This window comes from Mycobacterium sp. MAA66, assembly GCF_041261665.1.
Classification (GTDB): Bacteria; Actinomycetota; Actinomycetes; order Mycobacteriales; family Mycobacteriaceae; genus Mycobacterium.
In genome coordinates, this window is sequence record NZ_JBGCCC010000002.1 from 688997 (window position 1) to 915700 (window position 226704).

The 226704-nt window shown below is 65.9% G+C and carries 221 protein-coding genes, 1 pseudogene and 2 riboswitches (2 of these 224 only partly in view); of the genes and pseudogenes, 98 read left to right on the forward strand and 124 right to left on the reverse strand.

Annotated elements, in window-relative coordinates; genetic code table 11:
• From ABIA30_RS09870 to ABIA30_RS09885, 4 genes are all read left to right on the forward strand, one after another.
• Window positions 1-185, forward strand: partial view of a fasciclin domain-containing protein gene (locus tag ABIA30_RS09870; RefSeq protein ID WP_370064588.1) — the end only. 466 nt of this gene lie to the left of the window's left edge; the window shows 185 of its 651 coding nt (coding positions 467-651); the start codon falls outside the window, past its left edge; the stop codon is at window positions 183-185.
• A 229-nt stretch (window positions 186-414) separates the two neighbouring features.
• Window positions 415-1293: a cyclopropane mycolic acid synthase family methyltransferase gene (locus ABIA30_RS09875; RefSeq protein WP_370064590.1), complete on the forward strand. Its 879-nt coding sequence runs from the start codon at window positions 415-417 to the stop codon at window positions 1291-1293.
• A 155-nt stretch (window positions 1294-1448) separates the two neighbouring features.
• Window positions 1449-2012, forward strand: a complete 564-nt coding sequence (locus tag ABIA30_RS09880) for a sigma-70 family RNA polymerase sigma factor (RefSeq protein ID WP_370064592.1) — start codon at window positions 1449-1451, stop codon at window positions 2010-2012.
• Window positions 2009-2707: an anti-sigma factor domain-containing protein gene (locus ABIA30_RS09885; protein WP_370064594.1), complete on the forward strand. Its 699-nt coding sequence runs from the start codon at window positions 2009-2011 to the stop codon at window positions 2705-2707. Before ABIA30_RS09880 ends, ABIA30_RS09885 begins: the two co-directional genes overlap by 4 nt.
• On the opposite strand, the gene ABIA30_RS09890 is transcribed toward ABIA30_RS09885, so the two are convergent.
• On the reverse strand, window positions 2693-3187 hold the full coding sequence (locus tag ABIA30_RS09890; protein WP_370064596.1) for a DUF779 domain-containing protein: 495 nt from the start codon (window positions 3185-3187) through the stop codon (window positions 2693-2695). The two genes, ABIA30_RS09885 and ABIA30_RS09890, sit on opposite strands and share 15 nt — an antisense overlap.
• A gap of 34 nt (window positions 3188-3221) precedes the next feature.
• On the opposite strand from ABIA30_RS09890, the gene ABIA30_RS09895 reads away from it, so the two are divergent.
• On the forward strand, window positions 3222-5240 hold the full coding sequence (locus ABIA30_RS09895; RefSeq protein ID WP_370064598.1) for a prolyl oligopeptidase family protein: 2019 nt from the start codon (window positions 3222-3224) through the stop codon (window positions 5238-5240).
• Here ABIA30_RS09895 and ABIA30_RS09900 read toward each other — a convergent pair.
• From ABIA30_RS09900 to ABIA30_RS09930, 7 genes are all read right to left on the reverse strand, one after another.
• Window positions 5237-6100: a hypothetical protein gene (locus ABIA30_RS09900; RefSeq protein WP_370064600.1), complete on the reverse strand. Its 864-nt coding sequence runs from the start codon at window positions 6098-6100 to the stop codon at window positions 5237-5239. The two genes, ABIA30_RS09895 and ABIA30_RS09900, sit on opposite strands and share 4 nt — an antisense overlap.
• Window positions 6101-6128: 28 nt before the next feature.
• Window positions 6129-6995, reverse strand: a complete 867-nt coding sequence (gene ppk2 / locus ABIA30_RS09905; RefSeq protein WP_370064602.1) for a polyphosphate kinase 2 — start codon at window positions 6993-6995, stop codon at window positions 6129-6131.
• A 62-nt stretch (window positions 6996-7057) separates the two neighbouring features.
• Entirely contained in the window at window positions 7058-8575 is a 1518-nt protein-coding gene (locus tag ABIA30_RS09910) for an aldehyde dehydrogenase family protein (protein WP_370064604.1), read from the reverse strand.
• A gap of 78 nt (window positions 8576-8653) precedes the next feature.
• On the reverse strand, window positions 8654-9262 hold the full coding sequence (locus tag ABIA30_RS09915; protein WP_370064606.1) for a PA-phosphatase: 609 nt from the start codon (window positions 9260-9262) through the stop codon (window positions 8654-8656).
• Window positions 9259-9813, reverse strand: coding sequence for a mycothiol transferase (locus ABIA30_RS09920; RefSeq protein WP_370064608.1), 555 nt, complete (start codon window positions 9811-9813; stop codon window positions 9259-9261). Before ABIA30_RS09920 ends, ABIA30_RS09915 begins: the two co-directional genes overlap by 4 nt.
• 25 nt (window positions 9814-9838) lie before the next feature.
• Window positions 9839-10222, reverse strand: coding sequence for a VOC family protein (locus ABIA30_RS09925; protein ID WP_370064609.1), 384 nt, complete (start codon window positions 10220-10222; stop codon window positions 9839-9841).
• 76 nt (window positions 10223-10298) lie between these two features.
• Window positions 10299-10910, reverse strand: coding sequence for a hypothetical protein (locus tag ABIA30_RS09930; protein ID WP_370064611.1), 612 nt, complete (start codon window positions 10908-10910; stop codon window positions 10299-10301).
• Between the two features lie 149 nt (window positions 10911-11059).
• On the opposite strand from ABIA30_RS09930, the gene ABIA30_RS09935 reads away from it, so the two are divergent.
• On the forward strand, window positions 11060-12787 hold the full coding sequence (locus ABIA30_RS09935) for an amidohydrolase family protein (protein WP_370065493.1): 1728 nt from the start codon (window positions 11060-11062) through the stop codon (window positions 12785-12787).
• A gap of 49 nt (window positions 12788-12836) precedes the next feature.
• On the opposite strand, the pseudogene ABIA30_RS09940 reads toward ABIA30_RS09935, so the two are convergent.
• The 4 genes and pseudogenes from ABIA30_RS09940 to ABIA30_RS09955 form a co-directional block, all read right to left on the reverse strand.
• Window positions 12837-13543, reverse strand: a pseudogene (locus tag ABIA30_RS09940) (DUF559 domain-containing protein).
• A 141-nt stretch (window positions 13544-13684) separates the two neighbouring features.
• Window positions 13685-15310 carry a chaperonin GroEL gene (gene groL, locus ABIA30_RS09945; RefSeq protein WP_370064613.1) on the reverse strand — a complete coding sequence of 542 codons (1626 nt, stop codon included), beginning with the start codon at window positions 15308-15310 and terminating at the stop codon, window positions 13685-13687.
• 226 nt (window positions 15311-15536) lie between these two features.
• Window positions 15537-16373 carry an LLM class F420-dependent oxidoreductase gene (locus tag ABIA30_RS09950; protein WP_370064615.1) on the reverse strand — a complete coding sequence of 279 codons (837 nt, stop codon included), beginning with the start codon at window positions 16371-16373 and terminating at the stop codon, window positions 15537-15539.
• 10 nt (window positions 16374-16383) lie between these two features.
• Window positions 16384-16953 (reverse strand): TetR/AcrR family transcriptional regulator, encoded by a 570-nt coding sequence (locus tag ABIA30_RS09955; RefSeq protein WP_370064617.1) that lies wholly within the window; start codon window positions 16951-16953, stop codon window positions 16384-16386.
• Window positions 16954-17051: 98 nt separating this feature from the next.
• On the opposite strand from ABIA30_RS09955, the gene ABIA30_RS09960 reads away from it, so the two are divergent.
• Both ABIA30_RS09960 and ABIA30_RS09965 read left to right on the forward strand, forming a co-directional pair.
• On the forward strand, window positions 17052-17957 hold the full coding sequence (locus ABIA30_RS09960; RefSeq protein ID WP_370064619.1) for an SDR family NAD(P)-dependent oxidoreductase: 906 nt from the start codon (window positions 17052-17054) through the stop codon (window positions 17955-17957).
• 455 nt (window positions 17958-18412) lie between these two features.
• Entirely contained in the window at window positions 18413-22348 is a 3936-nt protein-coding gene (locus ABIA30_RS09965; protein WP_370064621.1) for a PGRS repeat-containing protein, read from the forward strand.
• Window positions 22349-22447: 99 nt separating this feature from the next.
• On the opposite strand, the gene ABIA30_RS09970 is transcribed toward ABIA30_RS09965, so the two are convergent.
• Window positions 22448-23143 (reverse strand): M24 family metallopeptidase, encoded by a 696-nt coding sequence (locus ABIA30_RS09970; RefSeq protein WP_370064623.1) that lies wholly within the window; start codon window positions 23141-23143, stop codon window positions 22448-22450.
• Between the two features lie 26 nt (window positions 23144-23169).
• On the opposite strand from ABIA30_RS09970, the gene ABIA30_RS09975 reads away from it, so the two are divergent.
• Together ABIA30_RS09975 and ABIA30_RS09980 are read left to right on the forward strand one after the other, a co-directional pair.
• Entirely contained in the window at window positions 23170-23667 is a 498-nt protein-coding gene (locus tag ABIA30_RS09975) for a cupin domain-containing protein (RefSeq protein ID WP_370064625.1), read from the forward strand.
• Window positions 23668-23880: 213 nt separating this feature from the next.
• On the forward strand, window positions 23881-25521 hold the full coding sequence (locus ABIA30_RS09980) for a hypothetical protein (protein WP_370064627.1): 1641 nt from the start codon (window positions 23881-23883) through the stop codon (window positions 25519-25521).
• A gap of 67 nt (window positions 25522-25588) precedes the next feature.
• Here the strand turns inward: ABIA30_RS09980 and ABIA30_RS09985 are convergent, their stop codons facing one another.
• Window positions 25589-28357, reverse strand: coding sequence for an AAA family ATPase (locus ABIA30_RS09985; protein ID WP_370064628.1), 2769 nt, complete (start codon window positions 28355-28357; stop codon window positions 25589-25591).
• A gap of 112 nt (window positions 28358-28469) precedes the next feature.
• On the opposite strand from ABIA30_RS09985, the gene ABIA30_RS09990 reads away from it, so the two are divergent.
• Both ABIA30_RS09990 and ABIA30_RS09995 read left to right on the forward strand, forming a co-directional pair.
• The gene (locus tag ABIA30_RS09990) at window positions 28470-29111 is read left to right on the forward strand and encodes a TetR family transcriptional regulator (RefSeq protein WP_370064630.1); all 642 of its coding nucleotides are present in this window, start codon (window positions 28470-28472) and stop codon (window positions 29109-29111) included.
• A 32-nt stretch (window positions 29112-29143) separates the two neighbouring features.
• Window positions 29144-30889, forward strand: a complete 1746-nt coding sequence (locus ABIA30_RS09995; protein WP_370064632.1) for a DEAD/DEAH box helicase — start codon at window positions 29144-29146, stop codon at window positions 30887-30889.
• 61 nt (window positions 30890-30950) lie between these two features.
• On the opposite strand, the gene ABIA30_RS10000 is transcribed toward ABIA30_RS09995, so the two are convergent.
• Window positions 30951-31769: an HAD-IIA family hydrolase gene (locus ABIA30_RS10000; RefSeq protein WP_370064634.1), complete on the reverse strand. Its 819-nt coding sequence runs from the start codon at window positions 31767-31769 to the stop codon at window positions 30951-30953.
• A 67-nt stretch (window positions 31770-31836) separates the two neighbouring features.
• Between ABIA30_RS10000 and ABIA30_RS10005 the strand changes: the two genes are divergently transcribed.
• From ABIA30_RS10005 to ABIA30_RS10055, 11 genes are all read left to right on the forward strand, one after another.
• Window positions 31837-32757, forward strand: a complete 921-nt coding sequence (locus ABIA30_RS10005) for an SDR family NAD(P)-dependent oxidoreductase (protein ID WP_370064636.1) — start codon at window positions 31837-31839, stop codon at window positions 32755-32757.
• A 4-nt stretch (window positions 32758-32761) separates the two neighbouring features.
• Entirely contained in the window at window positions 32762-33964 is a 1203-nt protein-coding gene (glp, locus tag ABIA30_RS10010; RefSeq protein ID WP_370064638.1) for a gephyrin-like molybdotransferase Glp, read from the forward strand.
• A 12-nt stretch (window positions 33965-33976) separates the two neighbouring features.
• Window positions 33977-34705 (forward strand): phosphatidylserine decarboxylase, encoded by a 729-nt coding sequence (locus ABIA30_RS10015; protein WP_370064640.1) that lies wholly within the window; start codon window positions 33977-33979, stop codon window positions 34703-34705.
• Entirely contained in the window at window positions 34702-35580 is an 879-nt protein-coding gene (gene pssA, locus ABIA30_RS10020) for a CDP-diacylglycerol--serine O-phosphatidyltransferase (protein ID WP_370064642.1), read from the forward strand. Before ABIA30_RS10015 ends, pssA begins: the two co-directional genes overlap by 4 nt.
• A complete protein-coding gene (locus ABIA30_RS10025; RefSeq protein ID WP_370064644.1) occupies window positions 35577-37775 on the forward strand; it encodes an AAA family ATPase in 2199 nt (732 codons plus the stop codon). The genes pssA and ABIA30_RS10025 overlap by 4 nt, the downstream gene beginning before the upstream one ends.
• A 53-nt stretch (window positions 37776-37828) precedes the next feature.
• Entirely contained in the window at window positions 37829-38122 is a 294-nt protein-coding gene (locus ABIA30_RS10030; protein WP_370064645.1) for a hypothetical protein, read from the forward strand.
• Between the two features lie 154 nt (window positions 38123-38276).
• On the forward strand, window positions 38277-38852 hold the full coding sequence (locus ABIA30_RS10035; RefSeq protein WP_370064647.1) for a methylated-DNA--[protein]-cysteine S-methyltransferase: 576 nt from the start codon (window positions 38277-38279) through the stop codon (window positions 38850-38852).
• 163 nt (window positions 38853-39015) lie between these two features.
• A complete protein-coding gene (locus tag ABIA30_RS10040; RefSeq protein WP_370065495.1) occupies window positions 39016-39528 on the forward strand; it encodes an RNA polymerase sigma factor in 513 nt (170 codons plus the stop codon).
• The gene (locus ABIA30_RS10045; RefSeq protein ID WP_370064649.1) at window positions 39521-40135 is read left to right on the forward strand and encodes a methylated-DNA--[protein]-cysteine S-methyltransferase; all 615 of its coding nucleotides are present in this window, start codon (window positions 39521-39523) and stop codon (window positions 40133-40135) included. Before ABIA30_RS10040 ends, ABIA30_RS10045 begins: the two co-directional genes overlap by 8 nt.
• Complete coding sequence (locus ABIA30_RS10050; RefSeq protein ID WP_370064651.1) at window positions 40132-40842, forward strand: 2OG-Fe(II) oxygenase; 711 nt, start codon at window positions 40132-40134, stop codon at window positions 40840-40842. The genes ABIA30_RS10045 and ABIA30_RS10050 overlap by 4 nt, the downstream gene beginning before the upstream one ends.
• A complete protein-coding gene (locus ABIA30_RS10055) occupies window positions 40839-41102 on the forward strand; it encodes an Ada metal-binding domain-containing protein (RefSeq protein WP_370064653.1) in 264 nt (87 codons plus the stop codon). The genes ABIA30_RS10050 and ABIA30_RS10055 overlap by 4 nt, the downstream gene beginning before the upstream one ends.
• A gap of 40 nt (window positions 41103-41142) precedes the next feature.
• On the opposite strand, the gene ABIA30_RS10060 is transcribed toward ABIA30_RS10055, so the two are convergent.
• From ABIA30_RS10060 to ABIA30_RS10070, 3 genes are read right to left on the reverse strand one after another with little or no spacing between them, the layout of a single operon-like run.
• The gene (locus ABIA30_RS10060) at window positions 41143-42876 is read right to left on the reverse strand and encodes a zinc ribbon domain-containing protein (RefSeq protein ID WP_370064654.1); all 1734 of its coding nucleotides are present in this window, start codon (window positions 42874-42876) and stop codon (window positions 41143-41145) included.
• Window positions 42877-42902: 26 nt separating this feature from the next.
• Window positions 42903-44498 carry a peptidase S53 gene (locus ABIA30_RS10065; RefSeq protein WP_370064655.1) on the reverse strand — a complete coding sequence of 532 codons (1596 nt, stop codon included), beginning with the start codon at window positions 44496-44498 and terminating at the stop codon, window positions 42903-42905.
• 24 nt (window positions 44499-44522) lie between these two features.
• On the reverse strand, window positions 44523-44813 hold the full coding sequence (locus ABIA30_RS10070) for a hypothetical protein (RefSeq protein WP_370064656.1): 291 nt from the start codon (window positions 44811-44813) through the stop codon (window positions 44523-44525).
• Window positions 44814-45079: 266 nt separating this feature from the next.
• On the opposite strand from ABIA30_RS10070, the gene ABIA30_RS10075 reads away from it, so the two are divergent.
• The gene (locus tag ABIA30_RS10075; RefSeq protein WP_370064658.1) at window positions 45080-45739 is read left to right on the forward strand and encodes an LGFP repeat-containing protein; all 660 of its coding nucleotides are present in this window, start codon (window positions 45080-45082) and stop codon (window positions 45737-45739) included.
• Window positions 45740-45742: 3 nt separating this feature from the next.
• On the opposite strand, the gene ABIA30_RS10080 is transcribed toward ABIA30_RS10075, so the two are convergent.
• The gene (locus tag ABIA30_RS10080; protein WP_370064660.1) at window positions 45743-46189 is read right to left on the reverse strand and encodes an SRPBCC family protein; all 447 of its coding nucleotides are present in this window, start codon (window positions 46187-46189) and stop codon (window positions 45743-45745) included.
• Between the two features lie 17 nt (window positions 46190-46206).
• A complete protein-coding gene (locus ABIA30_RS10085) occupies window positions 46207-47214 on the reverse strand; it encodes a VWA domain-containing protein (protein WP_370064662.1) in 1008 nt (335 codons plus the stop codon).
• 133 nt (window positions 47215-47347) lie between these two features.
• Between ABIA30_RS10085 and ABIA30_RS10090 the strand changes: the two genes are divergently transcribed.
• From ABIA30_RS10090 to mnhG, 6 genes are read left to right on the forward strand one after another with little or no spacing between them, the layout of a single operon-like run.
• Window positions 47348-50179: a Na+/H+ antiporter subunit A gene (locus tag ABIA30_RS10090; protein ID WP_370064664.1), complete on the forward strand. Its 2832-nt coding sequence runs from the start codon at window positions 47348-47350 to the stop codon at window positions 50177-50179.
• The gene (locus ABIA30_RS10095; RefSeq protein WP_370064666.1) at window positions 50176-50652 is read left to right on the forward strand and encodes a Na(+)/H(+) antiporter subunit C; all 477 of its coding nucleotides are present in this window, start codon (window positions 50176-50178) and stop codon (window positions 50650-50652) included. Before ABIA30_RS10090 ends, ABIA30_RS10095 begins: the two co-directional genes overlap by 4 nt.
• The gene (locus tag ABIA30_RS10100) at window positions 50649-52253 is read left to right on the forward strand and encodes a Na+/H+ antiporter subunit D (protein WP_370064668.1); all 1605 of its coding nucleotides are present in this window, start codon (window positions 50649-50651) and stop codon (window positions 52251-52253) included. The genes ABIA30_RS10095 and ABIA30_RS10100 overlap by 4 nt, the downstream gene beginning before the upstream one ends.
• Window positions 52250-52759, forward strand: coding sequence for a Na+/H+ antiporter subunit E (locus ABIA30_RS10105; protein WP_370064670.1), 510 nt, complete (start codon window positions 52250-52252; stop codon window positions 52757-52759). The genes ABIA30_RS10100 and ABIA30_RS10105 overlap by 4 nt, the downstream gene beginning before the upstream one ends.
• Window positions 52756-53031 carry a monovalent cation/H+ antiporter complex subunit F gene (locus ABIA30_RS10110; protein WP_370064672.1) on the forward strand — a complete coding sequence of 92 codons (276 nt, stop codon included), beginning with the start codon at window positions 52756-52758 and terminating at the stop codon, window positions 53029-53031. The genes ABIA30_RS10105 and ABIA30_RS10110 overlap by 4 nt, the downstream gene beginning before the upstream one ends.
• Window positions 53028-53363, forward strand: a complete 336-nt coding sequence (mnhG, locus tag ABIA30_RS10115; RefSeq protein WP_370064674.1) for a monovalent cation/H(+) antiporter subunit G — start codon at window positions 53028-53030, stop codon at window positions 53361-53363. Before ABIA30_RS10110 ends, mnhG begins: the two co-directional genes overlap by 4 nt.
• Window positions 53364-53458: 95 nt before the next feature.
• Here mnhG and ABIA30_RS10120 read toward each other — a convergent pair whose 3' ends face one another.
• The 5 genes from ABIA30_RS10120 to ABIA30_RS10140 are packed head-to-tail and all read right to left on the reverse strand — an operon-like array spanning window position 53459 to window position 56778.
• Window positions 53459-54091, reverse strand: coding sequence for an LON peptidase substrate-binding domain-containing protein (locus ABIA30_RS10120; protein WP_370064676.1), 633 nt, complete (start codon window positions 54089-54091; stop codon window positions 53459-53461).
• Between the two features lie 2 nt (window positions 54092-54093).
• The gene (locus tag ABIA30_RS10125; protein WP_370064678.1) at window positions 54094-55245 is read right to left on the reverse strand and encodes a glutamate--cysteine ligase; all 1152 of its coding nucleotides are present in this window, start codon (window positions 55243-55245) and stop codon (window positions 54094-54096) included.
• The gene (locus ABIA30_RS10130; protein ID WP_370064680.1) at window positions 55226-55936 is read right to left on the reverse strand and encodes a superoxide dismutase family protein; all 711 of its coding nucleotides are present in this window, start codon (window positions 55934-55936) and stop codon (window positions 55226-55228) included. Before ABIA30_RS10130 ends, ABIA30_RS10125 begins: the two co-directional genes overlap by 20 nt.
• Window positions 55937-55945: 9 nt before the next feature.
• Entirely contained in the window at window positions 55946-56428 is a 483-nt protein-coding gene (locus ABIA30_RS10135) for a LytR C-terminal domain-containing protein (protein ID WP_370064682.1), read from the reverse strand.
• A 41-nt stretch (window positions 56429-56469) separates the two neighbouring features.
• A complete protein-coding gene (locus ABIA30_RS10140) occupies window positions 56470-56778 on the reverse strand; it encodes a DUF3263 domain-containing protein (RefSeq protein WP_370064684.1) in 309 nt (102 codons plus the stop codon).
• A 137-nt stretch (window positions 56779-56915) separates the two neighbouring features.
• Here ABIA30_RS10140 and ABIA30_RS10145 point away from each other — a divergent pair, with 137 nt between their 5' ends.
• From ABIA30_RS10145 to ABIA30_RS10175, 7 genes are all read left to right on the forward strand, one after another.
• Window positions 56916-57509 carry a peptide deformylase gene (locus tag ABIA30_RS10145; protein ID WP_370064686.1) on the forward strand — a complete coding sequence of 198 codons (594 nt, stop codon included), beginning with the start codon at window positions 56916-56918 and terminating at the stop codon, window positions 57507-57509.
• Between the two features lies 1 nt (window position 57510).
• Window positions 57511-58143, forward strand: a complete 633-nt coding sequence (locus tag ABIA30_RS10150) for a hypothetical protein (protein ID WP_370064688.1) — start codon at window positions 57511-57513, stop codon at window positions 58141-58143.
• Between the two features lie 161 nt (window positions 58144-58304).
• Window positions 58305-59741 (forward strand): DUF3375 domain-containing protein, encoded by a 1437-nt coding sequence (locus ABIA30_RS10155; RefSeq protein WP_370065497.1) that lies wholly within the window; start codon window positions 58305-58307, stop codon window positions 59739-59741.
• Window positions 59738-60418, forward strand: coding sequence for a DUF4194 domain-containing protein (locus tag ABIA30_RS10160; protein ID WP_370064690.1), 681 nt, complete (start codon window positions 59738-59740; stop codon window positions 60416-60418). The genes ABIA30_RS10155 and ABIA30_RS10160 overlap by 4 nt, the downstream gene beginning before the upstream one ends.
• Window positions 60408-63869, forward strand: a complete 3462-nt coding sequence (locus ABIA30_RS10165; protein ID WP_370064692.1) for an ATP-binding protein — start codon at window positions 60408-60410, stop codon at window positions 63867-63869. The genes ABIA30_RS10160 and ABIA30_RS10165 overlap by 11 nt, the downstream gene beginning before the upstream one ends.
• Before the next feature lie 11 nt (window positions 63870-63880).
• Window positions 63881-64666: an exodeoxyribonuclease III gene (locus ABIA30_RS10170; protein ID WP_370064694.1), complete on the forward strand. Its 786-nt coding sequence runs from the start codon at window positions 63881-63883 to the stop codon at window positions 64664-64666.
• Window positions 64663-65667: an alpha/beta hydrolase gene (locus ABIA30_RS10175; RefSeq protein ID WP_370064696.1), complete on the forward strand. Its 1005-nt coding sequence runs from the start codon at window positions 64663-64665 to the stop codon at window positions 65665-65667. The genes ABIA30_RS10170 and ABIA30_RS10175 overlap by 4 nt, the downstream gene beginning before the upstream one ends.
• Here ABIA30_RS10175 and ABIA30_RS10180 read toward each other — a convergent pair.
• Entirely contained in the window at window positions 65664-66233 is a 570-nt protein-coding gene (locus tag ABIA30_RS10180; RefSeq protein ID WP_370064698.1) for a TetR/AcrR family transcriptional regulator, read from the reverse strand. The two genes, ABIA30_RS10175 and ABIA30_RS10180, sit on opposite strands and share 4 nt — an antisense overlap.
• Window positions 66234-66349: 116 nt before the next feature.
• Here ABIA30_RS10180 and ABIA30_RS10185 point away from each other — a divergent pair, with 116 nt between their 5' ends.
• Window positions 66350-69409 (forward strand): MMPL family transporter, encoded by a 3060-nt coding sequence (locus tag ABIA30_RS10185; RefSeq protein WP_370064700.1) that lies wholly within the window; start codon window positions 66350-66352, stop codon window positions 69407-69409.
• Window positions 69410-69433: 24 nt separating this feature from the next.
• On the opposite strand, the gene ABIA30_RS10190 is transcribed toward ABIA30_RS10185, so the two are convergent.
• Window positions 69434-70696: a hypothetical protein gene (locus ABIA30_RS10190; protein WP_370064702.1), complete on the reverse strand. Its 1263-nt coding sequence runs from the start codon at window positions 70694-70696 to the stop codon at window positions 69434-69436.
• 99 nt (window positions 70697-70795) lie between these two features.
• Between ABIA30_RS10190 and ABIA30_RS10195 the strand changes: the two genes are divergently transcribed.
• The gene (locus ABIA30_RS10195; RefSeq protein ID WP_370064704.1) at window positions 70796-71464 is read left to right on the forward strand and encodes a response regulator transcription factor; all 669 of its coding nucleotides are present in this window, start codon (window positions 70796-70798) and stop codon (window positions 71462-71464) included.
• Here ABIA30_RS10195 and ABIA30_RS10200 read toward each other — a convergent pair.
• Window positions 71453-72823: an ATP-binding protein gene (locus ABIA30_RS10200; protein ID WP_370064706.1), complete on the reverse strand. Its 1371-nt coding sequence runs from the start codon at window positions 72821-72823 to the stop codon at window positions 71453-71455. The two genes, ABIA30_RS10195 and ABIA30_RS10200, sit on opposite strands and share 12 nt — an antisense overlap.
• A gap of 140 nt (window positions 72824-72963) precedes the next feature.
• On the opposite strand from ABIA30_RS10200, the gene ABIA30_RS10205 reads away from it, so the two are divergent.
• Together ABIA30_RS10205 and ABIA30_RS10210 are read left to right on the forward strand one after the other, a co-directional pair.
• Window positions 72964-73248 carry a hypothetical protein gene (locus tag ABIA30_RS10205; RefSeq protein ID WP_370064708.1) on the forward strand — a complete coding sequence of 95 codons (285 nt, stop codon included), beginning with the start codon at window positions 72964-72966 and terminating at the stop codon, window positions 73246-73248.
• Between the two features lie 152 nt (window positions 73249-73400).
• Window positions 73401-74009, forward strand: coding sequence for an MspA family porin (locus ABIA30_RS10210; protein ID WP_370065499.1), 609 nt, complete (start codon window positions 73401-73403; stop codon window positions 74007-74009).
• Window positions 74010-74033: 24 nt separating this feature from the next.
• Here the strand turns inward: ABIA30_RS10210 and ABIA30_RS10215 are convergent, their stop codons facing one another.
• From ABIA30_RS10215 to ABIA30_RS10245, 7 genes are all read right to left on the reverse strand, one after another.
• Window positions 74034-74420 (reverse strand): hypothetical protein, encoded by a 387-nt coding sequence (locus ABIA30_RS10215; protein ID WP_370064710.1) that lies wholly within the window; start codon window positions 74418-74420, stop codon window positions 74034-74036.
• A gap of 4 nt (window positions 74421-74424) precedes the next feature.
• Entirely contained in the window at window positions 74425-75195 is a 771-nt protein-coding gene (locus tag ABIA30_RS10220; RefSeq protein ID WP_370064712.1) for a MerR family transcriptional regulator, read from the reverse strand.
• A gap of 9 nt (window positions 75196-75204) precedes the next feature.
• Window positions 75205-76713, reverse strand: a complete 1509-nt coding sequence (locus ABIA30_RS10225) for a flavin-containing monooxygenase (protein WP_370064714.1) — start codon at window positions 76711-76713, stop codon at window positions 75205-75207.
• 18 nt (window positions 76714-76731) lie between these two features.
• Entirely contained in the window at window positions 76732-77652 is a 921-nt protein-coding gene (locus tag ABIA30_RS10230; protein WP_370064716.1) for a ferritin-like domain-containing protein, read from the reverse strand.
• Window positions 77653-77672: 20 nt separating this feature from the next.
• A complete protein-coding gene (locus ABIA30_RS10235) occupies window positions 77673-78530 on the reverse strand; it encodes an SDR family NAD(P)-dependent oxidoreductase (RefSeq protein ID WP_370064718.1) in 858 nt (285 codons plus the stop codon).
• Window positions 78530-79528, reverse strand: a complete 999-nt coding sequence (locus ABIA30_RS10240; RefSeq protein WP_370064720.1) for an alpha/beta hydrolase — start codon at window positions 79526-79528, stop codon at window positions 78530-78532. The genes ABIA30_RS10235 and ABIA30_RS10240 overlap by 1 nt, the downstream gene beginning before the upstream one ends.
• A gap of 133 nt (window positions 79529-79661) precedes the next feature.
• Window positions 79662-81416: an MFS transporter gene (locus ABIA30_RS10245; protein WP_370064722.1), complete on the reverse strand. Its 1755-nt coding sequence runs from the start codon at window positions 81414-81416 to the stop codon at window positions 79662-79664.
• A gap of 233 nt (window positions 81417-81649) precedes the next feature.
• Window positions 81650-81765, forward strand: a riboswitch (TPP riboswitch).
• Here ABIA30_RS10245 and thiC point away from each other — a divergent pair.
• The 5 genes from thiC (at window position 81756) to ABIA30_RS10270 (ending at window position 86646) form a co-directional block, all read left to right on the forward strand.
• Window positions 81756-83369, forward strand: coding sequence for a phosphomethylpyrimidine synthase ThiC (thiC, locus tag ABIA30_RS10250; RefSeq protein ID WP_370064724.1), 1614 nt, complete (start codon window positions 81756-81758; stop codon window positions 83367-83369). Its footprint overlaps the riboswitch before it by 10 nt.
• Entirely contained in the window at window positions 83366-84199 is an 834-nt protein-coding gene (gene thiD / locus ABIA30_RS10255; protein WP_370064726.1) for a bifunctional hydroxymethylpyrimidine kinase/phosphomethylpyrimidine kinase, read from the forward strand. The genes thiC and thiD overlap by 4 nt, the downstream gene beginning before the upstream one ends.
• A complete protein-coding gene (locus tag ABIA30_RS10260; protein WP_370064728.1) occupies window positions 84196-84849 on the forward strand; it encodes an alpha/beta family hydrolase in 654 nt (217 codons plus the stop codon). The genes thiD and ABIA30_RS10260 overlap by 4 nt, the downstream gene beginning before the upstream one ends.
• A gap of 14 nt (window positions 84850-84863) precedes the next feature.
• Window positions 84864-86351, forward strand: coding sequence for a flavin-containing monooxygenase (locus ABIA30_RS10265; protein ID WP_370064730.1), 1488 nt, complete (start codon window positions 84864-84866; stop codon window positions 86349-86351).
• 16 nt (window positions 86352-86367) lie between these two features.
• Window positions 86368-86646 carry a hypothetical protein gene (locus ABIA30_RS10270; RefSeq protein ID WP_370064732.1) on the forward strand — a complete coding sequence of 93 codons (279 nt, stop codon included), beginning with the start codon at window positions 86368-86370 and terminating at the stop codon, window positions 86644-86646.
• Window positions 86647-86705: 59 nt separating this feature from the next.
• On the opposite strand, the gene ABIA30_RS10275 is transcribed toward ABIA30_RS10270, so the two are convergent.
• The 4 genes from ABIA30_RS10275 to ABIA30_RS10290 all read right to left on the reverse strand — a co-directional run bounded on the left by ABIA30_RS10275 (window position 86706) and on the right by ABIA30_RS10290 (window position 89816).
• Complete coding sequence (locus ABIA30_RS10275; protein WP_370064734.1) at window positions 86706-87908, reverse strand: MFS transporter; 1203 nt, start codon at window positions 87906-87908, stop codon at window positions 86706-86708.
• Window positions 87905-88540, reverse strand: a complete 636-nt coding sequence (locus ABIA30_RS10280; RefSeq protein ID WP_370064736.1) for a GntR family transcriptional regulator — start codon at window positions 88538-88540, stop codon at window positions 87905-87907. The genes ABIA30_RS10275 and ABIA30_RS10280 overlap by 4 nt, the downstream gene beginning before the upstream one ends.
• 65 nt (window positions 88541-88605) lie before the next feature.
• Window positions 88606-89418, reverse strand: a complete 813-nt coding sequence (locus ABIA30_RS10285) for an LLM class F420-dependent oxidoreductase (protein ID WP_370064738.1) — start codon at window positions 89416-89418, stop codon at window positions 88606-88608.
• On the reverse strand, window positions 89415-89816 hold the full coding sequence (locus ABIA30_RS10290) for a hypothetical protein (RefSeq protein WP_370064740.1): 402 nt from the start codon (window positions 89814-89816) through the stop codon (window positions 89415-89417). Before ABIA30_RS10290 ends, ABIA30_RS10285 begins: the two co-directional genes overlap by 4 nt.
• A gap of 138 nt (window positions 89817-89954) precedes the next feature.
• On the opposite strand from ABIA30_RS10290, the gene ABIA30_RS10295 reads away from it, so the two are divergent.
• Window positions 89955-90887: a LysR family transcriptional regulator gene (locus ABIA30_RS10295; protein ID WP_370064742.1), complete on the forward strand. Its 933-nt coding sequence runs from the start codon at window positions 89955-89957 to the stop codon at window positions 90885-90887.
• 11 nt (window positions 90888-90898) lie between these two features.
• On the opposite strand, the gene ABIA30_RS10300 is transcribed toward ABIA30_RS10295, so the two are convergent.
• The 9 genes from ABIA30_RS10300 to thiO all read right to left on the reverse strand — a co-directional run bounded on the left by ABIA30_RS10300 (window position 90899) and on the right by thiO (window position 98680).
• Window positions 90899-91285 carry a hypothetical protein gene (locus tag ABIA30_RS10300; protein WP_370064744.1) on the reverse strand — a complete coding sequence of 129 codons (387 nt, stop codon included), beginning with the start codon at window positions 91283-91285 and terminating at the stop codon, window positions 90899-90901.
• Window positions 91286-91423: 138 nt separating this feature from the next.
• Window positions 91424-92863, reverse strand: a complete 1440-nt coding sequence (locus ABIA30_RS10305; protein ID WP_370065501.1) for a M28 family peptidase — start codon at window positions 92861-92863, stop codon at window positions 91424-91426.
• Window positions 92864-92886: 23 nt separating this feature from the next.
• Window positions 92887-94335, reverse strand: coding sequence for a M28 family metallopeptidase (locus ABIA30_RS10310; RefSeq protein WP_370065503.1), 1449 nt, complete (start codon window positions 94333-94335; stop codon window positions 92887-92889).
• Window positions 94328-95080, reverse strand: a complete 753-nt coding sequence (locus ABIA30_RS10315) for an ABC transporter permease (protein ID WP_370065505.1) — start codon at window positions 95078-95080, stop codon at window positions 94328-94330. The genes ABIA30_RS10310 and ABIA30_RS10315 overlap by 8 nt, the downstream gene beginning before the upstream one ends.
• Window positions 95081-95082: 2 nt before the next feature.
• Entirely contained in the window at window positions 95083-95988 is a 906-nt protein-coding gene (locus ABIA30_RS10320; protein ID WP_370064746.1) for an ATP-binding cassette domain-containing protein, read from the reverse strand.
• On the reverse strand, window positions 95985-96752 hold the full coding sequence (locus tag ABIA30_RS10325; protein WP_370064748.1) for an SGNH/GDSL hydrolase family protein: 768 nt from the start codon (window positions 96750-96752) through the stop codon (window positions 95985-95987). Before ABIA30_RS10325 ends, ABIA30_RS10320 begins: the two co-directional genes overlap by 4 nt.
• Window positions 96749-97507, reverse strand: coding sequence for a thiazole synthase (locus tag ABIA30_RS10330; protein WP_370064750.1), 759 nt, complete (start codon window positions 97505-97507; stop codon window positions 96749-96751). Before ABIA30_RS10330 ends, ABIA30_RS10325 begins: the two co-directional genes overlap by 4 nt.
• Window positions 97500-97697 (reverse strand): sulfur carrier protein ThiS, encoded by a 198-nt coding sequence (thiS, locus tag ABIA30_RS10335; RefSeq protein ID WP_370064752.1) that lies wholly within the window; start codon window positions 97695-97697, stop codon window positions 97500-97502. Before thiS ends, ABIA30_RS10330 begins: the two co-directional genes overlap by 8 nt.
• Window positions 97694-98680: a glycine oxidase ThiO gene (gene thiO, locus ABIA30_RS10340; RefSeq protein ID WP_370064754.1), complete on the reverse strand. Its 987-nt coding sequence runs from the start codon at window positions 98678-98680 to the stop codon at window positions 97694-97696. Before thiO ends, thiS begins: the two co-directional genes overlap by 4 nt.
• A riboswitch (TPP riboswitch) is annotated at window positions 98673-98781 on the reverse strand. Its footprint overlaps the gene before it by 8 nt.
• Window positions 98782-98806: 25 nt before the next feature.
• Between thiO and thiE the strand changes: the two genes are divergently transcribed.
• The gene (thiE, locus tag ABIA30_RS10345) at window positions 98807-99475 is read left to right on the forward strand and encodes a thiamine phosphate synthase (RefSeq protein ID WP_370064756.1); all 669 of its coding nucleotides are present in this window, start codon (window positions 98807-98809) and stop codon (window positions 99473-99475) included.
• Here thiE and ABIA30_RS10350 read toward each other — a convergent pair.
• Window positions 99465-99950, reverse strand: coding sequence for an NUDIX domain-containing protein (locus ABIA30_RS10350; protein ID WP_370064758.1), 486 nt, complete (start codon window positions 99948-99950; stop codon window positions 99465-99467). The two genes, thiE and ABIA30_RS10350, sit on opposite strands and share 11 nt — an antisense overlap.
• 145 nt (window positions 99951-100095) lie before the next feature.
• Here ABIA30_RS10350 and glnX point away from each other — a divergent pair, with 145 nt between their 5' ends.
• From glnX to ABIA30_RS10365, 3 genes are read left to right on the forward strand one after another with little or no spacing between them, the layout of a single operon-like run.
• Complete coding sequence (glnX, locus tag ABIA30_RS10355; RefSeq protein WP_370064760.1) at window positions 100096-101415, forward strand: protein kinase G-activating protein GlnX; 1320 nt, start codon at window positions 100096-100098, stop codon at window positions 101413-101415.
• The gene (locus tag ABIA30_RS10360) at window positions 101412-102377 is read left to right on the forward strand and encodes a transporter substrate-binding domain-containing protein (RefSeq protein WP_370064761.1); all 966 of its coding nucleotides are present in this window, start codon (window positions 101412-101414) and stop codon (window positions 102375-102377) included. Before glnX ends, ABIA30_RS10360 begins: the two co-directional genes overlap by 4 nt.
• Entirely contained in the window at window positions 102377-104641 is a 2265-nt protein-coding gene (locus ABIA30_RS10365) for a serine/threonine-protein kinase PknG (protein WP_370064763.1), read from the forward strand. The genes ABIA30_RS10360 and ABIA30_RS10365 overlap by 1 nt, the downstream gene beginning before the upstream one ends.
• A gap of 101 nt (window positions 104642-104742) precedes the next feature.
• Here the strand turns inward: ABIA30_RS10365 and ABIA30_RS10370 are convergent, their stop codons facing one another.
• The 4 genes from ABIA30_RS10370 to fgd are packed head-to-tail and all read right to left on the reverse strand — an operon-like array spanning window position 104743 to window position 109905.
• Window positions 104743-105693 carry a cytochrome c oxidase assembly protein gene (locus ABIA30_RS10370; protein WP_370064765.1) on the reverse strand — a complete coding sequence of 317 codons (951 nt, stop codon included), beginning with the start codon at window positions 105691-105693 and terminating at the stop codon, window positions 104743-104745.
• Window positions 105659-106798, reverse strand: a complete 1140-nt coding sequence (locus ABIA30_RS10375; RefSeq protein ID WP_370064767.1) for an acetate kinase — start codon at window positions 106796-106798, stop codon at window positions 105659-105661. Before ABIA30_RS10375 ends, ABIA30_RS10370 begins: the two co-directional genes overlap by 35 nt.
• Window positions 106795-108864, reverse strand: a complete 2070-nt coding sequence (gene pta, locus ABIA30_RS10380) for a phosphate acetyltransferase (RefSeq protein WP_370064769.1) — start codon at window positions 108862-108864, stop codon at window positions 106795-106797. Before pta ends, ABIA30_RS10375 begins: the two co-directional genes overlap by 4 nt.
• Window positions 108865-108894: 30 nt before the next feature.
• The gene (gene fgd / locus ABIA30_RS10385) at window positions 108895-109905 is read right to left on the reverse strand and encodes a glucose-6-phosphate dehydrogenase (coenzyme-F420) (protein ID WP_370064771.1); all 1011 of its coding nucleotides are present in this window, start codon (window positions 109903-109905) and stop codon (window positions 108895-108897) included.
• 86 nt (window positions 109906-109991) lie between these two features.
• Between fgd and ABIA30_RS10390 the strand changes: the two genes are divergently transcribed.
• On the forward strand, window positions 109992-110735 hold the full coding sequence (locus tag ABIA30_RS10390; protein ID WP_370064773.1) for an MBL fold metallo-hydrolase: 744 nt from the start codon (window positions 109992-109994) through the stop codon (window positions 110733-110735).
• Here the strand turns inward: ABIA30_RS10390 and ABIA30_RS10395 are convergent.
• Together ABIA30_RS10395 and ABIA30_RS10400 are read right to left on the reverse strand one after the other, a co-directional pair.
• Window positions 110725-111045 carry a hypothetical protein gene (locus ABIA30_RS10395; protein WP_370064775.1) on the reverse strand — a complete coding sequence of 107 codons (321 nt, stop codon included), beginning with the start codon at window positions 111043-111045 and terminating at the stop codon, window positions 110725-110727. The two genes, ABIA30_RS10390 and ABIA30_RS10395, sit on opposite strands and share 11 nt — an antisense overlap.
• Window positions 111046-111048: 3 nt before the next feature.
• A complete protein-coding gene (locus tag ABIA30_RS10400; RefSeq protein ID WP_370064777.1) occupies window positions 111049-112263 on the reverse strand; it encodes an FAD-dependent oxidoreductase in 1215 nt (404 codons plus the stop codon).
• Window positions 112264-112338: 75 nt separating this feature from the next.
• Between ABIA30_RS10400 and ABIA30_RS10405 the strand changes: the two genes are divergently transcribed.
• Window positions 112339-113202, forward strand: coding sequence for an SDR family oxidoreductase (locus ABIA30_RS10405; protein WP_370064779.1), 864 nt, complete (start codon window positions 112339-112341; stop codon window positions 113200-113202).
• A gap of 1 nt (window position 113203) precedes the next feature.
• Here the strand turns inward: ABIA30_RS10405 and ABIA30_RS10410 are convergent, their stop codons facing one another.
• From ABIA30_RS10410 to ABIA30_RS10515, 22 genes are all read right to left on the reverse strand, one after another.
• A complete protein-coding gene (locus tag ABIA30_RS10410; RefSeq protein ID WP_370064781.1) occupies window positions 113204-113347 on the reverse strand; it encodes a hypothetical protein in 144 nt (47 codons plus the stop codon).
• On the reverse strand, window positions 113332-114375 hold the full coding sequence (locus tag ABIA30_RS10415) for a hypothetical protein (protein WP_370064783.1): 1044 nt from the start codon (window positions 114373-114375) through the stop codon (window positions 113332-113334). Before ABIA30_RS10415 ends, ABIA30_RS10410 begins: the two co-directional genes overlap by 16 nt.
• 15 nt (window positions 114376-114390) lie before the next feature.
• The gene (locus ABIA30_RS10420) at window positions 114391-115884 is read right to left on the reverse strand and encodes a KamA family radical SAM protein (protein ID WP_370064785.1); all 1494 of its coding nucleotides are present in this window, start codon (window positions 115882-115884) and stop codon (window positions 114391-114393) included.
• Window positions 115881-117254, reverse strand: a complete 1374-nt coding sequence (locus ABIA30_RS10425; RefSeq protein ID WP_370064787.1) for a flavin monoamine oxidase family protein — start codon at window positions 117252-117254, stop codon at window positions 115881-115883. The genes ABIA30_RS10420 and ABIA30_RS10425 overlap by 4 nt, the downstream gene beginning before the upstream one ends.
• Window positions 117255-117269: 15 nt before the next feature.
• Window positions 117270-117488 (reverse strand): acyl carrier protein, encoded by a 219-nt coding sequence (locus tag ABIA30_RS10430; protein WP_370064789.1) that lies wholly within the window; start codon window positions 117486-117488, stop codon window positions 117270-117272.
• Complete coding sequence (locus ABIA30_RS10435) at window positions 117485-119089, reverse strand: AMP-binding protein (RefSeq protein WP_370064791.1); 1605 nt, start codon at window positions 119087-119089, stop codon at window positions 117485-117487. The genes ABIA30_RS10430 and ABIA30_RS10435 overlap by 4 nt, the downstream gene beginning before the upstream one ends.
• Window positions 119086-119868, reverse strand: a complete 783-nt coding sequence (locus ABIA30_RS10440) for a glycoside hydrolase family 16 protein (protein ID WP_370064793.1) — start codon at window positions 119866-119868, stop codon at window positions 119086-119088. The genes ABIA30_RS10435 and ABIA30_RS10440 overlap by 4 nt, the downstream gene beginning before the upstream one ends.
• Window positions 119861-122260 carry a hypothetical protein gene (locus ABIA30_RS10445; protein ID WP_370064795.1) on the reverse strand — a complete coding sequence of 800 codons (2400 nt, stop codon included), beginning with the start codon at window positions 122258-122260 and terminating at the stop codon, window positions 119861-119863. The genes ABIA30_RS10440 and ABIA30_RS10445 overlap by 8 nt, the downstream gene beginning before the upstream one ends.
• Entirely contained in the window at window positions 122257-124431 is a 2175-nt protein-coding gene (locus tag ABIA30_RS10450) for a hypothetical protein (RefSeq protein ID WP_370064797.1), read from the reverse strand. Before ABIA30_RS10450 ends, ABIA30_RS10445 begins: the two co-directional genes overlap by 4 nt.
• Window positions 124432-124474: 43 nt before the next feature.
• The gene (locus tag ABIA30_RS10455; protein ID WP_370064799.1) at window positions 124475-125731 is read right to left on the reverse strand and encodes a glycosyltransferase family 4 protein; all 1257 of its coding nucleotides are present in this window, start codon (window positions 125729-125731) and stop codon (window positions 124475-124477) included.
• A complete protein-coding gene (locus ABIA30_RS10460; RefSeq protein ID WP_370064801.1) occupies window positions 125719-126837 on the reverse strand; it encodes a glycosyltransferase family 4 protein in 1119 nt (372 codons plus the stop codon). The genes ABIA30_RS10455 and ABIA30_RS10460 overlap by 13 nt, the downstream gene beginning before the upstream one ends.
• Window positions 126838-126848: 11 nt before the next feature.
• On the reverse strand, window positions 126849-127700 hold the full coding sequence (locus ABIA30_RS10465; protein WP_370064803.1) for a polysaccharide deacetylase family protein: 852 nt from the start codon (window positions 127698-127700) through the stop codon (window positions 126849-126851).
• Entirely contained in the window at window positions 127697-128671 is a 975-nt protein-coding gene (locus ABIA30_RS10470) for a glycosyltransferase family 2 protein (protein ID WP_370064805.1), read from the reverse strand. Before ABIA30_RS10470 ends, ABIA30_RS10465 begins: the two co-directional genes overlap by 4 nt.
• A gap of 56 nt (window positions 128672-128727) precedes the next feature.
• Entirely contained in the window at window positions 128728-129702 is a 975-nt protein-coding gene (locus ABIA30_RS10475; RefSeq protein ID WP_370064807.1) for an NAD-dependent epimerase/dehydratase family protein, read from the reverse strand.
• Window positions 129703-129758: 56 nt separating this feature from the next.
• The gene (locus ABIA30_RS10480; RefSeq protein WP_370064809.1) at window positions 129759-130682 is read right to left on the reverse strand and encodes a glycosyltransferase family 2 protein; all 924 of its coding nucleotides are present in this window, start codon (window positions 130680-130682) and stop codon (window positions 129759-129761) included.
• 126 nt (window positions 130683-130808) lie between these two features.
• Window positions 130809-132596: a glutamine--fructose-6-phosphate transaminase (isomerizing) gene (glmS, locus tag ABIA30_RS10485; RefSeq protein WP_370064811.1), complete on the reverse strand. Its 1788-nt coding sequence runs from the start codon at window positions 132594-132596 to the stop codon at window positions 130809-130811.
• 571 nt (window positions 132597-133167) lie between these two features.
• Window positions 133168-133791, reverse strand: coding sequence for a LuxR C-terminal-related transcriptional regulator (locus tag ABIA30_RS10490; RefSeq protein WP_370064813.1), 624 nt, complete (start codon window positions 133789-133791; stop codon window positions 133168-133170).
• 763 nt (window positions 133792-134554) lie between these two features.
• Complete coding sequence (locus ABIA30_RS10495; protein ID WP_370064815.1) at window positions 134555-134920, reverse strand: hypothetical protein; 366 nt, start codon at window positions 134918-134920, stop codon at window positions 134555-134557.
• A 62-nt stretch (window positions 134921-134982) separates the two neighbouring features.
• Entirely contained in the window at window positions 134983-136206 is a 1224-nt protein-coding gene (locus ABIA30_RS10500) for an O-succinylhomoserine sulfhydrylase (RefSeq protein ID WP_370064817.1), read from the reverse strand.
• Window positions 136203-136616, reverse strand: a complete 414-nt coding sequence (locus tag ABIA30_RS10505; RefSeq protein WP_370064819.1) for a rhodanese-like domain-containing protein — start codon at window positions 136614-136616, stop codon at window positions 136203-136205. Before ABIA30_RS10505 ends, ABIA30_RS10500 begins: the two co-directional genes overlap by 4 nt.
• 13 nt (window positions 136617-136629) lie before the next feature.
• Window positions 136630-137085, reverse strand: coding sequence for a lumazine-binding protein (locus ABIA30_RS10510; RefSeq protein WP_370064821.1), 456 nt, complete (start codon window positions 137083-137085; stop codon window positions 136630-136632).
• A gap of 71 nt (window positions 137086-137156) precedes the next feature.
• Window positions 137157-137474 carry a UBP-type zinc finger domain-containing protein gene (locus ABIA30_RS10515; RefSeq protein ID WP_370064823.1) on the reverse strand — a complete coding sequence of 106 codons (318 nt, stop codon included), beginning with the start codon at window positions 137472-137474 and terminating at the stop codon, window positions 137157-137159.
• Window positions 137475-137518: 44 nt separating this feature from the next.
• On the opposite strand from ABIA30_RS10515, the gene ABIA30_RS10520 reads away from it, so the two are divergent.
• From ABIA30_RS10520 to ABIA30_RS10555, 8 genes are all read left to right on the forward strand, one after another.
• Entirely contained in the window at window positions 137519-139111 is a 1593-nt protein-coding gene (locus ABIA30_RS10520; RefSeq protein ID WP_370064825.1) for a Na+/H+ antiporter, read from the forward strand.
• A 75-nt stretch (window positions 139112-139186) separates the two neighbouring features.
• Window positions 139187-139540, forward strand: coding sequence for an ArsR/SmtB family transcription factor (locus ABIA30_RS10525; protein ID WP_370064827.1), 354 nt, complete (start codon window positions 139187-139189; stop codon window positions 139538-139540).
• 28 nt (window positions 139541-139568) lie between these two features.
• Window positions 139569-140054, forward strand: a complete 486-nt coding sequence (locus ABIA30_RS10530; protein WP_370064829.1) for an SRPBCC domain-containing protein — start codon at window positions 139569-139571, stop codon at window positions 140052-140054.
• 51 nt (window positions 140055-140105) lie between these two features.
• The gene (locus tag ABIA30_RS10535) at window positions 140106-140567 is read left to right on the forward strand and encodes a VOC family protein (RefSeq protein ID WP_370064831.1); all 462 of its coding nucleotides are present in this window, start codon (window positions 140106-140108) and stop codon (window positions 140565-140567) included.
• Between the two features lie 310 nt (window positions 140568-140877).
• Complete coding sequence (locus ABIA30_RS10540) at window positions 140878-141453, forward strand: aldo/keto reductase (protein WP_370064833.1); 576 nt, start codon at window positions 140878-140880, stop codon at window positions 141451-141453.
• A gap of 87 nt (window positions 141454-141540) precedes the next feature.
• Entirely contained in the window at window positions 141541-142284 is a 744-nt protein-coding gene (locus ABIA30_RS10545; RefSeq protein WP_370064835.1) for an SDR family NAD(P)-dependent oxidoreductase, read from the forward strand.
• 50 nt (window positions 142285-142334) lie between these two features.
• Window positions 142335-143213: an ABC transporter substrate-binding protein gene (locus tag ABIA30_RS10550; protein ID WP_370064837.1), complete on the forward strand. Its 879-nt coding sequence runs from the start codon at window positions 142335-142337 to the stop codon at window positions 143211-143213.
• Between the two features lie 56 nt (window positions 143214-143269).
• Window positions 143270-145027, forward strand: coding sequence for an MOSC domain-containing protein (locus ABIA30_RS10555; RefSeq protein ID WP_370064839.1), 1758 nt, complete (start codon window positions 143270-143272; stop codon window positions 145025-145027).
• A 48-nt stretch (window positions 145028-145075) separates the two neighbouring features.
• On the opposite strand, the gene ABIA30_RS10560 is transcribed toward ABIA30_RS10555, so the two are convergent.
• Window positions 145076-145759 carry a hypothetical protein gene (locus tag ABIA30_RS10560; RefSeq protein ID WP_370064841.1) on the reverse strand — a complete coding sequence of 228 codons (684 nt, stop codon included), beginning with the start codon at window positions 145757-145759 and terminating at the stop codon, window positions 145076-145078.
• Window positions 145760-145858: 99 nt separating this feature from the next.
• Between ABIA30_RS10560 and ABIA30_RS10565 the strand changes: the two genes are divergently transcribed.
• Window positions 145859-146695 (forward strand): hypothetical protein, encoded by an 837-nt coding sequence (locus ABIA30_RS10565; RefSeq protein ID WP_370064843.1) that lies wholly within the window; start codon window positions 145859-145861, stop codon window positions 146693-146695.
• On the opposite strand, the gene ABIA30_RS10570 is transcribed toward ABIA30_RS10565, so the two are convergent.
• Together ABIA30_RS10570 and ABIA30_RS10575 are read right to left on the reverse strand one after the other, a co-directional pair.
• Complete coding sequence (locus ABIA30_RS10570; protein ID WP_370064845.1) at window positions 146686-147303, reverse strand: PaaI family thioesterase; 618 nt, start codon at window positions 147301-147303, stop codon at window positions 146686-146688. The two genes, ABIA30_RS10565 and ABIA30_RS10570, sit on opposite strands and share 10 nt — an antisense overlap.
• The gene (locus tag ABIA30_RS10575) at window positions 147300-148589 is read right to left on the reverse strand and encodes an adenylosuccinate synthase (protein ID WP_370064847.1); all 1290 of its coding nucleotides are present in this window, start codon (window positions 148587-148589) and stop codon (window positions 147300-147302) included. Before ABIA30_RS10575 ends, ABIA30_RS10570 begins: the two co-directional genes overlap by 4 nt.
• A gap of 81 nt (window positions 148590-148670) precedes the next feature.
• On the opposite strand from ABIA30_RS10575, the gene ABIA30_RS10580 reads away from it, so the two are divergent.
• The 3 genes from ABIA30_RS10580 to ABIA30_RS10590 all read left to right on the forward strand — a co-directional run bounded on the left by ABIA30_RS10580 (window position 148671) and on the right by ABIA30_RS10590 (window position 151052).
• Window positions 148671-149282 (forward strand): peptidase M50, encoded by a 612-nt coding sequence (locus tag ABIA30_RS10580; protein WP_370064849.1) that lies wholly within the window; start codon window positions 148671-148673, stop codon window positions 149280-149282.
• Window positions 149283-149297: 15 nt separating this feature from the next.
• Complete coding sequence (locus ABIA30_RS10585; protein ID WP_370065507.1) at window positions 149298-150062, forward strand: site-2 protease family protein; 765 nt, start codon at window positions 149298-149300, stop codon at window positions 150060-150062.
• 99 nt (window positions 150063-150161) lie between these two features.
• A complete protein-coding gene (locus ABIA30_RS10590; RefSeq protein ID WP_370064851.1) occupies window positions 150162-151052 on the forward strand; it encodes a cation diffusion facilitator family transporter in 891 nt (296 codons plus the stop codon).
• 25 nt (window positions 151053-151077) lie between these two features.
• Here the strand turns inward: ABIA30_RS10590 and ABIA30_RS10595 are convergent, their stop codons facing one another.
• Window positions 151078-151494, reverse strand: a complete 417-nt coding sequence (locus tag ABIA30_RS10595) for a DUF3151 domain-containing protein (protein WP_370064853.1) — start codon at window positions 151492-151494, stop codon at window positions 151078-151080.
• A 96-nt stretch (window positions 151495-151590) separates the two neighbouring features.
• On the opposite strand from ABIA30_RS10595, the gene ABIA30_RS10600 reads away from it, so the two are divergent.
• The gene (locus ABIA30_RS10600) at window positions 151591-152055 is read left to right on the forward strand and encodes a hypothetical protein (RefSeq protein WP_370064855.1); all 465 of its coding nucleotides are present in this window, start codon (window positions 151591-151593) and stop codon (window positions 152053-152055) included.
• 23 nt (window positions 152056-152078) lie between these two features.
• Here ABIA30_RS10600 and fbaA read toward each other — a convergent pair whose 3' ends face one another.
• Together fbaA and ABIA30_RS10610 are read right to left on the reverse strand one after the other, a co-directional pair.
• Complete coding sequence (fbaA, locus tag ABIA30_RS10605) at window positions 152079-153116, reverse strand: class II fructose-bisphosphate aldolase (RefSeq protein WP_370064857.1); 1038 nt, start codon at window positions 153114-153116, stop codon at window positions 152079-152081.
• Between the two features lie 82 nt (window positions 153117-153198).
• Window positions 153199-154212: an alcohol dehydrogenase catalytic domain-containing protein gene (locus ABIA30_RS10610; protein WP_370064859.1), complete on the reverse strand. Its 1014-nt coding sequence runs from the start codon at window positions 154210-154212 to the stop codon at window positions 153199-153201.
• A gap of 68 nt (window positions 154213-154280) precedes the next feature.
• On the opposite strand from ABIA30_RS10610, the gene ABIA30_RS10615 reads away from it, so the two are divergent.
• A complete protein-coding gene (locus tag ABIA30_RS10615; protein WP_370064861.1) occupies window positions 154281-154940 on the forward strand; it encodes a DedA family protein in 660 nt (219 codons plus the stop codon).
• A gap of 162 nt (window positions 154941-155102) precedes the next feature.
• Window positions 155103-155867, forward strand: coding sequence for an SDR family oxidoreductase (locus ABIA30_RS10620; protein WP_370064863.1), 765 nt, complete (start codon window positions 155103-155105; stop codon window positions 155865-155867).
• A 38-nt stretch (window positions 155868-155905) separates the two neighbouring features.
• Here the strand turns inward: ABIA30_RS10620 and ABIA30_RS10625 are convergent, their stop codons facing one another.
• Window positions 155906-156661, reverse strand: a complete 756-nt coding sequence (locus tag ABIA30_RS10625) for an IclR family transcriptional regulator (protein ID WP_370065509.1) — start codon at window positions 156659-156661, stop codon at window positions 155906-155908.
• A gap of 150 nt (window positions 156662-156811) precedes the next feature.
• Between ABIA30_RS10625 and ABIA30_RS10630 the strand changes: the two genes are divergently transcribed.
• Both ABIA30_RS10630 and ABIA30_RS10635 read left to right on the forward strand, forming a co-directional pair.
• Entirely contained in the window at window positions 156812-157573 is a 762-nt protein-coding gene (locus tag ABIA30_RS10630) for a CoA transferase subunit A (RefSeq protein WP_370064865.1), read from the forward strand.
• Window positions 157570-158223 (forward strand): 3-oxoacid CoA-transferase subunit B, encoded by a 654-nt coding sequence (locus tag ABIA30_RS10635; protein WP_370064867.1) that lies wholly within the window; start codon window positions 157570-157572, stop codon window positions 158221-158223. The genes ABIA30_RS10630 and ABIA30_RS10635 overlap by 4 nt, the downstream gene beginning before the upstream one ends.
• A 71-nt stretch (window positions 158224-158294) precedes the next feature.
• On the opposite strand, the gene ABIA30_RS10640 is transcribed toward ABIA30_RS10635, so the two are convergent.
• Window positions 158295-161195 carry an RND family transporter gene (locus tag ABIA30_RS10640; protein WP_370064869.1) on the reverse strand — a complete coding sequence of 967 codons (2901 nt, stop codon included), beginning with the start codon at window positions 161193-161195 and terminating at the stop codon, window positions 158295-158297.
• Between the two features lie 133 nt (window positions 161196-161328).
• Here ABIA30_RS10640 and ABIA30_RS10645 point away from each other — a divergent pair, with 133 nt between their 5' ends.
• Window positions 161329-162555 (forward strand): sensor histidine kinase, encoded by a 1227-nt coding sequence (locus tag ABIA30_RS10645; RefSeq protein WP_370064871.1) that lies wholly within the window; start codon window positions 161329-161331, stop codon window positions 162553-162555.
• Entirely contained in the window at window positions 162548-163198 is a 651-nt protein-coding gene (locus ABIA30_RS10650) for a response regulator (protein ID WP_370064873.1), read from the forward strand. The genes ABIA30_RS10645 and ABIA30_RS10650 overlap by 8 nt, the downstream gene beginning before the upstream one ends.
• Window positions 163199-163212: 14 nt before the next feature.
• On the opposite strand, the gene ABIA30_RS10655 is transcribed toward ABIA30_RS10650, so the two are convergent.
• Entirely contained in the window at window positions 163213-164037 is an 825-nt protein-coding gene (locus ABIA30_RS10655; RefSeq protein WP_370064875.1) for an SDR family oxidoreductase, read from the reverse strand.
• A 210-nt stretch (window positions 164038-164247) separates the two neighbouring features.
• Between ABIA30_RS10655 and ABIA30_RS10660 the strand changes: the two genes are divergently transcribed.
• Genes ABIA30_RS10660 through ABIA30_RS10675 form a run of 4 tightly spaced genes read left to right on the forward strand, consistent with a single transcriptional unit; the run spans window position 164248 to window position 166559 of the window.
• Window positions 164248-164529: an intersectin-EH binding protein Ibp1 gene (locus ABIA30_RS10660; RefSeq protein WP_370064877.1), complete on the forward strand. Its 282-nt coding sequence runs from the start codon at window positions 164248-164250 to the stop codon at window positions 164527-164529.
• Window positions 164529-164900 (forward strand): intersectin-EH binding protein Ibp1, encoded by a 372-nt coding sequence (locus tag ABIA30_RS10665; RefSeq protein WP_370064879.1) that lies wholly within the window; start codon window positions 164529-164531, stop codon window positions 164898-164900. The genes ABIA30_RS10660 and ABIA30_RS10665 overlap by 1 nt, the downstream gene beginning before the upstream one ends.
• Window positions 164901-164922: 22 nt before the next feature.
• Window positions 164923-165084, forward strand: a complete 162-nt coding sequence (locus ABIA30_RS10670) for a hypothetical protein (RefSeq protein ID WP_370064881.1) — start codon at window positions 164923-164925, stop codon at window positions 165082-165084.
• A gap of 32 nt (window positions 165085-165116) precedes the next feature.
• Entirely contained in the window at window positions 165117-166559 is a 1443-nt protein-coding gene (locus ABIA30_RS10675) for a trehalose-6-phosphate synthase (protein ID WP_370065511.1), read from the forward strand.
• A 65-nt stretch (window positions 166560-166624) separates the two neighbouring features.
• On the opposite strand, the gene ABIA30_RS10680 is transcribed toward ABIA30_RS10675, so the two are convergent.
• The 12 genes from ABIA30_RS10680 to ABIA30_RS10735 all read right to left on the reverse strand — a co-directional run bounded on the left by ABIA30_RS10680 (window position 166625) and on the right by ABIA30_RS10735 (window position 178479).
• Entirely contained in the window at window positions 166625-167122 is a 498-nt protein-coding gene (locus ABIA30_RS10680) for a mammalian cell entry protein (protein ID WP_370064883.1), read from the reverse strand.
• A complete protein-coding gene (locus tag ABIA30_RS10685; protein WP_370064885.1) occupies window positions 167122-167853 on the reverse strand; it encodes a mammalian cell entry protein in 732 nt (243 codons plus the stop codon). Before ABIA30_RS10685 ends, ABIA30_RS10680 begins: the two co-directional genes overlap by 1 nt.
• Window positions 167853-169556, reverse strand: coding sequence for an MCE family protein (locus ABIA30_RS10690; RefSeq protein WP_370065513.1), 1704 nt, complete (start codon window positions 169554-169556; stop codon window positions 167853-167855). Before ABIA30_RS10690 ends, ABIA30_RS10685 begins: the two co-directional genes overlap by 1 nt.
• A 2-nt stretch (window positions 169557-169558) precedes the next feature.
• Complete coding sequence (locus tag ABIA30_RS10695) at window positions 169559-170746, reverse strand: MCE family protein (RefSeq protein WP_370064887.1); 1188 nt, start codon at window positions 170744-170746, stop codon at window positions 169559-169561.
• The gene (locus ABIA30_RS10700; protein WP_370064889.1) at window positions 170746-172179 is read right to left on the reverse strand and encodes a virulence factor Mce family protein; all 1434 of its coding nucleotides are present in this window, start codon (window positions 172177-172179) and stop codon (window positions 170746-170748) included. The genes ABIA30_RS10695 and ABIA30_RS10700 overlap by 1 nt, the downstream gene beginning before the upstream one ends.
• Window positions 172176-173231 (reverse strand): MCE family protein, encoded by a 1056-nt coding sequence (locus ABIA30_RS10705; protein WP_370064891.1) that lies wholly within the window; start codon window positions 173229-173231, stop codon window positions 172176-172178. Before ABIA30_RS10705 ends, ABIA30_RS10700 begins: the two co-directional genes overlap by 4 nt.
• Window positions 173224-174258 carry an MCE family protein gene (locus ABIA30_RS10710; protein ID WP_370064893.1) on the reverse strand — a complete coding sequence of 345 codons (1035 nt, stop codon included), beginning with the start codon at window positions 174256-174258 and terminating at the stop codon, window positions 173224-173226. Before ABIA30_RS10710 ends, ABIA30_RS10705 begins: the two co-directional genes overlap by 8 nt.
• Window positions 174258-175463: an MCE family protein gene (locus ABIA30_RS10715; RefSeq protein ID WP_370064895.1), complete on the reverse strand. Its 1206-nt coding sequence runs from the start codon at window positions 175461-175463 to the stop codon at window positions 174258-174260. The genes ABIA30_RS10710 and ABIA30_RS10715 overlap by 1 nt, the downstream gene beginning before the upstream one ends.
• Window positions 175464-175476: 13 nt before the next feature.
• Window positions 175477-176319 (reverse strand): MlaE family ABC transporter permease, encoded by an 843-nt coding sequence (locus tag ABIA30_RS10720; protein ID WP_370064897.1) that lies wholly within the window; start codon window positions 176317-176319, stop codon window positions 175477-175479.
• 7 nt (window positions 176320-176326) lie between these two features.
• Window positions 176327-177091 carry an MlaE family ABC transporter permease gene (locus ABIA30_RS10725; protein WP_370064899.1) on the reverse strand — a complete coding sequence of 255 codons (765 nt, stop codon included), beginning with the start codon at window positions 177089-177091 and terminating at the stop codon, window positions 176327-176329.
• Between the two features lie 265 nt (window positions 177092-177356).
• Window positions 177357-178274 carry a 3-oxoacyl-ACP reductase gene (locus ABIA30_RS10730; RefSeq protein WP_370064901.1) on the reverse strand — a complete coding sequence of 306 codons (918 nt, stop codon included), beginning with the start codon at window positions 178272-178274 and terminating at the stop codon, window positions 177357-177359.
• Between the two features lie 13 nt (window positions 178275-178287).
• Window positions 178288-178479, reverse strand: coding sequence for a ferredoxin (locus tag ABIA30_RS10735; RefSeq protein ID WP_370064903.1), 192 nt, complete (start codon window positions 178477-178479; stop codon window positions 178288-178290).
• Between the two features lie 175 nt (window positions 178480-178654).
• Between ABIA30_RS10735 and ABIA30_RS10740 the strand changes: the two genes are divergently transcribed.
• From ABIA30_RS10740 to fadD17, 3 genes are read left to right on the forward strand one after another with little or no spacing between them, the layout of a single operon-like run.
• The gene (locus ABIA30_RS10740) at window positions 178655-179833 is read left to right on the forward strand and encodes an acyl-CoA dehydrogenase family protein (protein WP_370064905.1); all 1179 of its coding nucleotides are present in this window, start codon (window positions 178655-178657) and stop codon (window positions 179831-179833) included.
• Window positions 179834-179847: 14 nt separating this feature from the next.
• Entirely contained in the window at window positions 179848-180945 is a 1098-nt protein-coding gene (locus ABIA30_RS10745; RefSeq protein ID WP_370064907.1) for an acyl-CoA dehydrogenase family protein, read from the forward strand.
• Between the two features lie 29 nt (window positions 180946-180974).
• Complete coding sequence (fadD17, locus tag ABIA30_RS10750) at window positions 180975-182519, forward strand: long-chain-fatty-acid--CoA ligase FadD17 (RefSeq protein ID WP_370064909.1); 1545 nt, start codon at window positions 180975-180977, stop codon at window positions 182517-182519.
• Window positions 182520-182525: 6 nt separating this feature from the next.
• On the opposite strand, the gene ABIA30_RS10755 is transcribed toward fadD17, so the two are convergent.
• Entirely contained in the window at window positions 182526-183617 is a 1092-nt protein-coding gene (locus ABIA30_RS10755) for a methyltransferase (RefSeq protein ID WP_370064911.1), read from the reverse strand.
• Between the two features lie 47 nt (window positions 183618-183664).
• Here ABIA30_RS10755 and ABIA30_RS10760 point away from each other — a divergent pair, with 47 nt between their 5' ends.
• Window positions 183665-184474 carry an SDR family NAD(P)-dependent oxidoreductase gene (locus ABIA30_RS10760; protein WP_370064913.1) on the forward strand — a complete coding sequence of 270 codons (810 nt, stop codon included), beginning with the start codon at window positions 183665-183667 and terminating at the stop codon, window positions 184472-184474.
• 46 nt (window positions 184475-184520) lie between these two features.
• Entirely contained in the window at window positions 184521-185222 is a 702-nt protein-coding gene (locus tag ABIA30_RS10765) for an LpqN/LpqT family lipoprotein (RefSeq protein WP_370064915.1), read from the forward strand.
• A 15-nt stretch (window positions 185223-185237) separates the two neighbouring features.
• Here the strand turns inward: ABIA30_RS10765 and ABIA30_RS10770 are convergent, their stop codons facing one another.
• Window positions 185238-186359 carry an NAD(P)H-dependent flavin oxidoreductase gene (locus tag ABIA30_RS10770; protein WP_370064917.1) on the reverse strand — a complete coding sequence of 374 codons (1122 nt, stop codon included), beginning with the start codon at window positions 186357-186359 and terminating at the stop codon, window positions 185238-185240.
• Between the two features lie 13 nt (window positions 186360-186372).
• Complete coding sequence (locus ABIA30_RS10775; protein WP_370064919.1) at window positions 186373-188025, reverse strand: acyl-CoA synthetase; 1653 nt, start codon at window positions 188023-188025, stop codon at window positions 186373-186375.
• A 70-nt stretch (window positions 188026-188095) separates the two neighbouring features.
• Here ABIA30_RS10775 and ABIA30_RS10780 point away from each other — a divergent pair, with 70 nt between their 5' ends.
• The 4 genes from ABIA30_RS10780 (at window position 188096) to ABIA30_RS10795 (ending at window position 191196) form a co-directional block, all read left to right on the forward strand.
• Window positions 188096-188908 carry a crotonase/enoyl-CoA hydratase family protein gene (locus tag ABIA30_RS10780; RefSeq protein WP_370064921.1) on the forward strand — a complete coding sequence of 271 codons (813 nt, stop codon included), beginning with the start codon at window positions 188096-188098 and terminating at the stop codon, window positions 188906-188908.
• A complete protein-coding gene (locus ABIA30_RS10785) occupies window positions 188908-189876 on the forward strand; it encodes an NAD-dependent epimerase/dehydratase family protein (protein WP_370064923.1) in 969 nt (322 codons plus the stop codon). The genes ABIA30_RS10780 and ABIA30_RS10785 overlap by 1 nt, the downstream gene beginning before the upstream one ends.
• 154 nt (window positions 189877-190030) lie before the next feature.
• The gene (locus tag ABIA30_RS10790) at window positions 190031-190816 is read left to right on the forward strand and encodes a heavy metal-binding domain-containing protein (RefSeq protein WP_370064925.1); all 786 of its coding nucleotides are present in this window, start codon (window positions 190031-190033) and stop codon (window positions 190814-190816) included.
• Window positions 190816-191196 (forward strand): DUF5073 family protein, encoded by a 381-nt coding sequence (locus tag ABIA30_RS10795; RefSeq protein WP_370064927.1) that lies wholly within the window; start codon window positions 190816-190818, stop codon window positions 191194-191196. Before ABIA30_RS10790 ends, ABIA30_RS10795 begins: the two co-directional genes overlap by 1 nt.
• A 15-nt stretch (window positions 191197-191211) precedes the next feature.
• On the opposite strand, the gene ABIA30_RS10800 is transcribed toward ABIA30_RS10795, so the two are convergent.
• The 3 genes from ABIA30_RS10800 to ABIA30_RS10810 form a co-directional block, all read right to left on the reverse strand.
• Window positions 191212-192417, reverse strand: a complete 1206-nt coding sequence (locus tag ABIA30_RS10800) for a cytochrome P450 (RefSeq protein ID WP_370064929.1) — start codon at window positions 192415-192417, stop codon at window positions 191212-191214.
• Window positions 192414-193115, reverse strand: coding sequence for an acetoacetate decarboxylase family protein (locus ABIA30_RS10805; protein WP_370065515.1), 702 nt, complete (start codon window positions 193113-193115; stop codon window positions 192414-192416). Before ABIA30_RS10805 ends, ABIA30_RS10800 begins: the two co-directional genes overlap by 4 nt.
• Before the next feature lie 120 nt (window positions 193116-193235).
• Window positions 193236-194267, reverse strand: coding sequence for an LLM class F420-dependent oxidoreductase (locus tag ABIA30_RS10810; RefSeq protein WP_370064931.1), 1032 nt, complete (start codon window positions 194265-194267; stop codon window positions 193236-193238).
• Between the two features lie 71 nt (window positions 194268-194338).
• On the opposite strand from ABIA30_RS10810, the gene ABIA30_RS10815 reads away from it, so the two are divergent.
• Genes ABIA30_RS10815 through ABIA30_RS10835 form a run of 5 tightly spaced genes read left to right on the forward strand, consistent with a single transcriptional unit; the run spans window position 194339 to window position 198879 of the window.
• A complete protein-coding gene (locus tag ABIA30_RS10815) occupies window positions 194339-195340 on the forward strand; it encodes a Zn-ribbon domain-containing OB-fold protein (protein ID WP_370064933.1) in 1002 nt (333 codons plus the stop codon).
• Window positions 195341-195349: 9 nt separating this feature from the next.
• Complete coding sequence (locus tag ABIA30_RS10820) at window positions 195350-196411, forward strand: thiolase domain-containing protein (RefSeq protein ID WP_370064935.1); 1062 nt, start codon at window positions 195350-195352, stop codon at window positions 196409-196411.
• Window positions 196412-196413: 2 nt separating this feature from the next.
• Window positions 196414-197589 (forward strand): thiolase domain-containing protein, encoded by a 1176-nt coding sequence (locus ABIA30_RS10825; protein WP_370064937.1) that lies wholly within the window; start codon window positions 196414-196416, stop codon window positions 197587-197589.
• Window positions 197590-197603: 14 nt separating this feature from the next.
• On the forward strand, window positions 197604-198482 hold the full coding sequence (locus tag ABIA30_RS10830) for a TIGR03619 family F420-dependent LLM class oxidoreductase (RefSeq protein ID WP_370065517.1): 879 nt from the start codon (window positions 197604-197606) through the stop codon (window positions 198480-198482).
• 1 nt (window position 198483) lies between these two features.
• The gene (locus ABIA30_RS10835) at window positions 198484-198879 is read left to right on the forward strand and encodes a nuclear transport factor 2 family protein (protein WP_370064939.1); all 396 of its coding nucleotides are present in this window, start codon (window positions 198484-198486) and stop codon (window positions 198877-198879) included.
• 25 nt (window positions 198880-198904) lie between these two features.
• On the opposite strand, the gene ABIA30_RS10840 is transcribed toward ABIA30_RS10835, so the two are convergent.
• Both ABIA30_RS10840 and ABIA30_RS10845 read right to left on the reverse strand, forming a co-directional pair.
• Window positions 198905-199426 carry a hypothetical protein gene (locus tag ABIA30_RS10840; protein WP_370064941.1) on the reverse strand — a complete coding sequence of 174 codons (522 nt, stop codon included), beginning with the start codon at window positions 199424-199426 and terminating at the stop codon, window positions 198905-198907.
• A gap of 77 nt (window positions 199427-199503) precedes the next feature.
• On the reverse strand, window positions 199504-200028 hold the full coding sequence (locus ABIA30_RS10845; RefSeq protein ID WP_370064943.1) for a gamma carbonic anhydrase family protein: 525 nt from the start codon (window positions 200026-200028) through the stop codon (window positions 199504-199506).
• Between the two features lie 95 nt (window positions 200029-200123).
• On the opposite strand from ABIA30_RS10845, the gene ABIA30_RS10850 reads away from it, so the two are divergent.
• Together ABIA30_RS10850 and ABIA30_RS10855 are read left to right on the forward strand one after the other, a co-directional pair.
• Window positions 200124-201290 (forward strand): Rieske 2Fe-2S domain-containing protein, encoded by a 1167-nt coding sequence (locus ABIA30_RS10850; RefSeq protein ID WP_370064945.1) that lies wholly within the window; start codon window positions 200124-200126, stop codon window positions 201288-201290.
• Window positions 201290-201760, forward strand: coding sequence for a hypothetical protein (locus ABIA30_RS10855; protein WP_370064947.1), 471 nt, complete (start codon window positions 201290-201292; stop codon window positions 201758-201760). The genes ABIA30_RS10850 and ABIA30_RS10855 overlap by 1 nt, the downstream gene beginning before the upstream one ends.
• A gap of 82 nt (window positions 201761-201842) precedes the next feature.
• On the opposite strand, the gene ABIA30_RS10860 is transcribed toward ABIA30_RS10855, so the two are convergent.
• The 3 genes from ABIA30_RS10860 to ABIA30_RS10870 are packed head-to-tail and all read right to left on the reverse strand — an operon-like array spanning window position 201843 to window position 204894.
• Complete coding sequence (locus tag ABIA30_RS10860) at window positions 201843-202985, reverse strand: sulfotransferase (RefSeq protein ID WP_370064949.1); 1143 nt, start codon at window positions 202983-202985, stop codon at window positions 201843-201845.
• Window positions 202982-203764 (reverse strand): SDR family oxidoreductase, encoded by a 783-nt coding sequence (locus tag ABIA30_RS10865; protein WP_370064951.1) that lies wholly within the window; start codon window positions 203762-203764, stop codon window positions 202982-202984. Before ABIA30_RS10865 ends, ABIA30_RS10860 begins: the two co-directional genes overlap by 4 nt.
• Before the next feature lie 2 nt (window positions 203765-203766).
• Complete coding sequence (locus ABIA30_RS10870; RefSeq protein WP_370064953.1) at window positions 203767-204894, reverse strand: hypothetical protein; 1128 nt, start codon at window positions 204892-204894, stop codon at window positions 203767-203769.
• A 101-nt stretch (window positions 204895-204995) separates the two neighbouring features.
• Here ABIA30_RS10870 and ABIA30_RS10875 point away from each other — a divergent pair, with 101 nt between their 5' ends.
• On the forward strand, window positions 204996-205889 hold the full coding sequence (locus ABIA30_RS10875) for an IclR family transcriptional regulator (RefSeq protein ID WP_370064955.1): 894 nt from the start codon (window positions 204996-204998) through the stop codon (window positions 205887-205889).
• A gap of 189 nt (window positions 205890-206078) precedes the next feature.
• Complete coding sequence (locus tag ABIA30_RS10880; RefSeq protein ID WP_370064957.1) at window positions 206079-206708, forward strand: GNAT family N-acetyltransferase; 630 nt, start codon at window positions 206079-206081, stop codon at window positions 206706-206708.
• On the opposite strand, the gene ABIA30_RS10885 is transcribed toward ABIA30_RS10880, so the two are convergent.
• The 6 genes from ABIA30_RS10885 to ABIA30_RS10910 are packed head-to-tail and all read right to left on the reverse strand — an operon-like array spanning window position 206701 to window position 213036.
• A complete protein-coding gene (locus ABIA30_RS10885) occupies window positions 206701-208848 on the reverse strand; it encodes a DEAD/DEAH box helicase (protein ID WP_370064959.1) in 2148 nt (715 codons plus the stop codon). The two genes, ABIA30_RS10880 and ABIA30_RS10885, sit on opposite strands and share 8 nt — an antisense overlap.
• The gene (locus ABIA30_RS10890) at window positions 208805-209470 is read right to left on the reverse strand and encodes a TIGR03943 family protein (RefSeq protein WP_370064961.1); all 666 of its coding nucleotides are present in this window, start codon (window positions 209468-209470) and stop codon (window positions 208805-208807) included. The genes ABIA30_RS10885 and ABIA30_RS10890 overlap by 44 nt, the downstream gene beginning before the upstream one ends.
• Complete coding sequence (locus ABIA30_RS10895) at window positions 209467-210453, reverse strand: permease (protein WP_370064963.1); 987 nt, start codon at window positions 210451-210453, stop codon at window positions 209467-209469. Before ABIA30_RS10895 ends, ABIA30_RS10890 begins: the two co-directional genes overlap by 4 nt.
• A gap of 38 nt (window positions 210454-210491) precedes the next feature.
• Window positions 210492-211250, reverse strand: a complete 759-nt coding sequence (locus ABIA30_RS10900; protein ID WP_370064965.1) for a glucose 1-dehydrogenase — start codon at window positions 211248-211250, stop codon at window positions 210492-210494.
• 2 nt (window positions 211251-211252) lie between these two features.
• Window positions 211253-212050 (reverse strand): SDR family NAD(P)-dependent oxidoreductase, encoded by a 798-nt coding sequence (locus ABIA30_RS10905; protein WP_370064967.1) that lies wholly within the window; start codon window positions 212048-212050, stop codon window positions 211253-211255.
• A complete protein-coding gene (locus ABIA30_RS10910) occupies window positions 212041-213036 on the reverse strand; it encodes an alpha/beta hydrolase (protein WP_370064969.1) in 996 nt (331 codons plus the stop codon). The genes ABIA30_RS10905 and ABIA30_RS10910 overlap by 10 nt, the downstream gene beginning before the upstream one ends.
• Before the next feature lie 101 nt (window positions 213037-213137).
• Here ABIA30_RS10910 and ABIA30_RS10915 point away from each other — a divergent pair, with 101 nt between their 5' ends.
• Window positions 213138-214565: a wax ester/triacylglycerol synthase family O-acyltransferase gene (locus ABIA30_RS10915; RefSeq protein ID WP_370064971.1), complete on the forward strand. Its 1428-nt coding sequence runs from the start codon at window positions 213138-213140 to the stop codon at window positions 214563-214565.
• Here the strand turns inward: ABIA30_RS10915 and ABIA30_RS10920 are convergent.
• The 4 genes from ABIA30_RS10920 to ABIA30_RS10935 form a co-directional block, all read right to left on the reverse strand.
• The gene (locus ABIA30_RS10920) at window positions 214512-215333 is read right to left on the reverse strand and encodes a class I SAM-dependent methyltransferase (RefSeq protein ID WP_370064973.1); all 822 of its coding nucleotides are present in this window, start codon (window positions 215331-215333) and stop codon (window positions 214512-214514) included. The genes ABIA30_RS10915 and ABIA30_RS10920 overlap by 54 nt on opposite strands.
• Before the next feature lie 159 nt (window positions 215334-215492).
• On the reverse strand, window positions 215493-216557 hold the full coding sequence (gene dmpG / locus ABIA30_RS10925) for a 4-hydroxy-2-oxovalerate aldolase (RefSeq protein ID WP_370064975.1): 1065 nt from the start codon (window positions 216555-216557) through the stop codon (window positions 215493-215495).
• Complete coding sequence (locus ABIA30_RS10930) at window positions 216554-217465, reverse strand: acetaldehyde dehydrogenase (acetylating) (RefSeq protein ID WP_370064977.1); 912 nt, start codon at window positions 217463-217465, stop codon at window positions 216554-216556. The genes dmpG and ABIA30_RS10930 overlap by 4 nt, the downstream gene beginning before the upstream one ends.
• Before the next feature lie 31 nt (window positions 217466-217496).
• Window positions 217497-218282, reverse strand: coding sequence for a 2-keto-4-pentenoate hydratase (locus ABIA30_RS10935; protein WP_370064979.1), 786 nt, complete (start codon window positions 218280-218282; stop codon window positions 217497-217499).
• Window positions 218283-218354: 72 nt separating this feature from the next.
• On the opposite strand from ABIA30_RS10935, the gene kstD reads away from it, so the two are divergent.
• The 3 genes from kstD to ABIA30_RS10950 all read left to right on the forward strand — a co-directional run bounded on the left by kstD (window position 218355) and on the right by ABIA30_RS10950 (window position 222305).
• A complete protein-coding gene (gene kstD, locus ABIA30_RS10940) occupies window positions 218355-220037 on the forward strand; it encodes a 3-oxosteroid 1-dehydrogenase (protein WP_370064981.1) in 1683 nt (560 codons plus the stop codon).
• Between the two features lies 1 nt (window position 220038).
• Window positions 220039-220899, forward strand: a complete 861-nt coding sequence (locus ABIA30_RS10945) for a MaoC/PaaZ C-terminal domain-containing protein (RefSeq protein ID WP_370064983.1) — start codon at window positions 220039-220041, stop codon at window positions 220897-220899.
• Between the two features lie 263 nt (window positions 220900-221162).
• The gene (locus ABIA30_RS10950; RefSeq protein ID WP_370064985.1) at window positions 221163-222305 is read left to right on the forward strand and encodes an MPT63 family protein; all 1143 of its coding nucleotides are present in this window, start codon (window positions 221163-221165) and stop codon (window positions 222303-222305) included.
• A 72-nt stretch (window positions 222306-222377) separates the two neighbouring features.
• Here ABIA30_RS10950 and ABIA30_RS10955 read toward each other — a convergent pair whose 3' ends face one another.
• The 5 genes from ABIA30_RS10955 to ABIA30_RS10975 form a co-directional block, all read right to left on the reverse strand.
• A complete protein-coding gene (locus ABIA30_RS10955) occupies window positions 222378-223121 on the reverse strand; it encodes a hypothetical protein (protein ID WP_370065519.1) in 744 nt (247 codons plus the stop codon).
• A 44-nt stretch (window positions 223122-223165) separates the two neighbouring features.
• Complete coding sequence (locus ABIA30_RS10960; RefSeq protein ID WP_370064987.1) at window positions 223166-224269, reverse strand: hypothetical protein; 1104 nt, start codon at window positions 224267-224269, stop codon at window positions 223166-223168.
• 210 nt (window positions 224270-224479) lie between these two features.
• On the reverse strand, window positions 224480-225634 hold the full coding sequence (locus ABIA30_RS10965; RefSeq protein ID WP_370065521.1) for a lipid-transfer protein: 1155 nt from the start codon (window positions 225632-225634) through the stop codon (window positions 224480-224482).
• A 2-nt stretch (window positions 225635-225636) separates the two neighbouring features.
• Window positions 225637-226065, reverse strand: coding sequence for a MaoC family dehydratase (locus ABIA30_RS10970; protein WP_370064989.1), 429 nt, complete (start codon window positions 226063-226065; stop codon window positions 225637-225639).
• Window positions 226062-226704, reverse strand: the 3' portion of a protein-coding gene (locus tag ABIA30_RS10975; RefSeq protein WP_370064991.1) for a bifunctional MaoC family dehydratase N-terminal/OB-fold nucleic acid binding domain-containing protein. Its footprint extends 329 nt past the window's final position; 643 of the gene's 972 nt are visible here — the last part of the coding sequence; its start codon lies off the right edge, out of view; it ends in the stop codon at window positions 226062-226064. The genes ABIA30_RS10970 and ABIA30_RS10975 overlap by 4 nt, the downstream gene beginning before the upstream one ends.

The following is a 226704-nucleotide window of genomic DNA, read 5'->3' on the forward strand; positions in this document are numbered from 1 at the left end:
GCCAATCGAGCCCCGACCAGGTCGCGGGCGTCCATCAGACGCTGCAGGGCAGCAGCGTCGTGGTGTCCGGCCAGGGCGACGGCCTGAAGTTCGACGCGGCCGGGCTGGTCTGCGGCGGTGTCCACACCGCGAATGCGACCGTGTACATGATCGACACGGTACTGACGCCACCGAACATCCAATAGCGCTGGTGCGCACCATGATTCAATCATCGCCCGCCGGATGATCCGGTGGTTCCCGGTCGGCGACGGCTCCCGATCCGTCGGACTGACGCGCCGGCGGGCAGCCGATACGTTCGCCCGCGAATAGTCGCACCCATCCAAGCGGCTGTCGGCTCCGAATACGTGATTGGGGGAACGCCCCCGACAACTGCCGGTCGCCTTGTGGCTGGCCCACCGAAAGGCTGACAGCAACATGATGGAAAGCAAGATCTCAGGGCCTCTGACGCCACACTTCGAGGACGTTCAATCGCATTACGACCTCTCCGACGACTTCTTCCGACTGTTTCTGGACAAGACACAGACCTACAGTTGCGCGTACTTCCTGGGCGATGACATGACGCTGGAGGAAGCCCAACTCGCCAAGATCGATCTGTCCTTGGGCAAACTGGGGCTCAAGCCGGGGATGACGCTGCTCGACATCGGCTGCGGCTGGGGCGCCGTCATGAGACGCGCAGTGGAGCGCTACGACGTGAACGTCGTGGGCCTGACGCTGTCACGGAACCAGGCCGCGTACGCCCAGCGGACGCTGGACGCCATAGGCACCAGGCGGAGCAGGCGCATACTGCTGCAAGGCTGGGAACAGTTCGACGAACCCGTCGACCGGATCGTATCCATCGGCGCATTCGAGCACTTTGGGCACGACCGTTACCCCGCGTTCTTCAAGATGGCCTACAACGCACTGCCATCCGACGGCGTGATGCTGTTGCACACGATCTGTGGGTTCCATCCCAAGCACGCCCGCGAACTGGGCCTGACGCTGACCTTCGAGTTGGCCCGCTTCATCAAATTCATCGTCACCGAGATATTTCCCGGCGGGCGCTTGCCGTCGACCGAGATGGTTGTGGAGCACGCCGAGAACGCCTCCTTCGCGCTCAAGCGCAAGCAATCACTACAACCGCATTACGCCGAGACCCTCGACCTTTGGGCAGCTGCCCTGCAGACGCACCGGGACGACGCGATCGCCATCCAATCGGAGGAGGTCTACGAGCGGTACATGCGGTACCTCACCGGATGTGCGGACTTGTTCCGCCGCGGCCAAGTGGACGTCGTCCAGTTCACCTTGACCAAGTAAGGCCAGCGGCACATCTGGTGTGACACCACAGCAGAAAGGTTTTCCTACCTGATGTCCGAGAATCTCGACGACAAGCCGACATGTCGCAAGCGGGTCTGTTACCGGGTACGAGAACAGCCGGACACACCAACAGAATTCGCGTAGCGTTCAGCGCAATGAGCAGACCGCGGCCACCGCTGGCCGATCTTGACGATCTGTTACGCCGGATCACCGACCACGATCGGGATGCGTTCGCCACCTTCTACGACCGCACGCGCGCCCGGGTGTTCGGTCTGATCGTCAGTGTGCTGCGCGATCCCGGTTACAGCGAGGAGACCACCCAGGAGGTCTACCTCCAGATCTGGCGAAGCGCTGGGAGTTTCGATCCGGCCGCGGGATCTGCCCTGGCCTGGCTCCTCACACTCGCGCACCGTCGTGCGGTGGACCGGGTGCGGACAGAACAATCCGCCAGGCAGCGCAACACGCTGTACCGGGTGAGGACCGTCGACCTACCCGCCGACACCGTCGCAGAGTCGGCGGTCCTCTCCGACGAACGCCGCCAGGTAGTGGCATGCCTCGACTCGCTCACCGATATCCAGCGCCAGTGCATCGAGCTCGCCTACTACAACGGCCTCACTTACACGCAGGTGTCCGAACGGTTGACCGCCAACCTGAGCACCATCAAGGCACGCATGCGCGATGCGCTGCGTAACCTACGCAACTGCCTGGGTGCGTCATGACCGAACCAATGGACGATGAGTTGCTCGCGCTGGCCGTGCCGTATGCGCTACACGCCGTGAACGATCGCGAGCGGGTCGACATCGAACAACGCGTCGCCGCCGCCGTGCCCTCGGTGGCGGCGGCCTTCCGCGAAGAGGTTCGGGCCGCACGGGAAACCATGGCCGTGGCATCGACCGCGACCGCGCTCGAGCCGCCACCCGAACTACGCGACCGGCTGTTGGCAGCTATCGAGCCGCCCTCGCCTAAGTGGAACCGTTGGCGCACAACAGTTTTAGCAGTAGCTGCGGCGGCAGTGGTGGCAGCCGTTGCCTTCGGCGCAGGCCTGTCGCTGCGGCCAGAACAGCCGAAGTCGGTCGCCGAACAGGTGATCACCGCGTCCGATGTGCAGACCACCAGCAGCCGGGTCACCACCGGCGGCACCGCCACGGTCGTCTACTCACGTGCCAAGAACACCGCAGTCCTGCTGTTGAGCGACGTCAGCCCGCCGACCCCCGGCACCGTCTATCAGATGTGGTTCCTCGGCGGTGCCAAACCGATATCGGCGGGCACACTCAACGCGGCCGGGTTCGGGCCGACGACCACAGACATCGTTCCCGATCTGGGCCATGCCAACGCGCTGGCCTTCACCGTTGAACCCGGCACGGGCTCCGAACAGCCCACTGGACCCATTTTCGCCCAGCTACCGTTGCGCTGAACCGTCCGGTCGCGCCGCAACGGGACACGCCTCTTCGGCGTGGTCGACGATCAAGGTGCCGTCGTAGGCGGGCCGGGTGCCTTCGGCATACTGCGCCCCGGTGATGGGCGGCCGCGCGGTGAGTTCGGCATTCTCCGCAGCGGTGAACACCCGGCCCCGGGACAGGAAACGTTTGCCCTCCGGGGCCTCCAGGCTGAACCCGCCACCGCGACCAGGCACCACGTCGATGATCAGCTGAGTGTGCTGCCAGGCTTCGAACTGGGAGCCGGAAATCCACACCGGCACACCGTCGGTGCCGACATCTAGCACCCCTAGCAGCACGTCCCGGTCACCGACGATGAAATCGCCGTCGGGATAGCACATCGGCGACGACCCATCGCAGCAGCCGCCGGACTGGTGAAACATCAACGCGCCGTGCCGGTTCTGCAAGCTGCGCAACAGGTCGGCGGCCTCGGCAGTGATCAGGGCCCGAGCTGGCATACGGCCACCCTACGCCGCAGGTAAGAATGTTCAGATGGCTTCCGAATCCCCCGCCCCGGCCACTGACCCCTATCTCTGGCTCGAAAACGTCACCGGCGACGACGCGCTGAACTGGGTGCGCGCACACAACGAGCCGACGCTCGCGGAACTGCGTGGTGACGGGTTCGACGAACTCAAGGCGCAAGCACTGGAGGTCATGGACACCGACGCGCGCATCGCGTACGTACGGCGGCGCGGCGAGTACCTCTACAACTTCTGGCGCGATGCAGACAACCCGCGCGGCCTGTGGCGGCGCACCACCCTGGAGCACTACCGCACCGAATCACCCGAATGGGACGTGCTGATCGACCTCGATAAACTGGCCGCCGACGAGGACGAGAACTGGGTCTGGGCCGGGGCCGAGGTCATCGAGCCGGATCTGACGCTGGCGCTGGTCAGCTTGTCCCGCGGCGGCGCCGATGCCACGGTGGTGCGCGAATTCGACATGATCACACGGCAATTCGTCCCCGACGGATTCAACCTGCCGGAAGCCAAGTCCAGCGTGGGCTGGGAGGGCCCGGACATCGTGCTGGTGGGCACCGATTTCGGCCCGGGGTCGATGACCGATTCCGGCTATCCGCGAATCGCCAAGCGGTGGCGCCGCGGACAGCCGCTGGCCGACGCCGTGACGATCTACGAGGGCCAACCCGGCGACGTCAGCATCGGCGCCGGATTCGACCCCACCCCGGGGTTCGAGCGGTTGCTGCTGTCGCGGTCCACCGACTTCTTCAACCGGGAACGCTACGAATTGCGTGGCGAGGACCTGATCCGAATCGACGTGCCCACCGATGCCGGCATCTCGATCCATCGCGAATGGTTGTTGATCCGCCCGCGTACCGAATGGACCGTCGGCACGCTGACCTACGCGCCGGGCACGCTACTGGCCATCGGCTATGAGGACTACCTCAGCGGAAACCGCGACCTCACTGTGGTTTTCGAGCCCGACGAACACACCAGCCTGGAGAGCTACGTGTGGACCCGCGACCGGCTGATCCTCACGACGCTGGTTGACGTGGCAAGCCGCATCGATATCGTCACACCGGGCAGCTGGGTACGCCAGCCCGTCGCAGGCCTGCCACCCAACACCAACACGGTGGTGGTCGACGTCGACCAGTACGGCGATGAGATATTCCTGGACTCAAGCGGTTTCGACTCGCCGTCACGTCTGTTGTGGGGTCATGCCGGCGGTGAGCTGACGCAGATCAAGAGCGCCCCGGCGTTCTTCGACGCCTCCGACATCGAGGTGAAGCAGTATTTCGCCACGTCTGACGACGGCACCAGGATCCCGTATTTTGTTGTGGGCCAACGAGGTGCAACAGGTCCACGCAAGACACTGCTGGGTGGCTACGGGGGCTTCGAGTCGTCGAACGTACCCGGTTACAGCGGCGTGCTGGGCCGGCTGTGGCTGACCCGGGGCGGCACCTATGTGCTGGCCAACATCCGCGGCGGCGGTGAATACGGTCCGAGCTGGCACACCCAGGCGATGCGTGAGGGTCGGCACCTGGTCTATGAGGATTTTGCTGCAGTGGCAACCGATCTGGTGACCCGCGGTATCACCACGGTGCCGCAGTTGGGCGCCGAGGGCGGCAGCAACGGCGGATTGCTGATGGGTGTCATGCTGACGTCATATCCGGAGCTGTTCGGCGCGCTGGTGTGCAGCGTCCCGCTGCTCGACATGAAGCGCTACCACCTGCTGTTGGCCGGCGCCTCCTGGATGGCCGAATACGGCGACCCCGACAACCCGGACGATTGGGAGTTCATCGCCAAATACTCGCCATATCAAAATATCTCGACTGGCCGTCGATACCCACCACTACTGATGACGACCTCGACCCGGGACGACCGAGTACATCCCGGCCACGCCCGAAAGATGACGGCGGCACTGGAAGCCGCGGGCCATGAGGTGCGCTATTACGAGAACATCGAGGGTGGGCACGGCGGAGCTGCGGACAACTCACAGGCGGCGTTCAAGGCCGCTCTGGTCTACGAATTCTTGCACCGCACACTGGGTTAGACCTTGCGGGGTTCAGTCCTGCGCTTGCGCAACAACCCACCCAACAGCGCCAGCAACACGCCCACAGCCACCAGACCCGCACCGGCGAGCAGCGTGATGTTCAGCCAGTGGTGCATGTCGGAGATGGCATAGTCCGTCATGACATCGGCGACCTGGCGCATGTTGCCACTGGTTCGGTTCAGCGCATCGTTGACGCGCGGGCGACCCACCTCAATGCCGGCCCACCCGGACGCGCCGACCAGCAAGGCGGAAATTCCCAGGGCGGCAAGTGTTTTACCGCGCGAGCGGGCCAGACCCAAGGTGAGGAAGGCCAGGAAACCCGCCAGCACGCAGGCCCCGACGCTCGCCCACGGGCCCCACGTGGTCGCCACCCGGAACTGCCCGGGCCGTAACCCCGCCGAATCGGTAACCGGCACCTGGAGTTTCGATGGCACCTTGACACCGAACGCGGTCAGCGTCTCCTTCAACGAGCTGTCCGAGAGCATGGGCGACAGGTCGACCACCCAGTGGCCCGACGAATCCGTATGGGCTGCGGTGTCGGTGAACAACCAGTCGTGTGCCAGGCCGTTGACCGTCCCGAACTGACCGGGAAACACCGAGCTGCCGGTGTATGCGTTGGCCGCCGCGGACAGCACGTCGATACTCGTGCTGTACCCCGCTTTGGTGGCCAGCGTGTTGAGCTGGGTCGCCAGTTCGCCGGCCACAGCGCCCTGCAGGCTGGGCTCCTTGGCGGCTTTGGTCGCCAGTGTCGTGTATCCGGACCGACTCACGACGGTGTGCTGGGCCCACGTCACCGGCACCGCTATCGCGAGCGCGGCCGTCGTCACCAGCCATAACAACAGCGTTGCGACGAATCGCACGCGCCCTCCCGTCCGGGGGTTGGCGCGGTCAGTCCGACAGCGCCCGCCCCACGATCAATGGGTCGGCATGCCCGACCACGTCGTGATTCTTGTTCTCGTAGTCGAATTTACCCAGCACATGACGCATGGCATTGATCCGGGCACGCTTCTTGTCGTTGCTCTTCACCACGGTCCACGGCGCAATCTCGGTGTCCGTCCAGGCGAACATCTCTTCCTTGGCCGTGGTGTAGGCATCCCATTTGTCCAGCGATGCCAGATCGGTAGGCGAAAGCTTCCACTGGCGCACCGGATCGACCTGCCGGATGGTGAAGCGGGTGCGCTGCTCGGCCTGCGTCACCGAGAACCACAGCTTGGTCAGGCTGATCCCGTCGTTGGCCAGCATCTGCTCGAACAGCGGTGCCTGACGGATGAATTCGGCGTGCTGTTTGGGAGTGCAGTAACCCATTACCCGCTCGACACCGGCCCGGTTGTACCAGGACCGGTCGAACAGCAGGATCTCACCGGCGGCCGGCAGGTGGTTGACGTAGCGCTGGAAGTACCACTGGGTCTGCTCACGCTCGGTGGGCTTCTCCAAAGCGACCACCCTGGCCCCGCGCGGGTTCAGGTGTTCCATGAATCGCTTGATGGTGCCGCCCTTACCGGCGGCGTCGCGGCCCTCGAACACGATGACGTGCCGGTGACCGTTGGCCTGGCTCCACTTCTGCAGCTTCAGCAGCTCGATCTGCAGGAGCCGCTTCTGCTCCTCGTACTCTTGCCGGTTCATCCGCTCTTCGTACGGATAGCCCTCGCGCCAGGTGTCGACGACCTCACCGCTGGGCAGCAGCACCAGCTCGGGATCGTCATCGTCATCGTCGCGGACGGTATAGGTGTCGGCAGCGGAGGCGTCGAGAATCACCGGCTGACGGTATCGACCAGCGCAAACAATTTGGTGACGAGACGGTGAACAACCGGTGGCGTTTACTTCGCGGTGCGCCGCGGCCGGATCAGTGACACGTTGGTCAGCATCTTGTTGACCCGTGCCAGCGCTTTCATCGAATTGTTGTAGTAGTTCTGCCCAGCGCCGGCGCTGGTACGAGGCTCGACCACCGTCTCCTGACGACAGAACTTGCGCATCCCATCGGCCCCACCGAACCTCGCGCCGATGCCGGAGGTCTTCCACCCACCCATCGGCGCGGTGGTGCACATCAGGTTGGCCAGCACGTCGTTGATGTTGACCGCACCACAATCGAGCTGCAGAGCAACATCTTTCGCACGCTTGAGATCACCGGAGAAGACGGAGGCGGACAGCCCGTAGGGGCTGTCGTTGGCCAGCCGGACCGCCTCGCCGACGGTGGCAACCTTCATGATCGGCAGGGTCGGGCCGAAGGTCTCCTCGGTCATGCAGGCCATCGAATGGTCGACGTCGACCAGCACTGTCGGTGGGTAGAAGCTGCCCGGGCCGTCGGGGCGCTTGCCGCCGGTGAGCGCCCGCGCCCCGGCCGCCAGGGCCTCGTCGACGTGGCGCTCGGTGATCGCCAGCTGACTGTCGTCGATCAGGGCCCCGAAGTGCGTACCCTCGCCGGCCCCGACCTTGAGGTTCTGTACCGCCTTGACCACGGCGTCGACGAAACCGTCGTATGCCGGCTCCAGGACGTACACCCGCTCGACCGACACGCAGGTTTGGCCAGCGTTGAACATCCCACCCCAGACCGCGGCGTTGGCGGCCAGCTCGATGTCAGCGTCTTCCAGCACGATCATCGGATCCTTGCCGCCCAACTCCAGACTCACCGGGGTCAGTCGCGCGGCGGCGCGTTCCATGACCTTGCGGCCGGTCGCGGTCGAGCCGGTGAACTGGATGTAGTCCGAGTTGTCGATAACGGCTTCGGACACCTCACGGGCGCCTTGGGCCAGCGCGAGCACCTCGGGTGCACCGGAGTCGATCCAGCCACGCAGCAGCAATTCCGCGGTCAGCGGCGTGCGCTCGGATGGCTTGAGCAGCACCGCGCAGCCGGCGGCCAGGGCGCCGATGGCATCCATCAACGCGTTGGCGACCGGGTAGTTCCAGGGCGCGATGACGCCGACGACCGCGCGCGGCCGGTAGTGCACCGTGATCTTCTTGATCGACAGCATGGGCATCGGGGCCGGCCGGGTCTCCGGAGCCAATGCCTGCTCCATGGTCTTGACCACGTACGAGGTGATCAGAATCGCCAGGGGCACTTCAGCTTTGGCGTCGACCATCGACTTGCCGGTCTCGGCGATCAGCAGCTTCTCGATCTCGTCGCGATGATCACCGAGCCACACCGCGTAGCGGGCCAGCACCTTGGCCCGACCCTTGGCACCGCGGGCTTCCCATTCCTTCTGCGCGGCGCGCAGCCCGGCCGCAATGCGTGGCACGTCCATCGGGTCGGTCCAGCGCACGGTGCCGGCCACGGCTCCGGTTGCGGGGTTGATGATGGTGCCCGTCCCGGGCGACTCGACGTGCGACGTTGCGGTCATGAAGCCATGTTAACCACCATTGTGACGCGCGTCGCACCTGGGTTGACACCTGTCAACTACGGTCGGGACGTCCGCGCGTCATTCGCGAGCGGTCGAGAAACTGTCCTTCTCGGCGCGAATATGGGCAGCGTTGCGACTGCTCGGCACCGCGCCCGCAGCCCAGGCCGCCAGGCACACCAGCGCAGAACCGAACAACACCGCACCAACGGTGTCGGTGAAGTAGTGGTAGGTCATGGCCTGGCCGAGCATGCCGAGTGCCACGAAGATGCCCGCCAACACCCGCGACCACAGCACCGCGCCAGCCGCCACCACGATCAGGCCCAGCACCGTCACCATCAGGACCGTGTGCCCGCTGGGATAGGCCAGCGCGCCGCCCTTGTGCCTGCCGAACAACTGCTTGAGGCCACGCTCGATGAGCACCGCGACCTGTGGCCCCAACGCAAGGACCGCGGCAAGTCGCCATCGCTTGTGCCACAACGTGATTGCCACCGCGATCACCAACATCGCGATCAGCACCCGGGGATCGGTGAAGAACAGCAGCCACCCGGAGTACGGCTGTGTGACCCGCCCGCCTTGCTGAAAGACATCGTCGATCGGCGTGGAGGACTTACCGACCGCCAATCCGAGGAACACCATGGCCAACAGTCCGACCGGCGGCCACCAGCGGACGAACTTCTGAGCGCTCATCGCTGCGCGGCGATCCCCCGCACATAGGCGGCCTGACCGAGATGCTGTGCGCAGTCGTCGACAATGCTGACCAGGCGCGCGCTGGCGGTGACCGGTGGACTCCACCGGCGATCGACGATGCGGGCCAGCTCATCGGTTGTCACGGTAGCGACGTACTCGAGCGTGACGTGATGCACCGCGCGGTAGTAGCCGATCAGCAGATCGACCGGCGGGCGAACCTTGCCGACATCCTCGACACTGTGGCCGTAACCGATGTCCTTGGCGACATCGAAGCCCGGGTCGCTCGGGCCCGGAAAGTCCAGCGCGAACCGGTCGACCCAGCCATCGCGGGTCCACACCTGCTCGATGCCGGCAATGTCGCACAGTTGCAGGTCCTGGCAACGGGCACTGTGCCAGAGCAGCCAGGCGATGCTATTGGCGTCAGGCGAAGGACGCCACCATGACACCTCGTCGACGAGGCCATCGGTGACCTCATCGACGTGCTCGATCAGCCGGGTGAAGGAATCCCGCAACAGCTCGCGCGCGGCAGCGGCGTCGGCCGTGTCAGACATGACGCCGACGGTACCGGACCGCCGGTCAGCTGACCCCGCCATGGAACACCGCCTCCACATTGTTGCCGTCTGGGTCGCGAACGAACGCCCCGAAGTAGCCCGGGTGATATTCGGGCCACAGCCGGGGCGCATGCAACGACTCCGCACCGAGTTCGACGGCCGCGTCGTGGAATGCGGTCACCGCATCGGCGCCGGCGGCCTGAAACGCCACGTGCACTTCACGGTTGGGCCCCGATGCCTCGCCGGCACTGGCGTCTGCGATCCAAAAGTCCGGTTTGCCGTCCTGGCCGTAGCCGATGGCGACCTGGAAATCCATCTGCCGGCTGTAGCCGAGCGCGCCGAGCACGGTGTCGTAGAACTGCTGGGACTTGGCCCAGTCACTGCAGTTGATTCCGAAGTGGTCGATCATGACCCGATCGTGCCACCGGGCACCGACAAATGCCGGAGCGGTGAGCCCGCCGTGGGCCCACCGCTCCGGCGATTGTTCAGTTGTCAGCCAAGGTGCGGTAAAGCGCCTTCTTGGCCTCGGTCACCGCAGCGGACACCGTCGCCACAGCCGACTTCAGATCGGCCTTCTGGGCGTCGTTGCCGGTGAACTTGATCGTGCGGGCCAGGCCGGCCAGCTCGAACAGGTCCTTACGCAGCTTGATCACGTCGCCGAACTTCGCGACCTGACCGAGGAACGCTTCCACCGTCTCGCTGTTGATCCCCCGCCAGGTCAGCAGTTGCTCACCGAACTCGGTCAGCGTTGCCACCCCGTCCTCGACCGTGGCCACACCACGGCTCGCCAACAGCGTGAGGATGAACTCCACCTTGTCCACCGGCGGCGCGAACGCGCCGTCGGTGATCTCCGAAACCCGCTGGGACAGCTGCTCAGCGGTGGCCGGACCCTCCTGTAGTAGCGCAGCGGCCGCAACCGCGGCACGCTTGAGACGGCCCTTGAAAAAGTGGTGCCCGGCCCCTGGACCGAAGCCACCGCCGAAGCCACCGCCGAAACCGGGACCGCCGGCACCCGGGCCGCCGAAACCACCGGCACCGGGACCGAAACCGCCGAAGCCCGGGCCGAAACCGGGGCCACCGAATCCACCAGAAAACATCTCATTTCCTTTCATTTGTTCGATACATCTTGTACGTATCACGATACATCGTTATTTCAATGTCTAGCAGAGCTAATCTTCAACTCCAAGGCAACTCTCAGACCTGGCGACCATCCCCGTCGTAGGTTGTTGACATGGAGGCGACGAACATGCGCTACGACATCGTGATTCGGAACGGACTGATCGTGAACGGGCTCGGTGACGAGCCCTTCGTCGGCGATGTCGCAGTTCAGGACGGGTTGATCGCGGCGGTCGGGACCGTCGAAGGCACTGGCGTCAGGGAGATCGACGCCACCGGCCTACTCGTCACGCCGGGCTTCGTGGACCTGCACACCCACTACGACGGACAGGCGATTTGGTCGGAACGGATGACCCCGTCTTCCGCTCACGGCGTAACCACCGCGGTCATGGGCAACTGTGGCGTGGGATTCGCGCCGTGCCGGCCGGACGACCACGACGTGCTGGTCGACGTGATGGCCGGGGTCGAGGACATCCCCGGCGTGGTGATGGTCGACGGGCTGCCTTGGACGTGGGAGACCTTCCCCGAGTTCCTCGACACGGTCGAATCACGCCGGCGGGACATCGACGTCGCCGCGTTCCTGCCGCACTCGCCGCTGCGGGTCTACGTGATGGGCCAGCGCGGCGTCGACCGCGAACCGGCGACACCCGAAGATCTGGCCCTGATGCGCAAGTTGGCCGCAGAGGCCATTGCGGTCGGAGCGATGGGTTTCGCGTCGTCACGGCTGACGATCCACAAAACCTCCGGCGGACAACCGATTCCGAGTTACGACGCCGCACAGGAAGAAATCGAGGCGATCGCCCGCGGCGTGCAAGACGGCGGAGGCGGCCTGATCCAGTTCGTGCCGGACCTGTTGGCCGGGGACTACGAACCGGCCTTGAAGACCGTGTTCGAGGTCGCCGCCGAGGTCGGCCTGCCGGTCACCTTCACCCTTGCGATCGGCAATGCGGGCCCGGCCACCTTTGAAGATGCACTGCGGATGGTCGAGAAGGAGAACGCCAACGGCGGCCACGTCAGCGCGCAGATCTTCCCGCGCCCCATCGGCCTGGTGCTCGGGCTCGAATTGTCCGGCAACCCGTTCGTCCTGTACCCGTCCTACCGCGAGATCGCTGAGTTGCCGCTCGCCGAACGGCTCGCCGAGATGCGCAAACCCGAAGTCCGGACGCGGATCCTGAACGACACCCCGGCGTCCGACGGCCACCCGTTGATGTTCGCGGTGCAGGCCTGGGACTACATCTTCCCACTGGGCACTCCACCGAACTACGAACCGGCACAGTCGGATTCGATTGCCGCACGGGCCGCGGCACGGGGCGTGAGCCCGCCGGAAGAGGCCTATGACCGGTTGCTCGACGACGACGGTCACGCCATGCTGCTGGTGACGCTCGCCAACTTCCGGGAGAACTCCCTGGACACCGTCGCCGAGCTGATCCGCCGCGACGACGTCATCCTGGGACTCGGCGACGGCGGCGCGCACTACGGAATGATCTGCGACGCATCGTTCCCGACGTACCTGCTGACCCATTGGGTGCGGGACCGCGCATCGGGCCGGCTCGGCCTGGCACAGGCCGTCCGCGAACTGACTTCGGTGCCCGCCGACGTGGCAGGCTTGGCCGACCGCGGACGAATTGTGGTGGGCTACAAGGCCGATCTGAACGTCATCGACCACGAAGCTCTGACGCTGCACAAGCCGACCGTCGTGCACGATCTGCCGGCCGGCGGGCGGCGCCTGGACCAGACCGCCGACGGCTACGTCGCCACCATCGTCTCCGGTGAGGTGATCGCCGCCGATGGGGTGCCGACCGATGCACGGCCCGGCAAGCTGGTGCGTGGCCGACAAAGCTCCCCTGCCCCGGTGTGAGGGCTGTGCACGCAATTTCGCGAAAATCCGTGCACAGCACTCACAGTCGTCAGATTGGGCATCCCGCGGCATGTAACTTCGCCCGAACCCGGTCCAGAATGACCTCGGGTCGGCAGAGCATCTCGGCGCTCACTCGGACAACCATCCACCCGGCAGCTTCAAGCAACGCGATCCGGTCGATGTCCCACGACCGCTGCCGTCCGTCCAGTGTTGGACACCGTCGTACTCGACCGCGACTTTCCACCGTCGACCAATTCGAGCACCGACCGCAACCGCGCGACGCCGGGTGCGCCCGGATGCCGAGCAGCGACCGCTGAAACGTCGACTGACTGGGATGCGAGTCGCATTCAACAAGGCATCCATCATCGGAATTGCCTGCGATGCGGGCCTGCTTCGACCAATGTCGAATGCAGTTCGGGCCGGCGTCGTGACCGCTATACCGTCGATTACGCAGACCTCATCAGGGTCGAATTCCCAAGAGCGGACCGCGATTCCAGCAGGGGAACGCCGATTGGAGCGAACGATCTCTGCCGGTAACCGCGGGTCCAACCATTTGGTGCCGAACACAGCAGACGCCGACAGCCCACACAATGTCGCGCCCGTCGCCAACCATGCGGCCTGAGCTCTTATCTGGGCAGTCATTTCGAGATCGCGCGGGATGTACACGTCGCGGTAGATCGCGACAAAACCACTGGCGAGGCTGCGCCGGGTGAGCGCTCCGCGCCGCAACGCATGACTTCCGAAGAATGCTTCCATGCCTCGCACGGTTGCGGCGAAGTCTGACGTCGGTGAGTCGCAGGTACCGATTCCGGGCTGGTCTTGTGCATAGACCTCACACTGTGGATGAGCACGAAAAGGCCCGGCCCCCTAAGGGACCGGGCCTCTTCAGGCGACTTCTTAGAAGTCCATACCGCCCATGCCACCGGTCGGGTCGCCCGCAGCTGCGGCGGCCTTCTCCGGCTTGTCGGCGACGACGGCCTCGGTGGTGAGGAACAGCGCCGCGATGGACGCCGCGTTCTGCAGCGCCGAGCGGGTGACCTTGACCGGGTCGGCAACGCCGGCGGCCAGCAGGTCCTCGTAGACGTTGGTCGCGGCGTTCAGGCCGTGACCCGAGGGCAGGTTCGACACCTTCTCGGCGACGACGCCCGGCTCCAGACCACCGTTGAAGGCGATCTGCTTCAGCGGAGCCGACAACGCAACACGCACGATGTTGGCGCCGGTGGCCTCGTCACCCTCGAGCTTGAGCTCGTCCAGGGCCGGAGTCGACTGCAGCAGGGCCACGCCACCACCGGCGACGATGCCCTCTTCGACGGCAGCCTTCGCGTTACGAACGGCGTCCTCGATGCGGTGCTTGCGCTCCTTGAGCTCCACCTCGGTGGCAGCACCGGCCTTGATGACTGCAACACCGCCGGCCAGCTTGGCCAGGCGCTCCTGCAGCTTCTCGCGGTCGTAGTCGGAGTCGCTGTTCTCGATCTCGGCACGGATCTGGGCCACGCGGCCCTGGATCGCGTCGGCGTCGCCGGCGCCCTCGACGATGGTGGTCTCGTCCTTGGTGATGACGACCTTGCGGGCGGTGCCCAGCAGGGAAACGTCAGCGGTGTCCAGGGACAGGCCGACCTCTTCGCTGATGACCTGGCCACCGGTGAGGATCGCCATGTCCTGCAGCATCGCCTTGCGACGGTCGCCGAAGCCCGGGGCCTTGACGGCGACGGACTTGAAGGTGCCGCGGATCTTGTTGACGACCAGGGTCGACAGAGCCTCGCCCTCGACGTCCTCGGCGATGATCAGCAGCGGCTTACCGGACTGGATGACCTTCTCCAGCAGCGGCAGCAGGTCCTTGACGGTCGAGATCTTCGAGCTGACCAGCAGGATGTAGGGATCCTCCAGGACGGCTTCCTGACGCTCGGCGTCGGTCACGAAGTAGCCCGAGATGTAGCCCTTGTCGAAGCGCATGCCTTCGGTGAGCTCCAGCTGCAGGCCGAAGGTGTTGGACTCCTCGACGGTGATGACACCCTCGTTGCCGACCTTGTCCATGGCCTCGGCGATCAGGTCACCGATGGACTGGTCACCAGCGGAGATACCGGCGGTGGCAGCGATCTGCTCCTTGGTCTCCACCTCCTTGGCGGAAGCCAGCAGCGACGCGGTCACGGCCTCGACGGCCTTCTCGATGCCGCGCTTCAGGCCGAGCGGGTTGGCTCCGGCGGCGACGTTGCGCAGACCTTCGCGAACCAGGGCCTGGGCCAGAACGGTGGCGGTGGTGGTGCCGTCGCCCGCGACGTCGTCGGTCTTCTTGGCGACCTCTTTGACCAGCTCAGCGCCGATCTTCTCGTACGGGTCCTCCAGCTCGATCTCCTTGGCGATGGACACACCATCGTTGGTGATCGTGGGGGCGCCCCACTTCTTCTCCAGGACGACGTTGCGGCCCTTGGGGCCCAGCGTCACCTTGACTGCGTCAGCGAGGGCGTTCAGGCCCCGCTCGAGGCCGCGGCGGGCCTCTTCGTCGTACGCAATTGTCTTGGCCATTGCGAGGTGATTCCTCCGGTTGGGAATTGCACGTCTGTGGTCAGGTCCGGTGCCCGCGACGGACGGCGAAAGGTGTGCTCCGCAGCTGCGGCCCCAGCCTCACCATGCTGACCTGGCACTCACCGGTCGCGAGTGCCAACTGCATTTTTAGCACTCGCCCATGCCGAGTGCAAGGTTGTTCACGATGGGCGAATCCCCGCCGGCGACCACAACTAGCAGCGCCGAGTCAGCTCGCGGACTGGTAGCGCTCCACCTTCGCCGCGTATTCGTCGAGCAGGCGCAGTGATTCGTCCTTGCCCACCGACGGCAACATCAATCCCAGCTGGCCGAAACCGAGGTCTTGGGCCGTGTGCCAGTAGTCGACGTCCATCGGCGTACCGAACATGGCCAGCGGCACGTCGTGGCCGGCACCGGCGCGCAGCTGCCCGATTCGTTTGGCCAATACATCGCTCGGAAACGGGTTGGAGATCCAGCCCGCACCATGGCGGATCACCCGTTTGACGGTGGCGTCCGAGTTGCCACCGACGTAGATCGGCGGGTGCGGTTTACGGACCGGTTTGGGGCGGCAGTACGACAGGTCGAAGTTGACGTATTTGCCGTGATATTCGGCAGGTTCGGTCGTCCACAGCGCCTTGACGGCCTCGATGCTCTCGTCCAACCGGGCGCCCCGTGTTTTCGGATCGGTGCCGTGGTCGCGCATCTCTTCAAGATTCCACCCGGCGCCGACGCCGAAGACGAAACGTCCGCCGGAGATGAGGTCGATGCTGGCGGCCTCTTTCGCGGTATGGATCGGGTCGCGCTGGATCAGCAGCGCGACCCCGGTGAACAGTTCGATCGTCGAGGTCACCGCGGCCGCGGCGGCCAGGGTGACGAATGGGTCGAGCGTGTTGTAGTACACCGAGGGCAACTCGCCACCCATCGGATACGGCGTCTCACGGCTTGCCGGGATGTGACTGTGCTCGGCAACGATGAGCGAGGCGAACCCACGCTCCTCGATCGCGCGGGCCAGCGATACCGGGTCGATGCTGTCGTCATCAACGAACGTCGAAATCCCGAATTTCATATGGCCGAGGCTACGCCGGACGTGGCCGCAACCCGTCCAACATCAGCCCGACCACCCGATCGGCCACCTCGGCGTCGTAGCCCTGCGCGGCCTGGCACGCGACCATCAGCGCCTTCACCTCAGGCACGGTGACATCCGGACGGACGACGCCGGCCCGTTGCGCGGCCTGCAGCATCTCCCCGACCAGATCCAGAAACTCGGCTTCGCCGTCGGGCACCTCGGCCTTGATGTCGAAGCCGATGCCGGCGAGCGCCTCGACCAGGCCCTGGTCGGTGTCACCGCACGACACCAACGACCTCAGGAATGCGAACATCGCCTCACCCCGCGCACCCGAGGTCAACAACGCCCGGCCTTCCTCCGTGATGGACCGCAACCGGTCCTCGATCACAGCCCGGTACAGGTCGTCCTTGGTCGGGAAATGCCGGTAGACGGTGCCCGCCCCCACGCCGGCCCGCCGGGCGATCTCATCGATCGGCACCGACAGACCCTCCTCGGCGAATATCTGGTAAGCGACCTCGAGCACCCGGGCCCGGTTCCGGGCCGCGTCGGCTCGCAGGGGCCTGGCGGGGTTGCAACGCATGGCACTCTCCTCGGAATCAACTAAACGGGGCGCGCGTTCCGTATAGTCGAACTATCCGGAGCGCTCGCCCCGTTTATCCAGACTACCGAGGAATGCACATGGCCAAGTGGACAACCAACAACATCCCGGACCAGACCGGGCGCCTTGCCGTCATCACCGGCGCGAACACCGGACTCGGCTACGAAACCGCCGCCGCACTCGCCGCCAAGGGCGCCCACGTCGTACTTGCCGTCCGCAATATCGAGAAAGGCAAGGCCGCCGCCACGCTGATCGGTCGCCGCACCCCCGGCGCCGTGGTCGCCCTCCAGGAGCTCGACCTGGGCTCGCTGGCGTCGGTGCGTGAAGCCGCCGAGGCACTGCGCACCCACTACGACAGCATCGACCTGCTGATCAACAACGCCGGCGTGATGTACCCACCGAAGGAGTCGACCAAAGACGGCTTCGAGCTGACCTTCGGCACCAACCACCTCGGCCACTTCGCCTTGACCGGGCTACTGCTGGATCGCCTGCTGCCGACGCCGGGTTCGCGAGTGGTGACCGTCAGCAGCATCGGGCACCGGATCAACGCCGCCATCCACTTCGACGATCTGCAGTGGGAACGCGGCTACAGCCGGGTCGGCGCCTACGGCCAGTCCAAGCTGGCCAACCTGCTGTTCACCTACGAGCTCCAGCGCCGCCTCGTCGGTCAGCAGACCACGGCACTGGCCGCCCATCCCGGCGGTTCCGACACCGAACTGATGCGGCACCTGCCGGGTGCCCTGCAGCGCGCCGTGCCGCTGCTGCGCCCGCTGTTCCAGGACGCCGAGGCCGGTGCGCTGCCGACGCTGCGCGCCGCGACCGATCCGGGTGCGCTCGGCGGGCAGTACTTCGGTCCCGACGGGCTCGGCGAGACGCGCGGCTACCCGAAGGTGGTGTCGTCCAGCAAGCAGTCCCACGACATGGCCCTCGCCGCACGACTGTGGTCGGTGTCCGAGGAGCTGACCGGCGTGACGTTCCCGGCCTGACAGCCCCACACCGATTGGCGCGGCCCCGGTGGATTGTGCGGCAGGGGTTGCCCACAATCCACCGGGCCGCCGATCCAACGCAGCTGCACTGTGTGCGCCGACATCAGCGAACCGTCTTCACATGGGCCTTGCAGTGAACCGAACCCACCTGGCGGGTCGGCCACTCCAGAAATGAACGTGTTCTAAATATATTCTTTGCGGGCCATCCATCCGGGACACCCAACGTCGTGCTGCGGATACAGCAATGCTGGGCCAGCACGTCACCGTAGATGCACAACACCAGCTCTGCCGCAGGTCAGTAGGTCTATCGGAGAAAGTTTCGTAACGCCTGGCCGGTCAATCAGAAACACATATACTTTCTTCAAGATGTTCACAGCTTCAGATTACGAGTGTTAGTCTTCCTCGCGTTATTGACGGGGGTGTCGTATTTCACACCCCGCGAGCGAGGAGGGATCGTGGCCAAGCACAGAGCAGCAGGCACCAATAGCTGGTGGGGTGCGGCAAGGCCGTTCGCGGCTGCGGGATTGACGGGTGCGGCATTCGCCAGCGCCGGTGTGATGCTCCTATTGGGACCTGACTCGCCGACGATGCGGTCGGTGACTGCCGATGTCAGGCTCGTCAACACCGAGCACTCGACCGGTGACGGCGGCTCCCACACAGGCAGTGCAGGTACCTCCGGGGCCAGCGACGGCAAAGCCAAAACCCCGAGCAAGCCCAAACCACCGACCAAGCCACAGTCACCGACCAAGCCACAAGACGGTCAGACTCAGACCTCCGACGGCACGTCCGACTCACCGCAAACCGCGGGCCAGCCGGCGCAGGACCAGGGTCGCCAGCACGCAGCCAAACGGGCGCCGGCTGACACCACCTCGGGAACCCGCCGTTCGCGGGGTACGCGACCCGCGGCCGCCCAGAAACCCAACGCAGCCGGTACTGCGAATTCCACCGCTGCCGACCCCAAACAGACCGGCGGCGCGGTCGCAGGCAACCCGACCACCGGTCACAACGGCGGCGAAACGGGGACCACGAACACCACCACCAACCAGGCCGGCGCCACGACGCCGACAGTTCCCAACGGCCAGTCAGGTCCGTCCACGCCGGAAACGCCCAAAACCGCCCCGGTCACGACCACCGCCTCGTCCAAGGCCACCAGCACCACGATCAGCCCGATCACCGGTGTGCTGTCCGCGATCAACCTGGCCAACATGCTGATCCCCCACGCACCGACCAACCCCAGCCAGATGCCCGGCGTCTGGACCGTGATGGCCTGGGTGCGGCGCCAAACCGAGTTCGGCGCCGCCAAGCGGGTGCAACTGACCACGCCAGCCTCCCTGGCCTCCGTGGCCGCCGCTGCCCCGCCTGCCACGAACAGCCCCCTCGCCGCCACCCCGCTGGCTGCGAACACCCCCGTCACCACCACAACCACCACCATCGACCCGACTCAGCAGGTCGTCCGGTGGATCTATGAGACCGTGCACTTCGGCATACAGGCCTGGATCACCAGTCCACTCGGATTTGTGGTCGACGGGGCGATCAACCTGCTTGCCGGGCAATACCTGATCGGCAACGGCGCCAACGGCACCCTGATCAATCCCAATGGCGGCGACGGCGGCTTGTGGTTCGGCGACGGCGGCCGCGGCTACTCGAGTGTTCTTCCCGGCATAGCCGGCGGCAACGGCGGCAACGCCAAGAATTTCGGCAACGGCGGCGCGGGTGGTTACGGCTACTCGGGTGTTGGAATCTTCACCACAACAGCCGGTGGCAACGGCGGCAACGCCGGGAACTGGGGCCACGGCGGCGCCGGCGGCGCCGGCGGTAACGGTGTCGGCGGCGCCAATGGTCTTGCCGCACTGGGCACGAACGGCGTCGACGGCGGCATCGGCGCCCACGGCGGCAACGGCGGCAATGGCGGCCAGTTCTTCGGCGACGGCGGTGTCGGCGGTGTCGGCGGCAATGCCGGCAACGGCGGCAACGGCGGCTCCGGCGTCCTCGGCGGCGGAGCCCTCGGCGGCGGCGGCAACGGCGGCAACGGCGGTGTCGGCGGCGTCGGCGGAAATGGCGGCAAGGCCGGGTCGATCGGCACCGTCGGGGCCGGCGGCCAGGGCGGCGCAGCCGGATACGGCGGCAGCGGCGGCGACGGCTCCGACGGCAGCTCGTCTCTGATCCCCGACGGCGGCAAGGGCGGCAACGGCGGCAGCGGCGGCACCGCCGGCGCCGGCGGCTTCGACGGACTCGGTTTCAACCAGGCCGCAACCGGCAACACCTTCTCCCCCGGCGGCAACGGCGGCAAGGGTGGCAACGGCTTTGACACCATCACCGCGATCGGCGTCGCGGGCAACGGCGGAGCCGGCGGCAACGGCGGCACCGGCGGGGCCGTCGGTAACGGCGGCACCGGCGGGGCCGGCGGCACCGGTGGTAACGGCGCCAACGGTCTTGCCGCACTGGGTCAAAGCGGCCCCAACGGCGGCAACGGCGGAGCCGGCGGCATCGGCGGAGCCGGCGGCACGCAGTCCGGCAACGGCGGTAAGGGCGGTGTCGGTGGCGACGCCGGCAACGGCGGCAGCGGCGGCTCCGGCGTTCTCGGCGGCGGAGCGCTCGGTGGCGGCGGCACCGGCGGCCAGGGTGGCACCGGCGGCGTCGGCGGCCAGGGCGGCACCGCAGCCCACGGCACCGTCGGTGCCGGCGGCCAGGGCGGCGCAGCCGGATACGGCGGCAACGGCGGCAACGGCTCCGACGGCAGCTCGTCTCTGATCCCCGACGGCGGTAAAGGCGGAGCCGGCGGCAACGCCGGCACCGCCGGCAACGGCGGCTTCGACGGACTCGGTTTCAACCAGGCCGCGACCGGCAACGCCAGCGCCCACGGCGGCAACGGCGGCAAGGGCGGCAACGGCTTCAACACCATCACCGCAAGCGGCATCGCAGGCAACGGCGGCGCCGGCGGCAACGGCGGCAGCGGCGGCACCGACGGCAACGGCGGCTACGGCGGTCAGGGCGGCACCGGCGGCAACGGCGCCGACGGTCTTGCCGCACTGGGTCAAAGCGGCCCCAACGGCGGCAACGGCGGAGCCGGCGGCATCGGCGGAGCCGGCGGCACCCACGCCGGCAACGGCGGCAACGGCGGCATCGGCGGCGCAGCCGGCAACGGCGGCAGCGGCGGCTCCGGCGTCCTCGGCGGGTTCACCGGTGGTTCCGGTGGTGCGGGCGGCACCGGCGGCGTCGGCGGCCAGGGCGGCACCGCAGCCCACGGCACCGTCGGCGCCGGCGGCCAGGGCGGCGCAGCCGGCAGCGGCGGCAACGGCGGCAATGGCTCCGACGGTATTTCGTCGGTCCAGGCCAACGGTGGCGCGGGCGGTACCGGCGGCAACACCGGTGCCGCCGGCAACGGCGGCTTCGACGGACTCGGTTTCAACCAGGCCACGAGCGGCGCTGGCGGTACCGCCGGCAACGGCGGCACCGGCGGCAACGGTTTCGACGCACTCACCGCGATCGGCACCGCGGGCCGCGGTGGTGATGGTGGCGCCGGTGGCTCAGGTGGCCTGACCGGCAACGGCGGAATCGGCGGCAACGGCGGCACCGGCGGCAACGGCGCCAGCGGGACTATCGGGTCCTACCTGGGAGCTACCGGTATAGCCGGTAGCAACGCAGGTGCCGGCGGTAACGGTGGTGTCGGCGGAGCCGGCGGTTCTGTGTCGGGCAACGGCGGCAAGGGCGGTACCGGCGGCAAGGGCGGTACCGGCGGGTCCGGTGGCGTCGGTGGGCTCCCGGCCTTCGGCTCCGACAATGCGGCCGGTATCAGCGGCGGCGGCGGGTTCGGCGGGTCCGGTGGCACCGGCGGCGCAGCCGGTAGCGGTGGAGCCGGCGGCACGGCCCCGCACGGCATCGACGGGGCTGGCGGCACCGGCGGGATCGGCGGGAACGGCGGAACCGGCGGATCCGGCCAGACCGGCGCGAACGGCACCCCGTTCATCAACGGCAACGCCGGCGGCGTCGGCGGCGTCGGCGGCCACGGCGGTCTCGCGGGCGCCGGCGGCAACGGCGGAGCCTCCGGAAACAACGTCGGTGGTGCGGGCGGCACCGGCGGTGTAGCTGGAGCCGGCGGCTCCGGTGGCGCAGGCGGCAAGGGCTACAACGACAACGTGACCCAGTGGGGCAATGGCGGCAACGGCGGCGCCGGTGGCGTCGGCGGCACCAGCGGCGCCGGCGGTAACGGCGGAACCGGTGCGACAACCGGCGCGGGCGGCAACGGTTCCGCAGGCGGCGCCGGAGGCGCGGGCGGTTCGGGCGGTTCCAATGGCGGCCACGGCACCCACAACGGTGCCACTGGTGCCACTGGTAGCGGTGGCGCCGGCGGTGCCGGCGGCACAGGAAACCCGGCCGGAAGCCACGGATAGTCAATGCGGTGTGGCGCCGTCAATCGGCGCCACACCGCATTCTTTATCTGCCGATCCCGGTCACCGGGGTAGGCCCAGTCAGCTCGGCCTCCATCGGATTCAGCGCAAGTCCAACAGCTCCTCGTGGAACCCGCCGAATCGCCGGCCGGGTTCCACGAGGTGGACCTCAAGAATCCAATGGCATTGCCGCCCTGCGGAATCCACGCGCCGCATCGGCAACTGCGAACCCGGGGCCACGTACGACTCAATCTCGCGGCCGTCGATCTTCTCGTGCGGGAACTCACCGACCAGGTGCCCGGCGATGGCGCCGCCGAACTCCCAACCGGCCGCCCGGCTCAACGTCACCACGTGGTCGAACAATTCAGCCCCGGTGATGTCGGGACGAGCCTCGAAGAAGTCGCGGCCGGCCTCCCACACTCGCGGCAGATCGTCGCGCAACGCGCGCTTGCGGGGGTCGTCGCCGAGTACGAAAGTGCGGCCGAAGTCCGCCTCCCACTCTTCGAAGATCGGGCCCAAGTCGATGAAGACGATGTCGTCGTCGGCGATCACCCGGTCCGGCGGATTATCCCGAGCGGTCGCCAAGGTGTTCTCGCCGCCGTGCACGATCCGCTTGTGCCAGTGCCGGGTGACGCCGAACAATTCGGCAGCCAGATCACGGATCTCGCCGGACACCTGACGCTCGCCGACACCCGGGCGGATCAAACCCCGGTGTTCGACGGCGACGAACAACTCCGCAGCCTTACGCTGGGCATCGAGAAGCCTTGCGGCACGGACGTCTTCATCAAACTTGCCCATGCCGCCGATGCTAACCAGGAGACACCGTGTCGCTGATTGTGCCGCCCTATCCCCCGGTCCGCTACACCGCCGACCAACCAGAGCTCAGCGCGACGCTGCGCCGCGGCGATGCGGCCGCCGACTACGACTCCCACGGTCTGGTGCAGTACCACTACCTCGCAGACCAACGGAAGACCGCGGGCGACTACGGCCTGTACCGCGTCGACATCGCCGCGCACGGCGGCGGACCGGGCCCACATTTTCACCGCGCCATGTCCGAGGCCTTCTTCGTGCTGTCGGGCACCATGACGCTTTATGACGGCAGCGCCTGGGTGCAGGCCGGGCAGAACGACTTCCTCTACGTACCGCCCGGCGGCGTGCACGGATTCCGCAACGACTCGGACGACCCCGCCTCGGTACTGATGGTGTTCGCGCCGGGAGCCCCGCGCGAGGCGTACTTCGAGGGGCTCGGTCAACTCGCGGACATGACCGACGACGAGCGCCGGGAGTGGTTCATCCGGCACGACAACTTCTTCGTCGAATAACACCCGGGCGCGCCAGGCTCGGGTGCACAACCCGTCCCTGTGTAAACCTGGGGCGCAGCTGTGGATATTGAGTCATTTGTCTCTACCGGGCAGTAACCGGGCCGACCCATGATGTGCGGTGCCGTCAATTGTTTGCGATCTGTGATCAAACCGACGGATCAGTCAGGTAGACGCTGCGCCATGGCCGGATGCAGCGAATGAGAGGAAACCATCTTGCACGCCGCCGTTCGTTCGTCCGTCCTGTCGGGAGCCACGCTGTTGACGGCGGGAGCCATCGCAGTCGCCCCGATCCAACCGCTGCCCCACATGCCATCGATCGCGTCGATCAGTCACGCGACGTCATCCGCCGCTGTCAACCTGACCAGTAACGCATTCGACCTCTACGGCCAGGTCCTGAAGACTTCCATCACCAACCTGCAGTCTGACGTCAGCTCCTACTTCCAGATGGGCCTGTTCCCGGTCCTGCGCCAGATTCTCACCAACCAGGTCGGGACGATGACCGGCCTCATCGACGCCCTCGGTGACAGCGGCCGAGCCGCCATCACCGCGTTGACTCAGCAGACGCCCAGCTACATCGGGGCCGCCCTCGGCGACCTCGGCAAGGTCAACATCGCGGGTGCCCTGAACAATCTCCAGCTGGCGATCGTGCTCCCCATCTTCGCCGCCATCAACCCGATCGGGTCCTTGCCGAAGGCCCTCGGCAATCTCATCTCGCAGCCCCTGCAGAGTGTCATCAACATCGCCAAGGATCTGCCGAACATCTTGCTGGAACTCGGCGTCGGCATCATCGGCCCGGTCGCCGGCACCCTGGGCGCGGTGGGCGCCGCAGTCCAGAACGTCATCGACGCAGTAAAGGTCGGCAACCTCGGCAAACTGGTGACCGCCGTGATCCAGGCGCCCGCCACCATTGTCGACGGCCTGCTCAACGGTGGCTACGGAGCCAACCTCGGTGCCCTGCTTGGACTCGACATCCCCGGCTTCTCCGTCTTTGGCGGCGGCTTGTTCGGCGGCGGAGCCACCGTCCCCGGCGGCGCCACCATCTCCGGCACCTTGCAGGCGCTGGTCTCCATTGTGAAGTCGATCCTCACTGACATCACGCCCACCAAGGCGACTGCTGCTGCCACCGCTGCGAAAACCGCCGCGGCCGCCACCAAGGCGGTCTCAGATGCCGCCTCGGTGCCGTCCACCACGGCCACGACGGTGGCGCTGAGCACCGCCGCGACGACCAAGGCAGTGGCGACCGACACCACGAGCACCACCAAGGCCAGCGGCTCAACCAGCGATGCCACCACGTCGGCCACCGAAACCTCGAGCGACACCAAGTCCACCAGCTCGACGGGCGAGAGCACCACCAAGACCGGCACCTCGACGGACTCGACGACCGACGGCAAGACCACCGGCTCGAGCTCCACGGGCTCCGGCTCCACCGGCTCGAGCTCCACGGGCACCGGCACCACCGGCTCGAGCTCCACGGGCACCAGCTCCACCGGCTCCGGCTCCACCGGCACCAGCTCCACGGGCACCAGCTCCACCGGCACCAGCTCCACGGGCACCAGCTCCACCGGCACCAGCTCCACGGGCACCAGCTCCACCGGCTCCGGCTCCACGGGCACCAGCTCCACGGGCACCGGCTCCAGCTCCACCGGTGACAGCACCAAGACGAGCACCTCCGGCAGCAAGGGCCATCAGGGTGGGCCGGGCAAGGCGGGCTCAGACTCCGGTGCGGGTTCGACATCGGGCTCGGCTTCGGGTTCGGGTTCGACCTCGGGATCGGACTCGGGTTCCAAGGGCACCCACTCCAACGGCTCGCACTCGGGCTCGAAGAACAAGTCGAAGGCGCACAGCGCGTCGTAACGCGTAAGACCAGTCGGCGGCGACGGAGTTTCCGTCGCCGCCGACTTTCCATTTGGGCGGTATCGCGTCAGCAGTCAGCGGCGGGCGGGTCGAACGTCCACGTCGCGGGACGCGCCACGTCATGAATCTGATGTCGGCTGGTGACCCCAAGCTTGGGAAACGAGCGATACAAGTGGTTCGACACGGTCCGCACCGAGAGATTCAGGATGGCCGCGATCTGCGGATTGGTGTACCCCTCACTGACGAGGTAGACCACGTTGTGTTCCTGTGAACTCAATGCGCCGGTCTGCACCGACGACGAGCGTGGCCGCACACCTGCCGCGCGCAGTTCGCGGGTGCACAGATCCACCCACGGCGCCGCGCCCAGATCCTGCATGACGGTCAGCGCCGCAGCCAGCTGATGCTGGCAATCCCGGCGTCGGCGGTTCCTGCGCAACCATCCGGCATAGCTGATGCGCAGCCGCGCCCGTTCGAACGGCCACCGGTTGCCGGCCGGATCGGACAGTGCCTCGAGATAGCGTGCCCCCGCGGTATCGGGATTGAGCACGGCGTCGGCATGAGCGATCAGCTGGGTCAACCGTGGTGATACCTGTCTGGGCAGATGACTCACGATGCGCGTCAGTTGTTCTCGGGCCTGCCTGATTCGTCCCGTCAACACCGCGGCCTCGGCGTAGTCGGCCAGCGCCAGGTATGACGCGTACGCGTGCAACGGCAACCCGGATTCGTCGAACAGTTCCGACAATTCGGCGTAGGCGGTCGTGTTCTGCTTCTCCGCCAGCGCGGTCGAGCCCGCAACGTGATGCATCCACGCCGTCAGCGCGGGCCGGTTCCGGAAATCGGTCAATCCGGAGGCCGACCGCAGGCGCTCGCGACTGGTGACGGTCTGCCCACGGCGGGCCGCCACCGAGGCGATCACCAGGTCCGCGATCCGCGCGACCACCGGCACGCCGGCGACGGCCGCCGAAGAGCTCATCGCAGTGGCCGTCTCGACGGCCTCATCCCAGCGACCCGAGTCCACAAAAGCCCACGACAGCGCGGTCGACGCCAAGCCGCCAAAGCGGGGCGCCAGTGCTCCGGTACGTGCGCCGCGCAGGCATCTCACCGCGAGGTCGGGTTCGTCGGCCAGCCACGCCGACGCACCGACGGCGGTCAGCCCGACGGGGTCGTCGACGTGAGCCGCCAGCCCAACGATGTCCGGCAACTCCAGATGCGCCAGATGCAGGTCGGTGGTCGTGCGGATCCACATTCGGTCGGCGAGCGCGGACACCTCGATGGATTGTTCGGCGTCCTCCAACTGCCTCAACACGCGCGCCACGCCGCACCGGCCCGCGGCGTCGTCGGCGATGAAAGTGACCGTTGCCGCGACACGAAGCGACTCCCAGGCGACCGCGGGGGCAATGCCGACCGCCATGTCGGCCGCGTCCAGCAGGATGTCCAGAACCGGCTGGTTGTTGGCGTCCCAGCACCTCGCCGATCCCAACTCGGTGTGCGCCCGCACCTGATGTACCAGGTCATCGACACCGTTCAGCGCGCGCCGGCTCATCACCGCGGCCCAGTTCGGATCGCCGGCATTTCGAGCCAGCGGCGCCGCTCGCACCAACCGGCGGGCTTGCTCGCCGACATCGGAGGTCAGCATCGCCGCGCGTTGCATGACCATCGCAGCAGCCACATACCCGTCCCGGCGCAGCACCTCGTCGCAGGTGTCGGCCAACTGTGCGGCCAGCGCATCGTCGGGTCGCAGTGCCGCCTGAGCGCGGTGCCACACCTGCCGGTGCGGCAGCGCCACCAGGGCCTCGGCCAGGCGAAGATGCGCTGCCGAGCGAGCCGCCGACGGCGCCCGGTGGTAAGCCGCCGATCGGATCAACGGGTCCACGAACCGGACCCGGCCCGACTGCACCCGAACGAATCCGGCGACCTCGGCGGGCGCGAGGGTCCGCGCATCGGCCAGCACCGCGGGCATCAGATGCCGCAGATCCCGATCGGAGGCCGCCGCCAGCACCAAGAGTGCGGCCCGGGTCGCGGCGGGCAACTGCGTCAGGCGGCGGCTGTAAGTACCGAGGCTGGACGCCGGCAGCGCCAACGGTTCCGGGGCCGGTCCCACCGCGGTGTCATCGGCCGCGGCAGTCTCGGCGAAGGCAATGATGGCGGCCGGGTTACCCGCAGCCGCCGTCAGGATCTGCTCGCGCCGCAGTCCGCGCGCGGCGAACGGCTGCGCATCGAGCAGGACCGCAGCGTCGTCAGCATCCAACGGCGGCAATTCGATCTCGACGGATCGGCCGTCGCCGCTGAGCAGTTTTGCGGCCGTGGCCGGGATCGCCAACACCACGGTCAGCAACCGACCGGCGCTGCGGCGAGCGGCGAACATCATCGCGTTGCGCGACGGCTCGTCGAGCCACTGTCCGTCGTCGATGCAGACCAGGACCGATTGCCGCTGCTCGACGGCGTCGAGCAGCCCGAGCAGCGCCATTGCCACCCGGACGGTGTCCAGTTGTTCGCCGCTCGGCGACCGCAGCGCCGCATCGATGATGCACTGGTACTGCTCGGCTTCGGCGTCCCACTGCCCGAGTGCGTGGATCAGCTGATGAACACCGGCGAACGGGGTATCGGATTCGCCCGGGGTTCCGACGATCGACAGCACCCGAAGACCAACTGACCGGGCGTGTCGGCAGGCCATCTCGAGCAGTTCGGACTTGCCCGAACCGGCTGCGCCAGACACCACTACCGTGCGCCCGCGGGGGGTATCGCTAATGGCGGCCATCAACCTCGAAAGCTGGTCAGCGCGACCGACGAGTTCGGGTGTCAGCGGAGTGACCGACTGCTGACAGGGCTCAGCCACGCCACCTCCTGTGACCCACATCGCCCCCGAAGCCGAACGTTAGGCAGGTCTCACCAAACTGTCAACTATCCGGTTAGTTAGTGAACAAATCCTGGTTGGCTAAAATCCGCAGATGGCAAATGCGCGCGACTCCGACGCCACTCGCGCGCGCCTGCTCAGTGCGGCGACCGCAGAATTCGCCAGGTACGGCATCGCCGGAGCCCGGGTGGATCGCATCGCCGCCGAGGCCAGCGCAAACAAAGCGCAGATCTATCACTACTTCGGCAGTAAAGATCAACTGTTCGACGCCGTTTGGGCGGACATGCTGCAGCGATTCTTCGCCGACAGCCCGGTGGTCGCCGACAACCTGCCCGGCTATGCCGCCCACCTGATCGACGTCTATGCGCGCCAGCCCGAGGTAGGGCGCCTGATCGCCTGGCACCGACTCGAACGCGGGGACAGTGAGGCACTGGGCTTTCCCGGCGAGACCATGCACCGCCAGATCGCATCCATCGCCGCTGCGCAGGCGGCCGGGACGGTCAGCCGTGAATTGTCCGCCCCGGTGTTGTTCACCTTGGTGCTCACCATCGCATCGATGTGGCACAACCTCAGCCCCACTCTGCTGGCAGTGATCGACATCGACGACCATGCCCACCGCAAGGCAATCGTCTGTGATGCGGTCACGCGCTTGATCGCGACGACCGGCAGCGACGCCCGCGAGTCGACCACCGGGACACGCCGCGCAAATGTGCATCCGCCAAACCCGCTGTCCTAGACTGCCCTTCCAACCAGGGAGGGAGTCGAAGGGTGCGGGCTTACGCAGCGCCGAATTCCGGCACTGCCGGAGTACCCAGCACCCAGGCTTTGCGGGGCTGGCAACGACGGGCTTTGGTGCGCTATTTGGCCGCCAAACCACGCGATTTCCTGGCCGTCGCGACCCCCGGAGCAGGTAAGACCACCTTCGCGCTTCGGATCGCCGGGGAGCTGCTCTCCGAGGGCACCGTGACCCAGGTGGTCGTGGTGGTCCCCACCGAACATCTCAAGATCCAGTGGGCCGAGTCCGCCGCGCGCTCCGGCATCGCGTTGGACCCCAAGTTCTCCAACTCCAGTGGCCACACCTCGAGCGACTACCACGGCATCGTCGTCACGTATGCCCAGGTGGCCAGCCACCCGACCAAGCACCGGGTGCGCACGGAGAACCACAAGACCCTGGTGATCTTCGACGAGATCCACCACGGCGGTGACGCGAAGAGCTGGGGTGAGGCGATCCGTGAGGCCTACGACGACGCAACCCGGCGACTGTGTCTGACCGGAACTCCGTTCCGCAGCGACGACAGCCCGATCCCCTTCGTCAACTACGAGCCTGACGGGGCCGGCCACCAACAGTCCGTCGCCGACCACACCTACGGCTACTCCGACGCACTTGCCGACGGTGTCGTGCGTCCGGTGGTCTTCATGGCCTACTCCGGTGAAGCCCGCTGGCGCGACGGCGCCGGCGAGGAGCACTCGGCGCGTCTGGGTGAGCCGCTGAGCGCCGAGCAAACCGCCCGGGCCTGGCGTACCGCGCTGAACCCCGAGGGCGAATGGATGCCCGCGGTGATCGCGGCCGCCGACAAGCGGCTGGGCCAGCTGCGCCAGCACGTTCCGGACGCCGGCGGGATGATCATCGCCACCGACCAGACCACCGCCCGGGCCTACGCCAAGCTGCTGCACAAGCACACCGGTGAAGAACCGACCGTCGTGCTGTCCGACGACCCGACGGCCTCGGACCGGATCTCGAAGTTCTCCGAGTCCACCAGCCGCTGGCTGGTCGCCGTGCGCATGGTGTCCGAGGGCGTCGACGTGCCACGGTTGGCCGTCGGGGTGTACGCCACCAGCGCGTCGACACCGCTGTTCTTCGCCCAGGCCATCGGGCGGTTCGTGCGGTTGCGCCGGCGCGGCGAGACGGCCAGCATCTTCCTGCCGTCGGTGCCCAACCTGCTGCTGCTGGCCAGCGAACTGGAGAAGCAGCGCGACCACATCCTGGGCAAGCCGCACCGCGAATCCGATGGGCTCGATGACGAGCTGCTCGAACAAGCCGCGAAGAAGCAGGACGAAAAGACCGAGCAGGACAACGGTTACGAGTCCCTGGGCTCGGACGCAGAGCTCGATCAGGTGATCTTCGACGGTGCATCATTCGGCACCGCGACCCCGGCCGGCAGCGACGAGGAGGCTGATTACCTCGGCATCCCGGGGCTGCTGGACCCGACTCAGATGCGTGACCTGCTCAGCCGCCGCCAGGACGAGCAGATGCAGAAGCGCAGCGCCAAGGCCGCGGCCAACCCGGGCGTGCCGGCGCCACCGATGACCACCCACGGTCAGCTGCGCGAGCTGCGCAAGGAGTTGAACCTGCTGGTGTCGGCGTTCCACCACCGCACCGGCAAGCCGCACGGCTGGATTCACAACGAGCTGCGTCGTCGCCATCCCGGCCCTCCGGTGGCCGCCGCCACTCGCGAGCAATTGCAGGACCGGATCGCCGCGATCCGGAACATGCAGCGCGAACTGGCTGGTTAGGCGCCGCGGGTGTGAGGGCTGTGCACGCAAAACCGCCGGATGCCGTGCACACCCATCACAGTCAGCGGTCGAACAGCAGCTTCGGCAGGTCGGCAACCGAATCCACCACGTGATTCGGCTGCATCGCGAATTCGTCTGCGGCCCAACGATCCAACGTGGCCTGGCGGAATTTTCCGGTACGCACCAGCACTCCGGTCATCCCGACCACCTGGGCCGCCAGCACGTCGTTGTTGAGATCGTCACCGACCATGTACATCTCTTCGGGATCCACCCCCAGCCGGCTCGCGGCGGCCAGGAATCCGGCAGGCGCCGGCTTACCGACCGCAGTGCCCTGACGACCGGTCGTCGCCTCCAACCCGGCCAGGTACAAGCCCGTGTCGACCCGCAGTCCGTCGGCAGTGGTCCAGGCGGTACTGCGGTGCATGGCCACCACCGGAACACCTTGGGCCATCCAGTCGTACACCCAGCTCAGGGTGAGGTGGTTGTACTCGGGACCGGCACCACCCAGCAGCACCACATCTGGAGTTTCCGGTTGCGCAGGCCCGGCGAAATCAGCGGCGTACACCAGATCCAGCCCGGGCATGTCGGCACCGATGTCACCGTTGTTGACCAGAAAACACTGGGCCCCCGGATACCGGTCGCGGACGTAGTCGGCGGTCAGCAGCCCGGCGGTGACCACCTCATCGGCGGCGACGTCCATGCCTGCCGCACAAAGCAATTCGGCGATCTGCGCCCGCGTACGAGTGGTGGTGTTGGTCAGAAAGGACCGGGCGATCTGATGGTCGTTCAGGACCCGCAGCGTCTCGGCGGCGCCGGCGATCGGGCGCCATGAGGTCACCAGGACACCATCGATGTCGAAGAGCACCCCGCCGACCGCCATGGTCCAGACCCTAAACCGCTGCCGCTCGCACGCAAGTCAAGCGTCCGCGCTCGGTAGTGTCTTGCCCATGAGCGCCAACTGGACCGCCAGCAACGTGCCCGACCAGACCGGCCGGGTCGCCGTGGTCACCGGAGCCAATACCGGGCTCGGCTATGAGACCGCGCGAATCCTGGCAGGACGCGGCGCCCAGGTGGTGATCGCGGTCCGCGACACCGCCAAGGGCAACGCCGCGGTCGCGCGCATCAAGGCCGCAGACCCGAACGCCGACGTGACCGTGCAGAAGCTGGATCTGGGTTCTCTGGACTCGGTACGGTCCGGCGCCGACGCACTGCGCAGCGCCTACCCCCGGATCGATCTGCTGATCAACAACGCGGGCGTGATGTACCCGCCGAAGCAGACCACCTCCGACGGTTTCGAGCTGCAGTTCGGCACCAATCACCTGGGCGCCTTCGCACTGACCGGGCTGCTGATCGACAACCTGTTGCCGGTCGCGGGGTCGCGGGTGGTGGCGGTGGCCAGCATCGCCCACAACATCCAGGCCGAGATCAATTTCGGCGACCTGCAATGGGAGAGGCGCCGCTACAACCGGGTGGCCTCGTACGGCCAGTCCAAGCTGTCCAATCTGTTGTTCGCCTACGAATTGCAACGTCGTATGGTGGCCGCGGGCGCGAAGACCATCTCCGTCGCGGCCCACCCGGGCGTATCGAATACCGAGCTGATGCGCCACATGCCCGGCTCGGGCCTGCCCGGCTTCAGCCGGCTCGCCGGGCTGGTCACCAACAGCCCACTGGTCGGAGCGCTGGCCACGTTGCGGGCCGCGACCGACCCGGCCGTGCGCGGCGGCCAGTACTACGGCCCGTCCGGGTTCCGCCAGTTGGTGGGCTACCCAGTGCTGGTGGACTCCAGCTCGCAGTCACACGACGCGGGACTGCAACGCCGGTTGTGGGACGTGTCCGAAGAACTCACCGGCGTCACCTTCCCCATCTAGCGTCATGCGCACAGTCGAGGAACATCAGCGGGTCGTCGCCGCACTGATCACGCCGCGCCCACCGATTTTGACGCCGCTCGCCGAGACACTCGGCATGGTGCTGGCCGAAGATATGGTGGCGCCGATCGCACTGCCAGGTTTCGACAACTCCGCCATGGACGGATACGCCGTGCTGGCCGGCGACGTCAGCCGGGCTTCGGCGCAAGCTCCGGTGAAACTGCCAGTCGCCCAAGACATTCCAGCCGGCCGCACCGATGCGCTGAGGCTGCAACCGGGTACGGCACACCGGATCATGACCGGAGCTCCACTACCTTCGGGGGCCACGGCGGTGGTTCCCGTCGAGAACACCGACGGCGGCACCGACGTCGTCGCCATCATGGCGCCGACGGACGAAGGCCGGCATATCCGCCGTGCCGGTGAGGACGTGATCGCCGGTATGACGGTGCTGCCCGCCGGTGAGCTGCTCTCCGCGGCGAGCCTCGGCCTGGCCGCGGCACTTGGTTTGGCCGAGTTGAAAGTCGTTCCCCGGCAACGTGTTCTGGTCATCTCGACCGGATCCGAGCTGGTTGCACCCGGGACCGCACTGCTGCCGGGACAGATCTACGAGTCCAACGCGGTAATGCTGGCCGCGGCGCTGCGCGAAGCCGGCGCCGAGGTGATAACCGCCCCGATGACCTCCGATGACGTGGTGGTTTTCCGCGACACCCTCCGTGCACACGCGGCCGACGTCGATCTGATCATCACCACCGGCGGAGTCAGCGCCGGTGCCTACGAAGTGGTCAAAGACGCGTTGCGCGAGCAGGTCCAGTTCACCAAGGTCGCCATGCAACCCGGCATGCCGCAAGGCGCGGGCAGCGTCGACGGGCTGCCGATCGTCACCTTCCCCGGCAACCCGGTGTCGGCGCTGGTGTCGTTCGAGGTGTTCTTGCGCGGCCCGGTGCGCGCGGCGATGGGACTGAGCGCGAACCGGCCCCGCCACACCGCAATCCTGACCGAGCGGCTGACCTCGCCGGCCGGCCGGCGGCAATTCCGCCGCGGGGTGATCGGCCCCGACGGACAGGTCAGCAGCTACGGCCCGCCCGCATCGCACCACCTGCGCTGGCTGGCCACGGCGAACTGTCTGCTGGAGATCGGCGAAGACGTGATCGAATTGGACGCCGGATCGCCGGTGTCCGTCTGGGACCTGCGTCAGACCCCGCAATCGTAGAATCGAGACCCCATGGCCAGACCCGCGAGACCCCCAGCCGACGCCCCCGAGTCCGACCTGTCCCGTCTGGTCGACCTGGTGCGTTCCACCGTTCCCCCGATCCACCCGGCGGGCATGCCGTTCGTCGGCGGTGCCCTCGCCGTAGCCGCGTTGGGCTCCCGCAGACGCTGGGTCCGTACGGCCGGGCTCACCGCGGCCGGCGCGTGTGCGGCCTTCTTCCGGCACCCGTCGCGGACCCCTCCGAGCCGCCCGGGCGTCGTGGTGGCCCCGGCCGACGGCCAGGTGACCCTGATCGACGAGGCCGTGCCGCCTGCCGAGCTCAACCTGTCCGACCAGCCGTTGCCCCGGATCAGCATCTTCCTGTCGCTGTTCGACGCCCACGTCCAGCGCGCGCCGGTGGCCGGCGAGGTGATGGCGGTCAAATACCGACGGGGCCAATTCCTGTCCGCCGACAAGGAAGAGGCCAGCGAGAACAACGAGCGCAACAGCATCTGGCTGCGCACCGACAGTGGCCATGACGTGGTCGCCACCCAGATCGCCGGCCTGCTGGCCCGGCGCATCGTGTGCAACACCCATCCCGGTGAGAAGCTCGCACTCGGTGAGACCTACGGCCTGATCCGCTTCGGCTCCCGCCTGGACACCTACCTGCCCGCGGGCTCGGTGATCGGCGTCGAGATCGGGCAGCGGGCGATCGGTGGCGAGACCGTGCTGGCCGAATTGCCGACGGGGCAGCCACGATGAAACCGCGGATCAAGACGCCGCAGATGAGTGTGCGGCGGTTGATCCCCAGCGCCATCACCGTCGCGGCGATCTGTCTGGGACTGTCGGCGGTCAAGGCCGCACTGGACAACCAGCCGACTCAGGCGATGGCGCTGCTGGCCGGTTCGGCCATCCTCGACGCGCTGGACGGCCGTGCCGCACGGATGCTCAACGCCACGTCCAAGATGGGCGCGGAGATCGATTCGCTGGCCGACGCGGTCAACTTCGGCGTGGCCCCGGCGTTCATCGTCTACCTCACCCTGCTGCCGCATTCGTCGGCCATCGGGTGGTTGGTGGTGCTGCTGTACGCCGTCTGCATCGTGCTGCGCCTGGCCCGATTCAACGCCATGCTCGACGGCGACCAGCCGGCGTTCGAGAAGAATTACTTCGTCGGCATGCCCGCACCGGCGGGAGCCATCGGGGCAATCGGTCCGCTGGCCGCCAAGATGCGCTTCCCCGGCGAATGGTGGCACACCCAGTCGGCCCAATGGGTGGTCATCGCGTGGATGATCGGCGTCTCGCTGCTGGTGGTCAGCACCATCCCGATGCGGAAGGTGCACACCTTCGCGGTGCCGCCCAACATGGTGGTGCCGCTGCTGGCGCTGCTGGCCATCGGTGTCGCGGCCTCGGTGATGGACGGCTATCTGGTGATCCTGGTGCTGATCGCCGCCTACGTCATCCACATTCCGTTCGCGATCCGCACCAAGGCGTGGCTGCGTGAGCACCCCGAGGTGTGGGACGACCAGCCCAAGCAGCAGCGGCAGGCGCGTCGCGCCATTCGCCGGGCCCACCGCACCCAGCCCCACCGTCGCTCCACCGCCCGGCTCCGCTTGCGCCGACCCGGTCAGCGCCGATGACCGACGGCGTACTGCACAGCGCCGTCGACCCACCGCAGGGGCACCTGCAACTCACTGCCAGGCTGAACACCTCGGCCTCTGCCGCCCGCCGTGGCGTCGTGATGCTGCACCCGGAAGCCATTGCCGCCCTGGGTATCCGCGAGTGGGACGCGGTGTCCCTCACCGGCACCCGCACCACCTGCGCGGTCGTCGGAGTGGCCACCGCGGGCACACCGCCCGGGGTGGCACTGCTTGACGACGTGACGCTGTCCAACGCCGGGGTACGCGCAGACACCGCGGTACTGGTGTCGCCGGTAACGGTGTACGGCGCCCGGTCGGTGACGTTGAGCGGATCCCGATTGGCCAGCGGCTCCGTGCCGCCGGCCACCCTGCGAATGGCCTTGCTGGGCAAGGTGATGACGGTCGGGGACACGGTATCGCTACTTCCCCGCGACCTCGGACCGGGCACCTCGACGTCCGCTGCCACCTCCGCGCTGGCCACCCAGGTCGGTATCACCTGGACCTCCGAACTGCTGACGGTGACCAGCGTGGACCCGGCCGGTCCGGTGAGCGTGCAACCCAACTCGGTGGTGACGTGGGGCGACGGAACCGCCGACCCAACCGTGGCCACGACTTCCAGCGCGCCGAAACCCGCCGCGGCCCCGACGATCTCGATCGACGACCTGCGGGGCATGCAGGCTCAGGTAGCCCGGCTGTCCGAGTGGCTCAAGCTCGCCCTGGACGAACCCAAGCTGCTCGAAACCCTGGGCGCCACAGCAAATCTGGGTGTGCTGGTGTCGGGTCCGGCCGGCGTCGGCAAGGTGACCATGGTGCGCGCGGTGTGCGCGTCGCGGCGCCTGGTCGAGTTGGACGGGCCTGAGATCGGTGCGCTTCGCGCCGAAGATCGCTTGGCCCGGGTGACCGCCGCAGCCGATGCCGTGCGTGACGGCGGCGGCGTCCTGCTGATTTCGGACATCGACGCGTTGTTGCCGACGGTCGCCGAACCCGTTGCGGCACTGATCCTGGCCGAGTTGCGCAAAGTCGTCGCGACCAAGGGCGTGGCCTTCATCGCCACCTCTGCAGTGCCCGATGACATCGACGCCCGGCTGCGCAGTCCCGAACTGTGCGACCGCGAGCTTCCGGTGCCGCTACCCGACGGCGCCACCCGCAGGGCGCTGTTGGAGGTGCTGCTGCGCGAGGTTCCGGTAAAGGATCTTGATCTGACCGAAATCGCGGACCGCACACCCGGTTTCGTTGTTGTCGACCTGGCCGCGGTGGTCCGCGAGGCGGCATTGCGGGCGGCCGCCCGGGCCAGCGCCGAGGGCGACGATCCGGTGCTGACCCAGGATGACCTGGTCGGCGCCCTGTCGGTGATCCGCCCGCTGTCGCGGTCGGCCACCGAGGAAGTCGCGGTCGGGTCGATCACGCTCGACGATGTCGGCGACATGGTGGCCACCAAGCAGGCGCTCACCGAGGCGGTGCTCTGGCCGCTGCAGCATCCCGATACGTTCCAGCGCCTCGGCGTCCAGCCGCCGCGCGGCGTGCTGTTGTACGGACCGCCCGGCTGCGGCAAGACCTTCATCGTGCGCGCGCTGGCCAGTTCCGGACGACTGTCGGTGCACGCAGTCAAAGGTGCCGAGTTGATGGATAAATGGGTCGGCTCCTCGGAGCGTGCGGTACGCGAATTGTTCCAGCGCGCACGCGATTCGGCTCCGTCGCTGGTGTTCCTCGACGAAATGGACGCACTGGCTCCGCGACGCGGACAGAGCTTCGATTCGGGGGTCACCGATCGGGTGGTGGCCGCGCTGCTGACCGAACTGGACGGCATCAACCCGCTGCGCGATGTGGTGGTGGTCGGGGCAACGAACCGTCCGGACCTGATCGATCCGGCGCTGCTCCGGCCGGGCCGACTGGAGAAGCTGGTGTTCGTCGAGCCGCCAGACGCCGATGCCCGTCGCGAAATCCTTTATACCGCGGCCAAATCCATTCCACTCGCCGCCGACGTCGACCTCGGCGCGCTGGCGGCAGACCTGGACGGGTACAGCGCAGCGGACTGCGTGGCACTGCTGCGGGAAGCGGCGCTGACCGCGATGCGCCGGTCGATCGACGCGGCCGATGTCACCGCAGCCGACGTGGTCAAGGCTCGGCAGACGGTGCGCCCATCACTGGATCTGAATCAGGTGAATGCCCTTCGGGACTTCGCCGAAGGGCGCTGAGGTCACAGGATCGCCGATCCGGCCCAACGCCACACGGCCAGGGCGATAATCCGATGCAGACCATCAGCCTCTCCCGATTGTCAGGTGCCCGCATGAAGACCACTCACCGCGCCGTTGTCGTCGCCGTTCTCGGAGCGATCATGTTCGGATCCACCGCCTGCATTGCGTATGCGAGCCCGCCGACGCCGCCGCCCAACCCGGGCGGGCATTACGGGGCCGCCTATCAGGACTTGTTGAATGATCCGGACCTGATGCCGAACATCAACAACTACGACATCAACGGCCGCTACATACTCACCGACATGTTCGGCACCGTCTGTAACAACCCGGGCTATGTCTGCATGTGAGTGCGTGAACACCATCCGACCCGGCGCGGGTCTCACCGTCGACGGCGGGACCAACGCGTAACGCACGCCGAACGACCGCCATCCTCTTGGACCGGGCTTGAGGACTTGTTCGATCGAGACCTCACATCCTGATCTGCCTGAACGTCTACTCGGTATGAGTCACGAACAGGCGCAGGCCGATATGTGTCATCAGACACCCACGCCCACATGGCATTCGGTGATCGTCACCGAAATGGGTGAGCTCACCGTCGTCCGGGACGAGTCAGGGTTGCGCGGCCTGTATTTCCCGCACCATTGGTATCGGCCCGCCCAGGAGACGTTCGGCCCTCGCCGCGATGAGGGGTTCGAGGACACGGCCGAGCAGCTCTGCGCGTATCTGGCCGGTCAGCGCCGCGAGTTCGACATTGCTCTCAGTATCCACGGCGACCCGTTTCAACAGACCGTGTGGCAGTTGATCGCCGAGATCCCTTATGGCGAGACGGTCACCTACGGCGGACTGGCGACGCAGCTCGGGGATGCCGTCGCGGCTCAGCAGGTCGGTGCGGCCGTGGGGCGCAACCCGCTGTGCATCATCGTTCCGTGCCATCGCGTGGTGGGCGCAGGCGGCAAGCTCACCGGCTACGCCGGCGGCATCGCCCGCAAGCGCATGTTGCTCGATCGGGAACGTGACCACGCATGTCGATCCAGCGGGTCACCGTTTCAGGATGCGCTGCTGCCGTTGGTGGTCTGAGCCGATCCGCGGCGCACTACAGCAGCGTTCGGGGATGACGGCAAGTGAGATTTCATCGGTGGTAGCACCTACCATCGGTGATGCCGGTTCGATCGCCAGTAGCGGCGCCACCAATTCACCGATCGGCACCTCACAAAAGTTGGCCACGGAGCGTCTACAGGGTGTGAAAGCCAAACCGCCATTCGAGATCGTGGTTCGCGACCACGGCCCCGCCGTTTTTCGGGTCTGTTGCGCCATCGTCGGCGCACATGACGCGGACGACGCCTGGTCGGAAACCTTCTTGGCGGCGCTGAAGTCCTATCCAGAGCTTCCGGCAGACGCCAATCTGGAAGCCTGGCTGGTCACCATCGCCCATCACAAAGCCATCGACATCACTCGCGCCCGGACGCGCCGGCCTGTTCCCACCGACGTCGTTCCCGAGACACCGGGCCCTCGCGACGCCGGCGACTTCGACGAGCTGACCGCCGCGGTCGATCAACTGCCGCACAAGCAGAAGCACGCCGTGGCCTACCACTATCTGGCAGGCCTGCCCTACGACGAGGTCGCCGGCATTCTCGGCGGCACCGCCGCGGCCGCGCGCCGCGCCGCCAGCGACGGGATCGCCACGCTACGACGCACCTACCTCGGAAACCTCACCGAGGTCCACGCGCCCAGGAAAGGAGACAACCATGAATAACGGCGACGCCATCGCCGGCGACCTGGCGCGGATCATCCAACCCGGTCCCGACAAACTGGCCGAACTGAACGACCGGCTCGCCGCCGCAGCCCAGCGCGACGGACTGCTCGACATCGCGTACCGCACCGTGGACAGCCCGGTCGGCCCGCTGCTGCTGGCGGCCACCGAGCAAGGCCTGGTCCGCGTCGCCTACGCGCGGGAAAACCACGACACCGTCCTGCAACAACTCGCCGACCAGGTGAGCCCGCGCATCCTGCGGGCACCGGCTCGGCTCGACGCCGCGGCCCGCGAACTCGACGAGTACTTCACGCAAGCCCGACGCACCTTCGACCTGCCGCTGGACTGGCGGCTCGCGGCCGGATTCCGCGCCGCGGTGCTGCATCACCTGCCCGAAATCGGCTACGGACAGACCGCAAGCTACGCGGCCGTCGCGGCCCTGGCCGGTAGTCCGAAGGCGGTCCGGGCTGTCGGAACCGCGTGTGCGAAAAATCCACTGCCCGTGGTTGTTCCGTGCCACCGTGTGGTGCGCAGCGATGGCGCGATGGGAGGCTACCTCGGCGGTCCGGAAGCCAAACGGCTGCTGCTCGATATGGAAGCCGCGGCATGAATGTCTGGCAGCACCGCGTGGACACGACCGACTGGAGCCGTGTCCACGCCGAACTCGACGCCAGCGGATGTGCGTTGACCGGGCCACTCCTGACGGCGACGCAGGCCGCGGACATCACCGCGCTGTACCCGGAGGTGTCCCGGTTCCGCTCGACGATCGACATGGCCCGCTACCGGTTCGGTGAGGGCCAGTACCGGTATTTCCGTCAGCCCTACCCGGACGCGGTGACGGCACTGAAGAAGGCGTTCTACCCGCACCTGTTGCCGATCGCCCGGGGTTGGTGGGCGCAGCTCGGACGAGAGGCGCCATGGCCGGACGACTTCGACGACTGGCTGCAGATGTGTCACGCAGCAGGCCAGACCAAAACGACGGCGATTCTGCTGAAATACGGTGCTGGAGACTGGAATGCGCTGCATCGCGACCTCTACGGTGAGCTGATCTTCCCCCTTCAGGTGGTGATCAATCTGAGCGATCCGGACGTCGACTACACCGGCGGTGAATTCCTACTCTACGAACAGCGTGCCCGCGCACAGTCTCGCGGCACCGCAACGGTGATTCCACACGGACACGGACTGGTGTTCACCACCCGCGACCGGCCGACAAAATCGGCGCGGGGCTGGTCGGCTGCACCCGTCCGCCACGGTGTTTCCACCGTCCGCTCCGGGACCAGGTTCACCCTAGGCCTGGTCTTCCACGACGCCGCATGAGTCCGCCCAGGCGCTACACGTTGGTCGGCTCCGACGGCCACCCCCATCCCAGCAGCGTCCCGGGAACCATTGGCGGACATCGCCGTAGCAAGATCTACGGTCGCCTCGATTGCCCGTCGGCGCTCCGAGCGATCGCCGCCGGCGGCTACCTGACCCAGCGGGTGTTCTTCGCCGAGGAACAGACCGCCATCGCAGCGGGATACCGGCCGTGCGCAGTCTGTCTGCCCGAGAACTACCGGCAGTGGAAGGCCCAGCGGTGAACACATATCCGAGGCCGATACCCGACGCGCGCTTACCGGCTCAGCGGGGTGGATCGCCTTGCCACCGAAAGCTGTTGACGTACTTACCCATATCAGCTGCCAGTTCCAGGCTGGCCCCGGTCGGCGGGCCCGATTCGGACCCGAGCTCGCGGTACGGCCCAACCGCAGCGGCGATCAGCGCCAGGTCATCCTTGACCGCCACCATGACCAGGACCCGGGTCCGGGAGGCTCCGACATTCTCACCGTCTGGCCAATCATCAAGGGCCACACCATAACCAGGGTGATAGCCGACCAGCGTATTGGGTATCTCGTAGGCCACCCGCGAGTCCGGATACCAACGCTGGACCAACGCGCTGACCACCTCCTTGGCATCACGCCCATTGGCCGGCTCACCGAACAGCCGCATGACACCGCCGTCTCCGCCAGTGAAATCAGCCGTCACGCCGCGGGCATCGGTGGTCACCGAATAGGCGGTCCCGGGTGCCGGATAGGACACGTCGAACATCCCATCGGGCGCGGTGAAAACGGGGTTGGTCACCACCGCCCGTCCCATCGGCGGAGGCCCACAGTTCGGCGGGCACATGTACCGCTCGGCCGGATGGGTTCGTGCCACAGACAGCCCGATCAACCCGGCGCCGAGCACCGCGACGACCGCGGTCCAGGTGATCGCCAGCCGCCCCGCCGAGATGGTCGCCGCACCCGGGCGGTCACGGCCCGCCATGGCGACCCCGCATTCAGAGCAGAAAGCCATGCTGGGCACGATGTTTCCGCAATAGCTACACGCCACGGAATGTTCCGGGTCGCCATTGCGATCGCCCGAATCCTGGTGCAGCAGTGCCAATTGCAAGCCCAGGCGCAACAGCATCAGCGCGATCACTGCGACCCCGACATGCCAGGCGGCTTTCGCCCATTGGGAGATCGCGGCGGAGTCTTCCCCACCCAGCCAGAGGTGGCCCACCACCGACAGCATCGCGAACAACAGCACGGCCCACCGGACTCGACGGTCACGCGCGCGCCCCTCGAACCACAGTGCGGCGCCGACCATTCCGCCCGCGGCGGCCGCGGCGATAGGCACGGTGATGCCGCGGATACCGGCTTCGATCAATAGGTCCGACAGCGGCTGATCGCGGTCCACCAGACCGGATTCGAGCTGCGCGAACATCCGGACCGCCGTCGTGGTCGCGGCCATGGCGAGCGCACCGCAAGCGCCGATGGCGAAGCCGCGCAACGGCTCTCGTCTGCCCGGACCGAACAGCCGGATAATCACCGCAGGAGCCAATGCCAGCAATACCCCGACTGCCGATACCCCGGCACCTTGGACGCGCAGATGTACTGCAGCCAGGCCATTTTCCAGCGGCACACCGTAGGAGCGGGCCACCACGGCACCGGACAGCAGTGCGAATGCCCCACCGAACCCGATGCCGAGGCCGCCCGCCACGACCAGCCGACCTGGCATTTGCCGGGCATAGTCCACGCCCCGCAAATACAGCACGAACAGCAGCGGAATCCCTACCGCCACAGTGGCGATGAAGGCACCGGGGCGGCGAAACTCGGCAGCCGCGACCAGTACCGCCAACATGACGGCCAGACCGATTCGGAACGACCTCGCATCGCGCGCCGAAAGCTGCGGAAACAACGAGGTTCCAACAGCCGGCAGCAGCACATGCTGGTGTGGCGCCGCGACGTAGCTGCGCAGACGTAACCAGTCCGGACCGTCACCACGTCGGACCGTGCGGTGCGATCCGCAACGGCCACAGAAATTTCCGTCCTGCACCTCCGCTCCGCATACCCGGCAGGTACTCATCGTGATGTCCCCTGCGCCAGCAACAAGCTCCGGGCCAGGTTGTCGACGTCCGGAGTGCCCAGCCCGGTGACCAGGTCATAGCCGGGGCCCGCCATCGCGATGGCATTGCCTCCGACGGTGACGTCACGGAACGCGGGCAACCTGCCCGCCCGCTGCACCCGGTACAGCAGCGGGTTGATATCACCGAGCGGTCGCCCGCCGTTGGCCACCAGATACTGATCGATCACCGCGGCCATGCCAGCCCAGAGCGGCGCGGCCATCGAGGTACCTCCGGCCAGTAGGACATCCCCGCCGAAGACCATCTGGGCCCCGGTGAAGAAATCTGCGACCGCGGCGACGTCCGGGCTGAGCCGTCGGTGCTGATCTCGACCGGGCAGCACGGCCCGCTGCCACTCCGGGCGATCGAACAACGCGGACACCCCGCCCCCGCTGCCGTGTGTCAGCGGCACGTCGAACCACGCCGATTCACCGTGCCAGTCACCGCGTTCGTCGGTGGACAGTGTGGTTCCGCCGACGACGGTCATCTCAGGGATCGAGGCCACCGAGTCCAGCCCGACGTCGTCGACGCTGGGCGGCGCCGACCAGTCCTGGCCGCCTTTGCATTCCAGTCCAGCCAGATCGCCACTGGCATCGAAGGCCGTCGTGCCGTTTTCTTCGGCCTTGGCCAATGCCGACCGGACCGGCGCCAGATCGGCCGCGGTGAGCAGCTTGTCGCAGCCCCAGCCGATCGAAAGGGTCCACACTGCGCCGGGGAACTGCCGGTCGGCGGCTTCCATCATCGCGCCGACCTTCTGATACACGCCGTCGCCGCTGGCCGTGGGTCGGGCGTTGACCAAGACGGTTTGTGCATCTGGCGCGATCGCGTGCGCCATCTCCAGGTCCATCGTCGCCTCACCACTGCGCTGTGACGGCATGTCCCCCACCACGATCGGGGTGAAGCGCGGCAGCTGGTGCATGTCGGCGAACTTGTCGAGATCGGGCTGATCGAATCCGTCGAAAGCGAAAACCACGATGGTGCGGCCCTTGCCGGTGTAGCCCTGAGCCGTCAACGGATCCACGTTATAGGCCCTGCGCAGATGTTCCGGGCTGAGCCCACCGACCGGCACGTCGCGCGGCAGGATCGTCGGCCGCGCCTGGCGAATCGGGATGTACCCGAGGATCCGGCCGAATCCGGCCAATTCCGGGTCCAACGCGACCGGAAGCTCGGGTTGACTGGTCGCGGCGTAGAAGACCTGCCCACGCCGGCCGCGATAGTCACGTACGTCGACGTCCAGTGCGTCGGCCACGGCACGCGCGGTGCCCTCGACGATCGCCCAGCTGTCGCCGGGGCGCCAACGTACCGAAAGGCCTGCGGACCCGGCCCACTCGATCAGCCGATCAGGCCTACTCGCACCAGTGAGTGCAGCGGTGAGCTGCACACGCGGCGCATCAGACGGGCCGAGGTCAGTCGAGGCGGCCAGTAGATGGGCCAGCGGCCCGGACAGCGTCACCCGGCCGGGACCATCAGGCCGTGGACCCGCGGACGAGAAAAGCGTCAGACCGCAGGCTGCGAGCAGCGCACCGACGCGCAATATCGCCCGCCTGCGGTCCATCCGAATGGGGCTAGTACCGAAGAATTAGTGAGGACCGGTGATGACGTTGCCGGGCAACGCCGTCTGCGGGCCGGGTGCCGTCACCGTCGGGGTGAACTTGTTGCCACCCTTGGTGGGTCCGCCCTTCTCAGACGGGGTGACCGCCGGAGCAGATGTCTGCGGTGCCGAGCTGCTTGACGTGGTGGCGGTGGTCGACGTGCTGGTGGTCGGCTCTTCCTTACCGTTCCCACCACAGGCAGACAGCACGCCGGCTGCAACCGCGGCGATCACCGCAGCGCGCGCGACCATCTTGATCCGGGTCGAGTCGGTGCTCATAAGTGGTTTTCTCCTCTGCGGAACGGGACACCGCGAACTCAATCGCGAGTGACAGCAATGTTAATTAAATCGTACGCGAACTGTGCCGCGCCGGGCCGGCGATCTGCAGTCACGGGACTGGCGGGCTGGAAGGGGCAGGAGTTTGCACGCGTCGGCAGAAGTTCACTGAATCGTCCTCGCCGATCTAGATCATCGCCCTAACGTGACAACATTCGGGCTCAGCAAATGGGGCCGGATATTCAATCCGCATATCCAAGGGGGCAAATATGAACAACGAATTGCTGATGCGTCGCGCTGCCGCAGCGGTCGGTTTGGCGGCTGTCGCCGGCGCTGCCGTGGTCGGCTGCTCGCAGGCCAAGGACGCCGCGTCCAGCGCTTCGTCGGCGGTCAGCGCCGGAGCCAGCGCGGCGTCGTCAGCCGCGAACGCCGGAGCCAGCGCCGCATCCTCGGCTGCCAGTGCCGGGGCCAGCGCGGCCACGTCTGCGGCCGGCGCCGCGTCCAGTGCCGCCTCCTCGGTGGTCGCAGGTCCCGCCAGCGCGATCAACGTTCCCGGTGTCGGCGAGGTGAACCTGGACGGCGCCACTTCCGATGCCTACAACAAGGCCGGCGGTCAAGCCGCGCTCGGCCTGCCCACCGGACAGCCGCAGAAAGTCGGCGACGGCACGGTGACCGCGTTCGCGAAGGCGACGATCTACCAGTCGCCCGCGACCGGGGCACACATCGTGCAGGGCGAGATCCTGAAGGAATACACCGGCGACGGCGGCCCCGCCGGCGCGCTGGGCTTCCCCACCGCAGACGAGGTGCAGACCGCCGGCGGACCCGATGCCCCGAAGGGCGGCTGGATCAGCGAGTTCCAGAAGGGCACCATCACCTGGCTGAACCAGGGTGACGGCACCTTCAAGGGCACCATCACCCCCAAGCAGTAGCCACTACTGCTCGGCGAGCACGGCGAGCCGGGCCAACGACGCCTGCAGCCAGTCTGCGGAAGTCTGCCTGGCCCGGTTCAGCCGCTTCTCGTCGGTCAGCGCCGTCCAGTCGTAGGTGTGGGTGACGCGGGTATGGCCGTCGTCGATCGGTTCGAGCTCCCACCGCCACAGATGTCCAGGCTGCGGTTGGCCCGGTTCGGACGGCTTCCACGCGATGAGCCTGCCCTCGTCGAATTCGACGATGTGGTTGTCCCGACTGGACCCCAAGGTCAACCCCATGACGAACACGTCGCCGACCGCGGTGACCCGTTGGCCTTCGGGCGCCTGCGCGAGATTGTCGTTGCCGTCCCACCGCGGCTGCTGGGCCGGATCCGCGATCAACTCGAAGATCTGCCCAGCCGGGGCGGCAATGTCGCGGCTGGCGCTTACCACGCGAACTTCGTTCTCCACGAGTCGATTCAACCCGATCAAGGCAGCCGGCGGTTGAACACCAGCGCCGAGACCACCGCAAGGGTGAGCGCCAGGACACCAAGACGTAGCCACGCAGTGCCGCCCGGCCCACGAATGGTCTCGTAGCCGATCTGCTGCTGCACCGAGTCGAAGCTGCGGTTGAGCTCGTCGACCCGCGCCGCGGTGTACATCTGCCCACCAGACAGTTCGGCAACCTTTTTCATGGTGGTGTCGTCCACCGGTACCGGCACGGTCTGGTTGCCGACTTTCACCGAACCGCCCTTGGTGCCGAAGGTGATCGTCGAGATCGGCACCCCTTGTTCTTTGGAACTGCGGGCCGCGGTGTACGCGCCGTGCGGGCTGTCGTGATTGCTCGGCCGATTCTCGGCGCCATCGGACAGCAGCACGATGCGGGCCGGCGGCTTGACGGTGTTGCCGGCGCTGAGGACCTCGGACAGGGTGCCGACGGCCCGCAGTGCCGCGAAGATCGCATCACCGGTGGCAGTGCCGTCGTCGACCTTCAAGTTGTCCAGCGCCGTGAGCGTGGCCTGATGGTCCGGCGTCGGCGACACCAGCAGGTTGGTGTTCCCGGAGAACGAGACCAGACCCAGATTCACCCCGGGAGTCAACTGCTTGGTGAACTGCTTTGCCGCCTCCCTGGCAGCGGCCAGCCGCTTCGGCGGCACGTCGTCGGCCTCCATCGACCGAGACACGTCGATGACGAGCATGATCACCGCACGGTTGCGTGGCGTCTTGATCTCGTGGGTGGGCGCAGCCAGCGCCACCGACAACAGCAGCAGCCCCACTACCGAGAACACCATCGGCAGATGCCGCCACCGGGACGGTCCCCGTGGCACCACAGCCGGACGCGGGTGGTCACCGGCGTATCGGTGCAGCCGGCTGGCCCGGCGCCGCTGGGCCATTACATACGCGGCGACCAACGCCAGCGGAAGCAATGCCGTCAACAACATCCACGGGTAGGCGAACCCGGACAATGACACCGATCCGATTCCGGGCAGATTCATCGGCGCCACGTCGGATTAGTCAGCATGGTCGCGATTGTAGGAGTCATCACCCACGTTTCCGTGCAGCGGCCCGATGGCCTGCACCAACTGTTGCCGCGCCGCCCGGCACCTCGACACGTAAGCTCGGCGAGACATGCTCACCGTCCTGTGCCTGCATGCGGTCGCTACCGCGGTGGCACCCTTGCTCGTCCGGCGCTGGGGACGGCGAGCTTTCTACCCACTGGCGTTGGTGCCCGCGGTATCGCTGATCTGGGTGGTCCGGCTCTGGCCCGGTATCGACGAAAAGTCCGTACATGTGACCTGGCTGCCCCAGCTGTCCATGGACATCACCCTGCGGTTCGACGCTCTGTCGGCGATCATGAGCGTGCTGGTGCTGGCGGTGGGCGCGCTCGTACTGCTGTACTGCGCCGAATATTTCCATCACGAAGATGGCCACACGGAGAACCGCCTGCCCAGTTTCGCCGCCGAGTTGGTGGCGTTCTCCGGTGCCATGTTCGGCTTGGTGTGCAGCGACAACATGCTGGTGCTGTACCTGTTCTGGGAACTGACCACGGTGCTGTCGTTCCTGCTGGTCGGCCACTACGCCGAGCGGGCCACCAGCCGCCGGGCCGCCACCCAGGCGCTGCTGGTCACCACCGCCGGCGGCCTGGCCATGCTGGTCGGCATCGTCATCCTGGGCACTCTGGCCGGCAGCTACGACCTGTCCCAACTCATTGTCGCCCCGCCATCGGGCACCCTGGCTGCGGTCGGCGCGGTGCTACTTCTGGTCGGCGCGCTGTCGAAGTCGGCGATCGTGCCGCTGCATTTCTGGCTGCCCGGCGCGATGGCCGCGCCGACCCCGGTCAGTGCGTACCTGCACGCCGCGGCGATGGTCAAGGCCGGCGTATATCTGATCGCACGGATGGCGCCCGGGTATGCCGACTCCCCGGGTTGGCGCCCCACGGTGGTCACGCTCGGGCTGGTGACGCTGTTGTTGGCCGGCTGGCGGGCATTGCGCGAACACGACCTCAAGTTGATCCTGGCGTACGGCACGGTCAGCCAACTCGGTTTGATCACCGTGCTCGTCGGCGCCGGCGGGGGCGACCTGATGCTGGCCGGCCTGGCGATGCTCTGTGCGCATGCGATGTTCAAAGCCGCCCTGTTCATGGTGGTCGGGGTCATCGACCACACCACCGGCACCCGCGACATCCGAAAGCTGGCCTGGCTCGGACAGCGCAGCCCGGTGCTGTTGACGATCGCGGTGACCGCGGCGGCGAGCATGGCGGCACTACCGCCGTTCCTGGGTTTCGTGGCCAAGGAGGCCGACTTCGAAACCCTCTGGCACAGCCCCACTCTGGGGACGGCTGCGCCGTACGTCCTGGGCATCGTGGCGTTCGGCTCGGTGTTCACCACCGTCTACAGCCTGCGTTTCCTGCATGGTGCGTTCGCCCGAAAGGGCCGGCCCGCACCCAGCACTCGGGTCGCCGAGATGCACCGCCCGACAGTCGGATTCCTGTTGTCACCGGCGATCCTGGCCGCGGCGGGCCTGATCTTCGGACTCCTGCCGACACCGTTGAACGACGCAATCTCCGATTACACGAGCGCTCAGCCCGGCTCCAGCGGCTACCACTTGGCTTTGTGGCACGGGGTCAACCTGCCATTGCTGCTGTCGGTCCTGGTGCTGACCACGGGTGCGGTGGCGTTCGTGGCGCGGGACCGGCTGCGCGTGTTGCGGCTGCCGTATGTTCCGCTGGGCAACGCCGACCGGATGTATGACGCGGTGATCCGCGGTGCGGATCGGTTCGCGACACGGCTGACCGCCTTCACCCAACGCGGCTCGATCCCGTCGACCCAGGCGGTGATCCTGTCCACCCTGGTGCTGTTGCCGGTGACGGTGTTGATCCTGGGTACCCGTGACCGGCCCGAATTGCGTTGGTGGCATTCACCGATTCAGGTGGTGGTCTGTGTGATCATCCTGACCGCCGCGGTGGCGGCCACCGTGCTTCGAAACCGGTTGGCGGCGGTGTTGGTCGTCGGGGTCACGGGCTACGGCTGCGGCGCGTTCTACATCTTCCACGGTGCGCCGGACCTTGCGCTGACCCAATTTCTGGTCGAGACACTGACTTTGGTGATCTTCGTGCTGGTGCTGCGCACCCTTCCGGCCGAGGCCGACGAGGCATCCATGAAGCGCCACCGGCTTCCGCGCGCGGTCATCGCGATCGCGGTCGGCGCAGGGGTCACCGCCCTCGCGGTGTATGCGATGGCCGCTCGCAGGACCCGGCCGCTGGCCGAATTACTGCCCGACGCCGCTTATGACCGCGGGCACGGCGCCAACACCGTCAACGTGCTGCTGGTCGACATCCGGGCCTGGGACACCCTCGGGGAGATCTCGGTGCTGCTGGTGGCGGCGACAGGTGTGGCGTCAATGGTGTTCCGGCACCGTCGTTTCGGTTCTGCGCCGCGGGTGCCCAAGGATCTGCAGACCACACCCAATGCGACCTGGCTACGCGGCAGCGAGATGCGCGATCCGCGCTACCGCTCACTGGTACTCGAGGTCGCGACCCGCCTGATCTTCCCGCTCATCATGGTGCTCTCGGTGTATTTCTTCTTCGCCGGGCACAACACACCCGGCGGTGGATTCGCCGGGGGTTTGACCGCAGGCCTGGCCCTCGTGCTGCGCTATCTGGCCGGTGGGCGTTACGAGTTGGGTGAGACCTTGCCGCTGGATGCGGGCAAGGTGCTGGGCACCGGACTGGCTCTGTCTGCCGGTACCGCCGCGACCTCGCTGTTGGCGGGTGCGCCGGTATTGTCCAGTGCGGTGCTGAAATTCACGCTGCCGGTGCTGGGCTCGGTGAAGGTGGTGACCGCACTGTTCTTCGACCTCGGGGTGTATCTGATCGTCGTCGGCCTGGTGTTGGATGTGCTGCGCAGCCTGGGCGCTCGGATCGACGAAGAGATCCAGGCAGGACAGGTGACTGCCCGATGACCACCTATCTGGTTCCCCTGTTGCTGATCGGTGGACTCACCAGCACCGGGGTGTATCTGCTGCTGGAACGCAACATGACCCGAATGTTGTTGGGCCTGTTGCTGATCGGCAACGCAGTCAACCTGCTGATCCTGGTCATCGGCGGCAGCGCCGGCAATCCCCCGGTGCGCGGCCGCACCAGTGCAGACCACACCGTCACCGCCGATCCACTCGCCCAGGGCATGGTGCTGACCGCGATCGTCATCACCATGGGCATGACCGCCTTCGTGCTGGCCCTGATCTACCGGTCTTACCAGTTGACCACCGCGGAAGAGGTCACCGACGACCCCGAGGACACCCGCCTCGTGCAGTTGTCCGCCTCGGACACTCCGGCCATCGACGAAGATCTTCCGGCGCAACAGATCCCCTCCGCCGACAACGATGCGCCGGCCGAGCAGGACGCCCTACCCGGCGATCTCTCGGAGCGGACGTGACCATCGACGCGGTGCTGGCGCCGCTACCCGTGTTGATCCCGCTCCTCGGTGCGGCGGTGACACTGTTCGCCGGGCGCAGACCGCGGTTGCAGCGCGCCGTCACGATGGTGGCGCTGACGGCGTTGGTGGCGGCCTGTCTCGGGCTGGCCTACCTCGCCGACCGGGACGGCACCATCGCGGTCGCCGTGGGCGGCTGGGGACAGACCGAACCGGGAATGGGTCCGCTGGGCATCGTCCTTGTGGTAGACCGGCTTTCGGCATTGATGCTGGTGGTATCGGCGGTCGTGCTGCTGGCGGTGGTGTGGTACGCCATCGGCCAGGGCATCCGGGACGGTGGGGATGATCAGCCCGTATCCATATTTCTGCCAACGTATCTGGTGTTGTCGACGGGCGTGTGCATCGCGTTCTTGGCCGGCGACCTGTTCAACCTGTTCGTCGGGTTCGAGGTGTTGTTGGCCGCCAGTTTCGTGCTGTTGACCATCGGCGCCAGCGAGGAACGGGTACGAGCCGGAATCGGTTACGTCATGGTGTCGCTGGTGTCGTCGGTGATCTTCCTGATCGGCATCGCGCTGATATATGCGGCGACCGGCACCCTGAACCTCGCCGAATTGGCCCATCGGCTCGATGTCGTCCCCTCGGGTACCCGCGCCGCGCTGTTCGCGGTGCTGTTGGTGGCCTTCGGCATCAAAGCCGCCGTGTTCCCGCTCTCGGCGTGGCTGCCCGATTCGTATCCGACTGCGCCGGCCCCGGTGACGGCCGTGTTCGCCGGCCTGCTCACCAAAGTCGGGGTGTACGCCATCATTCGGGCCCACACGCTGTTGTTCCCTGGCGGCGCACTGGACAACGTGTTGCTGGTGGCAGCGCTACTGACCATGCTGATCGGCATCTTCGGTGCGATGGCGCAGAGCGACATCAAGCGGCTGCTGTCCTTCACCCTGGTCAGTCACATCGGGTACCTGGTCTTCGGTATCGCGGTGTCCAATCGACTGGGCATGTCCGGGGCCATCTACTACGTCGCCCACCACATCGTCGTGCAAACCACCCTGTTCCTGGTGGTCGGTCTGATCGAACGGCAAGCCGGTGCGTCTACGCTGCGGCGCCTCGGCGGGTTGGCCGCAGCGAGCCCACTGCTTGCTTTCCTGTTCATCATTCCTGCGCTCAATCTCGGTGGCATTCCGCCTTTCTCGGGCTTCATCGGCAAGGTTGCGCTGTTGCAGGCGGGTACTGAAGCAGGCACCGCCGATGGTTCCGTTCTGCCCTGGGCACTGGTCGCGGGCAGCGTCGTCACCAGCTTGCTGACGTTGTACGTGATGGCCCGGGTATGGACGCAGGCGTTCTGGCGGTCCCGTGCGGACGCGCCAGAGGGCGCGCTGGCCACCGCAACTCCTGCGGTGTTGTTGGGGCCGGCGCCCGATGTCGACATCGACGATCGGGCCGACGTCGGCCGGATGCCGGTCAGCATGCTGGCTCCCACCGCGGTGCTCATCGCCGTCGGCCTGACGTTGACTGTGCTGGCCGGACCGATCTTCGGATACGCCGAGCGGGCCGCCGACCAAGTGCTCGACCGTGACCAGTACGTGTCGGCGGTGCTGAACCCATGAGGCGAATCGGGTTGCGCGCCTTGATCTTGTGCTGGCTCACCGCCGTCTGGGTGCTGCTGTGGGGCGCCGTCACCCCGGCCAATGTTCTCGGTGGCCTGGCGGTGGCATTGCTGATCACCGTGCTGCTGCCGTTGCCACCGGTGGCGGTGGAAGGCCGGCTGGATGCGCTGGCACTGCTGCGGCTTCTCGTTCAGGTGGCGTATTACCTTGTGCTGTCGTCGATTCAGGTGGCCTGGCTGGCCGTCAAGCCTGGTCCTCCGCCGCTGACCGCGGTGCTACGTGCCCGCCTCGATCTCAGGTCGGACCTGATCCTGGCCTTGGCAGTCAACGTCATCAACCTGATCCCCGGGTCGATCGTGCTGGAAATCGACCAGGATCGCCGGATGATCTACGTGCATGTGCTGGACGTCGGCTCCGACCGTGCGGTGAAACGCTTCTACCACCAGATCGCCGAAGTGGAGCGGCTGATGATTGCCTCGTTCGAGCATGGGCGTACTCACGTATGACGACCGTGTGGATCATCGCCGCCGTCATGCTGATCATTGCGGCGATACTGACGCTGTTCCGGATACTGGCCGGGCCCAGCACATTGGACCGGCTGGTCGGGCTGGACACCTTCGTCGCGGTGACCATGTGCGCCATCGGTACCTGGGCGGCGTTCAGCCTGGACACCACCGTCACCTACAGCCTCACCGCGCTGGCCCTGATCAGTTTCGTCGGCTCGGTCAGCGTGGCCCGCTTCCGCGTCCGCGACAAAGGCGAGGAACGGCCGCGATGAACGTATTCGATGTCACCGCAGCTGTTTTGGTGCTCTCCGGTTCATTGCTGGCGCTGACCGCCGCGATCGGTGTGGTTCGCTTCCCGGACACCCTGTCTCGCATGCACGCGGCCACCAAACCGCAGGTATTGGGCCTACTGCTGGTGTTGACCGGTGCTGCAGTCCGGCTGCGCGGCCAGGCCGACGTCGGCATGCTGATCCTGGCCGGCTTGTTCACTCTGATCACGGCACCCGTGGTGGCCAACCGCGTCGGCCAGATGGCTTACCGCGAACAGAGTTTCCGTGATGACCTGTTGGTCCGAGACGAATTAGAAGAGCACCCCCCGAACTGACGACGACGCCGAGAATATCGCCGAGAGCGTGGGTGCAACCGCGTTGGGCGTTGCTGCGGCCCCGCACGGCCCGCGGTCCGTCCGCCGGCCAACACTCAATCCTGGGACAGCTGGAACTCCACCATCGCCGCGACGCTTTCGACTGCCTCGGTCAAGGCCGCAAGCCGCGCCGACGCATGTGGTGCCGCCAGCACCGAGTACTTGTCCGCCTGCCCCATCGGAACCCGGGATGCCAAGCGGTACAGCCGCTTTCCGACCTCGCCCGCCGGCGGACCCAACACGAATTCCCGCTTACGCAACTGCATACCCCGTACCGAGGCCAACCGGGAGAACACCGCCATGATCTGGTCCTCGACGGCCACGACGGCGGCCTCGGGCACCGCGGGCCCTACCTCGTCCGGCCACAACTCGACCGACGCCCGCGGATACGGATCGTCGTTGTGCCACTGGAGAATCCTGATTCGCTCGGTGATCGAGCAGGCCAACCGGTAGCGGCCCACGCCGTCGGCCTCACACTGATCGATGTGCGCCAGGGCACCGACGTCGAGTCGGGCATCGCCGCCGCCGACTTCGCGGCCCGCCGAGATCAGCACCACCCCGAACGCCGGTTCGCTCGCGGCCAGGCAATCCTGCACCAGCACGCCGTACCGCGGCTCGAAGATTCGCAGCGGTAAGTCCTCACCGGGCAATCGCACGGATTCCAGCGGGAACATCGGCGTAACGGGCATGGCTACAACTCCAGTTCACCCACCAGCGAGTCGACGACCGCCAACAGATCACCGTCGTTCTCCTCGGCCACCCGTCGCTGTCGCTGATACGACCCACCGCCGGTATAGATATCCGCCACCCGAGCCAGCTCGTCGGCGCAATTCAACGAAGCCGCAACGGGTTCCAGCCGGTTCAGCAGGACCTCAAGATCGTCGGTCACCAACCGCTCGTTGCTGTCGGCATCCAGGATGATCTCCGCGTCCAGTCCGTAACGCGCTGCGCGCCATTTGTTTTCCTGCACATGCCACGGCGGCATGGTGGGCAGCTGCTCACCCGCGTCCAGTCGCCGGTCCAGATCCACCACCAGGCAGTGGGTCAGCGCCACCAAAGCGCTGAGCTCGGCAATGTTGGACACCCCGTCGAAGATCCGGATCTCCACCGTGCCGAGGTGCGGGGACGGCCTGATGTCCCACCGGATCTCGTTCATGTGATCGATGATTCCGGTCTTGCGCTGGTCGTGGACGAACCGCTCGAAGTGCGACCACTTCTGGAAATGGAACGGCAAACCGGCGGTCGGCAATTGCTGGAACATCATGGCCCGGTTGCTTGCGTACCCGGTGTCGTCACCGTCCCAGTACGGGGACGACGCCGACAGTGCCAGCAGGTGCGGGTACTGGTTCAGCAGCGAGGTGATGATCGGCATCACCTTGTGTGCAGACGAAATCCCTACGTGCACATGCACACCCCAGATCAGCATCTGCCGACCCCACCACTGGGTGCGTTTGATGAGTTCGGCGTACCGCGGCCCCTCGGTCAGCTGCTGGGTAGCCCAGTCGGCGAACGGATGGGTGCCCGCACAGAACAGCTCCATACCGCGGTCCTCGACGATGCGTTGCACCGGCCCGAGAGTCGCACGCAGGTCGTCCATGGCCTGACCCGAGTTGTCACATACCCCGGTGACGACCTCAATGGTGTTGCGGAGCAGCTCTTTATGAACATGCGGGGTCTCGCCGATCTCGGCGATGACCGCGGCGGCCTCGTTGCTCAGATCCCGGGTCTGGGCATCGACCAGGGCGAATTCCCACTCGACTCCGACGGTTGGCCGAGGCGAACCGGCGAAGTCGATACGTGGGGGGCGGGTGCCGGACTGCGCCTTACCCGGCGGAGATGACACCGCAAGCCAAGCGCTTACCGGAGTCCCCGGTGCCCATCGTGGCTTCGTCTGCGCCTGGGGCGCCACCGGCGATCTGCTGGTAACGATCCGCCGGGATGTTGCCGAAGTTGTCGGCCTTCTCGTGGATGACGATCGCGGTCTTGTTGCCGGCCAGCAGTTCTTCGGCGGTGAACGAGTCGGTGGTGGTGGTCAGCGACGCGGTGCCGTCGGCGCGGACCTGTAGCGAAGTCAGGTCACCGCTGTGCGGGTGGCCGGTACTACCCGGTGCCTGGAAATGCCCACCCGCCGAAAGGAAGTCACCGGCTGCGCCGCCGGCCGGGGCAACCGAGTTGGGTTCGCACTTGCCCACCGAGTGGATGTGCAGTCCGTGGAAGCCCGGGGCCAGCAGGCCGGGCTGGGTGGTCTTGACGTTGACCGTGGCGAAGCCTTCGGCGAAGACGAACTCGGCGGTCGCGACGGAGACACCCTCGGGGGTCTTCAGGTCGGCGACCAGCTTCTCGCCGACGACGGCGACAGCGGGACGCGCCTCACCGTGCGACTGCGCAGCACCCGGAGCGTGCTCGACACCGGTCCAGATCGGCGGCGTCGGACCCGGCCCGGCAGCAGACGGCTCATACGGCGCGCACGCGGTGGCGATGGGGGCGATGACCGCCACGGCGGCCAGGAAGCGAAGCGGAGCTGAGATCGGCATGCCGAGAGCCTAACCGGTGACCAACACGATCACGACGTCCGATGGCCGGTCAGCCAGCGCCGGAATGTCGCCGCGTGGAGCAACCGGGACACCGGTACCGAGAATCTTGGCCACCGCCTCGGCAGAGTCCTTCTGACCAGGGGCGTCGCCGAAATACACCGTGGTGGCCGGTGGTACGGGTTCGACGCTCAAGTTGTCGGTGGTCGTGACATTCCACTGGGCGTCGTGCAGTTTGTCGGTCACGGTCTTGGCTGCCCCGGCCACCTCGGAGACGTTGAACACCTCGACATTGGCCTTGGCCGCGGCCGGTGGTGTCGACGTCGTCGGCGCAGCGCTGGACGCCACGCTGCTGGAACTACCGGACGAGCTCGCGTCGGGTTTGCCATCCGAAGTCAGTGACTGGATGGCGACGAGCAGGAACACCACGCCGAGGAAGAGCAACACCATGACCATGGCGCGCAGCGGCAACCCGGACGATTCTCGCTGATTCATTGCCCCTCACTGTATCGAGGCGAGCCCACAGGGTGAAAAGCTCAGGTGATTTCGAAGCCAAGCCGGCGGGCGGCCTTGGCCTTCTGGCGGCTGGCACGCTGCCGACGCAGCCGTTTGACCAGCATGGGATCGGCAGCCAACGCCTCCGGACGGTCAACCAGTGCGTTGAGCACCTGGTAGTAACGGGTGGCCGACATCGAGAACAGTTCCTTGATGGCGTCCTCTTTGGATCCGGCGTACTTCCACCACTGCCGCTCGAACGCCAACACGTCGTGTTCTCGGCGGGTTAGACCGTCGATGAGCTCAGAGTTGTCCCCGGATTGCTCAGTCCGCGCAATAGCGCCGTCCATATCGCCCCTGGACCCCTTCTGGCTCGCCTTAGTTCCACGCATTACATCCCAAAGGGATTCGGCGCTCATTCAACCACGGCGGACCGAGTTGAGCCGGGAACGTTACCCGCGAGTCGGCTCACATAAACTTGCTCGTCATGGCCGTAAGACCGATTCGCATCGTTGGTGACCCAGTCCTGCATACCGCGACCAGTCCGGTGCCCGTGGGCGCGGATGGATCGCTGCCCGCCGACCTCGCCGAACTGATCGCCGACATGTACGAAACGATGGACGCCGCCAACGGCGTAGGCCTCGCTGCCAACCAGATCGGCGTCGGTCTGCGGGTGTTCGTCTATGACTGCGCCGACGAACGCGGCGAGACCACCCGGCGCCGCGGCGTCGTGGTCAATCCCGTGCTGGAGACCTCCGAAATCCCCGAGACCATGCCCGACCCGGAAAACGACGACGAGGGCTGCCTGTCGGTGCCCGGCGAATCGTTCCCGACCGGTCGGGCCACCTGGGCCAGAGTCACGGGTCTGGACGCCGACGGGCAGCCGGTCGAGCTGGAGGGCAACGGACTGTTCGCCCGCATGCTGCAGCACGAGACCGGTCACCTCGATGGCTTCCTGTATCTCGACCGCCTGATCGGCCGCAACGCCCGGTCCGCCAAGCGCACGGTCAAGTCCAACAAGTGGGGTGTGCCGGGCCTGAGCTGGACGCCCGGCGAGGTCGAAGACCCGTTCGGTCACTGACATGCCCTCGGTCGGCAGCCGCGTCTCGCTCCGCTACCGGGTGCCCGAAGGCCTGACCGACGTCATCGGGCACCTGGAGGCGCTGAGCCCGGTTGTGGTGGTGCGCACCAAGTCCGGTGAGCGTGTCGAACTCTCCCCCGCCGACGTGGTGTCGGTGCGTGAGTTGTCGCACACACCGGTGCGCAATTCACAGATCCGAGATCTGGAGCGCACGGCCGCACTGGCGCGGCCGGCCGCAGAGCAGCAATGGGCCGCCGGCTGGTTGCTGCGCGCCGACGTCGAAGACGCCGAACTGCGGTCTAATTCGGCTGCCCCACTGGAGTTTTCGGCTGGGCTCGGGACGCTGGCGCAGATCATCGAGTGGTACGCGGCTCGCGGGTTACCGCCCTGGTTGGACCTGCCCGAGCGCCTGCTTCCAGTGCGCGCGGCGGGCGCGCACCCTTCGCGCATGATGACGTGTGACCGACTCGCAGAGATCGACGGGCCGATCGACCCAGCTGTCGCCGTCACTGCGTCAGGCCTGGCCTACCTGCGGATACCCGAAGACGACGCGCCGAGGATCGCGCGGTTCGAATCGCTCGGCTTCCGGCTGCACCACCGGGCCCGCTACGTACTCGCGACCGACCTCGTCTGACGCGCGTACTGCCAGTGGGCCCCCGATCACCGCGTCAGAGGCCTTCACCCTGTACCGAGCGGTAAGAATTGACCAATACGTTTATTTTGGGGTGAGTGCAGCCGGGCAACGGGCCGGTCCGGGCGGCCAAGTATCGTCGTCCGGTGCACGAGAACGCGGCGATGTCGGCTGCCGAGTTGCTCGAACTCAATCGTGAAGTTCAGGGCTCCCGGGCAGTCCGATTGCTGGCCACCAACAATCTGGGCGTCTACGCCACCCTGATGGAGCGTCACCTGATCCAGGGCATGGTCGCCGAGACCGAGCTCGTGGTCCGGCTGGAACGCGATCTTGAGTCACTCGGCGAGGCCGAGCAATCCGGCCTCGCGCTGATCAAGTCGTGGGCCAGCCAGGGTTGGCTGCACCGCGTCTTGGACCACCGGACCACAACGCGCGACGTTGCCCGTAATGTCTGCTACCTGACCCAGGACGCCCGGCGCGCGCTGGACTTCGTTCGGGGTATGCGCCGTGGCGACACCATCGCCACCGGCGGCTCGATCAACGGAATCGCCGCACGATTGCGCCAGATCGCCACCCGCGCCACCGGTGACGCGGACCAGATCCGCGCCGGCATCGAGGCCGAGATCGCCGAACTGCACCGCGAGCTCGAGGCGCTCGAGGCCGGCTTGCGGCCGGAACCCGATGTCACCGACATGTACGACGAAGCCCGGGCCATTGCCCTTCAGATGGAACGCCTGATCACCGATATCGGCTTGTACGGCACCATGATTGAGCAGGCCACCGCGGCGCTCGACGACCCCATCGACACCAACATCGAGTACCGCGACCGCCAGCGCCAGATGTACTCCGACTACCAGGCGGCCTGGGACTCGGCCGGCCGCGATTCGCACCGGGCGTTTCTCCGGATGATCAACGACCCCGACCAACGCGCCGAGTTCGAGAGCGATATCGCCGCCGTCGCCTCGGCGCTGCCCGAACTCGATCCCGCGCTGCGCAAGGTCATGGCCGGGTTCTTCGAACTGATCGGGCACCAGATCGACGAAGTGGAGCGCATCCAGCAGCGGTGTGCGCAACGGGTCAAACGCTTCACCGCGTTCGGCACCATGGAGTCCAGCCGCGGGGTTGCCCGGCAGTTGGGGGACGCCATCGCCGCGGCCCGGGCCTTGTTGAAGGAGTCGCTGACCGATTCCCGGCTGGACCTGGAGGTGCCGTTGGCCCGGCACGCGATCAGCTCGATCGGGGCGCTGAGCTTCAAGATCGGCGACCTGTCCGCACCCAAACCGGCGGTCGCCGCCCAGGGTGATGTGGACCTGTCCAGCTTCGCCGCGCTGACCACCCAGGTTGACGCACCGGCGATGTCCGATCTGGTTAATTCTGTTGTCGCACAACGCCCAGTGTCATTGCCGGAAGCCGTGTCACTGCTGCAGTCGCCATACCTGGGGCACGTCATCGTGCTCTGGTCCTGGGCACTCAAGCAGCCCGCATCCAGTGCTGCCGGAGAGTCCGCCGTGGTCCGATTCCGTTCACTCGACGGTCGCGACCGTGAGATGGAGGTCCCGAATCTGATATTCACCGAGCCGGTGCTGGGAGCCGCACAGTGACCGAAACACCAGAAGTACCAGTCGATTTCGCATCACTACCGGAGGTCGACAGCAGCAGCCGCGCCCCGCAGCAGCGGCGTCCACGGTTCGACGGCGATGTCAGCGCCCTGCCCGACCGGGCCTGCTGGGCGCTGCAACACCTGCTGACCCGGCGCTACATCAGCAGCGAGTCCGACCCGGACATCTACAGCTGGATCCTGGAGTACCGTGCGGACCTGTCGGTGCGGTTGTCCGAACTGGACTTGCAACTGCGCATCTCCCAGAGCGTCGACATCGCCTTCATCGAGCAGGCCCGGTACGAATCGGCCAAGGGCATCAAGCTGCTCCGCCGCGAGCCACTGGGTACCTACGACTCGATCCTGGCACTGCACCTGGCCCAGATGATGCGCGCCGGGGGCGACCAGAATTTCCTGATCACGCGCGACGAGATACACGGCCTGTTCGCCGGGGTCCTCAACGAAACCGACCGGGATACGGTGACTTTCACCGCGCGCGTCGACGCGGCCATAGCCCGGCTGGCCGGGCTGGACATCCTGCGCCGCAGCCGCGACGACGAGGACAGCTACACCGTCAGCCCCGTCATCACCGCGGTGATGACGGCGTCGGTCATCACCGAACTTCAACAGCAGTTCGAACAACTCACAGGAACCGGCGGAGGTGCGGACGATGCCGCCTGAACAGTTTCATCTGTCCCGGTTGCAGATCATCAACTGGGGTGTGTTCGACGGCTACCACTCCATTCCTTTCAGCGCGGGTGGCTCGTTGGTCGCCGGCGCCTCCGGCAGCGGCAAATCATCTCTGCTGGACGCGATTTCGCTCGGCTTCCTGCCGTTCAACCGGCGCAACTTCAACGCCTCCGGCGACAACACCGCAGCCGGTTCCAGTGCCGGCCGGCGCACCGTCGACAAGTACGTCCGCGGCGCTTGGGGGCAGCGCAGCGAGGCCGGCAGCAGCCAGGTGATGTACCTGCGCGGCGACGGCACCACCTGGTCCGCGGTGGCGGTCACCTACACCAGCAACACCGGCCGGACCATCACCGGCCTGGTACTCAAATGGCTTACCGGAGAATCACGTTCAGACTCCTCCAGCCGGTTCGTCATCGGTGACGGCGACCTCGACATCGAGGACGTGTGCAACCGCTGGGCGGCGGGCCGGTTCGACACTGGCGTTTTCAAGGACGTCCGGGGCGAGCGAAGCGACGGGAAAGACGCCCGAGGCGAGCGAAGCGACGGGAAAAGCGTCCGTGGCGAGCGAAGCGACGGGAAATATAACGGCTGGCGGTTCACCACCAAGGTCGAATCGCAGTACCTGGCCCAGCTGTATGCCTCGATCGGCATCCGCGCCTCTGAAGCCGCCCAGCAGCTGCTGGGCAAGGCCAAGTCCCTGAAAAGCGTTGGTGGTCTGGAGCAATTTGTCCGGGAGTTCATGCTCGACGAACCCGACAGCCTGGCTCGGCTGCCCGAGGCGCTCAAGCAGATCGACCCGCTGGTGGAGGCCCGCGAACTGCTGGCGGTAGCCCAGCGCAAGCGCAAGATCCTCGGTGACATCGAGGCGATCCAGATCCGGTACGCCGCCGAGTCGACCGACCTGGGCATCATCGACCTGGTGGACCTGCCGATGGTCCGTACCTACACCGATCACGTCCGGTTGCGCCAGTGCCCGGCCGAAGTCTCGACGCTGGACACCACCATTGATCAGCTGGAGAACGAGCACGGCGATCTGACCCGGCAGTTGAATCTGGCCAAGGCCGAAGGTGATTCGCTCAACGCGCAGATCAGCGGTGCCTCGGCGAACGTCGGGCCGCTGCAGGCTCAGGTGACCGCCGCAGAGTCGCAGGCCGACGACGTGGCTCGTCGCCGCAGCGGCTACGAGGAGATGGTCGCTGCCCAGGGCTTCGAAATACCCGACACCGCCGATGAATTCTGGAATCTGCGTGAGGAGCTGACCCGGCAGGCCACCGATATGCTTGGCAAACTCGAGTGGGGCCGAGAGGCCTCCACCGACGCCGAGTACGCGCAGAAGTCGGCCCGTATCCTGCGCGACAACGCCGCCAAGGAACTCAAACGCGTCGAGCACGTCGGCTCGGCGTTGCCGGAGTTCGCGGTGACCATGCGTGAGCAGATCTGCGCGGCAGTCGGTCTGGATTCGGCTGAACTGCCCTATGTGGCCGAGCTTTTCGACCTGCAACCAGATCAGCACCGGTGGCGCGTCGCGGTGGAGAAGGTGCTGCGCGGCGTGGGTCTGCGGCTCCTGGTGCCCGATCAGCACTACGCCAAGGTGCTGCGATTCGTCAACGAGACCAACATGCGGGGCCGGTTGGCACTGCACCATGTCCGACCAGGCGCCTCGGGTCGAGAGGCCGAGTCGAACACGTTGGCGGGCAAGCTGTTCCAGGTCAATCCTCGCCACGCATGTGCGGCCGAGGCCGCCGATATCGTGGCCGCGGCCGGTGACCACATCTGCGTGGACACCCCGGATGTCTTCGTCCGCTTCCGGCGCGCGGTGACCGACACCGGTCTGTACAAGGACTCCGAACGCCTGGCCGTCAAGGACGATCGCCGCCCGATCAAGCCGTCGGAGTACATCTACCAAGGCGATATCGGCGCCAAGCTCGACGCCCTGCACACCGAATTGACCGAAGCCGAAGAGGCCTTCGCCAAGGCCCGCAAGGCCGCCGATGAGATTGCCGCGAGGCGGCAGCAGTGGCGCGACCGGGCCACTGCGTGCAAGGCGATCTACGAGCAGTTTCCCCAGTGGAGCCAGATCGACATCGACACCGCCGAGGGCCATGCCGACCGCCTGCGCGAACAGTACGAACTGCTGTTGGCCGACCACCCCGACATCGAGGCATTGAGCGCCAGGGCCGAGGAATGCTGGGTCGACATCCAGACGCTGATGACCCGGCGCGGGGCCATCGCCACCCGGCGTGACGACTTGGACAGCCGGCGTACTCGGTTACTGGATCTGCAGGAGCGACTCGCACCGCCGGAAATGTCCGAACACGCAACAGATCTGTTGCGGCGCTATGCATCCGAAATTCCCGTCCCGTTGGAGCTGCTCAACCCTGAACCGCATCGCGAAGCTCTGTTCACCGCGATCCGCCGGGAGCGCGACCAACTCACCGAGAGTCGCCGACGCTCGTACGAGGAACTGACCCGCATCGTCACGACGTTCGACACCTCGTTCCCGGATGCCATTCCCAATGACTCGGATGACTTCGACGAACGGATCTACGACTACGTCGCGGTGTGCCGGCACATCGACGAGCGGGAGCTTCCCGACGCGTACGACCGGATGATGCGCCTGATCACCGAGCAGGCGCCGGATGCGATCCTGACCCTGCACCGGGTGGCCGAACAGGAGACCCGCCGGATCAGCGAGCAGATCGACCGGGTCAACACCGGTTTGGGCGCAGTCGAATTCAACCGTGGTACCCGGCTGACTCTGCGCGCCAACCCCCGCAGCCTGGCCGCAGTGTCCGAGCTGACCGACATCGTCAAGGCCATCTCCCGACGCATCGCCGAGGTCGGCCTGGGCGACAAGAAAGCCATCCTGGACCAGTACGCCGACATCCTTCGGCTACGAAACCGGTTGGCCAGCAATGCTCCCGAGGATCGGGCCTGGACCCGCGATGCGCTCGACGTGCGCAATCGCTTCACCTTCGACTGCGCCGAGTGGGATGTGGCGGTCGGCGAGCTGATCCGCACCCACAGCAATGCCGGCGACAACTCGGGCGGCGAGCAGGAGAAGCTGATGGCCTTCTGTCTGGCCGGCGCGCTGAGCTTCAACCTGGCCAACCCGGACGCGACATCATCGTCGGCTGACGCCGAGGGCGACGCCAACAAGCCGGTTTTCGCCCAGCTGATGCTCGACGAGGCGTTCTCCAAGTCGGACCCGCAGTTCGCCTCTCAGGCACTGCAGGCGTTCCGTAAGTTCGGCTTCCAGCTCGTCATCGTGGCCACGGTGCAGAACGCCACCACCATCCAGCCGTATATCGACGGGGTGGTCATGGTGTCCAAGTCCGAGGCCACCGGCCGTAATGCCCGTCCGGTCGCCAGCGTGGCCACCAAGACCATCACCGATTTCACCGCCCTGCGTCGGGACCTGAAGGTCCCCGAGCCGGTCTGACGAGGAGCCCCATGCGTATCGCTACTTGGAACGTCAACTCCATCCGCACCCGCGTCGACCGGGTCACCGACTGGCTGTCGCGCGCTGACGTCGACGTGCTGGCCATGCAGGAAACCAAATGCAAGGACGACCAGTTCCCGACGATGCCGTTCGCGGCGCTGGGTTACGAGATCGCCCATGTCGGGTTCAGCCAGTGGAATGGCGTGGCGATCGCCTCCCGCGTCGGCTTGGACGACGTGCAGATCGGCTTCGATGGTCAACCGCAGTGGCAGGAGGTCGACGAGGCCCGCGCCATCGGCGCGACGTGCGGCGGGGTGCGGGTGTGGAGCCTGTACGTCCCGAACGGCCGCACCCTGGACGACCCGCACCTGCCCTACAAGCTCAAGTGGCTTGCCGCCCTGCGTGATACCGCTTCGGGCTGGCTGGCCGACGACCCGTCGCTGCCCCTGGCACTGGTGGGTGACTGGAATATCGCGCCGACCGACGAAGACGTGTGGGACATGGCGGAGTTCCAGGACTCGACGCATGTCTCCGAGCCCGAGCGCGCCGCGTTCCGGGCGATGAACGACGCCGGCTTCGTCGACGTGGTGCGCCCCTTCACTCCGGGGCCGGGTGTCTACACCTACTGGGACTACACCCAACTACGCTTCCCCAAGAAGCAGGGTATGCGCATCGATTTCGTGCTCGGCTCACCGGAATTCGCGGCCCGGGTCACGCACGGCGAGATCGTCCGCGAAGAACGTAAGGGCAAGCAGCCCAGCGATCACGCACCGGTACTGGTGGAGTTGGGACAGTGACCGCCGTTGTCAACGCCGTCGAGCCGACCAGTCGGCGCGCCCGAATCATCCACTTCATTGCGCGACTCCTGTTGGCCCGCATACTCATCCGTACGCTGACCACAGCGGGATATGAGTCCACATCGGCACGGATCGAGCAGCTGGGACGCCGCGTCAACAAGATTGCCCGGCTGCAACGTCTCCAGCCGCTGCGAAAATTCCGGTTGACCACTTCCACGTGGAACGGTCTGCGCGTCGAGACAGTGGCGGTGCGCGAGCTGCCCGCATCGACCGAGGCCGGGGTCATCCTGTACTTCCATGGCGGCGGTTTCGTCCTCGGCGATCTGAACACTCACATCCGTGCCGTCGCGACCCTGGCGCAAGTCACGCGATTGCCGGTGGTGCACATCGAGTATCGGCAGTACCCCGAGGTCGATCTAGAGACGTCCGTCGCCGATTGTCTTGGCGCATACCGCGAGTTGCTCGGCCAGGGCGTCGATCCGGCCAAGGTCATCATCGCCGGCGACTCGGCCGGCGGGTTCTTGGCCTTCGCCACCGCGCAGCGCGCCCCGCAGCACGGACTTCCCACCCCCGCTGGAGTGGTCGGCATCTCGCCCTTGCTGGAATTGGACAACGTCGCGCGCCGCGCACATCTGAACGCCCGGACGGACGTGTTCGGGATCGCTACCGCGATGCCCGTCATCACCGAACGCGTTTGCCCCACAACGGATCTGATTGCCAGGCTGGAGCCCGTGTCGGGACCGATGGACACCATGCCGCCGTCGCTGATCGTGGTGTCCGCGTCAGAGGCGCTGTTGTGCGACGCCGAACGGATGCAGGAGCGGCTTGACCAAGCAGGCCGCAGGTGCGACGTCGTAGCCTGGCCCAGTCAACTCCACGCATTTCCCGCCATATTTCCCCGGCTACCCGAAAGCCGCCGAGCATTTGCGCGGATGGCGAGTTTCATCGCCGAATGCCTTTCCGGCACAGCCACCGACGTGCCGCCGAGCAAGATCGCCTAGTCCCGGCCGGCCAGGAGCTGCTCGGTCGTCTCGACGAGCGCTTGCTCAACCCGCCGTAGCGGCAGTTCGGACCGGGTCGCCTGGGCCACGATGATGGCGCCCTCCACTGCGGCGACGGTCAGCGTCGCCTGGCGCGCGGCGTCATCGGTTGACAACCCTGCGGTTTCGAGCCCGGCCGCGATGCGACGTTCCCAATCGAGGAAGGCGGCACCGGCGGCGTCGGCCGCGGCGGGTGCCTCCGTCCGGCCGAGAGCGGCTGCGACGATCGGACATCCGACCGCGAAGTCACCAGTGGTCAGATTCGTTATCCACATTTCGACGAAAGCCCGAACCGCCCCGACCGGACCCCGTTCGTCGAGCAGTACGTCGATGCCATCGGCCAGCGCGGTCCCCGCCATCACGGTCGCGTCGGCCACCAGCTCGGCCTTGCCCCCGGGGAAGTTCAGGTAGAGCGATCGGCGCGCGGCGCCGCTGCGCTCAAGCAGTTGGCTGAGTCCGGTTCCGGCAACACCTTGCCGCCGGACCAGATCGATGGCTGTGACGAGGAGCCGATCCCGGGCAGTCATGTGATGCATCTCCCTGTCTTACGGCATTGTTTGCATACCAATCGGTCTACTAGCGTCTGCCATCAATAGTAGACCGAACGGTGTAGTTCGGGTCTCGAATCGAGGGGGGCTCGAGAGTGGGGCACAACAGTACGTTTTTCGCCGCTACCAGCCGTTTCTGCGCCAGATGGGCCTGGCTGGTCATCGGCTTCTGGGTAGCCCTGACGGGCCTTCTCAACGTCGGCATCCCCCAGTTGGAGCAGACCGTCGCCGCTCACTCCGCGCCGTTCATGCCGGCCAACATCCAGGCCGCACAGACCTTGCGAGAGATGTCCGACGCCTTCGGGGTCCCGCAGTCGTCCGCGATCGGAAGCGTGGTGCTGGTCGACGAAAGCGGGATCAGCACCGCGGACGAAGCCCTTTACCGCAACGTCGTCGCCACTCTGCAACGCGACAGCGCGAACGTGGCCTACGTACTGGACACCTACGACAATCCGCAATTGCGCGGCATTGCACTCAGTCCCGACCACAAGGCCATCAATCTGGTGGTGGCCGGTACCGGTGACGTCGGGTCCACGCGAGCCCATCAGAACACCCTCGCGATCCGTGAGGCGATCAAAGCACTGCCGAAACCGCCCGGCGTCGAGGTCTACCTGACCGGTCCGTCGCCCACGTTGGCAGATCTGTTCAGCGCCATGGACTTCTCGCTGTTGATCATCACAGTGGTCAGCGTTCTGCTCATCACGCTGGTACTGCTCGTCGTCTACCGATCGCTGGCGACGGCGATGATTCCGCTGTTGACCATCGGCATCGCCCTCGGCGTGGCCCGCCCGATCGTCTCGTTGCTCGGCATGACCGGCACCCTGACCGTCTCGAACTTCACCATCGCCCTGATGACCGCGATGCTGCTCGGCGCCGCCACTGACTACGCCATCTTCATCCTGTCGGGCTATCACGAAGCCCGACGCAGCCAACTCCCCGTCGGCGATTCGATAGCCCAAGCCGGACAGCGTGTTTCGGGAATCCTGGTGGCGTCGATGCTGACCATCGCCGCAGCGGCCACGGCGATGGGCTTCACCCAGCTCGGCATGTTCAAAGCTGCGGGCCCGCCCATCGCCATCGCCATCGTGGTCGGCTTGGCGGTATCGATGTCACTGCCCTACGCGCTGCTGTCGATCCTGGGTAGGCTCGGTCTGGCCGAACCCCGCCAGCTGAACGACCGACGTTGGCGCCGAATCGGATCCACGATGATCCGTCGGTCCGGGGTGCTGGTCACCGCGTCGCTCGCGGTTCTGCTGGGCACCGCAACAGTCCTGACCACGTTCCGGGTCAACTTCGACGAGAACGCCATGCAGCTCGACCGCACCGAGAGTGCCGCCGGCTACGAAAAGACCTACGCCCATTGGGGCGTCAACGAGGCCGCCCCCGAGTACCTGATCGTCACCGCGAATCACGACATGCGCAACACCGACGACCTCGCGGCGCTCGACCGCGTCGCAGGCCGGATCGCCGCAATGCCCGAAGTCGCGTACGTCCGGTCGATGACGCGTCCCGACGGAAAGCAGTTGCCCCAAACCACCATTGGCTATCAGGCTGGGGTTCTGGCGGACCGCCTCGGCGATGCCCGCAAGCAGGTGTCCGACGCCGCGCCCGACATCCATCGATTAGGTGTGGGTACCACTGCGCTCCGCGACGGCGCCGCCGCCGCGGCCACCCAGGTACCCCAATTGGCTTCCGGCATAAGGCAGGTCACCGGTCTGGCCCATCAGATGCTCGACAGCTATCAGGCAGCCGGCGCCGGACTCTCCACGCTCACCGACGGAACCGTGGACGTCCGTTCGGCGTTGGCCGATCTCAGTTCCTCTGCCGGATTACTCGATATGGCGTTGCAGGCGATCGACGGCAACGCCCAGGTCGCCGACGCCGGTCGGGTGGTGAGTTCCACGCTGGGCTCAGCACTGGCCCCGCAACCCGGGCCGGATTGCCTGGCCAACCCGGTATGCAGCAGAGCACGTTCGGACCTGGCCGACCTCGACGCGATCTCCGATGGCGCGGTCAGCCGGACATTGCTGCAGGCGCAGCGGCTCACCGCGATCCCCCAAGTGACCGTCGACAAGGTCAGGGCCGCGGAGCCGTCAATCCGAGATGCGTTGGCCAAGCTGCAGAGCCTGGCCTCGACTCTGCCCGGCGGGTCTCCGGCTCAAGCCAAGACCCAACTCACAGAACTGGTGCGCGGTGCCGACCGCCTCAATGCCGGGATCACTCAACTTGCCGCCGGACTCGATCAGGTCAAGGGCGGGGTGGACCGCGTGGTCGACATGTCCGGCCGGCTCACCGACGGACTCGGCCAGGCCTCGGACTACCTGACCACATTGAGCTCGCACACCGCGGGCGGTCCGGCCTCCGGTTTCTACCTTCCGCCCCAGGGATTTTCGGATCCGGCATTCCGGTCAGCCCAGAATCTTCTGTTCTCCCCCGACGGCAAGACCGCGCGCATGCTGGTCATCTGGAAGATCAATCCGTACAGCGCCGAGGCTTTGGACACCACCCGCACACTGCCTGTCGCGGCTACCCAGGCTGCGTTCGGAACTTCTTTGCAGGGCGCCCGTTTCGCCACCACCGGCCTGGCTTCGCTCTCCGCAGACATGCGCGACCAGGTATGGCACGACTTCGCGGTCTACGGCGTCGTGGCCATCCTGGGTGTGCTGCTGGTGCTGATTGCGTTGTTGCGCAGCATCGCGGCACCGGTGTTCATGGTCGCAGTGGTGACCGTGTCGTTCGCCGCCGCGTCCGGATTCAGTGTCCTGGTGTGGCAGCACATCATCGGTGTCGATGTGGACTGGTCGGTGTTCCCGGTGTCGTTCATGGCCCTCATCGCCGTGGGCGCCGACTACAGCATGTTGTTCGCTGCACGCATCCGCGACGAGTCGGGCGACGGCATGATCCGCGGAATCATCCGCAGCTTCGGCAGCACCGGGAGCGTGATCACCACGGCCGGCATCGTTTTCGCGCTCACGATGTTCGCGTTGATGAGTGGGCGGGTGATCAACCTGCTGCAGATCGGGTTCACCGTCGGCGTGGGCCTGCTGATCGACATCACCTTAGTGCGCACCGTGCTGGTACCGGCCGCCATGGCCCTGATCGGGAACCGCATCTGGTGGCCGAGCAAGCCGGCCCCGACGGCCGACCGCCATTGAGCCGTTATGGTACGCCGGTGCCGCTCACCCGAGGGTCACCAACAAGGTTGTCAGGGATTGCTTTTCGTGCACCGGGTCGGGATGGCTTGACCTGATCGACTTGAGCACCGCGTCGATCTGCCCATCGAGCACCGACCAGGTGTCCGGCGCGGCCGGTTGCAACCTGGCTTGATCGTCGTCCCACACCGATTCCAGATCCCTGATGCGCGCCCTCGCGCCCGATTGGTCACCGGCGTCGACCTTGGTCAAGGTGTCCTGGACGATGGTCCGAAATTGTGCCAGGTCGGGGGCCGGAATGGTCGATGCGACCTGCCCGGGGTGCAGTGCCGCGGATGCCGTTGGGACAGCGGGCAATTCGTCCTCACCGGCGACCCCGACCGGCCGGTGGGGCTGGCTGGCCGCCCAGCCCAGTAGCCCGGCCGCGGCCAGCATCACCACGGCGTAGTACCCGACCGAGACCGCAGTGGGCACCGTCCGCCTCACCCCGCCGTGATCGTCCGGTGCCCGGTTCACGTCGATGACATCAGCGTGGGAAATCGTGAGGTAGCCGACGGCACCCGCGATGGCGGCCAGGAATATCACGCTCGTCACGCCGTAGCCCAGCCCGAGCCCGTGATCGGTTGTGGGCGAGGCGAACCAGTCCCCGAGGTTGGCACCCAGCGGCCTGGTCAAAACGTAGGCGACCCAGAATGACAGCACGGCATTCACCCCGGCGCGCCAGCCGATGGCGACCACTACGATCAGCCCGACGGGCAGCAGCACCGCCACGCCCGGACCCCATCCGGTGAGCGCCAGTGTCCAGTCACCGGCGGCGGTGCCCAACGCGAAAGTCACCAACACCGCCAGCCAGTAAAACAATTCGCGGGGCAGCGTGATGATGCTGTGTATCGACAGCGTGCGCTCTCGCGCGAACCACACCCCGAACACCACCGCCAGCACGCCGGCGAAGACACCCGTACTCAACGCCAACGGCACACCGAACTTGTCGGTGAGGACGTCGGTGTACAGGGTGCCGGTCACGCTGAGCACCACGACAGTCAGCCAATACACCAGCGGCAGGTAGCGACCGACCGCCAGCTGAACCCCCAGCGTCACGGCCAGAACCACGGTGAAGATCAACGTCGTTCTGCCCAGGCCGACGCCCAGCCCGGTGTTCACCCAGTCCGCGAAGCTCTCCCCGACCGTGGTGCACAGCACCTTGATGAGCCAGAACCAGACGGTGACCTCGGGCACCTTGCTCAGGGTCACGCGCCGCGCGCGGGTCCGGGACTCAATGGCACTGGTCATGCTTACCCACGCTAAATACCAGTTCCTGAACCAACGCTGAGGAACTCCTTCGCCGATCGGGCACACTGCAGTGGACGGCAACGACGTGCGGGAGGTCGAGTGAAGGTTCTTCTGGTCGAGGATGAACCGGGTCTGTCGACGGCACTGTCGGCTGGTCTGAGGGCGGACGGCTTTGTGGTGGTCACCGCTGCTGACGGCCTCGAGGGACTGCACGAAGCGACGTCCAACTCGTACGACGTGGTGGTGCTCGACATCATGCTGCCCGGGCTCAGCGGCTACGAGGTGCTCAGACAGCTTCGGTCACGGCACATTTGGACTCCGGTGCTGATGCTCACGGCCAAGGACGGTGAGTACGACCAGACCGATGCCTTCGACCTGGGTGCCGATGACTATCTGACCAAACCGTTTTCGTATCTGGTGTTGGTTGCGCGGCTGCGGGCACTGATCAGGCGCGGCGCACCCGAGCGACCCGTGGTTCTCACCGCGGGGACGTTGTCACTCGATCCGTCCCGGCGCGAAGTGGTTCGCGGAGACACTTCGATCACGTTGACGCCACGCGAGTTCGGGGTGCTCGAGTTTCTGATGCGCCACAAGGACACCGTGGTATCCAAGGCTGACATCTTGAGCAGCGTGTGGGACGTGCACTATTCGGGTCCGGACAACGTGGTCGAAGTGTACGTCGGGTATCTGCGCCGTAAGATCGATATCCCGTTCAGCACCAACACTATTGAGACCGTGCGCGGGGTCGGTTACCGGCTATTGCCCTGACGGCAGCCGCACCCGCACCTCGGTGCCTCCCCCGGTCCGTTCCCCGATGCCGACGCTTCCACCATGCGCCGACACGATCTCCGCGACGATCGACAGCCCGAGTCCGGTGCCGCCGCCGCTACGGGAACGTGCGGAGTCCAACCGGACGAACCGGTCGAACACCCGGTCCCGGTCGGCGGCAGGTATTCCGGGACCGTCATCGCTGACCAGCAATTCCGCGGTGCCGTCGAGGCTGCGTACCGAAACCTCGACCGTCGAACGGGCATGCCGGTCGGCGTTGTCCAGCAGGTTGCGCAGTACCCGGGTCATGGCTCCGGTATTGCCGACCATCCGGGTGGGCAGCAGGTCGGCACGCACAGTGTGCGCGGATTCCCGCCGTAGTCGGGCGATTTCGTCCTCGGCCAGCACGTCCAGATCGGTATCCTCGGCACGCAGCGTCAATCCGCGCTCGTCGGCCCGCGCCAGCAAGAGCAAATCCTCGACGAGCGCCTGCATGCGGTACGCCTCGGGGATCAGCGCACCGGTGGTCAGTTCCGAATCCAGGAGTTCGGGATGCTCCTTTCCGACCTCCAATGCCGAAATGATCGCCGCCAGAGGGCTTCTCAGCTCGTGCGACGCGTCGCCGACGAATCGGCGCTGCGCGGTATGGCCGGCCTCGATGCGGCTCAGCATCTCGTTCATGGTTGACGCCAGCGCCGAGATCTCGTCGCGGTGCGGTGGTACCGGGACGCGCTCGCTGAGATCCGAGGTCGAGATGTCGGAGACCCGAACGCGGATCGCTTCCACCGACCGTAGTGAGCGTTTCATCAACCAGTAGCTGACCAGAGCGGCCGCGGCGATGATGATCGGTGCGGCCGCACCGAGAAGCAGCGCAACGGTTTTCAGCGTCGACTCGACAGACTCGATGCCGCCGGCGGCCAGTATCGTGTAGTCGCCCGCAGGGGTGCGAGTGCGCTGACCGCTGATCCGCATGTCGGTGTCTGCGCCGTCGACGGCGATCCCGGCGCGCACCACGGTCCCGATATCGGCGACGGGGACCAGCGGCGTGTCGGGGGTATCGGGCGATCGACGCAGCACTTTCCCGGCATGGTCGATCACCTGGACCGCGACCACTCTCTGATCGGTGACGAACAACGAACCGTCCAGGTCATTGACCGCGTCGTCCCGCAGCGCCGACACCACGTCCTCGACCCGGTCCGCGGCGGCGTCATCCACCCCCCGCAACAGCGTGGTGTTCAGCACGGCGAGCAGCCCAGCGGACGCGATCAGCAGCGCGATGAGTACCACCGAGGCCGACAGCACGGCCGACCGCGCAGCAATTCCCCAATGCCGTGGCCGGGGCCATCCCTCACTGCTCATGACTGTGGACTGTAGGACCACGATCCTTGTCTCACGATCAATCGGCCCCTTGGCGATTTCTCAGCGCGCACTCGCCACACTGCACTTCGGCCGCTCAACGACGATATCGAGCCGGCTCCACGGGAAGGCGAGAAAAGACAATGCAGGCGATGGTTCGACGTGGCATGAATTTGCGGTCCCGGATTGTCCAGCGTGCCAATGCCAAGTCCTTTGGTCTGATCCTCGGCGGTGCAGCGCTCGCGATTTCGATGCCGATGTCCGTTGCTCACGATGGCGCCGGTACCGGCAACAAGGTGAACAAGGTGACCGTGGCGAAGAACGCGATAAACGCGACCGAGAATTATCTGTTTCCGACACCATCGCCGATAGTGCGATCCGGTGGCTCCGATTCAGGCATGACCACCAAACCGACGACAGGTTCCTAGCAACCAATTTCGCCATGGCGGAATTGATGCCGACCAAATATTTACCGATTGCGTTTGCTGGACTACTAATCGAGAACCTATTAGACAGAACAGCGACCACCTTCGAGAGCGATCTGATTTTGCTAAAATACATTCATTCCGTCATCGGGCTTATGGCCGTCCTTACCACGATGATGCTGACCGGAATGGGCACCGCGCGCGCAGGTCTGGACAACGAACTCAGCCTGATCGACGGCCACGATCGAACGCTGACCGTTGCGCAATGGGACACGTTCCTCAATGGCGTATTTCCGCTCGACCGCAACCGATTGACCCGGGAGTGGTTCCATTCGGGCAAGGCCAAGTACACCTGCGACGGCCCGGGTTGCGACGAATTCGAGGGCACTCTCGAACTGGGGTACCAGATCGGCTTCCCATGGTCGCTGGGCGTGGGTATCAATTTCAGCTACACGACACCGAACATCCTGCTCGATGCCTTCAATCCCGGCTCACTGACCGGTCGCGGCAGCGGCGGCATCATCACACCGAACCTGTTCCCGGGCGTGTCCATCTCAGCCGATCTCGGTAACGGTCCCGGCATCCAGGAGGTGTCGACGTTCTCGGTTGATGTGACGGGTCCGCACCGCGTGGTCGCGGTATCGAATGCCCACGGCATGGTGACCGGGGCCGCCGGCGGTGTGCTGCTGCGTCCGTTCGCCCGCCTGATCTCCAAGACCGGCGACTCGGTGACCACCTACGGCGACACATGGAACATGAACTGACCACGCCCAGCTGAAAGTCATTGCCTAGCTTCGTTTTCCGCCGGGAATTCGATCGATGACCCAGCCCAGCCGGGCCACGGTGCTCTCCAGGGGCTCCACCACTTCGGCCAGGCGTTGCAGGCTCGGCAGGGTCGAGGCGATGGAATTGGCACCGAACGCGATCTTCTCCGCCGACGTATCGATTCCGGCCGCAGCCTCGGTCAAGGTGGTGATCTGGCTGGCGATCAACTCCGCGTGCCGGTCGATGCCCGCGGCGCTCTCGCTCAAAGCGGCGATGTTGTCCGCAATGAACTGCGCTGACTTTCGCAGCTCGGCCACGTCGTCCATCAGTGCAAACACCGCTTCGATGAGCGTCTTTGGCCCGCGCCTGCGCTTGCCTGCAGATCCGTCGTCGGTCTTTGCCGCCGCCATGGCCTCACGCCTTCCGTTCAACCGGGGCGCCGTGGTCTTTTGCTTCCTGCTGGTAGTGCTGCAGCTCGGCACGCACCGCTTCATCCAGCGCCCGATCCAGGCTAGCGTGCGCCGAACGCCGCGCTACCCGGCGCATGGCGTCGATCAGATCCGCTGCCCAGGCAAGTTCGACGTCGGTGCTGGGATACCAGCCTGTTCCCCGTTGGCGGACCACTTCCGTGTGTCCGGCTCGGGTCAGCGCACGTGCGGCGCCATCGAGTTTCTTGTCGACGGCCGTGGTGGTCTTCAGGATCGCCGACAACGGCATGCCGCGGGAGATGAGCTTGGCGAAGTCATCGATCACCCGGCGATCGGGCACCAGATAGGAATCTTTGTCATCCGTCGACTCGACGAAACCGCCCGCGATCAGCCGTCGCAGCGTCGCGCCGTCCAGCCGGCCGAGCTGCATCTCCAGGTCCTCGCGAGTCATGGTCTGCGACTCCGGGTGTGACCACGGGGTGATCACCAGCTCCTCGAGCTCCGACAGATCCAGCACCTCGACCAGCCCCTCGCCGCGTTGCAAACCGGCAAGGAATTTCAGGATGTGCTTGACCGTGAAGCCCTCGCTGAGCAACCGGATGATCGCCTGCAGCTGACTGAGGTGCTTGTCGGTGTAGATAGCGACCCGGCCCCGGCGCAGGGGCCGGGGCAGCAGGCCGTTCTCCTGGTAGACGCGGACGTTCCGGGTGGTCGTCCCCGCTTCGCGCGCGAGGTCGTCGATCCGGTACTCAGCCACCAGCGGATTCTATGCGGTCAGGACGGGTTCGCCGCTGGTCTCGACCACCGCCGTTTCATCGGCACGGTCCGCGGTGATCTTGTAGTCCTGCAGATTCACCGCCTTCAGCTGGTTGATGTACTGAGTGGCGAACCCGGGGTACATGGTCGCGTTGAATCCGTCATCGGTCAGGTACCAACTCTGGCATCCGGAATTCCAGGTGGTGGACTGCAGCCGCCGCTGGATGTTCTCGTTGTACCGGGCCTGCACCTCCGGCCGCACGTCCAACGCCTTCCAATCGAATTGGAGCAGCTTGGAGATGGCACCGACGATGTAGTCGATCTGAGCTTCCATGTACACCAGCGCCGAGCTGTGGCCCGGCCCGGAGTTGGGCCCGAAGGTGAAGAACAGGTTGGGGTAGCCCGACACCGCGACGCTGCGGTACGCGTACGCGCCCCGGCTCCATTCGGACCCTAGGTCCCGGCCGTCGATGCCGGTGATCGGGATCGGCGTGCCGGCCTTGGACACCTCGAAGCCGGTGGCGAACACGATGGCATCGAATTGGTGTTCAATGCCTTCGACGGTGCGAATTCCCTTGGGCGACAACCGGGCAATCGGCCAGGTCACCAACTTGCAGTTCTCCGCCTGCAGGGCAGGGTAGTACTCGCTGGTCATCAGCAGCCGCTTGCACCCGGCCGAGAAGTCCGGCGTCAGTTGCCGGCGCAGCCACGAATCCTTCACCTGCATACGCAGATTCGCCAGGCTCAAGGCTTCCACCACGCGAGTGAACGGGCTGTCCCACACCACGCCGAGGGCAACCGACTCATGACCCCAGTACCAGGCAGACCGAATCAGCTTCTCCGCCAGCGGCACATCTTTGTAGATGCGCTTCAGCCAGCCGCCGGTCGGGGTGTTGACCCGGGGGATCACCCAACCCGGGGTGCGCTGAAACACCTTGACCGACTCAGCGACCTTCACCAGTTCCGGCACGATCTGCACACCGCTGGCACCGGTGCCGACGACCGCCACCTTCTTACCGGTGAAGTCGTAGTCGTGATCCCAACGGGCGCTGTGGATCTTGTGACCTTCGTAGGTTTCGATGCCCGGAAGGTCGGGGAAGCTGGCGTTCGCCAGTGGCCCGGAGGCGACGATGACCGTTCGGGCGCGCACCGACTCGCGACCGGAGAAGCTGATCGTCCACTCCCCCATCGCCTCATCGAATGCCAATCCGGTGACGGTGTGCTCGAACCGGATATGCGGTGCGATGCCGGCGGACTCGACCATACCGTCGATGTATCCGAGGATCTCGGCGCTGCCCGAGTAGGTGTGCGACCAGTCCGGGTTGGGCGCGAAACTGTAGGAGTAGAGCCGCGATGGAATGTCGCAGGCCGCACCGGGATAGGTGTTGTCCCGCCAGGTTCCACCGACCCGGGTGCCGCGTTCGAAGATCACGAAATCTTCTGTGCCCTGGTCTTTGAGCCGGATGGCGGCGCCGATGCCGGCGAACCCGGCACCGATGATGGCTACAGAAATGGTCACGGTAATCGTTCCTCTTACTCAGGCGACCGGCTCGTAGGTCAGCTCGTCCGACCAGGTGGGCGTGTATCGCACCAGCGGCATCGGAATGACTCCGGTGACCTTCACCAGCGAGTCGGCCAACCAGTGGTACTTCGAGCTGCGGTCGATGACCTTCTTGCTGTGCCAGGAGATGAATCGGTACATCGGCACCCGGTGCACGAATTCACTTCGCTCACCGACACTTCGGAATCGGCGCATCGCCTGGTACAGACGTTCTTCGTTGACACCCATGGCCACGATGTTGTCGCGCATCTTGTTCAGCAGCGGGAAGTAGCTCAGCGTGCCGATCAGCAGCGCAGGGTTCATCCAGCTGCCGACGAAATCGACGGCCAGCTTGCGCACGTCGGCGTGGCCCAGGATGTCCATCACCTCGAAGTCGACCGCGAGGTGGCGGGATTCGTCAGAGTTGATCCGCTTGAAAACCTCTTGCGCCACCGGATCTTTGACCTCGTCGGTGATGAACTTGATCAGCGCGCCGTCCAGTGCCACCTCGAGCATCGGGATGACGGTGCCCAAGATCGATAGCGACATGGTGTCCGAGAACTTGTCGAGCCAGGTGATCACCAACTGCACATTGATACTCGGCGGCGGGATCTCGTCGTCATCGAGCATGCCCCAGCGGCGCATCAGCGCGAGCTCGGCATTGGCGTGCTTCTGCTCCTCGGCGTGGAAGTGCTCGTAGATGCTCTTCAGCGTCGGAGTCGGTGCCTTCTTCGCCAGTGCCGCAAAGCCGCGGGCTCCCACGTTCTCGATCCACATCAGGTCGGTCATGAAGGGCTTGAGCTTGGCCCAGAGTTCGGGCTCGATCAGCTCGGCTCCCGGTGCGTCCCAGTCGATGTCGACCAGGGCCCACTGCTTGTCCTTGATCTTCTGCAGCATCTCGTCGAGATTCATCGCCATGATCAGTTCCTTTCGTGGCTTCAGTTGTCGGGAAGGAGACGGCCGAGCAGTCCGGCGCCGCGGACGTACAGGGCCGGGAAGTGGCGCTTGAGGTGCCAGATGACGGTGGCGTCGAGCTGTGGCACCACATACAGGCGGCCACCGTCGTGGGCGTCGAGGGTGCGAGCGGCGACACTGTCCGCGGACAGTCCGGTCCAATTGGCCAGCTGCTGGCTCAGGCTCATCGAGCCCGGGGTGATGCGGCCGTCGGCAAAGACGTTGGTCTTCACGAACGTTGGGCACAGTACGGTGACCGCGATGTCGGTCCCGTCCAGTTCCGCGGCCAGGGTTTCGGACAGCGACATCACGCCCGCCTTGGAGACGTTGTATGCGGCCATCGACGGCGCGGCGGCGAATCCGGCCGCCGAGGCGACGTTGATGATGCCGCCGCGTCCGGCCTCACGCAGGACCGGTGTGAAAACCTCACAGCCGTACACCACGCCCCACAGGTTGATGCCCAGTGCCCAGTCCCAGTCCTCGAAACCGATGTCGCCCACCGGCTTTCCGCCGATGCCGACACCGGCATTGTTGATCACCATGCTCGGCGCTCCGGCGAAGATCTCCTGCGACTGTTTGGCCAGCAGCTCGATGGCGCTGCGGTCGGACACGTCACACTGCACCGCATAGCCCTTACCGGTGGGCAACTTGTCGATCAGCGCAACTGTCTCGTTGGCCCGCTCGATGCTGATGTCCGCGCAGATGATCTCACCGCCCCTCCTGGCGAGCTCAAGGGCAAACGACCGGCCGATGCCACTGCCGGCGCCGGTGACCACCGCCTTCGCCTTGTCCGAACGACGGCTACCGCGAAATACGTTGAGCAACATATCGATTCCGAACATCAGCCCACCTCCACCACAACGTCTGATTGATTGTCTGCCAACGCCGTGGCGATGAAGGCCGCGGCCCGACGCAGCGCCGCGTCGGCTTCTGGGACCAGTCGGGGCAATGCCTGGAAGACGTGCACCATGCCGGGCCATACTTCAAGGGCGCTGACACCACCGGCCCGGCGGATCTGGGTGTCCAGGTAACGTGAGTCGGCACTGAGCATCTCGAAACCACCCACCTGAATCAGTATGGGCGGCAAGCGATCAGCCTTTGCAAAATCGAGCCGCAACCGCGGGTGTTCCGGATCCTGGCCCTTGGTGTAAAGGCCGACCAACCGGCGCGCGTCGGCCGCCGAGATCAACGGGTCGCGACGCACCCGCTCCTGCTGGCGGGCAAGTCCCATGGTCAGATCCACCAACGGTGAGAACAGCACCGCACCGGCCGGCTGAAAGTCCGGCTCGTCGGCGTTCGCGAGCAGCATGTCGCAGGTCAAATGGCCGCCGGCAGAATCACCGGCGATCACGACGTCCGACGCCAGGTAGCCCTTCGAGAGCAGCCAGCGGTAGCCGGACTCCACATCACGGGCCGCGGTCGGGAACCGGTACTCGGGAGCCAGTCGGTAGTCCACGGAGAAGAACGGCATGCCGGTCGCCTCGGACAGCTGCGCGACCAGCTTGCGGTGCGTCCCGGTCGAGCAGATCACATAGCCGCTGCCGTGCACGTAGTAACCCGCACGCCGGCCGAACTCGACGCCGGGCCCGAGCACCCACTCACCACGCACCCCTGGAGCCTTGACCGGGATGATCCGGGAGCCGTCCGGCATGGAGCCGAGGGCGCCCATGATCGTGGCGACCACCGCCCGGGAGAACCAAACCCCCGGTTGATTCATCGGGATGAAGCCGGTCAGGCAGCCCAGTGTCCAGCGGGTCACGGTGGACGAGACCACCGCGCGCGGCGAAACGTGAGTGGGGATCGGAGGCAGGCCTACGTCATTGGAGACTGTCACGGGCACTAGGTCACCACCAACTGTGCCATTTGTCAATGGCACAGTTGGTGGTGATAACCCTGGTATACGCGCAGTGGCCACCTAGAGCACGGCTTTTCCAAATTTCCGTGCGCTAAGTGGCCACTGCGCGAGGACCAGATCAGGCCGCGTTGTCGGCGTCGGGAGCAGTGCCGTAGTTACCCGGAGTGAACACCGAGGCCAGCGCACCGAGCAGCATCATGACCGCCGCGGCACCGAACACCACGGTCAGTCCGGAGTGAAACGGCGCGGTGATGAGCTGTGGGAAGAAGGTCTGCCCGGTCAGTACATCGGCATTTACTCCAGGCTGCTGCAGCGCATGGAACGGTGCCAGCAACTCTGCCATCGGGTTGTAGCCGAGGAACGCGGCGAACAGGCTGCCCACCGGCGGCAGTTGCGCTACCTGGTGCGCAACGTCGGCCGAAACACCTTGCTGCTGAAGGCCATTGAACAACGCGTTGGGCAACGTGTGCGCCAACCCAACGATCATCAGCGAGAAGAAGATGCCGATCGACAGCGAGTTGCCCGCATTGAAGAACGTCGACCGCACACCCGAAGCGGCACCACGCTGGTCGGCGGGCACGCTGGACATGATGGCCGCGGTGTTCGGCGCGGTGAAGATGCCGCCACCGATGCCGTTGAGGAACACCAGGACGGCGAACTGCCAGTAGTCGAAGTTGACCGGAATCATCAGCAGCGCAAGGAAAGATGCGGCCATCAGCAGCATGCCACCGACGGCCAGCGGCCGGGCGCCGAAGCGGTCGGCCAACGTTCCCGCAACGGGCGCCGCCACCAGGAAGCCGAAAGTGGCCGGCAGCAAGTAGATGCCCGCCCACAGCGGCGTCGACTCGAAGTTGTAGCCGTGCAACGGAAGCCAGATGCCCTGCAGCCAGATGATCAGCATGAACTGCAGCCCGCCACGGCCTACCGAAGACAACAGTCCGGCCAGATTGCCCATACCGAACGTGGCGGACTTGAACAGCCTGAGGTCGACCATCGGCGATGCCACCCGCAGCTCGACCACGCAGAAGGCGACCAACAGGGCCAGCCCGACACCGATGGACCCCAGCACCGCCGGGCTGGTCCAGCCGGTCGGCGAATTGCCATACGGCTGAATGCCATAGGTGATGCCGAGCAGAAGCACTGTCAGGCCGAGCCCGAAGGTCAGGGTGCCGGCCCAGTCCAGCTTGCCGGCCGAGCGGGTACCCAGCTCGCGCAGCGACCGGTAGCTCCAGATGGTGCCGATCACCCCGATCGGCACACCCACCCAGAAGACCGCCTTCCAGTTCCACTCGGACAGGAAGCCGCCGATCAGCAGGCCCAGGAACGAACCGGCCACGGCGGCAACCATATTGACCCCCAAGGCCATTCCGCGCTGGTTCGCGGGGAAGGCGTCGGTCAGAATTGCCGACGACGACGCCATCAGCATGGCGCCACCGATTCCCTGGATGACCCGCCAGCCGATCAACCACACTGCGCCGCCGTCCAGGTGGAACGGATCGAAGGACAGCGCGATCGCAGCCAGGGTGAAGACCACGAAGCCGATGTTGTAGATGCGAACGCGGCCGTACATGTCACCGAGCCGCCCGAACGGGACCACCAGAACGGCGGTGACCACCAGGTAGCCCATCAACATCCACAGCAGGTAACTGACGTTGCCCGGGGCCAGCGGGTTCAGCCCGATACCCCGGAAGATGGCGGGCAGGGAGATCAGCACGATGGATGCGTTGATCGAGGCCAGCAGGATGCCCAGCGTGGTGTTGGACAGCACCACCCACTTGTAGTGCGGATGGTCGTGGTCTATCTGCACGCGGCGGCGAGCGGTCTGGGCCTGCGCCGTCTCGGTCGACGCAGCCGGCCCGGTTTCAGTCGTCATCAGCAGTCTTCGCCCTAAGCATCGGAGAAACATATGTTAGCTATACAAACGAACTGATGACAATCCACTTCCCACCTGCCGGCATCCCGGTAGGCGGGATTGCCGGAGGCCCAACCGCGTCCCGAACTCGGGCAGGTGTGGTTGGCCGCGGCCCGTCGACGCGAATCCACCCGCGCCCGCGGCCGGCGATGCTCACGCCACCCTTGCCTTCCCGCACACATCGGTTACCGTGGACACGTCCGCGCGGGAGCGCACGCCTTGGTGCGCTGAGAGGACGGCTGATAGGTGCCGTCGACCGTATGAACCTGACCGGGTAATGCCGGCGTAGGGAGTAAGCAGATGACTGCAATTGCTGTGTTCAACGACCTTTCTTGCGGCCCCATCGCAGGCAGCAGCAAGGTTTACCGGGAGCTTCCCGACGGCGGAAAGGTCCCGTTCAGGCGGGTCAACCTGACCACCGGCGACCACCTCGACCTGTACGACACCTCGGGCCCGTACACCGACGAGAACGCCACCATCGACCTGGAGCAGGGCCTGCCCGCCCGCCCCGGCGTCGTCAAGGACAAAGGCACCCAGCTGCAGCGCGCCCGCGGTGGCGAGATCACCGCCGAGATGGCGTTCATCGCCGAGCGCGAAGGCGTGCCGGCCGAGCTGGTCCGCGACGAGGTCGCCCGCGGCCGGGCGATCATCCCGGCCAACCACAACCATCCCGAGCTGGAGCCGATGGTCATCGGCAAGGCCTTCGCGGTGAAGGTCAACGCCAATATTGGAAATAGCGCAGTAACCTCGTCCATTTCCGAGGAAGTCGACAAGATGGTGTGGGCCACGCGCTGGGGCGCCGACACGATCATGGATCTGTCCACCGGCAAGGACATTCACCAGACCCGCGAGTGGATTCTGCGCAACTCCCCCGTCCCGGTCGGCACCGTGCCGATCTACCAGGCGCTGGAAAAGGTCAACGGCGATCCCACGCTGCTCACCTGGGAGCTGTACCGCGACACCGTCATCGAGCAGTGCGAGCAGGGCGTCGACTACATGACGGTGCACGCCGGCGTGCTGCTGCGGTACATCCCGCTGACAGTCAAGCGGGTCACCGGCATCGTCTCTCGTGGCGGTTCGATCATGGCGGCGTGGTGCCTGGCACATCACCAGGAGTCGTTCCTGTACACGCACTTCGAAGAGCTGTGCGAGATCCTGCAGCGCTACGACGTCACCTTCTCCCTCGGCGACGGGCTGCGTCCCGGCTCCATCGCCGACGCCAACGACGAGGCCCAGTTCGCCGAACTCCGCACCCTGGGTGAGCTGACCAAGATCGCGAAATCCCATGGCGTGCAGGTGATGATCGAAGGCCCGGGCCACGTCCCGATGCACAAGATCGTCGAGAACGTTCGGCTGGAGGAAGAGCTCTGCGAAGAGGCCCCGTTCTACACGCTGGGCCCGCTGGCCACTGACATCGCGCCGGCGTACGACCACATCACCTCGGCGATCGGCGCGGCGATCATCGCTCAGGCCGGCACCGCGATGCTGTGCTACGTCACCCCGAAGGAACACCTGGGTCTGCCCAACCGCAAGGACGTCAAGGACGGCGTGATCGCCTACAAGATCGCCGCCCATGCCGCCGACCTGGCCAAATGCCACCCCGGTGCCCAAGACCGCGACAATGCGCTGTCCCAGGCTCGCTTCGAATTCCGGTGGCATGACCAGTTCGCGCTGTCGCTCGACCCGGACACCGCCCGGGAGTACCACGACGAGACGCTGCCCGCCGAGCCCGCCAAGACCGCGCACTTCTGCTCGATGTGCGGGCCGAAGTTCTGCTCGATGCGGATCACCCAGGACATCCGCGACGCGTACCCGGACGGGGTCGCCGCCGCGGACATCGAGCGGGGCATGGCCGAGAAATCGCAGGAGTTCGCCGACCACGGAAACCGGGTGTACTTACCCTTAGCTCCGTGAACCTGCTTCCACTGACCCCGCCCGGCCATACCCCGTTGCGGGTGATGACCATCGCCGGCTCCGATTCCGGCGGTGGTGCCGGCATCCAGGCCGACCTACGCACTTTTGCGATGCTGGGCGTGCATGGCTGTGTCGCGGTCGCCGCGGTGACGGTGCAGAACTCTGTCGGAGTCAAGGCTTTTCACGAGCTGCCGCTGGACATCATCAGCGGGCAGATCACCGCGGTGGCCGAGGACATAGGCATCCAGGCGGCCAAGACCGGCATGCTGGCATCGAGCGAGATCATCGGGGTCGTCGCGGAAACCTGGCGGGGTCTCGACGGCGATATCCCGTTGGTGGTGGACCCGGTGTGCGCATCCATGCACGGCGACCCGCTGCTGCACCCCAGCGCGCTGAATTCGGTTCGTACCCAGCTGTTTCCGATCGCCACCCTGGTCACCCCGAACCTCGACGAGGTGCGGCTGATCACCGGTGTCGAAGTGGTGGACGCGTCGACGCAACGCGATGCGGCCAGAGCGTTACACGACCTCGGGCCGAAATGGGCGCTGGTCAAGGGCGGCCATCTACGCTCCAGCGATCACAGCCCCGACCTGCTCTACGACGGCACCGACTTCTACGAGTTCACCAGCGAACGCATCGACACCGGGCATGATCACGGCGCCGGTGACACCCTGGCCGCGGCCACCGCGGCCGCGCTGGCGCACGGCTACTCGGTGCCCGATGCGGTGGCCTTCGCCAAGGGCTGGGTGACCGAATGCCTGCGTGCCGCTTATCCTTTGGGCCACGGGCACGGTCCGGTCAACGCACTGTTCCGGCTGGCTTGGCGATGAGCTCTCGCGCGAAGAGCATCGAACCAGAGCTTGAGGCCATCGCGGGTGTCGCGCACGAACCCGCAGGCAAACCCCTGGGCACGGTGCTGCTCACGCACGGCGCGGGCAGCAACCGCGACGCCCCGCTGATCATCCGGATCTGCGACGAATGGGCGCAAGGGGGCTGGCTCGCGATCCGCTACGACCTGCCCTACCGCCGTCGCCGCCCCAAGGGCCCGCCGTCGAACTCCGCGGCGTCGGACCAACAGGGCATCATCGAGGCCATCGAGCTGGCGCACACGCTCACCGACGGCCCGGTGATCGCCGGAGGGCATTCCTACGGCGGCCGGATGACGTCCATGGTCGCGGCCGGCGGCGCGGACCTGGCGGTGCTGACACTGTTCTCCTACCCGCTGCACCCGCCCGGCAAGCCTGAACGAGCCCGCACCGAGCACCTGTCACAGATCGCCGTGCCGACGGTGTTCACCCACGGCACGTCTGACCCGTTCGGCAGCATCGACGAGCTGCGCCCGGCTGCCGCGCTGATCAACGCACCGACCGAGATCGTCGAGATCACCGGTGCGCGGCATGACCTGGGGTCCAAGACGCTGGATGTTCCGGCGCTCGCCGTCGCCGCGGCAGCGAGACTCTCGGAAATACCCAGTACCTGAGGTACCGTCTAAATATGACGACGCAGCAGCACGACGCGGTCATCGTCGGGGCGGGTTTCGCCGGCATCGGCGCGGCGATTCAGCTCAAGCGACTCGGGATCAATGACTTCGTCATCCTCGAACGCGAAGACGACCTCGGTGGCACCTGGTATGTCAACCACTACCCTGGCCTGGCGGTGGACGTGCCCACCACCACCTATTCGTACTTCTTCGAGCCGAACCCCAACTGGTCACGGCTGTTCACTCCGGGCCCGGAGATCAAGCGATACGCCGACGACGTGGCCGCCAAGTATGACGTGCGCAAGCACATGCGATTCAACACCGTGGTCGACGGCGCCCGCTGGGATGAGGACGCCTCACTCTGGCGCGTTGCGGTCGACGGCGGCGAAACCATCAGCGCTCGTTACCTTTTCACCGCCACTGGCTTCCTTTCCCAGCCGCACATGCCGGAGATTCCCGGCATCGAGAACTTCGGCGGCCAAGTCATCCACACCACGAAGTGGGACGATGCCTACGATCCGGCGGGCAAGCGCATTGCGGTGATCGGCACCGGGGCGACCGCGGTCCAGCTGATCCCCGAACTGGCCAAGTCCGCCGCCGACCTGACGGTGTACCAGCGGACGCCGATCTGGGTGGTACCCAAGATCGACCTGCGTTTCGGCCGACTCGCCAAGCGGCTCTTCGCCCGGGTACCGGCCAGCCAGCGGGCACTGCGTGCCGTCACCGACAACATCTACGAGCTGCTGGTGTCAGCCGGCGTGGTGAACTACCTGTCGCTGCGCGGCCGCGGCAACATCGCGGCCGCCGACCTGTCAAAGGTCCACCGCTTCATCACCATTCGCGACCGGGATCTGCGCCGCCGCTTGACGCCGGACTACGACTTCGGCTGCAAACGCCCGACCTTCTCCAACGGCTACTACCAGGCGTTCAACAGGGCGAACGTACACCTGCAGGACGCCGGCATCGAGCGGATCGAAGCCGACGGCATCGTCGGCAAAGACGGCACCGAGAACGTGATCGACACCTTGGTGCTGGCCACCGGATTCGACCTGTGGGACGCCAACTTCCCGGCCATCGAAGTGATCGGACGCGAGGGCCGGAACCTGGGAAAGTGGTGGCGCGACACCAGGTTCCAGGCCTACCAGGGCGTATCCATGCCGTACTTCCCCAACTATCTGAGCCTGGCCGGCCCTTACGCATTCCTCGGGCTGAACTTCTTCAACACCATGGAGTACCAGATGCGGTTGATACAGCGGCTTTTCACCGAGGTACAGCAGCGCGGCGCGACCACCTTCGAGGTCACCGAGGAAGCCAACACCGCGTACCTGGACCGCATGACCCAGTTACTCGGGAAATCGCTTTTCACCCAGGGCAATTGCGCCGGCGCACACTCGTACTACTTCAACCCCGCGGGCGAACCCACCCTGCTGCGGCCGACCTCGACGGCCACGGCCATCCGCGAAGCATCCGAGTTTCCGTTGAGTGACTACCGAATCAACTGATCAGAGAGGATCATTGGTGTCTGACACTGTCGAAAAGAAGTCCCGGAAGGCCACCCTGTTCGGGATCGGGCTGGCCGTGACCGGGCTTGCCCACTTCGTCAAGCCGGAACTGTTCACGTCGATCACCGCGGCGGCGTTTCCGCGTGACACCGACAAGCACCTTCAGATCAACGGATCCATCGAAACGGCCCTCGGGCTCGGCCTGGTGGTACCCAAGACCCGCAAGCTGGCACGACTCGGCGTGCTCGGCTACGTGCTGTACCTGGGCGCCAACGGCGTTCGCGCCCGCGCCTGACCCTCGGCGATTCGGTGCCCGAAAACGCCTATTGGGTGCGGATTTTCGGGCACCGATCGCTAGGTGGTGGCGGGTAGGTGCTTGGACCAGCCCGCGGCACAGATCGCAGTGCTACCGGCCGCCAACACACCGACCGCGGTCAGCATTGCCGGGTAACTGACGTAGTGGGCCAACGACGCCAGCACCGCGGGCAGCAGGAACCCGACGTAGGCCAACGCGTAATAGATGCCGGAGATCGCCGCCAGCTCATCGGGCTCGGCGATCCGCTGAATCTCCAACAGCCCCGACACGATCGCGATGCCATAGGCGCTGCCCAGCAGCATCGCCACCAGCACCGCGGCGATCGGCGACTGGGTGATCGCGGTCGCCACGGCCGCGAACACTCCCAGCGACATCAGCACCATCGAGACCACCACCGCACGCGCGCTCGAGTGGTCATCGAGGCGACGGGCGATCGGCTGGACCAGCACGCCGCACGCCAGGGTCAGCACCGTCAGACCCGAGGTGTAGAGCAGCGCCCACTGTCCGGTCTTCTCGGAAACCAATGCCGGTACAATGGCATACGCGATAGCTGCCGACCCGAACACCCACGGCGCCATCGGCACCACGACCCGCAGGAACCGCCGGTGCGAGACCGCCGGCACCCGCAGCGACGATGCGATGCCAACGCGGGTGCGTTCGGTACGGGTCTCCACCGCAACGACTTTCAACAACCACAGCGCGGGCGCGCAGAGCGCGGCCTGCACCAAGTAGGTGAGCGCCAACGGCCACGGCGCGAACTGGGCCAGCAGGCCGGCGCACAACGGGCCGACAGCCAAGCCCAGTGACAACCAGACGGACGCCCGCCGAGCTCCGGTGCCGGCATCGGCATCATCGTATGGCGGCCTTGATAATTCGGTGATCCATGCCGATCCGACGGCCATTGCGATGCCGACCGACAGGCCGCACAGCAGCCGACCGATCAGCAGTGCGGGAAATCCCCAGAGGTCACCGGCGGCGATCACCAGACTGCCGACCGCCGAACTGATCAACCCGGCAGCCATCACCGGACGGCGACCGTGCCGGTTCGACAGCGCGGCCGCCACGAGCAGCCCGGGGATCAGCCCCAGCACGTAGGCGCCCAGCAGCACGTCGACGTCCACCCGTGAGTACCCGGCGTACTGCACGTATTCGATCAGCATCGGGGTGAATTGGTTTCCGCCCCAACCGATGCAGAACGCGGCCAGCGCCACGGCGAACCACGGCGACATGTTGCGGATCATCGCAGCACCACCTGGTAGGTCGACTCGAGGTGGACCAGCAGTAGTGCATCGAACGCGCCGGTGTCCCGCCGGCCGATCGTGTCAGCGAGCTGCCGATGCTCGACGATCAGCCGGTCGACCAGCGTCCGGTCGGCCTGCACTGCGTCGGCCATCATCCGACGCTGGCGATCACCGAGCGAGCAGTAGAAGCGTTGGGCGATGCGGTTCCCGGCGGCATCGACGATGTGCCGGTGGAACGCAGCATCGAGTTCGGCGAATCGGGCCAGGTCGCCGGCGGCGTCGCGCTGCTGTTCGACCAGATCGGCCAACTCAGCTGCCACGGCGGCCACGTCGGCCGACCGGCACAGCCGCGTGACCGCGCTGCCCTCCAGGGCCAGGCGCATCTCCAACAGATCGGTAGCCTCGCGCGGCGGGATCGGGATGACCACCGCACCGCGGCGCGGGAGCATCTCCAGCAGGTCCTCGGCAGCCAGCCGCAGGAAGGCTTCGTGGACCGGCGTGCGGCTCACCCCCAGCTGGGCGGCGACTTCCACCTCACTGAGCAGTTGCCCACCTTTGACGGCGCCGACCAGGATCTTGTCCTTGGTCTGCTGGTAGGCGCGCTCTCCGGCGGGGGTCTGGTCGGTGGTCACGGATCGACAGTACGCCTTGCATGCAAGGTTGCATACAAGATGCGGCTGAGATCACAACGCAGCAATCAGCCGTTGTACTTGTCACGCCAGGCGACCCATTGCCGTAGCGGTTCCAGATCGTAGTTCGGCCCGCCGATGGTCCAGGTGAACAGCGTGAATCCGAGCTCACGCAGCTCGTCGGGCTTGGCCAAGGTGTCGAGCAAGTCCGCCGGAATGGCGGGTGACGGCACGATCTGCGCGGAGTGCTCGATCTCCTGAGGGTCACGTCCGACGGCACGGCAGTGTCCGTCCAACACCTCGATCTTGCGCTGCAGAGACTCCCGGTCGCCGAAGGCGTGCCAGATGTCGGCATGCTCGGCGACGATCCGCAGTGTCTTCTTCTCACCGCCGCCACCGATGAGCACCGGGATCTTGCGGGTCGGCGGTGGGTTCAGCCGCGCCAGCCGGTTCTCGATGCGCGGCATGGCCGCGGCGAGATCGTCCAGCCGTTGCCCGGCCGTGCCGAACGGGTAGCCGTATTCGTCGAAGTCCTTCTCGAACCAGCCCGAGCCCACCCCGAGAATGAGCCGGCCATCACTGATGTGGTCGACGGTGCGGGCCATGTCGGCGAGCAGGTCCGGGTTGCGATACGCGTTGCAGGTCACCAGCGCACCGATCTCCACCCGCTTGGTGGATTCGGCCCAGGCTCCCAGCACGGTCCAACATTCGAATACCTTGCCGTTGGGGTCCCCGTCCAGCGGAAAGAAGTGGTCGTAGTTGAAAACGATGTCCACACCCAGGTTTTCGGCCTCGGCCGCGGCTCGGCGGATCTGCCCGTAGTCGGCGTGCTGCAGCTGCAGGTGGACGCCGATTCGAATGGGCCGATTCGGAGTTGTCATGATGAGATTCCCTTTCCGTGGATGGGTGCGGTGCGGAGCTGCCAACGCGCCCAGCTCAGCAGGAATACCCACAACAGCGGGGGCAGAACCGCTGCGCCGGTGATTCCGGTGGGCAGCATGCCGACCGCCAGACAGCCTGCGGTCGCCGCGAAGTCGACAACCTGGATCCCGATCATGGTGTCGATCCACAGCCGGTGACGAGCCGGCGCATGGGCTGCGGCGAACATGCCGATGCCATAGCCGATGCACCTGGCTGCCGCCGTGGCGAAGATCCAGTTCGACGCGGCGGGCTGCGGCTCAAGCCCGCCGAGCAGCACCGCTGGCTCTATCAAAAGAGCTGCGCCGAAAAGCGTTTGGATGACTCCGACAGCGATCAACGTGAGACGCACTAGACGCATGGTGGTTTCCGGGTCAGGTTGGTCAGGACTGCGCCCGGCGTCACTGCTCGGGCCGCACCTTCCAGGTAACCACCGACATTGGAATACGTAAAATTCGAATATTTATAGAATTGATTCACCAGACGTATCGTTGTTCTCATGTACATCGAGGAGCTGCGGTGGTTCGTGGTGCTGGCCGAGACCGGTCACATGACCGACGCCGCCGCCACGCTCAACGTCAGCCAACCGACACTGTCCCGTGCCTTGGCGCGCCTGGAACAGCAGGTCGGAGCACCGCTGTTCGATCGGCTGCACCGCCGTCTGCAACTGAACGAGAACGGGCGCATCATGCTGGAGCGCTCAAGGCGAAGCCTGGACGAAATTCGTTTGGCCAGTGCGGAAATCCAGGCACTGCGCGACCCCGACAGCGGCACCGTCCGGCTCGCGTTCGTGCGCTCGGTAGCGAGCTGGTTCGTCCCCGACCTGCTGAGCCGGTTTCGCCGGCAGGCACCAGGGGTCCAGTTCGACCTGCGAGAGGGTCCAGGCAGTCAGGTCACTGAGCTGCTCGCCACCGGCGAAGTCGATCTGGCGATCACCGGACTCCATCGAGACGACGAACAATTCGACTGGCATCAGCTGGTCAGCGTGCGGCTGTGTCTGGCGGTGCCGGCGGATCATCGGCTCGCCGGCCGCCGCACGGTCCGGCTCGCCGACTGCGCCGACGAGTTGTTCATTCTCGCGGCGGACCCATTCGGGCTGCGTACCGTCACGAAGCGGATGTGGGCCGCCGAGGGCATCAACCCACCGGTCGCATTCGAGGTGGCGTGGCTACCCACCATGGAGGGACTGGTGGCCGCAGGTCTGGGTGTGGCGATAGTGCCTGCGCCACAATCAGATCGCGGTGAGCCGGCCGTCGTCTATGTCCCGCTGTCCGATCCGCAGGCCAAAGGCGAGGTCGGGCTGGCCCGGGCGCGACGCCGCACCCTGTCTCCGGCGGCCCAGCGGTTCGCCAATTTCGCCGTAGCTGCGCCGCACGTCCGACGAAAGCGGCCGCCACCGGATATCTCCAGTGGCGGCCGCGCCGTCAGGTAATTGCTGCCAGGTCAGTGGTGCTGTTGCTGCTGCCAGGGTTGTTGCTGTTGTTGCGGGCCGCCCTGGTTGTAGCTACCTCGGTCGTCGCGAGGCGGACCCTGGTACACGGTCTGGGTGGAGGTCTGGGTCGACGTCTGAACCGAGGTCGAGGTCTCGGTCTGAGTCTGCGTCGCGGTGTCGGTCTCGGTGTTGGTCACCGTGGCCGGAGCGGGAGCCTGCTCCTGACCACCACCACCCCCGGAATTGCTACCGCCACCATTGCCGCCACCGCCACCGCCACCCTCATGATGGTGCTCGGCAGCACTGGTGGTCGTCGTCGTGGTGCTCGACGGGGTGACGGTGACCGTCGTAGCGGGTGCATTGCTGTGCGAACCGCAGGCCACGGTCAGTCCGCCCATGGCTAGGACTGTCAGGGCTCCGGCGGCTGCGGACCAACGGCGATAAGTCGTCTTCACGGGCAGTATTTCTACTGCAGCAATCCGCCGATGCACAGATCGCGTCCGGCGATTTGAGCTTCGGAATTACTGTGAATATCGCTATTTGCCAGGTAGACGGTGTCTTTGATCCCGCGGCGGAACGCCATTCGGCCCGGTCACCGACTGGGCGTACGTCCCGACTGTAAAGGCAACCGTCGGACCGGTGATGGCCAGCGCGGCCCGGTTCAGCGCGTCGACCGTGTCGCCTGCCGGCGGGCGGCCGGGATCGAAAGCGACCCCGGCCTGGCCGCCCCACAGCCTGGCCTGGAGCGCATTCTTCCGTTGCGACGAACCGGTGCTGAGGCCGCCGATCGGAACACCGGCATTGAGGAAGGGACCGTAGTCGCCGGCGAGGGTCAACGGCATGTCCGCCGGCCGCATGCCCGCCAGGTACACGTAGCCGGCCAGGGTGCGCTCGATGCCCGCGGAACCGGGCGGCACCGAATCGACCGGGATCCCTGGACTGGGTTGTCCCGACTGATCGCCGTCGAAGGTGAAGAACCCGGCGTTCGGTGATCCGAGAATGTCGAAGTCCAGGTACAGCGCAATGTCATTCAGCGGATCCGCGGCCAGTCCGCGCACATACTTGGTCGCGCCTTCCTGCCCAGCGGCCCCCGAACCCCAGAACGTGAAGCGCACCGCGTTCGCGACATTCGGCGACCCGCCGAGCGCGGCGGCCGTCTCCAGCAATGCGGATACACCGGTCGCGGCATCGTTGAGGCCGGCGCTGTCGGGCGCACTGTCCAAGTGCGCACCCGCCATCACGACGTTGTGCTGATCACCGGTCTTGGTCTGGGCGAACACATTTCGTGATTTCACCGCGACGTTTTTGGCGTCGAGCGTGAGCCTGACCGCGGCATTGGTATGCAGCAGCGCGGTGTCGGCGTCCCGGCCGATGATCCCGACCGGGGTGGTGAGCCGCTCATAATAGCCAGGAGTGAACAGTCCGTGCGGGCTGCCGTTCGGTCCGGGCACGCTGACCACCAGCACCCCGACGGCGCCACGCGAGACCGCGGCGTTCTGCTTGTCGACCACCGAGCATGCGGTGTCATCGACCACCGCAATGGCACCGCGGAAGTTGAGCGTGCCGTAGTCAGTAGCCGCGCAACCGGCCGGTTTGACCGCATGCAGGGTCGGCGCGTTCAGACCGCCCGGCGCCGTGGACGTCAGCAGCGAGGCCTGCACGACCGGCAACCTGCGGCCGCCGACCTCCAACATCGGATCGCCGGACGGCCCCGGTGACACCCGCTCATACTCCGGGGTCTGCACATCGAATCCCTTGTCACGCAACAGATTCGCCACGTAGTCGACGCTCGCGTCGTAACCGGGTGTGCCGTCTGCCCGGGAGCCCTTGTTGGCGGCGGCAATGTCGGCGAACTTGTGCAGATGGGTGTAGATACCGTCCACGCCGACCTTGGACGCCAAAGCACGTCCGAGATCGGGGGCCTGCGCCGGTGCTTGATGTGATGGTGGCGAACAGCCTGCAATGGCGCCGGCCATCAGCGCCAAGGCGACGGCCCGCCTCACGACGGCGTCACCTGATGCCGGGTCCGGTCCTGGCGTGCCGGCACACCGTTGCGGCCGCCGATGTTCTGGGCATAGCTGCCAACCGCGAAAGCCACTCCGCGGCCAAGGATTTCCAATGCTGTGCGATCGATGTGGTCCACAGTATCCGATTTCTTGTGATAGTTGGGGTCAAACGGTCGGCCTGCCGTACCACCCCAGCGCCTCGCCTGCTCGGCGGTCATTGCGCCGTCCGCACCGGAGAAAAGACCACCAGACGGAATGCCCGCCTCGGTGAACGCGTCGTAATCGGACCGCCCGTCGAACGCGGTGTCCTCGGCCTTCTTCGGTGTGCCGTCGAGATAGGCAACGAGCGTCCGCTCGATACCGGCCGAGCCCTCCGGGACCCGGGGATTCTTGTCGTCGTCCTTCCGCGGGCCGGATTGATCGCCGTCATAGGTGAAGTAGCCCGGGTTCGGAGAGGCAATCATGTCGAAATTCAGATACAGCGCAATGTCTTTGAGCCCGTCGGCATCCAGGGACTCGACGTAGCGCCTCGAGCCCACCACGCCGTCCTCCTCGGCGGCCCAGAACGCGAACCGGACGGCGTTGCGCACCGACGGCGTGCTGCCCAGTTGCAGCGCGGTCTCCAGCACCGCCGCCACACCCGAGCCGTCGTCGTTGATGCCCGGTCCTGCTCTGACGCTGTCCAGGTGGGCGCCGACCATGACCATGTCGTGGGTGGACCCGGTCTTGGTCTGTGCGATGACGTTGCGCGTATGTTCGCTCCGCACACCGGCATTGAGCCTCAGCGTGACCGGAGCCGGATGTACGCGCAGACGAGCTCCATCGGCCTTGCCCACGCCGATCGCAGGAATCTGCACCGCAGTGCGTTCACCGAGCGACCCGAGCAGCGGACCATCAGCGACGTTGTCCGCGATGATGAGCGCCACCGCCCCGCGTGCCGCGGCATTGGCTTCTTTGCCCGCATACGTGCACCCGCCGCGGTCCACCAGTGCCACCGCCCCGAACATCGGCAGCCCGTCGTAATCGCCGGCCAGACAGCCCTGACCGGTACCGCGCACCGGCACCAACGACGCGGTGATGCCCTCCGGTGGCGTACCACGCGTGAATCGCATCGACTCCGCGGCGATCGCGGCACCGCCGACGCTCAGCACCGGTTTGTCGGCGTACGCGATCGGGACGTCGAGAATGGTCGCGGAAACATCGAAGCCCCTGCTGCGCAACGCCTCTTCTACATATTGCACACTGGCGTCGTAGCCCGTGGTACCGAAAGCCCGGTTACCACCATTCTCGTCGGCGATGTGCTGCAACTTGGTCAGATGCCCATACATCGCGTCGACGCCGACACGGCGGGACAGTTCGGTGCCATAGTCGGCCGCCGAGGGTGTCGGCGTCGCGCATGCCACCAGGGTCAGCACTGTCAACACCGCGCCGGCGCTACGGATCACGGCGCCCGACCACTACGAGCGCCGCGCCGAACACCACTGCCACCACGGCAGCGAAATACAGCGCCGCACCCACCGGGCCCCACCACATCGAAACCGTCTGCAACCACTCGATTCTGGTGAAGGCATAGGCGTTGGCGAACGGGAGCAATGACCCGACCCGCTGCCCGACCTCCGGAATGATCCCCAGCAGTGGTTCCACCACAAACGGCAGCAGTAGCAGCAACGCGACCACCGCGGCGGTGTGCCGCAGCAGCACGCCCAGTCCCACCGCCAGCACCGCGCCGAGAACCGCGTACAGGGTCATCGCCCCGACCTCGCGCCACACCCCGAAGCTGTCCAGCATCAGCTGGGCTCGCTGCCGGTCTGCGACCAGCGTGCCCGCCAGGGCGATCGCGCCGACCGTGGTGATCGCGGTGAGCACACCGCAAAGCAGTGCGACGACAAGCGATTTGGCGGCAATCACCACGGACCGGCGCGGGGTGGCCAAGAAGGTACTGCGAATCATCCCGGTGCGGTACTCACCGGTCACGGTCAGTGCGGACAGGATCATCAGCACCGGCACGCCGAACACGCCGATGCCCAATGCGGCCCGCTCCGGCGGCAGGGATCCATACGGCAGCGCGTACGCCTGGATACCCGCCATGCCCAGGCCGAGCACCACCACCGTCAGCACCAACCACAGCGGCGATCGGGTGGTCTGCAGTTTGATCCGCTCGGCGTTGACCGCGGCAAGGAAGGTCATCGTCACGCTCCGGCTGCTCGATAGTCGACCGCATCGTCGGTCATCCGCAGATAGGCCTCCTCCAACGAGGCACGCTGCGTGGACAATTCGTGCAGGGTCAGACCGCGATCGGCAGCCAACTGCCCGACCTGTTCGGTGCTGACGCCCTGTGCGAGCAGCGCACCATCGTCGTTGCGCACCGAAACACCTTGGGCAGTGAGCAATTCGTGTAGAAGATCCAGCTGCGGGCTGCGGACCCGCACGGTGCCCACCCCCGAGTCGGCCAGGAAGTCTGCCATGGTGGTCGACGCGATCAATCGTCCCCGGCCGATCACCAGCAGGCGGTCGGCGGTATTGGACATCTCGGCCAACAGGTGGCTGGAGACCAGCACCGTCCGGCCTTCGGCGGCCAACTCGCGCATCAGCGTGCGGATCCACCGAATACCTTCGGGGTCAAGACCGTTCACCGGTTCGTCGAACAACAGCACCTCGGGATCGCCCAACAACGCCACTGCGATGCCGAGCCGCTGGGCCATCCCCAGCGAGAACGAGCCGGCCTGCCGATCGGCCACCTCGGACAACCCGACGATGCCCAGAACCTCGTCGACCCTGGCGCCGGGCAACGCGTTGGTGGCGGCCAGCCAGCGCAAGTGGGCACGGGCCGACCGGCTGGGATGCACCTGGCGGGCGTCGAGCAACGCACCGACGTGGCGCAGCGGATATTTGAGGTCGCAGTATCGCTTGCCCAGGACAGTGGCGGTGCCCGCGGTGGGCCGGTCCAGGCCGACGATCATCCTCATGGTGGTGGACTTGCCCGCACCGTTGGGGCCGAGGAAGCCGGTGACATGCCCGGGCTCGACGCTGCAGGTCAGGCCGTCAACCGCCCGGTTTCGCCGGTAAACCTTTGTCAGAGAGGTCAATTGAATCATGTCTGCAACGCCTTGACGATCAGTGCAGCCACCGACCGCATGCCCGCGGCATTGGGATGCAGTGGCGCCACCCGGCCCGGCAAAGGCAGGTAGAAGCTCGTGGTCCACGGGGCGGCCGACCAGGCGTGATGATCGACGCTGGCGGCCGCGGCGGGTACCAACTCGCATCCGGTTTCGGCGACGGCCGTCGCGGTCAGCTCGGCCAATCTCGCGGCGACGTGCCGTCCGAATTCGGCATCGGCGTCGGCGATCGGCGGGGCCGGGGTACCGGCCGGCGGTAGCAGGGTCAGGTAGTCGACGAACAGCACCCGCGCCTTGGGCGCACGTAGACGTACTTCGCGGCCAACGGTTTTCAGCGACTCACCAACGATATCGAGAGCCCGGTCGCGGGCAGCATGGTCAAGCTGTCCGCGCAACACCCCGCCCACCAGCGGCACCGACCGCAGCACCCGGGGCAGGCATGCCGCCGCCAGCATCGGGACATATCCCGCGTCATTTCCACCGATGGTGACAGTGACCAGGTCCTCGGTACCGTCGAGGGCCCGAATCTGCGGGGACACCCCGAATTGCCGTTCGGACAACACATGTGCGGTGGTAGCACCCGAGAACGTGACGTCGACAAGGTGATAGCCGAGTTGCTGCGCCACCAGATGTGCGTAGTTGACTGCCGAGCGTCCCGACCGGCCGGGGGCACCCGGCGCGGATGGGGCGAGACCCGGCCCGGCAGCCATCGAGCTGCCCAGGGCGACGTAGCGGGGTGTCACTTGGCCGGGCTGGACGCCTGAGCCCAGAATCGTTTGGGGATCCGCCCGGCCTGGCGGGCCAGCCGGCCGGCAGTGACCGCGGAGGCCATCGCCGCTGCCATCATCGGCGGGTCCGACGCCCGGGTGACTGCGGTGGCCAAAAGCACGGCGTCGCAACCCAATTCCATGGCCAGCGCGGCGTCGCTGGCGGTGCCGATCCCGGCATCGAGGATCACCGGAACCCCGGCGGCCGCGACGATCATCTCGATGTGGTGCGGATTGGCGATGCCCAGTCCGGTGCCGATCGGGGACCCCAGGGGCATCACCGCCGCGCAGCCGGTGTCCTCCAGTCGTCGCGCCAGCACCGGGTCGTCGTTGGTGTACGGCAGTACGACGAAGCCGTCATCCACCAACTGTTCTGCGGCCCGGACCAATTCGATGGCATCGGGCAGCAGGGTCCGCTCGTCGGCGATCACCTCGAGTTTGACCCAGTTGGTGCCCAACGCCTCGCGGGCCAGTTGAGCGGTGAGCACCGCCTCGGCTGCGCCGCGGCAACCGGCGGTGTTCGGCAGCAGTGCGATGCCCAAGGTGTTCAGGAGGTCCAGCACCCCGGTACCGGTCTCGGCGTCGACGCGGCGCATCGCCACAGTGGTCAGTTCGGTGCCCGAGGCGACCAGTGCCTGCTCCAGCGCGGCCAGGCTGGTGGCGCCTCCGGTACCCATGATCAGCCGGGAGCCGAACTCCCGGTCGGCGATCCGCAAGATGTCCTCAGCCACCCTGCACCGCCGTGACGACCTCGATCTTGGCGCCGTCGGTCAGGACCTCGCCCCACTGGGACCGTGGCACGACGGTCCAATCCACCGCGACCGCGATGCCCTTGTCCGGAAGGCCAAGGGTGTCAAGCAGTTCGGATACCGTGGTGTGCTCACCGACCTGCATGTCTTCGTCGTTGACCGTGACCCTCACTTGAGTTCCTCCGAGATCCGTTGTGCAGTCCAGGGTGCCAGCAGAAAGCCGGAACGGCCATGGCCCGCGGCCACCAGGGTGCGTTCATCGAGCCGACCGACGATCGGCAGGTTGTCCGGGGTCATCGGCCGCAGCCCGGCGGCGCACTCGGCGAGCTCGTACTCCCCCAGCGCGGGCAGCACCGCACACGCGTCATCGAGCAGGTCCCGCACGCCGGTGACGGACGGCGCGGTGTCCCTGCCGTGTTCGTACTGCGTCGCCCCGACCACCACGCCGTCGGCGCGGGGCACCAGATACACCTGCCGCCCGTGCACCCGGGCGCGGATCACCCGCTGCGGAACCGGCATGCAACCCCGGCGCCAGCGCAGCCGCAGCACCTCGCCCTTGACCGGACGGACCGGCAGTCCGGGCCATAACGCCGGCGCGTCAATTCCATTGGCCAGCACCGTGATATCGGCATCTCGGGTCTGCTCCAGCGAGGTCACCGGCCCGGCCCATTGCACACCCAACTGACTGCAGTGCGTGGCCAGCGCCTCGACCATCAGCCGGTTGTCCACGGCCAGTTCACTGTCCGCCCGGAAGCCGTGCCGAATGCCCTGCGCCAACAGCGGTTCGACATCGCGTGCCGAACCGGTGAGTTGCACCGGATGCCCCTGCGTGGCGAGCCAGCCGGCGACCGTGCGCAGCTCATCGACATCAGCCCGGTCGACCGCGACGACCAGCGACTCGCGGGCGGTCACCACCTCGTCGGGCAATCCGTCCAGGAACCCCGAGTGCCACAGGGCCAGCGACTCGAGCCCCAGCGCCAGCAGCTCTTCCTCGCCGGGCCAGCCCTCCGAATGCGGGGCGAGCATGCCGCCGGCCACCCAGGACGCGCCACGCTGCTCGCTGCGGTGGACACGCACCGACCATCCGTCCAGGGCCGCGCGTCGCGCCACTGCCAGACCGATGACACCGCCACCGACCACGGCCAGCGATCGCATATTTCCTTCTCCCTTCGCCGGCATGACCCGGATCAGGTGTGACGGTAAGGGTAGGCGTCCCACTCTCAGTCCCCGGACCTGGGACTCCCGTGTTGCGGCGTCCACCGTAGTCGCTACCGTCGCGCTGTGCCTAAACCCACCCAACGTCTGCGGTCCGCGTCCCTGTACCTGTGCACCGACGCCCGCCGCGAACGCGGCGACCTGGCCGAATTCGCCGACGCCGCGCTGGCCGGCGGGGTGGACATCATTCAATTACGGGACAAAGGGTCGGCGGGCGAAGAGCAGTTCGGCCCACTGGAGGCCAAGCAGGAACTGGCCGCGCTGGAGATCCTGGCCGACGCGGCCCGGCGGCACAGTGCGCTGCTGGCCGTCAACGACCGCGCCGACATCGCCCGCGGCGCCGGCGCCGACGTGCTGCACCTCGGCCAAGACGACCTGCCACTGACGCTGGCGCGCGACATCGTCGGGCCCGATCCCCTGTTCGGCCGCTCGACGCACAGCACCGACGAGCTGGCCGCGGCGATCGCCGAAGAGGTCGATTACTTCTGTGTCGGGCCGTGCTGGCCGACGCCGACCAAACCGGGACGTCCCGCGCCGGGTTTGGATCTGGTCCGGTCCGCGGCCGCATCGAGGACCGACAAGCCCTGGTTCGCGATCGGCGGCATCGACGCCGATCGGCTGCCCCAGGTACTGGCCGCCGGTGCCCGCCGGATCGTCGTGGTCCGCGCCATCACCGCGGCCGACGATCCCGCCGCCGCGGCCCGGGCGTTGAAACAGGCGCTGCCTACGGATTGAGCGGCAACTCCGCGGCCACCGCACGCAGCGCGTCCCAGCTGGCCGCGAACCCGGGGTGCAGCGGCAGTTCGCTGACTTCGTCGACTGCGACCCACCGCAGCTCCGCGCTCTCCAGGTTGGCCACCGTCTCCAACTGGTGGGCGGCGTCGGCGATCACCGTGGTGTAGGTCCACACCTCGCCGGTGGCAGTCGCAGTGACCACCGATGTGCGCACGGTCACCTGGTCGGCCGCCAGCCCGGCCTCCTCGAAGGCCTCCCGGACCGCGGCCTGTTCCACCGTCTCGTGACTGTCCCGGGCGCCGCCGGGCAGTCCCCAGGTGCCGCCCTGGTGGCTCCACGGCGCGCGGTACTGCAGCAGCACCGCGGCCCCGCCGGCCGGGTGGGGAGCACGCAGCAGCAACCCGGCTGCACCGTGACGACCCCAGAAGTGCGCGCCTTCGGAGTCGAGCACCCATCCATCACCGTCGCCACGCACGGTCTCAACAATAAGGACCGATACCAATGTGCGGGGTTTGACGTCGCCGGTCGAGAATCCACCCCCTTACCGCGTCCAGCTCTTAGACTGCTCTTAACAGCGTTCGAACGGGTCGGGACTACCGGAAAGTTGAGGCCGCGCACACGTGACTGTGGAGTTGGCGCACCCCTCGACCGAGCCAATGGCGTCTCGGTCACCCAGCACCATTGAACTCCCCCGCTGGTGGTTCCTCTGGACCACGCCGGGGCGGATCCTGATCATCGGCATCGTGCTGTCCACCCTGGTGCTGGCCTGCGCGTTCGCCACCTCCACCACCATCCGGCTGCGCCAGCAGGCCCTGACTGCCGTGCTGGACCACACCGAGCCGTTGGCGTTCGCGGCGGGCCAGCTGTACACCACGCTGTCCATCGCCGACGCCGCGGCGGCCACCGCATTCATCGCCGGTGCCGAACCGCAGGATGTCCGGCACCGCTACGAGCAGGCCATCACCGATGCCGCGGTGGCGGTCACCCGCGCATCCAGTGGGTTGACCGACGAGCCGATGGTCGAGCTGCTCGGCCACATCAACGGCGAGTTGGCGGTGTACACCGGGCTGGTCGAAACCGCCCGGACCAACAACCGGGCGGGCAATCCGGTGGGCTCGTCATACCTGTCCGAGGCCTCGTCGCTGATGCAGACCCAGATCCTCCCGGATGCCCAGCGGCTCTACGAAACGACATCGGCTCGGGTCGATTCGGAGATCTCGGCATCCAGCCAGATCCCGGCACCGGTGATCCTGGTGGTGCTTGCGACGGTGATGTTCGGGGTGTTCTCGAATCGCTGGCTGGCCCGGCACACTCGCCGCCGGGTCAACATCGGTTTCGTCGCCGGCGGGATGGCGGTGCTGGTCATGGTGGTGTGGCTCGGCACCACCCTGACCATTTCGACCGCCAGCAGTCGCACCGCGAGGAATACCGCCGCCGCATCGCTGAAGTCCGTCACCACCATGGCGATCACCGCGCAGCAGGCCCGGGCCGACGAGACGCTGACCCTGATCCGCCGCGGCGACGAGGACGTCCGCAAGCAGTCCTACCACGACCGCATCGATGCCCTGGAACTGCAGCTCGTCGAATACATCAAGCGCGACAACGCCATCGGCCGCACCGAACTGGCCAACGCCGAACAGTTGCTGCAGCGCTGGCGGGCCGCCGATGACCGGATCAACGCCTTCATCTCGGTCGGCAACTACCAGGCGGCCACCCAGGTTGCGCTGGGCACCAGCGAGGACGATTCCACGCCGTCCTTCGATAAACTCGACGAGGCCCTGACCAAAGGCATCGAGGAGAGTCGTCGACAGTTGCGCAATGACATCGTCAACGCTCGACGAGCGCTGTCCGGGGCCACAGTCGGGGCCGCGACGCTGAGTATCGCCGCCGCGGTGGCGGTCGCTCTCGGCCTGTGGCCGCGGATGAGTGAGTACCGATGATCGGTTCGGCGCGGGTCCGCATCGCCGCTGTGGCGGCGGTCGCGATGATGTTGGCCGGATGCGGCGAAGCACCGCCGGTGCTCGCTCCGCCGAGCATTCTGGTCGCGCCACCGACGCCGGCCGGTATGGAGGTCACCACGGCACCGCCATCACCTCCGCCGGTCGAGTCAGCCGACTGCACCGGAAGTCTGCGACCGTTCCCCACTCCGGCTCTGGCCGCGGCCGCGGTCAGCAATATCCACGACCGGGGCCGGTTGATCGTCGGTTTGGACATCGGCAGCAACCTGTTCTCGTTCCGGGATCCGATCTCCGGACAGATCACCGGCTTCGACGTCGACATCGCCGGCGAGGTGGCCCGCGACATCTTCGGCACGCCGTCGCAGGTCGAGTACCGCATCCTGTCCGACACCGAACGCATTCAGGCGTTGCAGCACAATCAGGTGGACATCGTCGTGAAGACCATGAGCATCACCTGCGATCGACGCAAACTGGTCAACTTCTCCACCGAGTATTTCTCGGCGCACCAACGCATCCTGGCCGCACGGGACTCGGCGATCGTCAGGGCCAGTGACCTGTCCGGAAAGCGGGTGTGCTCGGTCAAGGACACCACCTCGATGCAGCGGGTCGAGGCGATCAGCCCGCCACCGATCGCGGTGGGTGCGGTCACCTGGGCCGACTGCCTGGTGGCGCTGCAACAGCGGCAGGCCGACGCGGTCTCCACCGACGACGCGATCCTCGCGGGCTTGATGGCTCAGGATCCGTATCTGCACATCGTCGGACCGAGTATGGGACAGGAGCCCTACGGCATCGGGATCAACCAGGAGAACACCGGCCTGGTCCGTTTCGTCAACGGGACACTGGAACGGATTCGTCGAGACGGCACCTGGAACACGTTGTACCGCAAGTGGTTGACGGTGTTGGGCCCGGCTCCGGCGCCTCCCGTTCCGAGGTATGTCGACTGATGGCCGACGACGACATCCCCCACAACGAGGTCGACGCCGACCCCGGAACCCAGCCATCCGATGTGAGTTGGGATTCACTGGCAACCATGCGGCCGATGGCCACTCAGTCGGTGTTCCGTCCGCAATTCGATGACTCGGTGGGCATCTCGATCGGCAGTGCGCCGACCGCCAACGAAGGGCACCCCACCCCGAAAACCGTGATCACCCGCATGGTTTCGCCGATCCGGCGGCTCGGTGGCGGGTTGGTGGAAGTGCCGCGGGTCCTGGAGAAAGACCCGCTCGCCGCGTTGATGGAAAGCCCCGTCGTCGCCGAGGCGAAGCGATTCTGCTGGTGCTGTGGTAGGCCGGTCGGGCGGCGCACAGCCGACAGCAAGGGCCGGTCCGAGGGTGTGTGTCCGCACTGCGGAAGTGCGTATTCCTTTCTGCCGCAACTGACTCCGGGCTCCATGGTGGCCGACCAGTATGAGGTCAAGGGCTGCATCGCGCACGGTGGCCTGGGCTGGATATACCTCGCGTTCGACAAGAACGTGAACAATCGGCCGGTGGTGCTCAAGGGCCTGGTCCACTCCGGCGACGCCGAGGCGCAGGCCATCGCCATGGCCGAGCGGCAGTTCCTGGCCGAGGTCACCCACCCGGCGATCGTCAAGATCTTCAACTTCGTCGAACATTCCGACAAACACGGCGACCCCGTCGGTTACATCGTGATGGAGTATGTCGGCGGCACCTCGCTCAAGCAGGTCCGTGGCACCAAACTGCCAGTGGCACAGGCGATCGCCTACATGATCGAAATCCTGCCCGCGTTGGGCTACCTGCATTCGATCGGCCTGGTGTACAACGACCTCAAGCCCGAGAACATCATGGTCACCGAGGAGCAGCTCAAGCTGATCGACCTGGGTGCGGTGTCCCGGATCAATTCGTTCGGATTCCTTTACGGCACACCGGGATACCAGGCGCCAGAGATCGTCCGCACCGGCCCGACGGTCGCCACCGACATCTACACCGTGGGGCGCACGCTGGCCGCCCTGACGTTGCAGATGCGCACCCGCAACGGCCGGTACGTCGACGGGCTGCCCGAGGACGATCCCGTGCTGGTCAAATACGACTCCTTCGGCCGACTGCTACGCCGCGCCATCGATCCCGACCCGCGGCGACGGTTCTCCAGCGCCGAGGAGATGTCCGGGCAGTTGATCGGTGTGTTGCGCGAGGTGGTCGCCCTGGACACCGGCGTCCCACGCCCTGGCCTGTCATCGGTGTTCAGTCCGTCCCGGTCGATGTTCGGTGTCGACATGCTGGTGGCGCACACCGATGTGTACCTCGATGGGCAGTCGCACACCGAGAAGCTGACCGCACCGGAGATCGTTCGGGCACTACAGGTTCCGCTGGTCGATCCGACCGACGTCGGGGCTACGGTGCTGTCGGCCAACGTGCTCAGTCAGCCGGTGCAGACCCTGGACTCGTTGCGCGCCGCGCGGCACGGCGCGCTGGACTCCGAAGGCGTGGACCTGTCCGAATCGGTCGAGCTGCCGTTGATGGAGGTGCGCGCACTGCTCGATCTCGGTGATGTGGCCAAGGCCAACCGTAAGTTGGAGAACCTCGCCGACCGGGTCGGCTGGCGTTGGCGGCTGGTCTGGTTCAAGGCGGTCGGCGAGCTGCTGTCGGGTGACTACAACGCTGCGACAAAGCATTTCACCGAGGTGCTCGATACCCTCCCGGGTGAGTTGGCACCCAAACTGGCATTGGCCGCCACCGCAGAACTGTCCGGTACCCCGGCCGATCGGTCGTTCTATCAGACCGTGTGGAACACCGACAACGGCGTCATCTCGGCCGGGTTCGGCCTGGCCCGCGCCCAGTCCGGCTACGGCGACCGGGAGGCCGCGGTCCGCACCCTGGACCAGGTACCGCACACCTCAAGGCATTTCACCACCGCGCGACTGACCAGCGCGGTGACCCTGCTGTCGGCGCCGATCACCGCCGACATCACCGAAGACCAGATCCGCGATGCCGCGCGCCGAGTAGAAGCGCTGCCGGAAACCGAACCCCGGGTGTTGCAGATCCGGGCGCTCGTCCTGGGCACTGCACTGGACTGGCTGGCCGACAACAGCGCCAACACCAAGCACATCCTCGGGTTCCCGTTCACCGAATACGGTCTGCGCCTAGGCGTGGAGGCCTCACTGCGCGGGCTGGCCCGGGTGGCACCGACCAAGGAGCATCGCTATGCGCTGGTCGACCTGGCCAACAACGTCCGGCCGATGAGCACGTTCTAGGGCTCTGCCGGCACAAGCGCCACGCCGTTGATCTTGCGCTGACGCAGAAGAAGTCCGAGCGCACAACTGCGTGGACGCAAGGTCAACGGATCACTCAGAGCTCAGCGGTAGCGGTCACGTAATTGCGGGTCGTTCTGCCACCACAATCCACCGACCGATGGCTCGGTCTCCTGTTCCGCAGCAACCGACGGCGTGACCGCGGCGTCGAGCTCCGCGTCGACCTCGGCGGCCTTTCGCCTTTCGTCGGACCCCAGAGCCCGCATCAGCAGCATGATGAACGGCACGCCGAGCACGTCACCGACGATCCACAGCACGCCCGCACCAAGGGTCTGATCCTGCCGGATACTGGGCCCGAAATCACGATGCAGACCGGCGTAGTAGTCGTAGGCGATGACCGGCCCGAGCCACAGCATCAGACCCAGAATGCCGTCGCCGAGCCCCTCGGCGACGCTGATCCCGATCGACATCAACGGCGGATACTTACGCGGCACCGGGTCGGCCTGCAGCCGCGCATAGAAGTAACCGAAGCCGATGCCCAGCAACACAAGTCGAGTCACCACTGCAAGCGGTCCCGTCATCGACGCGACATACCAGGGTGTCAGGTAGAGCAGCCACGGGGTGGCCAGCATCGCCACCGACGTCACCGGTGGCGAGCACAGCACCCGGGCCACTGCCGATCCGAGCACCGCGTCGATGCGCGCCTGCCCCGCCGGCCCCAGTGCGCCACGCAGCAGCGACACCGGCCGGGTCATCGCCAGGAAGAACGGCACCACGTACAGCAGCAACAACACCTGCAGGGCTCGCACCCAGAACAGCATCGGCGCATAGACGGCAATGGCACTGAGCGTGCACAACGCCCACACCAGGTTGGCGCCACCAAAGCACCACAGTTGAGCGCGCGACACCTCGGTTCGCCTGCCGGCCCACACCAGACCGGCGACACCGAGCAGCATCAGCACCACGGCAACGGGGTCGAACGTCCACGACCCGGCGATCATCGGGGGCACGTGCCGCAAACTACGCCATGAACCTGGCAGGGTCCATACAGACATCCACGCAGGCCTGCGCGATGGCCAGCTCCTCGTTGGTGGGGATGACCAGCACGGCGACCCGCGACGAGTCGGCCGAGATCCAGCGCGGCCCACGGTTCGCCGAGGTGTTGCGATCGTCGTCGAGCTCGATGCCCAGCGCAGACAATCCGCTCAGTGCGTCACGGCGCACCGCGGCGTCGTTCTCGCCGACCCCGGCGGTGAAGGTGATGACATCGGCACCGCCCAGTAGCGCCAGGTATGCGCCGACGTACTTGCGCAGCCGGTGGATGTAGACGTCATAGGCCAACTGCGCGTCCGCGTCTCCGGAGTCCATCCGCTTGTGCAGCTCACGGAAATCGGTCGCACCGCCCAGCCCGGACACCCCCGAGTGCCGGTTCAGCATGGTGTCGATGTCCTCGACCGTCATCCCAGCGGTACGCGACAGATACATGATCACGCCGGGGTCGATGTCACCGGAGCGGGTGCCCATCACCAGGCCCTCCATCGGGGTCAGCCCCATGGAGGTGTCGATGGGGCGCCCGCCGGAAATGGCCGATGCCGAGGCCCCGTTGCCCAGGTGCAGCACAATCTGCTTCAGCGAATCCAGCGGCCGCCCCAAGAGCTGCGCGGCCTGCTCACTGACGTATTGATGCGACGTGCCGTGGAAGCCATACCGCCGAATGTGCCACTGCGCGGCCACATCCCGGTCGATCGCGTACTCCGCGGCGGCGGCCGGCAGGTCGTGGAAGAACGCGGTGTCGAACACCGCGACGTGCGGCACCCCGGGCAACAGTGCGCGCGCCTCGGTGATACCGAGCACGGCGGGCGGGTTGTGCAGCGGCGCCAGCGGGGCCAGTTCGTCGAGCCTGGCCACCAACGCATCGTCGATCACCGTGGGCCGGTAGAACCGACGGCCGCCGTGCACCACGCGGTGTCCGACTGCGATCACGTCGTCGGTGGATACCCCGACCGCGCCGACCGCGGCGAAGACCTCCCGCAGCGCCTGCCCGTAGTCGGCCACCCGCTCGATCACCCCGTCGACCAAGGATTCACCCGAATCCGGCTGCACCAGGCGGTATTTCACCGACGACGAACCGCAGTTCAAGACGAGTACCGGCCCGCTCATTTCGCCCCCTGTGCCTGAATGGCGGTGATCGCAACGGTATTGACGATGTCCTCGACGAGCGCGCCGCGGGACAGATCGTTGACCGGCTTGTTCAGGCCCTGCAGCACCGGGCCGATCGCGATGGCACCGGCACTGCGCTGCACCGCCTTATAGGTGTTGTTGCCCGTGTTCAGGTCCGGGAAGATCAGCACCGTCGCGTGACCGGCGACGGCCGAACCCGGCATCTTGGTCGCCGCCACCGAGGGCTCGACTGCGGCGTCGTACTGGATCGGCCCTTCGACGAGCAGCTCCGGTGCCCGACGACGTACCGATTCTGTTGCCGCCCTGACCTTGTCGACATCAGCACCGGTACCGGAATCTCCGGTCGAATACGACAGCATGGCCACCCGCGGTTCGATGCCGAACTGCGCGGCGGTCTGCGCCGAGCTGATCGCGATGTCGGCCAGCTGCTCGGAGGTCGGGTCCGGCACGATCGCGCAATCACCGTAAGCCAGCACCCGGTCGGCCAGACACATCAGGAAGATGCTCGACACCGTCGAGATATTCGGTGCGGTACGGATGATCTCGAACGCTGGACGCACGGTGTGCGCGGTGGTGTGCACCGCCCCCGACACCATGCCGTCAACCATGTCGTTGTGTACCAGCATGGTGCCGAAATACGAGACGTCGTGAATGATTTCGCGGGCCTGCTCGACGGTGACACCCTTGTGCTTACGCAATTCGGCGTATTGCGCGGCGAATTGGTCGGCCAGCTCACTGGTCCGTGGATTGAGCACCGATGCGGCCGAGATGTCGACACCCAATTCGGCGGCCCGCGCGCGGACCGCCGGCTCATCGCCGAGGATGGTCAGGTCCGCGACCGAGCGGGACAGCAATCGCCCGGCCGCCCGCAAGATCCGGTCGTCGTCCCCCTCGGGGAGCACGATGCGTTTGCGATCGGAACGCGCCCGGTCCTGCAACTGGTGGGTGAACATCTGCGGCGTGGTCACCGTCGGGATCGGAACTGCAAGCTGGGCAAGCAGATCCGCAATGTCGACGTGCTGGTCCATCAGCGCCAGCGCGGTGTCCACCTTGCGCTGCGAGGTGGCGGTGACCCGGCCCTTGGCGGTCGACGCCGCCCGCGCGGTCTCGTAGGTGCCGCTGTCGGTGGCCACGATGGGCAGCCGCAACTTGAGCCCGGCCACCAGCTTCGCGATCGCCGGATGCAGCGGCAGGCCACCATTGAGGATGATGCAGGACAGCGACGGAAAGCCTTCTGCCTCATGAGCACTGGCGATCGCCAGCACCACGTCCGAGCGGTCGCCCGGGGTGATGACGGCCATCGCCTCCGACAGCCGTTCCAGGCAGTGCTCGGCGGTCATGCCCGCCACCATCACGCCCATCGCCTCGCGGGTCAGCAGCTCCTCGTCGCCGCTGATCAAGGTGCCGTGCACGGCGTCACGCAATTCGGCCACCGTCGGCGCCGCCAGTAACGGCTCCTCCGGGAGCACATAGCTTTTCGGGACGAACCGGGCCAACGCCGCAGTCACCTGCGCCAGTTCGGCCGGGTCACAACGATTGGCCACCACTGCGGCCGTGTGGGCGTGCTGCGCTGCCAACTCGGCCAGACACAGCTCCACGACATGCGCCACCTCATCGGGTGTGCGCCCGGCGGCCCGTACCGAGAGTAGAACCGGCGCACCGAGATTCACCGCAATCCGGGCGTTCACCGAAAGCTCGCTGGGTGAGGCGACATCGGTGTAGTCGCTTCCGACGATCACCACCGCGCCGCATTTGGCCGCCACCCGGTGGTAGCAGTCGACGATGTCGGCGACCGCTGCATCTGTGTCGTCGTGCAGCTGCTGGTAGGTCACCCCCGCGCAGTCGTCGTAGTCCAGACCCGCGGTGGAGTGCGCCAGCAGCAACTCGAGGATGTAGTCACGACCGCCACCGGCCCGAACAATCGGGCGGAACACCCCGACATCGGCGACCGTGGCCGCCAGCCGGTGCAACAGCCCCAATGCGATGGTGGACTTGCCGGTATCGCCCTCGGGCGAAGCGATGTAGATCGCGGTTGCGTCGGGCACCGGGTCAGCCTACCGAGGGTGGCCTGTGCGTCAGGCCAGCTTGCGCAACCGGGGTTCCAGATCGGACTTGAACAGTCCCAGGAACCGCCGCTGGTCGTGGCCGGGCGCATGGAACACCAGGTGGTTCAAGCCCCACCCGACGTAGTCGGCGACCTTCTCGACGGCCTCGTCCGGGTCGGAGGCGACGATCCAGCGCTTGGCCACCTGCTCGATCGGCAGCGCGTCGGCGGCCGCCTCCATCTCCATCGGATCTTCGATGGAGTGCTTCTGCTCGGCGGTCAGCGACAGCGGAGCCCAGAACCGGGTGTTCTCCAGTGCCAGCTGTGGATCCGGGTCATAGGAGATCTTGATCTCGATCATCCGGTCGATGTCATCGGGGCTGCGGCCGGCGGCTTCCGCACCTTCGCGCATCGCCGGAATCAGCTTGTCCTTGTACAGCTCTTCACCCTTGCCCGAGGTGCAGATGAAACCGTCACCCGCGCGGCCGGCGTACTTGGCGACCTGCGGACCACCCGCGGCGATGTAGATCGGGATGCCGCCGGAGGGCACGTCGTAGATCGAGGCGCCCTTGGTCTTGTAGTACTCGCCGTCGAAGTCGACGCGGTCACCGAGCCACAGTTCGCGCATCAACCGCACCGACTCCCGCAGCCGGGCGTAGCGCTCCTTGAACTCCGGCCACTCGCCCTGGTATCCCGTGGCGATCTCGTTGAGCGCCTCGCCGGTGCCCACGCCGAGGAAGATCCGATTCGGATACAGACAGCCCATGGTCGCGAACGCCTGCGCGATGACCGCCGGGTTGTAGCGGAACGTCGGGGTCAGTACCGAGGTACCCAGGACCAGGCGTTGGGTACGCTCGCCGACCGCGGTCATCCATGCCAGGGAGAACGGCGCATGACCGCCGTTGTGCCGCCACGGCTGGAAATGGTCGCTGACGGTGGCGCTGTCCATGCCCGCCGCTTCGGCGAGCACTGCCAGCTCCACCAGTTCGCGCGGGGCGAACTGTTCGGCCGACGCCTTGTATCCCAATCTGAGTTCAGCCATGGTCTCCCTTTGCTCCTCGGGCGCGCACCGCCACTTCGCTCCTCATGTGCGCACTACTTTTCTACTCCCCTGCTTACACTCGCCACATGGCGGCAGCCCTGAGCGCAATCACCGACAACATCCATTTCGCTCGGACCGATCTGGTCAATTGGACCCTGGTCAGCGACGACACCGGCGTGATCCTGATCGACGCCGGGTTTCCCGGTCAGCGCGACGAGGTACTCGGCTCGCTGCGGGAGCTGGGCTTCGAGGCCGCGGACGTCCGGGCCATCCTGCTCACCCACGCCCATGTCGACCATTTCGGAACCGCCATCTGGTTCGCGAAAACCCTTGGCACGCCGGTGTATTGCCATGCCACCGAAGTAGGGCACGCCAAGCGCGAATACCTTGAGCAGGTCTCGCCCGTCGACCTGATGATGCACGCCTGGAATCCGCGGTACCTGACCTGGTCGCTGAGCATCATCGGCAAGGGCGCGCTGGTGCACGACGGTATTCCCACCGCTCAGGCACTCACCACCGACATCGCGGCGTCGCTGCCCGGCGGGCCGCAGCCGATTCCCAGCCCGGGCCACACCGGCGGGCACTGCTCGTACGTGTTCGGCGACGTGCTGGTGGCCGGCGATGCGATGATCACCGGCCATCCCGTCACCGCCCGGCGCGGACCGCAACTACTGCCGCAGATGTTCAATCACGACCAGGAGCGAACCGTCCGCAGCCTGGCCGCGTTGGGCCTGCTCGACACCCAGGTGCTGCTACCGGGCCACGGCTCCGAGTGGCGCGGCCCCATCCGGGAGGCCGCCGAACAGGCCGCTGCCGCGGTCAGCGGTTGACCAGCTCGAAGAACAACATGAAGATCGCGACCAGACACAGCCCGGCACCCAAGATGATCGTCGGCATCACGATCATCTGATCCAGCTCGTCGCCGTCGAGAGCGACGCGTGGGCGCCCTGCGGCGTCCCGGTCGTCGAGGGGCCCAAAGATGAACCGGCCCAATGCCGACTTGCGGACCGCAAGCACGACCTCACTCACCCTGCCGGTGGCCTGGGCCCGACCGACATACCAGCGCAACACCAAACCGCACGCGAATACCGCCGCCGCGGCCACCAGAAGCAGCCAGCCGACAGTCCACTGGGTAAACACTGATCACCTCGGTGCGGTGTGCACATCGGGCGTGCGTACATGCTCCGGACGTAGCCCGCGGCCGACGATCAATGGCGGGATGTACTGCAGCGGCCCCATCCCGACGAACCGCGGCAACGTGATCGGCGAGAGGTCACCGGCCAGATTGGGTTGGACCGCCCGATCCTGGATGAACACCTGCCCGGCCTGGATGACCCGGGCCGGCAACTCGCGGCGGCGCTGCACCTTCGCCAGGTCGGCATCGGTCAACAGGCCGTTGCGCAGCGGCCCGCACAGGATGTTCGCGGCGGCCACCGCGTCGGCCACTGCCAGGTTGATTCCGACACCACCCGCCGGTGACATCGCATGGGCAGCGTCGCCGATGCACAGCAGGCCGCGTCGCCACCAGGTCTTGAGCCGGTCCACCCGCACATCGAGGAAGCTGGTGTCGTCCCACGAACGCAGATCCTGCACGTGCTCACTCAACTGCGGACGCACCGACACCAACCGGGCCTTGAAGTCGTCGATCGACCCACCTCGGGGATCGGCACCCTTGGGCATCAGATAGGCGACCTGCCAATAGTCGCCGCGGTAGATCATCACCATCATCAGGCCCTTGCGGACCACCGCGAACAGCTCCTTGGGATCGCCGGGCCGCCAGCCCAGCCGGAACCACAGCACGTCCATCGGACTGTGCGCGGTGGCCAGCTGCATTCCGGCCGCGGCCCGCACCGCAGACTTGCGACCGTCCGCGCCCACCACCAGATCGGCCCGGACCTCCAGTTCGGGGGTTCGGACCCCGGCGACCCGGTCGCCTTCGATGATCAGATCGGTCACCTCGGCGTTACGGATCAGGGTGAATTCCGGGTAAACAGAAGCCTTTTCGGCGACAAAGTCCAAGAAGTCCCACTGCGGCATGAGCGCGATGTAGGGCTCGGGGAAACCCAGCAGCTTCAGGGCACCGAAGTCACCCAAGGTACGGATGGTGCCATCGGTGTCGAAGCAGATGCGGTCGATCTTGGTGTGCGGCAGCTTCAGGAACTCGTCGACGAACCCCAACTCGTGCATTATCCGCAGCGTGGTCGGATGCACGGTGTCGCCGCGAAAATCTCGCAAGAAGTCGTTGTGCTTTTCCAGGACAACGACTTTGATCCCGGCCCGGGCCAGCAGCAGGGCATGCACCAGCCCCGCCGGACCGCCACCGGCCACGCAGACCTGGGTCTGCAGCGTGCGCGTCATACCCAGACCCTAGACCGCATACCCGGCATTCCGGGGGCTTCAAATCAAAACTTGACACGTGTAAAGTTCGACGCCATGGACAACATCAGCGGTAGAACCATCGCGATCACCGGCGCCGCCCGCGGCATCGGGTACGCCACCGCCACGGCGCTGCTCGCCCGCGGCGCCCGGGTGGTGATCGGCGATCGCGACGTCACAGTGCTGGAAACTGCCGTCAGCACCCTGGGCAAGCTGGGCCAGGTGACCGGGTACCCACTCGACGTCACCGACCGCGAGTCGTTCGAGGTGTTCCTGGACAAGGCCCGCAGCGACGGTTCTGGCCACCTCGACGTGCTGATCAACAACGCCGGCGTCATGCCCATCGGCGCATTCCTGGACGAGTCCCCGCAGTCGGTCCGATCCGCACTCGAAGTGAATCTCTACGGCGTGATCACCGGATGCCAACTGGCCCTGCCGGAGATGGTTCGCCGACGCAGCGGTCACATCATCAACATCGGTTCCATGGCCGGGCTGATCCCGGTGCCCGGACAGGCCATCTACAACGCCACCAAATTCGGCGTCGTCGGAATGTCCGCGGCCCTGGCAGACGAATTCGCGCCGCAGGGAGTTGAGATCTCGGTGATCATGCCGCCGTTCACCCGAACCGAATTGATCTCGGGCACAACGGAAACGGCGACCACCAAGCCCGTCGAGCCGGAAGACATCGCCGCCGCTGTGGTGAAGACCCTGGACAAGCCCAAAACCCACGTGTCGGTACCACCGGCATTGCGGTTCGTCGCGCAGACCACGCAGCTGCTCGGGCCCCGCGGACGTCGCTGGATGAACAAGCGCCTCGGGCTGGACACCGTGTTCCTGCAGTTCGACGCCACCAAGCGGCAGAGCTACACCGACCGGGCCCAAGCCGCGCAGGGCGTGTTGGAGAAGGACTCCGAGACCTGAGTCAGCCGTCCTTGAGATGCGCTGTACCAGTGCGCCGTTGCGGAATCCGCGAGCGCAGCACGCGGTACAGCGCGACATCGCCGGCCAGTAGAAGCACAAACACACAGCTGGCCAGGAGGACGAGCACCTTCATTGCATCCCGCACTGTGTCCACGGTGAGCCCTTTCTTCTTGGGCGATCCACTCCGGTGCGCGCCGGCCTGTCCGCATCATCCGCCCGCGCACGGCGCCATCTGCGCACGGCCGTCAAGCCCCTGCCCGGGAAGCTTCCGCGGCTCCAGGGCACGCACTCCAGCTCGCTGTAGAGGTAATCGATCTGCTCCGGGGCCAGCGTGGCACTGCGGTACACCTTGGGCCAATCGTCCAGGGCGAACGACAGTCGCGGCCGGCGCCCGATCACCCGCAGCTCGGCCATCGTCGCGAGCAATCGATGACGTACCAACAGGTGGCGGCCCAATGGAATCAAGGCTCGATGGAACAGGCCGGCATTGCTGACGTACAGCACTACTGCGAACACCGGGACGTCGCGGTACCGGAACTTGCGGTACATCACGTAACAGTGTTCCTCGCCATCGATCACCACGAGATGATGCGCCGCGCGCGCATCCGCGTGATCCCGGTAGATCTTGCGTTCCGACCCGCAGAGGGTCCGTTCAAGGACCTCGGGATCCGAACTGATCCGGGTTGGGTATGCCATCGGCCACGGCAGATTGGGAATGAACGCCGCAGCCGTGTCAAAGAAGCGAAACCGGTACCACGGCAGGATCTCCTGCGACGTCGCGTCCGGTGAGAGCACCGTGAAGTGGTAGTTCTCTTGCGCGAGCAGCCTGGTCAGCAGTGAAACGCTCCACGCGCGATACGCGGGCAGCACGCACCACGAACCCAGGTTGCAGAACCGCTCGATTCGTCCGGCCACCAGCCGCTCGGAGTACAACGCCAACAACGTACCCACGACACGATGTCCGTCCCGCAACAAGAATCCGCGATTGGGCATCTCGGCATTCCACGGCACGTCCGCATACGACCGTTCCCACGGAACATGGTCATTCAGGTTGGCGTGCAGGAAGTCCGCCACCGCCGGCAGGTCGTCAACGGTGATGGGCGCGACGACGACGGAGCCGGCGCCTCCGGTGACCCGTCGCCGATCACGGGGATTCTCGTATCCAGCATCCATCTCCGACTCCAGGTGTCAGGCCGACAATTCACCATCGAGTGAGCCGGATGCTCCCAGGGCCGACGCGGCCGAAGCATCTGCACCCGAAAGCTCACTGCCAACACACATGCCGGAGTTCTGCTGCCACCACGCCTGCCCGGTGGCAGGCAAGGTGTCGATAGGGTCGTAGAACGGGTAGACCCGGTTCAACGCATCGACGTCCGCGCCATCCAATCCGGTGAGGTAGTTCTTGCTCCAATACGAGATGCCGCGTTCCCGGTCATACCGGACCACCTGGTGTACCCATCGCTTACCGACATACGGCACATCGCAGACAATTCGGGGCGTCGCGTAACCGGGCAGATAGCCCAGCACCGCCATCTGCAGTTCCTGCGCTTGCCACAACGGCGTCCGCCAGTGCTCGGCGTTGGGAATCATGTCGCACATGTAGAAGTAGTACGGCAAGATGTTCGCCTCGCCCTGCAGCGCGAAACAGAGATCGAGCAGATCGCCACTGGTGTCGTTCACGCCACGCATCAACACCCCTTGATTGCGTACGTCCCGCAACCCTGCATCCAGCAACGCACGCGCGGCAGCAGCAACCAGCGGAGTCACCGACCGGACGTGGTTGATGTGCGTGTGCAGCGCCAGATTCACACCGCGGGCGGCGGCAAGACGTGCCAGACGGTGCACTCCGTCGACGACGGTCGGCTGGAGCCAGTGCTGCGGCAGGTCGGCCAACGCCTTGGACGCCAGGCGAATATCCCTGACGCTGTCGATCGCAAGCAGCTGCAGGACAAACGTTTCCAATCGGTGCCACGGCATGTTGGCAACATCGCCGCCAGACACCACGACATCACGCACCGTCGGCGTGGCACGCAGGTAATCGAGCATGCGGCCGTGCCGGTCGGCGGGTTGCAGGGTCAGTCGCGACTTGCTCACCGTCGGGGTCGAATTGCCGATCAGATCCATGCGCGTGCAATGCCCGCAATACTGCGGGCAAGTGGCCAACATCTCGGCCAGCACCTTGGTCGGGTACCGATGCGTCAGTCCTTCCACCACCCACATGTCGCTCTCGTGCAATGAATCCCGCTCCGCGTACGGATGTGAGCACCACTGCGGCCGCCGATCGCTGAGCACCGGCAGCATGTAACGGCGTATCGGGTCGGCGTAGAACGCCTCGGTGAGGCTGCCCCGTCCGGGCACCGCATCGGCGGCGATGGTGTTCAACACCTGCGGCGGCAGCAACATCGACATCGTCGCGCAGTGCCTCTGGTCTGCAATCAGGTCGTCGTAGAACGACTCATCGAGCAACTCTCCGACCACCGCACGCAGCTGCCCGATGTTCTTCACCGAGTGCGACCGTTGCCACTGCGCATCGCGCCACTGCGATTCGGTCACCGCTGCCCAGCCCGGATATCGGCGCCAATCGGGCTCTGACAACATCTTTCGTTTGTAGATGTAGGGCTGATTGATAACAGCGGTAAATCCCGACGGGGCGGGTTCACCGACTTCGGTGAGCATGGTCATCGTGACGACACCTTTCGTGACGCGGTTACCGGTTCGGCGCCGCGGATCAACTCCGCCGCCACTCGCCGCCCCGACCTGATGGCGCCCTCCATCAACCCGAAGAACTCGAGGCTGGTTTCGGTGCCCGCCCAATGGATACGGCCATGGGGCACAGTCAGTGTGGTTCCCAGCCGCAGCCAGTCACCGGGGCCGAACAGCGCGGCATAACAGCCCCGGGTGTATCTCTCGGCCAGCCAGTCCGTCACCGCGACCCGGGTGGGCGGCGGCAGCTCGGGAAACAGTCGGCTCACGTGGGTCAGCGCGCTGGCGCGCCGATCTTCGGCCGACAATGCAGAGAAAGTCAGAGCTGCTGCACCGGTGACGAATCCGGTCAACACGCCGATGGAATCGTCGGGCGGAGAGTCGTCGACGGTGGACAGCAGCGGCCCGCTGGAACTCACCGACCAGCCCGACAGGCCACTCTCGCGCCACAGCGGAGCTGAATACCCCAGCTGCACCTTCACCGCACAGCCCCGCCCCGTTCCCGCGGTCGCGCGCGGCCGCGGCAGCGCGGGATCGAAGATGATCCGCTGCGCCAGCCGTGGCGGGATCGCGACGACCACCCGATCTGCGCGCAGCTCCGTCGGGCTGTCGCCGAACTCGGAAATACAGTGCACCAAAACATCATTGGTGTTCTGCTCGATCCCGCGGACCGCTGTCCTCAGCCGTATCCGAGCACCCAGTCGACTGGCAACGGCAGCACACAGCCGATGTGCGCCACCGTCGATCCGCCACTGCTGGGCACCACCCTCAAAGGCGTTCAGGTACCGGATTCCACCGCCTGAGCGCAGGTAAAACGCCATATGCAGAGCGGATATCGCCGCGGGATCGGCCGCCATCATCTCGCCGATGAACAACGGGAAGAAAGTCCGGGCGTCGGGATGCCTGACCTCCTCGGCCAACCAACTCGCCGCCGACAACCGGTCCAGGCGCGCGGCCTGCGGTGTCTGCCACGGCGCGTCCAGACGAACTTTCGCGACCAGGTCCTCCAACCGATCGAACAGCTCACCGAGGGCGATGGCGTCCAGCGGAGGCATTCGACTGGCAGACGTGGTCCGACGTTGCGACAACAAAAATGTGCTGTCGCCTGTCATGGCTGTCGAGGCCAGGCCGAGCCCATGGCTGCACAACATCGCGAGCAATTCGGTATGCCGGGCACCCAGGTACGCAGCCCCACCGTCGACGACGACTCCCCCACCGATCGGGACACCATGTATCCGCCCACCCACGCGGTCGCGGGCCTCCAGCACTGTCACGTCGGCGCCGGCGGACGCCAGGTCAGTGGCAGCAGTCAGGCCGGCCAGGCCGGCGCCCACCACGATGATTCGCATTTGATCATCCGTCCGTCAGGCTGCCGCAACGACTTTGGCGAGCAACCCCTCGGGTGAGGGATTCTCGAGGAAGTCGTCGTAGTACAGCTCGGTGCCGAACTCCCGGGCAATGGCACTGAGCACGCGAGTGGCGAGCAGCGAGTCGCCTCCGAGTTCGAAGAAATCCGAACTCGCGTTCACCTCGGTGAGGTCGAGTACCCTGCGGAATATCTGAATTATGGGTTCGGTGCTCATCGGACTCCTCCGTTGTTGTCATGGCCGGCGGCGGCGCGTCGAGTTGCCGCACGATCGACTTTGCCGCTGGCGGTGTATTTCAGTGCGGCAACAAATTTCACTGAACTCGGAACGAATTGGGCCGGTAGCCGCTCTCGCAGATGTTGCTTGAGCTCAGCCGAGGTGACCGGGCCCGCCGCGACGACATATGCGCGCAGCACAGTGCGCCCCAGCTGTGGTTCGCCGACCACGACAGCGCCGGCGACGGCCCAGTGGGTGTTCAACTGCGTCTCCACTTCGGCCGGATGTACCCGCACCCCAAGCACTTTCACCTGCTCATCGAGGCGGCCCCGGCAGTACAGCAGTCCGTTCGCACCACGAGTCACCAGATCACCGGTGGGGAACCACCGAGTGGACCCCGAACCTTGATCCACGACCGGAAAAGCTGCCGCTGTGAGGTCGGGCAAGCCCAGATAGCCAGTAGCCAGGGACGGTCCGGAGATCCATAGTTCACCTTCATCGGTGACGTGATCGCGCAGATGCGCCAACGCGCGGCCAATCGGAGCCTCACCGTCTTGACCGGCGACATCGGGTTCGGTTCCGGGACCGCACAATTGCACGGCGTGGGTCACCATCGTCGTTTCTGTGCATCCGTAGGTGTTGAGCAGCCGGACGTGCCCGGCATCGATATCACGCCACTGCCGCAGACGCGTCGGATCGACCCGCTCGCCGCCGATGGCCACCAGCCGCACGCAGTCCGGCAATGTCGCGCCCTCGTCAAGGAGAAAAAGCACCAGTTCGTGCCAGAACGCCGTCGGCAGGTCGAGCATGGTGATCTCGCGATCGGCGAGCATGCGAATGAACGTAGAGAACGAGCCGCGGAAGGCCGCATCGTCGAAAATCAGTGTCGCGCCGGCGGTCAGCGCGGGCATGATCTCCTCCAGACAGGTATCCCAACCGAGCGAAGCGAATTGCAGGACACGGTCCTGAGACGTCAGCCCGAAGAGCCGGCGCAGTTCCCGCACCGTGGCGGTCAGCGCCCGCCGAGAGACGACCACGGGTTTCGGCATCCCCGTCGAACCGGACGTACACAACACATACGCCGGGTCGCTCGGCTGCGATCGAGCCGGTGCCAATTCGCTGGGCACAGCGACTGCACTCGGCTTCTCCGGTGCTGCCGGACCCTCCAGATTGGTTATGGCAAAATATAATTCGTTCAGTCCGAGCATTTCGGCGAGCGCTCGGCGGCGAGCTTGCGGGACTGCTACATCAATCGGGCAGTACATGGCGCCCGCATGCAATGCACCCAGCAGCTGTACCGCCGCGGCGGGCGTATGCGATACGACAGTGCCGATCAACCCCCGCTGATCAGAGTCGGACCGACGCCCGCGGTAGCGCGCCGACGCGCTGCGGACATCTTCTGCCAATTCTCGATAAGTGGTGACTGCGCCGTTGTGGACGATGGCGGGCCCCCCTGGCAGCAACTCGACCACTGCGTCGAAGTCCGCCAGCACGTCCGCGGTGTCCTCGCGCTCCGGAGAAATGTCGTCACCGGCAGCGCAAGTGTTCCAGGACAACGTGTTCGGCTCTGCAGATTCAACAGAAGGGCCATAGCCGGTCATAGCGACTCCCATCGGATCCAGTCCACGAACATCGTCGCCGGAAAACGTGTCGAAGCATCGGGCGGTCCTGCCCAATCACCGCCGACCGCCATCGACAAGACTGCGCACATCGGCCGGTCGTATACCCAAATACCGTCTGGAGGAAGCGATTCCGGGACAAATGTGGCCAAGGTCGCCGAATCGATGCCAGCGGTGATGCGCTGCGGCTCATGCGTCATCCAGTACTCGTGGTAATCGTCCGACAGGTCGGCCACCCCGCCGCTGAACTGCACTTGATAGCCTGGCCCGCCACCGGTTCTCGGCCCGTGAATGGTGCTGTAGTAAGTCGTGGCACTGCTGACCAGCTCGATGACGTCGATCTCGGCCTTGTCGTCATCTGCACCTATCATCCAGAATGCAGGCCAAAGACCCTGTCCGGAAGGCATTTTGATACGGGCCCGGGTAGTGCCATAGCCGAAGCCATGCTTGGTCTGGACCCGGCCCGAGACATACCCATTGGCGGTCGCCGCGGCCCGGATGACCAGGTTGCCCACTCCGTCGAGGACAGCGTTCTCGGGACGATAACCCTCTATCCCGTCGTCCCACCCACGTCCGACCCGATATGCCCAGACGGCCGGATCCGGCGGCGACCCAGGTGGACCGTTGAAGTCGTCGAACACCGACGCAGCGGCACTCGCGGGTACTTCATCCGGACGGGCCGCCATCGCGAGCAGACCGACAGAGACGTAACAACCGGCACGAACCAGAAAACCGCGCCGACCGATTCCACCGCTACTCATGGCAACTGCCCTCCACACACCGAACGCTGTCGGGAGAGCCCAGACGATGCGCCATATCGGCGTCCCACACCGAGATCGCGATGGCAGTGGCCGCGGACAGAGTCACCAGTGCCGCTGGTACCCACCTACCGATGCGGAGTCGGCGCCATCTGGACAGACGTTCACCGACCCATCCCGGATTCATCGCCAGGACCACCACGGCCGAGGCAGCAAATACTGCGGGCCCCAACCAGATCCGCGCCAGCAGCATCACCACTGACACGACGCACAACGCCGCCACACAGGATGCGAAGGCCAGCGATGTTCCGGCCGCAGCATGAAGCGACCGGGCGGCTCCGACCAGGTACCTGCCAACGTCCGTGCGCCACAACACAACACCCACAAAGCCCAGCGAAAGGCCGAGGACCGTCTGCGTGGCAAGATTCAGCGACCGGGTCGTCCCCATCCATCCGGCGCGCACCTCTGGCACGCCGACACCGCGCAGATCGTAGACGCTGATCGGCTCGTGTCGATAAACCTCCACAATCCCGGGTACCAGATCGAATTTCGCGAGTTGTCGACGAGTGAGCAGGACGTGCGTCGTCTCGTCGAAATACCCCAGATCGTAGGGCTTTTCACCGACGATTCGGTCGTCGACGAACAGATACCGCAGATTGGCTCGACTGGCCATCTCTGTCTGTGGCTGGCCCCAGTCATCGGCCTGATACAACGACGCCAGATCGAGGCCGCCGGGCTCCGACGAAAGCGGCCACATCCCGGCCCGGCTAGACAACAATGTCGATGTCATCCGGTCGGCGGCCACCCGGCTGCCCGCCGGCAGCGCATCGCGCGCCCAGTCCGCCACGGCAAGCATTTCGGCATCCACCGATCGCCCGTCAGCGCCCGGCAGATAGTGCCCGGGCAATCGCGCCCAGGCCGCACCGCTTCCCAGCAGATAGCCGCCGACGAAAACTCCCGCGGCAAGCGCCACCACAATTGCGCGAACACCCAGACCCACAAGTAGATATCGACGGTTCAGGCGCGCTCTGTGCTTTGCGCGCGACTGCATCTGTTCTGTCAATCGTCGACGCCACTGCTCGAGTCCGACAGCGGCGAACAAACTGAAGGCGAGATAGGTGAAGGTGCTCGCGCGGTCGCCGAGCTCGCCGAAACGCGGCACCACTCGCGCCCCGAACAACAGTGGAATGGTCGCGATGACGCACAACAGCAGCGCCGGGACTTGCCACCGAGTCGCACTCAGATCGGCGGTTGGCGAGGCGTCCGACGACACCACCGGCAAACGTCTCCGCCGTCGAAGAACGGCGCGGCCATGGGTCAGCATCAGGTATGAAATCGCCGATACGATCACCAGCGCGTAGTACCCGAGAAGCGCCCGCTCCCACCACGGTTTGGGGCTTCCGGCTGTCTCCGCGAACGGCTCTCTCCGATGCCCCAACCGCAACTCATCGGTGATGCCTGAGATCATCGGACCGAAATAGTCTCGTAGCAGGGACCATTGGACAGTCGCCCACAGAGCTGTGACAAGTACCGCGATCACCGCGGCCCACGCGACCCGTCGCCGGCATTGCCCCGGTTGTTCGACCATCGCCCAGACCACCAGAAAGCCTGCGGTGAGCAAGCTGGTCAAGTGATGAGTCATTGCGACGGCCAACAGACAAGCCGAAGCGCCCCACAGCAGCGGCGTCGTGTTCTGCGCTCGGCGCGCGCGGGCTACCAGAGCAACCGCCGCCAACGCCAATGGCAGCGACAACGTTTGATATGCGAACTGCGAATTGAAGAAGACGAACTGGGGCGAAATCGCATAGACGGCGACCGCCAGACCACCCGCGCGGGGATGGCCGGTCGCGTGCTCAACCGCTGAGCAGAGAACCACAACCAGAGTGATCCGCGCCAACACGACAACTGCCATCGTCGCGACCGGTATGGGCAGACCGATCTGATTAAGCAACGCGGTCAGTGTCTCCAACCCGGGATAACGCGGACTGACGGGAAGCAGCGCCTGCGGTTCGAAGATGCGATGGGCGGACTCGATATCTCGTAGGGTCCGCAGGTGCAGTTGTTCGTCGTAACCCAGATACACGGTGGGGTCGTTCACTCGCCATTGCAGGGCGCTTGTGATGCCGAGGCAAACGACCGCGGCGTTGCGTAGCGTCCGGTCCAAACGCCTGCCGATCAGCGGCCACAACGCGCTGGCGAACGCAAGTCCGAACCCGCTGCAGGACAAGATATTTGCCGATGCGCTGAGGCCTTGACGGGCCATACACACCGCTACCACCTGCATAGTCAATGCGACGGCTTGGATTGCCAGCAGTACCCATACGGCGCACCACGTGCCACCATCGGAACTCAACTCGTCGTCCTGCACCGTTGGCGCGGAGTAAAGGTCCGTCATCGCAACTGCATCCCAGCCACGGGAAGTCCGTGTTCGATGTGCACCGCGACTCCAGATTCCGCGGGCACCGGCGCAGCTCCGACTGGGGAGGCGATCGCTAGCCGCACATAACGGAACCCCACCATCCGCTGAAAGTGCCGCACTCCGTTCGTCTGCGCGCCCGGCGGGGCCGTGTCCAGCAGCCACCGCACCCCGCGCCTCGACAGCTCCGTGACCACAGCCTGGGTGCCGACGTAACGGCTCAGTGAGTACACCTCACCGGCACCGAGGGTGCGGAAGTACCGCAATGTCGCGACGTCGCCGTCAACGGGCAGCACCGCCAACAACAGCGCCCGGCCCGCAACGTCCTCGGCTACCAGCCACAGGTCGTGCTGCAACAGGTCGTCATTATGTGGGTGCCGCACGCGGTACTGCTGCTGGCGGTGCCTCTGCTCGGCTGAATTGCACTGCGCCACCATGGTGATCCGCTCGGCGTGCGGCACCAGGCGACAGCGGATTCCGTGCCGGTCCGCCGCCCGGATCTTGCGACGCAATGTCCTGGCATGCGGGCCTCGTTGATACTCAGCGGCGTCGGCCGGCACAGCGAGCGCGGCTGATCCCAACCAGCGAGCCGGCACCCCGCCCGGACCGCGCAGATCGAGGACTCGCTGTACTGCCACCCCGCCGGGCCGGGCTGATGGGGTGGCCAGGCACACGACCGGCAGTTGCCGGATGGCGCGAATGGCACTCAGACAGCGCAGCGGGTGCCATGCCGCATAGTGATACCGGCCGATTCCGGACTCCACGTACGACGTCCAGAACTCCGCCAGCCTCCGATCCGCCCGCTCCGCAGGTGATGAATCTTCCTGTTGAGCAACCATTATCGGCCGCCGCATCCCACTGACGAGTACCGGCAACGCCACCAGGGCGGATGCCGCCGACATCACCAACCAGCCAACACACAGCAGCAGCACGCTGCCGGTCAGACCGCCTACGATGGCACCTGACAATTCCGCAGCAGCCCAGAGTGCCATCGCCACCGCCCCCGAGATCCGCTTCCCCTGCAGGCGGCGAAGGACGGCGAAGTGATCCTTGATCACCAGGACCGGACCGGTGCAGAGCAGTATCAGCAGTAGCGGCAGCGAAGCGTTGGCGTACTGCGAACCGAACAACATCAGCAGTGCACGCCCCAACAACGCGGCACCACCGATCAGGAACAACGCAAACGCCATTCCCAAACATATTGTGTATCTTGCTGTTCGACGGAATTCATCGATATCTACTGCGGTGGCGAACAACGCGACGGTCAGCAGAAACGGCAGCGCCAGCGCCGTGTCGGAGAGCAGTCTGGCCTGCACAAAATATGCGGTCTCTTCCGCCGGGATCAGTGCCGCGACGACAACGGGAAGCATCAGGGCACCGGTCCCCATGGCCAGGGTGAGTCCGTGGTGGCCCAGCGCCGTCGTCCAGTGGGCACGTACCAATCGCAGCCGGTCTCGTCCGGTCACCGCAGATCGCGGCAGCGTCGTGCGCTGCAGACGGCAGACCGCCAGCGAACCGACCATCCCGACTATCCAGGCGACGAGGATCAGGTACCCATTGCTGCACTGCAGAACGGTTGCGCCAACCAGGACGCCGACCCGAAGCACGGAAGCACAAAGGTTGCGCCACAACTGAACTGCGCCAGCTCCCATGCCGATCGCAGCCTGATCGAATACGGCGCACACCGCAGCGATGACGGTAGCCAGTACCAGTAGCACGGCGTCGACCGACGAGAGGTCACCCATTACGCCCGCGGGGCGGATCAGCCGCAGGACGGCGAGCCCTGCCAGAGCAATCAGCGCACCCGCGCCGGCTGTGACCACCAGGCCGGTAACGAACAACGCCCAACGGTCCCCGACCGACACGAACTTGAACCGTTCGAGCAACAGCGTGTCCACGCCGAGCAACGCCAGTTCCGACAACAAGGTCATCGCTGCCACCAACGCAGCGCCGATACCCACTTGCGCGGGAGTGAACGTATGCGCCGCGAGTATCCAGAAGACGAGGCCGAGAAGGGCACCGCCGACGTGCGAACCCATAAGCGAGGCAAAAACATCCGTCAGTGTGTTCTTCTCGCGCATTGCGGTACGCGACACCGTGCGGGGCGCAGCGTCGCCACCCGAGCGTCGCGATCGCACAACGGTGCTCACCCGCGCTGCCTGCAGCGCGGCGCGAGTACTACAGGCCTGCAGCCTAGCCAGCATGATCCAGCTCACGGCTGTATGCGTCGATGGCACTGACATACATGCGCTCGATCTGCGCGACGACGGCGCTCACGGCGAACCTGCGGACCCGATCACGCCCCGCAACGCCGAATGATCTGGCCGTCTGCGCATCGCCGGACACGAAGGCGATGGCCCGAGCCAATTCTGCGACATCCCCCGGCGGCACCAGTACGCCGGTGACCCCGTCGACAACCATGTCGAGAATGCCGCCCGACGCCGCAGCAACAACCGGCCGTCCCGCCGCCATGGCCTCGAGAACGACTGTGGGACAAGGATCCGACCACACCGAGGGCACAATCACCGCACGAGCCGACGCGTACAGCGGAAGTACCTGCTCATGCGGCAACGCACCGAGCCAGGTGACACCCGGCGGCAGCCTCACAGACAATTCAGCTTCGGAACGACCGGCAAGGACGAGTGGCGGTGCACCGTCGAGCAGTCCATACGCGCTCAAGAGCACATCGATCCCTTTGTCGGGCACGAGGTCACCGACGAAGAGCAGCGGGGCATCATGGCCTGGCAGGGGAATGTCCTCGCAGATGATCTCGTCCGGGATGAAGTTGGGAATGACCTGTGCCGCAAGGCCGACGTTGCCGAACAACCCGCGCTCGCCGTCAACGTTCACCACGCCGGCCACCGCCCCGCTCACCGCCGCGGTACCCGCCACGCGCCGAGACCGTTGCCGGGCCGACCAGGCGTTGGCGAGCACCGTGACCGGTCCCAGTAGCGCGCCGAAATGCGAAGAGCCGCAGGCCATACAGCGTGCCGTGGACGGGCCGGGGCACGGCCGCCTGTCTTGTTCCATCATCCGGGCCGTCACGCAGCGGTGGCTGTAGTCGTGCAGGGTCATCACCACCGGAACACGAGCGGATGCGGCCGGCGCCAGCGCGCTGTTGACGATCCAGTTGTGCGCGTGGATGACGTCAAAGTGATGACATGACAGTTCATGCCGAATCGCACGATGCACCAGCGGATCGGCCACCGGAAGCGGATGCGGGCGATCTGGGTCGCTGTACAGGAATGGCAGATACGAGGCACCGGTGCGCACTCTTACGATTCGCACGCCGTCGACCTGGCTCTCCCCCGGTTCCTGTGTCCCGGTGGCGAACCCGAGCAGGGTGACGTCGTGTCCGCGCGTGGCCAACGCCCGTGCCAGCGTCCAGGCGTGGCGTTCCACGCCACCGATGATGGGCGGCAGGAAGGACGTCAACATCAGGATCCGCATGCCACTACCTCGTGGTAGAGGCGCTGCAATTCGTCCGTACAGCTGTCCCAACTCGGAATCGACGGTGGCGCTGTGCGTGGCGCGGCCGCCAGATCCAACGCCGCTGCCGCGACCTCCTCGTCAGACGCGCTGAGCGCAATTGTGGTGACAATCCCTGCGCGCCCGAGTTCGGACAATCCGGACGTGTCCGCAACCAGGGCCTTGGTCCCGGCCCCGACCGCCTCCATCACCGCGACTGGATGAGCCTCGCATTCGCTGAGCAGACAGAACAGATCCGCGTCGGCGAACAGCCGGCCCAGCGATCCGCGGCGGTCCGGGCCGAATGAGCAGATGGACACCCGTTCGGATACGCCGAGCCGGATGGCTAACTTACGCAACGACTTTTCGTACGGCCCGCTTCCGGCAACCACCAGCCGAGCGGCGGGCTTCTGCGCCAGGATCGCCGGCATCGCCCGCATGATGCGGTGGTGGCCTTTGAACCGCTCGAGCCGGCCGGCAGAAACCAGCAGCGGGCTGCCATCGGGCTTGGGGGCTGCATCATCGATTGGCAATGGATCGCATCCGTTTCGGATGAGCCGGATCGATCCTTCACTGACGCGGAGCAGCGCGGCGATCTTCTGCCGTTCGTACTCGCACACTGCGACAAGGGCTGTGGTTCGGCGCAGCACCGGTGACCAGAGCCTGAATTGCACGGGGCGCAGCGACTGGCGCAGAGCGGACCGGCTACCTCCGGTATGCAGGGTGAGCACCGACGGAGTGCCCGCCCGCTGCGCTGCCGCCAGTGCCGTCGGCGCCAGCAACGTGCGAATCCCTTGCACGTGGACAACGTCGTACCGCTCCGACATCAGATGGCGAGTCAGCCCAGGTGCCAGACAATAATCCGCCGATCTGGGATAGGCACACCACCTGCGGACGCGATAGCCAGAGCATTCCTCGTCGGCCGGTAATGCGCCCGAGCGATCCGTCGTCAGCACCGTCACGTCGGCGCCCGTGGCGGCAAGGCGGCTCGACACTTCGTGGACGTGTGTCTCGATCCCGCCCATCTCGGGCAGCGCAAGCGCCGAAACCATCGCGATGCGTAGAGGTCTTTGACTGCTCTCAATCATTGCCTGTCTCCCTACGATTGCGGGCTACGAGCCACTCTGGACAGCGCCGTGGCAGCTATTGCCTGGTAATCGGCGGTGAAAATCCGCTTCGCCGCCCAACGGGCCCGGCGCACACACGCCCAACCGGCCGTCAACAAGCGGTCCCGATAGAAGACGTCGCCCGGCCGTCCGGTCACGATCGCGCCGAACGTGCCCTGGTCTACGGTGCGACGGATCGTGAGTCGCGGGATCACGAAGGGGTCGTCGTAAGGCGTTGCGCGACGGTTCCGTACCACGGCGGCGCATCGGTAACCGGCCGCTCGCGCCGCCTGCTGCACCCGCGGGTTCGAATAGCCGAACGGGTATGCCAGGGCATGGACCGGGGCCCCGATGCAGTCTTCGAGCAATGCGCGTCCCAGACCGAGCTCTCGGCACAGTTCGACGTCGGTCAGCTGATCGAGTTCAGGATGGCTGTGGCTGTGCGCCCCGATCTCTATTCCCGAACCGGCAAGCGCGCGGATCTGTGTCCAGCTCAACATCTGGTTCGGCGGCACGCGTGCGCCGATCAACGGCTCACCGTCGACCCACCCGGTGGTGACGAAAACCGTTGCGGGAAAGTCGAATTTCCGGAGCAACGGACCCGCATCCAGTGCCACACCGGCGTAGCCGTCATCGAACGTGAGGACCACAGGCTTGTCCGGCAGGCTCGCGCCGGTTTGAAATGCACCTACCAAGTCCGAGAAGGACACCCCCGTGTAGCCGTGCTCGACCAGAAATTCGAGCTGCTGTTCCAGCAGCCCCGGACTCACCGACAAGCGTCTGGTAGCGGCCGGTGGTCGCTCGGCGACGTCGTGGTACATGAGGATCGGCACCGATGCGGTCATCGTGACCCCGCAGTCGCCGGCACCCGGTGATCAACCGGAGTCCCGATGCCGCGCGCGTAACCCATTGCAGTGACGGACAAACCGACGACGATGGCCAACGCGCGCTCGATCCCACCCAGATCTCCGTGCAGTGCGTCACCGAGTCCGCGCAAGAAGCCGCGCGAAAGCGTGCGCGCCACGTACGTACGCTCCACCGCCAGCCCATCGGCCCGACCCACACTCTGCGTCACGGCCGCCTTGGAGATTCCTTCGGCAAAGCAGCGCGACCGAAAATAGGCGAACGTCTCCCGGGCGGAGGGTACTCGGTGCCATATCACCGCGTGTTGCGCGAAAACGAACGAATAGTCGGGGCGATGGTGGTTGACCCGGATGCAGAACTCTGTTTCCTCACAACCCAGTGGGCGGTGCTGGGCCGCAGTGCGGCCGATATGACTCGGAAACCCGCCCGCCACGGAAAAGACTTCACGACGAAATGATGCGTTGCCGCCCAGCACATTTCGCACTTTTCCCGGCTCTCGACCGATAAAGGTGCAACCCAACACCCAATCGAACTCCCGCGGGAACCATCGAGGACGGGAGGTTTCCCACAGCGGCAACGTGGTGCCGCCGACTCCGACGATGTGCTCGTCGGTGTACGCCTCACGCAGGTGCTGCAGCCAGTCGGGGTGTGCCACGGCGTCGTCGTCGAGGAACACGACCAAGTCGCCAGAAGTCGCTTCGATTCCGGTGTTCTTGCCACCGGACAGGCCCTGCTGCTGTGCATTCTGGATGACCGTCACATCGGACAGTGCAGACCGCAGCCGGTCGTAGAGCTCGGCGTTGTGATCGACGACCACAACGATTTCGTACGGCGGGATCCGCTGGCCCCGGACCGAGGCCACGGCGGCCAGCACGTCGTCCCACCGATCAAAGGTGTATGCACATATCACCACACTCATCGTGAGGGTGGATCCCGCACTCTCAGTGCTCATCTCGTGCCTCCGTTGTTGTACTGCGAGTGCGCTCAATCACCCTTTTTGCCAGGGCATTACGACGCCATGCGGGCATCTTGACGCCCACGCAGCCAGTGAACCGTGCGCTCGATTCCCTGCGCGATGTCTACGACCGGCTCCCAACCGAGTTGGTCGTGTGCTCGGCCCGCGTCCAGTGCGATGGCCTGCAGCTCACCGGTTCTCATTTCGGCATGGCCGGCAGGTGGTACGTCATCGAACAACGCCGAAAGCATCCGGAAGACGTCCATGACGCTCGTCTGCATGCCGGTACCGATATTGAACGTTCCGGTGACCGACAGCGGTGCGGCGGCGGCACAGACAAAAGCTTCCACCACGTCGTCCACGTAGACGTAGTCGCGCGACGCGGAGCCGTCACCGTAGACGGTCACGCCGTCACCGGCGACCATCGCACCGCCGAACACGGCTATCACGCCGGCTTCCCCGCGGGGATTCTGGCGTGGGCCGTAGACATTGGACAGCGCCAGGCAGATGGGCGCCAGACCATACATGCCGGCATACGCACCGAGATACAGCTCCCCTGCCAACTTCGCGACTGCATACGGCGACTGCGGTGTCAGAGAATGGTTTTCGTCGACCGGTAGGCGTGACGGCGTCCCGTAGCGTGAGCCCCCGGACGCCGCATAGACGATCCGCCGCACGCCGGCCTGCCGTGCCGCCTCACACAAGTTGATGGTGCCCAGAATATTGCTGCGCGCATCGAATTGCGGATCAGATACCGAGGCTCGGAGATCCACGTGGGCAGCCAGGTGGAATATCACATCAGGGCTCACGCCCATGACGATGCCGCTCATTTCAGGTGCCTGAACATCCACCGGTATGAAGGTGAAGCCGGCGGCCGCCCTTGCCTTACCGGCAAGGGCGGCCTCGAGATTGGCTGTGGTCCCGGTGCTGAGGTTGTCGACGCCGACTACATCATGGCCTTCGGCCAAGAGACGGTCGACCAGATTCGACCCGATGAAACCGGCCGCGCCGGTGACGAGTGTTCGCATGGCGGTGAACTCCTAACGAGGATGAATGACGGGTCTATAGACGAACGATCCTGGTATCAAAGGTGATTCATTCCATTCGGCGCATCATCGGTATCGGCGGAGCTAGCCCGGATCGACGACTCGACAAGTTCACGACGGCCTCTGTGCTGGCGGACTCCTGTGGAAACGTTTGGACCGTGGCCGTCCAGGAGGGTGCGGAGCACCCGGACGCCATCACGGATCGCATGCAGATTCGATTTGCCCGACCGACGCGGCATCTCCATGCTCGGCACTTCAGCTATCCGCAGGCCAGATCGCATTGCACTGACGACCATCTCGGCCTCGATCTCGAAACCGGTCGCGGACAGTGACAGATGGTCAAGATAGCAACGGTGAAAAGCACAGAAGCCGTAGCACAAGTCAGTCAGTTCGGTGCCGTGGAGGGTGTTGAACACGGTCAACAGAAACCAGTTCCCCATGCGCCGAAAGGTCGTGATGTCCAGCGACCCGCCACCCACGATGAACCGTGACCCCTTGACGAAGTCGTATCCGTTGGCCAAGAAGTGTAGGTAGTGACGAATCTCTTGTGGCGCCATACTGCCGTCGGCATCCATCATCACGATGATGTCGCCCGAGGCGGCCAGGAAACCCTCCCGTAGCGCACTGCCCTTGCCCGCGCCCTCTTGACGTACCACCTTGACATCCGGCCGATAGCTACGAGCGGTGATAACCGTTGCGTCAGTTGAGTTGCCATCGACCAGGATGATCTCGTGGACTTCGTCGGCCACCTGCTCGAGCACCCAAGCGATGTTGCGCGCCTCGTTCCTGACCGGGATCACGAGGCTGACCGTCGGTGACGAGGCCTCTCTGCGATTGCGTGTGGCGTGGAAGCCATCGAGGCTTTCTGGCGTATTCGCGCCTCTGATTCGAACTGCCCCCGCAGCCAATGGCATGGCCAAAGGTTGCTCCGCGTGGCCGTTCAACGGAACCAGATCGGTCATGATCGGAACTCCAATCCACTGTCAGCTGCCTTACACATGAATATCGCTTGTTGCCAAGCACTTTGAGTGCCATCGCACCGTCGTCGGCCGACCTGGCCCGATGGTCGCCTGGAGCTGTTCATCGACTCACTCCACCGTCACCGATTTGGCCAGGTTGCGCGGATTGTCAACATCGCGGCCGAGAGCCAAGGCGAGTGTGCGTGCCAAGACCTGTAGCGGCACCGCAGCGGCGAGCGGACCCCACGGGGCGTCCAGATCGTCGGCCACCGGTACCGTGCTGCCCTGCGACCCGATCGTGATGACTCGGGCACCTCGTGCGGTAACCGCCGCAACGTTGCCCGCAAGTCTGCGATCGGCATTCTCCACGACGACCACCGGGGTACCCGATTCCACGAGTGCCAGCGGCCCGTGTTTGAGCTCACCGGCAGGGTGGTGCTCAGCCCATCGGTAGGTTAATTCCTTGAGCTTCAACGCACCTTCGGCCGCGTATGGCAGCGATGTTCCTCTGCCGAGGTAAATGACGCCGGTAGCGGTGATGAGCTCTTCAGCGATAGCCGGCACAACGCATTTCGACGTCGCACAAGCAGCGGCGAGCTGGTCCGGAAGGTGACGTAGGTTGTCCACGAGTCGCCTGGCACCCAGCTCAGCCAGGCGATGTTGAGCAACCAGGGCCGAGATCATCACTGCGACACCGGCGACGATCTGACAGACGAATGTCTTGGTGGCAGCCACACCGATTTCCGGGCCGGCCGAGCAGGCCACCACTGCGTCCGTGCCGCGGGCCAACGTCGAGTGGGTGCTGTTGGTCAGAGCGAGCAGCGATGCGGGCGAAAACCTCCGGGTCCTGATGGCGCGCAGGACATCTGCCGTCTCCCCGGATTGACTGATCGCCAAGCAGAGAGTCCGTGGTTCCACCAGATCGTCGGCGACCTCACTGGCGACCAGGTTGGCCACGGGCATCCCACCCACTCGATGGAGAAAATTGGTGATCACGGTTCCGGCATTCAGTGAAGTACCACAACCGATCACCTCGACGCGGTCGAAGTTCGCCAGTCCGAGCTCGCGCCATAGCCGACCAGTGGCCACCCCACCGCCCAATTCGTCGAGCACCTTGGCCACCGCCTCTGGTTGCTCGTCGATCTCCTTGGCCATGTAATCCGTGTAGCCGTTGAGCCCCACGTCGCTGCCGCGGACATCGCTCGCGATCAGGTCGTTGCTCGACACGTCGACGCCGCGATTCCGCCACCGGCCCTTACCGCTCAGATCAACGACATCACCGTCGTCGAGAACCCGGAACTCGTCGGCCCAGTCCGCCACCGCCGCAATGTCGCTCGTCGCAAATTCGCCAAAACTGGTGTGCGCCACGATCAGTGGTGATCCATTGGCAGCCACCACCAATTGACCCGTGTGTCGTTCCAACACTGCCAGGCCCCAGGTACCTTCGACATGCACGAGTGCCTTTTCAACCGCTTCGAGCAGGTCCGCGCAGTGTCGCAATTCCTCTTCCACCAGATGGCAGAGGACTTCGCTGTCGACCGTCGAGGAAAACGAGTGCCCCGAGGCCCCCAGCGCTTCGCGTTGTTCGTCTGCATTCTCGATGATCCCGTTGTGGACGACGCAGATATTGCCGGTGCAGTCCATATGCGGATGCGCATTGGCCTCGGTCACCATGCCGTGGGTCGCCCACCGGGTATGCCCGATGCCCACGGAACCGAAGGCCGGTCCTGCCCATTCCCTTACGCGCCTGTCCAATGCGCGGACTCGCCCTACCGTTCGCACCGTCGCGATATCGCCGGCAACGGTGGTCACCGCGAGACCTACGGAGTCGTAGCCGCGGTACTCGAGCCGGTGCAGCGCGGCCAACAGATAGTCGATCGCGGATTCATTTGTCCGACAAGCGATAACGCCGCACATCAGTGCCGTCCTTGCCATCGCGTGACGCCGGCGCCGATAAGCAGTCCCGCTCCCCAGCGGGACTCCCGACTGCGACCGGCGGCATTCCGTGCCGACGACGACCGCGTCGAGGTATGAATTCCCCTGGATTCCAAGATCATTGGCCAATCATGGGGATTGCCGGCCCGCCGGCAAATAGGCCATAGGATCGAAATTCAGACCGGTCCGGCACTAGTGCCCTGACGCCGGGGGACTAGTCCGCATGACGCCGACGGGTGAACCTCATCGATCTGCAACGAGGTGCGTCCGCGCAATCAACCACCATCTACGTGGTCGTTTTCGCAGCTGACGCCTCACCACAGATCGGCCCCGGGGCAGCGCTGACCGATCAGCCGGCCGCAATCCGGGAACTAGTCCCCTAACGCGTTCGTACCGCCGCATTCAGGTCGTCAATGAATTCGCGCAAGCAACCGTGCACAACCGGATCGGCGCTCGAAATATTGCGAAAGTGGTTATTTAACAATGGCGTTACTTATAGACGGCACCAATAGATCGAAGGCGATCGCCGGGTGGATCCACCGGCGATGGGAGATCAGTATCCCGAACCGACGGTGCCGATGCGTTGGGTGCGTGCAGAGGCTGCCGCCTCGGCACGTGTCGCGACGCCGAGTTTTGTCAGCACGCTGTGCACATGATTTTTGACGGTGTGTACCGCAATACACAGACGGTCGGCGATCTCTCGATTCGACATTCCCGCCTCCAACATGCCCAAGATTTCGACCTCGCGGGCGGTCAGAATCCGCTCTCCGAGCGGATTCTGGGGCTGAGAAGCAAGTGCCGACAATCTCTGCAGCAAAATCGCAGATAGTCGCGGCGAACACATCGTCTCACCGCCGACGACCTTCTCGATCTGCGCAAGTAGATCCTCCAACGACTCGGCCCTGGTGTGATATCCGGCTACCCCTGCCTCCGCGCAGGCAATGACGCCAGATTCGTCGTCCTCGGACACGCCCAGAACCACCACACGAACGCCAGGATCTGTCGCTACCGCGACATTCAACAGGGCCGCGCTGTCCCGGGTGGCGATGTTCAACAAGATCACCTCTACCGAGCGCTCACGCATGGCAATCACCAGAGTCCGTAGATCCCAGGCAAATCCGATAGCCGGCAGGCCGCGAGCAGTGAGCGCCGCAGCAAGGCTGTCACGGTACAACATACAGTCGTCAACGATCAGTATCCGTACTCCGCAAAGTTGGTTTCGTACAACGGTGTGCGGTGAGCGCGCCGAATTCTCAGTGCCGTCAGGCGTCATCGGAACAACATTTGGAGCGGCCATCGCACCGGGATCCGTGTGCCGCCGATTATGAAGCACCTGACTGCCGACTTCGTGCGGCGCAGATACGACTCCGATGGCATCACCACTGACTGCTAGGCGAGCTACCGATCCAAATGCCTTCATTTCCTCTCCCTATGCACCAACCCTTGCATTGCACCTCAACGGAGTCCGCCGGCGATCAGCGGCCAACAAACGCACCCGGACAGGGATCGGCCGGGAATCAGCACCGGCACATGACCATCACAAGAAACAGCGCCTGGTACTTCCGTTGAAGTTGCGAACCTTCCTCGCACATCGCGACACGACGAACTCTCCAGAAAGGCCGGATGGCCACGAATCCTGCCAACTTGCTGGCCGTCAGGATAATATATCCAGCCGCGGTCTGCAATCGATTTGAGACGAAAAGTATGATTCTAGCGAAGTCGGCGTGTACAAGATCGTCAAATCCGGTGCCGCTGAACACTACAGAGATCGCGGTCGATAATTTTCAGCAAATAATTGACCGCCAGCGCCACGCTCCGAATAGACTTGCGCGACAATATTGTCGGATCATCCCGGGTTGCTGTGGAGGCGCAACCAGCTACTCGAGTTCAGCCAAAGATTCGCCCGGGTCCAGGTGCCGCCACGCCGCCCCGTCGGCTGTCTAGTCGGCTAGCCCATCGTCCGGCGGTGACACCTTCAGATCAGGAATGGCATCGCCGATCCGATACGCCTCGATGGCGTCCAGACCCGCCGACAACTGGTCCACATCCACGTTGTAGATGTGCCCCTCGTCAGCCGTGCCGACCAGCACCAGCTGAACCTTTTGCGGATCAGAGACCCAGATGCGGGTCACCGGCTCACGTCCGTCGTCGTCATCCAGCTCGATCCCGGACGGCGGGTAATACCAGGTGATGAAGTCGTCGTTGGAGTACTCGGAGTCGTATTCCCAACCGCGCGGGACGATTTCGTCGGCGATCCGGGCGATGCCCTGCACCTCGGCGTGGACATCTTCGGGCAGCCAACTCACGTTGCGCACTGTCTGACGCTTCTTACGACGAGCCTTCTTCGCGTCGGATTGCCTCGACATCGTTAGTGCAGCGCCTGATCGAGATCGGCGATCAGATCCTCGGTGCCCTCCAGGCCGATCGAAACGCGCACCACACCATCACCCAGGCCGATGGCGGCGCGGCCTTCGGGCCCCATCGCGCGGTGCGTGGTGGTGGCCGGATGAGTGATCAGCGTCTTGGAGTCGCCCAGGTTGTTGGAGATGTCGATGACCCGGAGCTTGTCGAGCACCTCGAACGCCCGGTCCTTGCCGCCGTCGAGTTCGAAAGTGACCACGGTTCCACCGCCGCGCATCTGCCGCTTGGCCAGATCATGCTGCGGATGCGACTGCAGAAAGGGATATTTCACCCAGTTGACACCGGACACGCCTTCGAGGAACTCGGCCACCCGGTGCGCCGAGGCGTTCGAGTAGTCGACCCGAAGCGACAGTGTCTCAAGACCTTTCAGCAAGGTCCAGGCGTTGAACGCGCTCATCGCCGGACCCGTGTGCCGCATCAACTGCTGTACCGGTCCGGTGATGTATTCCTTGTCCCCCAGGATCGCACCGCCGAGCACCCGGCCCTGACCGTCGATGTGCTTGGTGCCCGAGTACACCACCACGTCCGCGCCCATCGGCATGCCCTGCTGTAGCAGCGGGGTGGCAAAGACGTTGTCCAACACCACCTTTGCGCCCGCCGCGTGGGCCAGCTCGGATACCGCGGCGATGTCGACCAACGACTGCATGGGGTTGGACGGCGTCTCGAAGAACACCGCGGTGGTCGGCACCGACAGCGCCTGTTCCCACTGCGAGAGGTCGTCGCCGTCGACGAACACCGTCTCGATACCCCACCGCGGCAGGATCTCGTTGCACACCACGAAGCACGAGCCGAACAGGCTGCGCGCGGCCACCAACCGATCCCCCGCGCCCAGCAGGGCGCCAAGCGCGGTGAACACCGCCGACATACCGGTCGCGGTGGCGAAACAGGCCGGGGCGCCTTCGATCAGGCGCAGCCGCTCCTCGAACATCTGGATGGTCGGGTTGCCGTAACGCGAATAGACGTAGCGGTCGATCTCACCGGTGAACGCCTGCTCGGCCGCGGCCGCGGATTGGTAGACGTACCCCGACGTCAGATACATGGCCTCGGCGGTCTCTTCGAATTCCGACCGCAGCAGACCGCCCCGCACCCCGATGGTGGCCTGGCTGACGCCGTCTGGCAGTGCCGCCGGGACCCGAACCGACGGGACCCCGTCACTGTTCAGTTGGCTCATGACTGCACCCATGGCAACCCGATGGCCCGCCAACCGGTGCCGCCGCGATGCCGGTGCTCGTCAAGGTTGCCCTCGAAGCCGTCCAGCACGTTGTACGACGGAGCGATGCCCGCGGCGGTTGCGGCCTCGGCCGCACCGATGGAGCGATTACCCGAACGACATAGGAACACCACCGGCCGCTCACCCGGCGTCACTCCGGCGGCCTGCAGGTCATCGACGAAGCCGTCGTTGTGCCTGCCGTCGCCCGAGTTCCACTCGATGTAGACGACGTCGCGTCCGAGGCTGGAGATGTCGGGTACACCGACCCACTGCCATTCGGCACGGGTACGGCAGTCCACGAGCACTGCCTCGGGGTGGTCGCGCAGCAGGTCCCAGGCCTGCTGCGGCGTGATGTTTCCCGCGTAGCTCACGGCTGCGAGTCTGTCACACCTGGCTCGGGACCGGCGAGCACACCTTCCAGGCCCCGTCCTCGCGCACCAACGTCACCGGCGCGTTGGCCTTCTTGTCCGCGTCCTTGTCGAAGTGCACCGTCACCGCAGCCGTCGCGTGGTCTCCGTCGATGTGGATGTCCGACACCTCGTCGATATAGCGCTGACCGCTACGGACCGCCGAATCACGTTGCTGGGCAATGACATCTGCTTGTGTGCCGTACTGGGCTTTGCACGTGTAACTCTGGAAGCGCCCGTAGTCCAGGCGTTGCAGCCCATCGTTCTGGCCGACCACCGCGGTCCGCACGCTTTGCTCAGGCGTCGGCCCACCTCCGCTGACGGCTCCTACGTTATTCAGCACCACGATGACGACAATCACGACGACGATGACCGCGAGCGCCCCGAGGAAGGGGGCCATCGTCGGCCGATCAATCGGTTCCTGCTCGGTCACGCCCCGTCAACCTTTCCCGTCACTCCGCTCGCCCCGCCAAACTTCCCGTCGCTCCGCTCGCCCCATCCACATCAACCCAACCTGATGTCGACATAGCACCACCGCCAGTTCTCCCCCGGCTCCACCGAGCGCATGACGGCGTGACCGGTCTGCCGGAAATGCTCGTTGGCGTGCCGGTGCGGACTGGAATCACAGCAGCCCACTTGCCCACAGGTCAGGCACATCCGCAGATGCGCCCACGTATTCTCGCCATGTGCCGCACAATCCCCGCAACGGCCCGGGGTCAGTGGCGCGGGCTCGGGCACCCGGCCGGCTGCGGCGAGGTGTTCGCAGGTTGAAGGTGGAGCGTCCTCAACGCGTGGCCGTGTTCGCCCCAGTTTCCTGCGCATGGTGAACAAGGATAGGCGGGCTGAGGCGAGGAGGTTTTCCAGACGTGGGTGCCCCACTATTGGCGGTGCTGGTCGCGTCGGTGTTGTTGGCTGCGCTGGCCCGCCGATATGACGTTTCCGCACCGCTGGCTCTGGTCGTGGTCGGGCTGGCCGCCGGACTGATTCCCGGCGTACACGGCATCGAATTGCAGCCGCAGTTCGTCATGTTCGTCGTGCTGCCGCCACTGCTGTGGTCCGCAGGCATAGACAGCAGCTACGTGGCGCTGCGCCGAAACGTCCGCACCATCGGCATGCTGGCGGTCGGGTTGCCACTGGCCACCACATTCGTGGTCGGTCTGGTGGCCTTTCACACCGTGCCGGAACTGACCCTGCCCGCCGCCCTGACGCTGGGCGCCATCGTCGCCCCGCCCGATGCGGTGTCGGCCACCGCGATCGGCCGCCGGCTGGGGTTGCCTCGGCGGATCATGACACTGCTTGGTGGCGAGAGCCTGCTCAACGACGCCACCGCACTCACGGCCTACAAAGTGTCGCTGGCCGCCGCGGTCGGCGCCGCCACCACCTGGAAGGGCGCGCTGGGTACCTTCGCGCTGGCCGCGGTCGGCGGTGTGCTGATCGGCGGGCTGATCGGCTTGCTCATCGAGCGCATCCGGACCTGGCTGGACGATCCCCTGGTGGAGAGCGCCATCGGGCTGGTGGCCCCGTACTTCATTTACTGGCTCGCCGAGGAGGTGCACGGCTCCGGCGTGATCGCGGTGGTGATCGCCGCAGTGCTGCTGGGCCAGCGGTCCACCCGCGCCACCTACGCCACTCGACTGCAGGACGACGCGGTGTGGAAGTCCGTGACGTTGGTCCTTGAGTCGTTCGCGTTCCTGATGATCGGCCTGCAGCTGCCGACCGTCGTCGACGAGCTGACCGGCATCCGCGCCTCGACACTGGCAATCGCCTCGGTGGCAGTGGTGACGGCAGTGATCGTGGTGCGGATCGTCTGGGTCTACGTGATGGCCTACGTCCCACGTGTACTGTCCGCGGGCATCCGGCGACGGGAGCCCAGACCGACGCCGGCGCAGGTGTTCATCGTGGCGTGGGCCGGCATGCGCGGCGTGGTTTCGCTGGCCGCCGCATTCGGTGTGCCGATGAGCACGCTGACCGACGACCGTTTCCCCGGGCGGCCCCAACTGGTCTTCCTCACGTTCGTGGTGGTGATAAGCACCCTGCTGTTGCACGGCCTGACGCTGCCGTGGCTGATCAAGGTGCTCGACGTGAGCAGCGAAGCCGAGACCCACCAGGACGCCCTGGACGAGGCAGCCGCATCCACCCGCGCCGCGCAGGCCGCGGCCGATCGACTCGACGAACTGCTGGCCGACGACTCGGGCTCGACCGTTCAACAGCACGTCGGAACGGTGCTGCAACATTGGAATGACCGCCGCCGCAATGCCGTCTGGGAACGGCTGGGCCGCAGCGAAGACGACATCGGCGAGAGCCCGGCCTCGGCCATGCGCCGGATGCGGTTGGAGATGCTGGCCGCCGAACGCGAGACGTTCATCGCCGAGCGCGACGCCGGCAACATCGACGACGAGGTGCTGCGGACCGTGCTGCACGGTCTGGATCTGGAAGAAGCCGCGCTCAACCGCGAGTGACTTCGGCGTCGCCGCGTCGAGAGTCGACGCTTGTGGCCTTGACCGCCCCAGGGCCACCGCCTAATCTACAACCAAATGGTTGTAGATTCCTTGACTGACGCGGAGATCGACCGGATCTTCCACGCGCTGGCCGATGCCACCCGCCGGGACATCGTGGTCCGGACCATGCGCAGCGACCAGTCCGTCAGCACCCTGGCCCGGCACTACGACATGAGCTTCGCCGCGGTTCAGAAGCACGTCGCCGTGCTCGCTTCCGCGGCATTGGTGCACAAGGAACGCCGCGGTCGAGAACAGCTGGTCCGGGCGGTGCCGGAAACCCTGAGGCACGCCGGCGTCCTCTTGGACCGATACGAGGCACTCTGGCGCGACCGGGCCGCCGCCATCGAAACCATCCTCGCCGAAGACGGCTACCCACCGCTGAAGCCGTAAAGCCGCGCCCAACCCCGAAAGGACACCGATGACCGTCATCAGCAGCAGTACCGATCCCCAAGCCCTCATCATGACCTTCGTCGCCGAGTTCGCCGCGCCGCCAGAACGGGTATGGCAGGTCTGGGCCGACCCGCGTCAGCTCGAGCGCTGGTGGGGGCCACCGATCTGGCCGGCGACGTTCACCCGCCACGAACTGACGCCGGGCGGGCAGTCGCGCTATCACATGACCGGACCCGAGGGTGAGAAGGCGCCGGGCTGGTGGACGACCATCTCGACGAAGCCGCCCGCCGCGCTGGTCGTCGAGGACGGGTTCTCCGGGCCCGACGGCGAGCCCGACCACGCCATGCCGACCATGCGGATGGAGGTGTCCTTCGAAGCGGTCGACAGCGGCACCCGCATGACGATCCTGACCCGCTTCACCGACATCGAACAGCTGGAAAAGGTCGCCGCCATGGGCATGGTCGAAGGCATGACCGGGGCGCTCGGCCAAATCGACGCAGTGCTGGCCGGATAACCGACGAGAACCCCTGCAAAGCAAAGGAAAGGAAAGGAAAGGAAAGCGACCATGTCATCACCCCCACAACCGTGCCTGTGGTTCGACGGCCGGGCCCGCGAGGCCATGCAGTACTACGTCGAGACGTTCCCCAACTCTCGGATCGTGTCGATCGAGGAGTATCCAGAAGAATCACTCGACGAACACTTCACCGGCATGTCCGGCAAGGTCATCAACGGACGATTCACCTTGAACGGCACGGATTTCACCTGTCTGGACGGCGGTCCCGCCTTCACCTTCAACGAGGCGATCTCATTCGTGATCAGTTGCGCCGACCAGGCCGAGATCGATGCCTACTGGTCGAGGCTGTCGCACGTGCCCGAAGCCGAGCAATGCGGTTGGTGCAAGGACCGTTTCGGGATCAGCTGGCAGATCATCCCGGCCGCCATGGGCGAACTGTTGCAGCGGCCCGAGCAGGTGCAGACCATGATGCGACAGAAGAAGATCGTCATCGCCGAACTGACGAACGCCTGAAGCAGCGCCGAATCAGGCACATCCCCAACGTCGGTTGGTGACCAGACCTTTTCCGCTGGCGCAATGTTGATCGGCCATCTGCGATGCCCGTAGTGAGTGCGAGAGCAGCCACAGTGGTGGACAATGCCCCGCAGGGCGATAAGTGGCGGGCACCGACAGCGATCGGCGGTCGCAGCGGTCCGCACGGCGTGCACGTTCTCGACACATTCAGGCATCCCGGTTGACGGGGACTCGGGAATACCTACTGGACACCACCCCGACGGCGCGACAACCCTCGGGACCACCGCATCCATTCGGCCAGGAGATGAGCATGGTCGCCGCCGAGGCGCTTCGTCATTCAAGAATCTCACTCGCCCACGGAACCGGTGCGATTCCGGCACCCGGATTCGGCACGCTGATTCCAGACCTGGGCCAAACAAAGCAAGCCACCACGGCGGCGTTGGAAGTGGGCTTCCGACATCTCGATGGCGCGGAACGCTACCAAAATGAAGAAGCGGTCGGCGCCGCGATACACGAAGCGATCGCGGCGGGGACGGTCCGACGGGAGGACCTGTTCGTCACCACCAAGTTGTGGAACACCAATCACCGTCCAGAGCGGGTCCGACCTGCATTCGATGAAGCCGAATGTTCTGGAAGACCCGGTGATCACCGCCATCGCCGAGCGGGTGCACATGTCGCCGCTCAGGTCGCTCTGTCCTGGGCAGCGCAGCGCGGGACCGCATTCCTGACCACCTCGACCAAACCCCAACGCATCAAGGAAAACTTCGAGATTTCCACCCTTCCCGAAGAAGCCATGCAGGCGATTCGGGACCGCATCACCACGAACATCAGGTTCAACTCGGTGGTGAACACCGGAGTACCCGGGTTCATCCCCAGCATCAAGTGAGTCGAATACCACGGCGCGGGAAGCGAATTGGCCGGTTTCCCCGGACGGTCCAGTGCTGACGAACACGGATGGAGAGGGACAACTGAAATGAGTCGCGTTGCCGTAGTCACGGGAGCCAGCCGCGGAATTGGCGCGGCAATCGCGTTGCTGCTTGCAGAGCGCGGGTTTCGCGTGGTGGTCAACTATCGTTCCAGCGCCGGAGAAGCTGATGAGGTGGTTAGGGCCGCGACCGCGACCGGCGGTGCGGCCATGGCGATCCGGGCAGATGTCACGGTGGCCGACGATGTGGCGGCCCTGGTGAGCGAAACCGAACGACGGTGGGGCGGCGTGGACGTGCTGGTGCACAACGCGTTAATACCTTACGCCATAACGTCGTTCGCTGATCTGACCTGGGAGCAGCTGGGCGGCAAGCTCGATACCGAGCTGCATGCAGCCTACTTGGTCACCAAAGCTGTTGTACCGTCAATGCTTTCGAATGGTTACGGTCGGCTGGTGTACATGAGCACCGTACTGTCGCGCCATCCCCGCGACGGGATGATCCTGCTCGGCACCGCCAAGGCGGCAATGGACCAGTTCGTCCGGTACGTCGCCCTCGAGTTGGCACCGCATGGAGTCACCGCCAACCTGGTCGCGCCGGCAACGGTTCAGGGAACGGCAATGAATCAGGCGTTGACTCCAGAGAAGTTGCATGACCTCGGTGCGGCCACACCGATGGGCCGCCTGGTTCGGCCCGACGACATCGCCCACACGGTGGCGTTCTTGGCCAGCGAGGAGGCCTCCTTCACCACCGGCCATTACATCCCGCTCGACGGCGGACTCGCAATGGACTGAACGCGGCCATACCGCGTCGAAACCGGTTACACCGAAAAGGGACTCTCACCATGCACACAATCGACCTGGCCTACGTCGGGCGCGGTCTTCACGAAGAACTGGTCGCCTATGTGGCCGATCAGGAAGGTTACTTCGAAGACGAAGGCGTTCACGTCGCCATGCGGGACGGAACCCGTTGGCACACCGAGCGGCTGCGTGCCGGTGCGATGATCGGACACGGCCGGGCGCTGTTGTCGCGGTTGACCGAAGACATCGAATGGACCGGCCTGAGCGTCACCACCGACCGTCCGTTGTTCTGGTTCCTCGGCGGACCCGACGTCACTTCCATGGCAGACCTTCGCGGGCGCCGCCTCGCGGTGCACGCCCCGGACAACCCTCCCGGATGTTTTGCCCGCATCGTGCTCCGGCAGCACGGTCTGGACCCCGATCGCGACGTTGAGTCGCTGGTGCGGCACCCCGGCGACTACCAGATGGACCTGCGAAATCTCCGCGACGGGTCGATCGATGCGGCCTACGTCGGCAGCAGCATCGGACCCGAACAGGTCGCCGAAGAAGAAGGCTTCCACATGCTGTCCTGGGTGGGAGACTCCTTCCGCATTCCCACCGTGGGCATCGTGGTGGATCCGACCCGCAACCCGATCGACAGCCCAGCGGTGCAGGGGCTGGTGCGGGCCAATCGGCGGGTCCTGCAATTGCTGTCGGACCGACCCGATGTGACCATCGAGTACCTGGCAGCGTTTCTGAGCCGGCTGACCCGCGAAGAGGTGCACCGCTACTACGAGCGCTACGTCGCGCCGTACTTCACCTCCGACGGCCACGTGGACCTTGATGCCGCCCAGCAAGGGATCGACGCCGTCGCGGCGGAACTCGGCGTCCCGCCGATCCCCGCGGGCTCCATCTACGTGCCGATCACGGCCGGATTCGGCTGAGTCGCAATCGAATAACCACGGCAGAAGAGTCGCGGCGGTCGGAAGGGAACACACCGTTGGCCACCTTGATGTCAGTAAACGTCGGCTTGCCCGCAGACATCCCGTGGAACGACCGCACCGTGTACACCGGTGCCTGGAAGTACCCGGTGGCCGGGCCCCGAATGGTACGGCGGCTCAATATCGACGGCGACGGACAAGGCGACCTCGGCGGCCACGGCGGCGAGAACCGCGCGGTACTGGTGTACCAACTTGACTCATACCGCCACTGGGCCAAGGAATTCCAGCGCGAAGACCTCGTGCCAGGAATGCTGGCGGAGAACTTCACCGTTGATGGACTGCCCGACGACGAGGTGTGTATCGGCGATCGGTACCGGATCGGCGACGCGGTATTCGAGGTCAGCCAACCGCGGGTGACGTGCTACCGCGCCGGCATGCGCATCGGCCAGCCCCGGATGGCGGCGCTGCTGGTCGCCCACGGTCGACCTGGCTTCTACTGCCGGGTGATCACTGAAGGCCAGGTGGAGGCCGGCCAAGAGATCACCAAGCTGGCGTCGGGACCCGAGCAGGTGACAGTCGCCGAGATCGACGCGCTGCTCTACCTACCAGGCCATCCTCGCGACGGTCTGGAACGGGCGCTTCGCATCCCCGCACTCAGCCTCGGCTGGCGAACATCCCTGCAACGCCTCGCGGAACAGGCAAAAGACACCCCGTCATCGGGCGGCAATTCCGGACTCACGGCGCCTACTGCCCCACCGGCCTGGACGGGATTCCGGCCGCTTCGAGTGACGGCCGTCCACCAGGAGAGCCGTCAGGTGCGGTCGGTGTCACTGGCCGCTCCTGACGGTGACCCTCTGCCGGAATGGCAAGCAGGCCAGGCGATTGCGCTGCGGCTCGAGCCGGACTCCGAGCGTACCGGACTGATCCGCAACTATTCGCTGTCCAATCGGCCCGGCTCGGATCACTATCGGATCAGCGTCAAGCGTGAACCACACGGCGCGGCAAGCGGACTCATCCACGATCAGATACGGACCGGTGACCTGATCGATGTCGCAGCACCGCGGGGCACCTTCGTCCTCACCGACCGTGACACTCCGGTGATCCTGCTGTCGGTCGGCGTCGGTGTCACCCCGATGCTCTCGATGCTGCATGCGCTCGCCGCCGCCGACTCGTGCCGGCAGGTGTGGTGGCTCTACGGCGCCCGCTGCGGCGACGAACATCCGTTCGCGCGCGAGAGCCACGCTCTGCTGAATCGGTTGTCCGACAGCAGATCCCACATCTGCTACAGCGACCCGGCCCCAACCGACAAGGTGGGTATCGACTTCATCGAGCACGGCCGCCTGTCGATCGGGGCGGTCCGGGACCTGGGCTTGCCGCCCGACGCGGACGCCTACTTGTGCGGACCCGTCGCATTCATGGATGCGTTCAGCGCCGCCCTGGAGCATCACGGCCTGGAGCCAGGCCGCATCCACACCGAGCGTTTCGGCTCGGTAGCCGCACTTACCCCCGGGCTCACCGGGCAGCCGGTCGCGCCGCACCTGCCCTTGGGACTCCCCGGTCCGGGCCCCGAGGTCCAATTTGCGCGCAGTGGCGTATCCGCGCCGTTTGGGCCACCCAGCGCCAGCCTGCTTGAGTTCGCCGAGGCGTGCGACGTCCCCGCCCGGTGGTCGTGCCGCACCGGCGTATGCCACAACTGCGAAACCGCACTGCTGTCCGGATCGGTGCGCTACGACCCGCAACCACTGGAGCTCCCGGCTGAGGGAAACATCCTGATCTGCTGCGCACAACCCACCGAGGCCGTGGTGATCGACCTGTGAAGGGCTCGGGCCAACGGGCCGACCCACCGATCAGACGTGGCCAAAAAATCAAGAACCCTCAGTCGAAGTCGCAGACGGCCGGTGGTGTTCGGCCCGCACCAGCAACAGCACGCTGACCACCAGCACCCACACCGGGAACGACAACGTCATCCACATCGATGTGTCCGCGGCAATCAGATTTATCACCGCGACAAGGTAAGTCAGGCCCACCAGCCATCTGGGCATCAAACCGGTCTTGAGCCAGATGGTCGCCGAGGACACCATGAACACCGCGGCCATCCGCACCGCGTAGGTGTCGGTCAGCGTCACCAGCAAGCCACGACCGAACTCGACAACCTGACTGTGCAGGTCGGGCGCGATGTCGGCGCGCCGACTGGCAACCAGTCCCGACCCCACCGCGGATGACGCGAAAATAACTGACAGGAACAACAATCCGCTGCCCAGGAACACCGATGAGAAGAACCGGTCTTCCAGTGCACCGAAGCCGTCGCGCACCACACCGATGAACCACAGGAACGCGATACCCGCGAACGGCATCAGGATTGCCGCCACCCGCAATCGGGTGTTGGACCCATCGATGAATTGCGAGCCGGGCTTCGCCCCGTCCGGCAATGCGGTCTTCAGACATACCACTGCCACGCCGAACAGCAGGGCGAACAGCACCCCGGCGACCGCCGCGGCATGCGGCGTGGACAGCTGACGAAAGCTGCGTGGATTCCGATCGACGGTCACGGCGCCATGCTGCCACTGCAAGCCACCACCCGTTGCCGTTATGGTGGTCGAGAGTTCAAGCGGGACAACATTTTCATCGAGGGGAGCGGCGCGCAACCGATGACCCTCTACGGACCGGACACCTCGAACAACAACTTCAGTTCAGTAAGCGCGGCCATCGCGTTCGTCTCCCAGTTGCCCGGCCAGGGCTTCTCCTGGATCGAGCAGAAGGTCTCCGAGGGCAACTACTACCAGGACCCTTACTGGCCGGTGATCTCCCAATGGTGCCGGCGGAACAGCTTTCCGTGCATCGGCTATCACTACGTCACCACCGACGAACCTGCGACGCAGGCCCAGACCTGGCTCGCCAACCATGGCGGCAGCTACGCAATGCTCGACTTCGAGGCGAATTCCGGTGACATCCACAACTTCTGGGCCGTCGTCGATGCATTCAACAACGCGGGAGTCCACATCTCGCTGTCCTACATCCCACACTGGTACTGGCAGCAGATCGGCTCTCCAGACCTGTCGCAGGTGCCAGGGCTGATCGCATCGAACTACGTCAGCGGTACCGGGTACGCGTCAAACCTCTACCCCGGCAACGACAACCCGAACTACTGGTTCGGGTACGGCGGTGCCACACCCCAGCTCCTGCAATTCACCGACGCGGCCCAGATCGGGACTCTGACGGTGGACTGCAACGCTTTTGCGGGGACCCTCGATCAACTCATCGCACTCTTGCAAGGAGGCAGTATGACCGGGCCGGATCCGACCACCGCGACGCTGAATCAGATTCTGGCGATCGTGCAGGATATCCAGGCACAACTGCGCGGGCCGAACCTGAACGGCTGGCCGCAGCTCGGTCAGAACTCCCACGGGCAGAACCTGACGCTGGTCGACGCGGTGGCCGAGTTGACCACCGAGGTCAACGACATCAAGAGCTGGATTCAGGGCTGACCGGGCAACAGCCGGATCATCAGGCCCTTGGCCTCGGCCAGCAGGTTGCCCTCGGGGTCGTACAGTTCCGCGGCGACGAACGCCTTGCGTCCCTCGGTCTCGGTGACCCGCCCCTTGGCGATCAGTGGGGTGTTGATCGGTGTGACCTTGCGGTAGTCGACGTGCAGGTACGCGGTGCGGCTGATGGGCCGGCCCGCGGCGTGGATCACCATGCCGAACACCGAGTCGAACAGCAGTGGCAGCACCCCGCCGTGCACCGCATAGTTGCCGCCCACGTGATAGCGGCTGAACGTCACCCGCAGCTCCACACCGTCCGGCTCGAATCGGTCGACGAACCACGGCGGCATCAGCAGGCTGCCGACTCCCGGCAACGACGGCACCCGGTTCGCCGGACCGACCCCCTCGGGGGCCTCGAACGGCCCCAACAGCTTGACCAGTTCCTCGACCCGGTCCGCGGCGTCATCCCAGGTATCGCTGTCCGGGTCGGCGCAGACCGCAAGGTCCTGCAGCCGGCGCATGCCCTCGATGAACCTCCCGAAGCCGGGCCCCGGCTGAGCCACTTCGAAGACCGGGAAGCCACCGTGCTGGTCGATGAATCCGTCCGTCACCCGAGGATGTCCCGGCGGACGATCGTCTCATCCCGACCGGGACCCACACCGATGCACGAAACATGGGCTCCGGCAAGCTCTTCCAGACGCAGCACGTAATCCCGGGCCTTGGCAGGCAGGTCCTCGAAGGTTCGGCACTCGCTGATGTCCTCCCACCAACCCGGCAGCTCTTCGTAGATCGGCTCGGCACGGGCGATGTCCACCTGCGTCATCGGCATCTCGTTGGTGCGTTTGCCGCCCACGGTGTAGCCCACGCACACCGGCACCGTCTCCAGGCTGGACAGCACGTCGAGCTTCGTCAGGAAGTAGTCGGTGATGCCGTTGACCCGAGTGGCGTAGCGCGCGATCACCGCGTCGAACCAGCCACAGCGCCGGGGCCGTCCGGTGGTCACGCCGACCTCGCCGCCGGTTTTGGCCAGATAGGCCCCGTTGTCGTCGAACAGCTCGGTCGGGAACGGGCCCGAGCCCACCCGGGTGGTGTAGGCCTTCAGGATGCCCAGCACCGTGGTGATCCGGGTCGGGCCGATACCCGAGCCGACCGCCGCGCCGCCCGCTGTCGGGTTCGAGGACGTGACGAACGGGTAGGTGCCGTGGTCGACGTCCAGCAGCGTGCCCTGCGAGCCCTCCAACAACACCGTCTCGCCGCGCTCCAGGGCTTCGTTGAGCAGCAGCCGGGCATCGGCGATGCGGTGCTTGAAGCCCTCGGCCTGCACCAGCAGGTTCTCGACCACCTCAGCCGGATCGAGCGCCTTGCGGTTGTAGATCTTGACCAGCACCTGGTTCTTGAAGTCCAGGGCGGCCTCGATCTTGTTGGCCAGTTGATCGGGGTCGAGCACGTCGGCGACGCGGATCCCGATGCGCGCGATCTTGTCCTGGTAGCAGGGACCGATACCGCGCCCGGTGGTGCCGATCTTCTTACTGCCCATGTACCGCTCGGTCACCTTGTCGATGGCGACGTGGTACGGCATCAGCAGGTGCGCGTCAGCCGAGATCAGCAGGCCCGAAGTGTCCACACCGCGGTCCTCGAGCCCGGACAGCTCTGTGAGCAGCACCCCCGGATCGACCACCACACCGTTGCCGATGACATTGGTGACGCCGGGCGTCAGAATGCCCGACGGGATGAGATGGAGGGCGAAATTCTCGCCCGTGGGCAGCACCACCGTGTGACCGGCATTGTTGCCGCCCTGGTACCGAACCACCCATTGCACACGGCCACCGAGTAGGTCGGTGGCCTTTCCTTTGCCCTCGTCGCCCCACTGGGCCCCGATGAGCACGATTGCCGGCATCGTATTGTCTCCCGCATTACCTGCCTAAATACTGTGGCAGCCGGTGAGCAACCTTATCCCAGCGAGACCCGAGGAGAGGCCTTGACCGCCAGAGAGGCCTTGGTTCTGGTGTTCGGCGACCGTCGGGTGCCGCGCGCGCTGGCCGATCTGACCGCCGCCGAAGTGGCCGGACCGGACGCACTCGTCATACCCGCCGACGCCGCCCGGGTGATCGTGGTGGGCGAGGCCACCGACCTGGCCGCCACCCTGAGCCGGCTCTTGCGCGACGACCGCCTGGACGTCGAGGTCGGCTTCGTCGAGCCGTGGCGCCCCACCCGGTGGGGTTCCGCGCGGCGCGCCAGACATGGTGCGGCCCAACGAGTTCCATTGATCCGCGACGAGACCGCCACGGTGATCGTCCGGTCCGCGCGCTGGCTGCCATCGGGCGCCGACGCCATCACCGGGGAGGCCGTCGTCGACGACACCGTGCTGTTCGACGGCACCTCCGCAGGCGTCGAGATCGAGCCGCTGGACACCGCCCCCGGGCTGCGGGCCCGGCCCATCGGAGGCGGGCCGCGGCGGTGGGTGGCCGGCCGCGCGGCCCAACTCGGCAGCACCGGCGCTTTGGTGGAACGCGATGGCGTGGCGGGATCCCGCCCGGTCCGCCGGTCGGCGTTCTATCGCAATGTTCAAGGTTGGCTCCGGGTCGGCTAGCTTTTGGGCGTGAACATGACAAGGCAGGGCGTGCGTCCCAGTCCGTTGTTCTGGGCGATCGTCGCGCTGACGGCGATCGGCGGCGCAGTGGCCTGGTACGTCGGCATCGAGGTCTCCCCGTTGGCCTACGCCGGCGTGTTCGTCTTCGTGATCGCGGGCTGGACGGTGTCGCTGTGCCTGCACGAGTTCGGCCATGCCTACACCGCCTGGCGTTATGGCGACCAGGATGTCGAACTGCGCGGCTATCTGACGCTCAATCCGCTGAAGTACTCCAACCCGCTGCTGTCGCTGGGGCTGCCCGCACTGTTCATCGCCCTCGGCGGCATCGGCCTGCCGGGTGGCGCGGTCTACGTGCGGACCTGGTTCATGACCGCCAAGCAGCGCACGCAGGTGAGCTTGGCGGGCCCGGCGGCGAACCTGGTGCTGGCGCTGGTACTGCTGACCGCCACGAACGTGTTGTTCGACCCGCGCCACGGCGTGTTCTGGTCGGGCGTGGCGTTTCTCGGCTTCCTGCAGGTGACCGCGGTACTGCTGAACCTGTTGCCGATCCCGGGGCTGGACGGTTACAACGCGCTGGAGCCACACCTGAGCCCTGACACCCAGCGTGCCCTGCAACCAGCCAAGCAATGGGGCTTTTTGATCCTGATGCTGCTGCTGATCGCCCCGGCGCTGAATCAGATGTTCTTCTCGCTGGTGTACTCCCTGGTCTCACTGACCGGCGTGCCCCCGCATCTGGCGATGATCGGCGGCGCGCTCACCCGCTTCTGGTCCGCCTGGTAACCGCGACTTGCACTCGCCTTAGGGCGCTGAGCACCCCTTTTCGCGCACAAGCCGACGGACCACTTGCAACATATGCAGAAGTACGCATATATTTCTCGCATGAGTGCCGGACACGATCACAGCCACGGAGCAACCACTCGCGTCAGCCGTATGGTCCTGGCCGCGGTGGTGCTCAGCGTCTTCTTCGTCATCGAAATCACCACCGCACTGCTGATCAATTCGATCGCGCTGCTGGCCGACGCCGGTCACATGCTGACCGACCTGGTCGCCATGTTCATGGGGCTGGGCGCCGTGCTACTCGCCCGCCGCGGATCGACCTCGGCCGCCCGGACCTACGGTTGGCACCGCGCCGAGGTGTTCACCGCGGTGGCCAACGCAGTGCTGCTGCTCGGTGTGGCGGTGTTCATCCTCTACGAGGCGCTGGAACGCCTCGGCGATGCGCCGCAAATCCCCGGCGTCCCGATGATCGTGGTCGCTCTTGCCGGACTGCTCGCCAACCTGGTCGTCGTACTGCTGCTGCGCTCGGACGCCGACAGCAGCCTCGCGGTCAAGGGCGCCTACATGGAGGTCGTCGCCGACACCGTCGGCAGCCTCGGTGTGCTGATCGCCGGCATCGTCACGGTCACCACCGGCTGGCCGTACGCCGACGTGGTGGTCGCCGTGCTGGTGGCGCTGTGGGTGCTCCCACGCGCCATCGCGCTGGCCCGGGCCGCCCTGCGCATCCTGTCCGAATCGTCGCCGAGCCACATCGACGTCGATGAACTACGGTCCGCGCTGGCCGCCCTGGACGGCGTCACCGACGTCCACGACCTGCACGTGTGGACGCTGGTACCCGGCAAGGACATGGCCACCGCGCACCTCACCTCGTCAGCAGATAGCGCAGACGTGCTCAAGTCGGCCCAAGCCGTGATGGCCGCGCGCGGACTCGAACACGCCACCGTGCAGGTGGAGCCGCCGGCTACCGGCGGCTGCCACTGCGAAGCGGACTAAGGGCGAGCGAAACGACGGGGATTACTTACGCCAGGCCCAGCTCGGCGCGGGCCGACGGGTCGCAGTCGTCCAGTAGATCCAGGCAACGGGCGTGCTCGGCGGTTTCGCCGATCGATTCCGCCGCCCGAGCCAGCGCGGCCACGCACCGCAGGAAGCCGCGGTTGGGTTCGTGCGCGTAAGGCACCGGGCCGAAACCCTTCCAACCGTTGCGACGCAGTTGATCCAGCCCGCGGTGGTAGCCGGTACGGGCATACGCGTACGCGGTGATCACCTTGTCATCGGCCAAGGCGGCCTCGGCCAACGCGGCCCACGCCACCGAGGCGGTCGGATGCGCGGCGGCCACGATCGCCGGATCTTCACCGGCGTCCAGATCGTCCTCGGCCTCGATGTCGCCCGGCAGCAGCACCGGTTCCGGCCCCAGCAGGTCACCCATACGTGTCATGCCAGCTATTGTGCCGTGCTGTCATAACCGCGTTCGGGGCAGGCGGACGATTAAGCTCAGCGATAAGCCGTGAAAAAGATGGAGGCCGTCAGCGTCATGTCGAACCCAACTGGGCCGCAGGAACACCTGGCCGGGGAACTCGACTCGCACGGCGCCGACGAGACAGTCGATCCCGACGCGGTGGCCACCGAGATCTTCGCGCCGGCCGATGTCGCGGCCACCGAGATCTTCGAACCCGCCGACCCGGCTACGGACCCGGCGATCGCGCCCCGGCTGTACACCGCACCGTCGAGCTTCGACGGAAAGACCCAGATCTTCGATCCGGTGCCCGACCCGGAGACCGAACTCTTCCCGCCGGCCGGTCCTCAGGTCATCCCAGGCCGCGGTCCGCGGCTGCCGCGCGATCGGCGCAGCTGGGGTTGGGTGATCGCGCTGGTGCTCGTGATCGCGGCCATCGTGGCGGTGGCCATCTTGGGCACCGTGCTGCTGACCCAGGAACACTCGGCCCACAACGCCGAATGGCCGGTCACGACACGGAATCTCGCGATTCTCCTGTCGTAACCGGCCATTCGGCAACAGGGTCTCTAGCCGGCGGAGACACTCCGGCTGGTGCTGTGCAGGTCGTTACAGGCCTCGATGACGCGCTCGGTCATCGACGCCTCGGCCTTCTTCAGGTAGCTGCGCGGGTCGTAGAACTTCTTGTTGCCGACCTCGCCATCGATCTTCAGTACACCGTCGTAGTTGGCGAACATGTGGCCGGCAAGTGGGCGGGTGAATGCGTACTGGGTGTCGGTGTCGACGTTCATCTTCACCACGCCGTAGCGCAGCGAGTCCTCGATCTCCGACTTCAGCGAGCCCGAACCACCGTGGAACACGAAGTCGAAAGGCTTTGCGCCGTCCGGCAATCCGAGCTTGGCGGCGGCCACCTGCTGACCTTCGGCCAACACCTCGGGCTTGAGCTTGACGTTGCCCGGCTTGTACACGCCGTGCACATTGCCGAACGTGGCGGCCAGCAGATACTTGCCGTGCTCGCCGGAGCCCAGCGCGTCGATGGTCTTCTCGAAGTCCTCAGGGGTGGTGTAGAGCTTCTCGTTGATCTCGGCCTCGACACCGTCTTCTTCGCCACCGACGACGCCGATCTCGACCTCGAGGATGATCTTCGCAGCGGAGGCCAGCTTCAGCAGCTCTTGTGCGATCTGCAGGTTCTCGTCGATCGGCACCGCGGAGCCGTCCCACATGTGCGACTGGAACAGCGGGTTCTGGCCCTTGGCGACACGCTCGGCGGAGATGGCCAGCAGCGGGCGCACGTAGGTGTCGAGCTTGTCCTTGGGGCAGTGGTCAGTGTGCAGCGCGACCGTGATGTCGTACTTGGCAGCGACGATGTGTGCAAACTCGGCCAGCGCGACAGCACCGGTGACCATGTCCTTGATACCCAGTCCGGAACCGAATTCCGCACCGCCGGTGGAGAATTGGATGATGCCATCACTGCCCGCATCCGCGAAGCCCTTGATGGCAGCGTTGATGGTTTCCGACGATGTGCAGTTGATCGCCGGAAACGCGAACGAGTGCTCCTTGGCACGGGCCAGCATCTCGGCGTAGACCTCGGGTGTGGCGATGGGCATGAGTATTCCTCTCGGCGGACCTGTCGTCGCAGGCCAGTATGGCAATTACAGGTGACGTAGGTAACTGCGGGTTCCCCACCCCTTAGACCGTCAGGACCACCCGGTAGTGCGCGTGGCCGCTGTTCATGTGCTCGAAGGCCTCGGCAGCCTGTGCGAGTGGCCGCTCCTCGATGACGGCGCGCACGCCCGTCAGCGCGGCAAAGTGCAACGTTTCCTCTATATCGCGCGAGGTGCCCGACGGATGCCCGGTGACCGAGAGGCCGCCGTTGATCAGGTCGAGCGGGCTGATCGGCAGGGGCTCGGGGGTGACGCCGACGGTCACCAACTCGCCCTCGGGCCCCAACCCTGCGACGGTCGCGGCCATGGCCTTCGAGCTCGCTGCGGTCGCGAGCACGACCGCCGCCCCGCCGAGACGCTGGAGTTCGGCGGCGACATCCGAGGCGTTCGAATCGATGTAGTGGTGGGCACCGAGTTCCTTGGCGGCCGCCTCCCGCTGCGGCCCACGCGCAATGGCCACCGTCTCGAAGCCCATCGCCCGGGAGAACTGCACCCCGAGGTGGCCGAGTCCGCCGATGCCGATCACCGCGACCAGGTCGCCGGCCTTGGCGCGAGTCCTGCGCAATCCGTTGAACGTCGTCACTCCCGCGCACCCCATCGGTGCCGCCTCGGCGAACGAGAACTCGTCCGGAATCCGAGCCAGCGCCGTCACGGGCGCGGTGACCGATTCGGCGTAGCCGCCCGGATAATGCCAGCTGGGCACCTCCATACGTTCGCACTGCATGAAGTAGCCCCGGCGGCAGGGCACACAGCGGTTGCAATTGCCGCCGAACCAGCCGACCGCCACGCGATCGCCGACCACGAAATCCTCGACACCGTCACCGAGTTCAGCGACGGTGCCCGCTATCTCGTGGCCGAGGGTGATGGGCCATGACAGTCCGGGGAAGTGCCCCGCGTAGAACTCACGGTCGGTACCGCAAACGCCGCAGGCGGCGACCTCGATGCGGACATGATCGCGCGGCGGCGCAACGGTGTCGACGTCCACCAGGGTGAGCGGAGCGTTGGCTTGCGCAACGTGGACTGCCTTGTGGGTGGCCATGGGCTGACGATAGGCCGGTATCCGACCGTTGGCTGGGTAGTCAACAAACCCCGGTATCTTGGGGCCTCATGACGACCACCATCGCCGCCATGCCCGGCATCCTCGACCCGATGACGCTGATCGGCTACTTCGGCACCTGGGCACTGGTCGGGCTGCTGGTGGTCATTTTCATCGAGTCCGGAATCCTGTTCCCGGTACTGCCCGGCGACACGCTGCTCTTCGTCGCGGGCATGCTGGCCGCGGGCACCGCCCAGCAGGCGCACAGCGACGCCAACGCGCATTTCAACATCTGGCTGCTGCTGATCACCGTCCCGATCGCCGCGATCCTGGGCGGCCAGATCGGCTACTTCATCGGGCGCTACGTGGGCACCGCGATGTTCAAGCCCGACGCCCGGTTTCTCAAGCAGCGGTACCTGGACGAAGCGCACGCCTTCTTCGAACAGCGCGGCCCGTTCGCGATCCTGCTGGCCCGGTTCGTGCCGATCGTCCGGACCCTGGCGCCCATCACCGCCGGTGCGGCCAAGATGGGCCACGGCCCGTTCACGCTGTACAACGTGATCGGTGCGGTGGTGTGGGGCTGCGGCATGACGCTGCTCGGTTACGGGCTGGGCCAGTTCGAGGTGGTGCAGAAACTGCTCGACCCGATCTTCATCCTGATCGCCGTGGTGTCGGTGTCCCCGATGATCTGGGAGTGGTACAAGCGCCGCAAGGCCACCCAGGCCAGTTGATCGGTCCCGCGGTCGCGAACTTCGACTACTCCGGGTTGACGGTTAACGAGCGTTGTCACGGCCGGAACGACCGGCCCGCGCGGCGCCGGCGGTCGACCACGGGATTGCGCAACGCCTCTCGGTTGTTCCCACTCATGGCGTGCAACACCGACAGGAGTGAAGATGACGCAACATCAAGGAGTATCGATCGCCGGGGCCAGCGCGCTAGTGACCGGGGCCAATCGCGGGCTGGGCAGATCATTCGTCCAGGAGTTGCTTGACCGCGGCGCAGGACGAGTCTTCGCCGGTGCGCGGAATCCAGCAAGTGTCGATTTCTCCGATGAACGGGTTGTGCCGGTCAAACTCGATATCACCAAACGCGACGATGTCGAGGCCGCCGCTGCGCTGTGCGGCGAAGTCTCGGTGCTCGTCAACAACGCCGGGGCGATGCTCAAGACCCCGCTGCTTGCAGCACCCGATGACACGATCGCGCGCGCCGAGATGGAGACGAATTACTTTGGCACGCTGGCGATGTCCCGGGCCTTCGCCCCGCTGCTCGCCGCTTCCGGAGGCGGCGCGCTGGTGAATATGCTCTCGGTGGTGAGCTTTTACGCAGCGCCGTTCAACGCGTCGTATTGCGCCTCGAAATCGGCTCAGTGGGCGCTGACCAACGCCCTGCGCACCGAACTGCATGCACAAGGCACGCTGGTGGTCGGCGTGCACGCCGGCTTCATCGATACGGACATGGCCGCCTCCGTGGTCGAGGCGAAGATCTCACCGCGCGAGGTGGCCGCCCAGGCATTGGAGGCCGTCGAACGCGGCAAGACCGAGGTGCTGACCGACGACTGGACCCGCTACGTGAAGGCCTCGCTGCCAACCGATCAGTCGACGCTGTACCCCGAGGTCGTCGAGCAGTGGGAGGCGAACAACAACCCGTGGCAGGACTGACCTAAGAGTGGCAGGACTGATCTAAGAGCTGTCGCCAGTCAGCCCTGGAGTCGGCCCGATAGTTCGTGCGCATACTCCAGCAGCAGCTTTCCCAGCTCCCGCCGCCGGTCCGCCCGGAACCTGGTCTCGACGCCCGTCAGGCTCAGCGCCCAGCCGGGCTGGCCACGTCGGTCGAACACTGCGGCCGCCATTCCCCAACTGCCCTCGACCAGCATCGCCGGGTTCACCGCGTAGCCATGACGCCGGGTCAGCTCGATCCGTTTGCGAATAGCGGCTTCGGAATGACCTGGCCCCCAATCTTTTTCGGGTTGCGCTCGGGAGAAATACTCGTCCACCTCGGCGGCCGACAGGTGACTGAGGATGGCCAGCCCCGCACTGGCCACCCCGAGCGGAAACCGAACACCCACGTGCAGCACGTGCGAACGCAGTGGGAAACTGCCCTCTTCGGCCAGCACGCAGACCGTCTCATCACCACGACGCACCGAGAAGAACGCGCTCTCCCCGGTTTCCCGGGCCACGCGCGTCAGCACGGCGCGCGCCTGATCGGTGACGTCGTAGCGGTAGGCCGCGCCGACACCCAGCAGGTACAACTCTGGCCCCAGGGACCACCGCCCGGTCTTCGGATCGCGACTGATCAGCCCTTCGTCGGCCAGCGACGTCAGCAGTCGGTGCGCGGTCGGCCGGGCCAGACCGGCCGATTTGCCCAACTCGGTGGTGGACGCCCCATCGGGTTCGGTCGCAGCCACCGCACGCAGCATCGCACCGACGCGCGCGACGACGTTCGGACCCGGCATCACCACATCGTAGTCGTTCACTGAATGAACGCCGCGATGCTCAACGGGTCATCAGGCGAACAGTTCCGGCACCGTCGGCCCAGGTACTTGCCATGTCAACCGGGCCCATGAAAAGTGGGTAGCCGCGTTTACTCAATGAACGGGAGAACCATGACCTCGAAGGTGTACGCCTCGCCCGCCGAGGCGGTGGCCGACATCGCCGATGGCGCCACGTTGGCCGTCGGCGGCTTCGGCCTGTGCGGCATTCCGGACCAACTGATCGACGCCGTCGCCGCCACGAACGCAACCGATTTCGAGGTGTTCTCGAACAACTGCGGGGTCGACGGGGCAGGGCTGGGTGTGCTGCTCGCGCAGGGGCGGATTCGCCGAGTCATCGCGTCCTACGTCGGGGAGAACAAGGAATTCGCCCGCCAGTATCTGGCCGGCGAGCTCGAAGTCGAACTCACTCCTCAGGGCACGCTGGCCGAGCGGATGCGGGCCGGCGGTGCCGGCATCCCAGCCTTCTACACACCGGCCGGGGTCGGCACTCCGGTTTCCGACGGCGGCCTGCCCTGGCGCTACGCGCCCGACGGGTCGATCGCAATTGCCTCGCCGCCCAAGGAGATTCGCGAGTTCGGTGGTAAGCGCTACGTGCTGGAGGAAGCGATCAAGGCCGACTACGCGCTGGTCCACGCGCTGCGCGCCGATACCGAGGGCAACCTGGTCTTCAACAAGTCCGCCTGCAATTTCAACCCGCTCGCCGCGATGGCCGGGCGCATCACCATCGTGCAGGTCGAGGAGTTGGTGGCCCCCGGCGAGATCGACCCAGACGCCGTGCATCTGGCGGGTGTGTTCGTGCAACGCATCGTCCACACCGGACCTCAGGACAAGAAGATCGAAAAGCGCACGGTCCGTGAAGGAGAAGCCAAGTGAGCGCCGGCGCCGGATGGACCCGCGACCAGATGGCCGCTCGCGCCGCTGCCGAGATGATCGACGGCGAGTACGTCAATCTCGGTATCGGCCTGCCGACCCTCATCCCCGGCTACCTCACCGGCGATGTGCACGTCACCCTGCACTCGGAGAACGGCGTCCTCGGCACCGGCCCCTACCCCACCGAGGACGCCGTCGACGCCGACCTGATCAATGCCGGCAAGGAGACCGTCACGGTCAATCCCGGTGCGGCATTCTTCGATTCAGCGCTGTCGTTCGGCATGATCCGCGGCGGACACATCGACACAGCGGTACTGGGCGGGATGGAGGTCTCGGCCGCCGGCGACCTGGCCAACTGGATGGTGCCCGGCAAGATGGTCAAGGGCATGGGCGGCGCCATGGACCTGGTGCACGGTGCAACTCGGGTGATCGTGTTGATGGAACACACCGACAAGGCAGGCAACCCCAAGATCGTGCCGGTGTGCACGCTGCCCTTGACCGGGCAAGGTGTGGTCGATCGGATCATCACCAACCTCGCGGTCATCGACGTGCCCGGTGACGGCCGGCTGATCCTGCGGGAAACCGCGCCAGGGGTGAGCGTCGACGACGTGATCGCCTCGACGGGTGCCGAGTTGACGGTGGAATTGAGCTAGAGCCACAAGGGATTTGGATCTCAGTCCCGTACGCGCCGCCGTGGGAGATTGCCGGACCGGGTTGTCCGCGATCAGGTTACGTTGGCGGCGGCGACCGCTGGGTCGAGCCGCACAGAGGCGGGTAACCGTCCCTGTGCGGCTGCCCGCGGATGACGGCCGAAGGCCCGAGCCAGCACATTGCGAACCAACGGTGCCGGCGACCACCAGAACCATCGGCCCAACAGCGCAGCGATGCCCGGCACCACGAACGTCCGCACGATCAGGGTGTCGACCAGCAGGCCCACCCCGATGGTGGTGCCCACTTGCTCGATGCTGAGCACATCGCTCGACAGCATCGCAAACATGGTGATACCGAAGACGATTCCCGCGGTCGTCACCACGCCACCGGTGCCACCGAACGTCCGGATCATGCCGGTCTTCAAGCCCGCTGACATCTCCTCGCGCATCCGCATGGTGAGCAGCAGGTTGTAGTCGGCGCCAACGGCGACCAGGGCGATCAACGCGATCGACGGCACCGCCCAGTGCAGATCCTTGCCGATCAGGTCCTGCCAGACCAGCGTGCTGACCCCCAGCGCCGACACGTACGACACCACCACGGTGCCGATCACCACCGTTGCCGCCACCGGACTGCGCAACATGATCAGCACGATCAGGAATACCAACGACAGCGCCACCGCGGCCAGCAACAGGAAGTCATTGCTCACATAACCGCGCAGCTCTGCCGTACCGGTACCAAAACCGGTGACATCCACCGTGTTCGAGACCAACGTGCCCTCCTTGGTCGCCTCGCGCACCGCGGCCAGGATCTGCGGCGAGCGCTGGGCGCCATCGGTACCGAACACCTTGCCGTCGCCGTAGACCAGCAACCGGGTCGACCGACCGTCCGGCGCGAAGTACAAGCCGGCGGCCCGCTGGAACCGTGGGTCGTCCCAGGCCCGCTGCGGCAGATAGAAGCCGCCGTCGGCACTGCTGCGGAAGTCGGCGCGTACGCCACGCAGATAGTCGGTGAGCCCGGAGAACATACTGCGAGTCTCGCCGACGGTCTTGGTCAATTGTGTTGTGACCGCACCTAGTTGGTCAACTGCTCCACGCATGAGGCGGACCGAGGCCTCGGCGCCGGACAATGACCAGGCCATGTCGGTGGTGCCCGAACCGAACTTCAGGGTGCTGTCGGTCAACGCCGCGGTCGACGCGACGACCGAGTCCATCGGTTGGACGGCCTTGAGCACCAATGAGCAGATGCCGTCGCCCGCGCAATTCGGGTTGGCATTGGTGAAATTGCGCAACGGGTCCAGATACTGCGACACCTGAGTCACGTTGTCCTGCAGTTGCTGCATGCCGCCGTGCATGGCGTCGATACCCGAGTTCAGTTGCCCCAGCCCGTTGACGCTGCCGCCCAGCCCCTTCTGCAACTGCGTGATGGCAGTGGAGAACTGGTCCAGCGTCGCAGATAACTGGTTGACAGCGCCCAGGCGTTTACCCAGCTGCGCCACGCCGTCGTCCAATTGGTCCGCAATGGTTCCGGCCTGATCGGTCAACGTAGCCTGCTCGGGCAGCGACCCCGACGGCCGCGACGCCGATTGGACCATCTGAATACCCCCGATTGCCATGATCTTTCGGGTGACGCGTTCGATCGCGATGACGCCCGCCGGGTTCCGCAGATCGTGGTCGGTCTGGATCGAGACGATCTCCGGCAGCAGGCGATTGGCCGGAAAGTGCCGATCCATGGCCTGATAGCCACGGTTGGCGTGGGTGGAATCCGGTTGGGCGGCAAGCTCATCGAAGCCCAACCGCACCCCGACCACCGGAATCGCGCATACCGCCAGCGCCAGGCTCGATGCCACCAGCACCGGTCCCGGCCAGCGGGATACCACGGTGCCGACCCGACGCCAAGCCCGGCCGGAGACCCGACTGCGCGCCCGCGGTTGCGCCAGACCGTGCCGCCCGGCCAGCCCGATCAATGCGGGCAGCAATGTCAGTGACGCCAACATGCCGGTGAGAATGCCGATGGCACAGGGCAATCCGGCGCTGCGCAGCATTCCGACCTGGGCGAACAACAGACACGACAGTGCCGCGGCGATGGTCAGCGCCGACGCCGCGATCACCGGGGCGACACTGCGGTTCGCGACGACCAGCGCCTCCTCGTGCGCCACGCCGTTGCGGCGCTGTTCGTGATAGCGCCCCAGCAGAAAGATGCCGTAATCGGTTGCCGCGCCGAGCACCATTGCGGCCAGCAGTGACACCGAGAAGATCGACACCTCGATCAACTCCCGCTCCCCCAGCATCGCCACGATCGCCCGGGCCACACCGAGACCGAGACCAACCGTGAGCAGTGGGATCGCCGCGGTGATCGCCGACCGGTACACGGCGAACAACAGCAGGGCGATCAGCACCACGGTCACGCCGGTGATCATCAGCATCTGCTTGTCGATGGCGCTGAGTTCGTCGGCGATGGTGGCGCCGGGACCGGTCACGTAGGCGCGCAGGCCCGGCGGCGCCGGCTCCCGGGCCACCGTCTGTCGCACCGCGTCCAGCGCCGCATTGGCTTTCGTGGCGCCGAGCTCGCCGCGGATCCGCAGCATGGTGTACGCCGCCTTGCCGTCGGCGCTCTGCGCGCCGGGTGCCGTCACCGGGTCCGACCACAGATCCATCAACGAGTCCAGGTTCGAGGTATCGGCACGCAAGGTGGACACCAACCGGTCGTAATAGGCACGCTCGGGCTGTCCCAGCCGATGGTCGCTCTCCAGCACCAGGTAGTTGAGGTTGCCGCCGGAGCCGTCGTGGAACTGCTCTCCCATCCGCGCCCCGGCCACGTTCACCGGGGCATCTGCCGGCAGGAATCCACGTGCGTGGTTGTGCGCGGTCGTTTCCACCTGCGGCACAAGGAGATTGCCGGCGCCAGCCGCCACCAGCCACAATCCGATGACGACCACGGCGAACCGGCTGGAGAATCTCGCGATGGCGTCCCACATGGCAACCGAAATTACGAGGGCCGCAGCCGCACGTCGTCGTGCCGCAGGCGAAACCGGATCTCCTACCGTGGTAGGAGATCCGTGACTGCCCAAGCATGATGTGCGAGGTAGTCAAAGGTTCTACGCTGGCGCCATGGACTGGCTGCGCGACTTCGCCATGCGTCGTCGCGGGCTGGTGTCCTACGAATTCCCGTTCACCGTGCCGATCGTCATGTACACCGGGAGCCTGATGGTCGGCGGCACCGCCGCGGTGCAGCGCGACTTCACTCGCCCCTGGCTACTGGCCGCGGCCTTCCTCCTGGCACTGGGACCAATCCTGCTGTTCATCGTGTTCGGGGTGAAGCCGGTGCCGCTGGCCGCTGCAGCCTGCGTGTTGACCGCGGTCGCCATGCTCCTTTCCTGGCCGCCGATCACTCTGGATGCTGCGCCATTCCTGCTGATGTTCATGCTCGGCGAGGTGTTTGCCTTGGGCTCGCTGCGGGACGGGCTGCTGGCCGGGGCTGCAAGTGCCCTGTTGCTCATCGGCGCTTACCACACCGGGCACCTCGACACGCCCCTGCAATATCTCCTGTTCTTCTTGGCCATCGCCGCGATGATCGGTCGCATTCTGCAGCTGCAACAACGACTCGTCCTCAAGGAACGCGATCGGCAGGCCGCCCGCACGCAGCAGGCCACCGCAGACGAACGTCGCCGTATCGCCCGGGAGATCCACGACGTCATCGCACACTCGTTGTCGGTGACCATGCTGCACCTCACCGGAGCGCGCCGCGCCCTGCAGGAGGACCACGATGTCGAGGAAGCCGTGGACGGCCTGCTCGATGCCGAACGGCTTGGCCGACAAGCCATGTCGGATATCCGGCGCACCGTCGGGTTGCTCGGCACCGGGCCGCGCGAGGATCCCACGGCGGCGCCGCCCCCCGAGCCCGGAATGGCGGACATCCCCGATCTGGTGTCGACTTTCGCCACCGCAGGACTACGAGTCGACTCCCACATCGACGGCGCACCGGACACCGTCACCGCCGGCGTCGGTCTGGCGCTGTACCGGGTGGCGCAGGAGTCGCTGGCCAATATCGCCAAACACGCCCCGGCATCGAACGCCGATCTGCAGCTACGGGTCGCGGCGGACGCGGCGGTACTGACGGTGCGCAACGACCTTCCGCCGGGAACCCGGACTCCGCGAGAATCCGGCTCGGGTCTGTCCGGCATGCGCCAGCGCATCGAGGTGCTCGATGGACAATTCCGCGCCGGCCCCGATCTGGACGGCTGGACAGTGCAGGCCAGGGTACCCATCTCCGTCGATGTTTCGCCGTGCCCGATCATCCGGAAGCACCTGCACCGCAACAGGGTCAGCCATGACTGAGATAGGCGTGCTACTGGTGGACGACCAGGAGCTGGTGCGTTCCGGCCTGCGCAGGATATTGCGCCGCAAGGACGGGTTCAACGTGGTCGGCGAGTGCGCCGACGGCGACGAGGTACCGGCGTCGGTGGCGTTGCACCGCCCAGACGTGGTGGTGATGGATCTGCGGATGAAGCGGGTCAGCGGCGTCGATGCAATCCGTACGCTGCGCGCCGCCGACGGCCCACCGGCCTTGGCACTGACCACTTTTGACGATGACGAGCTTCTGTCCGGGGCCTTGCGCGCCGGTGCCTCGGGGTTCATCCTGAAAGACTCGCCGGCCGAAGAACTGATCCGGGCGGTGCATGCCGTCGCGCGGGGCGCGTCCTATCTCGACTCCGCCGTCACCTCCCGGGTGCTCAGCGACTACCGGCGCGCCCCCGGGGCGGTGTCCGCCGATGTGGCAGACAAGCTCACCGCCCGCGAAGTCGATGTCCTTCAGCTGATCGGCGCGGGGGCCACCAATGGCGAGATCGCCCGGCGGTTGGTCATCTCCGAGGTGACGGTGAAGAGCCACATCGGGCGAATTTTCACCAAGCTCGATCTGCGTGACCGCGCCGCCGCCATCGTCTATGCCTACGACCACGGCGTGGTCACGCCCAAATAGCTTGGGAATCAGACTTATTCGCTGAACACCCCGCGCATGGCGTCGGCGCCGAACATCGGCTCCATCATGGCCGAGAAATCCGGGCCCCGGCGCAACATGTGGCCGCCGTCCACATTGATCAACTGGCCGGTGATCCACTGCGAGGCATCGCTGAGCAGGAACACCGCCAGATTGGCGATGTCCTCGACCTCGCCGGCCCGCGGCAACGGGGTGCACTGCTTGTAGTCCTCCCGCAGCGGCTCGAATTCGAAGATGCTGGCCGCCACCAGATCGGTGCGGATCAGGCCGGGGCGGATGCTGTTGGCCCGCACCCACGAGGCACCGAGTTCGTCGGCGGCCAGCTGCACCAGATGGTCCAGCGCCGACTTGGTGACGCCGTACGGCCCGAACCAGCGGTGGGTGTTGCTCGCCGCGATCGAGGAGATGCCGACGAACGAGCCGCCGCCGCCCCGGACCATCTCCCGCGCCGCGTGCTTGATCACGTACATGCTGCCGTTGACGTTCAGATCGACCGTCTGCCGCCACATTTCCGAGTCGAGGTGGGTCACCGGTCCGACGGTCAGCGAGCCGCCGGCGCAGTGCACGGTGCCGGACAGTTTGCCGTTCCATGCTGCGGCCGCGGCAACCGCCCGGGCGACATCGTCCTCATTGGTGACGTCGGCGGTCTGGAACCGCACGTTGCCGCCGATTTCCTTGGCCGCGGCCTCCAGCGTCGCCTCGGTTCGGCCGACGATCATCGCGTTGCCGCCGGCCGCGACCACGGCTGCGGCGATGCCCTTGCCGATGCCACTGCCGCCGCCGGTGATCAGGACCGTCTGGTCCGCCAACGAAATCTGCACTGTTACCCCATTCATCGCCGATGGCCGAAAGCTGGTTCTTGTATACAACATTTGAAAGTTGTTCACTACCTCGCGTCCGCCGTCGAGGGCCCGCCGCCCTGATTTCGATCTACGCTGCCGTCAACGGCGTATTCTGCGAGGTAGCTGCCATCGGGCCGATTCAACTACAGACCCGGCCCCGCAGTACCACACGTTATGAAAGTGGGAAAAATGACAACCTCACGCACCGGACGAATCCTCGTCACCGGTGGGTTCGCCCTGGCCTCCCTCGCCGCACCGGTGGCGATCGCGTTCGGGACGTCGCCGGCTGCGTTCGTCGCCGACTGTCCGGCCGGGATGATCTCCGACCCGATCAGCGGAAGCTGCTCGTCCCAGCCCCAGAACCAGGTGCACGTACAGGCGCCAGGCAATGGTTTGGGCTCGGTCGACGGCATCCCCTGCACCGGCCACAACATGGGCCAGTGCATCGGCCTGTCCGAGAACGGTCACTGATGGCACAAATCGGACGACTGCTGACCGCTTGCGGGTTCGCGCTGACCATCGCCGCGGCGCCTACTGCAATGCTGCTATCCGCCGCACCAACCGCACACGTGCCACAGGCCAGTTGCGCGGCAGGCGAGGAATCCGACGTGTTCAGCGGTGACTGCCAGCCGATCCTGTCGCCCAACACCAGCACCCAACAGGGGCCCGACTACTCGGGGAACTTCTCCGAGTCGGTGTCGCCCGTCAACGGCGCCAACCCGGACATCCCGGAGATCGACGGCATTCCGTGCACCGGCGGCAACTCGGGCCAATGCATCGGTCTGTCGGAGAACCAGGCGCCCAACGTGTCGCCGCACTCGACCGTCAGCTCCAGTCCGTAGCCTCGTCCCCTAGAGTTGTGGAATGGCTGCGAAAACTGACCCCGCCGACATCGATGACGTCGAGCCGCTGGCCGACAGCACTGCCCGTCAGGCTCGACGGGTGGTGGCTGCGTACGCCACCGACGCCGACGAATGCCGGACGTTCCTGTCGATGCTGGGTATCGGGCCGAAAATCGACGCGTGACCTCCGGTAGAGGCGATGAAGCCTCGGGGGACATCGATACAGGAGACGCCCAACAGTTCGGTAATTCGGATTTCGTGGTGGTCGCAAACCGGCTGCCCGTCGACATGGAGCGGTTGCCGGACGGCTCCATCGAATGGAAACGCAGTCCCGGCGGCCTGGTGACGGCGCTTGAGCCGTTGCTCCGCAAGCGCCGTGGCGCCTGGATCGGCTGGCCCGGCGTCGCCGACAGCGACGAAGAACCGATCGAGCAGGAGGATCTCCTGCTGTGTCCGGTGTCGCTGTCCGCCGACGACATCGCTGACTACTACGAGGGCTTCTCCAACGCCACGTTGTGGCCGCTCTACCACGACGTCATCGTCAAACCGATCTACCACCGCGAATGGTGGGACAGCTACGTCGACGTGAATCGGCGGTTCGCCGAAGCGACCGCCCGGGTAGCCGCCGAAGGCGCCACCGTCTGGGTCCAGGACTACCAGCTGCAGCTGGTGCCCAAGATGCTGCGTATGTTGCGTCCGGATCTGACCATCGGGTTCTTCCTGCACATCCCGTTCCCTCCGGTGGAACTGTTCATGCAGATGCCGTGGCGCACCGAGATCATCGAAGGCTTGCTCGGCGCCGATCTGGTCGGATTCCACCTGCCCGGCGGCGCCCAGAACTTCCTGGTGCTCGCCCGGCGTCTGCTCGGGGCGAACGCGTCCCGAGCGTCAGTCGGCGTCCGGTCCCGTTTCGGCGAGGTGCAAACAGGCTTCCGCAAGGTGAAGGTCGGGGCCTTCCCCATCTCGATCGACTCGGCCGAGATGGATGCCCGGGCCCGCAACCGCGAGATCCGGCAGCGCGCACGCGAGATCCGCAGCGAGATGGGCAACCCACGCAAGATTCTGCTGGGCGTTGACCGGCTGGACTACACCAAGGGCATCGACGTCCGCGTACGCGCATTCTCCGAACTGCTCGCCGAGGGCCGGGCCAACCGGCACGACACCGTGCTGGTCCAGCTGGCCACCCCGAGCCGCGAACGGGTGGACAGCTACAAGGTCATGCGCGAGGACATCGAGCGCCAGGTCGGTCACATCAACGGCATGTTCAGCGAGATCGGTCACCCGGTCGTGCACTACCTGCACCGACCCGTCGACCGCGACGAGCTCATCGCCTTCTTCGTGGCCGCCGACGTCATGGTGGTGACGCCGTTGCGCGACGGCATGAACCTGGTGGCCAAGGAGTACGTCGCGTGCCGCAGCGACCTCGGCGGGGCACTCGTGCTCAGCGAATTCACCGGCGCGGCAGAGGAACTCCGCCAGGCCTACCTGACCAACCCGCATCATCTCGATGGCGTGAAGGATTCGATCGCCGCCGCGTTGACCCAGTCACCCGAGGAAGGGCGCCGCCGGATGCGTGCGCTGCGCCGTCAAGTGCTGGCGCACGACGTGGATCGCTGGGCCCGGGCGTTCCTCGACGCGCTGGCCGGCACTCGCCACTGAAAGATTTCCCGCGGTTCCGTCACGGACCGCCTGCTGCCTGTTCGTGACGGAACGTGCGCGAGTTGTCAGAAGATCGGCGTCATCTGGTTGATCAGCCACGTGTTGCCGACCTTCACGAAATCCACGCGCAGTCGGCTGCCCTGATACATGGGCTGCTTGGACTCGTTGGTGAAGGTCTGGTTCAGATAGACCAGCACCGAGCCCGAATCACGTTGTGAATCAAGCATTCCGGCGCCTACCACGCTCGCCTGACTGACCACATGATGCTTGCGCGCCTCGGGAACGATCTTGTTCGCCGTGTCTTCCTCGTACTGCTTGCGGAACGACGGCGTCATCAGCTCATAGGCCTCGACCCGGCTGCGCTCGATCGACTGGTAGTCGAAACCGAAGATCCTCGGGATCTCTTCTTTGGCCAAGTCGGGCAGCGTTGCGCTGGTCTGCTGCTGAGCAGTCAGTTCGGCGTGCGTCCAATAGGCGGCCCCGCCGCAGGCACCGAGAACCACCACGGCGGCACCCAGCAATGCCCCGAACAGCACCAGGAGCCGACTCGATGTGCGGCCCATCAGTTGCCCCCATCCGGGTATTTCAGGTCGTAGGCAGCCATGTGGCCGTTGTCGTCCTCACGTATCAGCACTCGCTGCCGGTACGCGTGGGACGGCTGGTTCACCCCGTTCATATCCGACAGCGTCACCCGTGCCGTCACCAGCACCTTGGCGATCTTCGCGGTCTCGTCGATGTTCTCCAGCGCCGCCGCGGTGACCACCGCTTCGGAGTTGGCCTGCGTCTGCTTGAACAAGTACTTGAGATTGTCGCCGTTGTTGTTCTGGCTCATCATGTCGCGCAACGGTCCCGGGCCCAGGCCGTTGATGAACCGGTTGACGCTCTCATCGATGGTGTTCTGGTTGTAGCTGAACATGTTGACCACGGTCTGCTTGGCAGTGTCGACGAATCGCTGGTCACGGTCAGCCGCGGCCTGCAGCTGCTGGTTTCCGTGCCACAGGAACCACGAACCGACGGCCAACGCCGCAACCAGAACCGCCGCGATGCTCAGGCCGACCGCCGCCACCAAGGAGCGATGCGGCTGGCGCCGCGGCACCGCCCACGGCGTGGCTGGCGTCGCCGAGCCACCGGCCCCGGCATTGTCGGAGGCCGACGGTAACGGCAGCGCCACGTCAAGCGGCGCGCCCGAAGCATCGGTCAGCTCGACCGGGCCCGCGGGCCGCGAGGCCCGCCTGCGGACACGGCCGACTGGCGGCTCCGACGTTTCGTCCGTCGCAGCCGGTTCGTCAATCATCAGACCTGCCTTGGATCCTTCATCAGGTCAGACCACGTCTCCGCGCTATCCGCCTTGTCGGTGCCGCTGAGCACACCTGTGCCACCGGCAGGGTCATTGAAGACACCCGACTTCGGATCGTACGTCGTGGACCTGACGCCGGCCGCCTGCGGCTGACCGTCGGGCGCCGGTGCGGGTGCACCGGCTGCAGGGGCCAGAGCGGGACCCGGGAGGGGGCCTGCACCGTCCGGTGCCGGGGGGTTGTTGATCGCGTACGGCGGGACGTTCTGATCCGGCGGCGCGAAGAACGGCCACGGCAGCGGCTGCGGTCCCGGCGTGTTCGGCGGGTACGGCAGTGGGAACGGCGCGTTGGGCGCCGGCCCCGGCCCGGCGGGCACACCCGGCGGCAACTGCACCGACGGCGGACCCGGGTCATAGTCGGCACCCGGTGGGATGTTCGGGAACCCGTTGGCCGGAGTGATGTTGCGCGGGTCGACAACCGGCGTGCCGTACGGCACTGGCGGACCACGCCACGGGTTGCTGCCGATCGGCACGTATCCACGCGGGTCACGACACAGCTGAACCGTCGGGGCGCGCTTGCCCGGGTACTCCATGCACGGGTAGTTACGGGCACCGCGGACGGTGCTCGGATCGTTCTGCGCGGTCTTGCAGTACAGGTCGCTCGGCAAGTCCCGCACCGTGGTGTCCGCAGGGGTACGGATCAACGGCGCCGGGACGAAACCCGTCATGCACGGCGGCTGGCCCAGGCTGACCTTGAAGTCCAGCTTGGCGCCCTCGTCGATCGGGGTACCGCCGGCGTCAGTCAGCAGCGCCGCGATCAACGCCGGGAAGATGACCAGGGCCTGTTCGATCGACTTGTGGTAGATCACGCCGATCCGGCCGAAGTTGGCCAGGTTGGCGGCCAGCATCGGGAAGGTCGGACGGATGCCCTCGAACGTCTCGTTGGCCACCTCGGTGGCACCCGGCACCGTCCGCAACAGCGACCGCAGCTGCGGATCGGCCTTCGCCGCCTCGCCGGTCAGGGTCGCCAGGCTGGACGCCAGGGTCCTGATGCTGTCACCGCTGCGGATCTGGGCCTTCAACAGCGGCCCCGCCTGGTCCAGCAGCTGGTTGGTCGCATCGGAGTTGGCGTTGGCCTCGTCCACCAACAACCGCGACGACTGGATCAACCGGGACAGCTCGGGACCAGATCCGTTGAACGCCTTGAAGGATTCGCGCAGCAGATCCTGCAAGCGGGTGTTGGTAATGCTGGTCACCAACGTCTGGGCCTGGTTGAGCAGGCTGACGATGTCCTGCCCCACCGCGGTGCGGTCCACGCCGATGTTCGAACCGTCCCGCAGCGTCTTCTGCGAGGGATCCGCCGGAGGCACCAGATCGATGTACTGCTCACCGATCGAAGACATGCTCTTGACGGTGGCGGTGACGTTGTCGGGCACCGACGTATCGGAGTTCAGCCGCATGCGGGTGATGACGCCGGTGTCGGTCAGCCCGACTGACTCCACCCGGCCGATGGTCACACCGCGATAGGTGACGTTGGCCTGCTGGTAGATGCCACCGCCGACTTTGAAGTCAGCCGTGACGTTGTACGCCCCCAGCCCGAGGGCGGCCGGCAGGTGCAGATACGACGTCGTGATCAGCGCCAGACACACCACCGTGACGACGGCGAAGATGCCCAGCTGGATGCGCGCGAGGCGGGTCAACAACATCAGTGGTTCCCTCCCGTCGTCCCCGGTGCTGGTGTGTCGTGCTGCGTTGCGGTGCCCGCCGGAATCGCAAACGGGTCGGCCGCCTGCCCGGACAGGTTGGCCAACTCACCCATCAGCCAATCGGGCGGGTTGATCACCTCGTTCAACCGCTTCATGTTCGGGTCCAGCCCCAGCGAGGTGGTGAAGACGGTCTCACCGAGGCGACGCAGGGTCAGGTCGAAGGTGACGAACACGTTCAGGTAGTCGCCGCGCACCGCGTTGCGGAAGTACTTGTAGTCGAACGGGAACGTCGGAATGAACTCCAGGTCGTGGATGAAGTCGTCGGCATTGTCGTTGAGCGCCTTGATGGCCGGGAAGATGTCCTTCAGATCGGCGGCGAAATCTTCCTTGGTCGAGCTGAGCACCCGGGCGCCGACGGTCGCGAACTTCTGCAACGCGGTGAACGCATCGACGATGTTCTTGCGATTGTCGTTGAGCACCTTGAGCGCGCCCGGCAGGGTGTCCAGGGTGCGGCCGAGCGCGTCCTTGCTCTGCGCGAGGATTGCCGCGAAGCGGTTCAGGCCGCTCATCGCCGAAACGATGTCGTCGGTTTGCGCGTCGAGCGACTTGGTCAGCTCGGCCAGCCGCGGGATCAGGTCGGCGAACTGCCCGGCCCGGCCCGCCACTGCGGCATAGGCCTCATCGGTGATGTCTTGCAGCGCACCGAGATTGCCCTTGTTCACCACCATGCCCAGCGAGGACAGCACCTCTTCGGTCGTGGGGTACCGGCCGGTGTGGGACAGCGGGATCTCCGAGCCCTGCTTGAGCCAGCCGCCGGAGGACTGCCCGGCCGGGGGCGACAGCTCGACATGCTGTGAACCCAGCAGCGAGGTCTGCGCAACCTTGGCCGTCGCGTCCGCGGGCAGCTTCACGTCACCGTTGAGCGACAGTTTCACCGCGGCGTAAAACGTGCCATCGGGCCGCTGCACCGCCTCGAGGCCCGACACACTGCCGACCGTCACGTCGTTGACCATGACCGGTGAGTTCTGCGGCAGGGTTGCCACGTCCGGCAACTGCACCGTCACCGAGAACGACCCCGCGCCATGACCTTTGGTACCCGGCATGTCCAGGGAGTTCAGCCCACCGAACGAGCAGCTGCTCAGCAGGACCGCACCTGACCCGAGGGCCAGAGCCTTGACGATTCTCATCAGTTGCCACCTCCGACTTCTGCGGGCAACGCTGGGCCGGCCGGCACCTGCGGAGCAGGTGCTGGCGGCGGACCAGGCAACGGTCCGGCGCCGTCCAGCGGCGTGGCACCGGCACCCTGCGGCGGAGTGGCGGGCGAGATCTGCCCCTGTATCGCAGGCGGCGGCAACATCAGGTCGGACAGGCGTCCGTCTGGACCGATCTTCGGCGGGGTGACCCCAGGTGCAGCATTCCACTGCAGGTCTGGGACCGGAGTCTGCGCCTTCGCCTCGGTCTGCGGGGTGTCGTAGATGACCTGGCCCTTGTACGCGACAATGCTGTTGATCGGGTGGAACAGCACCGGCGGGTAGTTCATCGCGATGCGACGCAGCACCGGCGCCATGCGTTCGCGACAGATCTCCGAACGTTTGTAATTGTCCGGTGTGGCACCGACGTCGAAGTTACCGCCGCAAAGGAACTGCACCGGGTTGGAGAAGTTCGGCAGCGACAACAGACCGTCCAGGGAGCCCTGGGCCGGGTTGTAGATGTTGTAGAAGTTGGCCAGGCCATTCGGCGTCACGTGCAGGACCTGCTCGATGTTGTCACTCTGATCGTTGAGGATCTTGGTGAAGTCGGCCAGCTTGCCGACCTGCTCGATCAGCGCCGCATTGTTGTCCTTCAACAGGCCCTTGACGTCGCCGAGCGCCTTGTTCAGGGCACCCAGGGTCTGATCCAGACCGTCAGAGCTCGCGGCCAGCACCTGCGACACCGACGCGACATGGTCGGTGAACTGCACGATCTGCTCATTGCTGTTGGCCAGCGCGTTGACCAAGACCTGCAGATTCTTGACCGTGCCGAACAAGTCGCCACGCGAATCACCAAGGCGCCCAGTGGTTTGCGACAACTCACGCAGGGCGTTGCGGAACGAGTCACCGCTGCCGTCCAGTGTTTCGGCGGCCTGGTTGATGAACGAACCCAGCGGCCCCTGAACCTCATTGACCTGCGGGCCGAGCTGCGCGCTGAGCTGGGTCAGCTGCTTCTTGACGTCATCCCACTCGACCGGAACACCGGTACGGTTCAACGGGATCTCACCGCCGGCCCCCAGTTGTGCCCCACCGGAATAGGCCGGGGTGAACTGGACGAATCGCGCCGACACCAGGTTCGGCGAAATGATCAGTGCCCGTGCATCGGCCGGCACCTTGATGCCGTCCTGCAGCGTCATGGTCACCTTGACGTCGGTGGGCCGAGGCTCGATCTTGTCGATCTTGCCCACCGGGACACCGACGATGCGCACATCGTCACCGGGGTACAGGCCCACCGCATTGGTGAAGTAGGCGACGACCTGGTGACCACGACGTGACGGCCACATCAGGTAGCCCACTGCCACCAACGCTATGACCAGCCCCAGGGCGAGGGTGACGCGCACCGAGCGCGACTTCAGCGTGTCTTTGATCACGGCGACTTCGGCCTCACGATCAGTCGTTCGGAGATGTAGCCACGCAACATGTCGCCGAGGCTGGCGGGCAGTTTGCCGGGCTGGAAGAACGCATCCAGCGCCACCTCGGTGATCGTGGCCGGCGGCAGACCATACAGGTTGATGTTGAAGCCGGGACCGTTACCGACGACCTCGCCGAGCGCGGTGGCATAGCCGGGCAGCCTCTTGAGCGCCTCAGTGATGTGATCCTTGCGCTCCAGCAAGTTGCCCATCAGCAGGTTCAGCTGGGTCAAGGCCGGCCCGAACTCCCGCTTGTTGTCCGAAACGAACCCCGAAAGCTGTTCGGACACACCGCGAATACCCGAGATCAGGGTGCTCAGCGCCTGGCGCCGCTCGTCGAGCGCACCGAACAGCAGGTTGCCCTGGGTGACCAGATCATTGACCTGACCGGCGCGCTGCGCCAACGTGTCAGACACCTTCTTGGCGTGCCCCAGCAACTCCTCCAACGCCTGGTCACGCTTGTTGATGGCGCGTGACAGGCTGGCCACACCGTCGAGCGCGCCGCGCAACTGCGGGGTGGCGTCGTGCAGGGTGTCGGTCAGCACGCCGAGCGCCTGGTTCAGCTTCTCCTTGTCCAGGTTCGCCGAGGTCTCGCCGAGATCCTGCAGCGCGATGCTCAACGTGTAGGGAGTGGTGGTGCGGCCCAACGGGATAACGGTGGCCTCACCGCTGCCCTTCGGGGTCACTGCAAGGGACTTCTGCCCCAGCACGGTGTCGGTCTTGATCGCGACCAGCGACTGGTCGCCGACCCGGATCTTGCGATCGACGGTGAAATCCACCTTGGCCGAGGTGCCGGCCAATTCGACCTCGTTCACCTTGCCGACCTTCATGCCAGACACGCTGACGTCGCTGCCCGGCGAGATACCACCGGCGTCGCTGAAGAAGGCGGTGTAGTTCTTGCCCTGCGGCCAGAACGGCAGCGAGGTGTAGCCGAAGGAGATCAGCACGAGGCAGGCCACCGTGAACACACCGATGACACCGGTGCGTAACGGATCTTTTTCTGGCTTAGCCATTTACCGAGCACCTACCCTTCGACGGATCCGCTGGGCCACCGAACGGGATGATGACGTCACTGCCGGCCGGGCCGCTGATCTTGATCTTCACCGAGCAGTAGTAGATGTTGAAGAACGCGCCGTAGGCACCAAGGGCGTTGAGCCGCAAGTAGTTCTCCGCGAGGTTCTCGATGATCGGGTCCACCTCGCCGCGACGCTGATAGGAGCGCTGCGCGAACGGCCGGGCATTCTCCAGCACGCCCTGCAGCGGGCGGCGGCTCTTCTGCAGCATGTCCGTCAGGTCGGCCTCTGCCGAGGACAGCGGCCCCACCGCACCGGCAATCGGATCGCGTCCCTTGGCCAGCCCGTTGATCAGCTGCTGCAGCTGGTCGATGCTGGTGTTGAACTGAGCGCCCTTGGCATCGACGGTGCCGAGCACGGTGTTGAGGTTGGTGATCACGTCACCGATCAGCTGATCGTGCGAAGCCAGCGTCTGAGTGAATGAGCTTGTGCTGGAGAGCATTTCGGCCAGCGTGCCGCCCTGTCCCTGCAGCGCCTCGATGATCGCGTTGCTGATCTCGTTGACCTTCTTGCCGTCCAGCCCCTTGAGCACCGGACGCAATCCGCCCAGCAGCGCGTCCAGGTCCAATGCAGGTTGGGTATTGGACCTGGCGATCGTGGCGCCCGCCGGAAGCTTGCGCAAATCACCTGGGCCAGAAGCGATCTCCAGATACCGGTCGCCCACCAGATTCAGGTACCGCACCTGGGCACGGGTCGAGGTGTAGAGCTGGTAGCGCTTGTTGACATCGAATTTGACGTCAATGGTGTTGTCCGGGTTGAGCGAGACCTTGTCCACCGAACCCACGGGCACACCCGCGATCCGGACGTCCTGACCGGCCCGCAGCCGCGAGGCGTCGCTGAACGTGGCGTGGTAGGTCGTGCTGGCATCGAATCGGAACTGCCCGAACACCACCACCAGTCCGGCGGCGACCAACATCATCACCACGGTGAAAATGCTGACATTGATCATCGTGCGTCTGTGATTCATCAGTACCGGTCCTTCTCCGCGTAGGCACCGTTGAACAGGAACTGCAGGGTCGACGGTGCGTCGAACTGCAACTCGGTGTTCGGCTGGAACGGGACATAGGCGCTGTCGGTGACCAGGAACTGGCTGTGGAAGTACGACCCGCCGAACTGCTTGGACGGCACATCCGGAAGACCGCGGCAGTTCGGGCCGCCGGAGGCGTTCACCACCGGCAGGCTCTCTGGGTAGGTGTAGTTGGGCGCACCCGGGATGAAGTTCGACGACACGAACAAGCCGGGCTTGACGCCACCGAACGACGGACCGAAGCGGTCCGCTGCGTTCGACAGACCCTTGATCAGGCAGGGGAATTCCGGCGAGTAGTCACCGATGACCTTCAGCGGGGCGCGCAGCCGCTGGATCGCCGCAATGTAGTCGTCCGCAGCGGGAGCGAGCGTCGCGGTGCCGTTGTTGGCCAGGCCAGTTGCGGCCAACAGGGCGGCGTTCAGATCGCCCTTCTCGTCGACCAATGTTTTGCTGACAGTCGGCGCGTTTTCCAGGATCTTGGCGATGTCCGGTCCGGCGTCGCCGTAGATGTTGCCGACGGTGGCGGTGTCGCGGAACACCTTTTGCAGCGTGGGCAGTTCCGGGTTGAACTTGCCGAGATAGGTACTCAGACCGGAGATGGCGGCGCCGAAGTCGTCACCGTTGCCGCGCAGACCTTCACCGAGCGCAGTCACGGTCGCGTTCAGGTTCACCGGGTCGATCTTGTTCAGCAGGTCGGTCAGGGTCTGGAAGACAGTATTCATCTCGACCTGCACGTCCTTGGCCCGCACCTGTGCGCCCGGACGCAGCGAGCCGCCTGCGGCCTGGTCGGGCGGTAGGAACTCGACCGACTTGGCGCCGAACACCGTGGTGCCACCGATCCGGACCCGCGCGTTCGCGGGAATGAAGTGCATCTGGTCGCTCAGGATCAACAGCGACAACTTGGCCTGATCGCCGGCGTAGGCGATGTCGGTGACCTTGCCGATCTGCACACCGCGGTACTTGACCTTGGCAGACTTGTCCATCACCAGGCCGGCCCGCGGCGCGAACACCGTCACGGAGTCCGTCGGGGTGAAGGCGGCCGTGTACGCCAGGTAGGTGAAGACCACTGCCGCGACCAGGATGCTGGCCAACACCGCAGCGGCCACCCGCAAGTGCGTCCTGTGTCGTCTAGCGCTTGTCGCCATCGTCGTACACCCCCTATCCGGAAAGGTTGAAGTTGCCGGACGCGCCGTACACGGCCAGGGAGATGAGCAGCACGATGGTGACGACGACGATCAGCGAGGTCCGCACGGCCTGACCGACTGCGATACCAACACCGACGGGTCCGCCATGGGCGTTGTAGCCGTAATAGGTGTGCACCAGCATGACCGCAATCGACATCACGATCGCCTGCAGGAACGACCACAGCAGATCGGTGGGCACCATGAAGGTGCTGAAGTAGTGGTCATACAGACCCGATGACTGTCCATTGATGAACACCGTGGTGGCCCGGGCCGCGAAGAACGACGCGAGCACCGACAGCGCATACAGCGGAATGATCGCGATCAGGCCGGCGATGATTCGGGTGGACACCAGGTACGACACCGAGTGCACGGCCATCGATTCGACAGCATCGATCTCCTCGGCCACGCGCATGGCGCCCAATTGCGCGGTACACCCGGCGCCGATGGTGGCGGCCAGTGCGATACCGGCGATCACCGGCGCGACAATGCGCACATTCAGGAACGCCGACAGGAAACCGGTCAGAGCCTCGATACCGATATTGCCCAGCGACGAGTAACCCTGAACCGCGATCACGCCACCGGAGGCCAGGGTCATGAACGCCGCGACGCCGACGGTGCCGCCGATCATCACCAGGGCGCCAGTACCCATGGTCATCTCGGCGATCAGCCGGATGGTCTCCCTGCGGTAGCGCGTCAGCGCGTTGGGGATGTACCGGATCGACTCGCCGTAGAACAGCGCTTGCTCGCCGATACCGTCGACCAGTGCGGGAATCTTGCGGAAGATGCGTTTGAACCTCAATGTCGCGTCGTAACTCACGGCGCCGTCACCTCGCCAATACTCGGACGCCGACGGCGGTCATGATCACGTTGATGACGAACAGACAGATGAAGGAGTAGACGACGGTCTCGTTCACCGCGACACCGACGCCCTTGGAACCGCCCTTGACCGTAAGGCCGCGGTAACAGCCGACGAGCCCGGCCATCAAACCGAACAGCAGGGCCTTGACCATGGCGAGCATCAACTCCCCAAGGCCGGTCAGCACCGTCAGGCCGTTGATGAACGCACCCGGGTTCACGCCCTGCAGGAAGACCGAGAAGACGTAACCGCCGGTCAGGCCGATGGCACAGACCAGGCCGTTGAGCAGCAGTGCGACGAAGGTGGAGGCCAGCACGCGAGGTACGACCAGCCGCTGGATCGGGTCGATGCCCAACACCTTCATCGCGTCGATCTCTTCGCGGATGGTGCGCGCGCCCAGGTCGGCGCAGATGGCGGTGGCGCCGGCGCCGGCGACCACCAGCACCGTGACGACCGGGCCCAGCTGCGTGATGGTGCCGAACGCGGTGCCGGCGCCGGAGAGGTCAGCGGCACCGATCTCTGCGAGCAGGATGTTGAGCGTGAAGGCCACCAGCACGGTGAACGGAATGGCGACCAGGAGGGTGGGGACCAGTGAGACGCGGGCGATCATCCAGGTCTGTTCGAGAAACTCCCGGAGCTGAAAGGGCCGCTGCCACATCTTGGCGAATGTGTCGATGGCCATTTCGAAGAACCCGCCCACGGCCCGAGCCGGAACCGCAAGCTGTTCAATCAACCTTTAGCTCCATTCTCAGTGCGAAGTGGGCAGTCCCGGCGAAGTGTTGGTACTGCACTCCGCGCGACGTCTGTCCACTCTGTAGTTAAGCACGGCTCTTAGTGAGCCGGATCATACTAACTAGGACGTGTTCACAGTGACAGACAAACCAACAAATAGGTAAATAAGCACATAAAACACCAGATGAGCGCCTATTTAGACCGGAAAAACCGGAACACGTTCCAGCTTGGTCAGCGGCCTGTCACCAGACCGTGATCCGAGACGGTTAGTCTCGTGACTCCATGAGGGCAGTCGCCGAGAAACACCGGTTCGGATCACGGTCAGCAAAGTATCCACGCAAGGTCGACGCCAAATCGTCCATTTCCCACTCAGTGGACGAAGCAGTGAACTGGCTCTCAGCTGTCGGGGCCGCCACCAGAGTGACGGTCGGGCCGTACACGATGAACAACTGACCGTTGACCTTGTCCGAGGCCGGCGACGACAGGAACCGCACCAGCTTCACGACATGCTCCGGCGACAGCGGATCGACCTCACCCGCGGCGGGCGCCGCACCGAATACGTCGGCGGTCATCGCGGTACGCGCCCGCGGGGCGATCGCGTTGGACCGCACACCGTAGCGCTCCAGGCCGCGGGCGGCAGTCAGGGTCAGCGCCGTGATGCCGGCTTTCGCGGCACCGTAGTTGGCCTGCCCGACCGGTCCGGCCAAGCCGGCCTCCGACGACGTGTTGACGATGCGGCCGTAAACGGTGCCGTCAGCCGAGTCCTTGGCCTTGGCCCGCCAATACGTCGCAGCGTTGCGGGTCAGCAGGAAGTGACCCCGCAGGTGCACCGCGATGACCGCGTCCCAGTCCTCGTCGGTCATGTTGAACAACATCTTGTCGCGAGTGATACCGGCGTTGTTGACCACGATGGACAAGCCACCGAGCTTGTCCGCGGTGTCGACCAGTTCGTCGGCGGTGCTGCGTGCGCTGATGTCACCGGCGACCGCGATCCCCTTGGAGCCGGCCGCCTCGATCTCGGCGAGCACGTCCGACTTATCCAGGGCACCCGCCATGTCGTTCACCACGATGGTGGCGCCCGCCTTGGCCAGGCCGATAGCCTCTGCACGGCCCAGACCGGCAGCAGCGCCGGTCACCACTGCGACCTTGCCGGACAGGTCGGTCGAGTCCAATTCGCTCGTCACTTTATGAATACCTCTAGTCTTTGCGGAGAAGGGCGGCGCGGGGGCATTCCGCGATGGACTGTTCGGCCAGTGCTTCCTGGTCGGCGGGCACCGGATCAGCCTTGACGACCGCGTAATCGTCATCGTCCAGATCAAACAGGTCCGGAGCAATTCCCACGCAGACCGCGTTTCCTTCGCAGCGGTCGTGATCGACTTCTACCCGCATGACGTCCCTCCTGAGAGCCCGGATTCCGACGGCGACGCCAACAATACGACCCCGCCCTGGCGATGCCAGTGTGGCATGCTCTGGACCCCAAGACTAGAACGTGTTACAACCAGGAGTAGTCGCGGGTCGCTTCGCACGGCCCCAACAACCCAATCCGACTGGTAAGGATGATTCGATGCGGATCGGCTATACGCCCGAGCAGGAGGAGTTGCGGCGCGAACTGCGTTCGTACTTCACCAAACTCATGACCCCCGAGCGCGCCGAAGCGCTGGCGTCCAACGACGGTGAGATGGGACGCGGCAATGTCTACCGCGAGACCGTCGCACAGATGGGCAAAGACGGCTGGCTGACACTGTCCTGGCCCACGGAGTATGGCGGCCAGGCCCGCCCGCCGATGGACGGCCTGATCTTCAACGACGAAGCCTCCATCGCCAACGTGCCGGTCCCATTCCTGACCATCAACAGCATCGCGCCGACAATCATGCACTTCGGCACCGAGGAACAGAAGAAGTTCTTCCTGCCCAAGATCGCCTCCGGTGATCTGCACTTCGCCATCGGCTACTCCGAACCCGGCGCCGGCACCGACCTGGCTTCGCTGCGCACCACCGCGGTGCGCGACGGCGACGACTACGTGATCAACGGCCAGAAGATGTGGACCAGCCTGATCGCCTACGCGGACTACGTGTGGCTGGCCGCGCGCACCAACCCGGAGGCCAAGAAGCACCGCGGTATCTCGATGCTGATCGTGCCGACCACCGCCGAGGGCTTCTCGTGGACTCCGGTGCACACCGTGTCCGGTGTCGACACCAGCGCCACTTACTACCAGGACCTTCGGGTGCCCACCTCGAGTTTGGTCGGTGAGGAGCACGGCGGCTGGAAGCTGGTCACCAACCAGCTCAACCATGAGCGCGTCGCGCTGGTGTCCGCACAGCCGATCTTCACAGCGCTGGACGGGGTCCGCGAATGGGCCCAGAACACCAAGGATCACCACGGCAAGAGGCTGATCGACTCGGAATGGGTGCAGCTGAACCTGGCCCGGGTGCACGCCAAAGCCGAGGTGCTCAAGCTGATCAACTGGGAGCTGGCCTCCACCGAGGCCGCCCCCTCCCCCGCCGACGCGTCGGCGGCCAAGGTGTACGGCACCGAGCTGGCCACAGAGGCCTACCGCCTGCTGATGGAGGTGCTGGGCACCTCGGCGACGCTGCGCACCGACACCCCGGGCGCGCTGTTGCGCGGCCGGGTCGAGCGGATGCACCGGTCCTGCCTCATCCTGACCTTCGGCGGCGGCACCAACGAGATTCAGCGCGACATCATCGGCATGGTCGCGCTCGGCCTGCCCCGAGTGAATCGCTAAGGGAGATTTGGGAAATGGATTTCAAGACAACCGAAGCCTCTGACGACCTCGGCGGCCTGGTCCGCTCGATCACCGAGTCGGTGCTCCCCCCGGAGCGGCAGAAGGAACTGGACAAACAGGACGAGCGGTTCGATCGCGAACTCTGGGCCAAATTGATCGACTCGGACATCCTGTCCACCACCGCACCGGAATCGGTGGGCGGCGGCGGATTCGGTGCGCTGGAGCAGGTTTCGGTGCTGACCGCACTGGGCCGCCAACTCTCGGCGGTGCCCTACCTGGAGTCGACCATCCTCGGCGCCGGCGCCATCGCCGAATTCGGCTCCGCTGAGCTGCAAGCCGAGTGGGCCACCCCGGCAGTCGCCGGCAGCAAGATCATCGTGCCCGCGCTGGACGGCGAGATGGGCCAAGGCCCGGTACAGGCGACGGCCACCGGTGACGGCTACACCTTGACCGGCTCGCGGGCGCAGGTGGCCTATGGACCGGTCGCCGACGCCTACCTGGTGCCGGCCGAAACCGCCTCCGGGGTAAAGGTTTTCCTGGTCGCCGCAGGTGACACCGGGGCCACCATGACCTCGCTGAACACCACCGGCCACGGCAGCGTCGGCCACCTCGATCTGCAGGGGGTGGCCGTCTCGGGCGACCGCGTCATCGGCGACGCTGAAGTTGTGGATTGGCTGACCCTGCACAGCGCCTTGGGCCGCAGCGCATTTCAGCTCGGCGTCCTCGAGCGGGCCCTGGAGCTCACCTCGCTGTACGCCCGGGAGCGCGAGCAATTCGACCGCCCGATCGGCAGTTTCCAGGCGGTGTCCGCACGGCTGGCGGACGGCTACATCGACATCAAGGCACTGCGCCTGACCCTGACCCAGGCTTCCTGGCGGGTGGCCGAGGGACTGCCCGCCGAGGTCGAGGTGAACACCGCCGCGTTCTGGGCCGCCGAGGCAGGTCACCGCGTCGCGCACACCGCGGTGCACGTGCACGGCGGTGTGGGCATCGACATGGACCACCCGGTGCACCGGTACTTCCTGGCCGCCAAGCAGACCGAGTTCGCGGTCGGCAGTGCGACCGGGCAGCTGCTGCGCATCGGCCGCGAGCTGGCCGATACGCCGGCATGATTCACGTCTTCGACGTGGCTGTTTAGTCGATGCCTACCGGACCGACCGTAAGCGATCTGCTGCGTCCGCTGGTCGGCGTCACAGACCGCGGGTTGTACGACTGTTCCGCGGGCGACGCTCCAGTCGGCCCGGCTGATCTGATCAGCTGGGCCGACCACATCGCGGCGGGCGCCGCGCTGGCGGCAGCCCTGAAGACCCGTCTCGATCCGGGCAAGCCGCCGCATATCGGTGTGCTGCTGGGCAACACGAGGTTCTTCTCGTCGGTACTGGTGGCCTCGGCGCTGGCCGGCCTGGTACCGGTCGGGCTGAATCCGACCCGCCGCGGGGCGGCCCTGGTCGGCGATATCCAGCGGGCTGACTGCCAACTGGTGCTGGCCGACAATCCAGACCTGGTGCCCGCCGGACTGGAAGCCGCGGGCATCGACGTCATCGATGTCGAATCCGATTCCTGGGCAACAGAGTTCGCATCCTTTGCCGGCACACCGGTCCAATTCGCCGACGTCGACCCCGATGACCTGTTCATGCTGATCTTCACCTCGGGCACCAGCGGTGAACCCAAGGCGGTTCGGGTCACTCACGACAAGGTGGCGGTCCCTGGACGCATGCTGGCCGACCGTTTCGGTCTGGGCCGCGACGACACCTTCTACCTGTCCATGCCGCTGTTCCACTCGAACGCGGTGATGGCCGGATGGGCTGTCGCCCTCGCAGCGCAGGGGTCAATTGCCTTGCGCCGCAAGTTTTCCGCCTCGGGCTTCATCGGGGACGTGCGACGCTACGGCGCCACCTACGCCAATTACGTCGGCAAGCCATTGTCCTACATCCTGGCCACCCCGCCACACGATGACGATGCCGACAATCCGCTCAAGTTCCTCTACGGCAACGAGGGCGCGCCTCGCGACCTGCCGGTATTCGCGCAGCGGTTCGGGGTCGTCGTCGTGGACGGCTTCGGTTCGACCGAGGGTGGCGTCGCGATCGCCCGCACCCTGGAGACCCCACTGGGCGCACTGGGCCCGCTCGGCGACGAGGTATCGATCGTCGACGTGGAGACCGGCGAACCCTGCCTGCCAGGGGTGGTCGGGGAACTGGTGAACCCGACCGGGCGTGGTTGGTTCCGCGGCTACTACAACAACGCCGACGCCGAGGCCGAGCGGATGGTAGGCGGCGTTTACCACACCGGCGACCTGGCCTACCAGGACGCCGACGGGTTCGCGTACTTCGCTGGGCGCCTGGGTGACTGGATGCGGGTCGACGGCGAGAACCTGGGTACCGCGCCGATCGAGCGGGTGCTACTGCGGTATCCCGACGTGGTCGAGGCCGCGGTGTATCCGATCCCGGACCCGGCGGTCGGCGATCAGGTGATGGCCGCGCTGCTGCTGGCCGACGGGGCGTCGTTCTCCGTCGACGACTTCACCGCGTTCCTCGGCGCGCAGGAAGATCTGGGCCCCAAGCAGCGGCCGCGGTTCGTTCGGGTCGCCGCCACCCTGCCCCGCACCGAGACCTTCAAGGTGATCAAGCGGCAGTTGTCGGGCGAAGGGACCAACTGCGCGGACCCGGTGTACGCGATCGCCCGCTGACCCGGCTCAGTCGGGGACGGCCTCCACCAGCGACATCGGCCCCGCGGTCGGAACCACCCGAGTCTGGCGAAAACCGGCCCGCGACAACAACTCCGCGTACTCGGAAGCCGTGCGCTCCCGCCCGCCGGCGACCACCAGCATCTCCAGGTCCAGGAGCAGGCCAGGGTGGTGCGGGGTGCCCTCGGGCAGCACCAGCTCGATCAGGGCCAACGTGCCGCCCGGGGCGATCGCAGACCGCACATTACGCAGGATCGCCACCGCGCTGTCCTCGTCCCAGTCGTGGATGATCGTCTTCAGCAGATAGGCGTCGCCGCCCTCGGGTACCGACTCGAAGAACGAGCCACCGGTGACGGTCGTGCGTTCCGACACCCCCGCCGCCTCCAGTAGGGGCGCGGCGCCGGCGACCACCGACGGCAGGTCGAACAGCACACCCCTGGACTCGGGCGCCTGCTGCAGCACCGCGGACAACAGCGCGCCGTGCCCGCCACCCACGTCGACGACGGTGCCGAAGCGGCGGAAATCGTAAGCGGGCATGAGGGTTTCGATTGCCATGCCGGAGACCGCGGTCATCGCATCGTTGAATGTCGCGGCCAGGTCCGGGTCGGTCTCCAGGTATTCGAAGATCGGCATGCCGCGCAGCATTTCCGCCGAGGTCTTGCCGGTCTGCACCGCATACAGCAATTGACCCCAGTGTTCCCAGTGCTTGGGGTGGCCGACGAATTTGAGCATCGGTGCCAGGGTGCCCGGCGTATCGGATCGCAGCGTCTGCCCCAGCCGGGTCAAGGCGAACCGGCCATCGTTGTCCTGCTTGAGCAGCGCGTTGCCGGCAAGCGCCCGCAGCAGCCGGAACGTCGCACCGGGATCTGAACCCAACCGGCCGGCGATGTCGTCAGCGGTAGCCGGGCCGGTGGCCAGCACGTCGAAGACTCCGAGCTTGGCGGCCGCGTACATCGCCTGGGTGAGCCAGCCGCCCTGGATCAGCTCGAATATCGCCACATTGGCCGGCACCACGGACCTGCGCAACGCGCCCAATCCGTCACGGACGCGGCCGATGCCGTCGATCAGCCAGGCGGGCGGAGGTTTCGGTGCGTCTGCCACAGCGCTCACAGTAACCCCACAGTCGACGCCCCCGCTAGAGTCCGTTCATGGCGATCGATCCGTCGCACATCCTGCTCACCGACCGGGTGGCCGTGGTGACCGGTGGCGGCACCGGGATCGGCCGTGGCATCGCCGAGGGTCTGGTGGCATTCGGGGCCAAGGTGGCGATCTGGGAGCGCAACCCCGACACCTGCGCCGATACTGCGAAACGCATTGGTGCGCTGGGTATCACCGTCGATGTGCGAGAGTCTGCTGCGGTGGATCAGGCGTTGGCCCGCACAGTGGCCGAACTCGGCCCACCCTCGATACTGGTCAACAACGCCGGGGGCACCTTCTCGTCGCCGCTGCTGGATACCACCGAAAACGGCTGGGATACCTTGTACCGCACCAATCTCAAGCAGGTATTGCTGTGTACCCAGCGGGTGGCGCGGGTCATGGTCGAACACGGCCTACCGGGCAGCATCATCACCATCACTTCGATCGAAGGCACCCGTGCTGCACCGGGTTACGCCGCGTACGCCGCCGCCAAAGCCGGCGTGATCAACTACACCAAGACCGCCGCGCTGGAACTGGCACCGCACCGCATCCGGGTCAATGCACTGGCACCGGACTTCACCCTCACCGAAGGCCTGGCACAGCTGGCCGGCGCCGGCGGCATGCTTGCGACGAAGGATGACATGATCCCGCTGGCCCGTGCCGGGCACGTCGACGAAATGGCCTCCAGCGCAGTGTTTCTGGCATCGGATATGGCCTCGTACATCACAGGCCAAACCATTCACGTCGATGGCGGGACCGCGGCGGCCGGCGGCTGGTACCACCGGCCGGGCTCCGGCGAGTACGTGCTCGGGCCGTCCTGAGCGACTCGCGCCGGCGGTCACAGGTTCGCCCGCTAGCCTCGCGCCCATGAGAACGTCTGCATTCGCCGGTATCGCCGCCTCTGCGACCGCCCTGGCCCTGGCCTTGTCCGGCTGCGGCTCCGACACCCAGAAGACCGACACCGCCACGACTTCCTCATCCGCCGTATCGACGGCGCCCACCAGCGGAAAGGTCGCCAAGCCGGTCCAGAACGACGGCCCCAACCCGACGATCGCCGACTACATCCGGGACCACAAGCTCACTGAGAGCCAGGTGCACCGCGGCGACGCTGGCACGCCCAAGGTCGACCTGCCGACCCCGGACGGCTGGAAGGCCGCCGGCGACGACAACCCGATGTGGGCGTATGACTCGATCATCTACAGCGGGCCGGCGGACGGGAAAGACACCGACTACACGCCCAGCATCGTCGCCCTGCTGTCCAAGCTGAACGGCACCGTCGACCCGAAGGCACTGCTGGCCGCGGCGCCCGGTGAATTGCAGAACCTCCCGGGCTTCAAGGCCTCTGGGCTGGGGACGGCCACCACCCTTGGCACCTACCCCGCCTATCAGCTGGCCGGCACCTGGACCGCCGACGGCAAGACCAAGTTCGTGGCACAGAAGACCGTGGTCATCCCCGCCGAGGACGCAACCTATGTGCTGCAACTCAATTCAGATGGGACGGCCGATCAGACGGCCCTGGTCGAAGCCGCCACTGTGCTGGTCGGCCAACAGACGAAGGTCACGCCCTGAGGTGGCTCCGCCTCATCACGACTCGCGAATGGCGTCCAGCCGCTTGGTGGCGGCCTCGAACCCGGCCACCAGCTCGGCGATGATGTCCGCCACCGGACGGATCTCGTTCATCCGGCCGACTATCTGACCTACCGGCATGGCAACAGCGGTCGGATCGACGGACTCGTTCATCCGCTGATGGGCCTCGCTGACCAGAATGTTCTGCAGTGGCATCGGCAATGGGTCGGGCGCGCCCTCGGCGTCCCAGGCGTCGGTCCAGCGGCTCTTGAGCAGCCGAGCCGGCTTGCCGGTGTAGATCTTGCGGCGGACGGTGTCGGCCGAGGTCGCATTCAGCATCGCTTGCTGCACAACGGAAACGCCCGACTCCAGCCGCACGCCCAGGTCGTACTCGGCCGACGTCAGGAACGCCGAGCCCATCCAGACGCCCTGCGCGCCCAGCGCCAGCGCGGCGGCCAGCTGTCGGCCGGTGCCGATGCCGCCCGCGGCGAGGACCGGGGCCGAACCACCAAGGGCATCAACGATTTCCGGCCACAACACCATGGAGCCGATCTCACCGGTGTGCCCGCCGGCCTCGTGCCCCTGAGCGACCACGATGTCGACGCCGTTCTCGACGTGCCGCGCCGCATGCTTGGCGGAGCCGGCCAGGGCCGCGACCGGGACACCGGCGGCGTGCGCCTGATCGATGACGTCCTTCGGCGGCGAGCCGAGTGCGTTGGCGATCAACTTGATGGGGTGCTTGAGCGCGACATCGACGTGAGAGCGGGCTACCGAGTGCAACCAGCCCAGCACGCCCTCGTTTTTCTCCTCGTCTTCCGGCAACGGCGGAACGCCAAGGTCGGCAAGGGTTTTGGCGACGAAGTCCTTGTGCGTCTGCGGGATCAGCTTATTGATGTCGACCGATGTGCCCTCTGTGGGGACCTTGGCGGGCATCACGATGTCGACGCCGTACGGCTTACCGTCGGTGTTGGCGTCCATCCACTGCAGGACGTGCTCCAGGTCGTCGGCGTCGTTGAACCGGACGCAACCCAGCACGCCCATACCGCCGGCACGGCTCACCGCGGCGGCCACCTTCTCCGACGGCGTGAACACGAAGATCGGGTATTCGATCCCGAACCGCTCGCAGAGCTCTGTTTTCACGTCATGCCCCTAACTAGGCTTGTGCGCCGGCGTGTTTGGCGTGCACCTCATCGGCTGGACGCGCCTCGGTCTGGTCCTTGGCCCAGCGGTAGTCGGGCTTGCCGGCCGGGGACCGCTTGACCTCGTCGACCAGCCAGAGGCTGCGCGGCACCTTGTAGCCGGCGATCTCGCTGCGGACGAACGCATCCAGGTCGGCCAGCGCAGGCTTGGTCCCCTCACGGGGCTGCACGACGGCCGCGACGTGCTGGCCGAAACGCGGGTCCGGAACGCCGACGACCAAGGCGTCGAACACATCCGGGTGACCCTTGAGCGCGGCCTCGACCTCTTCGGGGTAGATCTTCTCGCCACCGGAGTTGATCGACACCGAGCCGCGGCCCAGCATGGTCACGCTGCCGTCGGCCTCGACCTCGGCGTAGTCACCCGGGATGGCGTAGCGAACGCCGTTGATGGTCTTGAAGGTTTCGGCCGTCTTCTTCTCGTCCTTGAAGTAGCCGACCGGGATGTGGCCGCACTTGGCGATGATGCCTCGGACGCCGGACCCGGGAACGACCTCGTTGCCGTCCTCGTCCAGGACCTTGGTCTTCTTGTCGATGGTGACGCGCGGGCCTCCGGTGTGGGACTGCCCCTTGGCGACGATGCTGGTGCCACCGAAACCGGTCTCCGACGAGCCGATCGAGTCGGTGATGATCCGGTTCGGCAGCAGCTCGAGGAATTTCTCCTTGAGGCTGGTGGAGAACAGGGCGGCGGTGCTGGCCAACAGGAACAACGACGACAGGTCGTACTCGTTGCCGGCGTCCTGGTGGGCCAACAGGGCGTCCAGCAGCGGCCGGGCCATCGCGTCGCCGGTGAAGAACAGCAGATTCACCTTGTGCTCGTGGATCATTCGCCAGGTGGCGTCGGCGTCGAACTCCGGCATCAGCACCACGGTGTGGCCGGTGAACATGGCCATCCAGGTGGCCGACTGGGTGGCGCCGTGGATCATCGGCGGAATGGGGAGGCGGATCATCGGCGGGTTGGCGGCGGCCTGCTTGGACAGGTCGTACTCATCGGCGATCGGCTCGCCGGTGGCAAAGTCGGTGCCGCCGAACAGAACTCGGTAAATGTCCTCGTGGCGCCACATCACACCTTTGGGGAATCCGGTGGTGCCGCCGGTGTACAGCAGGTAGATGTCGTCTTCGCTGCGCGGACCGAAATCGCGCTCGGGGGAGCTGTCGGCGATGGCCGAGTAGAACTCGACGCCGCCGTAGCGCTGGAAATCGTCGTCCGAACCGTCCTCGACCACCAGGATCGTCTTGAGCAACGGCAGGTCGGGCAGGACGTTGGCGACCCGGTCGGAGTACTGACGCTCGTGGATCAGCGCCACCATGTCCGAGTTGTCGAACAGATAGCGCAGCTCGCCCTCGACGTAGCGGAAATTGACGTTGACCAGAATGGCGCCGGCTTTGACGATGCCGAGCATGCCGATCACGATCTCGATGCGGTTGCGGCAATACAGCCCAACCTTGTCGTCCTTCTTGACGCCCTGCGACTGGAGATAGTGGGCCAGGCGGTTGGCCTTCTCCTCCAACTGGGCGTAGGTCAGCTGTTCGTCGCCGCAGATGAGTGCGACGCGGTCCGGCACAGCATCGATGGAGTGCTCGGCAAGATCGGCGATGTTAAGAGCCACGGTTACCTAAACTAGAACGTGTTACATTTTGTGACAAGTCTAACGAAATTCAGCCCGGAGGTTGGTATCTGTGAGTGAGCCCGACGTCAGCAAATCAGCTGGCCCCGACGCCCTCATTGAGCAGCGCGGACACACCCTGATTGTCACCCTGAACCGGCCCGAGGCGCGCAACGCGCTTTCGTCAGAGATGCTCTCGATCATGGTCGAGGCCTGGGACCGCGTGGACAGCGATCCGGAGATCCGGACCTGCATCCTGACCGGCGCCGGCGGCTACTTCTGCGCAGGTATGGATCTCAAGGGCGCCACCAAGAAGCCGCCGGGCGACTCGTTCAAGGACGGCAGCTACGACCCGTCGCGTATCGACGGGCTGCTGAAGGGCCGTCGCCTGACCAAGCCGCTGATCGCGGCAGTCGAGGGCCCGGCCATCGCCGGCGGCACCGAGATCCTGCAGGGTACCGACATCCGGGTCGCCGGCGAGAGCGCCAAGTTCGGCATCTCCGAGGCCAAGTGGAGCCTCTACCCGATGGGCGGCTCGGCGGTACGCCTGGTGCGCCAGATTCCGTACACCATCGCGTGCGACATGCTGCTGACCGGCCGGCACATCACCGCGGCCCAGGCCCTTGAGTACGGGCTCATCGGGCATGTGGTGCCGGACGGCACCGCGCTGGAGAAGGCCCTTCAGATCGCCGAGGTGATCAACAACAACGGCCCGCTGGCGGTGCAGGCAATCCTCAAAACGATTCGCGAAACCGAGGGCATGCACGAGCTTGATGCCTTCAAGCCCGACACCGCCAACGGCATTCCCGTGTTCCTGTCCGAGGACTCAAAAGAAGGTCCGTTGGCTTTCAAGGAGAAGCGCGCGCCGCAGTTCAAGATGCGCTGATGCGTATCGCGGTCACCGGCGGCACCGGGTATCTCGGTGCCCACACGGTTCGCGCCCTGTTGGGCGCCGGCCACTTTGTTCGGCTGCTGGTGGTGCCCGGCGGCGCCGATGACGCAGTCATCGCGGCATTGCAGCCGTTGGGGCCGCTGGAAGTCTTGCCCGGCGATATCCGTTCTGCGGAAACGATTTCGGCGCTGCTGACCGGGTGTGACGCGGTATTGCATGCGGCCGGCGTGGTCGGCACCGATAGTCGACGCACCCAGTTGATGTGGGACATCAACGCTTACGCCACAGAGTCGTTGTTGATGCGGGCTGCCGAGCTCGGGCTCGACCCCATCGTGTCGGTTTCGTCGTACAGCTCGTTGTTCCCGCCGCCGGACGGTGTCATCGGGCCGGACACTCCCCCGGTGCCCGGCCGCAGCGACTACGCGCGCACCAAGGCCTACGCCGACACCGCCGCACGCCGGTTGCAGTCGGCCGGGGCACCCGTCGTGGTGACGTATCCGTCGTCGGTCGTCGGACCGGCCTTCCACACCGCTGTCGGTGTGACACAACGTGGTTGGGATCCGATCGTCCGGGCCAGGGTGGCGCCGCGGCTGCGTGGCGGCATGCAGATGATCGATGTCGGCGACGTGGCCGCCGTACACACGGCATTGATGGCGCCCGGTCGCGGCCCCAAAAGGTACGTCTGCGGCGGCGTCATGCTGACCTTTGATCAGATGATCGACGCACTCGAGGCCGCTGTGAGACAGCCGATCCGCCGGATTCCCTTATCCCCCGGCCTGTTTCGCGGGATCGGTCGATTGGCTGACTTCGCCGGCAAGTGGCTGCCACTGGCCGATGGCCTCAGCTATGAAGCGGCGATGCTGCTGACTGCCGCGGTGCCGACCGATGATTCGTTCACACTGTCCGACCTCGGCCTGACCTGGCGGGATCCCCGCGAATCGATCATCTGCTCGTTTGCCTGACGGCGACTTCGGCGCACTGCGTCACGCTCGGCGATACGAAGTGCGCGATCGCATGGGTCACGGCAGTACCGAGCACCACCCGCGTTGGGGCCAGTGACTACCGGGTTCGGACGGAGGCTCGTACGCTGTACGCAATTCACGGGAGGACACGCAGATGCAGCCCAACCCACTCGATCCGGTCGCCAGCGAGCGACTGTCTCACGCCGACAAACTATTCACCTCCGACCTGTCGATCAACGAGTTCGCCCTGCTGCACGGCGCGGGGTTCGCGCCGATGGAGCTCGTGATGGGCGCGTCGGTCTACCACGTCGGATATCAGTTCACCGGCCTCAAGCAGCAGGCGGAACTGCCGATCCTCACCGAGGCCACCTACCGGGCACGGTGGAACGCGATGGCGCGCATGCAGGCTGAAGCCGACGCACTGGGTGCCGATGGCGTGGTCGGCGTCCGACTCGACTGGCGTCACGTCGGCGAAGGTGAACACCTGGAGTTCATCGCGGTGGGAACAGCGGTGCGCTACACGGCCCAGCCCGGTGCCTACCGCCGCGCCAGCGGGCAGGCGTTCAGCAGTCACCTCGGTGGGCAGGACCTGACGACGTTGCTGCGCTCCGGGTTCGCACCTGTCGCGTTCGTCATGGGCAACTGTGTCTATCACGTCGCCGTACAGGGATTCATGCAGAACGTGAAGCAAATGGGCCGCAATGCCGAGATGCCGCAATGGACCCAAGGCAATTACGAGGCACGCGAATTGGCGATGTCCCGTATGCAAGCGGAGGCCGAACGCGACGGCGCCAGTGGTGTGGTCGGCGTGGAATTCGCCATATCGAACTACGCGTGGGGACATCACACGGTGGAGTTCTACGTCGCGGGCACTGCGGTCCGGCGCGTCGGCGAGGGCGAGACCATCACGCCGTCGTTCGTCCTGCCGATGAGCGGGTGATGACCGGCTTCGATCCCTCCCGGGTGAGCGACACGGTGGCCGCGGCACGGTCCGGGCCCGCGGGCGTCGGATCGGTGGTCGCCGTATTCAGCACCGTCCCCGGCGTCGTACACACACCGGCCCGGCGCAGCCTGTTCCGCTCTACACCGGCGCGAGTCCAGATCGCCGACTGGCGCTACGAGATCGCCCAGGACGGACGTCTGCGGGCAGCCCACGTGGTGGGCGACATCGTGATCGCCGAAGAGACGCTCAATGCGGACGCGGTGGGCCCACATATCGCGCGCTCCCTGGCGCAGCTGATCGACCGATACGGGTCCACGATCTGCCCACACATCGACGCCGCCGTCGACGCCCTCAGGATCAGTCTCGGCGAGGGGTAGTCGACGGCTCCGACCTCAGAGCACCCGGGCCGTCGGGGTGAACACCACCGGCATCGACTCCGGGCCGCTGACGAAGTTGGCCGCACGCAACGGCACCACCGCACCATCGGCCAGCCGCAGATCGGGCAGCCGCTGCATCAGCTTCTGGGTCATCAGCTTCAGCTCCAACCGGGCCAGCTGGTTACCCAGGCAGAAGTGAGTACCGAAGCCGAAGGCCAAGTGACTGTTGGGATTCCGATCAATCGTGAAGTCATCCGGGTTCGCGAACTGCTCCCCGTCGAAGTTCGCCGACTCGAACATCAGCATGACCTTCTCATCCTTCTTCAGCTCGGTGCCGTAGAAGACGGTGTCCGCGGTCAGGACGCGGCACATGTTCTTGATCGGTGAGGTCCACCGCAGCATCTCCTCGACAGCACCGGGCATCAGCTCGGCGTCGGCGGTCAACCGGTCCCACTGATCGCGATGCCGCAGCAGCTGTTCGATGCCGCCGGACAACGTATGCCGGGTGGTCTCGTCGCCGCCGATCAGGATGAGCAGCGTCTCCATGACGATCTCGTTGTCGTCCATCCGCTGTCCGTCGACCTCGGAATTGATCAGCACGGAGAACAGGTCATCGGTGGGGTTGGCGCGCCGGTCGGCGATCACGCCCATGGTGAAAGCGGTATATGCCGCAAAGGTTTCCATCAGCTTCTGGATCGCCGACTCGTCCAGATGCGAGGACAGCCCAGACACCAACTCGTCGGACCAGTTGAGCAGCATCTCGCGCTCTTCCGGCACCACGCCCAGCATGTCGCCGATCACGGCCATGGGCAGCGGAGCGGCCAGCTCACGGACGAAGTCCGCGGAGCCCTTCTCGCAGACGTTGTCGATCAAGGCGTCGCACAGCCGCTCGATCGACGGCACCTTGTCCATCACGCGCTTGCGGGTGAAGCCAGCGTTGACCAGCTTGCGCCGCACCAGGTGTGCCGGATCGTCCATATCGATCATGTACGGCATGCCCGGCTGATCCGGGCGGATACCGCCGGCGTTGGAGAACAGTTCGGCGTTGCGCTCGGCGTCGAGCACCGCCTGGTAAGTGGTCACCGCTACCTGCCCGTTGCGGTCCCGGAACACCGGCTCGTTGGCCCGCATCCAGCGGTAGGCCTCGCGCGCGGCCGGCCCGTCGGCATAGAACCGGCCATCGGTCAGGTCGACATCGGGCCTGGTGATAACACTTGTCACTTGATCTCCTGAGCGTCGGCGAAAGTCATGTCCACGTTGTCAGCGGAGCCGGAGAGCATGGCGCGTTTCGGCAAACCGAGTGCGGCCAGTTCCTGGGCGTACGGGTGGTCGCCCAGTCGGACCGTCACCCCTGCAGGTCGGTAGCGCACCCCGGTGGGCCTCATCACGCCGACGGTCTCGCGCGTGACGCCGTCGAGATGCGAATAGGTCGGGTGTGCCTGCGGTTTGGCCGGCGCGGGCACCGGCAGGCCGGGCCGGAAATCCATCCCGACCGCGAATCGGCCGTCGATGCTGACGTCGAAGCCGAAATTCTTACCGCGACGAACCCCGGCCGGACTGTCCGCTCCGCGGACAGCGAAGTCCGCCATCACCTTTGGGTAGCCCCAGATCGATCGCCCGGCCTCCAGCGTGAAGGCCTGGTCGACAGGTAGGTGGTGGATGAATGCGCCCGCCGACTGCAGTGCGCGTAGGCCCGACGCATTCGAGCCGGGCGGGTTCACCATCACATTGGTGCCGTACTCGTAGTACTGCCCGAGATCGCTGTCGACGTAGTGCATCAACATCAGCACCGCCACGGCTCGGCGCGGTCGATACCGGCACACCTGCAGGCCGCTGTAGTCGATCATGCGTTGCGCTGCATCGGCGTCGACCGAGAACATCGCCATGTGCTGCGCCGCCTTGCGCACCCGCACCGGCATGGTCAGCACGGTGCCGGCGATGGTGTGCCGCGAGGGCCCGGCGGCGTCAGTCACATCGCAAATCTAGAACACGTTATAGACAACTTGCAAGAAGTGTCTACTGACGCCCGCAGAGCGTCGCTATACCAGCGCAGCCAGCTGGTTGATCTGCTCAACCGACTTGGCCCCGACCACCATCATGGTGACGCCCGAGGCCTCCCAGGCCTTGATCTGCTCCTTGACGTAGTCCAGGTTGCCGACGATCGCGGAGTCATCGACCAGCTCGTCCGGAATCACCTTGGCCGCTTCGTCTTTCCGATCGCTCCGGAACAGCTTGGTCACATCGTCGACGACCTCGGCGTAACCCATCCGCCGGTACACCTCGGCGTGGAAGTTGGTGTCCTCCGAACCCATGCCACCCATGTACAGCGCCAGGTGCGGCTTCATCATCTCCATCACCATCGGCCGGTCGTCGGTCACGACGATCTGTGCGGTGGCACAGATTTCGAAGCTTTCCCGGGTGCGATGGGCGCCGGCGCGCGCGAAGCCCTCGTCCAGCCACTCGTTGTACATCCCCGAGATCCGCGGCGAGTAGAAGATCGGCAGCCAGCCATCGGCGATCTCGGCGGCCAGCGCGACGTTCTTGGGCCCTTCGGCGCCGAGCATCACCGGGATGTCAGCGCGCAGCGGGTGGGTGATGGGCTTGAGTGGCTTGCCCAGACCAGTGGTCCCCGCACCCGTCACCGGCAACGGGTAGTGCGGGCCGGCGCTGGTCACCGGGGCTTCGCGGGCCCAGACCTGGCGCAGGATGTCGATGTACTCACGGGTGCGGGCCAGCGGCTTAGGGAACTTCTGCCCGTACCAGCCCTCCACCACCTGCGGGCCCGAGACGCCGAGGCCCAGGATGTGCCGGCCGCCGGACAGATGATCGAGGGTCAGCGCGGCCATCGCGCATGCGGTGGGCGTACGGGCCGACATCTGGATGACCGAGGTGCCCAGTCGCATCCGGGTGGTCTCCCGCCCCCACCACGCCAACGGTGTGTAGGCGTCCGAGCCCCAGGCCTCGGCGGTGAAGACGGTGTCGAAACCGGCTTCTTCCGCGGCGGCGACGAGGACCGCATGATCCGTGGGCGGCTTGGCGCCCCAGTAGCCGAGCTGCAGACCGAGCTTCATTGACGACTGCCTTTCTCGTGAGTCCGGGTCGGACCTTGCCACGATTGTTAGAACCTGTTCTACTCGATGCCGTGAGCGCTAGCCAAAGCAGCCCAGCCCAGATAGCAGGCCATGAGCCGCCCCTCTCAGCTCCGCTGAAACTGTCATTCGACTACACCCGTTCAGTGGGTCCGGTCCTCAGCCAGTTCTTCACCGCGCTGCGTAGCCGACGTATCGTCGGCACCCGCGGGTCGGATGGCCGGGTGCACGTACCTCCCGCCGAGTATGACCCCGTCACCTACGACGCCCTGACCGAGGTCGTCCCGGTCGAAAGCGTCGGCACCGTGGTGTCGTGGACCTGGCAGCCCGAGCCGTTGGAAGGCCAGCCACTGCCGCGACCGTTCGCGTGGGCGTTGATCAAGCTCGACGGAGCCGACACTCCGCTGTTGCACGCGGTGGACGCCCCGGAAGGTTCGCTGAAGTCCGGCGACCGGGTCCGTGCGCACTGGGTGGACGAGCCCGTCGGTGCCATCACCGACGTCGCGTACTTCGTGCCCGGCGAGGACGTAGTTGAACCATTGCCGGCCGACGACCGCGACCCGGTCACCATGCTTGTCGTGCCGTCATCCATCGAAATCCAGCACACCGCATCGCATCCCGAGACGGTGTTCCTGCGCGGCCTGCAAGAGGGCAAGCTGCTCGGCGCCCGCACCAAGGTCGGCCGCGACGGCAAGCCCGGCGCGGTGCTGTTCCCGCCCAAGGAAGCCGACCCGGCCACCGGCATGGAACTCGACGAGTTCGTCGAGCTGCCCGACTACGGCACGGTCACCACATTCGCGATCATCAACATCCCGTTCCCGGGCCAGCGCATCAAGCCGCCCTATGTGGCCGCCTACGTCCTACTGGACGGCGCAGACATCCCCTTCCTGCACCTGGTCACCGAGATCGACGCGGCCGACGTCCGGATGGGCATGCGAGTGCAGGCGGTGTGGAAGCCCCGTGAGGAGTGGGGCCTGGGCATCGACAACATCTCGCACTTCCGGCCCAGCGGCGAACCCGACGCCGAATACGACTCCTACAAGCACCACCTGTAAAGGGATCTGATGACTTCCAGCGATGTAGCGGTCGTCGGCTTCGCGCATGCCCCGCATGTGCGCCGCACTGACGGCACCACCAACGGCGTCGAAATGTTGATGCCGTGTTTTGCCAAGCTGTTCGGCGAATTGGGCCTGCAGCAGACCGATATCGGCTTCTGGTGCTCCGGCTCTTCGGATTACCTTGCCGGCCGGGCATTTTCGTTCATCTCGGCGATCGACTCGATCGGCGCCGTACCGCCGATCAACGAGTCGCACGTGGAGATGGACGCGGCCTGGGCGCTCTACGAGGCCTACCTGAAGATCCTGACCGGCGAGGTGGACACCGCTCTGGTCTACGGCTTCGGCAAGGGCAGCGCCGGCAATCTGCGTCGGGTACTGGCCCTGCAGACCGATCCGTACACCGTCGCGCCGCTGTGGCCGGACGCAGTCTCCATGGCGGGTCTGCAGGCCCGCTTCGGCTTGGATGCCGGTAAGTGGACGGCAGAGCAGATGGCCCAGGTGGCGCTTGACTCGTTCGCGGCGTCCCCACGAGTCGACAGGGTCGAAGCCGCATCGAGCGTCGGTGAGCTGCTGGACCGGCCGTTCTTCGCCGACCCGCTGCGCCGCCACGACATCGCGCCGATCACCGACGGTGCCGCCGCGATTGTGCTGGCCTCGGCCGACAAGGCCCGCGAACTGCGCGAAAACCCGGCCTGGATCACAGGTTTCGAGCACCGCATCGAGACCCCTATCCTCGGTGCCCGCGATCTGACGGTCTCGACCTCGACTGCCGCGTCGGCCGCGGTCGCCACCGCCGGGGACACCGGTTCGATCGACATCGCCGAACTGCACGCGCCGTTCAGCCACCAGCAGTTGATCCTCGCCGAAGCGATCGGCCTGGGTGCGGCGACGAAGATCAACCCGTCCGGTGGTGCGCTGGCCGCGAACCCGATGTTCTCGGCCGGCCTGGAGCGCATCGGCTTTGCCGCCGAGCACATCTTCAACGGCACCGCGAACCGGGTGCTGGCCCATGCCACGAGCGGTCCTGCGCTGCAACAGAATCTGATCGCCGTTCTGGAGGGTAAATAGCAATGGCTAAGAATCTCGCTGCGGTGCTCGGTACCGGGCAGACCAAGTACGTCGCCAAGCGCACCGACGTCTCGATGAACGGCCTGGTCCGCGAAGCCATCGACCGGGCACTCGTCGATTCGGGGTGCACCATGGCCGACATCGACGCCGTCGTGGTCGGCAAGGCCCCGGACTTCTTCGAGGGCGTGATGATGCCCGAGCTGTTCATGGCCGACGCCACCGGCGCCACCAACAAGCCACTGATCCGGGTACACACCGCCGGTTCGGTGGGTGGCTCGACCGCAATCGTCGCCGCCAGCCTGGTGAAGTCCGGCAAGTACCGCCGGGTGCTGACCATGGCCTGGGAGAAGCAGTCCGAGTCGAATGCCATGTGGGCGTTGAGTATTCCGGTGCCGTTCACCAAGCCGGTGGGCGCCGGTGCGGGCGGCTACTTCGCCCCGCACGTGCGGGCCTACATCCGCCGCTCGGGCGCGCCGAACAACATCGGCGCCATCGTCGCGGTCAAGGACCGGCTCAACGGCGCCAAGAACCCGCTGGCCCACCTGCACCAGCCGGACATCACCGTCGAGAAGGTGATGGCATCGCAGATGCTTTGGGATCCAATCCGTTTCGATGAGACCTGTCCGTCCTCAGACGGTGCGGCCGCACTGGTGATCGGCAATGAGGAAGTCGCCGAGGCCCGCATCGCCGAGGGACACCCGGTGGCGTGGATCCACGCCACGTCGCTGCGCACCGAACCGCTGGCCTACTCCGGTCGCGATCAGGTGAATCCGCAGGCCGGCCGCGACGCTGCCGCCGCCCTGTGGAAGGCCGCCGGCATCACCAGCCCGATCGACGAAATCGATTGCGCCGAGGTGTATGTGCCGTTCTCCTGGTACGAGCCGATGTGGCTGGAGAACCTGGGCTTCGCGCCCGAAGGCGAGGGCTGGAAGCTGACCCAGGCCGGCGAGACAGCGATCGGCGGCAAGATTCCGTTCAACGCCTCCGGTGGCGTGCTGAGCTCCAACCCGATCGGCGCATCCGGCATGATCCGGTTCGCCGAGTCCGCCATCCAGGTGATGGGCAAGGCCGGCGACCATCAGGTGCCCGGTGCCCGCAAGGCCCTGGGGCACGCGTATGGCGGTGGCGCACAGTACTACTCGATGTGGGTGGTTTCTGCGGACAAGCCGGGCGCCTAGTCCGGATGAGCAAGATGAAGTACACGGTCAGCGTGGCGATGGGCCCGATCGAGGACATCATCGAGATCGCCAAAACCGCTGAAGAGGTCGGCTTCGAGGCGATCGCACTGCCGGACTCGCTGTTCTACATGGAGAAGCAGGCCGCGGACTATCCGTACACCCCGGATGGTTCGCGGATGTGGAACGCCGAAACGCCGTGGGTGGATCCGCTGATCGCCGCCGCGGCCATGGGTGCGGTGACCAGCAAGATCCGCTTCTACACCAACGTGATGAAGCTGGGCTCACGCAATCCGCTGCTGCTCGCCCGTCAGGTCGGCTCGGTGGCGAACCTGACCGGCAACCGGTTCGGCTTCGGTGTCGGAATTGGCTGGGCACCTGAGGAATTCGAGTGGTGTGGTCAGCCGTACGCCAAGCGCGGCGCCCGGGTCGACGAGATGATCGAGGTCATCAAGTTGGTACTCGCCGGCGGCATGGTCGAATTCCACGGCAAGTTCTACGATTTCGAACGCCTGCAGATGAGCCCCGCACCGTCACAGCCCGTGCCGTTCTATGTCGGCGGGCACACCGAGGTGGCACTCAAGCGAGCTGCCAAGGTCAGTGACGGCTGGACCAGCGCGATGATGACCTGCGCCCAGCTTGCCGACACCGTCACCCAGCTCAACCAGTTGCGGTCCGAATACGGAAGGGCCGATGCGCCTTTCGAAATCCAGGCGGTCTGCATCGACAAGTTCGGGGTGGACGGCCACCGCGAGCTCGCTGCGGCCGGCGTCACCGACAACATCGTGATCCCGTGGATCTTCGACGGCCTGGCGTTCGACGCCCCGGTCGAGAAGAAGAAGGATTCACTCAAGCGATACGCAGACACCCACATCCACTCCGGCTGGCAGGACTGACATGACCGTCTCCGATCCGAACCACCCCGCACACCTGGCCGGCAAACGGTCCCGCGACGCAGTGGCCGCACGGGACAAAGAGGCATGGTTGTCCGTGTTCGCCGACGACGCGATCGTGCAAGATCCGATCGGACCGTCGTTCCTCGACCCCGAGGGCAACGGGCACCGCGGCAAGGAAGCCATTGCGGCGTTCTGGGACAAGTCGATCGCGCTGACCGACAAGCTGGAGTTCAACTTTCTGCAGACCTACCAGTGCGGTGACGAGGAAGCCAACGTCGGCAATATCGTCAGTACCTTCGGAGAACACCAGGTCGTCACCGAGGGCGTGTTCACCTATCGGGTGAATGAGGCGGGGCAGATGTTGGCGCTGCGCGCCTACTGGGAAGCGCCGCACTAACGTCCGGCAAACGGCCAAATCGCCCTCAGAACGTCCAGGAGCCCGACGGTTGCAGGACGAATCCGTGCCCACCATCGCTCTTGTCGAAGCACGCGGTGACGTTGCCCGCTGCGATGCCACAGGTGGTGCTGCCCACGACCACTTTCTGACCCACCGTCATGACGTCGGCACCGGCGAGGTCGCTCGGACAATCGCCGCGGTAGCTGCTGAGCACTCCCTCATTGGCCGAACGTAGCTGTGCCACACCGAAATCACACGGCGTGGTCGCAGTCGAGTCAGTGGTGACCGACAACCCCCGCAGGCCGGGAAGCGGTCCGTAACACCGCGTCACCGGGCCGGTCCCGTCCAGGGCACTGATGCCGCAATACACCCCATCCGGCGTGGAGAACTTCACCGTCTGCTGGGGGCCTCCCCGGTACAGCACCTGGTGGGTATCGGTCACCACGGCGAAACCCGTGAAGTCCGGAAAGCTGGGCGGCGCCGCCTGAGCAACCGGGGCCGCAGCGCTCGCAACGGCGACCGTGACCACGCAGACTTTGAGCATCATCGGATCAGTGTTGGCCGGACGTCGCCTCGTAGGGCGGATTTCCGCAAAAATTCGCGCACCAGCCGACACTGGCGCACCTAGATCTCGTCCAGTCCTTCCAGATACCGCTGGGCCAGATCCCGATAGGCCGCCGGGTTGGTATCGACCCACATCTGAGCTCCGGTACCGGCCACCGGACCTCGGATCTTGGCGGGCGAGCCGACCACCAGCACCTCGTCGGGAATCTTGGTCCCCGCAACCACCAGTGAGTGCGCGGCGATGAGGCTGCGCCGGCCGATCACCGCGCCATCCAGCACCGTGCAGTGGTTGGCGATCAACGCCTCGGCTCCGACGTGCGCACCGTGCACAACGCACATGTGCGCGATCGTCGCGCCTGGGCCGATATCGCAGGGAATGCCCGGCGGGGCGTGCAGCACCGAGCCGTCCTGCACGTTCGCGCCTTCGCGGATGATGATCGGCGCATAGTCGGCGCGCAGCACCGCGTTGAACCATACTGAGGCACCTGCCTCCACGCGCACGTCGCCGATCAGCGTCGCGGTCGGCGCGATGAATGCGGTGGGGTCGACTACCGGGCTGCGGCCCTCGAAGGCGTAAAGCGGCATGCACTAGATATACCGCAGGTAGATGCGTTTGTATTGCGCCGCGGTAGGGAAAAACTGTAACGTGTTCTAGTTAGCAGCCGAAGATTTGGGAGGCCATGGTGAACACCGAAACCGCGGGAGTTCGCGAGATCGATACGGGCGCGCTGCCCGACCGCTATGCCCGTGGCTGGCATTGCGTCGGACCGGTGAAGAACTTCCTCGACGGCAAGCCGCATTCGTTCGAGGCATTCGGCACCAAGCTCGTGGTCTTCGCCGACTCGCAGGGCGAGCTGAAGATCCTGGACGGTTACTGCCGGCACATGGGTGGCGACCTGTCCCAGGGCACCATCAAGGGCGACGAGGTCGCCTGCCCGTTCCACGACTGGCGCTGGGGCGGCGACGGTAAGTGCAAGCTGGTGCCATATGCCAAGCGCACCCCGCGCCTGGCGCGCACCCGGGCCTGGCACACCGACGTGCGCGGCGGCCTGCTGTTCGTCTGGCACGACCACGAGGGCAACGACCCGCAACCCGAGGTCCGTATTCCGGACATCCCCGAGTTCGTCAGTGACGAGTGGACCGACTGGAAGTGGAACTCGCTGCTGATCGAGGGCAGCAACTGCCGCGAGATCATCGACAACGTCACCGACATGGCGCACTTCTTCTACATTCACTTCGGCCTGCCGACGTACTTCAAGAACGTCTTCGAGGGCCACATCGCCTCGCAGTACCTGCACAACGTGGGCCGGCAGGACATCGGCGGCATGGGCACGCAGTACGGCGAGTCGCATCTGGATTCCGAGGCGTCGTACTTCGGTCCGTCGTTCATGATCAACTGGCTGCACAACAACTACAGCGGCTTCAAGGCCGAGTCGATCCTGATCAACTGCCACTACCCGGTGAGCCAGGATTCGTTCATGCTGCAGTGGGGTGTCATCGTCGAAAAGCCCAAGGGCATGGACGAAAAGACCACCGAGAAGCTGGCCAACGCCTTCACCGATGGCGTGTCGATGGGCTTCATGCAGGACGTCGAGATCTGGAAGCACAAGACGCGGATCGACAACCCGCTGCTGGTCGAGGAGGACGGCGCCGTCTATCAGATGCGCCGCTGGTACCAGCAGTTCTACGTCGATGTCGCCGACATCTCCCCGGACATGACCGACCGGTTCGAGCTCGAGATCGACACCACAGCAGCCAACGAAAAGTGGCATGTCGAGGTGGAGCGGAACCTGGCACAGCAGGCCGAGGAAGCAGAAGCGAAGGAAGCCGCGGAGCAGCCCAGCTGATGACCCAGCACGACGAGCGGGCCCAGACCCCGGACGCCGAGCGTCTGGCCCGCTCGATGCTGCAGCTGATGGGCCACGACGATGACCACGGACATGTCGTGTCCGCGACACCGTCCACTGGGTCCTGGTCCAAGGCACCGGATTTCGCCGACGACCCAGCGCGCGCTGCGGCGGTGCACGCCGCCACCGCGGCCGACCGCGAACGCTACCTGACCACCGGGCTGGCCCCGGTCGACTGCCGGTTCTGCCACTCGACGGTGACGGTCAAAAAGCTGGGTCCGGAACACACTGCGGTGCAATGGAATTCCGCAGCCATGGGACGTTGTGCCTATTTCGCCGAGGTCCGCGCCGAAGGCGGCGATCCCAGCCGTAGCCGGTCGTGTCCGCGCCTGAGCGACAGCATCAAGCACGCGGTCGCCGAGGGGTGCCTGGAAGAGTTCTCCACGGCACCCTCCCCCGGCGACGGCTGAGTTCTTCTCGGTTCTTCTCGCGAGCAGACGTAAATGTCCCCGCACGCTCGGCGTGTCGGGGACATTTACGTCTGCTCGGCAGTCAGAGGTTGGCGAAGCGGGCCTTCACCTGATCCTCGGTCAGCCCGTAGTCGGCCAACGCGTAGGTGTGCTTCGGGGCGCGCGGCCCCCGCTGGCTCTCGGCATGGCTGTCGACCATCGCCTGTCGCGCGGCGTCGGTGAACTCCAGCCCGAATGTCCGGTAGATGCCCTCGACGGCACCGACCGGGTCCTTGATGAACTCGAAGTAGTCGACATCGCAGAACTGGGCCGGATCATGCTTGGCCCGTTCGGCATTGAACAACTCCAAACCGCGGGACCAGGTCTCCAGGGCGTCGTCGCCGATGACCTTGCCGGTGAACGTGTTCGACCAGCCGGCCGTGGTGTGCTGCGACAGCGAGCACATCGACGCCAGGATGGTCTCCGCCGGGCGGTGGCACTGCACCACCAGCGCATCCGGATACACCTGCAGCAGCGCATCCAACGCGAACAGGTGGCTGGGATTCTTGAGCACCCAACGCTTTTCGGGCTCGTTCAGGCCGATCAGCTGCAGGTTCTTGCGATGCCGCTGGTACGACTTGGTCCAGTCCTGCCCGGCCAGCCACTGGGCGTAGGTCGGCACATGCGCCAGCGTCTCGTAAGACACCGAGTGCAGCGACTGCCGCAGCAGCTGCCAGCACTCCTCGACCTCGTCGGCAGTCATGAAATGAAGGCCGGTGTAGTCCGGGTTCTCCTCGTGCTCCTTCTTGAACCGAGCATCGAGTGCACTGAAAACGGGGTTGTCGGACCAGGTTTCGCGCGGCGGCCGGGGCTGCGGGTACTCCGCGAGCCACATCTCGAGTCCCTGGTGCGACGGGTCCGCGGCCAACAGCCGGTGGATCACCGTGGTTCCGGTGCGGGGCAGGCCGGTGACGAAAATCGGCCGCTCGATCGACACCTCGGCGTGCTGCGGGTACTGCTTGAACGCGGCATTCGACACCAGTCGCGCCACCAACGCGTTGCGGGTGAAGAACCGCTGCATCTTGCTGCCGAGTTCGGTCAGATCGGCATCACGCTGATAGGAGTCCAGCAGCACCCCGAGTGCTTCCAGATAGTTGTCGTCGTCGGCACCGAAATCTTCCAGGCCACAGGCTTTTACCGCTGAGGCGTGCAGATCCTCGACGGTGCCCACGTTGGTGCGCGTCATGCCTTGTACTCCCCGCAGTTCACATCGAGGGTCTGTCCGGTGATACCGCTGGACAGGTCACTGGCCATGAACAGGATGGCCGAGGCCACCTCGTCCTCGGTCGGCAGTCGCTTGAGATCCGAACCGGCGGCGGCCGCGTTGTAGATCTGGTCGACGGTGGTGCCGTATTTGTCGGCCTGGTGCTGGAAGTAGCTCTGCAGAGTGCCACCCCAGATGTAACCGGGCAGAATGGAATTCACCCGGATACCCTTCTCGCCCAGCTCGGTGGCCAGGGTCTGGGACATGGCCAGCAGCGCCGACTTGGCCATCTTGTAGGCGCCGTACTTGGCCTGCGAATGCCGCAGCACCATCGAATTCACGTTCACCACAGAGCCTTTGGATGATTCCAGCGCCGGCGTGAAGCCCTGGATCATCCGCAGCGCCCCGAACACCGTCAGCTCGATGGCGTCCTTCATGTGGTCATAGGTGGTGTTGGCGAATGGCTTCATCGAGGGCACCCGGAACGCGTTGTTGATCAACACGTCGACCTTGCCGAACTCCTCCACCGAGCGTGACACCAGGTTGGCGACCTGCTCATCGTCGGTGATGTCGGTACCGACCGACAGCGCCCGGCGCCCCGCAGCCGTCACCTCCTTGGCGACGTCCTCGAGCCGCTCCACCGTACGGGCGGCCAGCACCAGGTCGGCGCCGTTCTCCGCACAGCGGCGGGCCAGTGTCGACCCAAGCGCCGGGCCGACCCCACTGATCACCACTACCTTGCCATCGAGCAGACCGGCCATGCTCAGCCCACCATCCTTTCGTTGATCTGCTTCTGGCGCAGCGCAATTCGGGCCCGCCAGTCTTCATCGGAAATCTTGTTGGTCTCGTAGTACGGCAGCTTGGCGGCCACCTCGGAAACGGAGACGACCTCGCACGTCGGCCCGTCTTCGGCCGTCATCTCCCGCGACAGCCGCTGCCAGCGGAACTGCAGATAGCCCTTCGCATGTCCCAGCGTCTCGCACCAGTTGGTCACGCCGGGGTTGTCCTCGGACACCACGATCCGGATCTTGCCGTCCGGATCGGCTTGAGCCTGAGTGCCGTTCAGCGAGGTCTGATGGTTGATGTAGTCCAGCGAGATGTACCACAAGCTGCCCAGCTGGAAGCCGACATACGGCGCATCAGATACCGGCAGGGTGATGACCATGGCCTGGTCCGGCATCAGGTCATAGTGCCCCACTGCCGAATACTGCGTGGCCAGACCGCCCGGGGTCAGCCGCGGCGCGGTCAGCGTGTTGACCGGCAGGTTGTCGTAGAACCACTTGGGGAACTGCAGCCAGGTCTTGACCCGCTGTACCAGCTGCTTGCCGGCCACGGCATAACGCTTTGCGATGAGCTCACGGGTCAGCGGAGCGGGTGCGGTGCCGGCGGTGTCGGTGCGGGCGATCGCGAAGCTGCCGCGCTGAGCCGACCAGTCGTTGTAGACCTCGCGGATCACCAGCTGTGCCGGCGTCGACGGGGTGAAGCGCCACTCGAAGGTGCCGTCCTCGGCGACCGTGAGCTTGCGGTCGTCGAAAGCGGTCTCGCTGTCGGGCACGTTGTCGTCGGTGTACTCGCCGCCGAGCAGCTGAAAGCTGACGTCGGTGGTGGTGCCGCGACGGCCGGTGACGACGAACTCGTGCCCGGGCTGGACCCGGGCGCCGAAGTACATGGTGTCCGGGTTGTCCAAGCCCATCTTGGTGAACGGCCCGGTACCGCTGTGCAGGAACGGATGATCCCGGTCGTAGTCGAAGGCGACATGAGTGCAGGACGCCAGACACCCGGCCAGGTACTGCAGCCCTTCGAGCAGGTCGGCCTCGGACTCGATGAACGGCGCTTCGCTGACCAGCCGCTCGGCCTCGGCAATCGCTTCGGCCAAGGGTTGTGAGTACATCGATATCCTCCCGCTGTTCCAATATTGGACCGTAGTGGTAGAGTTTCCTACCTGAGATTAGAACCCGTTCTAGTTCACGTCAATGCACCCGGAGGATGACCATGGGCGATTCCGGCCGCGCGTCGCCGCCCACCGAGCGGGTCGTCGCGGTACTCAATTTCCTGTCCCAGCACCCGCATCAACAGTTCGGACTGTCCGAATTGGCCCGGCGCCTCGAGCTCAGCAAGCCCACGTGCCTGGGCATCGTCACGTCGTTGTCCGATGCCGGCTACCTGCTGCGCGACTCGAACGACAAGACATATCGCCTCGGGCCCGTACTGATTTCGCTCGGACACACCGCACAGGAGTCCATGCGGGTCACCCCGGGCGCCGGCGCCGAGTTACGCAAGTTATCGGCGGCATGCGACACCACTGTCGCACTGTCCGCCGTCGTCGACGACCGGATCACCGTGCTGGAACTGGTCGGTCCGCCCGGTGTGGATGTCGGCATCCGAGTGGGCCAGAGTTATCCGTTCGCGCCCCCCGTCGGATTGATGTTCGTGCTGTGGGATGACGCTGCATTGACTGCCTGGCTCCGCAAGGCGCCGACGATTCCGTTGCGCACCGAGACCGACCGGCTGAACCGGGTGGTTGCCGAATGCCGCAGCGCGGGCTATCTGGTCGAGCGCCTCACCCCCGGCGGCCGGCGCCTATATGGGCTGATGGCCGGCATGTCGAGCAACCTTCCCGACGAATTGCAGGCGCTGCTAAGAGAATTGGTATCCGACATCGGCGAGCGGGTGTATCTGCGCTCTGAATCGCCGACCGCACGTCAGCGACACGACATCAGCGTCATCACCGCTCCCGTGTACGACCACCACCAGCATCAGGTGATGACGGTGTCGTTGCACGTCGGCACCGCCCTGACCGACGCCGAGATCACCAGACAGGCGCGCTTGCTCGTCAGCACGGCAGACGTGTTGACGACGCAACTAGGCGGGTCGAAGCCCAGCTGATCAATCCCGGGTATATCCGCCGCAGGACGGGCGACCAATCCCGGGATGGCACGTCGTTTGCAAACCATCTTCGATCAGCAGCAACTCCACTATGGCGCCGCCCGAACATTGATCACCTGCTACGCAAATCGGTCCACGGTCGGTCGAAAATCAGTCGCCCACAGCGCCACGATCTGTTCAGATGAGTGGATGGAGACGTTCTGGCCGCTGTCGAACCTGCAGGTGCTGACTCCGACCCTGACGCTGCGGTACATCACCGACGAGCTCGCCGTCGAACTCGCAGGCCTGGCCGCGCAAGGCATTCACGACCCGGCGACCATGCCCTTCTCCATACCTTGGACCGACGAGCCCGACCTGGAACGTAATGCGCTGCAGTATTTCTGGCGGTGCCGTGCCGAGTTCACCCCGGAGCATTGGGAATTGCCGTTCGCCGTCATCCGGGATGGGGTCGCCATCGGCGTGTGCACGGTTTCGGCGGACCAGTTTCCGACGCGGCGAGTTGCAGAGACCGGTTCGTGGCTCGGACGCCGCCACCAGGGCCAAGGAGCCGGCCGCGAGATGCGCTCCGCCGCACTGCAGTTGGCATTCATCGGCTTCGGTGCAACCGAAGCGCGCACCAGCGCTTTCCACGACAACGCGGCTTCACTGGCGGTCACTCGCTCACTGCCCTACCGGCAGATCGGCGCCTCGCAGCGACCGCGCCGCGGCGCCGCGGACACCATGCTGGAATTCAGCCTGGCTCGAGATCAGTGGTCACCCCGCAACGACATTCAGCTCATCGAAATCGACCGGGCGCGCCATCAGCTGGCCATCAGCTGACCGACGCGACCGCGAATGGCAACACCGCCGGCGCCCCGGCCGCGCGCAGCACCCGGGCCGCCATGGTCAACGTCCACCCGGTGTCGGTCAGGTCGTCGACCAACAGCACCGGGCCACTGACGTCCAGGGCCCGCGTCTCCCACGAATCAACCAGTGCCGCAACCCGATATGCCGAATTTGCGGCGGTGACCGGGCGGCGCTCCGGCCGGTACTGCAGAATCCCCAGATTCGTCAGTCGCCCCAACGACGCCAATCGGTCCACCAGTGACCGAATCAGCACCGGATGCGCCGCAGAATCCAAGCCCATCACGGCCACCGGTCGGGTGTGCCAATCCCACGCCTTGAGCACCGCAACGGCCGCCTGCACCACGGCATCCGGCGCCTCACCATCGGACTCCAACAGCGCACGCAATCGGGCACCCCAACCGATATCGGTGAGCCGGCCGACAACTCGCCCCGCCTCGGGACCGTCGGAAATCCGGCCGGACAGCTCCAGTCCCAGCTTGGCCAGTCCCGACGGCCACTGCCGCCGCGGCGTCAATTCGACTCCGGGACGCATCAACCGGTCCCGTGTCGACGTCACCGCAGCATCATCGACCACAGCCGAATATCTGGACCCGCCGCAGTTGTCACAGCGCCCACAGCTCTCGCCGGGCTCCAGCTCCGGATCGTCAAGTTGGCTGCGCAAGAAGACCATTCGGCATTCCGTGGTGCCTTGATAGTCCAGCATGGCCTGTTGTTCTCGCCCACGGGCATCGGCCAGCGCGCGGTAGCGGTCCGCGTCGTAACTCCACGCCTGCCCCGTCGCCAGCCAACCGCCCTTGACCCGGCGCACCGCGCCGTCGACGTCGAGCACCTTGAGCACCATCTCCAGCCGGGACCGGTTCAGGTCGACCAGAGGTTCCAATGCCGGTGTGGAGAGCGGTCTTTCGACATCGAGGGCCGCAATCACGTTGCGCACCATGGTCTCCGACGGGAACGCCACCGACGCGAAGTATCGCCAGATATCGGCATCCTCTGGCCCGGGCAGCAGCACCACCTCGGCGCTGTCGGTGGCGCGGCCGGCACGCCCGACCTGCTGGTAGTAGGCGATCGGCGAGGACGGCGCGCCCAGATGTACCACGAATCCCAGATCGGGTTTGTCGAAACCCATCCCCAGCGCCGACGTCGCGACCAGTGCCTTGACCCGGTTGGCCAGCAGGTCGGCTTCGAGCTGCTCGCGTTCGGCGGTGTCGGTCGAACCGGTGTAGGACGCCACGGCGTGACCCTGTTCGCGCAACAGCGCAGCCACGTCATGGGCCTGGGCGACCGTCAGCGTGTAGACGATCCCCGATCCGGGCAACGAATCCAGTTGGGCGGCAAGCCAGGCCGCGCGCTGTGTCGCGGTGCCGGCCTTGACCACCGACAGCCGCAGCGACTTCCGGTCCAGCCCGCCGCGCAGTACCAGGGTGCCCTGCCCGCCACCCGCCACACTGTCGGCACCGCCACCCGCCACATTGTCGGCACCGCCGACGCCGAGTTGCTCGGCGACGTCATGCACCACCCGGTCGTTGGCCGTCGCGGTGGTGGCCAGAACCGGGATATCCGAACCCAATTCGGCGACCAGGGTACGGATTCGGCGGTAGTCCGGCCGGAAGTCATGACCCCAGTCCGACACGCAGTGCGCTTCGTCGACCACGACCAGCCCCGCGTCGGCGGCCAACGCCGGCAGCACCTTGTCACGAAAGTCGGGATTGTTCAAGCGTTCCGGACTGACCAGCAAGACATCCAAGGAACCGGCGCGAACCCGCGCATGGATGTCGTCCCACTCGGTCACATTGCCCGAGTTGATGGTCGCGGCGTGCACCCCGGCCCGCTCGGCAGCGGCGACCTGGTTACGCATCAAGGCCAGCAGTGGCGACACGATCACCGTCGGGCCGAAACCAGCTGCCCGCAACAGCTTCGCTGCGATGAAGTAGACCGCAGACTTGCCCCACCCGGTACGTTGCACCACCAACGCCCGCCGACGGCCCACCACCAGCGCCTCGATCGCGGTCCACTGATCATCGCGTAGGACCGCAGCCGGTCCGGCGAGCTGCTCGAGGATCGCCTGGGCGTCAGTACGCGTAGGTGTTGCGTGGCTTGGCAATTGGGGTGGCACTTGTCACTTCCATGGTCGGGACGAAGTTCGTGGATGGACTCGACGATCCCGGGACCACCTTGCCCTGCACCTTCAGCCAGGTGTCGTCGGGATGCTGCCCGACGTTACCGGTCAGGTGAATTCGCGCCAGCTGGGCATCAGCGGCGCAGCACACGATCACCACTCGGTCCAGGTCAGAGCCTTTGGTGAAGCCGGTGATCGTGACCAGCCGGCCGTCGAGGCTGTTGGTCGAGTCGGCGGCCGCACGCATCAGCAGGTCGGGCAGCGACACCGTCCCATCGGCCGGCAACGGCGGGAAAGCCCGCTTCGGCGGTGCGGTGACAGCAGACACGGATGTGGCCCCGACCTCGCTCATCGGCGGAACCGACACAAACGCCGTCAACGCCACCGGAATCAGCAACAGCCAGGCCAGCGTGCCCCGATGCTGATGGCCGTGGGCATCGCCACCCCGCAGATCGCGCAGCAAGCACACCAGCGCCAGCACGGCGAGCAGAACCGCAGCAGCCAGCAGCCACGGCAACAGCGTCGGCTTGACGAAATTCAGGTAGTTGCCCCGGATCGCGATCAGACCCGTGCTCAACCCGACCAACAGCACCAGGACGTTCTGCGTCTCTCTGCTCACTGCGCCCCCAGGACCAGAAACCCGACGACCGTCGCGCATACCGTGGCAACCACCAAGGTCGTGGGCGCAAACCGCACCGCGAACGCGCGGCCGAACGCCCCGGTCTGCATGGCGAACAACTTCACATCCACCGCAGGGCCGACCACAAGGAATACCAGCCGCGGCAGCAGCGGGATCATGGTCAGACTCGCCGCGACAAACGCGTCGGCCTCCGAACACAAGGCCAGCACCACGGCCAGCAGCGCCATCACGATGACACCCACCACCAGGTTGCCGGCGACATGTCCGAAAACCCATTGCGGCACAACAGAACGCAGTAGTGCGGCCGCGCCGGCACCGACCACCAGATACGACGCCGACTGTAGGAAATCGTGGCGGGCCGCCTCAGTGAATACGGTGAACCGCGACGCGTCCTCGCCATGATGTGCGGGCAGCGTGCGGGTCACCCATTCGGTCCGGCCCAGGCGCTGCCACAGCAGCCCCATGATGACAGCGGTCAGCAGCGAGGCCAGACACCGACCCAACACCATCTGCGGCTGCCCGGGAAAGGCCACCGCCGTGGCCACCAACACCACCGGGTTGATAGCCGGCGCGGACAACATGAAAGTGAGCGCCGCACCGGCCGTCGCACCGCTGAACAGCCGACGGGCCACCGGCACCGAACCGCACTCGCAGCCCGGTAACGCCGCGCCACCGATACCGGCGACGGCCACCGCCAACGCCGGCTGGCGGGGCAACCAACGTTCCAACCGCTCGGGGGTGACGTACGCCGCCACCAGGCCGCTGACGATGACACCGAGCACCAGGAACGGCAATGCCTGTACGAACACCCCGCAGAAGACGGTGGCAGCGGCCGCGACCCGGTCATGATCAGCCAACAGCCGGGTGACGAGCGGCCCGGACAGCGCCAGACCGATCAGCGCGACCAGCAGCAGCTCCATCGACCCGGCGCGACGCCGACGCGCCGTCACCTCACCCGTCATGCCCCCATCTTGCCGGGGAAGTCTGACAGTTCGCCTAGCTAATGGGTCGGAACGATCGGGATTCGGCCGGCACTGGCGCCGCCGTCGACTGCCAAATCCGCTCCGGTCATGTACGACGACGCATCGGAGGCCAGGAACGCCACCACCTCGGCGACCTCCTCCGGCGCACCGACCCGGGTCAGCGGTGCACCCGCATGACCACCGGGCCCGCGCTGTACCGACAGGTGCGCCACCATCGGGGTGTCGATCATGCCCGGGTACACGGTGTTGACCCGAATACCCAAGGGGCCCAGTTCGATCGCCGCGACTTTGGAGAATCCACGCAGTCCCCACTTGGACGCGCCATAGGCGCTGTAACCGGCCAGCCCCTGCAGGCCGGCTTGCGAGGAGATGTTGATGATCGACCCGCCGCCGGCCGCGCGCATGGGTTCGACGACGGCCTGCGTACCCAGGAACGGCCCGATCAGGTTGACCTGCAGCTGCCGCTCAAAAGTCGCGGCGGTGTGTGCCATCAGCGGCTCGACGGTGCAGATCGCTGCGTTGTTGACCAGTGCGTCGACCCGGCCGAACTCACTCAGCGCCAGCTCGACCGTTGCCTGCCAATCGGTTTCGCTGGCGACATCGTGCCGCTGGAAGCGCGCCACGGCGCCGATCGACGCAGCGACCCGCTCGCCGTCTTCCACCAGCACATCGGTCAGCACCACGCGGGCGCCCAGCGCGGCGAACAGCCGGGCCTCGGCCTCCCCCTGACCACGCGCCGCGCCGGTGATGATCGCGACTTTGCCGGTGAGATCCACTGCTAGTCGGAATCCTGGTCGATACCGGTCAGCATCAGCTCGGAGACCCGGCGCGGGAACTCGGTGAAGTTGGCCATCATCGCGATGCGCTTGGGCAGGATGACGTGTTTACGGTTCTCTTCGATGGCATCGGCAATGGCCTCGGCGACCATGTCCGCATCCAGCGGCTCCTGCGGAATCATCCGCCATTTCAGTGACCGCTCGATGGTGCGGCGAGCCGGACCGAATGCCCGGATGTGGTCGATCATGTCGGTCTTGACCTCGCCGATCTGCACCAGCGTGGTGTTGACCGGCTTGTTGCGCAGTTCCGAGCGGATGCCGGCGGTGAAGTGGCTGAGCCCGGCCTTGGAGGCGCCGTACAGGGTGACGCCCGGTCCGGTGGAGATGGCGCCCATCGACGACACGTTGACGATGTGGCCGCGGCCCCGCTGCAACATCCGCGGCATCGCCTGACGACACAGCTCCATCGGCGCAATCAGGTTGACCTGCAACAGGTCTCGCACGTCCTCCGAGGACGCCTCGTAGAACCGGCCCACCCGGTCGACACCCGCGTTGTTGATGATGACGTCGACCGGGCCGTCGGCCTCCACCCGGTCGAGCAGCGCTTCGACGGCCGCCGGGTCCATCAGATCGGTCGGATATGCCTTACCACCAAGCTCTTTCGCCAATACCTCGAGCTGGTCACCGTTACGGGCGACCACCGCGACCTCGGCACCGTGCCGGGCCACCGCCTGGGCGATGTGCTTGCCCAGGCCACGGCTGGCGCCGGTGACCAGCACTCGGCTGTTCCTCAGTTGCATTTCAGTACTCCGTTCAGAATTTCGCAGACATCGTCGGTGGCCTGCCGGGCGATCGGCAGCTGGTCAGCCAAGTTGAAGAACCCGTGAAACATGTTGTCGTAGTTGGTGATCGTCACCGGAACACCGGCGCCGCGCAGCAGCTCGGCGTACAGCTCTTCCTCGGCGCGCAACGGGTCTTTCTCCCCGGTGACGATGTGCGCCGGCGGCAGACCGGTGAAGTCTCCGAGGATCGGGGAGGCCAGCACGTCGGTGCGGTCCCCTTCGGCGCCGAGGTACTGCTGGGTGAACCACCGCATGTGATCACCGCTCAGTGCACTACCCGATCGGGAGTATTCGCTTGTGGCAGAAGCCTTGCGACGCTGATCGACCACCGGGTAGATCAGCAGTTGGAAAGCGATCGCCGGGCCGCCCTGATCGCGCGCCATCATCGACACCACTGCGGCCAGGTTGCCGCCGGCACTGTCACCCGCCACCACCAGACGCTGCGGGTCGCCGCCGAGATCAACGGCATGCTGGGACACCCACTGCACCGCGGCCCAGGCGTCGTCAACCGCCGCCGGGAAGGGGCTCTCCGGAGCCAGCCGATAGTCCACCGAGACCACGATGGCACCCGCACCGTTGGCCAGGCGCCGGCAGCAGGAGTCGTGAGAATCCAAGTCGCACAGCACGAATCCGCCGCCGTGGAAGTACACCAGCACCGGCAGCGCCTTATCTGACGGCTCGGCCGTCAGTGCCTTATTTGACGGCTCGGCCGTCAGTGCACCCTCGGCCGCGCCCAGCGGGTGATAGACGCGGACCGGGATCGACTGCAGACCCTCAGGTCCGTCGATCCTCCGGTTGGTGACGCCGGCGACCTCCACCGACTCGGCCGGTTTGCGGCTCGCTTTCAAGCTGGCCCGCACGTCCGCGGCGGTGCCGGTGCCGTCGGCGATCGACGCGAAAGCCGCTGCCATCCGGTCTGCGGTTTCGGCTCCTGCACTCGTCATGGCTTGTACGGTACGACGGGACACATCGACCGAACATCAGCAAGTCCCGATGACTGAGACATGTTGTTCAGTTCATCACACGCTACGAGTAGAAGTGACGTATGCGACGTTTATCGGGCGAGGACAACAGCTTCCTGGCATGGGAAAGCGACGTGCAGCCGCAGCAAACCATCAAGGCTGCCGTGCTGGATCCCAGCCAGGGGCATGAGCCCCTCACCTTCGAGGCGGTGCGCGCCGCAGTGCCGGGTCTGGTCGACCGCGTGGAGCCGTTGCAATGGCAGCTGATGTCGCCGCGGGTCGGCTCAGGTCGGCCATGGTGGATCACCCAAGCTCGGGGCGACCTGGACTATCACGTGCGTCGCTCCACCGCGGCCGCACCGGGCGGCAATGCCGAATTGGGCGCGGCCATCGCCGAGCTGTTCGAGGAGCCACTGGACCGCAGCCGGCCGCTGTGGCAGCTCTGGTACATCGACGGCCTGGCCGACGGCCGGATTGCCCTGGTGCTCAAGCTTCATCACGCGCTGGCCGACGGCATGGCTTCGAAGAATCTGCTCGAGCTGTTCTACAGCAGCGACGCGGCCGCGCGGTTGCCGGGACCGTCGCCGGACCCGGCACCCCACGAGCACCGGCCGCCGGCGGCCGAGTGGTTCCCGATGGTGGCGCGCCATCAGGCCAAGGCACTTCGGAAGCTCCCCAGCATCGTGACCCGTACCGCCAAGGTCACCGGCACCATCCGGCGCAGGCAGAAGGCCGGCAAGCCGGGCTATGCCGAGGCCTTCGTGCCGCCGGCGCTACCCATCAACGAACCGCTGAGCGCCAAGCGCGGGTTCGCTTATCGCGCTTGCGATATGGCGCAGATCAAGCAGGTGTCAAAGGCCTTCGGGGTGAGCGTCAACGATGTGTTCCTCGCCCTGTGCAGCACCGTGATGCGTGAATACCAGGCCTCCCGCGGGTCGATCAGCGAGGACTCGATGACGGCCGTGGTGCCGGTGTCGATGCGCCCCGAAGACGGTGACCGCTGGGGCAACAAAGTGGCCCGCTGGAATGTCGATATCGCCACGGACATCGCCGATCCCGTTGAGCGCCTTCAGGCCATCGCGGCCAACACCGGCACCGCACGCGAGGTGCAGGCCGAGCGCGACGCCTGGCTGCAGCACGACTGGATGGAGTACTGGCCGCTGTTCAAGTTCTATTCACGCGGCCTGCCGATTGTCGGGGCAAAGCTCAAGAAGCGTCCGATGTTCAGCATGATCGCCTCCAACATGCGCGGACCGCAGCGGCTGTACTTCGGCGGAGCACCGGTGGAGCAGCTGATTTCCACTGGGCCACTTGTGTTTCCGATGGGCCTGAACATAACCGGGTGGAGCTACGAGGGGCAGATGCAGATCTGCGTGCTCAGTTGCGCCGATCAGGTCCCCGACACGCAGGTCATCGCCGATCGACTGCCCGCCGCGCTGGCCGAGTTGGTGGCACGCTCAGCCGAAGGTCACCAGGGTCATGCTGGGCCGGTTCCGGTGAAAAACGCCTAACCTGTCCAAGGTCGGCGACGAAAACAACTTGAACACGCCACGACCTGGCATATGTGGGACATCCCGGGCCGCAACCACGCCGGGAATCTGCAGTGCCATCGCGATCGCCTCATCAGGGCTGACGCCAAACGGCATCGGCGGTGCCGTGTAGCGCTCGGACAACTTCCAGCCCTTCAATGTTCTGTCGCTCAGCCATGTCGGAATGGAGTCGAACATCAACTGGCCGCCAGGGAACCGGGTTGCACAGGCAGCTATCAGAGCGCGAACGTCATCGGGTTCCAGATACATGAGCAGCCCCTCAGCGGTGATGAATGCGCCGTCAGTGCCATCCACCTGATCCATCCAACTGAAGTCCAACGCCGACTGCGCCAACGCGGTGATCCGATCATCCGGCGGAAGCAACTGTTCACGCAGCGTCACCACCGCGGGAAGATCGACCGAATACCACCTCAAGTTGTCCGCGAGTCCCATGGACTGCAAGCGCCAGAAACTTGTCTGGAGCCCTTCGGCCAGTGCCACCACCGAGGCGTTCGGATGCGTTCGCAGGTAAACGGTTGCAGCGGCATCGAACGCCTTGGCCCGCAACGCGTGGGATTGGTTGGGGTTGCCGAACTTGAGGTAGTCGTAGTCGATGGTGTCGAACAGCGCTACTGCATAAGGATCTTCGAGACTGCCGTCGCGACGCTTCGCTTCGCTTGCCCGATTGTGCAGCGTCCACAGTGTCGTCGCCGAGACGCCCTCGAGCGTGCTGCCATCAATGGTCGTCATGAAGCCGATGTTAGAACTGCGCCCAGTCGATTGGTGACCTACAGTCGACCGGCCCGCGCCGGATGGCCGAAGCTGACCGGCCCGCACCGTCGAACGCGAGTGAAATGGCCGCAGAATCAGCTGATTCTGCGGCCATTTCCAACAACACTCGGCGGGGAGTTATGCGCCCGCTTCGGCCTGCTCGCGCTTGATCTCCAGCGCGATGTCGATCAGCTGGTCCTCCTGGCCACCGATCAGCTTGCGTTGACCGGCCCGGTGCAGCAGCTGGTGGGCCGGAACCCCGTAGCGCTCGGATTGGCGCACCGCGTGCTTGAGGAAGCTCGAGTACACACCCGAGTAGCCCATGATCAGCGCGTTGCGGTCAAGCAGGCACTCGGCCGGCATCGCCGGGGCGACAACCTCTTCCGCCGCGTCGGCGATGTCGAAGAAGTCGATACCGGTCTTGACGCCGATCTTGTCGAACACGCCGATGAGCGCCTCGACCGGAGCGTTGCCGGCACCGGCACCGAACCGGCGGCAAGAGCCGTCGATCTGCTTGGCACCCGCGCGCACGGCCTCGACCGAGTTGGCGACGCCCAGCCCCAGGTTCTCGTGTCCGTGGAAGCCAACCTGGGCATCGTTACCCAGCTCGGCGACCAATGCGGCAACACGGTCGGCCACCGCATCGAGGACCAGCGCACCCGCCGAGTCGACGACGTACACGCACTGACAGCCGGCGTCGGCCATGATGCGGGCCTGCGCGGCCAACTTCTCCGGGGAGATGGTGTGGCTCATCATCAAGAAGCCCACGGTCTCCAGACCGAGATCCCGGGCGAAACCGAAGTGCTGGATCGAGACGTCGGCCTCGGTGCAGTGGGTGGCGATGCGGCAGATCGAGCCGCCGTTGCCCTGGGCCACGCGGATGTCTTCCTTGGTGCCCACGCCCGGCAGCATCAGGAAGGCGATCTTGGCTTTGCGCGCGGTCTCGGCCGCGATGGTGATCAGCTCTTGCTCCGGGGTCTTGGAGAACCCGTAGTTGAAGCTCGAACCACCGAGCCCGTCACCGTGGGTGACCTCGATGACCGGAACACCGGCATTGTCGAGCGCGCCGACGATCGCACGGACCTCGTCACCGGTGAACTGGTGGCGCTTGTGGTGCGAGCCGTCGCGCAGCGAGGTGTCCGTCATCCGGACATCCCAGGCGGCGTCGAAGAAGATGTCTCCGGGTTCAAGTGCGGTGCTCATGCCTTAACTCCTGACGTGACGACGCGATCCCTCGCAATTTCTTCGCCCACCTTGGTGGCCGCGGCGGTCATGATGTCCAGGTTTCCAGCGTAGGGCGGCAGGTAGTCTCCCGCACCCTCCACCTCGACGAAAATGCTGACGACATGCTGGCCACCGTTGACCATCGACGGCTCGTCGAACTGCGGCTCGTTGAGCAGGCGGTAACCGGGCACGTAGGTCTGCACCTCGGCGGCCACATCCTTGATCGACTGCGTGATGGCGGCGTGGTCGGCGTCTTCGGGGATGGCACAGAAGATGGTGTCGCGCATGATCATTGGCGGATCCGCCGGGTTCAGGATGATGATGGCCTTGCCGTCCTTGGCCCCACCGATGTCGCGAACTCCGGCGCTGGTGGTCTTGGTGAACTCATCGATGTTGGCCCGGGTGCCGGGACCGGCCGAAGCCGACGACACCGAAGCCACGATCTCGGCGTAAGGCACGTCCACGACGCGCGATACCGCGTAGACCATCGGGATGGTGGCCTGGCCACCGCAGGTGACCATGTTGACGTTGGGCGCGTCGAGGTGCGCCCGCAGGTTGGCGGGCGGGATGACGCCGGGGCCGACGGCGGCTGGGGTCAGATCGATGGCCCGGATGCCGGCTTCCTCGTACCGGGGCGCGTACGCCTTGTGCACGTAGGCGCTGGTGGCCTCGAAGACGAAGTCCGGCCTTTCGCTCTGCGCCAGCAGCCAGTCCGCCCCTTCGTGGCTGGTCTCCAGACCCAGCTTGCGGGCGCGGGCCAGGCCCTCGCTGTCGGGGTCGATGCCGATCATCCAGCGGGGTTCCAGCCAATCCGACCGCAACAGCTTGTACAGCAGGTCGGTGCTGATGTTGCCGGAGCCGACGATGGCGACACTGGCTTTGGACATGCTCGCTCCTCTTGATGGAAAACTTTGAGAATTACTCGAAAGACAGGTGGACGGAACCCAATCCGGCGAATTCGGCGACGAAGTCGTCGCCCGGACGGGCATCGATCGCACGCATGCAGGCGCCGGGCAGCACCACGTCACCGGCCTTGAGGCGCACGCCGAACTGGTCGACCTTGCGGGCCAGCCAGGCCACCGCGGTCACCGGGTTACCGAGCACCGCGTCGCTGCGACCCTCGGCGATGGTCTCGCCGCCCCGCTTGAGCACCGCGTCGATGTTGCAGATGTCCAGGTCTTTGGGCGACACCCGCTCTTTGCCCAGCACCCAGCCCGCCGACGAGGCGTTGTCGGCGATGGTGTCGCACAACTTGATCTTCCAATCGGTGATACGGGTGTCGATCAGTTCGATCGACGGCACGTAGGCAGCCGTGGCCGCCAGCACGTCGTCCTCGGTGCAGCCGGCACCCGGCAGGTCATCGGCCAAGATGAAACCCACCTCGACCTCGACCCTCGGGTAGAGGTATTTCGACGTCACGACCGGCACGTCTTCGAACACCTCCATATCGGCCAGCAAGTGCCCGTAGTCGGGTTCGTCCACTCCCATCATTTTTTGCATGGCCTCGCTGGACAAACCAACCTTGTGTCCCGCCACGCGGGCACCTTCGGCAATTCGCTGCCGAATGTTGATCAACTGAACCTCGTAGGCGTCGACGACATCCATGTCCGGGTACGCGTCCGTCATCGGGGTGATGGGCACCCGGGATCGCTCGGCCTGAGCCAGAGCGGCAGCCAGTTCGGCACGCACAGCATCGGACAGCATTTCGTGAATTCCCCTAACTTGATGGACCGGCGCAGTTGTCCACAGGCCGGGCAATTCTATAACGTGTTCTACATGACAGGACAGGAGTACGACGTTGTCGTCGTAGGTAGTGGTGCGGCCGGCATGGTTGCCGCCCTCACCGCAGCCCATCAGGGACTTTCGACAGTAGTCGTTGAAAAGGCGCCGCACTACGGAGGTTCCACTGCGCGGTCAGGTGGTGGCGTGTGGATCCCGAACAATGAGATTCTGCAGCGTGCGGGGGTCACGGACACCCCCGAAGCGGCCCGCACCTACCTTCACAACATCGTCGGCGACGTGGTGCCCGCCGAGAAGATCGACACCTATCTACGGCGCGGGCCCGAGATGCTGTCGTTCGTCCTGCAGAACTCTCCGCTCAAGCTCTGTTGGGTGCCGAACTACTCCGACTACTACCCCGAGACCGAGGGCGGCCGGGCCGGCGGACGGTCCGTCGAACCCAAGCCGTTCAACGCCAAGAAGCTCGGCGCCGACATGGCCGGCCTGGAGCCGGCATACGGCAAGGTGCCGCTGAACATGGTTGTGATGCAACAGGACTACGTGCGCCTCAACCAGCTCAAGCGCCACCCCCGCGGAGTGCTGCGCAGCCTCAAGGTCGGTGTCCGCGCGATGTTCGCCCAGGCCACCGGCAAGAACCTGGTCGGCATGGGTCGTGCACTGATCGCCCCGATGCGGATCGGCCTGCGCGACGCCGGCGTCCCGGTCGAGCTGAACACCGCATTGACCGACCTCTACATCGAGGACGGTGTCGTCCGCGGCATCTACGTGCGCAAGACCGACGCGCCGGAGAGCGCTGAGCCGCAACTGATCCGGGCCCGCAAGGCGGTAATCCTGGGCAGCGGCGGTTTCGAGCACAACCAGGAGATGCGCACCAAGTACCAGCGTCAGCCGATCACCACCGATTGGACCGTCGGCGCGGTGGCTAACACGGGTGACGGCATCCTGGCCGCCGAAAAGCTCGGTGCGGCAATGGACATCATGGAAGACGCCTGGTGGGGCCCGACGGTTCCGCTGGTCGACTCACCGTGGTTCGCGCTGTCCGAGCGCAACTCCCCCGGCTCGATCATCGTCAACATGAACGGCAAGCGATTCATGAACGAGTCGATGCCGTACGTGGAGGCCTGCCACCACATGTACGGCGGCCAGTTCGGCCAGGGCGACGGCCCGGGCGAGAACGTGCCGGCCTGGCTGCTGTTCGACCAGCAGTACCGCGACCGGTACATCTTCGCGGGTCTGCAACCGGGGCAACGTATTCCGAAGAAGTGGTCGGAGTCCGGCGTGATCGTCAAGGCCGACACCATCGAGGAACTCGCCGGCAAGACCGGCGTCCCGGTGGAGGCGCTGAAGGCCACCATCGAGCGGTTCAACGGCTTCGCGCGCAGCGGCGTCGACGAGGACTTCCATCGCGGTGAGAGCGCCTACGACCGGTACTACGGCGACCCGACCAACAAGCCGAACCCGAACCTGGGCGAGATCAAGCACGGGCCGTTCTACGCAGCCAAGATGGTGCCCGGCGACCTGGGCACCAAAGGCGGCATCGTCACCGACGTGCACGGCCGCGCGCTGCGCGAGGACGGCTCGGTGATCGCAGGGCTGTACGCGTCGGGCAACGTCAGCGCGCCGGTCATGGGCCACACCTACCCCGGCCCCGGCGGGACCATCGGCCCCGCGATGACCTTCGGATACCTTGCGGCACTGCACATCGCAGGAAAGGGCTGACATGCCGATCAATCTCGACGAAGCCTTGGGCGCGGAGCTGGCGCCGGTCGAATTCTCGTGGAGCAGTAGCGATATCCAGCTCTACCACCTGGGCCTGGGCGCCGGCACCGACCCGATGAGCGAGAAGGAGCTGCGCTACCTGGTCGACAACACCCCGCAGGTGCTGCCGACATTCGGCAACGTGGCGCAGAGCTTCCACATGACCGAGCCGCCGACGGTGCAGTTCCCGGGCATCGACATCGAACTGAGCAAGGTGCTGCACGCCAGCGAGGCGGTGTACGTCGACGCTCCCATCCCGCCGTCGGGCTCTGGACGGGCCGTGCAGAAGTTCACCGAGATCTGGGACAAGGGCAAGGCCGCGGTCATCTGGTCGGAGACCACGGTGACCACCCTGGACGGCGCTCCGCTGTGGAAGCAGAAGCGGTCCATTTTCGCCCGCGGCGAGGGTGGTTTCGGTGGCGACCGGGGTCCGGCGAGCACCGCCTCCGAGCCCGACCGCGCCCCGGATCTGACCGTCGACCTGCCGACGCTGCCACAGCAGGCGCTGCTGTACCGCCTCTGCGGTGACCGCAATCCGCTGCACTCGGATCCCGGCTTCGCCAAGGCCGCAGGCTTCGACCGCCCGATCCTGCACGGCCTGTGCAGCTACGGCATCGGCTGCAAGGCCATCGTCGACAATGTGCTCGACGGCGACGCCGGGCGGGTGCGGTCCTACGGCGCCCGGTTCGCCGGCGTGGTGTTTCCCGGCGAGACGCTGCAGGCGAACTTGTGGCGTGAGGGCGACACGATCACCGGCGTGCTGACGGTCCCGAGCCGCGACAACACCGTCGTGCTCTCGGGCGTGGAATTAGTCGCATCCTGATTTAGTAGAGCCGTCGCGGTGGCCACTGTCACCGCGGCGGCTCCGCTATTTCAGACCGGTACTCAACAATATTTTTAGCTGCACTCTCGGCGATCTCACGTCGCCTCAGCAAAGACTGAGCCGCACCACGTCAGCCGCAGTTATGCGCACCGCGGCCCACGGCAAGCCCCTAACCTGCTAATTTCCGTATGCGTAGTAAATAACGTGTGACCAAACTTCTGTCGGGGGAAGCCGCCCGTCGGACGACTTAGGAGCGAACCACCGTGAACATCATCAAGATCACCGCCGCTGCCGCAGCGGCTGCTGCTGCCGCTGCCATCGCCGCGCCGCTGGCATGGGCCGACGACTCGGTCAGCACCACGACGGCGTCCCTTGGCCAGCAGGCCAAGCTGATCGACGGCAACAGCGTGCAGGGTTGGACCATCACCGACCTCAAGCCCAGCACCGACGCCATCCCTTACGCCGCCAACGGCACCTTGTGGGAGGCCACCGCCACCGATGAGGCCATCCAGGGCGGCGCCACTCCGATTGTGTCCAACCTGAACGCTCGGGCCGCCGATGGTCAGAACTACCGCGTGCTGTTCGGCGTCGCGACCCCGCAGGGTGTCAACCCGGCCACGCTCGGCCAGGGACAGAAGTCCACCGGCAAGGTGTACTTCGATGTCACCGGGCCGGCCCCGCAGAGCGTCGTCTACAACGCCGGTGGCCATGACCTGCTGAGCTGGCAGGGATCATCGACCACCGCCCCGGCGGCAGCCCCGACCTCGGGCGGCGCTCACGCCGCGGCACCTGCCGGCACAGCCGCCGCTCCGGCGGCAACGCCCGCCGCGGCTCCCGCCGCCAACGCCACGATCGCAGCGCCCACCGGCAGCCTCGGTGCCGCCGCAGGTGCTCCGGCAGGCACAGTGCCGGCCGCCACCGGTGCTCAGCCCCTCGCCGGTACGCAGCCCGCCACTGGTACGCAGCCCGCCACTGGTACGCAGCCCGTCGCCGGTGCTCAGCCCACCGACGGCACCCAGCCCGCAACGGCCGCCCAGCCCAACACAGTTCCGGCGTCGCAGGGCCCGGCGACCGTGCCCGCCGACGGCAGTACCCCGGCCGGTACGCCCGCAGGGGCGCCGGCACCGGCTGGCACTCCGGCCGCAGCCAACGCTCCGGCAGGTACCCCGGCCGCGGCCAACGCTCCGGCTCCGGCGGGCACCCAGTCGGCACCCGAAGCCAGCCCCGGGGCCGCGGCCGCAGTCAGCGGACCCACCCCGTCGGCACCCGCCGCCCCGGCTGCGCCGACTCCCGCTGCCGGCGCACAGCCCGCAGCGGCCGGCGTCGCCAGCCCGGCCCAGGGCGCCGCTGCCCCGGCAGCCAACACGAGCGCCGGTGCGCCGGCCACCGCTGCACCGACTTCCTAACTGGAGGCCAGACCCAGAGATGGGGCCCAGTCGCTACGAAAGCGACTGGGCCCCAATCTTTTTGCCGTCGAATTACATCTCGCGGGCGACGTCCCCACCGTGTCGAGGCGGCGCAACGGGTGCCACCGGCACCGGGCCGGCACCGGGCGCCTGCGGGCCGGGACCCGCGGCCGGCGCGCTCTGGTGCACTTCGCGCTGATCCTGCTGGGCCTCCCGCCGATCCTGCTGGGTCTCCCGGGTGTCCTGCTGCTCCTGGCGCGAGTCTTGCTGCACCTGACGCGCGTCCTGTTGCTGCTGACGGGTGTCCTGCTGGGCCTGACGCGCGTCGGGTTGCGGCGGTTGTCCCGGCGCACCCGGCGTGCCCTGCCCCGTTTGACCGGGATCACCTGGCGCACCGCCAGGGCCGCCGCCTTCGCCGCCCTTGCCCTGCATGGCCTGCTGGATCATCTGACCGAACTGACCTGCTTGCTGACCAAGCTGCCCCACCGGGCCGCCGGCCTGACCGGCCATCTGACCGGCCTGCTGCCCCATCTGCCCGAGCTGGCCCAGCATCTGGCCCATCTGCCCGATGGATGACTTCCCCGAATCATCGGCGTTCTGATACGCCGACGACGCGGCGTCGACCTTGCCCGAGAACATGCCCTCTTTGGCCTGCAGCGACACCACATTCGCGGTCATGTCAGCGGCCATGGCCGGTAGCACCGCGGCGATCGTCGCGCTCATCGCGTCCTCACCGGGCTGGATCATCGGCATATCAGGCAATTCGACCGACGCGGGGCTCCAGCTGATGCTCCCCGGCGTCTGTAATGGCGACATACCCACGGCTACAACTCCTCTCGCTTCGATGAGCCGGTCAAGGCTCACCAGTCGTCGTCGGCGTCTTCGTCCTCGACATCGTGATCAAGTGGAGCGGGCACCGCGAGTGCGGCAGCTCTACCGCCGCTTTCACCTCGGTGGCCCATCATGGGCATGCCTCCACCACCCATGGCTCCGCCGGCGCCGGCGGCCACCGGCGCCATCCCCAGTGCAGCGATCCCCGCGGCGGCGCCGGCCGGCGCGGTGGCAGCGGGTAAGGGGCCGACCATCTTCGCCAACAACGGGGTGCGGGTCGCCGCGCCGCCGCCACCGCCCGGCAACCCCGCTGCTTTCGTCATACCGCCTCCACCGCCGGCGCCGGATCCCCCGGCCAACGGGTGATTGGAAAACGCCGAGAACGGTGAGGTCCCCAGACCGGGGACCGACTTGGCCTGCCCGCCACTGGTGAACAACGACGTCAACTGTTGCAAGGGCTGCGAGAGCTGCTGCAGCGGCTGCATCGCCTGCTGCGGTAATTGCCCGAGCATCTGCGGAAGCTGGCCGGCCATCTGGCCCATCTGGCTCAGCAGCTGCATCATGTCCTGCGGATTGGCCTGATCTGCCGCCTTCTGCGCGGCCTGCTCCACCTGCGGCGGCACACCGGCGCTGGGAATGCTGGGTGGCGCCCCGATCACGTTCGCCATCTCGGTGGCCGCGGCCGTCACAGCCGCGATGTTCGTGGACATGCCGGCCTTGATCCGGGCTTGGATCAGCTCCTGGACATTCGGGAACGGCGCGGCGGACAACGCCATGCATTCCTGCTGAGTTTCCTCGGCGGTGGCATTGACCAGGTTCTTGGTGCGGATCACCGCAGCGACCATCGACTGTAGTTTGGCGGCGATGGCCGCGGCCTGGGCACCGTTGGCCTCGTGTCCACCGATGATCGTCGTGGCTTCACCCGATGCGGCGAGCGAGCCGGCACCGGTCCAAGTATCGGTCAGACTCATCAGCTGGCTGTGCTGCTGCGGAACAACCGATCCGGTGATCTTGGTGGCCAACGCCTGATAGTGCGTAGCCGCCTCTTCGAGCTGTTCCTCCTGGACGTTCGGCCACGCCGGTCCGGTCACCGTCTGCGACCCATATGGGCTGCTATCCGGCTGAATCCCCATCGACACGGCCCCCTTCCGCGACCCACCCCTGCGTCAGTCTCGAGGTTACCGCGGATCCGGACGCCCGCCGACGCGAACTAAACCGTGCGCCGTACGCCACGCCAGCACGCCGGAGGTGCCCACCACGGGAGAGTCCGGAGGCCCGGCAACGGCAAAAGTGACCTGAATCTGCTGATTCAGGGCACTTTTGCGACCGCTCGCGGGAGAGATTCAGCCCAGGATCAGGCCGCTTGTCGGTACGCCGGTGCCTGCGGTGACCAGCACGTGCTCGACGTCCGGCACCTGATTCACCGAGGTTCCGCGCAGCTGACGCACGCCCTCTGCGATGCCGTTCATACCGTGGATGTAGGCCTCACCGAGCTGACCGCCATGGGTGTTGATCGGTAGCCGGCCGCCCAGCTCGATCGCACCACCGGCGATGAAGTCCTTGGCCTCGCCCTTGCCGCAGAAGCCGAGTTCCTCGAGCTGCAACAGCGTGTACGGGGTGAAGTGGTCGTACAGGATCGCGGTTTGGATGTCGTTCGGCGTCAAGCCGCTCTGTCCCCAGAGCTGTCGGCCGACCAGACCCATCTCGGGCAGACCCAGCTCGTCCCGGTAGTACGAGTACATGGTGAACTGATCCTGGCCTGCGCCCTGCGCGGCCGCTTCGACGATCACCGGACGCTGCTTGAGGTCCTTGGCGCGCTCGGGCGTGGTCACCACGATCGCGACGCCACCGTCGGTCTCCTGGCAGCAGTCCAGCAGCCGCAGGGGGTCGGCGATGAAGCGCGAGTTCTGGTGGTCCTCGATGGTGATCGGCTTGCCGTAGAAGTGGGCCTTCGGGTTTGTGGCCGCGTGCTTGCGGTCGGCCACCGACACCACGCCGAAATCGGCACTGGTGGCGCCGTATTCGTGCATGTAGCGCTGGGCGACCATGGCGACCGAAGCGGCCGGGGTGCTCAGCCCGTGCGGGTAGGACCAGCTGTACTCGACACCACGGGAATCGGCATTGACAGTCAGCCCGGTCATCACCTGGCCGAAGCGGTGCCCTGAGCGCTCGTTGAATGCCCGGTATGCCACAACGCATTCCGCAACGCCGGTGGCCACCGCCAGCACCGCCTGCTGCACGGTCGCCGCTGCGGCGCCGCCGCCGTAACCGATCTGGCTGAAGAACTTCAACTCCCCGATGCCGGTCGACCGGGCCACCGCGGTCTCCAGATTGGAGTCCATGGTGAAGGTCACCAGGCCGTCGACGTCCTTGGGCGACAAGCCCGCATCGTTCAGCGCGTCGGTCACGGCCTCGGCAGCCAACCGTAATTCGCTGCGGCCCGAGTTCTTGGAGAAGTCGGTGGCGCCGATACCGGCGATGGCTGCCTTACCGGAGATGCTCACTGTGCTGCTCCCATCGTGAGCGTCGAGGTGGCGATGACGTGATCGCCAAGGCTGTTGCTGCCCACCACTTTCAGCGTCACCAGGTCACCCACGGCCGCGGTGACCTCACCGCGGAAGGTGATGGTGTCGTAGGCGTACCAGGGCACACCCAGACGCAACTTGATCGACTTGATGACGGCGTTCGGCCCGGCCCAGTCCGTGACGTACCGCTGCACCAGACCGGTGTCGGTCAGGATGTTGACGAAAATGTCCTTGGAGCCCTTGGCCTGCGCCTTGTCTCGGTCGTGGTGCACATCCTGATAGTCCCGGGTGGCGATGGCAGTGGAGACGATGAACGTCGGGTCGCCGTAGATCGACAGCTCGGGCAGCTTGGTGCCCACCGTCGGAACCGCTCCGGCAGCGACATCAGACTGGTGCGTTGTCATCGGTTCACTCCTTCCCATGCGTACAGGGTCCAGGCGGGACTGACGTCACTGTCCGGGAAGTCGATAAACCCTGCCTGAACGGGCATTCCGATCTTCACATCCTCGGAGTTGACGCCGCGCAGCTCGCCGAGCATCCGCACGCCCTCGTCGAGTTCGACGAGCGCGATGATGAACGGCAGCGTGCGGCCGGGCACCTTCGGTGCGTGGTGCACCACATAGCTGAAGACGATGCCCCGGCCGGTCGCGACAACGTAGTCGTCGGCGGTGACCGGGTCGGTGTGGTCCTTCCACAACGCCGGCACCGGGGGGTGCTGCAGCGTGCCGTCGGGGCGCTTCTGGATCCGCAGTTCGTGTGCGTTGACGCCGTCCCAGAAGAACTGGGTGTCCTTCGACGACGAAGGCCGCATCAGCTTGTCCGGGTCGAGGTCCTCTGGGACCGAAACTTCCTGCGCTGCAAGCTGCTTGGCAGCAGGCAGGAACTTCATGATGCGCCAGTCCATGTCGGCGACTTCTTCGTCACCCACATGCCAGCGAATCTTCTGGTTGATGAAATAGCCCTCGCCCAGCGCCGTCTGCTTGGGGCCGACCACGTCGGTGATCTCGGCGCTGATCGCGACCTGCTCGCCCGGCTTCAGGTAG

Excerpts from the sequence above, each read along its gene's own strand:
- ABIA30_RS10490 (WP_370064813.1), bottom strand. The coding sequence starts at position 133,791 with ATGTTGTACCGTGACAGCCTTGCTGCGGCGCTCACTGCTCGCGGCCTG.
- ABIA30_RS10745 (WP_370064907.1), top strand. The coding sequence starts at position 179,848 with ATGGATTTCAAGACAACCGAAGCCTCTGACGACCTCGGCGGCCTGGTC.
- ABIA30_RS10070 (WP_370064656.1), bottom strand. The coding sequence starts at position 44,813 with ATGAGCACCGACTCGACCCGGATCAAGATGGTCGCGCGCGCTGCGGTG.
- ABIA30_RS10955 (WP_370065519.1), bottom strand. The coding sequence starts at position 223,121 with ATGTCGCCATTACAGACGCCGGGGAGCATCAGCTGGAGCCCCGCGTCG.
- groL (WP_370064613.1), bottom strand. The coding sequence starts at position 15,310 with ATGGCCAAGACAATTGCGTACGACGAAGAGGCCCGCCGCGGCCTCGAG.
- ABIA30_RS10170 (WP_370064694.1), top strand. The coding sequence starts at position 63,881 with ATGCGTATCGCTACTTGGAACGTCAACTCCATCCGCACCCGCGTCGAC.
- ABIA30_RS10315 (WP_370065505.1), bottom strand. The coding sequence starts at position 95,080 with ATGACCTTCCTTGCCGCGGTCAACGCCGAGCGGATCAAACTGCAGACC.
- ABIA30_RS10085 (WP_370064662.1), bottom strand. The coding sequence starts at position 47,214 with ATGAATCTGCCCGGAATCGGATCGGTGTCATTGTCCGGGTTCGCCTAC.
- ABIA30_RS10200 (WP_370064706.1), bottom strand. The coding sequence starts at position 72,823 with ATGAGCAGTGAGGGATGGCCCCGGCCACGGCATTGGGGAATTGCTGCG.
- ABIA30_RS10865 (WP_370064951.1), bottom strand. The coding sequence starts at position 203,764 with ATGGCCGGTCTGCTCGATGGCAAGGTAGTGGTGATCAGTGGGGTCGGC.
- ABIA30_RS10910 (WP_370064969.1), bottom strand. The coding sequence starts at position 213,036 with ATGACGAGTGCAGGAGCCGAAACCGCAGACCGGATGGCAGCGGCTTTC.
- ABIA30_RS10405 (WP_370064779.1), top strand. The coding sequence starts at position 112,339 with ATGGACAACATCAGCGGTAGAACCATCGCGATCACCGGCGCCGCCCGC.
- ABIA30_RS09910 (WP_370064604.1), bottom strand. The coding sequence starts at position 8,575 with ATGACCGCAACGTCGCACGTCGAGTCGCCCGGGACGGGCACCATCATC.
- ABIA30_RS10740 (WP_370064905.1), top strand. The coding sequence starts at position 178,655 with ATGCGGATCGGCTATACGCCCGAGCAGGAGGAGTTGCGGCGCGAACTG.
- ABIA30_RS10015 (WP_370064640.1), top strand. The coding sequence starts at position 33,977 with ATGGCCAGACCCGCGAGACCCCCAGCCGACGCCCCCGAGTCCGACCTG.
- ABIA30_RS10285 (WP_370064738.1), bottom strand. The coding sequence starts at position 89,418 with ATGACAACTCCGAATCGGCCCATTCGAATCGGCGTCCACCTGCAGCTG.
- ABIA30_RS10610 (WP_370064859.1), bottom strand. The coding sequence starts at position 154,212 with ATGGCCACCCACAAGGCAGTCCACGTTGCGCAAGCCAACGCTCCGCTC.
- ABIA30_RS10165 (WP_370064692.1), top strand. The coding sequence starts at position 60,408 with ATGCCGCCTGAACAGTTTCATCTGTCCCGGTTGCAGATCATCAACTGG.
- thiO (WP_370064754.1), bottom strand. The coding sequence starts at position 98,680 with ATGCGATCGCTGGCCGTGGTCGGTGGCGGTGTCATCGGTCTGGCAGTG.
- ABIA30_RS10150 (WP_370064688.1), top strand. The coding sequence starts at position 57,511 with ATGCCCTCGGTCGGCAGCCGCGTCTCGCTCCGCTACCGGGTGCCCGAA.
- ABIA30_RS10525 (WP_370064827.1), top strand. The coding sequence starts at position 139,187 with ATGGTTGTAGATTCCTTGACTGACGCGGAGATCGACCGGATCTTCCAC.
- ABIA30_RS10030 (WP_370064645.1), top strand. The coding sequence starts at position 37,829 with ATGCAGACCATCAGCCTCTCCCGATTGTCAGGTGCCCGCATGAAGACC.
- ABIA30_RS10430 (WP_370064789.1), bottom strand. The coding sequence starts at position 117,488 with ATGAGCACCGAACCCATAATTCAGATATTCCGCAGGGTACTCGACCTC.
- fbaA (WP_370064857.1), bottom strand. The coding sequence starts at position 153,116 with ATGCCCATCGCCACACCCGAGGTCTACGCCGAGATGCTGGCCCGTGCC.
- ABIA30_RS10075 (WP_370064658.1), top strand. The coding sequence starts at position 45,080 with ATGAACAACGAATTGCTGATGCGTCGCGCTGCCGCAGCGGTCGGTTTG.
- ABIA30_RS10790 (WP_370064925.1), top strand. The coding sequence starts at position 190,031 with ATGCAGCCCAACCCACTCGATCCGGTCGCCAGCGAGCGACTGTCTCAC.
- ABIA30_RS09895 (WP_370064598.1), top strand. The coding sequence starts at position 3,222 with ATGGCTTCCGAATCCCCCGCCCCGGCCACTGACCCCTATCTCTGGCTC.
- ABIA30_RS10590 (WP_370064851.1), top strand. The coding sequence starts at position 150,162 with ATGAGTGCCGGACACGATCACAGCCACGGAGCAACCACTCGCGTCAGC.
- ABIA30_RS10705 (WP_370064891.1), bottom strand. The coding sequence starts at position 173,231 with ATGGCTAAGCCAGAAAAAGATCCGTTACGCACCGGTGTCATCGGTGTG.
- ABIA30_RS10905 (WP_370064967.1), bottom strand. The coding sequence starts at position 212,050 with ATGCAACTGAGGAACAGCCGAGTGCTGGTCACCGGCGCCAGCCGTGGC.
- ABIA30_RS10575 (WP_370064847.1), bottom strand. The coding sequence starts at position 148,589 with ATGCCGGCAATCGTGCTCATCGGGGCCCAGTGGGGCGACGAGGGCAAA.
- ABIA30_RS10695 (WP_370064887.1), bottom strand. The coding sequence starts at position 170,746 with ATGAGAATCGTCAAGGCTCTGGCCCTCGGGTCAGGTGCGGTCCTGCTG.
- ABIA30_RS10155 (WP_370065497.1), top strand. The coding sequence starts at position 58,305 with ATGTCGGCTGCCGAGTTGCTCGAACTCAATCGTGAAGTTCAGGGCTCC.
- ABIA30_RS10460 (WP_370064801.1), bottom strand. The coding sequence starts at position 126,837 with ATGATTGAGAGCAGTCAAAGACCTCTACGCATCGCGATGGTTTCGGCG.
- ABIA30_RS09935 (WP_370065493.1), top strand. The coding sequence starts at position 11,060 with ATGCGCTACGACATCGTGATTCGGAACGGACTGATCGTGAACGGGCTC.
- ABIA30_RS10180 (WP_370064698.1), bottom strand. The coding sequence starts at position 66,233 with ATGACTGCCCGGGATCGGCTCCTCGTCACAGCCATCGATCTGGTCCGG.
- ABIA30_RS10130 (WP_370064680.1), bottom strand. The coding sequence starts at position 55,936 with ATGCCGATCTCAGCTCCGCTTCGCTTCCTGGCCGCCGTGGCGGTCATC.
- ABIA30_RS10640 (WP_370064869.1), bottom strand. The coding sequence starts at position 161,195 with ATGTGGGACGCCATCGCGAGATTCTCCAGCCGGTTCGCCGTGGTCGTC.
- ABIA30_RS10295 (WP_370064742.1), top strand. The coding sequence starts at position 89,955 with ATGTACATCGAGGAGCTGCGGTGGTTCGTGGTGCTGGCCGAGACCGGT.
- ABIA30_RS10810 (WP_370064931.1), bottom strand. The coding sequence starts at position 194,267 with ATGAAGCTCGGTCTGCAGCTCGGCTACTGGGGCGCCAAGCCGCCCACG.
- ABIA30_RS10565 (WP_370064843.1), top strand. The coding sequence starts at position 145,859 with ATGACCCTCTACGGACCGGACACCTCGAACAACAACTTCAGTTCAGTA.
- ABIA30_RS10370 (WP_370064765.1), bottom strand. The coding sequence starts at position 105,693 with ATGTCTGTATGGACCCTGCCAGGTTCATGGCGTAGTTTGCGGCACGTG.
- ABIA30_RS10480 (WP_370064809.1), bottom strand. The coding sequence starts at position 130,682 with ATGACCGATCTGGTTCCGTTGAACGGCCACGCGGAGCAACCTTTGGCC.
- thiC (WP_370064724.1), top strand. The coding sequence starts at position 81,756 with ATGACTGCAATTGCTGTGTTCAACGACCTTTCTTGCGGCCCCATCGCA.
- ABIA30_RS10365 (WP_370064763.1), top strand. The coding sequence starts at position 102,377 with ATGGCCGACGACGACATCCCCCACAACGAGGTCGACGCCGACCCCGGA.
- ABIA30_RS10055 (WP_370064653.1), top strand. The coding sequence starts at position 40,839 with ATGAGTCCGCCCAGGCGCTACACGTTGGTCGGCTCCGACGGCCACCCC.
- ABIA30_RS10515 (WP_370064823.1), bottom strand. The coding sequence starts at position 137,474 with ATGCGCAGGAAACTGGGGCGAACACGGCCACGCGTTGAGGACGCTCCA.
- ABIA30_RS10390 (WP_370064773.1), top strand. The coding sequence starts at position 109,992 with ATGGCGGCAGCCCTGAGCGCAATCACCGACAACATCCATTTCGCTCGG.
- ABIA30_RS10260 (WP_370064728.1), top strand. The coding sequence starts at position 84,196 with ATGAGCTCTCGCGCGAAGAGCATCGAACCAGAGCTTGAGGCCATCGCG.
- ABIA30_RS10245 (WP_370064722.1), bottom strand. The coding sequence starts at position 81,416 with ATGACGACTGAAACCGGGCCGGCTGCGTCGACCGAGACGGCGCAGGCC.
- ABIA30_RS09885 (WP_370064594.1), top strand. The coding sequence starts at position 2,009 with ATGACCGAACCAATGGACGATGAGTTGCTCGCGCTGGCCGTGCCGTAT.
- ABIA30_RS10360 (WP_370064761.1), top strand. The coding sequence starts at position 101,412 with ATGATCGGTTCGGCGCGGGTCCGCATCGCCGCTGTGGCGGCGGTCGCG.
- ABIA30_RS10880 (WP_370064957.1), top strand. The coding sequence starts at position 206,079 with ATGGAGACGTTCTGGCCGCTGTCGAACCTGCAGGTGCTGACTCCGACC.
- kstD (WP_370064981.1), top strand. The coding sequence starts at position 218,355 with ATGACAGGACAGGAGTACGACGTTGTCGTCGTAGGTAGTGGTGCGGCC.
- ABIA30_RS10445 (WP_370064795.1), bottom strand. The coding sequence starts at position 122,260 with ATGACGGACCTTTACTCCGCGCCAACGGTGCAGGACGACGAGTTGAGT.
- ABIA30_RS10420 (WP_370064785.1), bottom strand. The coding sequence starts at position 115,884 with ATGACCATGCTCACCGAAGTCGGTGAACCCGCCCCGTCGGGATTTACC.
- ABIA30_RS09955 (WP_370064617.1), bottom strand. The coding sequence starts at position 16,953 with ATGCGTTGCAACCCCGCCAGGCCCCTGCGAGCCGACGCGGCCCGGAAC.
- dmpG (WP_370064975.1), bottom strand. The coding sequence starts at position 216,557 with ATGAGCACCGCACTTGAACCCGGAGACATCTTCTTCGACGCCGCCTGG.
- ABIA30_RS10095 (WP_370064666.1), top strand. The coding sequence starts at position 50,176 with ATGACCACCTATCTGGTTCCCCTGTTGCTGATCGGTGGACTCACCAGC.
- ABIA30_RS10005 (WP_370064636.1), top strand. The coding sequence starts at position 31,837 with ATGAGCGCCAACTGGACCGCCAGCAACGTGCCCGACCAGACCGGCCGG.
- ABIA30_RS09970 (WP_370064623.1), bottom strand. The coding sequence starts at position 23,143 with ATGGGCAAGTTTGATGAAGACGTCCGTGCCGCAAGGCTTCTCGATGCC.
- ABIA30_RS10920 (WP_370064973.1), bottom strand. The coding sequence starts at position 215,333 with ATGACGACCATTGATGGCAGCACGCTCGAGGGCGTCTCGGCGACGACA.
- ABIA30_RS10850 (WP_370064945.1), top strand. The coding sequence starts at position 200,124 with ATGGTGAACACCGAAACCGCGGGAGTTCGCGAGATCGATACGGGCGCG.
- ABIA30_RS10825 (WP_370064937.1), top strand. The coding sequence starts at position 196,414 with ATGGCTAAGAATCTCGCTGCGGTGCTCGGTACCGGGCAGACCAAGTAC.
- ABIA30_RS10835 (WP_370064939.1), top strand. The coding sequence starts at position 198,484 with ATGACCGTCTCCGATCCGAACCACCCCGCACACCTGGCCGGCAAACGG.
- ABIA30_RS10035 (WP_370064647.1), top strand. The coding sequence starts at position 38,277 with ATGAGTCACGAACAGGCGCAGGCCGATATGTGTCATCAGACACCCACG.
- ABIA30_RS10630 (WP_370064865.1), top strand. The coding sequence starts at position 156,812 with ATGACCTCGAAGGTGTACGCCTCGCCCGCCGAGGCGGTGGCCGACATC.
- ABIA30_RS10475 (WP_370064807.1), bottom strand. The coding sequence starts at position 129,702 with ATGCGAACACTCGTCACCGGCGCGGCCGGTTTCATCGGGTCGAATCTG.
- ABIA30_RS10265 (WP_370064730.1), top strand. The coding sequence starts at position 84,864 with ATGACGACGCAGCAGCACGACGCGGTCATCGTCGGGGCGGGTTTCGCC.
- ABIA30_RS10210 (WP_370065499.1), top strand. The coding sequence starts at position 73,401 with ATGGCCGTCCTTACCACGATGATGCTGACCGGAATGGGCACCGCGCGC.
- ABIA30_RS10620 (WP_370064863.1), top strand. The coding sequence starts at position 155,103 with ATGACGCAACATCAAGGAGTATCGATCGCCGGGGCCAGCGCGCTAGTG.
- ABIA30_RS09920 (WP_370064608.1), bottom strand. The coding sequence starts at position 9,813 with ATGTCTGACACGGCCGACGCCGCTGCCGCGCGCGAGCTGTTGCGGGAT.
- ABIA30_RS10205 (WP_370064708.1), top strand. The coding sequence starts at position 72,964 with ATGCAGGCGATGGTTCGACGTGGCATGAATTTGCGGTCCCGGATTGTC.
- ABIA30_RS10140 (WP_370064684.1), bottom strand. The coding sequence starts at position 56,778 with ATGGACGGCGCTATTGCGCGGACTGAGCAATCCGGGGACAACTCTGAG.
- ABIA30_RS10550 (WP_370064837.1), top strand. The coding sequence starts at position 142,335 with ATGCACACAATCGACCTGGCCTACGTCGGGCGCGGTCTTCACGAAGAA.
- ABIA30_RS10660 (WP_370064877.1), top strand. The coding sequence starts at position 164,248 with ATGACAACCTCACGCACCGGACGAATCCTCGTCACCGGTGGGTTCGCC.
- glmS (WP_370064811.1), bottom strand. The coding sequence starts at position 132,596 with ATGTGCGGCGTTATCGCTTGTCGGACAAATGAATCCGCGATCGACTAT.
- ABIA30_RS10960 (WP_370064987.1), bottom strand. The coding sequence starts at position 224,269 with ATGGGGATTCAGCCGGATAGCAGCCCATATGGGTCGCAGACGGTGACC.
- pssA (WP_370064642.1), top strand. The coding sequence starts at position 34,702 with ATGAAACCGCGGATCAAGACGCCGCAGATGAGTGTGCGGCGGTTGATC.
- ABIA30_RS10530 (WP_370064829.1), top strand. The coding sequence starts at position 139,569 with ATGACCGTCATCAGCAGCAGTACCGATCCCCAAGCCCTCATCATGACC.
- ABIA30_RS10785 (WP_370064923.1), top strand. The coding sequence starts at position 188,908 with ATGCGTATCGCGGTCACCGGCGGCACCGGGTATCTCGGTGCCCACACG.
- ABIA30_RS10670 (WP_370064881.1), top strand. The coding sequence starts at position 164,923 with ATGGCTGCGAAAACTGACCCCGCCGACATCGATGACGTCGAGCCGCTG.
- ABIA30_RS10945 (WP_370064983.1), top strand. The coding sequence starts at position 220,039 with ATGCCGATCAATCTCGACGAAGCCTTGGGCGCGGAGCTGGCGCCGGTC.
- ABIA30_RS10190 (WP_370064702.1), bottom strand. The coding sequence starts at position 70,696 with ATGACCAGTGCCATTGAGTCCCGGACCCGCGCGCGGCGCGTGACCCTG.
- ABIA30_RS10470 (WP_370064805.1), bottom strand. The coding sequence starts at position 128,671 with ATGAGCACTGAGAGTGCGGGATCCACCCTCACGATGAGTGTGGTGATA.
- ABIA30_RS10935 (WP_370064979.1), bottom strand. The coding sequence starts at position 218,282 with ATGCTGTCCGATGCTGTGCGTGCCGAACTGGCTGCCGCTCTGGCTCAG.
- ABIA30_RS10235 (WP_370064718.1), bottom strand. The coding sequence starts at position 78,530 with ATGTTCGGAATCGATATGTTGCTCAACGTATTTCGCGGTAGCCGTCGT.
- ABIA30_RS10585 (WP_370065507.1), top strand. The coding sequence starts at position 149,298 with ATGACAAGGCAGGGCGTGCGTCCCAGTCCGTTGTTCTGGGCGATCGTC.
- ABIA30_RS10680 (WP_370064883.1), bottom strand. The coding sequence starts at position 167,122 with ATGGGCCGCACATCGAGTCGGCTCCTGGTGCTGTTCGGGGCATTGCTG.
- fgd (WP_370064771.1), bottom strand. The coding sequence starts at position 109,905 with ATGGCTGAACTCAGATTGGGATACAAGGCGTCGGCCGAACAGTTCGCC.
- ABIA30_RS10625 (WP_370065509.1), bottom strand. The coding sequence starts at position 156,661 with ATGCCGGGTCCGAACGTCGTCGCGCGCGTCGGTGCGATGCTGCGTGCG.
- ABIA30_RS10710 (WP_370064893.1), bottom strand. The coding sequence starts at position 174,258 with ATGAATCACAGACGCACGATGATCAATGTCAGCATTTTCACCGTGGTG.
- ABIA30_RS10600 (WP_370064855.1), top strand. The coding sequence starts at position 151,591 with ATGTCGAACCCAACTGGGCCGCAGGAACACCTGGCCGGGGAACTCGAC.
- ABIA30_RS10715 (WP_370064895.1), bottom strand. The coding sequence starts at position 175,463 with ATGGCGACAAGCGCTAGACGACACAGGACGCACTTGCGGGTGGCCGCT.
- ABIA30_RS10895 (WP_370064963.1), bottom strand. The coding sequence starts at position 210,453 with ATGACGGGTGAGGTGACGGCGCGTCGGCGTCGCGCCGGGTCGATGGAG.
- ABIA30_RS10290 (WP_370064740.1), bottom strand. The coding sequence starts at position 89,816 with ATGCGTCTAGTGCGTCTCACGTTGATCGCTGTCGGAGTCATCCAAACG.
- ABIA30_RS10025 (WP_370064644.1), top strand. The coding sequence starts at position 35,577 with ATGACCGACGGCGTACTGCACAGCGCCGTCGACCCACCGCAGGGGCAC.
- ABIA30_RS10535 (WP_370064831.1), top strand. The coding sequence starts at position 140,106 with ATGTCATCACCCCCACAACCGTGCCTGTGGTTCGACGGCCGGGCCCGC.
- ABIA30_RS10305 (WP_370065501.1), bottom strand. The coding sequence starts at position 92,863 with ATGGCCGGCGCCATTGCAGGCTGTTCGCCACCATCACATCAAGCACCG.
- ABIA30_RS10215 (WP_370064710.1), bottom strand. The coding sequence starts at position 74,420 with ATGGCGGCGGCAAAGACCGACGACGGATCTGCAGGCAAGCGCAGGCGC.
- ABIA30_RS10500 (WP_370064817.1), bottom strand. The coding sequence starts at position 136,206 with ATGAGCCAACTGAACAGTGACGGGGTCCCGTCGGTTCGGGTCCCGGCG.
- ABIA30_RS10440 (WP_370064793.1), bottom strand. The coding sequence starts at position 119,868 with ATGAGTAGCGGTGGAATCGGTCGGCGCGGTTTTCTGGTTCGTGCCGGT.
- ABIA30_RS10000 (WP_370064634.1), bottom strand. The coding sequence starts at position 31,769 with ATGGCGGTCGGCGGGGTGCTCTTCGACATCGATGGTGTCCTGGTGACC.
- fadD17 (WP_370064909.1), top strand. The coding sequence starts at position 180,975 with ATGCCTACCGGACCGACCGTAAGCGATCTGCTGCGTCCGCTGGTCGGC.
- ABIA30_RS10090 (WP_370064664.1), top strand. The coding sequence starts at position 47,348 with ATGCTCACCGTCCTGTGCCTGCATGCGGTCGCTACCGCGGTGGCACCC.
- ABIA30_RS10595 (WP_370064853.1), bottom strand. The coding sequence starts at position 151,494 with ATGACACGTATGGGTGACCTGCTGGGGCCGGAACCGGTGCTGCTGCCG.
- ABIA30_RS10050 (WP_370064651.1), top strand. The coding sequence starts at position 40,132 with ATGAATGTCTGGCAGCACCGCGTGGACACGACCGACTGGAGCCGTGTC.
- ABIA30_RS10045 (WP_370064649.1), top strand. The coding sequence starts at position 39,521 with ATGAATAACGGCGACGCCATCGCCGGCGACCTGGCGCGGATCATCCAA.
- ABIA30_RS09880 (WP_370064592.1), top strand. The coding sequence starts at position 1,449 with ATGAGCAGACCGCGGCCACCGCTGGCCGATCTTGACGATCTGTTACGC.
- ABIA30_RS10105 (WP_370064670.1), top strand. The coding sequence starts at position 52,250 with ATGAGGCGAATCGGGTTGCGCGCCTTGATCTTGTGCTGGCTCACCGCC.
- ABIA30_RS09990 (WP_370064630.1), top strand. The coding sequence starts at position 28,470 with ATGGCAAATGCGCGCGACTCCGACGCCACTCGCGCGCGCCTGCTCAGT.
- ABIA30_RS10425 (WP_370064787.1), bottom strand. The coding sequence starts at position 117,254 with ATGCGAATCATCGTGGTGGGCGCCGGCCTGGCCGGCCTGACTGCTGCC.
- ABIA30_RS10685 (WP_370064885.1), bottom strand. The coding sequence starts at position 167,853 with ATGATTGACGAACCGGCTGCGACGGACGAAACGTCGGAGCCGCCAGTC.
- ABIA30_RS10375 (WP_370064767.1), bottom strand. The coding sequence starts at position 106,798 with ATGAGCGGGCCGGTACTCGTCTTGAACTGCGGTTCGTCGTCGGTGAAA.
- ABIA30_RS10455 (WP_370064799.1), bottom strand. The coding sequence starts at position 125,731 with ATGCGGATCCTGATGTTGACGTCCTTCCTGCCGCCCATCATCGGTGGC.
- ABIA30_RS10135 (WP_370064682.1), bottom strand. The coding sequence starts at position 56,428 with ATGAATCAGCGAGAATCGTCCGGGTTGCCGCTGCGCGCCATGGTCATG.
- ABIA30_RS10970 (WP_370064989.1), bottom strand. The coding sequence starts at position 226,065 with ATGACAACGCACCAGTCTGATGTCGCTGCCGGAGCGGTTCCGACGGTG.
- ABIA30_RS10870 (WP_370064953.1), bottom strand. The coding sequence starts at position 204,894 with ATGTACTCACAACCCTTGGCCGAAGCGATTGCCGAGGCCGAGCGGCTG.
- ABIA30_RS10275 (WP_370064734.1), bottom strand. The coding sequence starts at position 87,908 with ATGATCCGCAACATGTCGCCGTGGTTCGCCGTGGCGCTGGCCGCGTTC.
- ABIA30_RS09890 (WP_370064596.1), bottom strand. The coding sequence starts at position 3,187 with ATGCCAGCTCGGGCCCTGATCACTGCCGAGGCCGCCGACCTGTTGCGC.
- ABIA30_RS10145 (WP_370064686.1), top strand. The coding sequence starts at position 56,916 with ATGGCCGTAAGACCGATTCGCATCGTTGGTGACCCAGTCCTGCATACC.
- glp (WP_370064638.1), top strand. The coding sequence starts at position 32,762 with ATGCGCACAGTCGAGGAACATCAGCGGGTCGTCGCCGCACTGATCACG.
- ABIA30_RS10840 (WP_370064941.1), bottom strand. The coding sequence starts at position 199,426 with ATGATGCTCAAAGTCTGCGTGGTCACGGTCGCCGTTGCGAGCGCTGCG.
- ABIA30_RS10735 (WP_370064903.1), bottom strand. The coding sequence starts at position 178,479 with ATGCGGGTAGAAGTCGATCACGACCGCTGCGAAGGAAACGCGGTCTGC.
- ABIA30_RS10855 (WP_370064947.1), top strand. The coding sequence starts at position 201,290 with ATGACCCAGCACGACGAGCGGGCCCAGACCCCGGACGCCGAGCGTCTG.
- ABIA30_RS10860 (WP_370064949.1), bottom strand. The coding sequence starts at position 202,985 with ATGACGCGCACCAACGTGGGCACCGTCGAGGATCTGCACGCCTCAGCG.
- ABIA30_RS10650 (WP_370064873.1), top strand. The coding sequence starts at position 162,548 with ATGACTGAGATAGGCGTGCTACTGGTGGACGACCAGGAGCTGGTGCGT.
- ABIA30_RS10830 (WP_370065517.1), top strand. The coding sequence starts at position 197,604 with ATGAAGTACACGGTCAGCGTGGCGATGGGCCCGATCGAGGACATCATC.
- ABIA30_RS09925 (WP_370064609.1), bottom strand. The coding sequence starts at position 10,222 with ATGATCGACCACTTCGGAATCAACTGCAGTGACTGGGCCAAGTCCCAG.
- ABIA30_RS10415 (WP_370064783.1), bottom strand. The coding sequence starts at position 114,375 with ATGGATGCTGGATACGAGAATCCCCGTGATCGGCGACGGGTCACCGGA.
- ABIA30_RS10540 (WP_370064833.1), top strand. The coding sequence starts at position 140,878 with ATGGTCGCCGCCGAGGCGCTTCGTCATTCAAGAATCTCACTCGCCCAC.
- ABIA30_RS10820 (WP_370064935.1), top strand. The coding sequence starts at position 195,350 with ATGACTTCCAGCGATGTAGCGGTCGTCGGCTTCGCGCATGCCCCGCAT.
- ABIA30_RS10875 (WP_370064955.1), top strand. The coding sequence starts at position 204,996 with ATGGGCGATTCCGGCCGCGCGTCGCCGCCCACCGAGCGGGTCGTCGCG.
- ABIA30_RS09950 (WP_370064615.1), bottom strand. The coding sequence starts at position 16,373 with ATGAAATTCGGGATTTCGACGTTCGTTGATGACGACAGCATCGACCCG.
- ABIA30_RS10320 (WP_370064746.1), bottom strand. The coding sequence starts at position 95,988 with ATGATTCAATTGACCTCTCTGACAAAGGTTTACCGGCGAAACCGGGCG.
- ABIA30_RS09875 (WP_370064590.1), top strand. The coding sequence starts at position 415 with ATGATGGAAAGCAAGATCTCAGGGCCTCTGACGCCACACTTCGAGGAC.
- ABIA30_RS10065 (WP_370064655.1), bottom strand. The coding sequence starts at position 44,498 with ATGGACCGCAGGCGGGCGATATTGCGCGTCGGTGCGCTGCTCGCAGCC.
- ABIA30_RS10665 (WP_370064879.1), top strand. The coding sequence starts at position 164,529 with ATGGCACAAATCGGACGACTGCTGACCGCTTGCGGGTTCGCGCTGACC.
- ABIA30_RS10400 (WP_370064777.1), bottom strand. The coding sequence starts at position 112,263 with ATGACGCGCACGCTGCAGACCCAGGTCTGCGTGGCCGGTGGCGGTCCG.
- ABIA30_RS10645 (WP_370064871.1), top strand. The coding sequence starts at position 161,329 with ATGGACTGGCTGCGCGACTTCGCCATGCGTCGTCGCGGGCTGGTGTCC.
- ABIA30_RS10795 (WP_370064927.1), top strand. The coding sequence starts at position 190,816 with ATGACCGGCTTCGATCCCTCCCGGGTGAGCGACACGGTGGCCGCGGCA.
- ABIA30_RS10230 (WP_370064716.1), bottom strand. The coding sequence starts at position 77,652 with ATGGCGATGAATCTCGACGAGATGCTGCAGAAGATCAAGGACAAGCAG.
- ABIA30_RS10805 (WP_370065515.1), bottom strand. The coding sequence starts at position 193,115 with ATGCCGGTGCGGGTGCGCAAGGCGGCGCAGCACATGGCGATGTTCTCG.
- ABIA30_RS10465 (WP_370064803.1), bottom strand. The coding sequence starts at position 127,700 with ATGACCGCATCGGTGCCGATCCTCATGTACCACGACGTCGCCGAGCGA.
- ABIA30_RS10545 (WP_370064835.1), top strand. The coding sequence starts at position 141,541 with ATGAGTCGCGTTGCCGTAGTCACGGGAGCCAGCCGCGGAATTGGCGCG.
- ABIA30_RS10760 (WP_370064913.1), top strand. The coding sequence starts at position 183,665 with ATGGCGATCGATCCGTCGCACATCCTGCTCACCGACCGGGTGGCCGTG.
- ABIA30_RS09915 (WP_370064606.1), bottom strand. The coding sequence starts at position 9,262 with ATGAGCGCTCAGAAGTTCGTCCGCTGGTGGCCGCCGGTCGGACTGTTG.
- ABIA30_RS10110 (WP_370064672.1), top strand. The coding sequence starts at position 52,756 with ATGACGACCGTGTGGATCATCGCCGCCGTCATGCTGATCATTGCGGCG.
- ABIA30_RS10930 (WP_370064977.1), bottom strand. The coding sequence starts at position 217,465 with ATGTCCAAAGCCAGTGTCGCCATCGTCGGCTCCGGCAACATCAGCACC.
- ABIA30_RS10435 (WP_370064791.1), bottom strand. The coding sequence starts at position 119,089 with ATGACCGGCTATGGCCCTTCTGTTGAATCTGCAGAGCCGAACACGTTG.
- ABIA30_RS10845 (WP_370064943.1), bottom strand. The coding sequence starts at position 200,028 with ATGCCGCTTTACGCCTTCGAGGGCCGCAGCCCGGTAGTCGACCCCACC.
- ABIA30_RS09930 (WP_370064611.1), bottom strand. The coding sequence starts at position 10,910 with ATGTTTTCTGGTGGATTCGGTGGCCCCGGTTTCGGCCCGGGCTTCGGC.
- ABIA30_RS10300 (WP_370064744.1), bottom strand. The coding sequence starts at position 91,285 with ATGGGCGGACTGACCGTGGCCTGCGGTTCGCACAGCAATGCACCCGCT.
- ABIA30_RS10120 (WP_370064676.1), bottom strand. The coding sequence starts at position 54,091 with ATGCCCGTTACGCCGATGTTCCCGCTGGAATCCGTGCGATTGCCCGGT.
- ABIA30_RS10615 (WP_370064861.1), top strand. The coding sequence starts at position 154,281 with ATGACGACCACCATCGCCGCCATGCCCGGCATCCTCGACCCGATGACG.
- ABIA30_RS10915 (WP_370064971.1), top strand. The coding sequence starts at position 213,138 with ATGCGACGTTTATCGGGCGAGGACAACAGCTTCCTGGCATGGGAAAGC.
- ABIA30_RS10765 (WP_370064915.1), top strand. The coding sequence starts at position 184,521 with ATGAGAACGTCTGCATTCGCCGGTATCGCCGCCTCTGCGACCGCCCTG.
- mnhG (WP_370064674.1), top strand. The coding sequence starts at position 53,028 with ATGAACGTATTCGATGTCACCGCAGCTGTTTTGGTGCTCTCCGGTTCA.
- ABIA30_RS09960 (WP_370064619.1), top strand. The coding sequence starts at position 17,052 with ATGGCCAAGTGGACAACCAACAACATCCCGGACCAGACCGGGCGCCTT.